The following is a 230686-nucleotide window of genomic DNA, read 5'->3' as shown; positions in this document are numbered from 1 at the left end:
ACCTCTACGTCGACGGAGCCCTCAAGGCCGAGGACACTTCCATCACGGAAGGCCAGAAATACGGCGGGCCGGGGTACTGGCGCATCGGCTACGACAACCTGGCCGGGTGGCCGGAACGGCCGTCGAGCGACCACTTCGCGGGGCTACTGGACGACGTCAACATCTACTACGCCACCAAACTCTCCCCCGGCGACCGTACCGGCCTCTACGGCGCCAGCGTGGACACGGTCGAAGTGGGCGAAACCCTCGAACTCCGGGCGACTTTCCTGGAAAACGTTACCTACGCCTGGACGGGCCCCGGCGGTTTCGTTTCCGCCCAGCAGAACCCCACCATTCCGGGGGCCACCACGGCCAACGCCGGCGACTACACCGTAACGGTATCGAACGCGACCTGCACCTCCTTCCCCCTGACGGTCAACGCCGTGGTGATCGCCAGCGCCATCCTACCCGTTGAGCTGGTCTCCTTCTCGGCGGAACCGGCGGGTGAGGCCGTGCAGCTGCACTGGGCCACCGCACTGGAGGTCGACAACCGGGGCTTCGAGGTGCAACGCTCCACCAACCGGAGTGACTTCGAAGGCATAGTCTTCGTCCAGGGAGCCGGCAATAGCTTTACGGGACGTCCGTACGCCTTCCTGGACCATCCGTCGGTAACCGGTACGGTCTACTACCGCCTGAAGCAGATCGACTTCGAAGGCGGAGCAACGTATTCGGAAGTCATCGCCGTCCGGCTGGCCCCCGCCGAGTCGTTCCTGCTTTTTCCCAATCCGGCCGAGCGGCAAACGACCCTGCGGTGGAATACCGGCGTCGCGGGGGGAACCGTTTTGCTTACCCTAATCGATTCCCGGGGGCGGACGGTACGGAGCGACCGACTGCAGGAAGCGCGGCAACAGGAGCACCAGCTCGACCTGGCGGGCTACGCTCCGGGGCTCTACACCCTGCTACTGCACCGCGACGGCCAATTGGTGTACGAAAGCAAATTGGTGAGACGGTAGCCCGGCCGGTGGTTCGCGCGGTCGTACGAACCGACAAGCCGCCCTACCACCCAATGGCGGGGTGCCCGCGCCAAGGATAGTATTTACCTTGCGCCCATGACCCCCGCTCACGTACTCATCGTCGACGACGAGGCCGACCTAAGGAAGCTGCTGGCGCGTATGCTCGAACTGGAAGACTACCGGGTTGCTACGGCCGCGAACGCCGAACAGGCGCTGCACTGCCTCCGAAGCGATCGGTTCGAGGTGGTCATTACGGACGTACGCATGTCCGGCCTGAAGGGCACCGAACTCGTCAGCGAGGTGAAGCGGGTCGCTCCGGCCACCGAGGTCATCTGCCTGACGGCCTACGGCAACATTCGCGACGGGGTGGAAGCCATGCGCAACGGCGCCTTCGATTACGTCGAAAAGAGTGATTACCGCAAGACCATCCTTCCCCTCCTGGCCCGGGCGGTTACCAAAGCCCGTCAGCAGTGGGCCGATCAGGGTGCCACGCCATCCAAGTCCGCGGGCACCCCCTTCGACGCGGTCATCGGCGGTTCGGCCGTCATCCGGCGCGCCGTCGAACTGGGCCGCCACGTCGCGCCCACCGGGGCGGCCGTGCTCCTCACTGGCCCCACCGGAAGCGGCAAGGAGGTTTTCGCCCGGGCCATCCATGCAGCGAGTAGCCGGAGCGGAGAGAAATTCGTGGCGGTGAACTGTGCCGCCCTGGGCCGCGAGCTCCTGGAAAGCGAGCTCTTCGGGCATAAAGCCGGGGCATTCACCGGGGCCAACCGCGATAAGCCTGGCCTCTTCGAGGAGGCCGACGGGGGCACCATCTTTCTGGACGAAATCGGCGAAATGGAGACCGACCTGCAGGCGAAGCTACTACGCGTGCTCGAAGACGGCAGCTTTCTCAAAGTCGGTGAAACCCAGGAGCGGCGGGTGAACGTGCGCATCATCTGCGCCACCAACAAGCAGTTGGAAGCAGCGGTGGAAGCCGGTGATTTTCGCGGCGACCTGTACTACCGTCTGGCCGTTTTCGTCATCACGCTACCCTCGCTCAACGAGCGCCGCGAGGACATACCCGCCCTGCTGACCCACTTCCTGGCTATTTATTCCGCGAAAGCAGGCAAACGCATAGCAGGGTATAGTCCGGAATTCTTGCGCGCCCTGCAAGCCCACCGGTGGAAGGGTAACATCCGGGAACTGCGCAACGTGGTGGAACGGGCCGTGATCCTCACCACCGGTACCCAGCTCGAGCCACCCGCCCTTCCCTACGGCTTCGGCGAGCAGCCGGAGGGCCCTCCCGACCAGGGCAGCCTGGAAGACCTGGAACGCCGCCATATCCAACGGATGCTTCTCACCCACGACGGCAACAAGGCTCAAACCGCCCGCGCCCTGGGTATCGGGCTCACCACCCTCTATGCCAAACTCAAGAAGTACGGCCTTTAGGGGAAGCCACCCTTCCATTTTGGAAAACGACCCTTCCGTTTTGGGGCGATCGGGAGCGCTTCGCAAAGCGATTGAATTTGCAATTGACTGATGATCAGTTGATTAAAAGCGTACGCTTTCTTTTGGCACGCGATTCGCTTGGAAGGTGGCACGGCATATGCCGCTACCGTAAAATTTGCTACGCATGTCCTTCCTCCTCTCCTTGGCGATGATCCTGCTGGGTCTGAGCTTTTTCGCCCTACTGACCAGGTCCATCGGCTGGTTCGACCAACTATAATCCCATGCTGCTGCTCCTGATCCTCTCCCTCCTGGTGGCCTTCTACCTGGTATACGCCATCACCGAACCCGAAAAATTCTGATCCATGACTACCGAAATCCTCGGCGTCGGCTTTATCATTCTGGCCAGCGCACTGCTCGCCTGGCCGCTGGGTACCTACATCGCGGGCGTTTTCCGGGGCGATAAGCAATGGCTGGACTTTATGGCCCCGCTGGAAAACGGGATCCTGCGCACCGCCGGCCTCGACGGCCAGCGGCAGATGGACTGGAAACAAAACCTGCGGGCCCTGCTCGGCACCAACGCCGTTTTCTTTACCCTGGCTATCCTGCTGCTGCTCCTGCAGGGCTACCACCCCTTCTGGAACCCCAACGGCTTCGCGAACTGGGAGCCTACGCTGGCCTTTAACACCGCCGTCAGCTTCACCACCAACACCAACCTGCAACACTACAGCGGGGAGACCGGCGCCAGCTACCTAACCCAACTGATGGTGTTCTGCTGGCTGCAGTTCGTCACCGCCGCCACCGGTATGGCGGCCTGCGCGCTGCTCTTCAGGGGGCTGGCCAACCGGGAGTCCGACAAGCTGGGCAACTTCTATAGCCTGATGCTCCGGTCGGCGACGCGCATTCTGCTACCGATCTCGATCGTCCTGTCCCTGGCCCTAACCGCCACCGGCACCATCACCGGCTTCGACGGCCTCACCGAGGTGACCACCCTGGAAGGCGGCACCCAACTGGTAGCCGGTGGCCCGGCCGCGCCCATGGTGGCGATCAAACAGCTCGGCACCAACGGCGGCGGCTTCTTCGGCCCCAACTCCGCTCACCCCTTCGAAAACCCCACCTATCTGAGTAATATTCTGGAGAACGTAGCTATCCTGCTCGTTCCCATGGCCATGGTCTTCGCCTTCGGCAGTTACCTGCGCCGGCGGCGGCTGGGGCTGCTCTTTTTCGGCGTGATGACGGTGCTGTTCGTCACCTTCGTCAGTGTCTCGGCCTACCAGGAAACCGTAGGCAACCCCGCCATGCACCAGATGGGGCTGGCCACCGCCGATCCTAACCTGGAGGGCAAGGAGGTGCGCTTCGGTCCGGCCGCCTCCTCGCTATGGGGCGTCTCGACCACGTCCACCTCCAACGGGTCGGTCAACTCGATGCACGACAGCCACACGGCCGTCTCGGGGGGGGTATTCCTGCTCGACATGTTCATCAACGCCATCTACGGGGGCGTCGGGGTGGGCTTCATCAACTTCTTCGTCTTCGTCGTTATCGCCGTCTTCATCGCCGGGCAGATGATCGGTCGGACCCCGGATTTCCTGGGCAAGAAGATCGAGGCCCGGGAGGTCAAGATCGCCGCCATCGTGGCCATCTTTCACCCCCTGCTCATCCTGGCCGGCACGGCGCTGACCAGCTACCTCCAGACCCGCAACCCCGATATCGGCTGGCTTAATAACCCCGGCTTCCACGGCTTCTCCGAGATGCTCTACGAGAACACCTCCGCGGCCGCCAACAACGGCTCCGGCTTCGAGGGACTGGGCGACAACACCCCGCTGTGGAACCTGCTGACCGGCTCGATCATGCTGCTGGCGCGCTTCGTGCCCATCATCGGCCCGCTGGCCATCGTCGGTGCCCTGGCGATCAAGAAGCCCGTGCCCCCCACGGCCGGCTCCCTCCAGCCCGACAGCCTGGCCTTCGGCACCGTGTTGCTGTCGGTGATCCTCATCATCGCCGCCCTGGCCTTCTTCCCCGTACTGGCCCTGGGCCCCCTGGCCGAGTACTTCACCCTGTAATCCGCTGACCCAAGATGTCAACTCCCCAATCATCCATTTTCACCGGGCCGCTGGTCGGTTCCGCCCTGAAGGAGTCCTTCGTCAAGCTCGACCCCCGGGCCATGATCAAGAACCCCGTCATGTTCACGGTCGAGATCGGCACGGCCGTCATGCTGGTCGTGACCGTGCTGTCTGCCTTCGTCGACGATCCCTCCCTGGGCACCTTCGGCTACAATTCGGCCATCGCCATCGTCCTGCTCCTCACCCTGCTGTTCGCCAACTTCGCCGAAGCGATCGCCGAGGCCCGCGGCAAGGCCCAGGCCAACACCCTCCGCGCTACCCGCCGGGATACGACCGCGCGCAAACTGACGGGCGACGGGGCGCAGGAGCAGAGCGTTTCCAGCGCGGAACTGGGTAAGGGCGACCTATTCCTCTGCGAGGCCGGCGACACCATCCCGGCCGACGGGCAGATCGTGGAAGGGCTGGCCTCCATCGACGAAGCCGCCATCACGGGGGAGTCCGCCCCCGTCATCCGGGAAGCGGACACCGACCGCGACAGCGTCATCGGCGGCACCCAGGTGCTCTCGGACCGCATCGTCGTGCGGGTTACCGCCGACCCGGGGGGCAGCTTTCTCGATAAGATGATCGGCCTGGTGGAAGGCGCCAACCGCCAGAAGACGCCCAACGAGATCGCCCTGACGATCCTGCTGTCCAGCTTCACCCTCATCTTCCTGATCGTCACCGTTACGCTGCAGCCCTTCGCGGCCTACGCCAACGCGCCCATTTCCATCGCGGCCCTGATCTCCCTCTTCGTCTGCCTCATCCCGACCACGATCGGGGGCTTGCTTTCCGCCATCGGTATTGCCGGTATGGACCGGGCGCTGCGGGCCAACATCATCGCCAAGTCCGGTAAGGCCGTAGAGACCGCCGGCGATATCGATACCCTGCTGCTCGACAAGACCGGCACCATCACCATCGGCAACCGGGAGGCCACCGCCTTCTACGCACTCGAGGAGGATAAACTGGCCGAGTTCAACCAACTGGCCCTGATCAGCTCGCTTTCCGATAATACGCCGGAAGGGAAGAGCATCGTCGCCCTGGCCCGTAAACAGGGGGCTGCCGAGTCACCCCGGCTGACCGAGGGAGCGGCCTTCATCAAATTCAGCGCGGATACCCGCATGAGCGGCATCGATTTGGCCGACGGCCGCCAGGTGCGCAAGGGTGCCTGGGACGCCATCAAGCGGTGGGGCGTACGCTCCGCCGAGGCCGACAAACGCTACCTGGAAGAGCGGGTCAGCGAAATCGCCGGAAACGGCGGAACGCCGCTGGCCCTGGCCGTCGACCACGAGATCCTCGGCATCATTCAGTTGGAGGACATCATCAAGCCCGGCATCAGCGAGCGCTTCGAGCGGCTGCGGAAAATGGGCGTAAAAACGGTCATGGTCACCGGCGATAACCCCCTAACCGCCAAATTCATCGCCGCCCAGGCCGGGGTGGACGATTTTATCGCCGAGGCCAAACCCGAAGACAAGATGCAGTATATCCGCGAAGAGCAGCAACTGGGCAAGCTGGTGGCCATGATGGGCGACGGTACCAACGACGCCCCGGGACTGGCGCAAGCCGACGTCGGAGTGGCCATGAACAGTGGCACCCAGGCCGCCAAGGAGGCCGCGAATATGGTGGACCTCGACAGCGACCCCACCAAACTCATCGAGGTGGTCGAGATCGGTAAGCAACTGCTCATCACCCGCGGGAACGTCACCACCTTCTCCATCGCCAACGACGTGGCCAAGTACTTCGCCATCGTGCCGGCGCTCTTCGTGGTGGCCATTCCCGGTCTCGACGCGCTGAATATCATGCGCCTGGGTTCGCCCGATAGCGCCATCCTCAGCGCGGTGATCTTCAACGCCCTCATCATCCCCTTTCTCATCCCGCTGGCGCTGCGGGGGGTGAAGTACCGCCCGGTGGGTGCCGCGTCCCTACTGATCCGCAACCTGCTGATCTACGGCCTGGGAGGGATTATCGTGCCCTTCATCGGGATCAAAGGGATCGACCTGATCGTGAACCTCTTCCTGTAAAATCTCAATATCCATCGCATGCCCTACGCATTAAGATACCTCCTGCTTTCCCTGCTCACGATGGCCCTGCTGGGCGTCCTCTATCCCCTGGCCATGGTCGGCGTGGGCAAGCTCATCGCTCCCCACGCCGCGGCCGGTAAACCCATCTACCGGGGCGAGGTGCTGGTCGGCTACGAAAACATCGGCCAGGCCTTCACTTCCGACCGCTACATCTGGGGGCGGCCCAGCGCGGTCGACTACGACGCCTCCGCCACCGGCGGCAGCAACTACGGCAACCAACATCCCGATTTGCTGGCGGCTATGGAATCCCGGGCGGAAACCCTGCTGGCCGCCCACCCCGGGCTGACCCGGGAGGAAATTCCGGTGGAGCTGCTGACCGCCTCGGGTTCCGGACTGGACCCCCACATCACCGAGCGGGCCGCGCTGCTGCAGGCCGGACGGGTAGCCGGGGCACGTGGCCTGGATCCCCAGGACGTGGCCCAATTGATCCACGAACAGCGGCAGACGGCCCTGCTGGGGCTATTCGGGCCGGACGGCGTGGTCAACGTGCTGCAACTCAATCTTGCCCTCGATGCCCTCGATCAGTCGGTCGGTGCCCAGTAACTCCCGTAACTTCTTCCCCGTGCATACCGCTTCCTGCCTCCCGGTACTTGCCTTCCTCCTGCTATGCTCCGTAGCCGGGCGGGCCCAGACCGCCGCTCCGGATAGTACCGCCCACCAACTGGCCGTAAGCCTGTACGTGGACGCCTACTACGCCACGTACAGCGGCGCGGCCGGCGATCCCTACGTCGCCTACACTACCGTTGGCACCCGCGATAACGCCCTGGGGCTGAACGTCGCCCAACTCGGCCTACACTACACCCACGACCGGCTGCGGGGAAACTTCACCTGCCACGTCGGCGATATTGCCGGAGCCACCTGGTCGCCGGCATTCCCCCAGGTGCAGGAAGCCAACGTGGGGGTACGCCTGGCGGGCGACTGGTGGTTCGACGCGGGTTTTTTCCGCACCCACGTCGGCACGGAAAGCTTCTTGCCGAAAAACAACCTGCTCAGTTCCACCGCCTATGCCACCTACAACGAGCCCTTTTACCAGGGGGGCGTCCGGCTGAGTTATGCCCCCGCCCCGGAGTGGACGCTGGAAGCCTGGCTGCTCAACGGATATAACCAGTTTGTCGACGGCAACCGCGCCAAGTCGGTCGGGCTGCTGGTCAGCTACGCGCCGACCGACAACGCCTCCCTCACCTACACCAACCTGCTGGGCAAGGAAGCGGCCGCGGGTACGGACCGGTTCCGGGTCTACCAAAACGTGTACTGGAACCAAGTCTGGGGTGACCGGTTTACCAGCATCCTGGGTTTCGACCTGGGCACCCAGGCGAACAGCGACCTGGTGGAATCCGATAAATCGGCCGTCCTCTACACCGCCCTGCTCACCCTGCGGTACAGCTTCGACGAACACTGGAGCGTGACCACCCGCGGGGAGCACTTCAACGACGAGAGCGGCTTCATCAGCGGCACCATCCCGACCCGCGGCGGCGGGGTTGCCGGCGCCAAACTGACGGCCGTCACCCTGGGTGCCGAATACCGGCCCTCGCCGCTGGCCTATCTGCGGGCCGAGGGCCGTTACACCCATGCGGCCGACCGGCTGCTGTTCGATACGGGCGAAGCCTCCGCGGATCGCCGTTGGGAACTGTTACTCACCTTCGGTATCGACCTCGACCGCCGATTCGCGTTCTAGGAGCAGCCCGTTCATACCATGCCGGACCACCCCACCACCGATTTCGACCGCCTGATCCGCCGCGCGCGCCGGGGCCGGCTCAAGGTGTATATCGGCATGATCGCCGGCGTAGGAAAAACGTACCGGATGTTGCAGGAGGCGCACGCGCTGCTGACCAAGGGGGTGGATGTACGGATCGGGGAAGTGGTTACCCACGGCCGGGCCGAAACCGAAGCCCTAGTGGCGGGCATCCCCGTAATCCCGCCCAGGGAAGTCTTCTACAAATCCAAAAAACTGCGCGAACTGGATTTGGAAGCCATCCTGGCGGCCAAACCCGAGGTAGTGCTCGTCGACGAACTGGCGCACACCAACGTACCGGGCAGTCGCCACGACAAGCGGTGGCGCGACGTGCTTGACCTCATCGACGCCGGCATCAACGTGATCACCGCCTTCAACGTGCAGCACCTCGAAAGCCTCCACGAGCGGGTCCACGAAATCACCGGTGTGGAGATCCAGGAGTCCATCCCCGACCACTTCCTGGAGAACGCCGACGAGGTAGTCAACATTGACCTGCCGGCGGAAGAATTGATCCAGCGGTTAAGGGACGGCAAGATCTACCGGCCGGAGCGGGTTGCCTACGCCCTGGACAATTTCTTCCGCGCGGATAAGATCCTTCACCTGCGCGACCTGGCCCTGCGCAAGGTGGCCCAGCGGGTGGAACACAAGATCACGGCCACGAGCGGACATCCGCTTCCGCCGGAGAAATTCATGGCCTGTATCAGTACGAATTACGCGGGCGGCAAGAAGATCCTGCGTAAGGCCGCCCGCCTCAGTACCCACTACCAGGCGGAGTGGGTGGCGCTCTACGTACAGACCGGCCGGGAAGACACCGTCCGCATCGACCTGGCGCTACAGCGTAAGCTTCTGGATAACCTCCGGTGGGCGGCCGAGCAGGGGGCCACGGTCATCAAACGTAGGGGGGAGGACGTGCCCGCGGTGATTCGCGCCGTTACGGAGTCGGAGCGCATCACCACCCTGGTGATCGGGAAGCCACGTTCCACGATCTTCAAGACCCTAATGGGGAAGAACCACTTCAAGAACCTGCTGGCGGCGCTGGAAGATACCGACGTCGACATCGTAATCGTCTCCTGAGCCATGACGCTGAAGAAAAAGATCGCCTTACTGCTGCTGGGCTTACTGCTGATCATCGTGGCGGCCATCGGCCTGAGCGGCTACTTCCTTAACCGGTTGGCCGAGAACAGCCACAGCGTCGTCCAGGACAACTACCGCACCCTCCTGTACGTGGAGCGGATGGGGCAGTCGCTGGATTCATTGCTGTTGCCGAATTCCACTGCACCTGCGGTCCCCGCCCCCCTCCTTTCGCTGGAACGCGTCGCCACCCGCCAGCTCGCCAACGCTACTGAAACCGGTGAAGTCACCCTTAACCGGGAGCTGGACCGCCAGCTGCGCGAGCTGCGGACCCTCGTCGAACTCGGGGCTGACGGTGAAGTGCTGCAGGGAGTCTTATTTTCCCTCAAACGTACCCTAAACCGGATTTACGCCATCAACGCGCGGGCGGTGGAGGCCCGCAACGATCAGGCGGTGCGGGCGGCCGACGATGCCTTGCTGTACTCCTCCCTCTTTGCCGGGGTTTCCGTTCTGGTGATCCTGCTCTACCTGCTCCAGCTACCTGCCTACCTGACCAAGCCCATTCGAGTGGTCAGCGAACGGATGCGCTCCATCGCCGCCGGAAATTACGCCGTCACGATCGAGGAAGAGCGGGAGGATGAATTCCGCGACATGGCCCGGGCCTTCAACTCCATGGCCCAGCGGCTGCACTACTTCGAGCGGAGCAACCTGGCCCAGCTCATCGTGGAGCGCAACCGGCTCGGCGCCGTGGCCGACCACTTCGATATCCCGATACTGGGGGTATCCGAAGCCGGCACCGTCCTGTTTGCGAATGCCCCCATGCTGGAGATTATCCGGCGGGAGAAAACGGAGGTGATCGGTCAGCCCCTGGCGGACATTACCCGCCACAACGACCTACTCGCCGAGCTGACGACGACCGACGTGGACCGGCAGGCCCCCGACCGGCGCATCCTGACCATCGTGGTCGATAACGAGGAGCGCCTGTACTCCCCCCGGGCCGTCACCGTGGTGACTGACGTGGAAGGGCTTACCCAACCCACCCGCGACCGCTTCTATATCCTCAACGACATTACCGACTTCACGCGCAAGGACCTGCTGAAGACCCAGTTTATGTCCACCCTCAGTCATGAGCTGAAAACCCCTATCGCGGCCATCGAAATGGGCACTGATTTGCTTAAAAGCAAGCGAGTGGGCAGCATGAACGAAGAACAGCGGGCCTACGTGGACACCATCGAAGACAGCGCGGGCCGCGTCCGCCGCATGATCGACGAACTGCTCGACTTATCGCGCATCGAGGCCGGTACCATCGAACTGAACCAGGAAGTGACCCGAGTCGCCGATCTGTTGCGCGACGCCCGGGAGACCGTTTTGCCCTTCGTGAAGGATAAGCAGATCGACCTGAAGGTGGAAGTCGCCCCGACGGTCCCCGCCATCCGGGTGGACGTTCACAAGCTGCTCTGGGCGGTCAACAACCTGCTGACCAACGCGATCCGCTACACGGAGCGCGGCGGCCGGATCCTGCTACGGGCCTTTCCGGTGGCCGGCGGTTCCCGGGTACGGATCGAGGTAACGGACTTCGGCCCCGGTATTGAAAAGAAGGATCAGCAGCGGGTCTTCGAAAAATTCGTCCGCCTCGACCGCAACGAACAGGAGGGGACGGGACTCGGCCTGGCGATTTCCAAGGAATTCGTCGAAACCATGGGCGGAAGCATCGGCGTGGAATCGGAGGCAGGGAGCGGGGCGACGTTTTTCCTGGAGGTGCTCGTAGCCAGGTAGAACGAACCGATAATCCGGGCGCCGGAGCGCGGGTGAACCGTCCGTAGCCAACCGGAACGCCGTTACCGACCGTCGCGCCCCTCGATGCCCGCCATCACTCGTTCGTGAACCGGCGCAGATCCCGCTTCGCGCCGAAGATGACGACGATGTCCCCTTCCTCGAGTAGCACGTTGGGACCGGCCACGCCCTGAACGGTGTCTTCCTGACGTTTTTTGCCCAGTAGCGCCTTCACCTCGGTGCGTTTAATGGTCGTCAGCACCAGCAAGTTGAACTTGTTGCGGAACTCGATCTCCCCGATCCGTTTGCCCACGAGCTCTTCCGGCACCTTCACTTCCACGATGCTGAAGTCCTCACTCAGCTCGAAGGAGTCCACCACGTTGGTCATGCAGAGCTTCTTGGCCCATCGCTCCGCGGTTTCTTCTTCGGGGTGCACGATCTCGTCCACGCCGATCGCTTCCAGCACGCGTTGGTGCAGGGGGTTGATGGCCCGGCTGATCAGGCGCTTGGCCTGGAGGTTCTTAAACAGGGCCGTGGCCATGATATTGGCACCCTGGTTTTCGCCGATGGCGATGACCACCACGTCCGTATCGCGCAGGGGGAGACCGGAAACGGTGATTTCGTCCATGGCATCGATACGGATGGTGTGCGAAAGCTTTTCCTTGTACAGGTCCACCTTCGTCATGCTGTTGTCAATGCCGATGACCTCGTGACCGAGGGCCGTTAATTTTTCGCCCAGGGAGGAGCCGAAATTCCCCAGGCCTACGATGATGTACTTCATTTCGTGCTAGTTGATCGTTAATTCCTCCGTGGGGTACCGATAGTTCTTGTGCCGGGTTTTGCGGAAGGTGGCGATGAGAATGGACAACATGCTCACCCGACCGATGAACATGACCGCGATGATGACCAGCTTGCTTTGGGCCGACAACTGCCCCGTGATACCCAGGCTCAGCCCCACCGTACTGTAGGCCGAAAAGCACTCGAAGCCGATGTTGATCAAGTTTTTCTCCGGGTCGAAGATCGCGATGAGCAGGATCGCCAGTCCGATGACCAGCAGGGAAAGCGAGATGGTGGCGAAGGCCCGTTTGACGGAGATACCGGCGATCTCCCGTCGGAACACCTCGATCCTTTCCTTGCCCTTCGCCAGGCTGAAAAAGTTGAGAACGGCGATCGCGATCGTGCTGGTCTTGATGCCGCCGCCGGTGGAGGCCGGCGAGGCACCGATCCACATCAGCAGGTAAGTCAGCATGACGGTCGGAAAGGTGAGGGCCGTCATGTCGACGGTATTGAAGCCGGCGGTTCGAGGAGTGGCACCTCCGAAAAGCGCCGTCACTACTTTACCGAAGGGAGTGCGATCGGCCAGGGTCGCGTCGTACTCCAAAATAAAGTATGCCAGAAACCCGATCGTAAATAAGCTGGCGGTGGTGACCAGGTTGATCCGGCTGTTGAGATTCAGCAGCCACGGCCGGTGGCGAACGGGATCGGTGCGGCGAAAGAGCAGTTGCGCCAGCTTATAGCGGAAATACTTCAGCAAATTCACCACGATGGGAAAGCCGAGTCCGCCGAGCACGAAGGTGGCGATGATGATCAGCTGCATGCCGTAATTGACCCGAAAGGGCTCCTCGTACAGGCCATTGCTCAGGGTGGAGAAACCCGCGTTGCAGAAGGCCGAAACTGCGTGAAAGACGGAAAAATAGGCCCGCTCGACGAAGGAGGGAAACGTTCCGCCCCCCAAACTCAGAAAGATAAAAAAGGCGGAGACCGCCTCCACGGTCAGGGTGATCAGGAGGATTTGCTTCAGGGTTTGGAAGACTTCGCCGATCTTGTCGGAATTCGTCATCTCGCTGATCGTAAGCTGGTTCTCGTAGGTCGAGGCCCCCTTGAAGAAGTAACTGAAGTAGCTGGCGAAGGTGAGGATACCGAGTCCGCCCACCTGAATCAGAACTAAAATGATCGACTGCCCGAAGCGGGTGAAAAAAGTGGCGGTATCCACTACGATCAGCCCGGTCACGCAGACCGCGCTGGTGGAGGTGAACAGGGCGTCCAGGAAGGAGATCGGCTGGTTGGCGGCGTTGGGCAACATTAGCAGCAGGCTACCGGTGAAAATGATCGCCAAAAAGCTGAAAATGAAGAGCTGGGCCGGGTTCAGATACGTCTGGTTCAGGCTAAGCCGCAGCGAAAAGAACTCCCGGAAAAAGGTGAGGATCACCGCGGCGACCACCCAAACGGGGTTCTCCAGGATCAGGTCGGTTTCGAAGGCCTGGCCAACGAAGAGGTACATGTAGAATATGTACAAAGTATAGCCCACGGACAGCGCATCGAAGGCAAACACCCGTCGCTGGAGCAGGCTGCTGTTGCCGAAGTAGCGGAAGAAGGTACTGGCCAGTCCGAGGGCAATCACCAGGAAGTAAAAGCCGTCGAAGATCTGCTGGGTGAGCCGGGTCTGGTCGAATCCGAAGTCGACTACGAAGGCGGCTACGCCGAGGAGGCTGGCCCAGAGGGCGGTGCGGTAAAGGAATTGCCGGTTGAAGTGCATACGATCGGCGCAAAACTACACAATGCCGGGCCGATCGTTTCTCCCGCGCTCCGTCGCCCCGATGGTTAACCGCAGTGCAATCCGCCGCACGAAACCATTCGTAGCCCGGCATACCCCGTAGCCGCCGCTCCCGGCTGTGGTCGAAGGCTAGGAAGCCCTGACAACCGAGGATGCGCTGTCAGAAGCGGTGGAGTGGCTGGAGGCTACACCTACGAACCGGGGTAACCGACCCCGCTCCCCTTTGCTGCCGCGGAGGTGGGCCTGACGGCGTCCGGAGCTGTCGTCCGATCGCCACCGATGGTGCATCGACACCGGGGTGGATAATCCGGCCATCTCTATGAACAGGTCGCGCGGGGCTCGATCGCCGCTCTCCTTTCCGACGGAAGCGGGTGACCGGCTACGGGCCCGTTTCCTATTTTGCTGTCCCCTATCGGCTTCGCTTGGGGTGTTTACGCTTTCTGTCAGTGCTTCCCGTCCTAAACATCAGATCATGAAATTTTCCGTTACCGTAAATCTACTGGTCCTGGGTTGGCTGCTGGTTGCTTCGGAATCCCGCGCCCAGCGTCTACTGCAGTACGTTAACCCCGACATCGGCACCGCCCACAGCCGCTGGTTCTTTTACACCCCGGCGGCGGTACCCTACGGCATGGCCAAGCTGGCGCCCGCCACCAACGCCCACTACGGCAACGCTTCCGGCTGGGAAGCCGTGGGCTACGACACCCGGCAAAACTCCATCGAGGGCTTCGTCCACTTCCACGAGTGGCAGGTGGGCGGGGTGAGTTTTATGCCCACGACCGGCGAATTGCAGGTAACGCCCGGCGACCTGGAGGATCCCGACGGCGGCTACCGCTCCCGCTTCGACCGTGCCAACCAGGTGGCCGAACCCGGCTACTACCGCGTGCGGCTCGACGATTACGCCATCACGGCCGAGCTAACGGCCACCAAGCGGGTGGGCTTTCACCGGTACACCTTTCCGGCGAGCGACCAGGCCCACGTCCTGCTCGACATCGGCAACGTCCAGGGGGAAAGCGGCGAGGTGGTCGACGCCAGCGTCCGCATGGTGGACGCCACCCACGTGGAAGGCTTTGTAAGCACCTACCCGAAATACGTGCATACGTACGACCCCGGGGGCCGGGTGAATATGTATTTCTTCGGTGAGATCAGCAAGGCGCCAGACAGCGTGGACGCCTTCACCGCCGCGGGTACCCAGTCCGGTACGGATACGGCCACCGGCAAGGGTGCCGGCCTGGCCCTGAACTACGCAACCGCGGCGGGGGAAACGATCGAGCTGAAGGTCGGCCTCTCCTACACCTCCGTGGCCAATGCCAAAGCCAATCTGCTGGCCGAGGCCCCTACCCTCACCTTCGACGGGGCGCGTACCGCCGCCCAGGCTACCTGGGAGCGGGAACTGGGCAAGATCCGGGTCGAAAGTCCCGACGAGGAGGACAAGACCAAGTTTTACACCGGCCTGTTTCACGCCCTGCTGGGGCGCGGCGTCGCCAGCGACGTCAACGGCGCCTATCCGCGGCACGGCGGCCAAACGGGTCAGTTGCCGGAAGGCGGTCCCGGCGCCGGTTTCGAGTTTATGAATACCGACGCCATCTGGGGCGGCTTCTGGAATATCACCCAGCTCTGGGCCCTGTCGTACCCCGAGTGGTACGGCAACTACGTGAATACCCAGCTCCAGGTCTACCGGGATAAGGGCTGGTTTGCCGACGGACTTGCCAACAGCGAATACGTGTCGGGGGTCGGCACCAATTTCGTGGGACTTGCCGTGGCGGCCGCCTACCAGGCCGGCATCCGCAACTACGACGTGGATTTGGCGTACGAGGCCGTGCGCGCCAACGAGCTCCACTGGCGCAACCGCGATTTCGGCTCGGGGAAGATGGACGTAAAGGCCTTTACCGACTACGGCTACGTCCCTTTCAAGCAGGAATACGAGCAATACGAAGGCGAATGGTTCCGGACGGATTCGACCGGCGCCTACTTCGCCAACTCCCACACCTTGGAGTACAGCTTCAGCGCATTCGCCGCCGCCCAGATGGCGAAGTCGCTGGGCAAGGAAGATGATTACGCACGGCTGATCCAGCTTTCCGACGGCTGGCAAAAGATCCTGAATCCGGAAAACCAGCTCATGCAGCCCCGGCTGGCCGACGGTAGCTTCGCGGAAAACTTCGACCCCTACCAGCCGTGGCGCGGTTTCCAGGAGGGCAATGCCATGCAGTACACCTTCTACGTGCCGCACAACCCGGCCGGCCTGGTTGCCGCCCTCGGGCGGGAGACCTTCAACGATCGCCTCGATAGCATCTTCACGGCCTCCGCGAAAACGGATTTCGGCGGTGGCAAGGAGATCGACGCCTTCGCCGGCATAAAGGCCATCTACAACCACGGCAACCAGCCCTGCCTGCACATCAGCTGGCTGTTCAATTTCTCGGGCAAGCCGTGGCTCACGCAAAAGTGGACCCGCCAGATCTGCGACACCTTTTACGGCACCGAGCCCATCCACGGCTATGGCTACGGCCAGGACGAGGACCAGGGGCAGCTCGGCGCGTGGTACGTGCTCTCCTCGCTGGGCCTGTTCGACGTGAAGGGCTTCACCGACGCCCGGCCCATCGTGCAGCTGGGTAGCCCGCTGTTCCCCAAGGCCACCATTCAACTAGGCAACCGAAAAACGCTGGTCATCGAGGCCCAAAACACCTCGCAGGAAAACGTCTACGTGCAGTCGGCCGAGCTGAACGGTGAGCCGCTGGAAAACTGCTGGCTGTACCGCGACGAACTGATGCAGGGGGGAAGGCTCGTATTCACAATGGGCAGCCAGCCTAATAAAAACTGGGGGATTGAGACGCCACCGCCTTCGGTGCAGTAGGAGCTAGGCCCGGTTATAGATCACTTTAGGTCGTACGGCCGCTCTACCCCGCCTCTGATACACCCGTGTTTCCACTCGCATTTTTTTGCCGGCGGTACGGGCAGTTTTTGCCGCGGAAGTCTACCCCGGGTACATTCCACCCGTTTCCTTCTCGCCAATACGCTCGGCAAATGCCGATAGCCTGCTCGTTTCAGGATCGTGTTCGGCGCGCGGGCTTCCTCACCCTTAGGTTCCAACTTTCTTAACTGCTTACGCGAATGAAAAACCATGTCCTTTTTCTGCTGATTTGCTGGAGTCTTTCTGGTGCTGCTTGGGTCAGGAAGGGACACCGCAATTTCTCTACGGCAACCAACTCCGGCTCATCTTTCCAGGGTTAGAGCAATACGTGGAGTTGCCCGTAGGCCGTAGTCTGGTAGTCCGGTCGGAAATAGCGCTGAATCTGGGTTATGTCAAAAGGACCTTCGGCCAGAAAGTGAGTGGATTTGGCCTGGTCCTGGCGGGAACGGTGAGCCCACGGTGGTACTACAACTACAACAAGCGATTCGTACGGGGGAAGTCGGTGTACCGCAACAGCGCGAATTTTCTTACCGTACGATCTACCTTCCTCCCGGGATTCCTCATCGGAAAGTCTAATGGCGCGCTCAGGCCGATGACGGGTTTTACCGTTATTCCGAGCTGGGGGTTGAGAAGGCCGCTGGGCAAATTAATCCTGGAGGCTTCCGCGGGTCTGGGCTTCAGACGAACCGCACCAAAAGGGGAAAGTAAAACGTCGGGTGGCGGGTTTGATTTGAGGGTACAGATTGGCTTTTGAGTCGGTCTGTCGGGGCATTTACCGAGGCACCCGTGATTCTTATACCCTGACGCCAGCTTACCCCCCCACCGGCCCCAAAATCGGGCCCGGGTCACCCCCTCGCTTACGCAGCCGGTCGGACAATGACTTCCCTACCCCCCGGAAGTGGCGCAGCGGAGCCGTAAACGACGGGTCCTTCAGGTTGGTCGTAAGGGTATCGACCACGCATTCCTGCATCGGGTAGATCAGGATGAAGCTGTTGGTCGTGAAGTACTTGTTGAGGTAGCCGGGGATCTTGCGCATACTCCGGTGGTAGGATGGACTATCCTCGCGGCTCATTACGAGGATGAGGTTGTCATCGACGGTGAAGTCGCGGGAGAGGATCAGGAAGTCGTCCCAGTCGGCAAAGTCCACGAAAACGGCGTCGATGGGGAGCTGGACGTTCCGTTCCCGGATCAGCTCCAGGGTATCCAGGGTGCCGTAGAAGACCATCCGGGCCCCGCTGTTTTTGGCGATGTTCCAGAGCCGGTCGAGGCAGACCTCGTAGCCCTGCTCTTCTTCGGCCCGCTCGGGGAAGATCACCAGGTGGCGCTTGATGGTCGCGAACGGCTGGACGGGCTTGTAGATCAACGTGGTGGTGTTACAGCGGGATAGAATACCTTCCGTCAGGTTACCCAGGAAGGAGCGGGAAATTCCCTTCCCGACGTGGAGACCGAGAATGAGATCGCTGATGCGGTTTTCGCGTACCACGCTGGTGATGGCGTTGGACACGTTGAGGTCGTAGCGCAGCAGTTCGACCATTTCGTGGTCGGCACCGGAAGCCGTGGTGATGGCTTTGTTCAGCACTTTCCTGGCGCGGGATTCGGACACCGTATCCTGCAGGTCCTGCTCGATCACGCTCAGGGCATAGAGTTGGCCGCGGGTTTTGGGCTTGAGGGTTACGCCGAGGTTGATCAGTTCCTCGGCGGTGTCGCGGTTGCTGACCGGAATCAGGATGCGTTCGGTGGCTTCCTCCTCGACTTCCGGGGTTTCCGCTTCCTCAAGCGCCAGCACCTTCGCCGCCCCCCGCTGGGCGACTAGGGAGGCCACCGTGCAGGTTACCAGGATCATGAGAATCGTCCCGTTCAGCACGTTTTCGTTCAGTAGTCGAATCGGCTCTCCGCCGGCGGCCGTGCCAATCACGGTATTGTAGCCCACCAGTACCGCCGCCAGCGTGGCTGCCGCCTGGGCGTTGCTCAGTCCGAAGATGAGGCTACGCTCGTCCGCGGTGTAGCCGTAGGTTTGCTGGGTAAGCCAGGCGGCAATGTATTTCGTACCGATCGCGACGACGGTCATGACCGCCGCGACCCGGATGGTGTTCAGGTCCTGGATGAAGGCCCGGTAATCGATCAGCATCCCCACCCCGATCAGGAAGAAGGGGATGAAGATGGCGTTACCGACGAATTCGATGCGGTTCATCAGCGGACTCGTCAGGGGAATCAGCCGGTTCAGGGCCAGGCCCGCGAGGAAGGCCCCGATGATCGGCTCGATCCCGGCCAGCTCCGCCAGTACCGCGCCGAGGAAGACCATCGCCAGTACGAAGACGTACTGGGTCACCCCGTCGTCGAAACGCTTGAGAAACCAGCGCCCGATAACCGGAAAGCCGAACAGCACCACGAGCCCGAACACTAGAATGCTTAGGGTGAGGCGCACCCAGAACTCCACGCCCACCTCCCCGGTGGTCATACCGACGATCACCGCCAGCACCAGCAGCGCCAGCGTATCGGTGATCACCGTCCCGCCAACCGTGATATTCACCGCCCGGTTCTTCGCCACGCCCATCCGGCTGATCATCGGGTACGCGATCAGGGTGTGCGAGGCGAACATGCTGGCGAGCAGCACGGCCGTCGGCCAGCTGAAGCCAAGTACGTAGACCCCGGCCGCGGTACCGACCGCCATGGGGATGAGGAAGGTGTAGAGCCCGAAAACCGCGCTTTTCGTACTGTTTTTCTTGAAGTCGGCCAAGTCGATCTCCAGTCCGGCCAGGAACATGATGTACAGGAGCCCGGCGGTGCCCGACAGGATGATGCCGCTGTCGCGTTCCATCAGGTTCAGCCCGTGGGGGCCGATGACGGCCCCGGCAACAATAAGTCCCAGCAATTGGGGAACCCGAATGCGGTTCAGCAGTAAAGGAGCCAGCAAAATCGTAAGCAGAATCAGCAGAAACTTGACGACCGGATCGGTCAGGGGGAGCGATAACTCCAGTGCATTCAGCAGCATTACGGGCAAACCATTAGGTGACAACAGGGCCAATCCCGTGGCGACGGTCGCGCGATAGGTTTCCTATGGCATTAGTAGTAAAACACTCCCGTTGAATGGCTTGCTCGAAGGAACCGAGGTTAAATTTTCCCGGATTGTTTCTCCTGCGCCCCGTCGCCCGCAAACCCCCGCCCCTGCGGGCGATCCCCTACCCGATCAGGGAAGGCTTCCGCAGCAGGGTCCCGAGGTAGATCATCGCCCCGATCGTGAGGGCCGGCAGGGGCACGTCGCCTAACATCAGCTCCGCTACGAAGATGCCGCCGATGTAGGAGCAGAAGAGGAAGAAACCGAAATTACTGGTCCGTGGCACCCAGTACAGCACGACGATGGCCATCTCGATGAGTCCGATCGGGATGGCGTAGTCGTCCATGCCCAGCGCCTGCAGGAGGAGGTGGATCTCGGTATTGGGAAAGAATTTGGTTACCCCCGAAGCCAGAACCCCCAGCGAAGGCAGCAGCGAGAGGATGTACCCTAGCAAGCGTCGGGTGCGGCCGATTCCCTTTTCGTGTATGGCAAACATTGCAGTAGATATTTTATTAGGTCGGGGGCTCCCGGGACGACCACGCTCCTAAACCTTCCCGTATGGCGTTTGCGACCCTGGCCACCTTTTTTTCGGCCATTTCTTTTTTAGGCTTCGGCATCAGTTGCCAGACGTCGGACTACATGAAGCGGGAGTTTATCCGCTATGGCTACGACCGCGAGCGACCGCTCACCGGCTACCTGCAGATTCTCGGCGGCATCGGTCTCATCGCGGGGTACTACGTTTCGCCCCCGCTGGCTATGGCCGCAGCGGCCGGCCTCAGTCTGATGATGGCCTACGGCTTCGGCGTACGGATGTACATTCGCGATACGCTGTTGCAGGCCACGCCGGCCTTTCTGTACGCCGCCCTGAATGGCTACCTGGCGCTGCATTACGCCGGCCTCCTATAACGGGTTGGCCGGCACGAAGGCAATGATGAGGCAAAGCACCAGGAACAGCGCGGCCGGGAACGATTTAAACAGCGGATCGCTGATCTTGACGTGCATCAGTACGGAACCGGTGAGCATGGCCGCCAGTCCGATCGCCGCGTAAAAGCGAAGTTCCGGCACCCAGATCGCCACGAGGAGCAGTACCGCCAGCACCACCTTGATGAAGCCCACCACGTAGACCGACCAGACCGGCAGCCCGTAGGCCTGAAATTCCTCCACGATCGTAGTGGCGTTACCGCCCCGCCACTTGGTGTTTTTTGTCGGCTGCACCAGCCAGACGTTGAGGATACTGAGGCCGACGATAAGTTGTAAGGCGATAATGAGGTAGTCCATTAGCTGTAGTTTTGTTATGGGTGAGGAGGGAAAGCCCGAGGGCGGAACACGAGACCGCCGATCCGGTTTTTGCGGGAACCACCCGTGCGATGCCTCAGCGAACATGGAAGGGTCTTTTTGCGCCGGAGCGCGGGTGAAAAGATTAGCCTTCAATGGCGATGTCCCCGTCGTCCCCGTCCCCGGAATCCGCATGCTCCGCCGAATTCGGGGAATGCCCCAGTACGGCCATGATGACGGAAAGCGTGCCCAGTCGGCCCAGTATCATAAGTGCAATCAACAAGACCTTGCCTCCCGCGTCCACTTCCCCGGTGGCCCCCAGCGACAACCCCACCGTACCCAGGGCCGATACCACCTCGAAGATCGGCGCGAAGGTCGCGTCCGGCGTGCCCACCAGCAGCGCGAACCCCGCCACCAGGACCAGGATCAGGTTGACCACGAGCAGGGCCATCGCCAGGTGTACGCGTTTTTGGGAAAGTCGGGCGCCGAGTAGCACAATGTCCTTTTTTCGGCGTACCACCGCGACCAAATAGGCGAAGGCCGTGGCGGCCGTAGTATTCTTAATGCCGCCGCCGGTACCGGAAGGTGAGGCCCCGATGAACATGAAGATGGTCAGCAGGAAGGTACTGGCCATACTGAGCCGATCGATCGGTACGGTGCTGAAGCCGGTGGTCGACACCGTGCTGATGGCCTGAAAGGCACCCGCCATCAGCCCCAGGTCCACTTCCCCGCCGGTGTTGAAGTAAGGGTCGTAGAACATCAGGGTAGCGGTGACCCCCACGAGGCTCACCGCCATAACCAGAAAAATGGCACGGGTGGAAACGCCCAGTCGCTTGGTGTGGCCAAGCAGGCGGTCGTAGACGTCGACGAAGAAAAGAAAGCCGAAGGAGCCGGCCAGACTGAGCGCCGAGACCGTCAGGTTGACGGAAACATTGTCCGTAAATCCGTGCAGGCTACTGTCGAAAAGGTGGAGCCCGGCGGTACAGAAGGCACTCACCGCGATGAAGATGCCCTTCCACACCGGCAGCTCCTCCCCGTGGGCGGAAAAGGCGACGGACAGGATCACCGCGCCGATCGCCTCACAGGCCAGGGTGAACCCAAGCAACTTGATGAGGAAGCTCCGGTGGTCGGAACCGCGGGGAACGGTGTAGTCGCTCTCGACCATCTCCTCCTTCTCTTCGTCTTCCCGGCTTTTCAGCCCGTAGTGACTCTCTAACAGCAGCCAGCCCGCCAGCGACATGTAGCCGATCCCCCCGATCTGTAAAAGCAGGAGGATCACGATCTCCCCGGCGAAGGAATAGCTGTCGGCCACGTTGATCGTAGTGAGCCCCGTCGTAGTAAGCGCCGAAGTGGCCGTGAACAGGTGGTCGATAACGGCCGAACCGCCGGAATGAAACACCGGAAGGTTCAACAATATCCACCCGAGAGCCAGCAGGGTCAAATAGCCGCAGAGTAGCTTTTGCAGGGGGGTCAGCCGGTGAAACAACCTGATCATCACGGCCCTAAGCGGCGAAGCTGGAATTTGGTTGCGAGAAGCGGCCATTTTCGCTTACCGGTTGGATAACAAGGTTTTACCGCAACAAAAATCGCGCTCCGCGATTTAAACCGCAAAACCACTACAACCATGGAGCAGCTAGGAAACGCGAATTTCGAAAACTACATCGCCCTACGGGACGGCATCTCAGAAATGGCCTACCAAATGGTGGCCCACTGTCTGACGCTGGGGTACGCCGTTATGTTGGCGGCCTTGCTCTACTTCGTACTCACGACGAAGTATGTAGCCCCGAAGTACCGCATCTCCTCCATCCTTTCCGGCGTGGTGATGGTGTCGGCCTTCCTTTTGTTGTACGTCCAGTCGGTAAACTGGAACAACACCTTCAATTTTGACCCCGAGAGCGGCATGTACATCCTGGGCGTCGGCGACGATCTGTTCAACAACGGCTATCGCTACCTGAATTGGCTGATCGACGTACCGATGCTGCTGTTTCAGATTCTCTTCGTGATCACGCTAACCAAGAGTAGTTTCTCGAGTATCCGCAACCAGTTCTGGTTTTCCGGGGTACTGATGATCGTGACGGGCTACATCGGACAGTTCTACGAAGTGAGCAACCTGACGGCGTTTTTCGTCTGGGGGGCCATTTCCACGGTGTTCTTCTTCCACGTACTTTGGGTGATGAATAAGGTGATCAAGGAGGGCAAGGAAGGCTTGTCGGAGCCGGCCCGAAAGGTGCTGAACCAGATTTGGATTCTCTTCCTGGTATCCTGGTTCCTCTACCCCGGCGCCTACCTGATGCCGCATCTGCTGGGTATCGAGGGCGGATTCTACAACGAGACCGGTATCGTGGCCCGGCAAATGACCTACACCGTAGCCGATATCAGTTCCAAGGTGATCTACGGTATTCTACTGACGCAGCTGGCGCAGATCCTCAGTCGCGAACAGGGTTACGACTTCGCTTCCATCCATAAGTGATGGAACCACACGGGGCTATGGGCACCACACTTTCCTGGATCGTCCGCGGGCTTTCCCTCGTAGCGATTGCGGTGGCTCCGGCTACCGACGGCCCAACCGTGGCCCTGATCCTGCTGGCAATGGGTATACCCCACGGTGCGGCCGACCACCTGATCTTCCGCAGTCGGCAACCGGCCGGGGCTCCCTTCGTGGCGGCGGGGTTCGTCCTGTATTACCTCGGTGTCGTGACGGCTTACACCCTCCTCTGGTGGTGGCTGCCCGGCCTGGCCCTGATCGGCTTTTTGGGTATGTCGGTATACCACTTCGGGCAACCCGACGGAGGTCCGCTCCCCAGCCGCCTGCTGTGGGGCTGTTTCGTACTGGGCTTCCCCGTTTTTTACCATTACCCCGAGGCCGAGCCCATTGTCAGCGGTATGATCGGTTGGCAGTTGCGCCTTCCGGCGTGGACGCAACTGGCCGTGCCGGCGGTACTCGTCGCCGGAAACCTGGCCGTAGCGACCTACCGATGGCAGCCGCGGCGGTTGATCGATCTGGCCGTGCTCACCGTGATTTACCTGACGGCCGACTTACTGCTTGGCTTCGCGATCTTCTTTCTCCTGTGGCATTCCCTACCCGCCCTGATCCAGCAGTGGCAGTATTTGCGCCGGCACCGGTTGACGGGCGGCTGGTCGAATTACATTTGGCAGTTGCTACCGTTGACCGTCGGTGCATTCGCGTCGATGGCCATCGCCTATGTTCTGATGGATCAGCGGGGTGGATATGCTCCCGATCTCAGTCTGCTGTTCATCATGGTGAGCCTGATCACGCTACCGCACGCCATTCTCGTGGACCGCATTTACCGGTCGTGAATCCCTGGCACCCGCGCTCCGGCGCCCCCATTTACCAGCTCACCGGATTGCCGTCCTGAAAGAATCCCCCCGTCGGGCCGTCGTCGGGAATGGTGACCGCCCAGACGATGCTAGCCGCGCCCTCCTCGGCGCTGCGGGGTGCCTCCGCTCCGCCCATGTCGGTACGCGCCCAGCCGGGGCAGACGGCGTTGACGAGGATCTTGTCGTCCGCCATATCCGCGGCCATCTTCAGGGTGAGCATGTTGAGGCCGACTTTCGTGATGGCGTAGGCGGGCGTTCCCGGCCAGGACTCGACAAAGGAGCCGCTCGAGCTAGAGACGTTGACGATGCGGCCGCCCCCACCCTTGCGGATCAGGGGATAGAGCGCCTTGCTGAGGCGCCAGGGGCCGAGGGTATTCACCGTGAAGGCCTCCTGGACTACGCCAAAGTCGGCGTTGAGGGTATTCTGGTAAGTATCGTAGTGAATGCCGGCGTTGTTGACCAGGATGTCGATGGTGCCGTGCTCCTCCCGTAGATATTCGGTGAATTCGGCGATACTCTGGCCGTCGGCTACGTCGAGTTGGTGGTACATCACGTCCAGACGCTGATCCCGGAAGGCGTCGGCTACTTCCTTTCCGTGCTCCGTCCGGCTGGTCAAAATGACGCGCATTTCCTTCCGGGCGAGTTGGCGAACCACTTCTTTGCCGAGCCCCCGGTTGGCTCCGCTTACTACTGCAATCTTCATGGGCCCAAGGTAACGGCTACGAACAAAAACGGGGCTGCGCAATTACAGCTACGTATCAAACAACTTAACATGAAACGTACCGCAACCGCCGTATGGCAAGGATCCGTCAAAGAAGGATCGGGCCACCTGACCACGAAAAGCACCGTGCTCGAGCACACTTCCTACTCCTACAAAAGCCGCTTTGAAAACGGCAAGGGAACCAATCCGGAAGAACTCATCGCCGCGGCCCACGCCGGCTGCTTCACTATGGCCCTAAGCGCCAAACTGGGCGAAGCCGGCTACACGGCCACGGAGCTCGACACTGACTGCGCCGTAGACTTCCAGGACCAGACCATCGTCGAAAGCCACCTAACCGTTACCGCCAAGGTGGACGGCATCGAAAAGGATGAATTCGACAAGATCATCAACGACGCCAAGGTAAACTGCCCGATATCCAAAGTATTGGACACCAACATTACCCTGGAGTATACCCTCAATTGACGCTACGATCCGGATGGGTCAACAAAAGGAAAGCCCCTCGTCAGCAATGGCGGGGGGCTTTTTTGGATCCGGTGAGTAGCCGGACCTGATATAACAGTAAATGTTAGGATCTGACGTAAAGCGGCCCGTAGGTGATTTACTTGTTCCTACTTATATATGTCGGTAGAAGGCCAGGTTGTTCGAATAGGGGCTCGCGCCACGGTCCTCCCTTCCTTAAGAGGGGGCTAAGGGGTACACCTTTTCGACATCTTCCGTTTCGCCGGCGAGCGGCCCTAAAAAAAATGCGGGCAGCGAGATTGACCCCTCGCTACCCGCTTCCAAAGCTAAAACGGTGTGCATACTAAGGCTGGGCTTGGTGCGGCAGCATCAGTAAAAAAACGGATATAATAGACTGTTTGAACAGAGACAAATACCGGTTAGTCGACATTGTCGTGGAGGAAGGAATTGTTACGACGCAGCGGCACCTTCTCGTCGTCGGTGATACTCCAGCGGCTCAGCTCGTCCTGTTCACCGGGCTTGTTGTTGTCCAGCTGCACGTTGCGCCGCAAGTAGGCGGGCTGGTTTTCCAGCTCGTTGACCACCTTCGGATTGCTCAGTTTGGGCAGTTCGGTGCGTTGCCGCAGTGCTTCCCGGCGCTCTTTGTCGCGTAGTTCCATTTCCCGGCGTTGCGCCTCGCGGCGGGCGTCTTCCTCCTCCTGGAGGTAGTTGCTGGCGAAGCTGCCACTGTCCCGCCGGCGGGCACGGAGGCGGGCTTTGGCCTCGTCCATGTCCTCGAATTCGAAAGTCTTGGCCTGATCCGGCTTACCGTAACCGACCGGGTCGTTTTCGCCGGTAATGTCTTCAAGGGAAGCACGGCGCTCCTTGGGGCGATCTTCCTCCAGGTGAACGAATTGCCGTTCCGGGGCGACGCCGCGGTTGACGGATTTCTTGTCGCCGAAACCGGTGGCGATGACCGTCACGCTGACCTTGTCGCCAAGGCTTTCGTCGAAGCAGTTACCCCAGATAAGGTCCGTACCGTAGCCGGCTTCTTCTTGGACGAATTCGGTGATCTCGAAGATTTCGTCCATCGTCACCTCCCGCGTTCCGCTGGTGATGTTGAGCAGGATGTGGTTGGCACCACGGATGTCGTTGTCCTCGAGCAGCGGGCTGTGCAGGGCTTGGTCGACGGCTACGCGGGCACGGTCGTCGCCGTCGGCGCTGGCGGTACCCATGATGGCTACGCCGCTGTCGCGCATAACGGTATTGACGTCCTCGAAGTCCACGTTGACGTAACCCGCCACCGTGATGATCTCGGCGATGCCCTTGGCGGCCGTGGTCAGGATGTTATCGGCTTTGGAGAAGGCTTCGCTGAGGTTGAGGTTGCCGTGGATCTGGCGCAGTTTGTCGTTGGAGATAACGATAAGGGTATCGACGTTCTCCTTCAGTTCCTGGAGGCCGTCCATGCCGTTGTTGGCGCGCCGGCGGCCTTCGAAGGTGAAGGGAAGGGTGACGATGCCCACGGTGAGTACGTTCATTTCCCGCGCGGTGCGGGCGATGATGGGTGCGGCCCCGGTTCCGGTACCACCCCCCATTCCGGCGGTGACGAAGAGCATCCGGCAGTTGTTGTCGAGGTACTTGCGCACCTCCTCGATGCTTTCTTCGCAGGCCAGTTTACCCACGTTGGGCTTGGAGCCGGCTCCGCGGCCCTCGGTGAGGGCCGGGCCGAGCTGGATCTTAGTGGGCACGTTGCTGAGCTCCATGGCCTGGTGGTCGGTATTGCAGATGGCGAAGTCGACGCCAACGATACCCTGGTTATACATGTGATTGACCGCGTTGCTGCCGCCGCCGCCGACGCCAATCACTTTGATGATGGGAGATTCTCCCTGGGGGAAGTCGATTGTCATAATGTCTATATTGATCTCGGGCCGTCGAGCCGTTTCTTGGTAAGGCAGGTACCGCCGAGTGACTTTTGAATTGGTGGTTAGAATAGAGGGGTGTACGGATTAGAAGTCGCGGTCGGGCTCGGCCTCGAACCACTCCTTCGTGCGCTTGAAGACGTTATCGAACCAGGTGGGGCCGCTGGCCTCCTCCTTGATCTGTTCCTCGAGTTCCAGTTCGGTGACCGGTTCTTCCTTCTTGGGTTTCGCCACGACCACCCGTCCGGCGTCGATGTCGGCAAACCCCTGCAGCAGCAGTCCTACCCCCGTAGCATAAATGGGGCTCGTCAGTTTTTCCGTGTAGCCATGGGCCAGGTGCTCCACCGGCGAACCGATGCGCGCACTCATACCCGTGTGCAGCTCCGTAAGCTTGTCGAAGTCGCGCAGCAGCGCCCCGCCCCCGGTGAGCACGATGCCCCCGATGAGTTGGCTACCGTCGAATCCGGCGCGGCGGATCTCCCAGAGCACGTGGTCGAGAATTTCCTCGGCACGAGCCTGGATGATGAGCGCCAGGTTCTTTTCGCTGATCTCCTTGGGTTCGCGACCGCGGAGCCCCGGGATCACGATTACCCGGTTCTCGTACACCTCGCTGGCCAGGGCCGAACCGTAGTTGACCTTCAGTTTCTCGGCGTGCTGCTCCATGACGGTGCAGCCCGATTTGATGTCTTTCGTGATCACATGACCGCCGAAGGGAATAACCGCCGTGTGGCGGATGATGCCCTCCTGGAAGATCGTGATGTCGGTGGTGCCACCACCGATGTCGACCAGCGCCACGCCGGCGTGCTTCTCATCCTCGTAAAGTACCGAAGCGGAACTGGCAATGGGTTCCAGAGTGACGTTAGCCATGTGCATGCCGGCCCGCTCCACGCAGCGGTTGATGTTGTTGCTGGCCGTAATCTGTCCCGTGATGATGTGAAAATTAGCTTCCAGCTTCGACCCGGACATCCCAATCGGATCCACGATGCCCTGCTCGTTGTCGACGGTATACTCCTGGGGAATGACGTGCAGGATCTTGTCGCCGGGGGGTAGTACCAGTTTATGCATATCGCCGATGAGGCGGTCGATGTCCCGCTGGCTGATCTCCGAGTGGGAGTTGTCCCGCATCAGCATGCCCCGGTGCTGCAGCGACTTGATGTGCTGGCCGGCGATACCCACGTGGACGGTATCGAAGGTCTGGCCGCTGGACTGCTCGGCAAGCCGCCGGGCCTCCGAGATCGCGCGGACGGTTTTTTCGATGTTGGAGACGACGCCGCGCATGACGCCCTCCGATTCCACCTTACCCGTACCGAGTATCTCTACCCGACCGTGTTCGTCGCGCCTGCCTACTAGGGCGCAGACTTTGGTGGTGCCGATATCGAGTGCGGCAATGGTTTGTTTTTGAGTGGTATCAGTCATTATATCCAATAGTTTAACAAAAGTGAAGGCAGCGGTCAGGGTCATTAGCCGCGGCCCAATGGTTTGTGATTTAGGCTTTTTTAGCTACTACCTGGTCGGCGTAGCGCAAGTCAAAGCTCCGGTACTTCCGCCAACCCTCGTACGGAATTCCTTCGCGATAAAAGATTTTCAGCCGCTCCAGCCGGGCGGGCGTCAGGGCATCGTCGTAGCGTCCGAGGTAAACGACCTGGTCGCCTACCTTGGGGGCCAGCACCAGCTCTCCCGTGTCGGTGATGTCGATCTGCTCTATTAGGGCCGCCAGGAAAGGGTCCCGGTACAACAGCCGGCCCAACGCCATCAGCTGGCCGAGTTGGTGGTCGGTTTGCTCTTCGTAGTCTTCCGACCAGGGCACGATATTCCCCGTCACCACCGGCACCCGTACCGTATAATTTTCGCTGAGGGGTAAGCGCACCCCGTCACGGTCGAGGTAGTAGTTCTGGCCGTTATCGGCGATGATCCGCAGGAGCGGCACCCGCTGCCGCACGCTGATGTTGAGCACCATACCGGCGTCCACGTACGCCTCCGCGTCACCAACGAATGCTTGGCTTTCGAGTACTTCTTCCACCCGTTCGATGTCCACGTCGGAAAGGGTCAGTTGATCGAGCGGCTTGGTGAAACTGCCGGCCAGCAACTCCATCAGTTCTTCCGCTTCGACCAGGTTGGCCCCGTCGGCCAGGGGGACCACCCGCGGACGGATGGCGGTGAGGTGGGCCGACTCCCGTTCCGAGATCGCGCTGATCGCCAGCACCGCGATGGCCAGGGCAATAAAGATCCAGCCGTAGGTACGAACAGCGATAAAGATACCGGCCAGGAAGCGGGCCAGTTTGCCGCCTTGCGTTTCAGTAGCCATGATTGTCCGATTTACTGTGCTGGGCCACCACCCGGGGCACCAGGGCGTCGATATCCCCGGCGCCGAGTAACAGCAGCACGCCGTCCTTAAGTTCCGCGGTCGCTTCGAGCATTTGGTTTTTGCTCAGCAACCGCCGTTTTTCGTTCTTCATCAGCCCGTAGACCAACTGGCTGGTCACGCCGGGGATGGGCTCCTCCCGGGCCGGATAGATCGGGATGATAATCGCTTCGTCGAGCAGATCCAGCGCTCGCGCGAAGCCGGCGGCGAAGTCCTGGGTCCGGCTGTACAGGTGGGGCTGAAAGACGCCGCGGATGGGGCGGTTAGGATACAATTCCCGGGCCGCCGAAATGGCCGCCTGCAGCTCCGTGGGATGATGGGCGTAGTCGTCGATCACCACCAGCTGGCCGTTCTTCAGTACGGTCTCGAAGCGTCGGGCAATGCCGTGGAAATTGGCCAGCCCCTCGCGGAGGTCGTCTTCGTGGCCGCCCGCCAGCCGGGTGACGGCGCAGGCGGCTACGGCATTTTCCACGTTGTGGCGGCCCGGCAGTGCCGTGCGGAGGTTGGTGATGAGGTGACCGTCGGGTTCGCGCAGGTCGAAGTGAAACGCCCCGCTCTCGACGCGAATATTCTGGGCGCAGAAGTCTCCCGCTCCGATTCCGAAGGTCGAGATCATGACTTCTTCCACGTCGGCGAAGTGTTCGGCCACGTCGTAGCGGACGATCAATTGGCCCCCCGGCTTTACCCGCTTGGCGTAGGCGCGGAAGCCCGTCTCTAGCATTTTGCCGTGATCCCCGTAGATGTCGAGGTGGTCCGGATCGGTGGAGAGCACCACCGCGATCTCCGGGTTCAGCCGCAGGAAGCTACGGTCGTACTCGTCGGCTTCCACCACCACCCAGTCGCTGTCGCCGTGGACGTAATTCCCGTCAAAGTCACGGGCGATGCCCCCGAGAAAGGCCGAGGGGTCCAGGCCCGCGGTGACCATCAGGTAAGTGGTGATGGTGGTCGTGGTGGTCTTGCCGTGGGTGCCGGCAATGCCGACGCAGCGCATACCGCGGCTGATGAGTCCGAGGACTTCGGAGCGTTTCAGTACCGTGTAACCGCCTCCCTGTACCCTGACCAGTTCGGGGAAGTCTTTCGGGATGGCGGGGGTATACACGACCAGCAGATCGTCTCCCGGTTCCGGCAAGGCCTCGACCCGAGCCTCGTAGTGGATCTCCATGCCCTCCGACTCGAGCTTCTGCGTGAGTGGGGTAACCGTCCGGTCGTAGCCACCTACCCACACTCCCCGGCTACGGAAATAGCGGGCGACGGCAGACATGCCGATGCCACCGATGCCGATGAAGTATACGCGCCCGATATCAGACAGTTGCATGAAAATTGTTTTTAGGGGTAGGTGATGCAATGAGCGTTAAAACTTCCTCCGCGATCCGATTTACGGCACCTGGTTTCGCCTGCTCCCGCGCATTGGCGCCCAACTGCTCCCTCCGGGCGGGATTATCAATCAGCCCGAGTGCTTCCGGAATCAGCTTTTCGACGACGTCGGCATCGGCCACCAGTACGGCCGCGTCCCGTTGGGTCAGCGCCTCGGCGTTGCGGGTCTGGTGATCTTCCGCCACCCATGGGGAAGGCACCAGGATGGCGGGCTTTCCGAGGTATTCGATCTCGGCGATGGTAGTCGAACCGGCCCGGCCGATCACGACCGTTGCTTGGGCGTAGGCTTCGTCCATCCGGTCCAGGAAGGCCGTGATGGTCACGTTCGGAAGTTGCGCGGTAGCGGTCCCCCGGAAGTCCTCCAGGTAATTTTTGCCGCACTGCCATACCCACCGCACTTCGGGGCGGGCGGCGATCCGCTCGGTAGCCGCGGCCATGGCCTGGTTGAGGGAGCGGGCTCCCCCCGATCCGCCCATCAGCAGTACGGTGGCCGGACCGTCGGAGGCCATCGTTCTGGCCCGCTCCAGCAATTGCTCCCGTACGGGGTTACCGGTGACCACCAATTTCTCGGAAGGAAAGAACTTGGACATACCGGCGAAGGCGACGCAGACTTTGTCCACCTTACCACCGAGCCACTTATTAGCCAGGCCGGCGAAGGCGTTCGGCTCCTGGATCAGGGTCGGGATGCCCCGCTGCGCCGCGGCGTACAGCACCGGCCCGCCGGCGTATCCGCCGGTACCAATCACGACGTCCGGCCGGAATTCCCGGAGGATCTGCCGGCTACGAAAGAGACTACTGAGCACCTTGACGGGAAAGCTCAGGTTGTCGACCGTGAGCCGCCGTTGCAGTCCGCTGATCCACAGCCCCTCGATCCGGTAGCCCGCGGCGGGCACCTTTTCCATCTCCATTTTTCCCCGGGCCCCCACGAACAGGAACTCGGCGTCCGGCCGTAAACGACGGAGCTCGTCGGCGATGGCGATCGCCGGGAAAATGTGGCCGCCGGTTCCGCCGCCACTCACGATAAAACGGGGGGCTCGGTCAGGTTGCATCGGCGTTCACGGCTTCTATGTATTTGGACACGGACATCAAAATGCCCAGTGCGATACAGGTGAATAATAGACTCGTCCCCCCCATACTCACGAGCGGAAGGGTCAGCCCGGTAACCGGTAACAGGTCCAGGTTGACCGCGATGTTCAGGAAGGCCTGCAATAAAAGACTCAGCCCAATACCGAAGGCGACCATGGCCCCGAAGGCCTTACTACTTCGCGTGACCAGGCGGATGACCCGGAAAAACAGGAGCAGGTAGATCGCCACCAGTAGCGTGCCGCCGACCGCCCCGTATTCTTCCACGATGATGCTGTAGATAAAGTCCGACTGGGCGCTGTACAGCGTATGCCGCTGGGTGGAGTTGCCCGGTCCGACGCCCACGATGCCCCCGTTGGCGATCGCCACCATGGCACCGGTGATCTGCCGGCGGTCGTCCACCTTCGCGGCGGCGGGATTGAAGTAGGTTTCGATTCGCTTTTCCCAAGTTGCCGCCCGCGGTACCAGGCCGGGATACTTCGAGCCCACCATCACCAACAGGCTAAAGACGCTGATGCCCAGCAGGATGAGCATCAGGATGTACTGCATCGCCACCCGCCCCACGATCATCATCAGGATGCAGACCACGAACAGCATAATGGCCGAGGACAAGTCGCTCAGTGCGATCAGCAGGCAGATGCCCAGTACCGGCAGGATGATCGGTACGAAGGCCTCCCGGAAATCCTTGATCACGTCCTGCTTCGATCCAATGGATCGGGCCACGAAGAGGATGAGGGCCAGCTTCGCGAAGTCCGAACTCTGGAAAGTCAGGTTGATGTACGGAATGGTCAGCCAGCGCTTGGCCCCGTTGATCTCGGAACCGAATATCTGGGTAAGCACTAACAGGACGATCGCCATGATCAGCATTGTCGGCGCCCACCGCGAATACTTCGTGTAGGCGAGCAGGTGACCGACGTAGACGATGATCAGGCCGAAACCGAGGATCACCGCGTGCTTAAAAATGTAACCGTTTACCGCGCCGCCCGAATTACGGTAGGCCAGGTTGGCCACGGCGCTGTACACTGCGACCATCGAGATCATCGACAGCAGGATAATGATGGCCCACAGTACGCGATCGCCGCGCAGCTCGGTAGCTATGCGTGTGGAGATGTTCATGCGACGATGCGTTTGACGTGGGCACGGAACTGGTCGCCCCGGTCCACGTAGTTCTTAAATAGGTCGAAACTGGCGCAGGCCGGGCTCAGCAGGATTCGGTCCCCGGCCGCGGCGTATTCACTGGCCAGTTCCACGGCCCGTTCGGCGCTACGGCATTCGACCACCCGGTCGATATCTCCGAAGGCCTTTTTTAGTTTTTCGTTGTCCGCACCCAGGCAGATCAGGGTATGCACCTTACCGTCAAGCACCTCCCGTAGTGGTGCGTAATCGTTGCCTTTGTCCGTCCCCCCTGCGATCCAGACAGTCGGTCCGTCCATAGCCTCCAGGGCAAAATAGGTGGAGTCCACGTTGGTCGCTTTGCTGTCGTTGATCCAGGTGCGCCCGTCATGGGTCGGGATAACCTCCATGCGGTGGGGGGCGGGCACGAAGCTTTCGAGGGCGATTTGAATTTCCTCTTGGCTGACGCCAAGCAGGCGGGCGATCCGCACCGCGAACAGGGCGTTCATGGCATTGTGACGGCCCCGTAGCGGACTTTCCTTCAGCTCATACTCATGGCCGTCCACCGCGATCCGGGTCCCGTCGATGGCCGTTTCCGGATCGATGAGACTGATCGTGGCATCCACTTTATTGCGCCGGAGCGCGGGTGCAATGGTCTGCGGATCGTCCAGCAACAACAGGTGATCCTCCTTCCGCTGCCGTCGGCCGATCCGGAACTTACTATCGGCGTACTTCTCCAGTTGGTAGTTGTAGCGATCGAGGTGATCCGGGGTGATGTTGAGAATCGTGGCGATATCGGGCCGGAAATCTACCGTCCCGTCCAGTTGAAAGCTGCTCAGTTCGAGCACGTAGATATCCTGGGGCTCGTGGTCCACCAGCAGTCGGGCGAAGCTGTCGCCGAGGTTCCCGCCGGCCAGGACCCGCTCGCCGGCCGCCTGCAGCAGGTGGTGGGTCAGCATGGTGGTGGTCGTCTTGCCGTTACTTCCCGTGATGCCGACGATGGTGGAGTCGGTAGGGACGAAGCGGTAAGCCAATTCGATCTCGGAGATGACGGGAATGCCGGCCTGCAGAATCGTCTTGACGATACCGGCCGTATCCGGAATCCCGGGGCTCTTGACCACGATATCGGCTTGGAGGATGCGGTGGTGACTGTGGCTACCCGTCTCGAATTCGATGCCCGCCTCCCGCAGTTCGGCCAGATACGTTTCGCTGCCGACTCCGGCGTCGCTGACGAACACCGCGTAGCCCTCCCGCTTCCCGAGGCGGGCGGCGCTTGCTCCGGATTCACCGGCACCGAGGATGACGAGTTGTTTGCTCACGGAGATCAGCGGAGTTTAAGGGTTAGGATGGTAGCGACGGCCAGCAGGATACCGATGATCCAGAAGCGGATTACGATCTTGACTTCCGACATACCCGCCTTTTGGTAGTGGTGGTGCAACGGTGACATACGCAGAATGCGGCGGCCCTCGCCGTATTTCTTACGGGTATACTTAAAGTACCCCACCTGAGCCATTACGGACAGGTTCTCGATCACGAAGATCCCGCAAAGGATGGGGATCAGCAGTTCTTTCCGCAGCAAAATCGCCAGCGCAGCGATGATCCCACCCAGTGCGAGCGAGCCGGTGTCCCCCATGAAAACCGCGGCGGGGTAACTATTATGCCAGAGGAAGCCCAGGCATGCCCCGAGGAGGCACCCACTGAAGACGATGAGTTCCTGGGTGCCGGGTAGGTGCAGGATACCGAGGTAGTTAGCGGCAATGGCATTACTGCCCACGTAGGCGAATACGGCCAGGGTACCGGCGATGATGGCCGAGGTGCCGGTGGCCAGCCCGTCGAGCCCGTCCGTTAGGTTGGCCGCGTTCGATACGGCCGTAACGATGAAGATGATCAGGGGAACGAAGACGATCCAGACCAACTGGCGGCCGATGTTGAATACGTCGGCGTACGTCATCACGCTGTTCTTGATGAAGGGGACGTTGGTGAGCGTGGTGCGGTAGTTGGCACGCTGTACGATGTTGCCGTCGTCGAGTTGGATGGTTTCGACCGGTCCGGTTTGCTGGGCGTCGCTGATGCCGATCTCCTGGGCGCTGTCGACGTCCAGGCGCACCACCACTCGCTCGTTGAAGAGCATGATCAGGGCAATCAGCAGCCCCAGGCCCACCTGACCGAGGATCTTGAATTTGCCGGCCAGCCCGTCCTTGTTCTTATGCTTGATCTTCAAGTAATCGTCGACGAAGCCGATGGCTCCCATCCACACCGTAGCGATCAGCATGGTGATGAGGTAAATGTTGTCCAACCGCGCGAATAAGAGGCAGGGCACCAGCACCGCGAGCAGGATGATCACCCCGCCCATCGTAGGGGTACCTTTCTTTTCGATCTGCCCTTCCAGGCCGAGGTCCCGCACCGATTCGCCGATCTGTTTTTTGCGCAGGTAGCGGATGATGCGCCCCCCGGTCACCATGCTGAGTAGCAGGGACACGATGATCGCCACCCCGGCCCGGAAGCTGAGGAAGTCCAGCAGGTTGGCGCCGGGAAAGTCGCCATAGTTGGCCCGTAACCAGTCGGTCAGCTCAATTAACACGGGCGTATTCTTTTAAAGCTTGCGCTAGTTCTTTCCGGTCGTCGAAGGGCAGCCGTTGCCCCTGGATCTCTTGGTAGGTTTCGTGTCCCTTGCCGGCGACGAGCAGTACCTCGTTACCCAGGCGGACGGCGGTGCGGATGGCCTGCCGGCGGTCGGTGATGCGCAGCACCCGACGCATGGCTTCGGCGGGGATGCCGGCTTCCATCTCGCTGAGGATGGCTTCGGGCGATTCGGAGCGCGGATTATCGCTGGTCAGGATCACCTGGTCGGCCAGTTCGGCGGCGATGCGGGCCATCTCCGGTCGTTTGGTGCGGTCCCGGTCACCGCCGGCACCCACCACGCAGGTCAGTCGGTGCCCTTCCGGCAACAACGCCCGCAGGGTGTCCAGCACATTCCGCAGGGCATCGGGGGTATGGGCGTAATCGACCAGGGCGGTGATGCGCCCCGCCGGGTCGACCACGGATTCCAGCCGGCCCTCGGCGCCCTTGAGGGCGCTGAGGCTGACCAGGATTTCCTGCTCGTACTGCCCGAGCAACACCGCCACCCCGTAGGCGGCCAGTAGATTATAGGCATTGAAACGCCCGAGCATGGAGAAGAAAACCTCCGTCCCGTTGATCTCGAGCTGAAGCCCCAGCGGCGTATTGGCGATGAGGCGGCCGTGGTAGTCGACGTTAGTGCGCAGGCTGTAGCGGTATACATCTGCGACCGTATTCTGTACCATTACCTCCCCCCGCCGATCGTCCGCATTCACGAGGGCAAAGCTACCCGGCGTGAGCTGATCGAAGAAGGCCTTTTTCGCGCTGAGGTATTCGGCGAAGGTACCATGGTAATCCAGGTGGTCGTGGGTAATATTCGTGAATACCGCCCCGTCGAAATCCAGTCCCAGCGTCCGTTTCTGGTGGACGGCGTGGCTGCTTACTTCCATAAAGACGTAATCCACCCGGGCGTCCCGCATTTCCGCCAGCGCGGCGTGGATTGCCAGGGCATCCGGCGTGGTGTGGGTGGCATCCCGCCGTTCGCGTCCGATGCGCACTTCTACGGTGGAGAGCAGTCCCGCCCGGAAGCCAAGCGAGGTGTAGAGGTCGTGCAGCAGCGTAGCCACGGTCGTCTTGCCGTTCGTGCCGGTGATGCCGACTAGCTTGACAGACTTACTCGGAGAATGGTACCAAAGGTCGGCGACAAGGGCCAGCGCGACGGCCGTGTCCGGCACCGTGATGACGGTCACTTCCGGATTGGCTATCCGGTTGGTCACCAGTCGGCCCTCCTGTACGATTACGGCCGTTGCACCTGCGTTCACCGCCCCTTCTATGTAATCGTGCCCGTCGACCTGGGTACCCGGAACCGCCACGAACAGGAAATTCGGTTTGACGCGGCGGCTGTCAAAGGCCACCCCCGCGATGGCAGGCCCGTCCGTGGCCCCGGTGACGGAGCTGACGGTAAGGGGGGCAATGAGGGTGGTTAGCTGCATAGGTTAACGGAGTATGAGTTCTACGTCCCGGCCGGGTTGACCGTTGCCGTCACTTTGCCAACGCATATTGACCACGCGCCCTACCCCACGGGGGTGTACCACGTAGCCGTCGTTTTCGAGTACGTACAGCGCATCGCGCAGCCGCATGCCCCGCACGTTGGGAAAGCGCTGACCGGCCGGGTTGATGGCCGCCAGTTCGACCGACTCGTCGGCCGCGCCGATGACGGCAAGCTCGGATTCGGGCAGGGTATCCACGGGAACGTTGACGTAATCCAGTACTTCCACGAGTTCCGAAAGGTAGCCCGCGTCGCGGCTCGGCAGCTCACCGGCGTAGAGAACGGGGCGTGGGCCGCGATTGATAGGCTCGTGCACTTCGATCATGCTGTTGTAGAGGTTGTCGGCGATCTCCCGGAAGATCGGTCCGGCCACGTCGCCACCGTAGTAAGCTCCGTTTGTCGGGTCCTTTACCACCACAATAATGCTGTAGGTCGGATTTTCCGCCGGGAAGTAACCCGCGAAACTGGCCTGATACTTCGTTTTCTGGTTGGGCAGGCCGTAGTTCTGCTGGCTGGTACCCGTTTTGGCGGCGAAGCGGTACTGGTCCGACTTCAGCCGCCGGGCGGTTCCGCGCTCCACTACCCCTTCGAGGAGGGATTGCAGTTGCTCGATGGTTTGCGGACTGGCCACTTCCTCATCGATCACCGTGGGTTTGTAGTCCTCCAGTACGCGGCCATTGCGTTGCACCTTCGTCACGAGGTACGGTTTCATCATCCGGCCGCCGTTGGCTACGGCGTTGTAGAAAGTGAGCATCTGCAGCGGGGTCAGCCGGCTTTCGTACCCAATGGCCATCCAGGCGCGGGAGATACCGGAGAAACCGGCCTGATCGGTGTCGTTGATGAAGGGGGCCCGTTCGCCTTCCAGTTCGATGCCGCTCTGGCTGTCGAGGTGAAAATCCCGGAGCCGCTCGGAGAATTCGTTGCCATGATAGAGGCTATCCACCAACTTGGCCATCCCGACGTTAGAGGACTGCTCGAAGGCGTCCCGCACGCTCACGACCCGCCACCCGCGGCTTGCCGGGCTGCTGTCTTCCATGGTAAGATCGTAGAACTTCTTGCGGCCGTTCTCGATGTCGACCTCGCTGTCGAGTTCCACGTGCCCGTCTTCGAGCAAGGCCATCATGGTGGCGAGCTTGAAGGTGGAGCCGGGTTCGTTGGCCCGGGAAATGGCGTAGTTGTACTGCTCGGCGTATTTGTCGCGATTGGCGTTGACCGCTCCGAGATTGGCCATGGCGCGAATGGCCCCGGTTTCCACCTCCATAACGATTGCCGCTCCCCATTCGGCCCGGTGGCGCCGAACCCCGAGTTCGAGGGCGTTTTCGGCAATATCCTGGATATTTACGTCCAGGGTGGTGTGTACGTCGGCGCCGGAGGTCGGCTCTACGATGGCCAGGTTATCGGTGGGCAACCAGATCCCGCCGCCCATATTGAACATTTCCTGTTGCCCACTCTCCCCGGCCAACTGGGTATCGAAGGCGCCTTCTAGGCCAACCTTGGCACCGGACTCCCGGCTGTAACCGATGGTACGCCGCGCCAGCCAGCCGAAGGGCCGTTTGCGGGCGGCGCGCTTTTCGACGATCAGACCACCGCCCATCCGGCCCTGGTTGAAAATGGGAAATTCGCGGATGCGGGAGAGCTCGCTGTAACTAACGCTTTCCTTAAGTTTGAAGTAGTGGTTCGCGACACCGGCCACACTGTCGCGCATGATGAGCAGGCTGTCGCGCCACGCCCCGGCGGTGTGACTGTTATCCACGTAGCGCGATAACAGGATGGCCAGGCTGTCGATGTTGTCGTAATAGTCGCCCGGACTGGCAACGTAGGGATCGAAGTGCAGGCTGAAGTACGGCACGGAGGTAGCCAGCAGGTTATCGTGGCGACCGTAAATATTCCCCCGTTCGGCCTGTACGGTGACCACCCGGAAGCGCTCCTTTCCGAGCTCCTGGAACTCGGCTTGCCTGACCACCGCGATATCGAAGGTCCGGTAGACGAGCAGTGCCGCCACCGGAACGATGATCACCGCCAGGATGGCGAAGATGCGGATCAGGACCTCGTCTTTGAAGTTTACGGCCAAAGCGTGTGGTGTGGTGCTAGAAAGCGATTAATGGGTGCGAAAAGAGTACGAAAAATTTACTTAGCCACGGGGGCGTAGATCTTGCGGGGCTTGCCGCGGTGCATGCGCAGGCCGGCGGGGCGCACCTGGTCGACCACTTCGGAGCGCAACCCATTGTACATGTTCTCACTTTGGAGGGACATATACAACCAGCGTTTTTCTTTGATATCGGCTTCCAGTTCCTGGATGCGACGGACGTTGTACTCGGCGTAGTGGGCATTGCCAATGTAGAGCAGCACCAGCACACCTAAAAAGGAGAGGTAACCGAGGTTGTCCAGGATGAGCGAAGGCACCGAAATGCCTGCGGCACGCTTGCGGTTCGTAGCCATTTTGTATCACACCATTTAAAAGTCTGCGGAGCACGGGGATTTCCAGGTGAAAACCGAAATCCCGTCCTACGGTCGACGTAAGCAATTTCTTTGGCTACGGCGCCGGCCGCGCGGGATAAGCGCGCGGCCGGATCCGGAGGCCTTTACATACGCTCCCCGGCCCTTAGCTTGGCACTTCTGGCCCGGGAGTTTTGCCGAATCTCTTCGGCGACCGGCAAGACGGGTTTTTTCGTCAGGACTTTATAGGGACGGTCAATTTTCCCGTAAAAATCCTTGTTGACTACTCCGTCGGCATTGCCGGTTTTGAGGAAGTTTTTCGTGATGCGATCTTCCAGCGAATGATAGCTGATAACGCTGAGTCGGCCGTGTGTTGGTATCAGTAAGTTGGTGGCTTGCGCCAATAAATCAGTAAGAGCGCCGATCTCGTCGTTAACCTCGATGCGAAGTGCCTGAAAAACCTGCGCCAAGTAGCGCGGTCGCTGGCCTCTGACCCACGGGTTGACCACCTGCAGGAGATCCTGAATGGTCACAATGGGTGCCTGCTCCCGGGCCTCCGCGATGGCGAGGGCCAGGGAGCGGGCGTTGCGTACTTCGCCGTATTCGCCAAATACCCGTTGCAAGTCCTCCGGCACGTAGTTGTTGACTACGTCGGTGGCCGTGCGGTCGGCTCCCTTCCCCATGCGCATATCCAGCTCCGCATCGAAGCGAAAACTGAACCCGCGCTCGGCCTGATCGAACTGGTGGCTGGAAACCCCCAGGTCGGCGAGCAGACCGTCAATTTTATCGACGCCGTAGAGACGCAGAAAATTGGACAGGTTACGGAAGTTGGCGGCTACGAAGGTGAATCTACTGTCGATCAGGGTGTTGGCCGCGGCTTCCTCATCCTGGTCAAAACCGAACAGGCGAATGTCTTGCGACCCCGCCCGCTCAAGGATGAAGCGGCTGTGGCCACCACCACCGAAAGTAGCATCTACGTAAACTCCTCCGGGGCGGAGGTTCAGAAAACCGACGCTTTCATCGGCTAGTACGGGAACGTGGTAGGCCATCTATTGCCCTAGTTCCTGGATACTCGAACCACCGAGCACTTCTTCCGCCAACTCGGAGTAGTCTTCCAACTCTCCGTTCAGCATCTCGTCGTATTCGGCTTCCGCCCAAATTTCAATTCTATCGTTCATGGCGTTCAACACCACGTTTTTTTCCACATTGGCCCAGGACAGCAGCTGCTTGGGAAGCAATAACCGGTCCGCCGAATCGGGAACCAGTTCGGTAGCGCCGCGGTAGAAAGCCCGGGTGAACGCGAGGTTCTTCCGGTTGAATTTGTTGAGATTATCAACCTGGATTTTGATCAAGTCCCACACTGCTTTTGGGTACAGTGTGAGACTTTGATCAAATCCACGGTTAACTACAAATTTCAATGTGTCTCTATCACCTAGCGCCTTGAGTAGATTGCTGGGTAGACGAAAACGGCCCTTGGAATCAAGCGCAACGTAATACTCGCCCAGTAAATCATACTGCTGTGCCATAAACCTATATACACCGGTGGGCACGGTTACCCACCGCATGCGCTAAGGTAACACCTTGCGCCACTTCCTCCCACTTTTACCCACATTTTTTCACGGGTTTTTCCGTGTTTTCTAACACGGTATAGCCATTTGCCCGTTTATGGTCGCATTATGTTGTTACGGGCCCGCATATTCACTTTTCGTGAACGCCCGCGTGGCAAATTTAGGCCTTAGCCTCCAAATTGTTTGCCTTTGTTGCCCGGTTCGTGCCCACTGTACGGTGGTAAAAAGTGGTAACCCCGTACCGGATTGATCGATGCCGGGTGGTTAAGGGTGGGAATCACCCGCCAGGGTAGCATAAACCATACCTCTTCCCCCCTGTTTTGTAGGCGTATGGAGATCCTATTGTATATCGCTATTGTATTGGCCACCGTAGCCGGAATGGAGTTCGTGGCCTGGGCCGCTCACAAGTACCTGATGCACGGCGCGCTCTGGGTTTGGCACGAGGACCACCATCGCCCCCATCCCGAAAAGGAGGGTTTTTTCGAAAAGAACGACCTTTTCTTTCTGGTCTTCGCCATCCCCAGCGCCGCGTCCTATATAATAGGACTCAACGTAGCCGGCTGGTTCTGGCTCACCTTCGTAGGCATAGGCATCAGCATTTACGGGGCCATCTACTTCCTCATCCACGACGTCTATATTCACCGGCGCTTCAGCTGGTTCCGGCAGTTGGACAACAAGTACAGCCGCGCCATTCTACGGGCCCACGGACACCACCACGCCGTGACCGAGAAGGACGGTGCCGAGAGTTTCGGCCTGTTGGTGGTAGCCAAAAAGTATTTCGGCAAGCGATCCGGATGGGCGCATCAAGACCGTAAGGCGTAATTTAGCCAGCTATGGAAGAACGGTTACTGGATAAAATCGCGGAGCCCTTCAACCTCCAGCTTCCGGAGTACGCTACCCTGGAAGAAATGATCGATGGCGTGCTGCCGGCGGTGGCGCAGTTCAGCGAACCGAACGTACTTCCCGAAGACAGTCCGCTCTACACGCTTAATTGGGTGAAGATGACCGACCGCCCTGGCGCCACCGAGGTTGAACTCTATAACTTTCAGGATTACGGCCGCGGCGAAATCCGCGTAGTCACCGACGGGGTTGTCTCCGCCCAGGCCTACGAAGTGGAGGAAAGTGGGCAGCGCATCATTATCGGGCAGAGTGTCATGCGCGACAGCTTCCTGTACGAACTGGCCTTTCTCGACGAGGACTTCCTGATCCTTCGCCGGCACGGGAACGCCGCCAACATGACCCACCGCTATCTTTTCTTCTGCCGGGAGGCCATCGGAACCCGGCTGACCTGGAACGAGGCGCTCGAGCGGCTGGTGGATAAGTACCGCAACAGCCAATTTCCGCTAATCGCGGTAGCACTGGTCGTGGCCGCCCTCATCGCCGTTATGCTTTATTTTCGCTAATCGCGTCAATCGTATAGGCTCGCCGCTACGCGAAACGTGTTCGCGTGGGCCTCGATGATCGTGGCCAACCGTTCGCTATAGCCTCCCCCCATGCTGATCGCCACCGGCAGCCCGCGTTCCCGGCAGCATTCCAGTACGTAGCGATCGCGTTCCCGGCAACCCCCCAGGGATACCGACAACCGACCTAGCTTATCGCTTTCCAGTACGTCTACCCCGCTCAGGTAAAAAACAAGATCCGGAGCGATACCGTCCAGCAAGCCCGGCAAGTGACCGCGCAGCGTATCCAGGTAGACGTCGTCCTGGCAGCCATCGGGCAGGCCGATATCCAGATCCGAACGCTCTTTCCGTACCGGGTAATTTCTCGCTCCGTGCATGCTGAAGGTAAATACCCGCGGCTCATGGGCAAACAGGCTGGCGGTGCCGTTGCCCTGGTGAACGTCCAGGTCGACGATCAGCACCTGCTTCACTTCACCGCTGTGCAGCAATTCGTTAGTCGCGATGGCAATATCGTTGAAGACGCAGAACCCTTCCCCGTGGTCCGCAAAGGCGTGGTGGGTACCTCCGGCTACGTTCAGTGCCACCCCATCGGAAAAGGCGTAACGGGCGCAGTCCAACGTACCCTGGGCGATGACCCGGCCCCGGGCGACCAGCTCCGGGCGCATCGGAAAACCGATGGTCCGCGCCTCCTTGCGACTCAGCTTCAGATACTTCAGCTTATGCCAGTAGTCGGCGGTGTGCGTCCGCAGGATAGCATCCTCGGGTAGCGGATCCGCGGTGAAGAACTGAGATTCGGTGACCGTCCCCTCGTACAACAGCTGCTCGGGGAGCAAGCTGTACTTTTCCATCGGGAAACGGTGGTTGGGAGGAAGCGCGTACCGATAAACCGGACTGAATGCGATGCGCACGGATTAATTCACCCGCTTGAAGGCATAATCGGTGTATTTGAGAATGTTGACGAAGCGATTCTCAAACCGATCAATCACGGTCTCTTCCAGGTTCGCGGCTCCCGCCGGAATCACCGCCACCGGCGCGAAGCGAAAACTAGTGTGGATCAGATCCTCCGGATTATTCTCGAGTTCGAACTGGAAACGGGTGCCGTAGCGGGCAGCCATCTTCAGGAAGTAGCGGGAAATGTCGTATCCGATGTACGCCTCGTCGCGGGGAAGGGTGGCGTAGCGCTCGTAAAAGCGGTTACGAAACTCCTGAACGTCCTCGTCCAGCGGATCGATGAACACGCTGCTGCTGATGTGTACGTTGGTGTTTTCCAGGAACTCGGGGTTGAGTCGCTCGAAGTCGGCCCACTGCGGCAGTCCGTAGACCGCCACGTTATCGCCCTGCTCCTCGATGGTCGCCTGATAAACCTGACGCAGGAAGTTGGCCACGAAGGTCTCATTATCGTACACCGGCACCAGGAATACGGTACGCCGTCCGTCGAGGAGGGAATCCAGGGCGGGCACTTCTTCCCCGATCAACAATTCTTCCAGTGGTTCTATCTGATCGTCACCTGTTAGTAATCGGTACTCGTCCTGGAAATAAGCCAGCCGCGCCCGCTGTCCTTGCGGGGCCACCAGCACGATCCGGTCCGCCCCCTGGGTACGAAAGGCATGGCCGAGCAACTCCCGGAGATGGGTTTCCAGGGTCGGATTGACCTGGATGTAGTTGACGTTCTGGTCGCTGATGCCCGTTGCCGCGCTGTACGGCGAGATCAATACCTTTTCCTGCCCGTCCACGGCCTCCGCCAGTAGCGTGACGTTTTCCTTCAGGTAAGGTCCGATTATCAGTTGGGAACGTTCGTATTCCGGAGACGCTAGGATCGTGCGAACCTGAGCGGGATTGGCGCGGGAGTCCTGGACGCGTACATCATAGGAGATCTCACCATCCTCCTCCCGCAGGTCGTCGAGGGCCAGTTCGGCACCGCTGTAAAAGTGCAGTGCCCACAGCGAGTTGGGATCTACGGTGCTGGCAGACTCCGGGTTCCGGTCCGACAGGAAGGGCAGCACGAAATCCACCCCGTAACCACTAAGCAGCCGCGAGCCGTTCCGGCCGGTTCCGAGCTGCCGCACGGGTGGCAAGCCCGGGGCGGCCGGGGAATCGGTGGTACCCGGGCTGAAGACGTACTGCGTGTCCATCCCGATGGGCGGATTCTCCTCGGCGCTGATTGCTTCCCACTCAATGGTGTCCATGGGTTGGGTCGGGGCGTTGACGTAGACGTACGTGCCGCTTTCCTCGTCAAACACCCGGCGGCTCTGAACGGCGTCCAGGTCGCCATCGGAACGGTCCGGGCGGGTACTCGGGTTCGACCCCGTGCTTCCTACGGGCCGAAACAGTTCGCAGGAGCTAGCGACCGTCGTGAGCAGCAGAGCGAGCAGCCAGTAACGCGGGATGCTATTCCCACTCAATAGTTGCCGGTGGCTTGGTACTGATGTCATAAACGACGCGATTAATTCCTTTTACATTATTGATGATCGAGCTCGACACGGCGGCCAGAAACTCGTAGGGCAGGTGGCTCCACTCGGCCGTCATGCCATCGGTGGAGGTTACGGCTCGTAACGCAACGGCCTGCTCGTAGGTGCGTTCGTCGCCCATTACGCCCACCGATTGTACGGGGAGCAAGATGGTGCCGGCTTGCCAGACCTGATCGTACAACCCGTATTCCCGCATCTTGTCGATGTAGATCGCGTCCGCCTCCTGTAGTAAACGGACCTTTTCCGGAGTGATGTCACCCAGAATACGAATCGCCAGACCGGGGCCGGGAAAGGGATGGCGGCCGATCAGGTGAGCGGGCATGCCAAGCTCGCCACCGACCCGGCGTACTTCGTCCTTGAAGAGGTTGCGGAGGGGCTCGACAATCTTCAATCCCATCTTTTCGGGAAGGCCGCCCACGTTATGGTGACTCTTGATGGTCACCGACGGACCGTGAACGCTGACGCTCTCGATCACGTCGGGGTAGATCGTTCCCTGCGCCAGGTACTTGATATTGGTCAGTTTTTTGGCCTCCCGCTCGAATACCTCGATGAAGACCCGGCCGATAGCTTTCCGCTTTTTCTCCGGGTCGCTTTCCCCGGCCAGGGCCGAGTAGAATTCTTGTTTGGCATCGATGGCGGTGACGTTCAGCCCCATGCCCTCGTAGCTCCGCTCCACCTCCTCGAATTCCCCCTTTCGAAGCAATCCGTTATCGATGAAGAAGCAGAAGAGCCGGTCGCCGATCGCCCGGTGCAGCAACATGGCCGCAACGGAGCTGTCCACGCCCCCGCTGAGCCCCAGCAGAACCCGGTCGTCCCCGATCTTTTGCTGCAGTTCCTCCACCGTTTGCTCGATGAAGTGGGCGGGCGTCCAGTCGCCGCGGCATCCCGCGATCTTCAGCACGAAGTTTTCCAGCAGTTGCTTGCCGTCGAGGCTGTGGTACACTTCCGGGTGAAACTGAATGCAGTATACCGGGGCCGCGAAGCGATCGCCCAGGCTACCGAATGCGGCGATTTCCACGTCGGCCGTGGACGCCAGCAGCTCGAAGCCTTCCGGGAGGTGCTCGATGGTGTCGCCGTGGGACATCCAGACCTGGGAACCGGTCTCGATATCCGCAAAGAGTCCGTCCGCTCGCTGGATACGGCCGAGGTTCGCTTTCCCGTATTCCCGCTTCAGGCTCCTGCTCACGGTGCCGCCGTAGAAGTCGGCAATGTACTGGGCACCATAGCAAATCCCCAACACGGGCCGCTTACCGACGATCTCGGCTAGGTCGGGGCGCAGCGCCCGCTCCTCCCGCACGCTGAAGGGGCTACCGCTCAGGATCACGGCTTTATAGCTGTCATCGAGTTGGGGAACCTTGTTGAAGGGCACGATCTCGCTAAAAACGTTCAGCTCCCGAATGCGCCGCGCGATGAGCTGGGTATATTGGCTACCGAAGTCGAGAATAAGGACCTTTTCCGTCATGGCCGCAAATATAGCGTACCGTCCTTTGGGCGCCGGGCGCAGGTGCCAATATTCAATCTAGGTGTAGCGCAAATGCCTTCGATTCCACCCCAATACGCTCCGTCAAGATCGTGGAACCGGCCCGGCGCGCTACCCTCCTTACGCCTACCCTGGCAAGCAGGTGGGCGATGGAACGGGCGATGGGCAGCACATTCGGATCGAGGTGTACACGTACCGTAGCTACCGATTGCCCGAAACGTGTCTTGGCTATCTCCGTCAATGCATCCGCCATGGTGGTACCCGGAAACGATCGATTTAAGGTTTGCAAAAGATAGTAGATCCCGCTACCGGGCCGACATACGCCACAGGTACCCGACCGGTACTATGTTCCGATACTACGGGCGTTCGGGTAGGCCAGGGGAATAGAAAAATGGCTAGCAGGGAAAACACGCCCACCACCATCCCATAACCACTAGAGGTTACTAAGGGACCGTTGACGCTGGCAGCGGGATGGTATTCCGTCGGACCTTCCATGGCGTGGACCTTCCCACCCCATCAGTATACCGAACTTGGACAACGATCCTTCTGTCCTGCACCCAAACTGCTTACATATTGCACTGGCAGTTCTCGAGGCATTCGATAATCAGGCTAACGTCCCGTTCTTTCAGGGAGTACATCACGGAGCGGCCGTCCCGTTTGGCACTCAGAATCCCCTTGAGCTTCATCGTCTGCAAGTGATGACTCACCAGTGACTGCTCCGATTCCAGGGCATCCGTAATGCTGGTGACACTGAGCCGGGGGTGCTGCTCCAGCAGATGGACGATCCCCAGCCGCAGGGGGTGGGCCACCGTCTTGAGGATGAAGGCGATGCGCTCCAGTTTCTCGGCTTCTTGTGGATTGATGACGGTAGGTTTGATCTGTTCCATGCTGGGGCGGGGTGAAAGAAGACTAGGCATACTATACAAGCATGGCACGGGTTGGGTTGACGCCGCCTGCCATAATGAACGAAGGACCGATGGGTGGCCCATCGATCCTTCGTTCATTCGAATGCAGGGATCCGACTAGCTGATGTCTAGTCCTTCGAACACCTCCATGACCTCCCGGACGTGGTCGGCGCTGGTATTCAGCAGGTCCATTTCCTGGTCATTCAGCTTCAGCTCGATGACCTGTACGATGCCCTCCCGGCCGAGTTTGACCGGTACGCCAAGGAAAAGGTCCTTCATGCCGTACTCGCCGTCGAGTTGAGCGCAGCAGGGGAAAATGCGGTTCTCATCCCGGATGATCGCACCGACCATCTGAGCGGCTGCAGCCCCCGGAGCGTACCAGGCCGAAGTGCCCATCAACTTAACGAGCTCTCCCCCACCCTTTTTGGTGCGGTCCACGATGGCGTCCAGATCCTCGTCGCTGATCATTTCCGTAACGGGGATACCGCTGACGGTCGTGTACCGCGGTAGCGGCACCATGGTGTCGCCGTGCCCGCCGAGCAGCATCGCCTGAATATCCTTCGGACTGACGTCGAGGGCGGTGGCCAGGAAAGCACGGTAGCGGGCCGTGTCCAGGATGCCCGCCATGCCGAAGACGCGGTTGCGGGGCAGGCCGCTCGCCTTATAGGCGGCGTGGGTCATGACATCCAGCGGGTTAGACACCACGATGATGATCGGATTCTTGCTGTGCTCCATGATGGAGCGCGTTACCATGGTAACGATCTTGGCGTTGGTCGAGATCAGGTCGTCGCGGCTCATACCGGGCTTACGGGGAATGCCGGCGGTGATGACGACAATGTCGCTATCGGCCGTATCGGCGTAGTTTTCCGTACCGGTCAGGCGGGTGCTATAGGAATCGATACTGGCTTGCTGCCAGGAATCCAGCGCTTTTCCGCGCGCCATATCCCCTTTGATATCGAGGACGACGATCTCCCGGACCAGATCCTGGTGCGCCAGGACGTTGGCAACGGTGGCACCTACGTTTCCGGCGCCGACTACGGTTACTTTACTCATATTTAGGGAAAGGTTTTTAGCGGTTTGCGGCGATCCAGCGCCATGGGTGTTACGGGATTGCCAAATTTTCGGATCGGCGAAAGTAGCCAAATTCTCTCGCTCCCGGACAAATGGCGGGGCTAAGACGGTTCACTGCCGTAAGGATAACTACTTTTACACTTATTCCTTAAAAGTTTCAGATGTCTGTACGTCTACCCTTACTCTTTGTTTTCTCTTTGGGTGCGTTTGTTTCGGTGTTCGCTCAGCGTACTCTACCGGAACAAGGTTGTGCCACCGTTGGTCGCTCGCCCTGGATCGATGCCTACCAATCGGGCAAAATCGCCCCGGCGCCAAAATCCCTGGAATTACAGTACGTACCGATCCGGCTAACCCTGCTGGGCGATGACGGTGGCCTCGGCTACGCAGACCCCGTTACCGTACTCAAGAGCTTCGAGCTACTGAACGAAGACTTCGCCAGGATCAACGTCCGCTTCTTCGTCGACGGCGATATCGACTACCTGAACAGCACGGCGTATTACGACCATGACTTTTCCACCGGAAATGAGCTAATGCGCACCTACAACCGTACCAATGCCGTCAATAATTACATCGTCGGCGGAGCAGCGGGAGCGTGTGGATATTACAACAGTGGGTCCGATGGAATCGTCCTTGACATCGACTGCATCAATGGCATTGACCGGACGTGGAGCCACGAGGTGGGCCACTACTTCGGTCTCCCGCATACCTTTTATGGCTGGGAGAGCATCGGCGACATCGCCAGCGTCGACGCTTTCGACCGGCCCGCTCCGGAAACCCTTACCATCAACAACAGAACCGTTAACGTTGAACGCGTCAATCAGAGCAACTGTGCCGAGGCGGCCGACGGGTTCTGCGATACCCCACCCGACTACCTCCCCGAACGCTGGCGGTGCGATGAATTCGGGTTTTACGCGGATAGCCTGCTGGACCCCGATTCCACCCGCTTCGCCGTTTCCGCCAAAAATATCATGAGCTATGCCTTCGACGGCTGCGTAGAGGAATTTTCTCCGGAGCAGATCACCGCTATGAACACCAACCTTGTCGGCCGCTCCGGGCTCACCAGCTCCGAGGTTCCGGCCCACGCCGCGGCCAGGAGTGAAGACCTGCAACTGCTCTCCCCCAGCCAGGGTGAGGTAGTGGACTACGCCAACGTCGTGGAATTAAAATGGAATAAGGTTCCTAACGCCGATTTCTATCTCGTACAGGTCAACATCACCTTCAATTTCGAAGGTTCGGTGACCTCTTCCTTCTTTACGTCAGATACCTCGGCCATCATCCGGGACATCCTGAATCCCGAAACGCGGTACTACTGGCGGGTACGCCCCATTAACCGCTACGACGTAAGCGGGGATTTCACCGCCCACAACAATTTCCGCAACGGCACGACCATCAGCACCGCGACCATCGATCCCGCATTGGACGCCGCGATTTCCGTCAGCCCCAACCCGGTTTCCAGTGGATCGCAGCTCCTCGTAGCCGGAAACCATCTTGGGCGGGGCAAGGTGGACCTGCAACTGTTCGACCCAACCGGACGGGTCGTGTACGAGCGCCAGGGATTGCAGATATCCGGAAGCCTATCCGCTGAAGTTCCGGTCGATGGCCTGTCTGCCGGCATCTACTTCCTCAAGCTATCGGTTAACGGCAAACTATTGACCAGGCGGATCGTCATCACCCCCTAGTTCTCGGCTCCCGCGCTCCGGCGCCCAACTTGTCTGGCTATTCGACTAGCGTCATTTCCTCCACCAGGTGGGGCGCCTGGCCGAATTTGTCGATGAGGAACAGGATGTACCGGATGTCTACCATGATGTTGCGACAGATACTCGGGTCGTAGTAGACGTCGGACATGGTGCTCTGCCAGGTACGGTCGAAGTTCAGCCCCACCAGTTGCCCTTTTCCATTGAGGGCGGGGCTGCCGCTGTTGCCGCCCGTGGTATGATTGGAGCCCAGCATGCAAACGGGCATCTTACCCTCTTCGGTCGCGTACCGACCGAAATCCTGTTGCTCGTATAATTCGATGAGTCGTTCGGGTACGTCGAATTCGTAGTCGCCCGGCACGTACTTTTCGATTACCCCGTCCAGGTAGGTCATGTAGTCATGAGCGTCGCCCTCCAATCCGGTAAAGCCTTCGAACTTACCGTAACTGACCCGGAGTGTCCCGTTGGCGTCCGGGTACAATTTGCGTTCGGGGAAGAAACGGAGTAGGCCGTCCATGTAAGTACGCTGTAATCCATTGATCCGGCCGGCGTATTCGTTATAAATGTCGATGACTTTTTGCTCGTTGAGCCCGTTGAGCTGGCGGACATATTGGAAAGCGCTGTCGCCCCGAATGGTATCGATGAAGCCCTGTGGGTCGTTTGCGAGCAGTTCCAGCATTCGGTCGCCACGCGTCAGGTAACTGAGATCGAACAGGCCGTCGATAAGGGTGTCGTAATCATCGGCAAATGCTAGCTGGTCCAGCACGTATCGGGCCTGGTGGTCGTCCGGAAGTTCCGTATAATATGCCTCCAGGAGGGCCCGGGCGACCTCCTTGTCCACCGACGGGCTGTAGCCGTCGTAAATTTCGCGGAGGTAGGTCAGTAAGCGGTCGCTACGCTGGCGGAAGGCTTCCGTACCGTTATTATCGGCCACGGCGAACTGGCCGTCCAGCATGTTGGCGATGCGGAACAGGTCAATGTTGTAGTTGAGTTCCCCGACGTAGGCCCGCGTTTTCTCCAGTTCGAGGCGATCGGTGTAGAGCGCACTTAACTTAGGAATCAGGTCGCCGTACTTTTCCAGCGCGGCGGGTTTCGCCGCCAGCCGATCCTGAAACTCCCGCTCCAGTTGCCGGCGCTGCCGCACCGCATTTACGGCCTCCACGCCCTGGCTTTCGCCGCGCCACTTCTTCCAGGCATTGGCGATGCGGGCCTGTTTGCTGGCGTAATCGATCCGAATCTGCTCGTTGCCCCGCATGGCGCTGTCAATGACAGCGAGGCTCCGGTCGCGCATCCCGATGCGGATGGGATTGATGATCTCGGTGCGCTGTTCCATGGCAACCGCCGGGAGATACTGCTCCGTCGTACCCGGGAATCCGAAGATCATGGAAAAATCTCCCGGATCGATGCCTGCGGTACTCACTTCGAGGTGGCGCTTCGGACGCATGGGCACGTTGGCGGCATCGTATTCTGCCGGGCTGCCGTCGGGGGCGGTGTAGATTCGGAATAGACTGAAGTCGCCGGTATGCCGGGGCCATTCCCAGTTGTCGGTGTCCGCTCCGAATTTGCCGATGGAGGAGGGCGGCGCCCCCACCAGGCGGACGTCGGGGTAGCTAATCGTACGGAAGGCGTAGTAGCGATTGCCCTCGTAAAAGGGTTTGACGAGCAGCTCCTCGTGAGCCGAGAGCGCTACGGATGCTTTCAGCGATGCCGTGTTGGCCTGAATGAGGCGCGCCCGTTCCTTCTCGGTAATCCCGTCGCCGATTCCCGCGAGAATTTGCGAAGTAACGTCCTCCATGGATTCGATGAAGGTGACGAACAGTCCCGGATTGGGCAGTTCCCGGGAGGTATCCATGGCCCAAAAGCCATCCTGTAGGTAATTTTGCTCTAAAGTGGAATGATCCTGAATGGCCCCGTAGCCGCAGTGGTGGTTGGTGAGTACCAGTCCGCGATCGCTGACGACCTCTCCCGTACAGAACCCGCCGAAGTGAACGATGGCGTCCTTGAGACTTCCTTCGTTAATGCTGTAAATGTCTTCGGCGCTGATTTCCATCCCCATGGCCTGCATTTCTTCCTCATTGAGGTTTTCGAGCAGTAGGGGCAACCACATCCCGCCGCCGGCACGGGCGGTTGACAGGGTTAGGAACAGGATCAGGGATGAAACGATTCGGACTAGCATGTAATCGGGCTTATAGGTCGGGAAAGGATTCGGTGATTTTGCGGTAGAGGGTCCGGGCGTGGCCTTCTTCGGCTTCCACGCTCCAACCGGCGATGTGGGGTGTCAGCACGGTGCGATCGCTGTTGCGGAGGTACTGAAAGGCTTCGGGAAGTTCGTCCGGTTGGAGCTGTACGAAGCTCTGCTCTTCGTATTCGTTGACGTCGAGGGCGGCACCCAGCACCCGGCCAGCCTGCATCGCTGCGACGAGATCCTCGGTCCGGACCACCAGCCCTCGGGCGGTGTTGATCAAATAAATAGGCTTACGGAAGGCGGCAAACCATTGGTGGTTAGCATAACCGTGATTGCCTTCCAGAAAGAGGTGCAAACTAACTACGTCGGCTTCCCGCTGCAATTCTTCCAGGCTAACCGATTGGGCGTAATCGTCGCCGTAGTCGGAACGGTACTTATCGTGGGTAATTACCCGGCAGCCGAAGCCACTGAGTCGGCGGGCGGTCATCTGTCCCATATTTCCGTAGCCGATCAGCCCGACGGTGAGGTACTGGAGCTCGGTTCCGACATTACCGCGCCGTACCCATTTTCCCGCCCGTACCTGGCGGTCGGCACGCCCCAAATGATTGAGCAACATGAGCAGCATGCCCACGGTGTGTTCCGCCACGGTGTGCTTGCTTCCTTCGGGGCTATTGAACACCTTGACGCCCCGCGCTTTGGCGTATTCCAGGTCGATGTGGTCGGTACCGACGCCCCAGCGGGCTACGAACCGCAGGCGCGGCAGGGCGGCATCGATCAGTTCCCGGTCGATATCGAAACGCGAGCGGATCATAATGCCATCGTAATCTCCGACCCGGGTCAGCGCTTCGGAACGATCGATAGTGTCGGCTACGGTTACCGTATGGCCTTCGGACTGCAGGCGTTCGCGGAGGTAGGGATGGGCGTCGCGGTCGAGAAAAAGCACGTTCATGGCAGCAAGGTAACAAGCCGCGAGCGGCACTAGGTTTTACTCGCCTACGTAAACGCGGTGTACGCGCTGACCGATGTTGGTAAGAATCTCATAAGGGATCGTGTGGGCGGCGGTAGCGAGCAATTCAATGGGATGGTCCGGCCCAAAAATGATTGCCTCGTCGCCGACTTTGACGTCGACGATCGCCGTGACGTCCACCGTACACATATCCATGCAGATCGCGCCTACGGTCGGAGCCAGTACGCCATTGATCCGGATGCCAAACCGGCCTTCCCCCGCTAGCCGGGGCAATCCGTCCGCATAGCCTATACTTAAAACGGCCAACCGGGCGGACGATTCCAGCTTGCCCCGGCGACCGTAACCGATCGTTTGCCCGGCATCGCGATCGCTGAGGGCCGTTACCGTAGTCGTCAGGGTAAGTGCGGGATGTAAATGCATTTGGAGGGTTTCGTCGCCAATCCCGTACAGGCCGATCCCGAGGCGCACCATGTCGTAAGCAGCCTGGGGAAAGCGGGAGATTCCGTTACTGTTGAGTGCATGTCTCCTAACTTCCGCGCCTCCGTTTTCCCGGTATTCCTCGTAAAGCTGGTCGAAGACTCGGAGCTGGTGATGGGTGTAGGCATCGTGGGCGGGATCTTCACTGGCTGCGAGGTGGGTAAAAAGGCTGCCGATGTTGGCAGCATCCAGCCCGTCATAATTGGAAAACAGGGCACGGAAATCGCTGGCCAAAAAGCCGAGCCGTCCCATTCCCGTATCCAGCTCGATGTGGGCCGGGAGGTTAAGGTTGGCGGCGTAACGCAATTGTTCCATGCGGTGAACGACCGGCTCCAGATCGTATTCCGCCAACATGGGATAGCTGTAGGCCTCCGCGTTGAGCACCATGATGGGAATCCTGATTCCACCGCGGCGTAGCTCTCTACCCTCTTCGGCGTAGGCCACGGCGAGGTAGTCCGCTCCGACGTCCTCCAGGACCCGGGCTACCGGCAGCGCCCCGCTTCCGTAGGCGGAAGCCTTCGCCATGACAATCACCTTGCACCCGTCCGGAACCCGCTTGGTGTAAGTGCGGTAGTTATGCTTCAGCGCCGCGAGGTCCACCTTCAGGATCGTCCGGTGCAATTGCTGACTCAGCATATCGGCAACCTGGTCTAACCCCTGGTAGCTGGCTCCCTTGACCAGCACCGTCTCCCGGTGAAAGCGTAAGCCGGGAATATCCTTCACCAGTTGGGCGACGGACGGATAGGACACGGCACCGGGAAAATCGTCCAACAAGTAAGCATGGCGATCGCCAACCAGCAGCAGGCGATCGATACGCCCCCTAAGCAGCTTGCGCAATTTTTGCTCCAGGTTTTCCAGGGGCTGGACGTGCCCCAGGATAAGGGTAATGGATTCGAAGGTATCCAGGGTTTCGGCAAAATCGATTGCCGCAGCGAGGGCGCTGAAATCATTGCTGTAGGAGTCGTTGATCACGTTTCCTCCATCGCGGCCCTGGCGATGCTCCAGGCGGTTTCCTAATGGAACGAGATGCCTCACCCTAGCCTGGATGTCTTTCCAATCAACGGCAAACAGCCGCGCCACCGTAGTGGCCGTACGGGCATTATCCAAGTAGACTGACGGCAAGTTTGGGTACTCAATACTCCATTCCTCTCCGTCTATACACAGGGCGGAGCGCCCTTCGCCCGACCAGGATACGATCTTCCCCTCCCCCACCCGCTCCTGGGCCAGGTAGCGAAAGTCCTCCGCTGCGTTGATAACCAATTGCCGTACTCCCTCGAAAAGCAGGAATTTTTCCCGGGCCAGGGCTTCCCGAGACGCAAAGTTCCCCTCGTGGGCGGAACCGATAGTCGTCAACACGCCATGCGTGGGCCGGACGATATCCCGTAGCCGTTCCATATCCCCCGGTTGGCTAATACCCACTTCAAAAATGGCTACTTCGTGCTTGCCCCGCAACTGCCAGACTGATAGGGGGACGCCGATGAGGGAGTTGAAGGACCGTGGACTCGCACATACCGAATACCTGGTTTCCATTAATTCGGTGAGCCAGTCCTTGACGATGGTCTTGCCATTACTCCCCGTGATGGCAATGACGGGAATGTCAAATTGTCGGCGATGATAACCGGCCAGTTGCCGTAAGACCTCCGAGGGATCATCTACCTGGGTGAACACGGGCCCCGGCAGCGATCCGGGAAGCCTCACGTCGGCTATCCCCGGCTCATATTCCTTGTAGGTTGCTTGGTTTACCACAAAGTGCCGAACGCCCATTCGTAAAAGTTGGGGGATAAACGCATGGCCGTCCCTACGTTCGCCACGGAGGGCGAAAAACAGCGCCTTATCCGGATTCCCTACCAGCCGACTGTCGATGACCAAGTCATAAGACTGATACTGACTATATAATCGGCCGATTGGATAGGGATAGGCTTCACTTTTCATCATCGCTACCTAAAGATTGTAAATTTGCGCGCATGCAAGTTCCCAAGATCAACGCTTTTGTCCGGCAGTTCACCGATTGGATGACTACCGAAGAAGCCCAAGAATACCTTCCCTACTGGGAAACGCAGGCAAATTGGCAGAACCACTTCAACGTAGAAGCGAAGGATCTGGCAGGAAGCTACGACCTGGCACTAGATAGCAAAACCAACCGCCGGCACTACCGGCGGGGCGGCTACGATCCTAAGCGAAGCATGCTGGCCATTATGGAATGGGAACCCGACTTTGTGCGGGATGCGTTCCGAGACTTGTTCAGCGAGGATCGAGACCTGGAAGGACGCATTCAACGCTTCGTTTTTTACATCAACGAGCTATTCAATCGCTACCGCGACGCCAAACCGAAAGCACGTATTCCCACCCATTACCACGACGATGATTACAACATGGTCTCCATCTACCTGATGGGCCAGTACCCGGAAAAGTATGCACCGTACTCTACCGATCTTCTGCAAACCATCTGCACGAATCTCGGGGCCAAAACCGTGCCGCCAGCGGCAGATTTTCCCCGTTATACCAAGCTGCTACAGACTTTGCAGCCATTCCTGAGCGACGATGAAATTACGACCAAGTATCAAGACGTGTTGCGGGACGTAGACTATCAGGGAGAAAGCGCACTCCTGATGTTCTGGTTCTTTAAATTCGTAGAACAGTCCGGAATGCCGGCCTCCGAAAATCAGGCCGCTACACGCTGGAGTTGACGGACAACCTCGCTATCCGCTGGCGCAGTAAACAGGCCCTCTCCCTTTCGGTCGTCCGTTACTTCCAGGTGCATAGCCATGGCGAATTCCCTTGCCAATTTCCCTAGCTCAAGCGAATACGGAATGCTGTACCCCTGGGCGGCGTAGTGATCGACGATGCCCGCCCGAACGCATTCGTAGGGGTCGTACCGTAGCAGGAGGTCGCGTACCCGATGACTGCGATTGAACGATTGGCCTCGACAGGTAAGGGCCTTACGGAGATCTTCCATGGTGGTGTTGACGACGTTATCCGCACGGAATTTATTCCAGAAATCCTGCGATCCGGTGCGCCGAATATAGGCCTGCAAATGCCGCTCCTCGGCGGCCACCTGACAGGAGATGCGGCTCATGGCGCGGGTTTGCTCCATGAGGTCCAGCGTCTCCGCGGTGGTGAGCTGTACCCGATCGGGATAGACGGCCTCCTCCTTGCTCAGCTTCGTGGCGATCGCCTGTTTAACTTTCGACTTCGTGCTGAGGGCGACCAGCCGGGCCATCTCCAAATTGAAATAGTACTCGTGAACGATGCCGACCTTGGTTTTGGGCGAGCGGGCGAAGTCTTTCAGCCCTTCGGGCTTCCGAATGCCATCGGCAAATTGGTAAACGTCGCGGATCCAATTGCGAACGTTAGCTTGGTAATGGTGATCCGCCAAACCGAGCGCTCGGTGCAACTCGGACGCCTTGACAACGCGGGTACCTTTTTTACTAATGCTAATCGATAAGTCCATTGTAGCAAGCTGCTGGTGGTTATACGAAAATAGGACTTGTTGGAACAACGTGCAAGTTTTAAACAATTTATTTGTAATTCTTTTGGTGATCTTGCCGCTATACCGCGCTAGAAGCGCCAATACAGCTTACTATGTCACCATATAATGAATACACATTTTCAACACAAGTACCGACGGCATCATCGCCCAAAATGAAATCAAACGATTCTCTTCACCGTACCTTTGTAAAAACATCGTTGTATGCGCACTCTGATAAAACTTATCCTGATCATGGTGGTGGGTTTGTTGGCCTACAATTTCTTCTACGGTACACTGGAGGAGCAGGAGCAAAGTCGGCTCATCGTTGACAAGGCAAAAGACCTCGGTTCGGATGCCTGGAATCTGCTCAAGACCGAGCGGGAAAAGATGCAGCAAGGGAAGTACGACGATGCGCTGGAGGAACTAGAGGACCTCTACGGCACTCTGCGCCAGGAGGCCCGGGAACTAAGTAACACCGACTTCACCCGGGAGCTGGAAAAACTAACCGATCGGAGAAGTGCTTTGGAAAAAACCCTCGATAAGGGGGGTGAACTGACCGACAGTGCCCAACGAGAACTGAAGAAGCTTGCGAAAGACACCGAGGACCTGATGCATGAAATGGAAGCGAAAAGTCAATCGGGAGCACCCCGGTAAGGCGCGAAAGATCATCCATATCGATATGGATGCGTTTTTCGCCAGCGTGGAGCAGCGGGACAATCCGGAATTACGCGGAAAGCCGATCGCCGTTGGGGGAAGTAAAATGCGCGGAGTGGTGGCCGCGGCTAGTTATGAAGCCCGGAAGTACGGCGTTCGATCTGCCATGCCTAGCGTGACCGCCAAGCGGCTGTGTCCGGACCTAATTTTTGTTAAGTCCAATTTCGATAAGTACCGCGAAGTCTCCGATCTAATTCGGGAGATATTCTATTCCTACACGGATCTGGTAGAGCCGTTGAGTCTGGACGAGGCCTACTTGGACGTAACGGAACCCAAAAGAGGTCCTGCCTCGGCTACCCTTATCGCACAGGCCATACGGGAGGAGATTGTAGCGGCTACCGAACTGACCGCTTCCGCCGGAATCAGTTTCAACAAATTCCTGGCTAAGGTGGCCAGCGACATCAATAAACCCAACGGCATGAAGGTGATCATGCCCGAGGATGCACCGGCTTTCCTGGCTGCTCTTCCGGTCGAGGATTTTCACGGGATCGGAAAAGTCACCGCTGCCCGCATGCACAAGATGGGCTACCGCACGGGTGGGGATTTGCGCAAGCTGTCGGAGATGGAAATGGCCCAGCGCTTCGGCAAGGTGGGACGACATTATTACCGCATCGTTCGCGCACTCGACGATCGCCCCGTCAATCCGAATCGCAACCGGAAAAGCGTCGGCGCGGAGCGCACCTATTCGGAAGACGTTAGCACGCTATCCGTCATGAAAGATAAGATCGACTGGCTAGCCGAAAAGGTCTTTCAGTACCTGGAGGGTCGCGACAATTTCGGCCGAACCGTTACCCTAAAAATGAAAAGCCCCGAATTCGTGATCCATACCCGGAGTCGCAGCTTCAGCGGCGAAATTCGAAAACTTCAGGATCTGAAGGAGATTGCCCACCAGCTCCTGACGGAGAACGTCGACGAGGTTCCGGTCGTCCGGTTGCTAGGACTAAGCGTCAGCAACTTGGAACGGGAAGGAGGAGAAGGGGTGCAGTTATTATTGCCTTTTGAGGAGGAGTAGCAGGTAGCGGGTTATTCTGACTATGTCCAAAAAACCGGCAAATCTTCCAATTCCTTGCTGACTTTCCGGTATCCACAGCGTGTTAACGCCCGGCTCTATCACCATACTAGAAGCGTAGCAACTCCCAATCCACCGCGACTAAAAGACTACCCCCTAAAAGACTACCTACTAAAAGACTACCCCCTAAAAGACTCCCCCCCTAACTATTCATTTTCTGAAACATCAAAATACCCCAATCCAGACAACCGTCCTCGGCGAGGCGAATGAAGTTTCTGTAGGTTTGAATACGGTCGTTGACAAAGCGTTCGCTGCTTTGCTCGACCAGTTTTTCTTTGTTGGCCTGGAGCGTATACAAGACTTTGGTGTAGTGATGTACCAGTTGGTCGGATAGCTCGACACTGTAGATTTGCTGCAGGAATCCTCGCTTGGCATCGCTGCCGTATTGCTCCTCGGTAATCAGTTCTTCCAACGGTAGCTTCTTGATCAGCTTCTCGGACTCCCCCTCACAGGTTTCGCTACGCATTAGTGCGCTGATGATCAGGCGCCCTTCGGGTTTGAGCACCCGGTGGATAGCGCGAAACGTTTCCCGCTTTTTGCCCGTAAGGCTGAACGCATCTTGCGCGATAACAAAGTCGAAAAAATCGGGATCGTAGGGCATATACTCCACGAAACCCTTCGCTACTTTAACTTTTTTGCTTAGTTCGAGCTCTTCTATCTTCCGCTCGTTGTATTCATTTTGCTTCTCATCATCGTTGAGGCACCAGACTTTGCACTTGTACTTTTCGGCGATGTAGCGGGCGGCACCGCCGAAACCGGACTGCACGACCAAGATCTTGGAGGCCCGCTTGATGCGTGGCAGCAGCTTGATCATGCGCTCGGTCGTTTTCCGATTTGCTTCGTGCAGACTCAAACTTTTGGGCCGATAAATACCGATGTGTAAATCATCTCCGCCCCAAACGTTATGATAAATGTGCTGACCTTTTTTCTCTTCGACAAACAGGGGATTGGGGTTGGTAGACATACGTACGGTTTACCAATTCCAACGTTGGTACACCTAATTTGTTCACAATTTGCTTAGCATACCGGGCAGCGTTGCCGCCGCGCCGCCTCAATCTCGCTTCGTTAGCTCCTGTTGCCATCCCCGCACTTCACCCAGCCGAAACCGGACGGGAAATTTGGTCGCTTCTTCAATGTCCAGTTCGAGGCGGCAAAAAAAGGCAAGATGAGGCTTGGTCGCGCTAAAATCAAAGGGGGCCGGCTGGGCGGTTTCGGCGAGAAACAAATAGGGCGATGGAACGCGGGAAACGGCCTGCTTCGGCAACAAAAACGGCTCCAGGGTATTCGTTCCCAACCAATCGCCTACCAGATTCACCCGTTCGATAGGAAGCAACGCTGCACCTGCGTCCGCGCCCCAATTTACCTGGGCCGTGACCACTCCGGTCCAGGATAACCACAATATCGCCAGGTAATTACGCATTACTTTTTCTTGTTACGCTTGTAATCGCGGAAAACGAAATCGCCCAGGCCTTGCAGCCCGCTATAGTATGCCTTACCGCCGTTGGTCTCCGTAAAGCTTTGCACGAACTGGACGAGGTAGGGGTCACGGGCGATCATGAAGGTGGTGACGGGAATGCTGATTTTTCGCAGCCGGGCCGCGAGGTTCAGGGTGCGATTGACGATGGTGCGGTCGAGTCCCATGCTGTTTTTGATGTACCGCTTGCCGCGTTTGATACAGGTGGGCTTACCGTCGGTGATCATGAAGATCTGTTTGTTAGGATTGCGGCGACGGCGCAGGATATCCATGGCGAGTTCGAGACCGGCTACCGTATTGGTGTGATAAGGCCCCACTTGCAGGTACGGAAGGTCCTTGATCTCCACCGGCCAGGCATCGTTTCCGAAGACGATGATGTCGAGGGTATCCTTGGGGAAGCGGGTGGTGATGTACTCGCTCAGCGCCATGGCGACCTTTTTGGCGGGGGTGATGCGGTCTTCCCCGTACAGAATCATGGAGTGGCTGATGTCGATCATCAGCACGGTCGACATCTGCGCCTGGTAGTGGGTTTCGTAAACTTCCAGGTCATTGGTGGTGAGCTTGAAGTCGTCGATACCGTTGTTGATCTGGGCGTTGCGAAGGCTTTCGCTGACGGCCATTTTATCGAGGGCGTCTCCGAATTCGAAGGGGCGGCGTTCGCTCGTCGTCTCGTCGCCGCGACCGCTGTAGCGGGTGCTGTGATTACCCCGCTTGGTTTTCTTTATTTCGCCAAAGATGTCTTTAAGGGCTTTCTGCCGCAGTTCGCCTTCCATCTTCGCCGTGGGCACGTAGCCGGGCGAGCCGGGGCCATCGCCGGGCTCGATATAATTTTTATCGATGAGCTCCTGGATAAAGTCGCCGATACTGTAGTCCTCGTTCGTGAGCTCGTACTGGCGGTCCAGGTTGGTCAGCCACTGTAGGGCTTCGCCGACGTTGCCGGAGGTATGGGTGAGGAGCTCCTGGAAAAGCTTGAGCAGCTTTTCGAAGGGGGTCTCGTCGTCTTGTCCGGGGATGTAGTTTGAAAATTTCCAGCCTATCATATTCTTGGAACAGGTGGCTTGGGGGATGGTTTTGGCGGCTGTCTCCGGACTGGGGGATTGGCTAGTGGTCGCGCGAGTTATGGTCGGACAAGTAGTCGTCGCGCGAATGGCCGTGGGGCGAAAAGTCGTCGCGCCACTACTCGTCGCGCCACTATTCGTCCGACGAGTAGTCGTCCGACCACTTCAGCTACCGACGACCTCCCAATTATTAACCTAGAGTTAACACTACTCTCACACCATGCGAGTGCGGGCCCTGTCTTTTGCGCCATGTACCACGAATCAGTTATCTACCACGTCTACAATCAGAGCATTAATTATGAATTGCTGTTCCGGGAGCACGGGAACTACCATTTTTTTCTGAATAAACTGAGGCGACACATTATGCCCCTGGCAGATATTCTGTGCTACTGCCTCATGCCCGATCATTTCCACCTGATGCTAAAGCCGAAAGCAGCAGGCTGCGCGCCCAGCCGTTGCGGCCGCTTCCTACGCGCGGACGAAGATGACACCGAGGTAAAATTCCAGCAGGAACTCAGTCACGCCTTCAAAATTGCGCTGAGCAGTTACGCGAAGGCCATCAACCGGCAGTACCGCCGCCGCGGCTCCCTCTTCCGTGCCAAGACGAAGGCCAAACCCGCCTACCACGCTTTTTATCCGGAGGCGGCGTCAATATCCGAACTGGAGTCCTTTACGCGCTTTATCCCCTACCTCCAAACCTGTTTCCACTACATCCACGACAACCCCACCAAGGCCAAGCTGGCAACGGACCCACTGGATTGGGAATTCTCCTCCGACCTCGATTATGCCGGATGGCGCGACTCGAACCTCTGCAACTTCGACGTAACCGAACGACTGCTCGGGATCGAACGCACGCCCGACAAAACGGGGCCCGGCGGTTCACCTTCCGGCAAGTACGCCTCCGGGCGGCTACCGCAGTAAGTCCACTAGCGCAGTCTCGGAAGCCACCGCAGGCCATTCGCAGGAGTAGCCCCGTTCGCGCAAGGCGGCCCCCGTACTCGGCCCAATCGCCAACACGCGGGCGCCGGAGCGCAGGTGAAAGTGATCCAGGTAAGCAGCCACGTTCAACGGGCTGGTAAATATGTAGGCGTCCGCGTCGATGGGCCCCGGGGGTGGAACCGGAACGTTGTCGTAACACACCGCATCCAATACCGTCGCCCGATCGGCCAGCTTCTTCTGAACGCTTAGCCGCGACTGTCGGGCACGGGGAAAAAACACCCTTCGGCCCGCGCTTACGGCAAGGAAATCGTCCGCCACCACGGCCGGGCTGCCCGCTCCGCAAAAGTCAACGGTTAGTGCGCGGTCCAGAAGGGCCTGGGCGGTACCGCTCCCGATCGCGGCGGTTTTCGTGTTTTTTGGGACCGAGGCTGCGGCAAACTGAACGGCCCTACTGCTGTAAAAGAACCACCAATCCGCAACCTCTGGCGGGTCGAACGCAACGGCCTCGAAGCGCAGAAAGGAATGGCCGTGAACGGATATGCCGCGGGCCCTTCCCCACGCCAGCAACGGACTGTCCGCCTTAAGGTTACGGCTGATGAAGACGGCCATTATTCCTGTTCGTAATCCTCGCCTTCCAGTTCACCGAGAAAGTACACTTCCTGGGCTACCAGTTTTCCCTTGCTGCTGTGGGTAAGGGTAAACTCTACGGGGTCACCCTCCAGCAGGTCCTCGAACCGGACATTCTTGACGTTACTATGGTGGAAGAACAGGTTATTGGGTGGGTAGGTAATAAAGCCATATCCTCCCTTCAGGCTGAAGATCTGACTCTCCATTACTTCTCCGATATCGCCCGTCACGGGTTCCTCGAAGGCAACCGGCTCGCTTTTCCGCTCTTCCTTTACCGTCTCCTTCTTCTTCTCCGAAACGAAAAGCTTATCTACCAGCTTCGCTTCGGCATCGCTGGAAGGGTGGTCGATGATGGATGACATAGCGAGGGGGTAGCTTGCTTCTGCCAGCAGATCCTGGCTTGTGCGGGTGATCATGCCACTGCCACTATCGGTGGTGAACTCGAAATCCCAACCCACGATCATGACCCGACAGCCCAGTCCGTTAAGCTTCCGAACCAACGGTACATAGTCTCCGTCACTGGCGATAAGCACCACCACGTCGAAGCGCCGCAACATCGTCTGCTCGAAGGCCTCCAGGGCGAACCAGACGTCGATCCCTTTCTCATGCCGCCGGCCATGGCTGGAACGCAGGGGCGAATAATGTGTGGTAACCCCACTGGACATGAGGATGTCGTCGAAAACCCGATCATAGTATAGCGCGCTTCCCCGCTGCTGCGCTTCGGTGGCGTTCAACCGCCCGCGGAAATAGTGGCTGTCTACGATTTTCGATCGAGAGCGGGCTATGCCTTCCTCCATCGCTACCCGGGCCTCGATGAACTCGTGCAGGCCGGTAATGCTGAGGCGACGACGCTGGGGATGATCGTAATTGTAGTAGTTGCTAACGTGAAGGAAGTAATTACCGTCGTAAAAGACGCCTATCTTGGTAAGTTGTGGCATTCTTATTAATCTATTCTATGAGCTAACGTCCACGACTGGGTGGAATATATGACAAAGCCCCATCCACGGCAAGCGTGAACGGGGCTTTAGAAAGTGAGCCCCCAGGGGCTCGAACCCTGGACCCCCTCATTAAAAGTGAGGTGCTCTAGCCAACTGAGCTAGGGGCTCTGGGGATGCCTTATTGCTAAGGCGACGCAAAGGTAAGCACGACTTCTCAACTTTTGCAAGCGTCGTGCAATATTCTTTGCCAAATGCTACTTGCGGATACCTAATTTGGTAATCAGCGAACGGTAGCCTTCAAGGTCTTTGCGCTTGAGGTAATTCAGCATCTTGCCCCGGCTACCTACCATCGAGAGTAGGGCTTTGCGGCTGCTGTGATCTTTCGGGTGCTCCCGCAAGTGGTCCGACAGGGCCTTGATGCGAAAGGTAAAGAGGGCGATCTGGCCCTCGGTGGATCCGGTATTCTGGGCGGATCCGCCGTATTCGGTGAAGATTTCGTCTTTCTTCTCCTGCGGAAGGTAAATGGGCATACTGTAGAGCCTTTAGTAAATAGCCGCCGAAGTAGGTCGGCTAATCAGTTAAAGCGAATAATTTCGGGCCGCAAAGGTAAGGGAAATATTTGAAATCCCTACATTCATGTTCACAATTTAATCCGGGTTACGGTTTTCCTGCTTATGAGACACCTCCTACTTGCTTCCCTCCTGTCACTGGCTTGCTCCTGCGCCCACGCCCAAACCTTAATTAGTACGGAACGCCAAAACGGTATTCCAGGGGCCATACTCGGGTTGTTTTTACCGATTACTCCTCAGTACGATGTCATCAATTACAAGGTACTGTACAAGACGACCGATGCGCTCGGTCGGCCGGACACCGCAAGTGGTCTGTTGTCCCTACCCGCGGAAACCAGCCTGGCGTTTCCCATGACGGCCTACATGCACGGTACCGCCGTTGACGAAACCATGGTGCCGAGTAACCCACAGACGCAGGAACGCTTCCTCGTCTACGCCCTGGCCACCAGCGGCTACATCACCGTGGCGCCCGACTACATCGGCCTCGGTGAAAGCGATGGCTTTCATCCTTACGTCCACGCAGAAAGTGAATCCAATTCCGGAAGAGACCTACTCCTAGCCGCCCGCCAGTTTCTTGACGAGGAGGAAATCCCCTACAACGACCAGCTCTTCGTCACCGGCTACAGTCAGGGAGGGCACGCCGCTCAGGCCCTCCAACGCGATCTGCAGGAGGACGAAGGCAACGACAGCCTGAACGTTACCGCCGGCGCCCACCTGTCCGGCCCCTACAGCATCAGCGAGGTGATGCGGCTGGCCACCCTCTCGAACGACCGCCCTACCCTGCCCGGCTACATCGTTTACACCTACGTCAGCTACAGCAACGTCTACGGCATTTACGACAGCCTCGGTCAGGCATTCGTATCCCCCTACCTGGAGGTGATCGATAGCTTCGACCAACAACTGATCGATGGCGAGCACTTTAACGCCCAACTCGACACCCTGCTGGTGGAGCGCGAGGAGCGGCTGATCGACATGTTTCAGGATTCCGTAGTGCAACAAATCATCGATAACGACTCCGAAAGCGCGATTATCCAGGCACTTCGGGCCAATGATACGTACGAGTGGGCCCCGGAAGTACCCACCTTGCTCTTCTACTGCACCGAAGACGAGCAGGTACCTGCGCAAAACGCTATCCTGGCCGATAGCGTGATGCGTGAACGGGGATCTACGACCGTAGTGCTGGAATCCGGCGGAGCGCTGGACCACGGCGGCTGTGTGGAACCGGCCGTAACCCGTGCCCTCGCCTTTTTCGAAACCTACGCCGAGCGGAATCCGGTTAGCACCCGCGGCGTCTACCTCGACCTGCCCGCCCTGCGCCTGAGCCCGAACCCACTTTCCCCCGGCGAGCAACTGCTGCTCACGGGCTTACCCCGGGAGCGGTACCGCTACACTTTGCTGGACCTGCAGGGGCGCAGCGTTCAAACCGGGGAGATCAACGAAGAGCAGTCGCTGACGATCGGCCACCGCCTCAGTTCGAGCATGTATCTGCTCCGGCTCGAAAGTTCGGAAGGCAACTACACGGCCCGCAAGGTGGTGGTTCGCTAGCTATACCCGTTCTTCGCGGCTATGAACGTACAGATTCGACAGGGAACGGCCGCCGACCTGCCCGCCGTCCATAAGCTGGTCGGTGAGCTGGCCGCTTACGTCCATGCCACCCCCCAGTTCACCGCTACGCAGGAAAATTACCGCGCCGACTTTGCTGACGGCTTCTTCCACATTATCGTAGCCGAAGACATGGCTACCCGGCAGGTCATCGGCATGTGCCTTTACAATTTCGTCTACAGCACCTGGAAAGGACGGATGATCTACCTGGAGGATTTTGTCCTGCAACCCGCTTACCGCCGCCAAGGGATCGGCCAGCGGCTGTGGGACGTACTAAAGGAGCGGGGGCGCGAACGCGGGTGCAAACTCCTCAAATGGCAGATCGTGGATTCCAATACCGAAGCGATGAAATTCTACGCCGCCCAGGATGCCGTCATCGAGGACAACTGGTACAATGGTAAGTTGACCCTTTAGCTGGCGCGCTGCAATAAGCCTTCGGCCACGGCGCGCAAAACCGCTTTCCAGCCGGAATCGCCGGTTACCGCCTCAAGGTGGTCGTAGGCATCCCGCTGAAAATCATCGCGTAGCTCGGCTACCAATTCGGGGATTCCCCGCAGCCGCATCATTTCGGTCACCCGGGCCACTTTCGGGGCCGGATCTTCGGGGGTATGGCTGAACCAGTGAACCAGTTCCTCCCGCTCCCCGGCGTCCAGGGCCTCGAGTGTTTTGATGTAGAGAAAGGTTTTCTTATTCCGAATGATGTCGTTTCCAGTCAGCTTACCGGTTTCCGCCCCCTCCCCAAAGGTATCCAGCAGGTCGTCGTGCAATTGAAAGGCAAGCCCGGTGAGCCGCCCGAAAGCGTATAAGTGGTCGGCATCCTCCTGCCCGGCCCCCGCGGCCAATGCGCCCATCTCCAGCGCGCCTCCGAGCAGGACGGCCGTTTTCAGCTCGATCATTCTCAGGTATTCCTCGATCGTGACGTGGTGCTTCCGTTCGAAATCCACGTCGAATTGCTGGCCCTCGCAAACCCCGGTGGCTACCCGGTTGAAGGTATTCAGAAGGACCGGAATTCGGGATGGATCGGCGCTTTCGGCCAAATGACCGTAAGCCTGGATCAGCATCAAGTCTCCGCTGAGGATCGCCGTATTCGTATCCCATTTGCGGTGCACGGTCGGCTGGCCACGCCGCAGCGGGCTCTCGTCCATAATGTCGTCGTGCAAAAGGGTGAAATTGTGAAACACCTCCACCGCCATCGCTACGGGCATACCGGCACGGAGCCCTTCGCCGTCGCCGAACATCCGGGCGGCGATGAGCGCCAGCAGCGGACGAACCCGTTTGCCCCCAATGGACAGGATGTATTCGATGGGTTCGTACAAGCCCCGCGGCTCCTTATCATCCTGGGCGTGCTGTAGCCGGTCCAGAAATCGTCGATGAAGGTCCTGTATCTGGGGTAGTTGGCGGTAGGGCATCCGGGGTTCAATGGCTTGGTTGGGCAAACATACAAAGCAGTCGGCAAGGCCAGGCCCGTTCCCGGCTGTAGCTTTCGGACCGGCCCTTCTCCCGGCTTCCGGCTCTCCTTTAGCGACACGAGAGATCGGCCGGAAACGGAATACGTGTGCGGTGGCTTGCGGCTGAACTATGTTAAGGCTTTTGCGTCCTAATACAGAACGGAGCGTCCGTCGGGATGGGCGACCATGGAAGATCCGAAATTCCGAACAAACACTTAGCTTATGGAAAATCCCCGCATGCTTGACCTGGTGATCATCGGCGGTGGCCCTTCCGGCATCAACGTAGGCATCAGTGCCGAGCGGGCCGGACTGGATTACGTCATCCTGGAAAAGGGCGTGATCGCCAACAGCCTGTTTCACTTTCCGGTAAACATGACCTTCTTCAGTACGTCCCTGAAGCTGGAAATCCAGAACACGCCCTTCATCAGCCATCGCGATAAGCCGACGCGCGCCGAAGCGCTGGAATATTACCGCCGGCTGGTGGGAAGCTTCAAACTCAACATTCGGCTTTACGAGGAGGTCCAGAAAATGGACACCCTGGACTCCGGATACCGGATCGCCACCAAAAAAACCACCTACGCGGCACGGAACGTCGTGGTTGCCACCGGTTTTTACGATACCCCCCGACTGATGAATATCCCCGGCGAAGACCTACCCAAAGTGCGGCATTACTACGATGATCCGCACGTGTACATCGGCCAGCGCGTGCTGGTGGTCGGCGCGGCCAACTCCGCCTGTGACGCGGCCCTGGAATGCTACCGCAAGGGGGCGGAGGTGACGATGGCCATCCGCGGCGGCGAAATCTACGACCGGGTCAAATACTGGATCAAGCCCGACATTGAAAACCGCATCAAGGAAGGATCGATCAAGGCCTACTTTCATACCACCACGGATGAGATCCGCCCCGACGAGGTGGTTCTTGGCACGCCGGATGGCCAAATTACCCTTCCGAACGACTTCGTACTGGCCATGACCGGCTACGAACCGAATTACCAACTCTTCGAACGACTCGGCCTGGCGATCGCAGAAGACGAAAGCTGCAAGCCCCTTTTCAACCCCGAAACCCTGGAAACTACCCTGCCCGGAGTCTACATGGCGGGAGTGGCGTGTGCCGGCCGGCAGACCAGCAAGCTGTTCATCGAAAATACCCGGGACCACGGCGATATTATCGTCGAAGGCATCACCCAACAACGGCAACTCGCGTAAACGACCCCAAACCCAAATTAACCCCAATACATGTCAGATAAGCAGTACGAAGTAATTGTTGTCGGCGCAGGATCTTCCGGCCAGTCGGTAGCCCTGGCGGCCGTCAAGGCGGGAAAATCCGCCGCCCTTATTGAAGGTCGTGCCTTTGGTGGCACTTGTCCCCTACGGGGCTGCGACCCGAAGCTCGTACTGCACGCCGCGGCCGAAGCCATGTACCGGGTCGAACGGCTTTTAGGCAAAGGGTTTACCGGCAAACCGGACTTCTCCTGGTCGGACCTGATGGAATGGAAGCGGGGGTTCACGGAGCCGGTCCCGGAAAGCAGCCGGGCCAAGATGCGGGATAACGGGATTGAAACCTACCAGGATTACGCCACCTTCATCGACTCCCACACCCTCGACGTGGGAGGAACGAGACTACGTGGAGAGATCATCGTACTTGCCACCGGCATGCGACCCGCTCCGCTGGATATTCCCGGTAACGAATACCTGCTGACCAGCGACGAATTCCTGGAAATGGACGACCTGCCCGCCGAAATGGTCGTTGTGGGCGGTGGCTATATCGGCACGGAAACGGCGCATATCGCTCACGCCCTGGGTTGTCAGGTTACCATGATCATCACCGAGGATGAGCCGCTGGACAAATTCGACCACGACCTGGCCGCCCTGCTCCGCCAAGCCGACGAAGACCGTGGCATCCAGTACCAGATCAACAGCAAGGCTACTGCGGTACGGAAAGCGGGCGACCGGTTTGAGGTGGACGTCGAGGATACGGCAGGCCAAACCACCACGCTCCGCACCGACAGGGTGATTCATTGCGCCGGGCGGGTGCCCAATACAAAGCGACTACAGCTAGATAAAGTCGGCATCGAAACCGATGAAAAGCAACGCATCAAGGTGGACGACGGCCTCCGTACCAACCTAGACCATGTCTATGCGCTCGGCGACTGCGCGGCTTCCGGCCTGCCCCTTACGCCGGTAGGAACGTACGCCGCCTCGGTACTCAACGATAACTTGTTTAAGGGGGCCACCCGTAAAGTGGATTACTACCCCATCCCTACGGTTGCCTTCGCCCTGCCGGGCATGGCCTCCGTTGGCATGACCGCCCGGGAGGCCGAGGCGTCGGACCGCAACCTGTCGGTGCACTATAAGGTAGCGAACGACTGGTTCCACGCCCGCCACCGCAACGCGGCCGTTTTCGCCTTCAAACTGATTGTCGACGATGACCGGGACGTACTGGTCGGAGCCCACCTCCTCGGCCCCGGAGCTACCGAGCTGATCAACCTACTTTACCTCGTTATTCGCCAGGAAATACCCACGTCGGAAATTAAACGGATGATCTTTGCCTATCCCACCGCCGCGTCGACCATCACCTCGATGCTGCGGGCTTAATGGGCTTGATCGCAACCGCAAAACTCGCCGACCCTGCCAATCTGTCACCTGACACATCCGATGTGTCACTACCTGACACATCGGATGTGTCAACCCTATCTTCGCGGCCATGACCAATCCCGAAATTGCCCGGCACTTCCACGAGCTCGGAAAATTGATGGAGCTGCACGGCGACAATCCGTTCAAGATCCGCTCGTACACCAATGCCTATAATAAGCTGCGCAAGGACGACCGCGACCTCGCCGCTATGTCGGAGGCCGAGTTGCAAAAACTCGAGGGCGTAGGCAAGGCCATTGCCGGCAAAATCCACGAGCTGGCCACCACCGGCAAAATGGAAACCCTGGAAAAGTGGCGGGCGAAAACCCCCGAAGGCGTCCGGGAAATGCTCGGGATCAGTGGTTTCGGGCCGAAGAAGGTGAAGGCGGTCTGGGACGGTCTGGGCGTGACCACCGTCGGGCAACTGCTCTACGCCATCAACGAAAACCGGCTCGTGGAGCTCAAGGGCTTCGGCCTCAAAACCCAGGAAAGCCTCAAGCACAAACTGGAGTTCCTGCAACGGAGCCGCGGCCGCTTCCTGTACCGCACCGCCGCCCTGGCCGCCGAGGCCCTGCTCGAGCAATTCACCACGCTCTTCCCGGAAGAGCGCTTCGAAGCCACGGGGGCACTGCGCCGGGCTTGTCCTACGGTGAAAGGACTAGACTTTTTGACGACCCTGGCACCCGCGCGCGCCGCCCAAATCCCCGGCTTCAACGTCAGCGCCAGCGACGAAAAAGCCACCGTAGGCGAAGTGGACGACCTGCCGCTGACGCTCTACCACTGCCAGCCCGAAAATTTCGGTAGCAAGCTCTTCCGGTACACCGGCAGCCCGGAGTTCCTGCAGGCCTTCATTGCGGCTTTTCCGGACACCGACTTCAGCGGGATAGCGGAGGAGGATGAGATTTTTCCGCGGACGCAGGTGCAACGCATTCCCCCGGAACTGCGGGAACAGGACTGGCCGCTCGCCCCCGCCCGGGAACACGCCCTGCCCGAGTTGGTGAAGGTCGAGGACCTGAAAGGCGTCATCCACAATCACACCACTTACAGCGACGGCATCCACTCGTTGCGACAAATGGTCGACGGAGCGCGGGAACGGGGCTACTCCTACATCCTGATCACCGACCACTCCCAGGCGGCCTTCTACGCGAACGGACTGCAACCCGAGCGGGTCCGGGAACAGTGGGCGGAGATCGATGCGATGAATGCGGAACTCCCGCAATTCCGGGTGCTGAAGGGCATCGAGTGCGACATCCTTTCGGACGGGAGCCTGGACTACGAGGCGGAATTGCTGGCCGGCTTCGACCTGGTGATCGCCTCGGTGCACACTAACCTGAACATGGACGAGGAGAAGGCCACCGACCGGCTGCTGCGGGCCATCGAAAACCCCTTCACCCACATCCTGGGCCACCCGACCGGTCGGCTGCTGCTGAGTCGGGAAGGCTACCCCATCGACCACCGGCGGGTCATCGACGCCTGTGCCGAACACGGGGTGGCCATCGAGCTGAACGCCAATCCCTACCGGCTCGACCTAGACTGGTCGTGGATCCCCTACGCCCGGGAACGGGGGGTGATGGTGAGCATTAACCCCGACGCGCACAGCATCGGCGGGCTCGACGACGTGCGCTGGGGAGTAGCGGCGGCCCGCAAGGGAGGACTTACGAAACGAGACTGTTTGAATGCCCTGACGCTGGATGAATTAATGTCGTGGGCGCGCAAGAACTTAACGAAACCTTAATCAGTTCATCGATTCCTTTTGGGATTTGCATATATTTGCCGCCGCAGCAATTGCCGCGACAATTATTGCTTGTTACGAATTTACCGGGCAGCGTTCGCGCTGCCGATCCAGTTAGACTCCTAGCATAAATTTCGAGTGACCACCACCACTACATTGGCATCGCTTTCCCCGCCTCGGGTAATGGCGAAATACCACAACCACTATTCTATCAACTAATCAACGTATGAATTCAACTAGACTCCTTTTATGGGTGCTGCTCTTCGTGAGCGTGGGCGCCCTGCAGGCCCAGCAGTCCATCACCGGCACGGTGGAGGACGAAGAGGGCACGCCACTCATTGGTGCTTCCATTCTCGTAGAGGGTACCAGTACGGGAACCGTCACCGATATTGACGGCCAATTCACCTTGTCGCTTCCGGCGGAGGCTCAGGCTCTGGTGGTATCGTATACCGGTTTTAGCACTGGGACCGTCCCGCTGACGGGTGCTCCTAACTATGTCATTACGCTTACCGAAAATGCCGCTACTTTGAATGAAGTGGTAGTTACCGGGTACGGAACGCAAACACGTCGTCGCCTGACTACATCGATTGCTTCGGTAAATTCGGAAGACCTTGCCGGTGTGCCCGTTACGGACTTCCAAAATGCCCTTCAGGGACGCCTTCCCGGTGTGACGATTTCGGCTAACTCAGGTTCATTAGGAGCCCAAACTAGCATTCGGGTACGGGGTATTGGCTCCATCAACAGTGATGTTCAGCCCCTTTACGTGGTGGACGGTGTGATCATTGAAACCGATGCAGAAGGTCTTGCCCTGGGTGGTCCGGGAACCAGCCCGCTCTCGAACATCAACCCCAACGACATCGAATCCATTGATGTGCTCAAGGACGCCGCGAGTGCTGCTATCTACGGATCGCGGGGTTCCAACGGCGTAGTGCTTATTACAACCAAATCTGGCAACTATAACGCGCCAGCAAAGGTTGCTGTCAACCAATATTTTGGCGTAAGTGAGCCAACCGCTCAGTATGACCTTCTAAGCGGCCCGGAATATGCCCGTTACTGGAATCAGGCACGCCTGGCCGGCGGCGATACACTCGGAAGTCCCCAGCTTTACGCCGACCCGGATTCCGAGCCAGACGCCAATTGGATAGATCTGGTCACCCGTACCGGTTCCGTAGCCGAAACCAACGTTAGCGTTCAAGGTGGCACCAGTGACCTCACCTACTTCCTCGGTGGCGGATACCGTGACGAAAAAGGGTGGACGCAGGGTACCAGCCTCCAGCGGTACAGTTTCCGGCTTAACCTCGAGCAGCGTTTTGGTGACAAATGGACCGTAGGTCTTAACCTGAACCCCACTCGCACGGTGAACAACCGGCAGAACGAGGACAACAACGTCGCCTCTCCCCAGACCTTCGCTTCGTTGTTCTACCCCAACCTTGATCCCTACGACGAGAATGGCGATCCACGTGGGGGCATCCTCGCTACGAGCATCGGACGCACTCAGTTTGCCGGTAGTCCACTGATCAACTACCTGGATCAGGAGATCTCGCTGACAACAAATCAAGTCATCGCTAACGTAAACGCCTCCTACAAACCACTGGAAAATTTGACCCTGGCTACTCGCTTCGGTACTCAGTTTCTTTCCCTCGAAGATTTTCAGCGTTCCGGCGTATTGACGACGGATGGTTTCGGTTCGGGAGGTACAGGCTTTGCTCAGCAACAAGAAGTGCTGAATTACACCTGGAACTCTACCGCTCTGTACAACTTCAGCGTCAACGCTTCCGAGTTTGAGGTGCTGGGAGGTATCGAATTGTTCCGCCAATCGGAGAACGGGTTCTTCGTCGGTGGCAACACCTTTGCCGACGATCGCTTGGCTACGCTGAATTCCGCTGCTGAAATTACCGACGGCGGCGGCGAGCGCACCGAGGCTAATTTCGTTGGCTACTTCACCCGGATCGGTTACGCATACGACAACCGTCTTTTTGTAAATGCAGTCGCCCGTCTTGACGGTTCCTCCCGTTTTGGATCCGATAACTATTACGGCTTCTTTCCTGCACTGTCCGCTGCCTACGACTTCTCGACTGCACTGAACACTCCGAGCGTCAGCCAACTTAAACTGCGTTCCAGCTACGGCAAAACCGGTAATGCAGGCATCGGAAACTTCGCGAGTCGGGGCTTAGTTTCTTTCGGTAACGATTACAATGCCGTTCCAGGATTCTTGCTTAGCCAGCTGGCCAACACCGAGTTGACGTGGGAGACTGCGACCACCTTTGACGTTGCCGTCGATTTTGGATTATTCAATGACAAGATTACAGGTACGCTCGGTTACTATAACAAAGTGAGTTCGGACCTTCTCTTCGACGTTCCCCAGCCGCTGACGGCGGGTATCAGTAGCGGAGTGCTTACGGTAAACGCAGGCGAGCTTAAGAATACGGGTATTGAATTCAGCCTGAGATACAGCGTTGTTAACACGCCAGATTTCGCGTTGTCCTTTAATGTAAACGGCGCGACCGTCAACAATACGGTAACGGATCTCATCGACAATAACAATGATGGCGACGCCGATGATATCATTGTCAACACTAACCAATTGATCCGTGAAGGTGAGGCCATCGGTTCCTGGTACCTTACGGAGTACGCAGGCGTAGACCGCGAAAACGGTGACGCCCTCTTCGTGAATGCGAGCGGTGAAATATCATCCTCCTATCAGCAGGGAGATGCTCGCCAGATCGTGGGCAATCCTCTACCTGACTTCAGCGGAGGATTTGGCAGTAACCTGTACTACAAAGGAATTGACTTCAGCTTCTTCTTCCAGGCAGCCTTGGGTCACCAATTGTATTTGAGCGAAGGACGTTTCTATGCCACCAATTTGTCTGGTGTTTACAATCAGCGCCGCGACCAATTGAATAGCTGGCGGCCCGATAATCAGGACACTAACATTCCGGAAGCCCGCTTGAGAATCAACGGCAGTCAGCATTCTACCCGGTACCTATCTGACGCCGACTTCCTGCGTCTGCGTAACGTGCAGCTGGGGTACACCATCGACGGCCTGAACGCCAACGGTGCTTCGCTACGTCTCTACGTTAGTGGACAAAACCTGTTGACCTTCACCGATTTCGAAGGTCTCGACCCCGAAGCCAGTGGCCAGGACGTGAACGACGTCTCCAGCGGATCCCTGTTCTTCAGCCGCCCCCAGAGCCGTCTGTTCACCTTCGGCCTCAATCTCAACCTCTAGCATAAAATTTCTTTGCGTTATGCAAACTTCTAATATAATCGTACTTGCCGGCCTCATGGTAGGTTTTGCTACCGGCTGTACGGATTTCATTGAGCAACCTACCCCCGCCCAGTCGCTTCCATCGGATGCTGCGTTTTCCGACGTTCCTGGATTGCGCACGGCCCTCGTTGGTGCCTACGACGCCGTGCAGGATGCCGATTTCGGTGCCGCCGGTCTGGCAATGAATTCCAGTATTCTCTCCGACAATGCCGAGTGGCGGGGTTCCTTTCCCAGTTACGTGGAGATGTACGAACGGCAGCTCACCGCATCGAACACCGAAGTGACCGGATTCTGGGAACATGCCTACGAAGCGATCAATCAAGCGAACCTCGTGATTCGGGGAGTTGAAACAATCGATGACCCCAACTTGACCGATGACGTGGCCGCACAGCTACGTGGGGAAGCCTTATTCGTCCGGGCCATGGCGCACTTTGAATTGGTACGGACCTATGGCTTGCCGTATAGCGAGTCTTCCTCGACCAATCTGGGCGTACCCATTATGCTATCGCCAACATCGACGAGTGGTGAAATCACTTTCCCCGCCCGGAATACCGTGCAGGAAGTGTACGATGCGGTCATATCCGACCTAAGCGCTGCTCAGGATTTACTCGATTCAGAGTACGAATACGGATTCGCCAGCTCGACCGCGGCAACCGCTCTATTGGCTGACGTCTACTTCCAGCAGCGGAACTACGAAATGGCCGCCAGCTTAGCGGGTGATGTCATCAACGCGGCAGGATTTGATCTGACCGATGTACCGCAACAACCCTTCTTCAGCGAGGGCAGCAGTGAGGAAATCTTCGCTGTAGTTAGTACCGTCCAGGATAATCCCGGCGTAAACGGATCGCTGGCTACCTTCCACCACGTCAATGGTCGCGGTGGGGACATCGTCGTTAACGAAGACCTCCTGGAGAATGGATATGAGATGATCATCACCGAGGAGATGTATGACGAGGCGGCCGGTGATTCAGTTGTTGATCTGCGGGCAGCTGTCCTGACCTCCAACGGCATCTTCAACGTGGAGAAGTACGAGGATTTTGCCAACAACGCGGATGACCTGATATACATCCGGCTGGCTACCTACTACCTGATGCGTGCAGAGGCGCTGGTCCGCCTGAACGGCATCAATGAGGAAAGCCTCGAACTGCTCAACACCATTCGCAACCGCTCACTTCGGGTCGTTGACGAGGAGGGTGCCGCCACCATGAATGAAGACCTCTTTAGCTACGAGGAGGACGACTTTGACAGTGCAGAGGAGCTCATCGACGCAATTGTCCTAGAACGTCGGGTAGAGTTAGCCTTCGAACCGAATCGGTTGAACGACCTTAAGCGCCTCATGCGCGACGTTCGGGGACTACCCTACAATTCGCCCAAATTGGTTTTCCCGATTCCCCAACGTGATCTGGACGCCAATGATCAGTTGGTACAGAATCCGGAATACTAGTAGGCCTTCTTCTATTCGTAACGCGTCAACGCCCCGCCTTCGAACGAAGGCGGGGCGTGGCCGTTTATGCCACTACTCCCCCATGACAAAAATTAACCTTGCCCTCACCTTCCTTGTCGTTCTGGCCATAGCCCTGCTGATCGGCGGGCTCTTGCGCAGCGATCTTTCGACCGAAGCCATCGCGGGGGAAAACGGCGAGGGCCTGTCGACGGGGATGATCGTCTCCCCCCTCATCTTCGTAGGGCTGCTCCTGATCGGGCTCGCCTTCGGCTGGCATAAGTACGGAAGAAGCTGACCGGCCGGCCCCGCGCGGCTTTCCTTTTTCCCGTCCCGATAGCTATCGGGAGCGCAAAAAAACCGAACCTCGGCCCCGGACTCGCATTTTAGCGTAGGTTTGTCCGCCAGCCATACCCTATGATCACCGTCATCTCCGGAACCAACCGCCCCGAAAGCCGCACGCGGCTCTTTGCCGATTTCTTCGCGCATGAACTCCGTGACCTGGGAGAAGCGGCGGAAGTACTGGATATGGCCGACCTACACCACGGGTATTTCCGGGAGGAGATGTACAAGGGCAAGCCCGGGGACCCCGATCTACGCGAACTCCACCGGCTGTACGTCCAGCCGACCCGGAAATTCGCCGTCTTCGTGCCGGAGTACAACGGCAGCTACCCCGGAGTGCTGAAACTGTTCCTGGACGGCATCTCCGTCATCGACTACGCCGGCAACTTTGCCGGCAAACACGTGGCGCTCATCGGACTGGCCTCGGGCCGGGCCGGCAACCTGCGCGGCATCGATCACCTCGCCGACGTATTCGCCCACATGGGTGCCTGGGTGCTGCCGAACCGGTTGCCGATCTCCAGTATCGAAGAGCTGATCGAGCACGACGTACTAACCGATGTCGAGACAAAAAACGTACTAAGGAAACAAGCCGAACAACTAATTGCCGCCTAGAACCGTAATCCTAGAGGAACCCAAGAACCTATGCCGAAGAATCTACTTATCGTCGAGTCCCCCGCCAAAGCGAAAACCATCGAAAAAATCCTGGGGAAGGACTACACCGTTAAATCCTCGTTCGGCCACGTTCGTGACCTGGATAAGGGCGACGGAGCGGTTGACGTAGAGCGGAATTTTGCCACCAAGTACGTCGTCTCCCCCGAGAAACGAAAGGTGGTCAAGGAACTGAAGGCGGCCGTCAGCAAGGTCGACACCGTGTGGCTCGCGACGGACGAAGACCGCGAAGGAGAAGCCATCAGCTGGCACCTTTGCGAAGTCCTCAAACTACCCGTCGACACCACGAAGCGGATCGTTTTCCGGGAGATCACCCCTCCCGCCATCCAGGCCGCGATCAACAACCCGCGGACGGTTGACGTCAACCTCGTTAACGCCCAGCAGGCGCGCCGCGTGCTGGACCGACTGGTCGGCTACGAACTCTCCGGCGTGCTATGGAAAAAGGTGAAATTCGGGCTGAGCGCCGGCCGCGTGCAGTCGGTCACCGTCAAGCTGGTCGTCGAACGGGAGCGGGAGATCATGACTTTCGAGTCGAGCCCGTTCTTCCGGATCAACGCCATCTTCACCGTCCGCAACGAGCAGGGCAAGGAAGTGGAACTGAAGGCCGACAGCCCCGACCGCTTCAACGACCGGGAGTCGGCGGAAGCCTTTCTGAAGAAATGCATGGGCGCCGAGTTCAGCATCAGCGACATCGACGTAAAGCCCACGAAGCGCAAGCCCGCCCCACCCTTCACGACTTCTACCCTACAGCAGGAAGCCAGTCGGAAACTGTACATGAACGTGGAGCGGACGATGCGGACCGCCCAGCGACTCTACGAGGCCGGCCTGATCACCTACATGCGTACGGACAGCATCAGCCTGTCGGAAACCGCGCTGACGGCCATCGAGAAGGAGGTGACCAAGGAATTCGGAACCCAGTACAGTAAGGTACGCCGCTATAAAAGCAAGAAGAAAGACGCCCAGGAGGCACACGAGGCGATCCGCCCCAGCTACGTCGACCGCCACACCATCAACCAGGGCGACCGCGACGAGCAACGCCTGTACGAGCTGATCTGGAAGCGGACGGTAGCCAGCCAGATGGCGGATGCCGAATTGGAAAAAACAACGGTCAACATCGCCGTCGATAAGGCCCCTGACGCCCGACTGCGCGCCCAGGGCGAAGTGCTGAAGTTCGACGGCTTCCTCAAACTCTACATCGAAAGCAACGACGACGAGGAGGACGACGACGAAACCACGAAGGGCATTCTACCTCCCCTCGAAAAGGGACAGATGCTTCCGCTCAGCGAAATGACCGCTACCCAGCGCTTTACCCGGCCGCCCACCCGCTACACGGAAGCCAGCCTGGTGAAACAGCTGGAGGAACTTGGCATCGGGCGCCCGTCCACCTATGCCCCGACCGTCTCCAAGATCATGGACCCGAAGCGGGGCTACGTCACCCGGGAAAGCCGCGACGGAGAAGAGCGCAGCTACGAGGTACTGACGCTGAAGGACGACAAGCTCAGTAACGACACCAAAACGGAAATTACCGGAACGGTGAAAAACCGCCTCTTCGCCAGCGATATCGGCATGGCGGTCAGCGACTTCCTCGACGAGCACTTCGAGGACGTGATGACGTACCAGTTCACGGCCGACATCGAGGACCGCTTCGACGAAGTAGCCGAGGGACAAATCACCTGGACGCAGATGCTGGAGGATTTCTACCTGCCCTTCCACGAAACCGTGGAGGAAACTACGGAAAGCGCCGACCGGGTGACCGGCGAGCGCATCCTCGGCAACGACCCGGTATCGGGTAAGACGATTCTGGTCCGCCTGAGCCGCAACGGTCCGGTCATCCAGCTCGGTGCCCCGGACGAACTGGTGCCCGACGAAAAACCCCGCTACGCCAACCTCCCCGCCGGCCTAAGCATGGAGGAGATCGACCTGGAGACGGCCCTACCCCTCTTCGACCTGCCGAAGGTGCTCGGGGAGATCGACGGCCGGGAAACCGTCGTCGGCATCGGCCGCTTCGGGCCCTACATCCGCTGGGGAGACGACTTCATCAGTCTGCCGAAGGGCGACGACCCCCACTCCACGACGCTGAAGGACGCCAAGGAACTGGTGGCGGCCAAGAAAAAGGCGGACGAACCCGTGCTGACCTATAAGGGCCAGCCCGTAACCCAGGGAGCGGGCAGGTTCGGCCCCTTCCTGAAGTGGAACGGTATGTTCGTCAATATCCCGAAGCGCTATGATCCCGACAACCTCAGCAAGGACGAGATGACCGAGCTCATTCAGGCGAAGGAGGAAAAGGAGGCGCAACGCTACATCCAGCGTTTCGAGGAGGAGAAGATCGACGTCGAGCAGGGCCGCTGGGGTCCCTTCATCCGGTTCAAGAAGAAGTCCATCAAACTACCTACCGTAGACGGCAAGAAAATGAGCCGCGAGCAGGCCGCCGAACTTTCTCTGGAGGAGGTCATGGCCATCATCGAGGATCAGCAGCCCGGTGCCTTCAAGGCCAAGAAGAAAGCGGCGCCAAAGAAAAAGAAAGCAACGGCGAAGAAAAAAGCCCCCGCTAAAAAGAAGTAATCCTAACCCCCGCGTCCGAGCGGGCCAAAGTCAACCCATGGCAGAGGACAAGAAGACCCCACCCCAACAAAACCAACTTAGCATCGACTTGCCCGAGGACATTGCCGAAGGCGTGTACTCGAACCTGGCGATCATAACGCACTCGAGTTCCGAATTCGTCGTGGATTTCGTGCGCATCGTACCCAACGCCCCGAAGGCAAAAGTGAAGAGCCGCGTAATCCTGACTCCGGAACACGCCAAGCGCTTACTGGCCGCTCTGGCCGATAACGTGCAGAAATACGAACGGCAATTCGGCGTCATCAACAACAGCAACGGTAACAACGGGCCACAATTCCCCCCCACTTCCTTCACCCCAACGGCACAAGCTTAAGCGCTTGTTTGGACTTCAACAGTCGACCTGCAAATAGCCCTTTTCCCCCTGCTCCGCGTTACCGAAATCGGCTTTGTAGCGCTGCTACAATCCCCTTTCGGTGCCTTGATCAGCGGAAAAATGCCTTATTTTCGGTCAGAAGGCCGAAACCCAAACAAGCGCTAATTTTTTGGTGTCAGAAGTTTGGTCACCGCGACTTCAACGTCGTATATTTGCAGCCGCTTACATGCACCGGGTCGATTAGCTCAGTTGGTTTAGAGCGTTGCATTGACATTGCAGAGGTCACTGGTTCGAATCCAGTATCGACCACCCGGAAGAATCCGAAGAAGAGTTCGGGATGTGGCGCAGCCCGGTAGCGCACACGCCTGGGGGGCGTGGGGCCGCTGGTTCGAATCCAGTCATCCCGACACCATTGAGAAGGTCAATCTGCTTTGCAGGTTGGCCTTTTCTGTTTTACATAAGCTCCCGATTATGAGGAGCTTACGCAAGTCGACACCCGCCTTTTGCCCTATTTTCCCGGAACGGGGGCCCGGAATGTGTCCTGGGGTAAATGCATCCCGCTGTCCAAATTTGGTGTACTCTTTTAAAGCACCCATACACTATCGCCGGGGAAAGCACACCTTTCCCCGGCGCCACCTAAATTCCTATACCCGTGATTGAAGACGAATTGTTATAATAAGTTGCCACAAAATGTTTCGTAACTTGCGGGGGCAATGAATCAGCACTTAGATCCCTCCGCCGCCAACCTCTCCTCCGAAGACGGAGCCATGGAGCGGGCATTACGTCCCGACAGCCTCAGCGAATTCAGCGGTCAACCCAAGATCGTCGAAAATCTGAAGGTATTCATCCAGGCTGCCGTCCAGCGGGGAGATTCCCTCGACCACGTGCTGCTGCACGGACCTCCGGGGCTGGGCAAGACAACCCTGAGCCACATCATCGCCAACGAGCTGGGGGCCGAGCTTAAACTGACCAGCGGTCCCGTACTCGAAAAGCCCGGTGACCTGGCCGGCCTGCTGACCAATCTGAACGAAGGGGACGTGCTCTTCATCGACGAGATTCACCGCCTGAACAACGTCGTGGAGGAGTACCTCTACTCCGCAATGGAAGACTACCGCATCGATATCATGATCGATAGCGGCCCAAATGCACGGTCGGTACAGATTTCCCTGGAGCCCTTTACGCTCGTTGGCGCTACCACCCGAATGGGCCTACTCACCGCCCCCATGCGTGCCCGCTTCGGCATCAACTGCCTGCTCGACTACTACGATACGGAAACGCTGGTTCGCATCATCCGCCGGAGCTGCGAGATTATGCAGGTGCCCATTACCGAGGAAGGTGCCGAAGAAATTGCCCGTCGCAGCCGGGGCACCCCCCGCATTGCCAACGCCTTGCTCCGCCGTATCCGGGATTTCGCCCAGGTGAAGGGGAACGGTACCATCGATAAGGCCATTGCCGATTTCGGCCTGGCCGCCCTCAACGTAGACGAGGGGGGGCTCGACGAGATGGATAATAAGATCCTCGACGCCATCATCCACAAATTCAAAGGGGGGCCAGTTGGGGTATCGACCATCGCTACCGCCGTGGGCGAGGAAGTCGGCACCATTGAAGAAGTACACGAGCCTTTTCTCATTATGGAGGGCTACCTCATGCGCACACCCCGGGGGCGGCAGGCTACGGAAAAGGCGTATTATCACGTGGGGGCTACGCCACCGGGTGCTGCTAATACGCTTTTTGAGTTTTAGATTTGATGGATCGTGGTTTGCTGGTGGGAAGGTTCAACCCGAGTAGTCATAGAGCGCGGTCAAAGGAGTAGTCGCTGCGCGACGGGAGGGTTACCGCAAAGTCGCTGAAAAACGCTAAGTTTCGCCGAGGCCTAGGCGGGGAAGGGTCAACACAGAGGTGTCACAGCGTACTGGCACGGAGGGACCACGGAGAGCGGGTAATGGATTAGTCGCTGCGCGATCGGAGGCTAACCGCGGAGGGAAGAAGAAACGCAAAGGTTCGCTAAGGCAGGCGCGCCTATCGTTCGTAAGAACGTATAAGCATCCGTTAAACGGCGCCCTGCGGGAGAAACCACGAAGTAGCGGCGCAGCCAATCCGTGTACATCCGTGCCCTAGCGAAGCGATCCGTGTGATCAGTGTTGAGAAAAGCAGGAGCCGCAGGCTAGTAGCCAGGCGTGGAAGGGTAACCGCAGAGGCAAAACATTACGGAGTAAGGACCGCTCGGGCTTATCGAGGTTTCAAGAGCGAAAGCGAGCAGACCCGTGCGGCAGCCCTTTGTACGTTGTCGATTCTACCTTGTACTTCGTACCTCTCTACTCCTCCTCCGAAAGCACTTGTCCTGCGGCTTTGGCCGTATCGACGGCCTGCTGAACCTTGTGCGTGGCAACGTCGATGGCGTCGTCGATCCGTTCGGTGGTCTTTTCGAGCAGGGAAGGCGCGGGGGTACGCTGCTTTCTTGGTACATGCACCTCGCCGGCGAGCACCTGGGAGAGCGCGGCAAAATTCGCTACCGTATCGCTGGGAGCTGCCGACCGAAGGGATTTTCGATCCACCTTGGCCTGCTTCTTGCCGGCCCTGATTTCAGCGGCGGCGGCGGCGAGTTTGGCGGCTTCTTCCGGACTCACCTGCCGATTTCCCATTTCCGCGGCGATTTTGGCTTTCGCGGCTTCCTTGGCCTGACGTTCGGCGGCTTTCCGGGATTGCTTCTCGGCGCGTTGCTTATCCTTTTCGATCCGCGCTTCCAGCATGGTCTTGGTTTTGACCATGTCTTCCAGCTTTTCGTTCTTGCTGTTGATGCGGCTTTCGATCATGACGATCTTGGCCTGGCGGATCTGGGCTTCGAGCTGGCCGTCGGTACGTTCGATCCGGCGATTCTCGAATTTGAGGTCCTCCTTGTCGCGGCCGATGCTCTTCTCCATGCGTTCCATGGCCTTGAGCAGTCCCTGGTAACGGGCCTCGTTTCGACTTAGAGCACCGCCGGTATCTTCTTTGCCCTGTCCGCGTTCCTGCTTCACGGCCTTGAAGGCGGCATCGATGCGGTTGTAGACTTCGTCCCGGTCTTGCTTTGTAAACTTGATGCCGTGAAACTTGCGCTGAAGTTCGCGGAGTTCCTGGAAAACCTTATTCAGGTGGGTACCTTCGGAGATCCGTTTCTCGACGTCCCGCAGCAACTGACCGAATTTTTCTTTATGCTTGGCAGACTCCGCCTCGTACTGGGCGTTGACCTCCTCGCGTAGCTCCTTGAGCCGCGCGAATACGGCGTCCGATCGCTTCCGCAGTTCGTTGCCCTGCTCACGGAGGAGCGTTTTGTCCTGCAGTTGGCTCTGTACTTTTTGCCAGAAGGCTTTGGCCTGGTTCCAGAGATCGCTGCTGTAACTGCCCGCCCGCTCGATGCGGTCTTCGATCTCGGCCAGCTCGCTGCGGTAGGATTGGGCGAGTTTTTCACTCAGCACGTGGAAGTGCCATTCCGTCTGAGCTCGCACGATCATATCGGTTTGCTCGGCCTTCAGATCGTCGGGAAGCAGGGAATCGGTGACGCTCAGCTCCCGGGCGATCACGCGGTCGGGTTCCGGGAGTTCCGCTGCTTCTTCTTTCCGCCACTTATTCATGAAGGCGGCGTATACATCGTCTGAAACGACCTTTTCGGGGAAAGTCTCGATGCGCACGATGTTGTCGGTGACCTGTAGTTCAATCGTGATCAGTACGCGTTTTTCCTGGGCGTCACGCCCCCAGACGGCAATTCGGTTTCGCATGGTATGCTCTGTGTGTATGGCGGCGGGGCGCAGGTGCGACACACCGGCCAAACTTCGGTGTAGGTTGGTAATGCAACAAGTCTAAGTCGGAAAATGTGTGGCGCTAGGCCGGCACCTCGGTACCCACCAGTCGATGCTTCCGGAGGTATTCGGCAATTTGAACGGCATTCGTGGCCGCCCCTTTGCGGAGATTGTCCGCTACGATCCACATATTAAGCCCGTTCTCGATGCTCTCGTCGCGCCGCAGGCGGCCTACGAATACTTCGTCCCGGTGCTTAGCCAGCAGGGGCATGGGATACGTATTGGTCTTGGGATCGTCCTGCAGGACCAGTCCGGGCACCTCGGAGAGCAGTTTCCGCACTTCGTCGAGGGTGAAGGGCTTATGAAACTCGACATTGACGCTCTCGCTGTGTCCGCCATGTACGGGTACGCGGACGGCCGTAGCGGTAATGGCGATGGAATCGTCACCGAGAATCTTGCGCGTTTCGTGCACGAGTTTCATTTCCTCCTTCGTGTAATCGTTATCGAGGAAAACGTCACAGTGGGGGATGCAATTCTCAAAGATCGGGTAATGATAAGCGGGATCTTCACTCTTTTGACCGTCCCGCTCTTGCTCGTACTGTTTTACGGCCTTCACTCCGGTGCCGGTAAAGGATTGGTAGGTGGAGATCACCAAGCGCTTGATGCCGTACGCCCGATGGAGGGGCGCCAGGGCCACGACCATTTGAATGGTGGAGCAGTTGGGGTTGGCGATAATGCGATCCGCGGCGGTGAGCTGGTCGGCATTCACTTCAGGCACGACCAATTTCTTGTCGGGATCCATTCGCCAGGCGCTGCTGTTGTCGATGACCGTCGTACCGACCTCGGCGAATTTCGGTGCCCATTCGAGGCTGGTCGATCCGCCGGCACTGAAAATAGCCACGTCGCAGCGGGCGTCTACCGCATCCTGGAGCGACACCACGGTATAGCTTTTGCCGCGGTAGTCGATCTGTTTACCAACCGAACGTTCGGAGGCGACAGGCACCAATTCCGTGATCGGGAAATCGTGCTCTTTGAGTACTTCAAACATGACACCTCCGACGAGCCCGGTGGCGCCTACGACAGCGACTTTCATGGGGTATTTCTTTTGGGGTTGGCGAAGATACGGCTTTCGTTGACTAGGTGCCGGCAAAACAATGGCTCCGAACCCGGGGGTTCGGAGCCATATGGTATAAAGTCATCGATTGAACGAATCAGTCCGGAGACCTAGTTCTCTCCGATCAGGGCTTCTACATCGAAGTCGGCGGGTAGCAGGACCTGGTCGATCAGGTAGACCGAACCGTTATCGGCTTCCAGCTGGCCGGCTACGGTGACCTCTCCGTTTTCCAGCACCTCGGTAAGCATGGCGGTCGACTGCTCGTCGGCGCTATCCACCAAATGGTACTGCAGCAGGGAAGCCAGCACTTCGGCGTTTTCCGGAAGCAGCAGGGCTTCCAGAACGCCTTCCGGTAGGGCCGCGAAGGCCGCGTCGGTGGGAGCCATTAGGATCATACCCTCACCACCATCGAGGGCTGCCGTCAGGCCGGCCGCGTCCAAGGCTTTAGCGAGAGTAGTGGTTTCCGCGTTCTGGTGCACGAGCGCACCGATGGAGTTGGAGGCTACGGTCATCTCTTCGTCCTGAGCGTGCAAGCCCGTGGAGAAAGAAATCGTAGCAAAAAGCAAAAGGAATGAAAATAAGGATTTCATGTCGGTTGGTTTAAAAGCGTGAAAACTCAACCGGGGTTTATTCGTGTTCAGAAGGTGTAAACGGCGCGGTGCCACGAGGTGTTGCGATCTGGCCTAGCAGCTCCGTGTTAAAGTTTTTAAGGTATACACTGCCTGTCCGGGAAACCGTGTAGCACCCGCGCGCCGGCGCCCTACAGTTTATTCTCTTCGTTCGGAAAGGCCACTTTAGGCTCGAATACGCGGGCCTCGTCCTCGGTCATGTAGGCGTAGGCGATGATGATGACGATGTCGCCGACCTGGCACCTGCGCGCCGCCGCCCCGTTCAGGCAGATGATGCCGGAGCCTTCCTCCCCGCGGATGGTGTAGGTTTCGATGCGCTCCCCGTTATTGTTGTTCACGATCTGCACCTTTTCTCCCTCCAGGATGCCGGCGGCGTCGAGAAGGGTGCCGTCGATGGTGATGCTCCCTACATAACTGAGGTTCGCCTCGGTAACGGTGGCGCGGTGAATTTTTCCTTTAAAACGTTGAATCAGCATAATCGAATAAAAATAAAGTGGTTGGGCTAGTTGAAGTCCGGCAATCAAACGCCCCGGCTCGCCTCAGGGTTGGCGCGATAGGCAATGCGGTTGTCGATGAGGCGCACCTCCCCCACCCTCACGGCGGCGGCTACGACGAGTTCCTCGACCGGATCGCCGTCCTGGTATGGAAGTAAGGTGGTCCCGTCGATAACCTCTACGTATTCGGGTTGCAATACCGGAATGGCCGCCATCCCATCCCGCGCCAGGCGCTCCAGGTCCCGGGCGGGCCACCCGGAACGCAATCCGGCCGCCACGGCCGCGAGGTGTTGGTTAATCTTGCCGGCCGCCAGTCGTTCGTCTGGGCTCAGCCGCCGGTTTCGGCTGCTCAGGGCCAGGCCGTCCTGTTCGCGTACCGTAGGGATAACCGTAATGGCGACGGGGAGCTCCAGCAGCTTCACCATACGACGGAGAACGGCCACCTGCTGGTAATCTTTCTGGCCCAGGTACAGTACGTCCGGGCACACGATTCCCAGCAATCGACTGACCACCTGTACTACCCCGGCGAAGTGCCCGGGTCGCTGGGCGCCTTCCAAGCGCTCGGTCAACTGTCCGTAATCGAGGTGCATGGCCAGGCTGCGCGAGTCCGCTCCTTCGGGGTAGACATCCGTTGTATCGGGGAGATAGAGCAAATCGCAGCCGTTTTCTTCCAGCAGCCGGCGATCGCTATCCGGGGTACGGGGGTAGGTTTCCAGGTCGGCGCTGTCGTTAAACTGGGTGGGATTAACGAAAATACTGGCTACGACGAGGTCGCAATCTCGCCGGCAGGCACGGATCAGTGCCGCGTGGCCGTGGTGGAGGGCTCCCATGGTAGGGACGAAGCCGACCTTGCACCCCGGTACACGGGCGGTGGCGATGGCCTCGGAAAGTGCTGATGCTGTGGTAAATGTCTGCAAAAACCAGAGAAATATGTCGGGCGGACGGTCCGCGAAAGGGCGGCGAAGATAGGGGGTCTGCGCAATATTTTGTAACTTTGCGACTCTTGGAGCCAGGTGTGGGCTCCCGTGCCCGGCGGCAATGGCGGTCGGTCCCGTTAACAAAAATCTGAAACGCGATCCGAAGATATGAGTAAAACCAAGGTCCTGATTGTAACCCAGGAAATGGATCCCTACACGGAGCTGACCGAAATAGCCACCACCGTGAGGGCCCTCGCCCCCTACTTACAGAAGAAGCAAATGGAAATCCGCGTGCTCATGCCACGCTACGGAACCATCAACGAACGCCGCCATCGCCTCCACGAAGTCGTCCGCCTTTCCGGCATGAATATCATCGTTGACGACGACGACTACCCGCTCATCATCAAGGTTGCCTCCCTGCCCGACAAGGGGGTGCGGATGCAGGTTTACTTCCTGGATAACGAAGACTTCTTCAAGCGTAAGTTCGTCCACGTCGACAAGGCCGGCAATCCTTTCGACGACAACGCCGACCGGGCGGTGTTCTTCAGTAAGGGCGTGATCGAAACGGTCCGCAAGTTTGGCTGGCCGCCCGACATCATTCACGTTCACGGATGGATGACGAGCCTCATCCCCTTCTACCTCCGCACGGCCTACAAGAACGAGCCGCTGTTCAAAAACAGCAAGATCGTTTACAGCCTCTACCAGAGCGGCCCCGAGGAGCACATCACCGACGACTTCGCGATCAAGGCGAGCATCAACGCCCTCAGTGAGGACGACCTGGCCCCTTACCTCGAAGACGGGAAGCCCGCCCTGCACCGCGGCGCGATCAAATACAGCGATGCCGTGATCCGTGGTAGCGCGGACCTTCATGACAACCTGAACGAGGCACTAGCGAAGGCCGATATCCCCGTGCTGAACGTACAGGGAGAGGAGGCCCCCAAGGCCAGCGTTGCCTTTTACAAGGAACTTTTAGCCGCGGAAGTAGAAAAGTAGCCAACCCCGATCGGATCAGAGCCCTCTATGGATAACCCACGAGTCCTTCCCGTACGTCATGGGGAGGGCTCGTTTACTTTCTCCTGCGCTTAGCCCGCCTTGCCCGTAGTTGTTTTTATCGCATACATAAAGAACCATATGAAACTATTTATCGCCCTGCTAGCCCTATTCCTGCTGGGTGCCTGTACCGATCCGATAACGGTTGGATCCGACCTGTTGGAAGAGGACCGCACCGGGGTCGGGGAAACAACCGCTATTCCCTTCACTACCCGCGTGGTCGGAGAAGACAGCCTGTTGATCATCAACGGTACTTCCGGAGGCTCCTCCCGGTACGTGCAGGGCCCCGGATTTTCCTTCGGGCGCATCGACGAACCTACCTTCGGATACACCAATCATAGCGTTTACCTTACCCCGCGTCTCCCGCGCACCTCTACCGAGCTGACCGTGATTCCGGAGTTCGTCACCCGGCAGAACACGACGATCGACTCGGTGGTCCTCCTCCTTCCCATCGATACCTTCGCCGGGATCTACGGACCGGGCCGCACCTTCCCCTACCGGGCGCTGGAGCTGGCCGAACCGCTGCGCATCGCCGGATCGAATTACTATTCCTCCTTCGAGCCGGAGACCCTACCGCAAGATCTTGGCTACGCTTCGACCTTCAACGTGAGCCTCACGCCAACCTTCGTGCGGGATACCGCGAACTTCAGTAATGCGGGGAGCCAACCCCACGCCCGTATCCGGCTCACCGATGCGCTGGGCACCCGGCTGCAGAACCTGAGTGCGGACGTCTATCGTTCGGACTCCACCTTTCAAATGGCCTTTCCCGGCATTTACCTGGCACCTACGGATCCTTCCGAAGGGCTGGTCAACTTCCAGCCGCAGGAACCCTCCAACGTCACACCGTATTCCGGGCTGAACGTATACTACACTGATTCCGTGGGCCAGCCTAAATTCTACCGTATTTCGGTGCCGCTAGCTATTCCCAACTACCGCTACGATTATGCCAACGCCTTGGTAGCCCCCCTGCTGGATTCAGCGGCGGACAACGAATTGATCAGCCTGGCCGGGGAGGGGAGCCTAATGACGGAGATCAACTTCGGGGACCTCAGCGAATGGGAAGGAACGATTATCAACCGGGCCGTACTGGAGATTCCGGTAGCTGACGTGGAAGGCGTTAATTATGGTAAATACCCGCTCCCCGAACGTCTAGAGTTGTTTTATCGCCCTAGCAACACCGCCCCCCTGATCGCGATTCAGGATAAGATCGAATTGATCCGTACCGGTGCCGCACCGAATGCCTTGACGGCCAATGCCAACTTCTTCCTCGACGGGAATTTACAGTCGGAAGGTGACGCTTACCGTTACGAGGTGTCCTTCAGTTTGCAAATGCAACGCATTATCGACGGACAGGCTCCCCCCCGCTTGTACTTGCGGGTATATCCCCTGGACGCCGCCGATTATGGATCCACTGCCACCGGCCTATTCGAACCCGTAGCGGCTAAAGATGCCGCGCGGGTGCTGCTTAACGGACCCCAGGCGGGCACCGATCCGGCGCGCATCCGCGTCACGTTCACCGAGTTGAACTAGTTAATGGCAACTTTGACTTAAAACGTACGTTCTATCCAATGAACACGCGGTGACTTACCGGCGGTAGGCTATTGCTTCCTACCTTCGCCGGTAGCTCCAAAGTGCCATGGCTGCGGTCGTTATCGACGAAATACCAGCTACGATCCCTAATACTGTCCTCACCTAATCCCCTACTTTTTAATTTCTCCATGCTATGTGCGGAATTGTTGGATATATCGGCCACCGCCAAGCCGATGCTTTAATCATTAAAGGGCTTGAACGGCTCGAATACCGGGGCTACGACAGCGCCGGTATTGCCATTCTGAGCGATTCGCTTTCTATCTGGAAAAAGAAGGGCAAAGTCGCCGCGCTCCGGGAGGAAATTGCGAACAACAATACTACCGGCATGGTCGGGATAGGTCATACCCGTTGGGCCACCCACGGGGAACCGAATGACGTCAATGCCCACCCCCATACCGGAGGCAACGGACGCCTGGCGCTGGTGCACAACGGGATCATTGAAAATTATGCGGTGTTAAAGAATGCCCTCATCGCCGAGGGGCACCGCTTCGAAAGCGAAACGGATACCGAGGTACTGGTACACCTCATCGAGGAGATCCAGGATGAAGGCGACCTCGCCCTGGAAGAAGCCGTTCGCCTCGCATTGATGCGGGTAGAGGGAGCTTACGCGATCGCGGTGGTCGACAGCCGCAACCCTTCCGTACTGGTGGGAGCCCGCAAGGCAAGTCCGCTCGTCGTAGGCATCGGCGAAGGGGAATACTTTATCGGCTCGGATGCCTCCCCTTTTCTCGACAGCACCCGCCGCGTAGTCTATCTCGACGACAACCAGATCGCTACCATTACCCTGGAGAAAGGGCTTGAAATCAAGAATACCGAAAACGAATCGCAGCCGCCTTTCATCCAGGAACTGGATATGCAGATCGAGGCGCTGGAAAAGAACGGGTACGAGCACTTCATGCTCAAGGAGATTTACGAGCAGCCGACCACTATTTTCGACGCGATGCGCGGCCGCATCAGCAGCAAGGAAAACCGGGTCACCCTGCGGGGACTGGAAGAGTACGCCAACCGCTTCGTCCGGGCGAACCGGATCATCATCGTTGCCTGTGGCACGAGCTATCATTCCGGCCTGATCGGCGAGTATCTTATTGAGGACCTCGCCCGGATTCCGGTCGAAGTTGAATACGCGAGCGAATTCCGTTACCGCAATCCCATCCTCAACGAACGGGATATCGTCATCGCACTTAGCCAGAGCGGAGAAACGGCCGACACCCTGGCGGCTCTGGAGTTAGCCAAACAGAAAGGTGCCATGATCTATGGCATCGTCAATTCCGTAGGCAGCAGCATCGCGCGACTGACGGACGCGGGAAGCTACATCCACGCCGGCCCGGAAATCGGCGTTGCCAGTACCAAAGCATTTACCGGACAAGTTACCGTACTGACACTGTTGGCCCTCAGCATGGCCCAGAAGTTGAGCACGGTCAGCAATACGACCTTCCAGACCCTGGTCACCGAGCTGGAAAGCATTCCGGAGAAAGTGAAAGAGTGCCTGAAGGCCGACGAGCATATCCGCTACATCGCCAAGGAGATCAAGCACCACCACAACGCGCTGTACCTGGGCCGTGGCTACAACTTCCCCGTGGCCCTGGAAGGTGCGCTGAAGCTTAAGGAAATCAGCTACATTCACGCGGAAGGCTATCCTGCCGCGGAAATGAAGCACGGCCCGATCGCGCTAATCGACGAGACCATGCCGGTCATCGTCACGGCAACCAACCAGTCGGCCTACGAAAAGATTATCAGCAACGTGCAAGAGGTATTGGCCCGTAAAGGGGTCGTGATCGCCGTCGTTCCGAAAGGAGAAACGGCCATCAGTTCCATGGCTCATCACGTTATAGAAATTCCTGCTACGGAAGAACAACTCTCGCCGCTGCTTTCCGTCATTCCGCTGCAGCTACTTAGCTACCACATTGCGGTGGAGCTGGGACGTAACGTCGACCAGCCCCGTAACCTCGCCAAATCGGTAACCGTAGAGTAAGCCAGGGCGAGCGGCCGCAACCAAACAAACACGTTAATAAAAGTATTACCCGATGGAGTGGGACATAGCCTACAACACCAGCAAAGACGAGTTGATCTACAGTGAATACGGACGAAACGTCCAGGAATTGCTGCAGAAAGCCAACGAAATCGAGAACGCCGACGATCGGCAATCCTACGTAGAGCGTGTGCTCAAACTCATGCTGCAGATGCAACCCAGTGTCAAGCAGCAGGAAAACTACGAGGAACGCCTGTGGAAGCATGCTTTCCGAATTGCCGGCGGCGAGCTGAACGTAATCATTCCGGACGGAATTAACGCCACACCGGATGCGGAAGGGAAAACTCCCGAGCCACTGCCCTACCCCGATACGAACAAGCGCATGCTGCATTACGGCAAGAACGTGCTCCGTATTATCGAGGAAGGTAAGAAAATGGAGGACGGCCCAGAGCGGGACCTGGTTACCTATACTGCCGCCTATTACATGAAAGTAGCGCTCACCGACTGGCGGGATGGTAAGTTTTATAACGAGGACATGATCCGCAAGGACCTCTACGAACTAAGCGATAAAGTGCTTGTGCTGCCTAAGGATGCCAAAATCGGTGAACCTACCGGCAACCAACCTTCGCAGGACAACGGATCCGGTCGTCGCAAGAAGAAAAAGAAAAAGAGCAGCGGCAATAGTAGCAGCAACAGCAACCGGAGCAGTAGCAGCCGGAACCGGGGTAGCCGCAACCGACGCAGGCGATAACCCGCTTACCCCCTTCTCCAACACGAAAAAGCCCCGTTACGACCAGCGTAACGGGGCTTTTTTTGCGGCGGAATCGTGAGAATCATCGCGGAAGAACTATCCGAGACCGTTGACGTGCTGGGCCAGACCCGATTTCAGGTTAGCCGCTTTATTCTGGTGCCAAAGGTTCCGCTTCGCTAGCCGGTCGATCATACTAAACAAACGGGGGAGCTGCTTTTCCGCTTCGCTCCGATCTTCCAGGTCACGCAGTTTGCGGATTGCCGTACGGGCGGACTTTTTGTAATAGCGGTTGTGCAGGCGCTTCCGCTCGTCCTGACGAATGCGCTTTTTGGCTGACTTATGGTGTGCCATGGATACTTAAATTTTATTTTCCGTTACTCCGCCGCGAGGATGGAGTTGAATCAGTCCGCAAAAGTACGACTTTTTATAAATTCTACCAACTATACGTAAGACGAATATTCAGGCTCCTGCCCGGACTATCGGCGTAGTAGCGTTGGCGGTCGAGGTAATCGCGGTAAGCTTCGTTGAGCAGGTTCTCTGCTTCTATCTCGGTGGTAAGGTTTTTACCTTTCCACTCCCATCGTTTCGATAGCCGTAGGCTAAACAGGGTATAGGCAGGAGGTGGGGGCAAAAAATCCTGGCTTGGCAACAGGTGATCCTGGCGGGCTACCCACTGCACGGTTCCCGACAGGTCGAAGCGCTCCCCCACCGGATAGCCGAGGGTAGTACGCCAGTTGAGCGGAGGAATGTAGACCAGGGGCAGCTCGTCGTCGCGGTCCGTCCCCCGTACGTAAGCGATCCGGCTATCCACGACCAGCTTTCCGATTTCCGCCAGTAGGCTGAATTTACCGCCCCAGAGCAAGGCATCGACGCTACTATAGCGGAACACGGGAAACGCGCCGCGGATCGTCAGGCGGAATTCTTCCTGGGGAACCAGATTGATGAAATTATCGACCGGCTGGTAGAAGGCGCTGCCGTTGAGGGTAAGTTGACCGTTTCGGCTTCCGTAGCGTACCCCCAGGCTGCTCTTTACCGATCGTTCGGGCCCCAGAGCGGGGTCGCCCTCCTCGATGCCGCTTACCCCCTGGTGCAACCCCTGGCTGTAGAGCTCATTGATCTGCGGGGGACGCTGGCGGTAGGTAAGTTCGGAATCGATACTCAATACCCGACTGATGCGCCAACTCGCTCCGCCGCTGGCACCTATACTGTTATAGCGGTGCTCGAAGCGCGCTATTCGGAGCGGACGTTCCCGCGTGATGGTGATGGCCTCGTAGAATTGGTGGTCGAACCGCAATCCGGCGTGGTAGCGAAACCGTTCCGGCTTGTGGTGGTAGGTAAGAAAGGCTCCCCCGCGGGTGGCGTTGTAGTCCGGGATCAGGGGAAGGATACCGGTGCCCGGCTGATTGGCATTGTCGGTTCGTTCGAATTGCACGCCCGCCTCCAGGTGGCTGACGGCACCCAATTCCCGGGAGTAGATTCCTTCCACGAGGTGATTGAACTGCAGCAATTCCAGTGCCGCCTGGTCGTCCGATCCGCGTCGAACATCGAACTCCTGGCGATTGTCAAGCTGTCCTCCGTAGCGCAGCGTGAACGACTCCCGGTCGGAGGGCGCGTAATTTGCTTCTGCCTTCAGCAGGTGATGGCTGACGCGTTGCCGTGGCGCTGCGATCACGTAGTCGAAATCCGGTTCGGTGAAGAAGGGGACGTCCCGACCGATCGCCTCGGTCAGATCGCTCAGGTTTCCGACGTGGGAACCGCGGAGCACACCGATCTCCGCATTGAACAGGCTGTAGTAGCCCCGAATGGTCCAGGCGGGAGAAAGAAACTTCGCGACCTGAACCGCCAGATTGCCCTCGCGGCGTCCGGTATTAGTCAGGTAATAATCCGGCGCGCGCAAATCTCCGGCAAACTTTACGGTGCCGCTTACGCGGTAGGCCACGGCGGCTGAATCGGTGATCCGGGCGTTGAGGGTATGCCCCCAACCGTTGCTCCGAAGTCCGTAAGCAACTTTACCGCCACCCTCCGTCCGGGAGGTCAATGGGGAGGGTTCGATCAGGACGGTAGGCCCCAAGGTGCTCCCCCCGTAACGCAGGGCGTCCACCCCTTCCACCACCCGCACGTAAGCGGCCACCCAGGGATCGATCTCCGGAGCGTGATCGTTCCCCCACTGCTGGCCGGATTGGGCGATGCCGTTATTCTGGATGCTGAGGCGATTGCCGTACAACCCATCGAAAACCGGCTTCGAGGCGGTAGCGCCCGTCCGCAGGCTGCTAACCCCGGCGATACCTTCGAGAACCGTGCTCAACTGTCGGTCCGCCTGGCGATCCAGGCGCTCTTCGTACGGTAGCCTGGCGGTACTGCTGTTGACCGTTACGGTTTCGGTATAATTATCGTGGTGGTGCAGATAGACCTGCAGGGAGGTGTCCCCCGTAAACGTGAAAGCGATTTGTCGGGGATCGCAACCGATGTGACTGAACCGAAGCGTTAAGGGCCCGGGGCAGACATCGCTAATGGAAAATCGCCCGTTTTCGTCCGCCTGTACGCCCCGCTCCGCCTCCACCAGGTAGATGGAAGCGAAAGCGAGTCGTTCGGTTTCGTGCTCGTCCGTTATCACGCCGGTCACGGTGCCGGAACAGGCTTGCGACCGTACGATGCCGGGGAGCAGCAGCAGACAGGATAGCAGCGTAATAAAGCGCAATACGGGATCAGTTAGTAATCGTTACCGGAAAGGTAACCTCAATGTCGGTTTCTCCGCCCGCACCGGTAGGGTCGGAAATAGTGGCTCCGGAGCTTTTATCGGGCTCGTGGCGAAGAATAATCCGCAGCGTACCGTCGGAAGCACTTCCCGTTTGCACCTCCGTAATGATTCCAACTGGATTGCCATCGCTATCCTGATCCCCGTAGGCAAGGGTGGCATTGAGCCCTCCACCGGGAACGAAGAAGAACTGATGCTCTTCATCTTCATCCAGGATTTCGGCGGTGATGTTTTCCGGGTTAGCGGGATCGGAAGCGTTGGTCAGTGCCAGGACGCCGGAATAGGTAGTGTTGGCCATCAGCGAGTCGCTCACGGTGATTTGCGCCTCCTGCGCTCCGTCGCCATCCGGATCCGAGAACGTCATGGTCACCATCGATCCGGAATCGGCCGGCGTAAGCACATACACCAGGTCGGTAATGATCTCTTCCTCGTTCGGAATGATGGGATCGTCGTCATTACCGCAGGCAAAAACGGTGAGGACACATAGAAATAAGAGAATACGTAGCATAGCTTATGGCTTTAGTTGGGGTGTTTGTTGCCCCAAAGATAATGGCTATCTTTACAAATGCAACTAAGTCGCAATAATTAGATCATGTCCCGTCGCAATACCGCCGCCCGTACCGCCATATTATCCGAATTCGAATCCGCCTCGACGGCATTCAGCCACGAGATGTTGGAACGCCGGCTCGGCGAATCCGTCAATCGGGCCACGATTTACCGCACCCTGAAGCGGTTGTGGGAAGACGGGGTAGTCCATCGCGTGGTAGCTACCGACGGCGTGCAATATTTTGCCCTGTGCGCCGAGTGTCGAGGAGATGATCACCACCACGAGCACCTCCATTTCCGCTGCCTTTCCTGTGAACGGGTGGAGTGCATGGAGCAGGAGGTAGTGGTTCGGCTGCCGACGGGTTACCGCTCCGTGAATTTCAATGCGACGGTATCCGGTTTCTGCCGTGAGTGTGCCAAACAGGAAGGCGGCTTGCCGGAATAGAAAAAGCCCCTTACCGGTCCGATAAGGGGCTTTTAGTGGTATCGTGGGAGGTGATCTATCCTTTAGCGAGCTTGTCCATGACTTCACCGAGCTCCCGGATGATCTGTTCGCCGGCGGGATCTTCCACCAGTGCGGTCATGATGTAGTTGCGCTCGGAGTCCTGAACGAGTGCGCAGTCGGCGTGGTATACGCTCCAGGAACCTGACTTGCGATACACCTTGGCTCGGGGGGCAACCCGATCGAGCGTATTCACGAATTTGTGGTGGAGTTCGGGATCGACGAGGTAGCTCATCATTTTCTCGCTGCTTTGTTGGCTGACCAGCCGGCCGTTGGCAAGCAGGAAGAAATACCGGCAAATTTGGTCGGTAGTAGCGGCGTGGCTGATTCCCTTCATGGGATCGGGGTAGCGTCGACCGCCAGCTGCGTAGCGCTTACCGACCCAGAGGCCGCCGCCGAAATTGGGATCGTAGAGGGCGTGACGGGGATCCCGCATGGTACGCTCGATGTGCTCGAAGCCGATCCGGTCGATCATGCGGGTGGTGGCGGCGTTGTTGGATTTGGCGATCATCAGACGCATATCGGCCTTGATCTCACTGGTCTCTTTCAGTTCCCCACGTTCGATGGCATCGTGGGCGGCGGCCAGCACCGCTATCTTGGGTAAGCTGGCGGCGTACATCATGTGCTTGCCGTTAAGCGTGGCGAAGCGGGGGTTATTTTCGTCGCGAAGATCGACCAGCCCGACGGATAGCTTTTTGTTGCGGTACAGTTTTGCCCAGGTAGGGTTGGCGAGGATGGCGGCTTTGAGCTCGGCCTCGAAGCTTTTGTTTTCAAAATCCCGCAAGCTGACGGCGGCCGGAGCGGCTTCGGTCTCGGGGATTTCAGGAATAACTTCAGCGGGAATGGTGACTTTTTCGGTTTTTCTCGTCTCCAGGTTAACCGGGACGAAGAAGGCGGATGCCGTGGAATACTCACCGTTGACGTAGCGGGAAATGTCGAATTCGGTAGTGCTCATAAAGAGAGCGGCGCCTACGGAAAGGAGGAAGAGAAATGATTTCTTTAGCATAAAAGAGACTTGCTCGTGAGACGATTGCAGATCCCGGGAAGGGGATCGTGTGAAGCTAAAGTCTTGTGTTGCTTACTGGAAAGCCGCGTTGGTATGGCTCGGCGGCGGAGCCCAAACAGCGTAACCCGCTCGGGTTACGGACAGAATACAATACGAAGGTAGATAGGGTTGGCGAGCTATCCAACTGAAATACCGCTTAAAGCCCGTTTAACAAAATCTTAACGGCCTACCATCGCCGGATAGTATCTACCAACGAAACTTTTTTTCCGGATGGGATCCAACCGGCGATTGCCTCGTCCCTAAAACTCGGAAGTTTGGTGGAAGACGATTTCCGGATGGCTCTCCCGCACCATCTGGAGGGTCCAGGCACTCTCGGCGAGGTACACCAGCTTCCCGTCCTTGTCGGTGGCAATCTGTTGCCGGCGCCGCTCCGTAAAGGCGTCCAGGGCAACGTCATCCGGGCAGGAGACCCATAGGGCTTTGTGTAGGTTGATCGGTTCGTAGAGTGCCGTTGCTCCGTACTCGTGTTCCAATCGATACTGGATGACGTCGAACTGAAGCGCGCCTACGGTGCCGATGATCTGGGCGTTGTCCACACCCCGGGTAAATAACTGGGCCACTCCCTCGTCCATCAGCTGATCGAGGCCTTTGGAAAGCTGCTTGGATTTCATCGGATCGCCGTTAAGGACGCGTCGGAATTGTTCCGGGCTAAAGCTGGGTATGCCCTTAAAGTGCAGCTCTTCCCCTTCCGTTAGCGTATCGCCAATCTTGAAATTACCGGAGTCGTACAGACCGACCACGTCGCCGGCGTAAGCGGCATCGATGATTTCCTTGCGGTCGGCCATGAAGCTCGTCGGGTTCGCAAACTTGAGTTTCCTGCCCTGACGAACGTGGAGGTAGTTGGTGTTCCGTTCGAAGGTGCCGGAGCAGATGCGGAGAAAGGCGATGCGATCCCGGTGGCGCGGATCCATATTCGCGTGGATCTTGAATACGAAACCGGCAAATTGCTCCTCATTCGGATCTACCTGCCGCTCCTCCGTAGGGCGTGGCAGCGGGGAAGGCGCGATTCGTACGAAGCAATCGAGCAGTTCCTTCACGCCGAAATTATTGACCGCCGACCCGAAGAATACCGGGCTTACCCCACCCTGTAGGTAGGTTTGCCGGTCGAATTTAGGGTAGACCCCGCGGATCATTTCGACCTCTTCCCGGAGCTCGAGGGCGGCCGGCGTTCCGATCAGTTTCTCCAGTTCGGGATCCTCCAGATCGTCGAATTCGATCGTTTCCTCCGGGCGCCCCTGTTTGTTGTCCGGCCGGAAAATGACGATGCGCTCCTCGAACAGGTTATACACCCCCTGAAATCGGTCGCCCATACCAATGGGCCAGCTCAGGGGGACGACTTTGAGCATCAGCTGCTGCTCCACCTCATCCAGCAGATCGAAGGCTTCCTTACCGGGGCGGTCCATTTTATTGATGAAGACGATGACCGGGGTTTTGCGCATACGGCATACCTCCACCAGTTTTTCCGTCTGCTCCTCAACTCCCTTGGCTACGTCGATGACGACGATCACGCTGTCTACCGCCGTGAGCGTACGGTAGGTATCTTCGGCAAAATCCTTGTGGCCGGGGGTGTCCAGGATGTTAATTTTCTTATCCGCGTAGTCGAAAGCCATCACGGAGGTAGCTACCGAAATGCCGCGTTGCCGCTCGATCTCCATAAAATCGGAGGTCGTGCTTTTCTTGATCTTATTGCTCTTGACCGCCCCGGCCTCCTGGATGGCACCACCGAATAGCAGCAGCTTTTCGGTCAGGGTGGTTTTACCGGCATCGGGGTGGGCTACGATGCCAAAGGTGCGTCGCCGGGCAATTTCTGAATTTTGCTTTGTCATAATCGCCGGCAAAGATATATCTTTGCCGCCCATTCGCCATCCTAGCTCAGTTGGTAGAGCAATTCATTCGTAATGAATAGGTCGTCGGTTCGAGTCCGATGGATGGCTCCACGAAAAAGGCCCGTCGTCCATTCGGACGGCGGGCCTTTCCGTTTCAGCAACATTCGGGCGCTACTGCTTCTTCTGATTGTTGCCCGGCGTGATGCCACCCTCCGTCTGATTGCGGGGGTTGGTAGTGGAGGTCGAGAAAGCCGCCTCGTATTCGTTGTCCGTGTATTTTGGATCGATGACTACGGAATCGCGGGTTAGACGGAGCGAGTCCGCGCGTTCGGCGTAGTTGGTCGTCAGGGTCGTGATCTCACTGTAGGGCGATTGCTCCTCGAAGCTGACCTTGCCGTCACCGTCTTGGTCACCGTCTTCGTAATCGGGTGACGTTTCCACTACCTCGGCCGGATCGATCTCCCCTTCCCGGGGTTCCCCGCCGCAAGCAGTAAGGAAGGTGCCGCCGACAAGGGCCAGGGTATAAATGATCGTTTTCATAATTATTGGGTTGAATAGGGCTGATTTATTGATTAGTACCGTTCTGCTGGTCCACCGCGTAGCGATAGATCGCACAGATACCGGTGGCCGGGTCGGGCATATCCGCCTTGTCCACGTTGTAGACCCGCGCTCCCGCGAGAAAGGCATTGACGGCTGACAGATTGAGGAGTTCGGTAGCGTTTTTGTCCTCGTCCGTCATCACCTCGATACCGTTGGTTTCCTGATGGTATGCGCCGTAGGCGTAGGTGTTCCGGTCCATCCAAAGAGCGGCTACCCGTCCGTTGATGGCGGCGGGAACCACGGTTTCCAGATCGTGGCCGGCTGCTCCTTCCACTTTGTTGTCACCGTAGAGTTTTCGGTCGCGGTTGGCCTGGCGATCGAAGTGTTTTCCGATGACGCCCCATGCCTTTTCGTGAAGCAGGCCGGGAGCGACCTCCTCGAGGTTACCGGAGACGTGCCCGTCGGTATACAGGTGCGCGTAGCTGTTAGCCTCCTTATAAATGGGGATGAGTTTTTCCGCACCGCCCAGGAGCAAGGGCGCTTTGTCGTCGCAGAGGTAGTCACTGACGCCCTCGTTTACGCGATCGAGGTACACTTTGTAATCTTCTACGTCGAAACTGGGGTCTCCGCCCCGGCCGAAATAGATCGGCTGGCTACTACCCCGACCACCTTCGGGGCCACCGGCACGCGACAGGTCGTTGTCCGGCGTCTCCTGCATCAAAGCGGCATCCATATTAACGGGCACGAGCCCCTTCGTATCCACCTCACTAATGGCGTAACGGGTGGCCGTATACAACTTCACCGCTCCCTGACTCAGCGCCAGCAGGTGAAAGCGATCCGCGTCGCCGAGCATGGGAACGATCGGCCGGAGATAGTATTCCGGTGCTACGTAGATCATCGGCTCGAAATCGATCGGGCAACTATAGTATTCCAGGCGGTTGGCGCCGATGAACACGGCCAAGCCGTCACTTTGGTTTTGCCAGAATTCGAGGTCGTCTTCCAGTTTTCTGGCTTCCGCGAGAAACCGCTCGGCTTCCCGTTCGGATAGTTCATACCGCTTCTGCAGTTTGCCAGCGGCGGTTTTCAGGGCGTTTTTGTAGCGAATTTGGTCTTCTTGCGCCCGGCCTACCCGGTAGGTAGGAATGTAAATGCTGACCGAGTAATCGTTGCGGGCGGCGGCTAATGTATTGAATTGGGTTTGGTTAATCATGGTATATAAACTTCAGAATTATGGTAGGTCGATCAGGTAGTATCAGGAGCGGGTTCTTCCGCGCAGGAATACAAAAAGTAGGAGGCCGATAAAAATGACCCCGCATACGATGACCACCCCGTATGTATTAAAAAAGCTTCCCCCCGGAGGCGCGTCAACCGTGGAAGAACTGTAGGGGCTCTCGCCTTCCGCCTGGGCAAGCAACTGCTTACCGCTCAGTAGCAGCGTGAAGGCGAAGAGGAAAATGCGGTTTAGGATGCTCATATAAAGGGTAATCTCGGGATGTGAAAGGCCGCGAACGGGTAACCCCGGACGCGGCCTGTTGTATCAATTTAATGGTGTGCTTACGCCCGCTTGAACAGGCCGGAAATCAGGCTGATAACCAACAGTACAAGGAAGATGTAGAAGAGGATTTTGGCAATGCCCGCAGCAGCGCCGGCAAATCCACCGAATCCCAGAAGCGCCGCGACAATCGCGATCACAAAGAAGATAAGGGCATAACGTAGCATGATAAAGTATTTTGGTTAAGTATGGTGCAAGCAAGCTGGCATTCAAGGGATTGCGTAGGTTTGCTTTGCTGATATAACCGCTGCGGAATATTCGATGTTCGGTTAGGCGGAATTTTCCGCCGCCCAACTTCGCTCGCGGTTTATCGTTGATCGCGTATGCCCCGACAAAATCACCGCATCGTCTACCAAAACGTACAGAGCCAGCACCTGCGCGAGTGGTTTGCCGAAACCCTGGCGGCGTACCCCGAATTGCTACCGCACCCGATCTATTTGCGCCGGTTGCCCACCAAGTATAGCACCATGCGCGCCCAACCGGTCCTGAACTTTGCCGTCCTGCGGCGCGCTACCCGCCACTATCGGGTCGATTTCAGCAGCCACCTGGAGGTGACCGCACACGTAAGGGTTCGGGAGTTACCCAAACAGGTAGTGGTGGGCTGGTTCGCCCACGAGTTGGGCCACATCGTGGACTACCTCCACCGGCCCTGGCGGGGCATGATTGCCTTCGGCTTGGGGTACGCCCTGTGGTCGCGCTACATGCGCCGGGCCGAGCGCCGGGCCGACTCCATCGCGGTAGACCACGGTTTCGGGGAGCAGGTGCTGGCCACCAAGCGCTACCTCATCAACCACGCTACCCTGCCGGCACACTACAAAAAGCGACTGCGTAAGTATTACCTCTCCGCCGACGAGCTGGAGGCACTCATCAACGCTTACGAAGCCCGCGGTGAAATGCCGGATATCGTAGAAATTTAGTCGGGCGCCGGAGCGCGGGTGCGGAGAAACCAACCTTCCGGGCCATTCCCACGGTTATAGCGACAAACTACTCCGCGTATGTCCGCCAACGATAAAGAAATGCAATACAAAAGCTGGCTGCTGAAGGCCCCGCTCGGCCTCGTGCTCACCGGCTTCGGAGCGAGCCTGATCGGCGCGGCTACGGTCCGCAAGCAATCCGGCGCCCCTACCCTCCACTGGGTAAGCTTCGGTACGCTGGCCCTTACGGTGTTTAACAGCGGACTCAGCGTACTCGCCGATGCGGCCAAGCACCGGGCCCACTACGAGCGGTTGCGGGACGCGGAATAAGGGGTGATGGGGGTTGCTCCTTGCAGGCTTACGGCAAAATTGCCGATCGCAGGTTATCTTACGGAAATCTTAACCCGATAACCAAATTGCTCCGGCATGAAAACCAGTACGCTTTGCCTTTTCCTGGCCCTCTATTGCTCCTGCGTCCACGCCCAATTGAACCTCGACTACCAACAACCGCCCGAAGAGATCCTCGAGCTCGTTGACGTCCCGCTCGCCCCCACGGTACTCATGGATCACGAGCGCGAGCACATGGTGCTGCTCTACCGCGACGCCTACAAGACCATCGCCGACCTGTCCGAAACCGAATTGCGGCTGGGCGGATTACGCATCGACCCCAAACGCAATATCGGCAGCCGCACCAACTACTACAACGATGTAAAAGTGAGATCCGTAGCGGCGGCTCCGGGAACGGAACAAGCCCTCTCCGGCCTTCCCGAAAACCCGCGGCTTTCCAATATCACCTGGTCCCCCGACCAACGGCTGATCGCCATGACCCATACCGCCGACGATGGGGTCGAACTCTGGTTGGCCGACGTAGCAACGGCGACGGCGCGCAAGCTTACCGGCCCTACGGTGAACGCCAACATGCGCGACGTAATCAACTGGGACGAGGACGGCCGGTCGCTATTGGTGAAGATGCTCCCCGATGACCGGGAACCGCTCATCGACGTAGCCAGCGCCGTACCCACCGGCCCGACCATCTCGGTGGCCGACGGGGAAAAAGCCCAGAACCGCACGTACCAGGATCTGCTCAGTAACCCAAACGACGAATTCAACTTCGAGCAGCTCGCCCGCGCGGTCGTCCATCGCGTGGATCTTGACGGAAACGCGACCGAATTCCTCCCGGCGGCGATGTACGACGGGGTCAGCTTCAGCCCCGACGGCGAATACGTCATGGTCGAAACCATCGAACGGCCTTTTTCCTACATTGTCCCCTACAGCCGCTTTCCTACCACCACGACGGTGTATACCCGCGGGGGAGATCCCGTTCAGACCGTCGCCGAACTCCCCCTGATCGAGGTACTGCCCCAGGGATTCATGTCGACCACCACCGAGCGGCGCAGCATCCAGTGGCGGGCCGACCGGCCGGCAACCCTCGTGTACGTCCGCGCCCTGGACGGCGGCGACCCGGAACGGGAAGCAGCCTACCGCGACGAGGTCTTCCAGCTCGAAGCGCCCTTTTCCGGTGAGGGAGAAAGTCTACTGAAAACGACCAACCGGTATGCGGGCATTCTGTGGGGCGACGACGACGTGGCAGTAGCCTACGACCGGTGGTTCGATACCCGCAATATGAAGGTCTACGCTTTCGACCCTTCCGAAGGCGACGCCGCGCCCCGAGTATTATTCGACCTCAACTACCAGGACAATTACAGCGATCCCGGCAACTTCGTAACCACCCGCAACGAATACGGCAGCGAGGTACTTGCCCTCGACGACGCCGTGGCCTACCTGATCGGCGACGGATATACCCCCGAAGGCCAGTTTCCCTTCCTCAACGAGATCGACCTGGAAAGCGGTGAAACCGAAAACCTGTACACTTCCGCCTACAATGACAAACTCGAGGAGCTGAGCGACTACGATCCGGAATCCGAGCGCCTGCTGGTCCGGATCGAATCCCCGATCGAGTACCCTAACTACTATTTCCGTAACCTCGACGCGGACGAGCTCCAGCAACTGACGGCCTTCAATAATCCCTTCCAAAGCCTGCAGGACGTCCATAAGGAAGTCATCACCTACCAGCGGGATGACGGGCTCGAACTTAACGGCACCCTCTACTTGCCCGTCGGGTACGATCGTCAGACTAAGGAAAAGGTCCCCCTCATCCTGTGGGCCTATCCCCGCGAATTCAAGGACAAAGCCAGCGCGGCTCAGTCCACCTCCAACCCCAACGCCTTTACGTATCCCTACTACGGTTCGCCGATCTACTGGGTCACCCGCGGTTACGCCGTGCTGGATGACGCGGCCTTCCCGATCGTCGGGGAGGGTGATGAGGAGCCGAACGATTCCTTTCGGGAACAGCTGGTTGCCAACGCCAAAGCCGCCATCGACGCCGTGGACGAAATGGGCTACATCGACCGGGATCGCGTAGCGGTCGGCGGGCACAGCTACGGCGCCTTCATGGTAGCCAACCTGCTCAGTCACAGCGATCTTTTCGCGGCCGGTATCGCCCGCAGCGGGGCCTACAACCGTACCCTGACCCCCTTTGGTTTTCAGAGCGAGCAGCGGAATTACTGGGAGGCACCCGACGTCTACAATACGATGTCGCCGTTCATGCACGCGGAAAAAATGAAGACGCCCTTGCTGCTCATCCACGGGGAGGCGGACAACAACAGCGGCACCTATCCCCTACAGAGCGAACGCTACTTCAACGCGCTTAAGGGACTGGGTGCTACCGTGCGCCTGGTTATGCTTCCCAAGGAAAGCCACGGCTACCGGGCTAAGGAAAGCATCCTGCACCTACTCTGGGAACAAGATCGGTGGCTGGAGGAGCACGTGAAGAACAAGGAGCCGATGCGCTAGCGACCGAGCCATTCCGCCCGCCTGGCTACGGCTTCCGCTTCGGCTCCCTCCCGGAGTCCGGAGCGGAAGGCCGGGCTGGCCGCCGCCTCGAACCAGCCGGTGGTTTGCCGCCCAAGTTGCTCGAAAGTAATGGTGTAGGTCTCGCCGATCTGCAATTCGCCAACCGCGGCGTCCCATTCCGCTTGGGTGGCGATTTCTTTTCCGTCCAAAGCCAGGATGGTCGTACCCGGGTTGATGCCGGCGGCAAAGAGCGGACTATGCTCGTAGACTGGCCCGCTGACAATCAGCCGGCCAGCATCTTCCCGCAGCCGCAGCCCGTAAAATCCTGCGCTATCCGGCCTGGCCTGGCGCACGTCGATGCCGTAGGGGGCCAACAATTCCCCGTAGTCGGGAAGGTCGCTGCCGTAGATATGCCGATCGAACCAGCTAGCGGCCCAGGCGGAGTCGGCGGCTACTTTCCCGACCGCTAATTGAATGTCGCGGATGTGGTAAGGGATTTCCGGTTTGCCGTAGCGTTGCCACATGAGCCGCATGACCTCGTCGAGTTGGGTTCCCCGTTGCCGCAGCTCCAGGTCCAGTGCCAGGCCTATGGTGGCCCCGTAGGTGTAGTAGCTCACGAACGTATTGGCGTAATTATCGGGATCGTTGGCGGTTGCCGCGTCGACGAAAGGAGCCAACTGGCTCATCTCGGCCGGGCCACGGAACTCCCGCCCCGGTGACTGCACGACGTAGTTCAGTTGTCCCGCCAGCCCGCTGGCGTATTCGGCGGGATCGAGGATACCGGCCCGGACGAGTGCCAGGTCGTCGTAGTAACTCGTGAACCCCTCGGCGAACCAAAGTTCGCCACTCATATTCACGTGGTCAAACTGGAAGGGCTCGAGGCTGGCCGGACGGATGCGCTCCACGTTCCAACAGTGAAAGAATTCGTGACTGACGGTACCGATGAGTCGTTGCTGGTTGCCTTCCAACCCGATGGGCGCCGAGCAGACGGTCGAATTCCGGTGCTCCATCCCATCGCCCCCGATCCAGGGATTGTAGGAGCAGAGAAACACGTAGCGCCCGTAGTCGTAGGCGGGCAGCTCGCCGAAGACTTCCTGCTGGGCGCGGACGACCCGTTCCACCCAGGCCACGTAATCGGAGAATACCTCGCGGCTATCTTCGCTCATCACCACTACCTCGATCGTGTCGACCCGCTCTCCGCTGGCCACGGTAAATTCATCCCGCATCATCGTACCGACGAGGGTGGGCGAATCGTAGAAATAGTAATAGTTCGGGGCGGCGAAGCGGCGGGAGCCCAGGTCGACCAACTGGGTCGCCACCTCCCACTCCGAACGCTGGTCAACGGGAAGGCGCAGCATCACGGGGCGGTCGTTCAGCTTCTCTCCGTAGAGAAAGGTGGCCGGCATATTGAGGTGAAGTTTCCGCTCGTCGATTCCGGAATAGGTACCGTCACCCCCGTTCGCAAACAGGGTATAGGAGAGCGTGACCTTGCCGCCGTGTCCGGTAATTGCCCAGGCATTGGGTTCGGTGCGCTCCACTGAAACGGGTTGTCCGTTGGCTCCGAGCGCCCGCAAATCGTAGACGTTCCGCGCGAAGTTGTGTTGGGCGTACCGTCCGGGACTAAACTGCGGCATGCGGACGTAGAAAACGCCCATCGGCACCGCGGGGAAGGTGACGGTTATCTCCAGCTCGTGCTGCTGCACCTTGCTAAGGTCCAGATCGTACACGATGGTGCCGGGATGTTCGGCTACCCAGCCGAGTTGGGAGTGGACGGGAAGGGCAAGGCAAAGCACTAACAGCGCGGTGAGCAAACGCATTGGTTTCATTTAGCTTAGGGTGGATAAATCTTTCACGAAGGGGCGATAGCCGGCATCCCGCAGTTCTTCGATGCGCGAGCGGGCTGCGGCGGCCGTTGCAAAAGTACCGACCACGATTTTATGCAGCCCGCCGACCTCTTCCACGACTACGGGCAATCCGAAGCGAGCCTTGAGGGCAGCGACCGTCGCCACTACGTTATTGTAATTGCCGTACGCCCCTACTTGCAGCCCAAACCCCTTTGTTTGCACCGGCTCCACATCCAGGCGGTAGGTTCCGGCAACCGGGGGCGGCGGGGGCGCAGGGGCCGGGGCCACGTTCCGAAGGCGGAGCGCTTCGGTAACGGCGCGACCGGCATTTACGCGGCCGAAACCGAACTGGGGGCTCCAGCCCCGGCTGTCGTAGCCGGCCCGGTTTCCGATCTTGTCGGCGGTTTGCTCCAGGATCCGCTTTACCTGCACGGCGGTGAGTTCGGGATTGGCGGATAGCAGCAGCGCACAGATGCCGGCCACTAGCGGGGTTGCCGCCGAAGTGCCGCCGAAATGCTTGTGGTAGGGCCCTCGGTCACGGCCGTCGACATAGTATTGCTTCTCGGCGGGAAGTTCCCGCTGCCCCGGATCCCAGCTGCAACGGGCGGCGAGTACGGGCCAGCCACCGTCGCTGGGCGCCACGACGCTCAGTCCTTCCCCGCGGTTGGAATAGGCGGGGTGGGTATCGCCGCTGGTGGACGCGCCCACGGTAATGACGCCCTCCAGCTTGCCGTAATAGTTCACCCGGGCGGCCCCTTCGTTACCCGCCGCGAAGAGGACGATGCAGCCCTTGCCGCCCCGACCCTCGGTCAGGGCTTTACGGATAGCAAGCTCGTGCCGTTTTCCCGGCCGGTAGCGATCGTCGATGGTTCCCCAACTACAGGAGATGATGTCCGCTCCCGAATTTCGGCAATGATCGAACATCCGTTCAGTCAAAAAGACGGAATACGTCAGCCCGTGAAGGGGCATGAGCCGGGCATTGGGGGCGGCTCCCACGATACCGGTACCGTTGGCCGGGGCCAGGGCCAAACTAGCACAGGGCGTACCGTGAGTGCCGTAGGCCAACCCCTCCGGTACGCCCGCCGCACCGGAAGAGACCGTAAGCGGAGCTACGCTCTTTCCCGATAGGTCTGGGTGGTCGAGTTCGAAGCCGTTGTCAATCACGGCGATAATGATGTCGGAGCCCCCCAGATTGTCCAGTTTCCGCCAGGCGGCCCGCACTCCGGCATCGGCCCCGGGTTTGGTCGGGTAGTCGGGCACCCCGGGAATGCGTCCCTGGTTGTCCATGGCCCATTGCTCCGGGAAAAGACCGTCCCGGGGTTCCGAGAAATACTGCTCGAGCGGCACGTCCAGGTCCGGCACCGCTTCCCTTACCATGGCGAGCCCTTCGAGTTCCTGGCTCATGGCGAGGGGGTTACGGCTACGGTCGGTAACCCGCAGTACGACGGTGGCTCCTTCCCGCCGCTCGACGACCTCGAGCCCCAACCGATCGAAGAGCCGGCTACTTTCTTCCTCCCCTACCCCGTCGGCCAACTCGCAGTAAATCACGCCGGTGGGCACCAGGGGCCGGTTGTCGCCCTCGGCGAAGTAAACGTGCGACCCTACCACCACCGAGGACGCGCGACGAAGCGCATTGAGTCCGCTTTCTACGTCGCCCGCCAGCCGCACCACCGAAAAACCGCCCAGATCGGACAGGATTTCCCGTTCCGCTCCCGGAGGCCGTTCACTTCCGGCGGTCTTCAGCCCTACTAGGTCCGAACTCTTACGCAATTTCAGGTTCGCGGCGCCTTGCCTTCTATCCATCGTGCCCATCGCCGTAATATAGGGTGGCGAGCAGACAAAAAAACCACCTCCCGGCAGCGATCGGCCCGAGAAAACCGTTTACCTTACGGTATTTCCGCACGGCACCTTTCACTTCCGGATACTGAAGGGTGGAATGCGGGCCTACCTGGTAATTCTTTATGGACTACTCAATCTGTCTCGAGAACGATGAAGAACGTTTCGTAGCGGCGCTTCGCCGCGGCGAACGGGAGGCACAGCGCGTCCTGTACGAAACCCATTACGGCCCGTTGATGGCGATCTGCCAGCGCTACAGCGGCACGGACGACGAGGCGATGGACCTGTTGCACGAAAGTTTTATCAAGATTTTCGGCAAGATCGGCCGCTACGAAAGCGGGACGGCCCTTCTTGCCTGGATGCGTCGGATTACGGTGAATACCGCCATCGATCACTACCGGCGGTCGGTACGCCGCCGGACGGAAGATATCGAACGGGCCTATCAGGTCAGTAGCGACAATCCGGACGTGATCAGCCAGTGCTCGGCCCGGGAAATTCTGGCCGCAGTACAGCAATTACCCCCGACCTATCGAACCATCTTTAACCTTTACGCAATTGAAGGCTACAGCCACAAAGAAATTGCCGAGCATTTAAGTATTACTGATTCCACTTCAAGATCAAACCTGGTAAAGGCGAGAAACAAGCTCCAAAAGGCGCTTACCGCCCCGGGTCGCTAGTAATGAAACAAGAAAATCACCCATTTGACGAACTGATCCGGCAACGGATCGCCAGCCTGCCACCGCCCCCAGCGGGTGGCTGGGAGACGTTGAGCGCCCGCCTCGACGAACGGGCCCACGACGAAGCCGTGGCCGAGAAGCTGGGAGGGCTCGCCCCGGCAACACCTCCACCTGGTAGTTGGAACGCCTTCGCTGAAAAACTGAATACGGTGGAAGCCGACGGCGAGCGAGCCATGGACGCCGTCGTAGCTTCCGGGCTACAGCGGGCCGAGCCGGTCACCGTCTCCGGATGGACCTTGCTCGCCGCCCGCCTGGAGTTGATCGGCAGGCGCCGGGAGATGATCACCTGCCTGAAGATCACCGAGGCCACCCTACTGCTAAGCTTGCTCCTACTCTACGCCCGATTCGGTCACCGTTTCGGCCCGGGTGAATCGGCTTCCCCCTACGCGGAAGTCAATGCTTCCGCCTTTCCGCTTCAGCCCGGTTTCGATACTCCACCACCCGTACTGAATACTCTCGACGGCACCACTGGCAGTGACCTGTTCCCAGGACAGCTAACTGCCGAAAGGCTACCGGCACCCATCCCACAGCTCCCGGGTTCGACTACGATTCCCGCGCTTGTCCAGGCCAATTCGATGCCATCCGTTCGGTTGCGCCCATCGGTCGTTGAACCCCTTGCTAATGGGATCGAGCCGTTGCAGAAAAGGTCTCCCCGATTCATCCCCCTGCCGGATCTTTCTGGCGTGCTCGGCAACGACCCCGTTCGGTACTACCTCAACGGTTTCGTTTCCCCTCTCGACCTGAATGATGTAGTTACCCAGGAAAACGCCGCCCTCGGCATCGAGGCCCACCACAAGATCACTACCGGCTTTAGCGCCGGAGCGCTTATCGAGGCCGTTCAGGGCAATAACGCGCTCCAGTTCGGGCTCATCTACGGCCAACGTTCGTACGTGCCGGCCAAAATCCTGCTAATCGAGGAGGATACCAGCGGCATCCAGCAGGAGCACCAGATCCGGTACAGCCGCCTGACCTACCAAACCGTATCGATTCCCTTAGGTTACCAGCGGGAAATCTCCCGTTCGGAAAAATGGCGGGTATCGGCAGGGGTGGGCATGGCCATGAACGTGGTACTTGGCTCGCAAGTGAAGCTGCCCCCGGACATCACCCTGGCAGACCTTAATGAGATCATCAACCGGAATGCAAAAGGTGTTGGTGGGCGGGAAAGCGCTGGAACCAGCGAAATCCTCGACCCCACCCAGGGTTTCTTCCAGGGGGGCGGCCTGCTGGAGAACAGCAGCCTGTACCTGAGCGGCAACGTGCGCGTGGAGCGCCTGCTCACCGACCGCTGGAGCATCTACTTCTCTCCCACGGTCGGCCGTCTGCTGACCATTCGGGAAAGCGACGGTGGCCGTGGCCCGCTGGAGGATCGGATTCACAATACCATGCTGCGCTTCGGCACCCGTGTCCGGCTGTCGGGCGAATAAGTCCGACCGTTAAATTTATCTTAGCGCGGCAACCCGTGGGGCCTGCGCTACATTTGACCTTCATGATCCGAATTTTGATCGCCGGAGCGCTGCTCCTCTCCCTAACCGGCAACGCCCAGGAGCGTGCGACCCTACCCACCACCGACGAACAAGCCCGGCAGCTCGCCGCTACCATCACAACGGATGACCTCCGGGAACACCTCACCATCCTCTCCGCCGACGAGATGGAGGGCAGGGAAACCGGCGAACCCGGCCAGAAAAGGGCGGCGGCCTACCTGGCTTCCCAGCTGCAAGATCTCGGGATACCACCGGTAGTAAATGACACCGGGTACTTCCAGACCATCAAGTTCAGCCGGCAAAACTGGGATACGGTTGACATGCGGCTCAACGGCGAACCGCTGCGCCACCTGTGGGAATTCTATAGCTCACCCAGCAAAAATGCGAATCGGGAAACCGTCACGGTGAACGAAGTGCTGTTTCTCGGTTATGGAATCGATGACCCGGCCTATAGCGACTATCGCGGTCACGACGTCGCGGGCAAGACCATCATCATCTTTGCCGGAGAACCCCGCGGTCGCGACAGCAATTTTTTGCTCTCCGGCTCCAAGGACCCGAGCGAATACAGCCTCGACGATGGCCGCAAATTACAATCGGCCTACCAGCACGGGGTGGAAACCGTCATCGTCATCGATCCCGCATTTAAGCAAAACGTGCAGGACGTCAGGCGGGAAACGCTGGACGGCCAGATGCGCATGACGGATCGTACGGAAGCCGAGCGGCAGGAGGCTAATAACGTCTACGTGACGCCCGCCGTAGCCAAGGAAATGCTCGGCAAGGAATACCGCAAGGTGATTAAAGCCCGAAAGCGCATCGAACGCAATGGGAGACTCCGGCCGGTGGCCGTTCCCACGGCAATTCAGCTGACCCAACGGAAAAACGTACGGGAACTAATCGGGGAAAACGTCCTCGGCTACGTCCGGGGTACCGATCCCCGGCTCGCCGACGAGGTGCTGGTCGTCAGCGCCCACTACGATCACATCGGACGCCGGGGAGATGCCATCTTCAACGGGGCCGACGATAACGGTTCCGGCAGCAGTACCGTCCTGGAGGTAGCCGAAGCCTTCGTGGAAGCCCAAAAGGCAGGCATGGGGCCACGCCGGAGTGTGCTCTTCCTTTGGGTGAGCGGGGAAGAAAAGGGCCTGCTTGGTTCCGAGTATTACGCGTCCCACCCGGTATTTCCGCTGGAGTACACGGTAGCCGACATCAACGTCGATATGGTTGGCCGGGTCGATCCCGAACACGAGGGCAATCCCAATTACATCTACGTAATCGGCAGCAACCGCCTGAGCACCGAACTCCATAACATCAACGAAGCGGTCAATCGGGACTTTACCCAAATTGAGCTCGACTACAAGTACAACGCCAAGGACGATCCGAACAACTTCTACGAACGGAGCGACCACTACAACTTCGCCGAGCGCGGCATCCCCAGCGTCTTCTTCTTTAACGGTACCCACGCCGACTACCACCGGGATACCGACACCATCGAGAAAATCAATTTCGATAAGATGGCGCGTATCGGACAGCTTATCTTTTACAACGCCTGGCAGCTTGCCAACCAGGACAAGCGGATCGAGGTGGACGTCAAATAGCGGCTGCGGAGCGAGGCTACAGCCCGAACCAACCGCTCCCGAAGAGTACCCCGCCCTGGCGGTTGTCGAGCACGGCCGCGAGGATGAAGGCGAGTACAGCGAGGATAATGCCGTACAGGAACACATTGTAGCAGATCCGTAAGAAGGCATACTTCTGGGCCAGAACCACCCCGAGGTAATAGAGATCGCGGGTCATGCTGGAATAGAGAAAGTCCTCATCGCGGATCATCTCCATCATGCCGAAGTGGAAATCCTCCAATTGCATATTGTAGAAGTTGCCGAAAAACAGCAGGTTGCTGCGGCGCGCCTTTATGTCTTCCAGGCTGCTTTTCCCTTCGGTCACCTTCGGGCGGGTTGCCTGGATAGCGTAGAACAGACTGCCCAGACACGCTGCCACCAGGATGATCGTCGGGAAGGTGAGGTGGGGGTTGTTATCCAGTTTGGGGAACAGGTTGGCCGCCGAGATGCTAAGGATGATCGCGTTAACCGATAGCATGATGTTCGCCTTATTATCGGCAATGCTGCTCAGGTTTACGTGGGTCCGGTAGGTAGCGCGGTACATGGTTTCCACCCCACGACCCGGCTTGAACTCGTCTTCGTCATTCCGCGCTTTTTTCTTTTTTAGCTTCTTTGGTTGCTTTTTCTTCTTGGCCTGCTTTAGTTCCAGCAGGCTGCCGGGCGTCTGATCGGGATATAAGGCTTCCTTCCGCTTATAGAGTTGTTTGACGTGCTTGCTTTTTCGCTCCCCGTAGATTTCCCTTGCTGCTTCGGTGTGGTATTCGTGGCTGAGCATGAACCCGAGTTCAAAATCGATCCACTCCTGGTCCGACATCACGATGGCCCGCGTCAGGGCAAACTCCTGACGTACACGACCGCAGCGATCCCAATAACTCCCCCCGCCGAGGTGGCTCAGATCGGCATCGCCAATAATCTGCTCGAGAAAGGTTTGCGGATCCTGGGGCATGCGCGTCGCCAGGATAGCCCCGCGTACGTCGTTGATAAGGTCCGCATCCTGGTCTTGCTCGGTGAGGAATCGCTCGGCGTTTTCGGCCCCGCGCAGCTCGTGATCTTCCCAACCCTCGGCGTAACCGGTATCGTGAAACCAGGCGGCCAGCTGAATGACCAGGCGGTCCCGCTCGTTCAGATCGTAGTAGCGCGCCAATTCGTTGGCGGATTCCACTACCGCGTAAGTGTGTTGGAAGTTGTGGAAGACGTAGCGCTCGTCGATACGATCGCGCATGTACCGCTCCACGTACGTCTCGACTTCCCGCAGTAATAATTCGGAATGGGTCTGGATCTCCATGTTGTAGTAATAACCGCTTAAGGGGTTTGTGCGTTTTAGCTTTAACTTTAGACCGTACCATGAAACTCGAAGCTTACCGCCGCTTTTACCGTCCCGGGGTATTCTGGAAAAAACTAACCCGCCTGGCCCGTACGTCAGGCACCGGTTTCGTGTACACCGCCCTGCTGCTATTCTACGCCTACGAAAGGGAGGACACCCCCAATTGGGCAAAACGGGTCGTACTCGGAGCGCTGGGGTACCTGCTGATGCCGCTCGATGCCGTACCCGATCTTACCCCCGTGCTGGGTTATACCGACGACTTTGCCGTACTTGCCGCCGGTCTGGCTACCGTGGCTGCTTACGTCGATAGCGAGGTTAAGCAAAAGGCCCGATCCAAATTGGCGGCCTGGTTTCCGGATGCCAACGAGGAAGAATTGCGGGAAATAGACGAAAAGCACTGATCGCCGCGTTCCCCTGAGCACCCGCGCCCGCCGCAACCCTCGGCACCTTACATTTGTCCCTTGAGTAAAGATCGCTACATGTCCGGAAGTAACAACCGATTCGCTAACGCGCTGATGAAAGCCCTGGAAAAGAAGAACCTGGAGGGCTTCGACTACCTTGAGTTCAAACAGTCGGTTGGTCGCCTCACGGAGATCGGAATGGACCTGGACACCGCGATCAATTCCGCCTTTATTACGGGTTCCTCGGTTGGGCTTACCAAGGATAAGCTGATCAAAACCGCTAATTATTACGCCGACGTACTGCAGGACGAAAAATCCCAGTTCATGCGGAGCCTGGAAAAGCACCTCGTCGACAACGTGGAGGGGAAAGCGAAGCAGACCAGCGAGCTGAAGAAAAAAATAGCCACCTGGGAGGCCAAAATCCAGCAATTACAGGAGCAGATCGACGCGGCGAAAACGCAGATCGAATCCGCCGATAGCCAGATCAGCGCCGCCCGCGCGAAGGCCGAAGAAAACCAGCAGGGTTTCGACGAGGCCCTGGAGGTGATCACCAATACCATTCGCAAAGACGTAGAAGACATCCGCCGCGTTCTCTCCTAAAGGCCTTCCCCGATGACACCTCCGGATACCTCGACCCGAAAATCATTCTGGCAACGCCCCGAGGGCGTTACGGGCTTGGTTTTTCTGGTGGCCATCCTAGCGGGGCTGGGCTTCCTGTTCACCACCTTTGCCGGCGTAATCCTCCCCTTTCTCTCCACCACCCTCGGGCTGGTCGTGGCCGGCGTTGCCCTGCTGGCCGTCGTTTTCGCCATCGCCGACCCGCGGACCCGCACCCTGTTCGGTTACCTCTATAAAAGCGCCATGCGGAAAGTGACGGGGCTATTCGTCAATATCGACCCGATCGGAATCCTCAAGACCTACGTGGAGGAGCTCGAAAGGAATCTCCAGGAAATGCGCAAGCAGATCGGTAAGATCCGCGGGCAGATGCGCCACCTGACCACCCTGATGGAAACGAACGAGGCGGAGGTTAAAAAGCAGCTCAAACTGGCCGCCCTGGCAAAGGAAAAGGGCAAAAACCAGCAAATGATCCTGAGCAGCCGCCGGGCCGCCCGCCTCCGGGAGAGCAACGAGAAGTATCAGGTGTTGCTCCGGAAAATGGAGGTGCTCAACCGCGTCCTGAACCGGATGCACCAGAACAGTGAGGTACTCCTCGAAGATACCCGCGACCAGGTGGACCTTCGCATCCAGGAAAGAAAAGCCATCCGCGCCAGCCACGGCGCCATGCAGTCCGCCATGAGCGTCATCAACGGCGACCCCGATCAGCGCGCCATGTTCGACCAGGCCATGGAGGCCATTGCCGAGGACGTAGCGAATAAGGTGGGCGAAATGGAGCGGATGATGGAGCTCAGCAACGACTTCATGGCCAGCGTCGACCTGCAAAACGGGGTGTTTGCCGACGAAGGCCTCCGGATGCTAGAGGAGTGGGAAAAGAAAAGTGACCTGTTGCTCAGCGAAGGCCACATCGAATTCGACCTCGACAAACAAAGCGCAACCAGCGCCCCCCAGGAGAACCTGAACCTGGAAGAACTGACCCGCCGCCCCGATCCTCAGGCCCGCGAGCGCGGTAAGGATAGTTCCGAATCCGGTTACGACCAGTTCTTTAGCTGATTTCCTACATCGCCGGGCACTGTAGCGGACCCGGCTTCCCCCCCCTACCAGCCCGCTCCGTACCGCTCCACCAGAATGTTATCGTAGGCGTCCGCCTGTTCGAAGAGGTATTCGAAGCGGGGCAGGGCCGTATCCACCGTCAGGTAGCGATCATAGATGAGTAGCGAAAGGATGATATCGCGGCCGTAAGTCGAAAAACTCAACTGCCGCGTAAGGGCGTTCTCCCGCAACAGGTAGGCGAAGAGGTCCGGCGAGGGCGCTTCGGGCAACTGACACAGGTGCGCATCCCCCGTCACCAGCCCGCTTTCCTCGTGGTAGGCGATCTGAATGGTGGCGCTACCCTGCCGAATGTTCCACAGGTTGGGCCCCCGCCGCGCCAGTCGCGGGTCGTGACCGCCGGCACGGATAATGGCTTCAATCGTTGCATTGACGCCGGTCGGCTCCGCGTCCTCGAGTTGCCCGGGGAGGATCAGCTCCGAGCCGCAGTGGGCGCAGCGTCCCCTTGTATGGCCATTTCCCTCGAAGGTCAGTTGACGACATTCGAAACAGCGGGTGGCCGGGCGTCCATTCCCGCCGGTGAAATCTTCCAGTACCTTACCCAGAACGGTGGCCGGCAACGCCAGCGTCCGCCCCTCGTCGTCGGGGGCATCCAGCATGTTGATCCCCAACAGCTCCCCGCCGACACCGTATGCCCCGCTACCACTTTGGGTGCTTCCCTGACGGGCGTCGTGCACGAAAAAAGCGATTCCGTGCCGCAGGAAGCTATCCTCCACTACCCTTCCGGTCGCTTCCCGCCGGTGCTCCCCGAAGTGCTGCCCCATGGCGGTCACGGTTTGCCCCACGCCGGGAAGGTGAGCGGCCAGCGGTAAAGGTGGCAGCTCGTTCGATTCTTGTAGACGCAGAAAAGCCAGGTCGTAATACGGGTCGAGGTAAATTACCGGTGCCAGCTGTTCGGCGGCTCCCTCGCCCCCGATAACGACGGAAGCACTATCCCGAACGACGTGCTCATTGGTCACGATCAACTTGTACTGCGGCAGGTAAATGCCCGTACCGGTGCTAAAGGGGGTGGCAACCTGGAAAACGTACATGTCGGGGCGGCTGATTATTCGACTGCCAAGGTAACGCTCCCCGCTCTACCGGCCGGCGGCCCGAAATTATATTGGCATCTTTGCGCCGTGAACGATCCGCGTATATACTACACCAGTCTGGCCGAGGAACGACGGGCGCGCGCTACTTTCCTCCAGCGGAAGTACGACCGCCTGGCGATCGTGCGGTTGGTCGTATTCTTCGGCCTGGTGGCCGGCCTGATTCTGGCCTGGTCGCACTCCTCCCTCGTCGGGCTCATAAGTTCCCTCATCCTCGTCCCGCTGGCGGCCTACGGGGTACGTTTGCACCTGGCCGTCGGGGGGCGGGCGACGGAAGCGCGGGTGCAGGCACTGCTCGCCGAAGGAGAGTTGCGGGCGTTGGCACACGACTTCGGGCATTACCCGGACGGGGCTGCGTTTTCACAGGCCGGCCATCCCTACGCGGTGGACCTGGACATCTTCGGCCCCTTCTCGCTCTATCAGTTCTTGAACCGGACCGTAACGGCCGTCGGCGCCCAACGGCTCGCCGATCACCTTTCCGAGCCGGCGGAGCATGGGGAGTCCGCCCGCCGGCGAATAGCGGGGAAGGCGTTGGCCGAGCACCCCGATTGGTGCCTCGAGTTCCGTACCCTGGGTGATGACCTGCAGGACGACCCGGCCTATGCCCGGCGATTACTCCAGTGGGTAGACCGCGCTCCCCGCGCCAGCGGCACCGATGTACGGATCATGCGGTGGTTGGCTCCCCTACTGACCCTGACGGGGCTCTGGTTCTGTTTTACCCAGTCGCCCTGGCAGCTGGGCCTCCTCTTCTTCGTTCCGGCTTTCGTGATGCTGCGCCGCTATTCGGAAATAGCCAGTGAGGAGCACGCCTACACCGCCGCTGCCGGAAAAATGCTCGGTGGCTACGCCCGCTTACTCGACCGGGTAGAGCATCGGTATCCCGGGCCGGTAAGCGGTGCCTCCCGCGCAACCGGGCGCTTAGCCTACCTCGTCAGTCAGCTAGACGTCCGCTACAATCCCTTCGTTTTCCTGCTGGAAATCAGCGGACTGTGGAGCCTACAGTGGTTGTACCAACTGGACCGGTGGCGGGACCGCCACCGGGGCGACCTGGAACGGTGGATCGACGAACTGGCCGACGTGGACGCCCGGGTTTCCTGGGCTACCCTACGGTTTAACCGGCCGACATGGACCGAACCGGAGCTGACCGATGCCCCCGTCTTGGAAGGACGGGGAATGGGTCACCCGCTATTGGCTCCGGACGGGCGCGTTACCAACGACATCAGCATCCATACCGACGGCCACATCCATTTGGTCACGGGAAGTAATATGGCGGGGAAGTCGACCTGGCTACGGACGGTGGGGATCAACGTGGTGTTGGCCCGGGCCGGCGGTCCCGTGTGTGCCTTGCACCTGCGCACCGCCGCCCTGCAAATCTGGACCTCCATGCGGACGCAAGACGACCTCAGCGAGAGTACCTCCAGTTTCTACGCCGAACTGAAGCGCCTCAAGGCGATCATCGAGGCGGTGAGCACGCCGGGGGACGCGGTGTTCTTCCTACTGGACGAAATTTTGAAGGGAACCAATAGTCGCGACCGGCATACCGGCTCCCGGGCCCTGATCCGCCAGCTGATCCGGGAAAAGGGAGCGGGCATCATTGCCACCCACGATCTCGAACTGGCCGACCTGGAACGGGAGGCCGGCAGCCGGGTGGAGAATTACGCCATGGAAGTTCAGACGCAGGCCGGCGAACTGGTCTTCGATTATAAATTACATCGCGGAGTAAGCCGTAGCTTTAATGCCACCGCCCTGATGGCGCGCATGGGCATCAAGATCGACCCGCAGGATATAAAATTAACCCACGACTAAGCATGAGCAAAGGAAAAATCTTGGTGACCGGCGGAACCGGCTACATTGGCAGCCATACGGTGGTCGATCTGCTGGAAAACGGATTCGACGTAGTGAGTGCCGACAACTACCACAATAGCACGGCCAGCGTACTGGACGGGATCGAAGCGATCACGGGGGTACGGATCGTCAACCACAACATTGACTTGGCCGACCAGGCCGCTACGGCCAAGCTGTTTGAGGAGCATCGGTTCGACGGGGCGATCCATTTCGCGGCCTTTAAGTCAGTGGGAGAAAGCGTCGAGCAACCGCTGGAGTACTACCGCAACAACCTGAACAGCATGATGAACGTCATGGACGGACTACAGCGGCAAGGCAGCAGCAACCTGGTCTTTTCGTCCAGCTGTTCCGTGTACGGCAACGCCGACGAGCTGCCGGTGCGGGAAACGACGCCTCGAAAAACGGCCGAAAGCCCGTACGCCCGGACGAAGCAAATGGGCGAGGATATCCTCTATGACTTTTGCGCCCACCACCGGGATTTCAAAGCCATTCTGCTGCGTTACTTTAATCCGGCCGGAGCACACCCCAGCGGAAAAATCGGTGAAAGCGCCGCGAACCCGGCGAGTAACCTGGTACCGGTCATCACGGAAGTCGGAGCGGGCAAACGCGATAAGCTGACGGTCTTCGGCAACGATTACGACACGCGTGATGGCAGCTGCGTGCGGGATTACATCCACGTATCCGACCTGGCCCACGCCCATACCCTGGCGGTGGAAGCCCTACTGGGCGAAACCGGCACCGAAAATCCCGCCCTGTACAACCTGGGCATCGGAGAGGGATTAACGGTACTGGAGGTGATCAACGCCTTCGAAAAAGTGAGCGGAAAAACCCTGAACTACGAGATCGGCCCCCGGAGGGCGGGAGACGTGATCGCCGTGTACGCCGACCGCAGCAAGGCGACCCGGGAACTCAAGTGGGAGCCCCAATACGACGTGGAAGACATTATGCGTACGGCCTGGGCATGGGAGGAAAAACGATAAGTCTGCAACTCCGGCTCTTGGGTACGGCCACCTCCCAGGGCGTACCGGTGATCGGATGTCACTGCGCCACCTGCCGCTCCCGCGACCCGCGGGACAAGCGGCTGCGGAGCAGTGCCGTACTCTCCACCGGCGCAACCAACCTCAACATCGACGCGGGGCCCGATTTCCGCACCCAAATGTTGCGGGCGCGCGTGGAGCAACTGGAGGGGATCCTGCTTACCCACGAGCACAACGATCATACGGCAGGGCTGGACGATGTCCGCCCCTTTTGTTTTATGCAGGAAATGGACATGCCGATCTATTGCCTACCCCGGGTGGCGGCGGAACTCAAGGAGCGCTTTGCCTATACCTTCGGTAATTATCCGGGGGTACCGCGGTTAGATCTACGGGAAGTTTCGTTCGGCGACGGCCTGCAGTTCGGGGAAGAGCGGTTACGGTTGCTGCGGGTACAACACGGAAACCTGCCGATTCTGGGATTTCGCATTCGTTCGCTGGCCTACCTGACCGATGTCAAAACGCTGCCGGATGAGACGCTCGACCAACTGTCGGGCCTCGATACCCTGATCATCAGCTGCCTCAATTACCACGGTACGCACAGCCACCTTTCCGTTGACGAGATGCTGGGCTACGCGCGGCGGATCGGGGCGGTCCGCACCGTCCTGATCCATATGAGCCACCGGGTGGGTCCGCACGCCGAATTCCAGGAAGGCTTACCGCCCGGTATTGAAGTGGGTTACGACGGCATGCTGATCGATATCGCCTGATCGCCGGATCGGTACCAAGGGGCGTTAATGCGCCGTTAAAGGGGGCAACCAGCTCCGCATTGGTCTTCCCCCACCCGTTTCCCCGGTAGCAACCGGTTACCTTTGCGCCGTTCATGATCCTACGACTCCTAATACTGGCTTTGGCCCTGGTCGGCCCCATAATTGCCTCCGGGCAGGGCCAGCCCGCGCCCGCGGGAAAGGAAGTAGTGAATATCGATCACGCGAACGTGCTCCGACTTTTGCAGAAAGGCACCGCCCAGCGCTTGATCGGAGAGGTCGAACTGAGTCAGGACAGCGTATTTATGTACTGCGACAGCGCCGAGCTCGTCAATGAAGTACAGCTGTACGCCTACGATAACGTCACCATTCAGCAGGGCGACAGCATTGCCGCTTTCTCGGAGTACCTGGATTACAACGCCGAGACCCTGCTGGCCAAACTGCGGCGGAGCGTGGTACTTCAGCGGGGGGAAACCGAATTGTTTACCGAAGAGCTCGATTACAACCTGGGGACGAAGCTGGCCACCTATCACACCGGTGGACGCATGACCAACGGCAGCACGGAACTCAGCTCCACCCACGGCTATTACTACGCCGATAACCGCAACGTTTACTTCCGCGATAGCGTGGTAGTGGTCGACGATCGTTTCGAGATGCGTGCCGATACCCTGCGCTACGACCTGGCGAACGAACGGGTGTATTTTCTCGGTCCGACCGTCATTCGCAGCGACACCCATAACATTTACTGTGAGTCCGGCTACTACGACGTGGCCCTTGACGAGGCGGTATTTCGGAAAAATGCCCAGTACCGGAGTGGCGAGCGACTGGCCGCGGCGGACTCCATCCGCTACTACGGCGATCGCGAACTCTACATTTTACAGGGAAACGCCTACGTAGCGGAAGGAGCATTCCAGCGAGCCACCGCCGACCGCATCGATTACTACCGCGCCCAGGATCGCTACCAACTGCAGGGCAACGCCACCGTAGTGGACTCCGTACAGACGGTGAGCGGCGATACCATCGACTATAACGCATTGACGGAAAGCTACGCGGTGAGTGGCGGGCGACCGCAGGTGTCCAACCCCCCGATGTTGCTCATCGCCGACCGTATGTATTCCGACGAAGTCACGGGCTTGGGAAGGGCTTCCGGTAATCTTATTTGGCGGGACACTTCCGCCGACCTGCAGATCGAAGCCGACGAGGCCGATTTCAACCAGTCTACCGGCTACCTCAAAGCCTACGGCGGCCGGCGGGGGCGGGCCTTGCTCACCACCCTCCTGGAACGGGATACGATGTACATGGCGGCCGATACCCTACTCTCCGTGCGTTCCGACGACGTGGATGCCAACGGCGATACGATTCGCTACCTGTCGGCCTACCACGACGTTCGTATCCTGAAAAGCGATATGCAGGCCCTCGCCGATAGCCTACAGTTCAACACCATGGATTCGATGCTGACGCTGTACAGCGATCCGATCCTATGGCAGGATACGAGCCAACTCACGGCGGACACCATCGATCTCTACCTCAAAAACAGTGCACCCGACCGCGTGCATTTGCGCCGCAACGCCCTGGTCATTACCTCGCCGGACCTGGTTTTTTTCAACCAGGTAAAGGGAAAGGACATCATCGCCTACTTCGACAGTAGCCAGCTCGAGCGTACGGAGGTGAAGGGAAACGCGGAAGCGATCTATTACGCCCAGGACGAGACGGGCGGCTACATTGGGGTCAACAAGACGGCCTGTAGCGCAATGGTACTCTACTTCCAGGAAGGTGGGGTAAACCGCATCAAGTTCCTCAGTTCTCCCTCCGGCCGGTTGGATCCGATGGACGCGGTCGATCATTCCGGTATGCGTTTAGATGGTTTTCGCTGGGAGGCCGATCGCAAACCCTTGTCGCTGGAGGATCTCTTCGATCCCCGATTACCCGTCGCCCCGGACGTGATGCTACTGGAAGCCCGAGAACGGTAATTACTTTTGTCCCATGCCGCGAGCCAGCCTGGACCTTAGCCGATACCTAATTCATTGCCATCCATCCCCCCCGGGGGCGGTCGACCATGCCCGATCCCGGTCGGGAACCAGGTTTGTTGGTTGGTGGGCGTGGATGCCCTATCTCCTACTGCTACTATTTCCCTTTGGCACGCGGGCACAAGTCGCCTACAGTGGCGCCGGGGCGCAGGAAGCCATTGCCGTCGGTGACTTCCGGCTTGCCGCTGCCATTCTAGATAGTCTGGAGACCGTCGGGGAAGTTAGTCCCAACTTTTACCTGACCCAGGGAAACGCCCACTTTGAAGCCGGCGAGCCCGGTCGGGCTATCCTGGCGTACGAGCGAGGACTACGGCTGCGTCCGGGACACCAGGACTTACAAAACAACCTTCGCTATGTGCGCCGGGAGGCAGGCATTACCGATTTGGACATTCCGGATTTCTTCTTGATTCGGGCGTGGCGCTCGGTCGGGGCGTTCCTTGGGACAACTACCCTCTTTACGGTGAGCATCTTGTGCTGGTGGCTGGCGGTTACCGGAGTGGTATGGTGGTACCTCCGGAAGGAAAACATGGAAGAAAAGCGCCGCTTTGCATTACTCCCCACCGCTCTCGGATTTGGCTTGCTATCGCTGCTACTTTTCGCGCTCGGGCATAGCCGGAGCGATTATCTGGCGCGTTCCGACGAAGCCATTCTGCTGGAGGAAGCCACCTTGCGCGTTTCCCCGACGGCTGAAGGCTCGGTAGAGGCCCAACTCACCGAGGGTGTCAGGCTGTACATTACCGATCGGGTCAACCAGTACGTCAAGGTTCAGCTTGCGGACGGAAAGACGGGTTACCTCCCCGCGGATCGCATCGGAACGATCTGATTTTATACCCCGGACCGGTCGTAGCGATCCAGCCCCAGATTCTCGATGATGGTCACGAGCTTATGCCCGTACTTCGGATCGGTAGCATAGCCACAGGCTTTCAAGCCATGGGCCCACTTGACGTAGTCATTGCCGTACTGCTTCAGCTTGGCATAGCGGGACGTATTCAACAGGATACTGTGCTCCCGGAAAGAATCGGCAACGGAATCGAAAACCCGGAACATGTCGTAGCGGGTGTCGTCGCCATAATTCCGGCACGTACATCCCAGGCACTTGGTCCGGCACTTGATACCGAAGTGATTGTTACTGTTTACGGCCAGCTTGCTGTCTCCGGCATTGCTTTCCAGCAGGGCTTGCGCCAGGGTGATGCTGGCGGGAATACCGTAGGCGCGCATTTCCCGGCGGGCGGCGGCCGCGTGGCGTTCAATGTAGTTCGTAACCCGTTGCTTTTTCCCACGTACGATTTCCGGGGCCAGCCCTTTTCGTTCCCCGTAATCGGGACTTAGCACGAGGGTCAGGTTAGGGATGTGTGGGGCGGGATCGTCGGTCCGCGCGACGCTGCTAAACTCATCGGGAGCATCGGTGGTACCGGGAGCGTCGGCAACGGCGTAGATACGGTCGGTGACCCGCGAGCCGGTGATACCGCGGGAAAGGCGGTTGACGGCTACGGTGAACCATCCGCCGATCCCGGCTTCGGCGATCCCGGCGGCATGCGGTGCGGGGAACCGTGGATCGTGGACATCGACTTCGACGGATAATCCCCTACTAATGCACACGTACAGGATGAGGGCGACCAGCGCCGCTTCCACGGCGTAATGAACGAGGTAATCGACGAAGCGGGCCATACGGCGGCCGAGGTCGGACGTAAAGGTAGAGGTGGGGGGAGCAGGCATGTCTTGCGTTGTTTGAAGGTGTGGGTATCGAATAAATTGGAACCTGCTGCCGGCCCGGAGGCCGCCCCAAAGATAGGACGGAACTTGAAATAAACAAACTATTTGTGTTTATAATTTATCTATTAAAACGAATTATATTGTCCTAGAATGCGCCCGCATTCCGGCAGTGCGCCTTGGCCTTAGTGTTAATTTTACACTACCTTCGTACGCTTAATAGTCGATATCATGATACTTGTAGCGGATTCCGGTTCTACTAAAGCGGACTGGGTATTGTTGCCTGAGAAGGGGGAAAAGCTTTACGTCAGTACGCGGGGATTCAATCCCGTGGTGCACCCCGTGGATCTCCTGCAGAACGAAGTACAAAAGCTGTCGCAGGATCTGCTACCTAAAGTGCACATCGACGAAGTCCACTACTACGGTGCCGGCTGCTGGGATTTCCGCCGCAAGAAGGTGATCGCTGACTGCATCAATAACTCCTGGCCGGATGCCAAGGTGGAGGTCATGCACGACTTACTTGGAGCAGCCCGGGCAACGTGTGGCAACGAGCCGGGGATTTCCTGCATCCTGGGTACGGGGAGCAACACGTGTCTGTACGACGGCAAGGAGGTGACGGATAACGTGACCAACCTCGGTTTCATGCTCGGTGACGAAGGCAGCGGCTCCCACCTCGGCAAGGCTTTTTTGCGGGCCTATTTTTATCGGGAGCTCGACGACGAGTTGAACGAGGCCTTCGAAAATTACACTACCGCCGACCGTATGACGGTGATCAACAACGTCTACGAATCGGACATGCCTAACACCTACCTGGCCGGCTTCACCCGCTTTATGGGCGAGCATCCCCATCATCCGCTGATCCAGAAAATCGTCTTTACCAGTTTCGCCGAATTTTTGGACCGCCACGTGCGCAAATACCGGGGCCACCTCGAGCTTCCCGTGCATTTTATCGGTAGTATTGCCTTCCATTTTAAAAGCATTCTCCTGGCCGCGCTGCACGAACGCGATCTGACCGCCGGCCGTTTCATTCACAAACCCATTGAGGCACTCGCCGACTACCACTCTCCCCGTTAGCCCATGAACAGACAGGATATCCGACGTATCGCCGTATTTACCTCCGGAGGTGACGCCCCCGGCATGAATGCCGCCCTCCGGGCCGTGGTGCGGACTGCCGCCTGGAATAAATTACACGTCTACGGTATCGAGCGTGGCTTTGAGGGCATGATCGATGGTCACTTTCAGCGGTTGGAGCGCCGCGACGTGGCTAACATCATTCAGCGGGGCGGAACGATGCTGCGCACTGCCCGTTCGATGCGCTTTATGTCCACCGAGGGCCGTCAGGCAGCCTATGAACATCTAAAGGCTTACGACATCGACGCTTGCATCGCTATCGGTGGCAACGGAACTTTTACCGGGGCCAAGATATTCAGCGAGGAATTCAACATCCCTTTCATCGGCATTCCCGGCACCATTGATAATGACCTTTACGGCACTGACTATACGATTGGCTTCGATACCGCGGTGAATACCGCTATTGATGCCGTAGACAAAATTCGCGATACGGCCGACAGCCACAACCGCCTGTTTTTCGTGGAGGTGATGGGACGTAACTCGGGATACATCGCCCTGTACACCGCGATCGGATCCGGAGCCAGCAGCGTGCTGATCCCGGAGGCGGAAACGAACCTGGAAGATCTTAAGTCGGTACTCCGCAAAAACAAGGCCCGCGGCAAGCTCTTCAGCGTGGTGATCGTTGCCGAAGGCCACCCTATGGGTGGGGCAACCGGTATCGCGGAAAAGATCCAGCACGAACTAGCCAGCATGGAACCCAAGGTGACGGTCATCGGCCACCTGCAGCGGGGCGGTTCGCCAACGGCCGCCGACCGCCTCCTGGCCAGTCGGCTCGGACATGCGGCCGTGGAGGTCCTGTTAGCCGGCCAGGAAAACGTAGCGGTCGGTATCGTAAACGGGCAGGTTACCACCTACCCCTTCGACGACGCCATTACCAAGGAGAAAGTTCCGCAGGAGGAGCTAATCCGGATGGCCAGCATTCTGGCTATTTAGGCACACGAAGCCGGGTGCTTGGAATCAAGCGGTGCAGCCAGCAAATTCGATTGTATACCCTGCTGGAAAGGGTAACCCCTACGGTGGCCCATCCCGCCCCGCCCGGAAGGTCGGCGTGGTATCGGTGCCCACACTTAACATGCAGTTTACAACCGGTTGCGAACTTGCACCGCTTTATCACCTTCCACCACCGTCTTTCAGCTCCCTAACGAATGGATGTATCCTTGATCATTATGTGGACCGGCTTCATATTGGCCGGCTACGCCGTTGTAGGAAACGACTCCATTCAGACGCTGGGCACCTTTCTTTCCTCCAACGAAGACAAGAAGTGGTACGTCCTCTGGGCCTTCGCCGGGTCAATCCTGGCCGTGACCCTTCTGTACGGGTGGAGTGAGTACGACGGAGACGTCAGTTACGGTCGCCTCGAATCCTACGCTTACGTCGAGGACATGGGTTGGCCCTACCTGCTGCCCCCGCTGGTACTGATGCTGCTCACCCGCACCGGTATTCCGGTGTCGACCTCCTTTCTTATTCTCACCTTCTTCAAACCGGCGGGGCTTTTCGACATGACGATGAAGTCCATCCTCGGCTACGCCCTGGCGTTCTGCGCGGCTATTATCGTCTGGCAGTTGGTGACCCGGTGGCTCGATAAGCGGTTCATCAATACGGAGATGAGTCAGAGCAGCCTGCGCACCTGGACAATCCTCCAGTGGGCTTCGACCGGCTTCCTATGGGGGCAGTGGCTCATCCAGGATTTCGCGAATATTTTCGTCTACCTCCCGCGCTCCCTGCACCTGTCAGAGATCATCATCTCCCTGGTGATTTTGCTGACCATGCTGGCCATCATATTCTACAGCAAAGGCGGCAACATCCAGAAGATCGTTAAGGCAAAAACGAACACCACCGATATCCGGTCGGCCACCTTTATCGACTTCTTCTACGGGATCATCCTGTTGTTCTTCAAAGAATTCAGCAACGTCCCGATGTCGACCACCTGGGTTTTTCTCGGCTTGCTCGCGGGACGGGAAATCGCCATCCGCTACCGGCTCGAACTCGACGAAGAGCCCACGGATCGCGGGCGAGCTCCGGTCGCCTACTATCTGGGCATGACGCTGAACGTGGTCCTCCTGATCCTTATCGGCTATGTCGTGTACCTGCGGGATGCGGTAGACAATCTGGTCATCATCATCATGGCGGTGGCCATGGTCGCCCGGGCCGCGGTAGCCTACTACGAAACCGCCCCCGGCAAGAAAACCCTTGGCGCGGCCTTCCGGAATATTTTCAGCGACCTCGGCAAGGTCACTTTCGGCCTGCTGGTGAGCATCGCCCTGGTATACGTGATGCGGTACCTCACCACCGGAACCTTCATGGAGATCACGGGCGGCTAGCGGATCAGGCCGATCAAGCTTTTGTAATCGTCGAACGGAGAGGTGTCGTCTTTCATGACGAGCAGGCTATCGTGCGGTAAGTCGACGTAGTGATCCTCAAGGAACGGTACGGTTTCCGTACACCGAATCTCCAACTGTCCACCGGCAAACTGTTCCCAGCGCCAGTCGTAAGTCCGGCGGATCTTCGCCAGCGTACTTTCCTGGATCACCGTGAAATCATCCTCCGTAGGCACCGTATCCGCCCCTTCGAAAGCTAGTTCGTTGCGACAGAGCATGCGCGCGTCCCGCAAGATATAGTAGGCCGTATGCACCCGTTCGCTGCCCGTCTGCCGGAGAAACTCCGCGTAGAGGGCCAGTTGAATGTCGCCGCCGTTGCGCAGTAGGTTCCGGAAGACGGTCTTGCCCCGCCACTTCAGGTCTACCACCACCGCTTCGGTTTGGCCGTTTCGCGTACGCTCGAGCACGAGATCGGCCCGCCCCTGTACCGTTTGCCCGCCCATGGGGGTTAGCTCCCCACCGATCTTTTCTTCGGATCCGCGGATGTGCCAGCCGTTCCGCTGAATGTAGTTCACCAGTGTCCACGCCGATTTTTTCATCGTGATCAGGAATTGGACCCTTTCGGGCTCCTGTCCGTATTCCAGGAGTACGGCCCCCTGCTGGCGAAGGAGGCGGGTAGCGTTTTCGTCGATCCACCGTTCCACGTCCTCCCGGTCCCACGAGCGTTGGTCGCCGCTGATCTCCTGCAGCAATTCATCGATGAAAAGGTGGCTGAGGTTTCCGCGCAACCGGTTCTCGTTGGCAATCGAGAGAATGGGCGTAGACTTCAGTTTCAGTTGGTGCTTAAAGATCCACTTGTGCGGATAGTAGAGCAGATCGTCCATCGACGACGGCGTTTCCGCTTCGCGGGCCTGCAACGCCCTTGGCCGCGACAGGTGAAGCAGGGGCACCGGGCGGGCAAGTTCACGAATGGCTACCGGGGCGAAGCGGGGCAGCTGCAGTTGGGAGAACAGATCTTCCCGTCGGCCTCCCTCGTCGATGCTTACCGTAATATGCTGCAGGCTCTCCGCGGTAACGGCAGCCTCCAGGTCACCCATTAGCGGGTGGCTCTCCGTTCCCGTGCCGTCTACCCGCTGCGGAATGCACAGGATCAGCTGCTCCGTGGTGTGCATCACCGGACGAAGATTTTCCCAGTGCCGTAGCCGGTTGCGCTGTTCCGGACTAAAGAGGGAACAACTCTTTCCGTTCAAATAGTCCAGCTCGGGCGGGTAGTAACGGCTAAAAAAGTAGGTCGGATCGGTTTCCACGAAGTCCCACCAAACCAACCGCCTTAAGACATCCTGACTGTTGGGAGCGATTCGGCTGACCGCGGCCGGGGCGAAAGTGACGGCCAGCGCGCCCTGCTCCGGAGGCTGAAACTGGGTCGGGGCGGGTTGGTAGATGGTCCGGACGAGGCGCTCTACCTCCAGATAGGTGAGCTCACTCTCCGGTTGGGCGTCCAGCAGCTCGGTGGCCCGTTCGGCCTGGGCGGAAAGGACGAGCAGTCCCGTCTGCTCCTTATCCTCGTCAAAGGCCTCCAGCGCCCAGTTGCGAAGAAAGACGAATAAACTACGGACGTCACTCTTCGGCACGCGCCCGTCCCGTGGGTACCGGCGTCTACGGAACCAGAATTCGTATTGCTCCCGCGCGCGGCGCAATCTGGCAGCCGGAAACCGGCGCGCTTCCATGTCGCGGAAAGCTTCTTCCACGGTGAAGTTCCAGCGGTTACCGAACAGACCGGGGGTGTCGGCGAGATACACGGCAATGCGCTGGCCCAGCCGCCGTTCGAGTGGCTTGTTGACCAGGCTCACGAATTCCATGATGCGCTCCACCTCCACGGGCTCCCACAGGAAGGCGGTAACCAACTTAAGTACTTGCAGGCTCGGCCGGGCCAGACTGGTGGAGGGGACGCCCATACTCGGCAGTCCTTCCATGATCATGGCATTGTCGAGGGTCTGATTGCGGACGGTCATCAGTACTCCCGGGCGCCACTCGGGGTTGTCGCGTACGGTGCGCGCCAGGTAGGCGGCGAGGTGCGTTTCGCGTTCGGCCCGCAGCAGGATCAGGCTGCCGTCGCCCCGGAGCTCCATGGGCTCGGCGTCGGCCTCCCCGGTCTGGGAGCGGACAAGGCGGCGCTGCCAACGCTGGAGATCCGTGGATTCGGCGGTCTGGGGCGCTTCGGGGCCGTATTCGATCGGGTCTCCCGCCGCTTCCAGTGCGGACAGTAAGCGACTTACACCGCCCGGCAAGAGTTGGCGGGGCTCGTGCACGATTACCCGCAGGGGCGGATGGTTACGGCTCCGTAGTGCGGTAAGAAGTCGGTTAAGGCGGTCGGCCAGACCGGGTAGCAGGGGCAGCTCCCGGTCGGGATCGAGGACCAGGACCTCTAATTCGTGCAATACCGCGATCCGCTCCGGCGTATCCGGTTCGGGTGGACGGCGGAGATCGTAGCCGTGTTCGAGCAGCTCGTCGCGGCGCGACAGCAGTTCCTCGGCCGTGGCGATGCTATCGGCCTGAAACGCGGCGGCGTAAAAGGGAAGCGGTCGGTCGGCGTCTTCGAGGCGCTGTTGCAGTACCTGCCGGTATTGCTCGCTACGGAGGGCATCCCGGTTGGCGGGACTGCGGCTGAGCGCGTAGTACTTTTCGAGGTACTGCAGGAGGCCCGGATAGTCCAGGAAGTGTTCGTCCGTGGACGCGGCGGCCGGCAGGGGCAGTAGCGGACCGTTGAAGCTCAGGCCCAGGTATACGGTTACCATCATCCGCCCATTTCCGCCCGCATACGCGTCAGCTGGGTTTCCCAGAGTGCCTTCTGATCTTCCACTTCGTCGTCGTCGGCGAAATCCGTAACGTAAACGATGGTTTCACCGGTTACCGGGCTTTTCGTGATGTTGAATTCTAGGTACTCGTCTTCGTCGTCGGCATCTTCCCAGGCAAAGCGGACCATATCGCCTTCGCTGTCCTCGATGAGCTCGGCCGCCTCGGGCGAACCGCTCCAAACAAATGTATAGGTACTGTCGTTTATGTCAACTTCATCGCAAAACCAGCGGGTCAGGCAGGCCGGATCGGTCAGAAACTGGTAGACAATACCCGGCGAGGCACGAAAAATGAACTCGGAGGTAAACTTAACACGTTCCATATCAGGGGCTTGGGAGAATGGGTAGCGGGCAAATAAGGTAATTAAACCGAGACTACCAAAAGTTTATGCCCCCCCAACCTATTGTTTCTTTGTATTGTTAACTACACGTTATGCCCTAGTGAGCCCATAGGGTATTGATTTACTAGCATTTATCCCGTAATTTTGCGGCCAATTTCAGAAAACGTCCCCCTCTAGATGAGACAGCTTAAGATAACGAAGTCGATAACGAACCGCGAGAGTCAGTCGCTTGAAAAGTACCTGCAAGAGATAGGTAAAGTAGACCTGCTGACGCCGGAGGAAGAAGTCGACCTCGCCAAGCGCATTAAGCAGGGAGACCAGATCGCCCTTGAGAAGCTCACCAAAGCCAACCTTCGTTTCGTCGTCTCCGTCGCCAAGCAGTACCAAAACCAGGGCCTGAGTCTCTCCGACCTCATCAACGAAGGCAACCTGGGCTTGATCAAGGCCGCCCAGCGCTTCGACGAAACCCGTGGTTTCAAATTCATCTCCTATGCGGTCTGGTGGATCCGCCAGTCTATCCTGCAGGCCCTCGCCGAGCAGAGCCGGATCGTCCGCCTGCCCCTCAACAAGGTAGGTAGCCTCAACAAGATCAACAAAGCCTTCAGCCAGCTGGAGCAAACCTTCGAGCGCGAGCCGAGTAGCGAAGAACTCGCCGAGCAGTTGGAAATCAACGCCGACGAGGTCGAAACCACCCTTGGGGTCGCCGCCCGCCACGTCAGCATGGACGCCCCCTTCGTCGAAGGTGAAGACAACAGCCTGCTCGACGTACTGGCCAATACCGCTACGCCCGGTACCGACTCCGCCCTGGAATACAAAGAATCCCTTCGCCGCGAGATCGACCGCAGCCTCGGTACCCTCACCGAGCGGCAGTGTGACGTCATCAAGCTCTATTACGGCATCGGCGTCGAGCACCCGATGAGCCTGGAAGACATCGGCGAGAAGTTTGGCCTTACGCGCGAACGGGTTCGCCAGATCAAGGATAAGGCCATCAATAAGCTGCGGGGAGCTAACCGTAGCAAGCTGCTGAAGAACTACTTAGGTAACTAGTCTTTCAGTTTTTTCATTCGTTAGTAGGGCCTCTCCGATGAATCGGGGAGGCCCTATTACCTTTGCGGTCATGATGGACAGCCGTCGCAAACGGAGCATGGAAGAACTGGGGCGCCTATCGCCGCGAGAATTCGCCGACGCGAAGAAAACGCCCCTCTGTTTGATTCTCGATGACATCCGTTCCGCCAACAACGTAGGGAGCCTCTTTCGCACGGCCGACGGCTTCGCGCTACAGCACCTTCACCTCTGCGGCATCACCGCTACCCCACCCCACCGCGATATTCTCAAGACGGCACTGGGGGCGACCGCTTCGGTTTCCTGGTCGTATCACGCGGACTGCGTACAGTTGGTAAAGGAATTGATGGGCGCCGGCGCGCAGGTGCAATGCCTCGAACAAACGCACGCCAGCACATCGCTCCATGCTTTCCGGGTCACGGATCCTCTCCCCCTTTACCTGGTGGTGGGCAATGAGGTGAAGGGCGTAAGCCAGAATATCATCGATGCGGCTACCGGAACCATCGAGATCCAGCAGTACGGTACCAAGCACAGCCTCAACGTCGCCGTGAGTGCGGGTATGGCGGTATGGGAGTTGAGTCGGCAGCTGCGGTCGGGGTCACCGGAAAAAACGCCTCTATAGGGCTATTCCGAAAAGGATGCCCAGCTGCCGGGCGCGCAGGTCGGGGAAATGCCGGCTACGGGAATCCTGTTGGTCGGGAGGTACAGCGCGGACGGTATCGGACGTACTCCAGTCGTAGTTCAGCTCCAGATACCAACGGTAATCCGGCCGATCCTTGGCGATAAACCCGATACCGGTACTCAGGATATTCGTGATCGGCGAATTTAGCCTGGCCTCCGGCATCAGGGCGGGTTCCGGTCGGTTGTCGTAGACGCGGTAGTTTTCGTTTCGGGTATGCAGGGGTATCAGCCAGGCGGTGCCCGTCCGCAGATAAAGCGCGCCCGGCCCCACACCAAGTACCTCGGCGCGGATGTCCAGGGGAACCTCCAAATGCAGATCGGAATATTCGAGCCGGTTGAACCAGTCGATCTCATCTGGGAACGTATTGGGCGGAAAATTCTGGCGGAGGTAGCGATCGTAGGTACTGGCCAGGCGGAAACTTCGGTTTCCCAGTCCCAGACCTCCGCCCGCACTGAGCCAAGGACTGAGGTGCTTCCTGGCCATCAGCCGAACCGCCAGACTTCTCGTGTTTTCCGCGGTGGTGTATTCGCTTCCCGTCCGGATATCTGCGAAGGCTAGGGACACGCGGCTGTCAAGGAATAGCCAGGGCGGCGCTTCGGCCCGGGGGCTGGGGTTCGACTGGGCCGGAAGGGAAAGGGAGGCCGTAATCAGGGCCAGCGTTAGTATACGGAACAGCATGGGTGGGGGTTTAGGCGATCTTAAGTTCAGGGAATGAATCGTACCGCGCAACTTTTTATCACTTCCTTAAAGGTGCATCCCCTCCCGACCGTAGGCCGTATTCGCTTCCAAATTTTCAGTAGCTTTCGGCCGTCATATTTCGACCGACTCGCTAAATTCCCCGCATATGCAACCCTTTCACCTGGCCGCCCCCGTTGACGACCTCGAAGCTGCCCGCAACTTTTACGGTACCGTTTTGGGTTGCCCAGAGGGGCGTACCGATACCGAATGGATCGACTTTGATCTCTTTGGCCACCAACTGGTCGCCCACTTAGCCCCGAAAAAGCAAGAACCCGACCACCGCAACGAGGTAGACGGGAAGCACGTCCCGGTCCCCCACTTCGGCGTGGTCCTCGAGTGGGAGCAGTTCGAGGCCTTCGCCGAACGCCTGCGGGGTCACGGCGTCAAATTCGAAATCGAGCCCTACGTACGCTTCGTGGGCCTGCCCGGCGAGCAGTACACCATGTTCTTCTATGACCCGGCGGGGAATGCGCTGGAGTTTAAGGCCTTTAAGGATATCTCACGGCTGTTCGCGAAGCAGTTGAACGGGTAGCGGAATTGGCGGCTAGAAGGGCATCGCCTAACTTGGATGGCAACACCGACCCCAACAGAGGATGCCCTGGATCCGAAATACCACTTATGCCTTCTTTACCCTCTTATTACTTCCTCTACCCTTCGTGGTGGGCGACCTCCTCAGCGGCGTTCGGTCGTACTATAACCGGCTGTACGAGCCCCTGGTCAATTTGGTTTCCCGACACCTCCTCGGTACGGGCGAGATAATTCGCTACGCGGACAGCGGTAGCGGCGACGGACTGTACAACTGGCTCTACTTTCTCACGCTCATCCTGATGGCCGCCGTGGCGGGTGGCTTGATCACGGCCATCTGGAAGGACCGGCCCCGCCGTTCGGGCTGGCCGCGGTGGATCCTATGCTTCCTGGCGTTCGCGCTATCGTATTACCTGCTGATCTATGGCTTCGCCAAGCTGTTTCGCTTACAGTTCGTCCGTCCTCCGCTGATGGCGCTTTACGAAACGTACGGGCGGTCGTCGCCGATGCATCTGCTTTGGACTTTCATGGGCTATTCTCGCCCTTACGTGATCTTCACCGGCCTGGTGGAAGTTCTGGCCGGTGTCCTGCTGCTTCCCCGCCGCACCCGGACCGCCGGAGCTCTTTTGACGCTGGGCATCATGGTGCACGTGCTGATGCTTAACCTCAGCTACGATGTACCGGTAAAGCTATTCAGTGCACAGCTTATCCTGTATGCCCTGGTGATTATTTGGCAAGATCGCGCGCGACTGTGGCAGTTCATGGCCAATCGCCCGATTGCCGCCGGCTCCTTGCGGGGTCCGCTGCGCTCAAATAGGGGCAATGCGGTCCTTTCGGCGGCGAAATACGTGAGCGTGGCCGTCCTTACGCTGCTTACGGTCGGGGCCAGCGTGGCAGTCATGAAAGGTTTCCGGGGGCAATCGCCGCTGTACGGAGTATACGAGGTGACCGAAATGTACGCGAACGACCGGCTCATCCCGCCCTTGGTCACCGATACCCGGCACTGGCGACGCATCATTTTCGACCGACCCCGATACGCCGCGGTCACCCATCTGGATAATACCATCCAGCATTATACCTGTGACATTGACACCATGCGCCAGCATCTGCAATTACTCCATCCCGGTACCGGTGAGCTGTATATGGCCTTACACTACGAAGCGACCGAACAGGGACTGAAACTCACGGGTCGAACGACTTACGAAACCGTTACCATTCAAACGAAAACCGTGGACCTCGCAGGTTTCGGCATAAACCGAGGGCTGCACTGGGTCAACGAGGTCCCCTACAATCGCTACCAGTACTAATTAGTCCGTGTAGGTTTCCACGCGCTCCGGGGTAGTGACCCGCACTTCGGCCCGCTCGCCCCGCTCGACGTGCCCGATGACCTTGGCGTCAATACCGAAGGAGCCGGCAATATCGATGACCGTCTGTGCGTCGCGTTCCCCGACGTAGGCCTCCAGGCGGTGGCCCATGTTGAAGACCTGGTACATTTCCCGCCAGTCGGTGCCGCTTTCGTTCCGGATCAGGTCGAAGAGCGGCGGTACGGGGAAGAGCTTATCCTTGATGATGCGTACGTCTTTGTCGATGAACTTGATCACCTTGGTCTGGGCACCACCGGTGCAGTGAATCAGGCCGCTCAGCCCGGGGCCGATCTCGGCTAACAGCCGTTTCAGGACGGGCAGGTAAGTCCGGGTCGGGCTCAGCACGAGCTTGCCGACGGTGGTTTCCTGTCCCTCCACGGTAATCGTTTCGGTGAGGGAGCGACTGCCGGTGTAGACCACTTCCCGCGGCACCTCCGGATCGAAGCTTTCGGGGTATTTATCTGCGTAGTCCTTATGGAATACGTCGTGGCGCGCACTGGTGAGGCCGTTGCTGCCCATGCCACCGTTGTAGGCATCCTCGTAGGTGGCCTGTCCGTAGCTGGCCAGCCCCACGATCACGTTGCCGGGCCGGATGTCGTTGACGATCACTTCGTCGCGGCGCAGGCGGGCGAAGGTGGTGTAGCCTACGTCGATGGTCCGGACGATGTCGCCTACGTCGGCGGTTTCTCCGCCGGTAAGGTGAAGGCCGACACCGTGCGCGGCCATCCGGTCCTTGAACTTCTCCGCTCCCTGGATGATGGTTTTCAGCACCTCTCCTGGAATCCGGTTCTTATTCCGGCCGATGGTGGAGGAGATCAGGATATTATCGACGGCGCCGACGCAGCCCATATCGTCCAGGTTCATCACCAGGCTATCCTGCACGATACCTTCCCACACGCTGAGATCACCCGTTTCTCGCCAGTACAGATAGGCCAGGCTGGTCTTCGTTCCCGCCGTGTCGGCGTGCATCACGTTGCACCAGGCATCGTCACCCCCAACCACGTCGGGCAGGACCTTACAGAAGGCCCGCGGGTAGAGGCCCTTATCGAGGCCTTCGATCGCCTCGTGTACTTCGGATTTGGTGGCGCTCACGCCCCGCTGCTCGTATTTACTGGACATGCGGCAAAGGTAGTCAATGGGGGCGGGCTTACGGACCGACTGCTACCCATCTTCTCTTCGACCCGGACACCACGAGGCCCTGACGGACACTCGCGCGTCCTACTGATTTTCCCGGGTCGTAGCGTTCTCAGTACCTCGGTGTGTGGCCGTTGAACGTAGATGACCTGCGAGCGACCGGTTTCCCCGGCAGTCTTTTCTCCCGCGCTCCGGCGCCATAAAAGTCCTTTGGTATCCAACGGATCCGCATCGCTCCAGACGCCCGCAGGTCCTGACGGTCTCCGCCGTAAGTGGTGAGCAGCGGACCCCGGAGCGTGACCGTAGAAAGTAAGCGACCTGCGAGCGTCCGGTATGCCCGGCAGACTAATTTCCTGCGCCCCGTCGCAAAAAACGGCGTGCTTAAGGTGGATCGCTTATGCCGGTTCGATATGGATCAACACCTGCCCGAGCTGGGGAAGCGCGCGGCGCAGTTCGTCCTGGAGCCGGTGGGCAATATCGTGGCCCTGGCGTACGGTGAGCTCCCCCCGCACGTGGGCGTGCAGGTCGATGTGGTACCGCATGCCGGACTTGCGGACGTAGCACTTTTCGGTGTCTTCGATCCCGTCTACCCCGCTGGCAATCAAGCGAATTTCCTCGATCAGATCATCGTGAACGTGCTCGTCCATGATTTCCCCGAGGGCCGGCCGGAAGATGAGGTAGGCATTGTACAAGATGAAGGCCGAAGCGAGAAGCGCGGCCCAATCGTCGGCGTTCTCATAACCGGGGCCGCCGATCAGCGCGGTGGTAATGCCGACGAAGGCCGTAACGGAAGTGATCGCGTCGCTCCGGTGGTGCCAGGCATCCGCCTGCAGGGAAGAGCTCCCGCTTTCCTTCCCTCTCCTCATTACGTACCGAAACGACATTTCTTTCCAGAGAATGATGGCCCCGAGTACGTACAGGGTCCAGTACTTGGGCACCCGGTGGGGCGTCTGGATGTTTTCGATGCTCTCAAAGGCGATAACGGTGGCGGAGAATACCAAAAAAGCCACCACCATAAACGTAATCAGGGGCTCGATCTTACCGTGGCCATAGGGATGGTTCTCGTCGGCCGGTCTGCTAGCGTAGCGAAGGCCGAGCAATACCAGGATGGAGCTAAAAATGTCGGTGGTGGACTCAATGGCATCCGCAATCAGGGCGTAGGAATTGCCGAAGACGCCGGCCAGCCCCTTGATCAGCGCCAGGGCAGTATTGCCGGCAATGCTGAAATACGTGGTCCGAATGGCCATCTGCTCGTTGTCCATACCACGAAAGTACGCCACGTCAGGGGCTAGCGGGATTGGCGTATGCTATTACACGCCAGCACCGTCATCGTGAGGAGGAGGCCGGGAAAAACGGCGAGCCACCAGGCGTCCGGCCGTAGGCGTGACTGTTGCAGCAGGCTGCCCCAGGTGACCTGATCGGACGGTACCCCAATGCCGAGAAAGCTCAGCATCGCTTCCGCCAAAATGCTCGTTCCCACCATGAAGGAGGCCACTACCGCGACGGGCCCGAGGGCGTTCGGCAGCGCATGCCGGATGAGCAGCCGTAGCTCCCCCACCCCGCCCATCCGGGCCGCCGCGATGTACGGTAGCTCCCGGATACGGAGAAGTTCCGCCCGCAGGAACCGGGCAATCGGGGTCCAGCCGAGTAGCCCGATGACCAATACCAGGAGATAAAGTGGCGGACGATCCACGAAGGAGAGCACCGCGATCAGCAGCACCAAGCCGGGAATACTTACGGCGAGCTCCAGAAGGAGTAACACGAACCAGTCAATGGGTAGTCCGATCGGTTGTTGCCACCACCCAAAATGCTTCCGTAGCGGCCACAATACCAGGTAACACAGGCTGACCCCGATGCCAACGCTAAGCACGACCATTAGACAAAACAATGGCCCGAACCCCACCAGCGGTAACAAGCTTGCCAAGGCGTACAGCAAACCCAGGGTCGCCCCCAATCCACAGGCAAGCAGATTGGCTAACCTGAGTTGGAGTCCGCCATTCCCGAAAAAACCCGCCACGGCCCCGAGCGGCAACCCCACGATGAGGGAAATCAACAGACTACCCACTCCTACGCATACCGCTACCCGGGTCCCGTTGATCAGACCGGCCAACGTATCGCGCCCCAGTCGATCGGTCCCCAGCAGATGCGCCGGCTCTCCTCCCGGTGGGCTGGCGAAGGGGGGGCGGTAACCAGGTTGGGAGAGGTCCGTGGTCGATGCGCGGAAAGGAATCGGCGGCCAAATTGCCCAGTCCGGTGTCCCGGCCGCTTCCACCTGCACCCGATCGTTGGAGGAGATGGCGGGAAAGTATACCCCGTCGGCGTAGCCCGCGACAATCGGCCGGTCGTTGGCCAGGAGGTCCGCCAGGAGCGCGATCGCGGCCAGCCATCCTAAAAAATAATATGCCCACCGCCCCCGCCTCATCGGGGCGGCAGTTTCCCGAGGCGAACGCGGGGGTCCAGCAGGGCGTACCCGATGTCGGCAAGTAGCAGACCGACTACGGTGAGCAGACCGTTGATCAGGACAAGGGAAATAACTACGGGCCAGTCCCGCGCCGTAGCACTCCGGTAGAGGAGGTCGCCCATCCCCGGCAAATTGAAAATCTGCTCGATCAGTACGCTGCCCGCCAGGAGTGCAGGCAGCAGACCGCCCAGCATGGTAATCAGGGGAAAGGAAGCGTTGCGGAATACGTGGCGCCAAAGCACCTGACCGCCGGTGAGCCCTTTCATGTAGGCGGTCCGGACGTAGGGCTTATCCAATTCCTGGAGGGCGGCGGAGCGCAGGTGCCGGGAGACGTAGGCGAAGCTGGGGTACGCCAGGCAAACGACCGGCAAAAACAAGTGGGCCGCGCGAATACGCATCGCCGTCCACCAGCTGGCTCCCTCGGGCACCCGCCCGTAGCCCATACTGGGAAACCAGTCCATGCCGAAGGCGGGGGTGGTAAAAAAATTCGCGAGCAGCGTCGCCACCCAGAAGGCTGGCAGGCCGAAGGCCAGAAAGGTGAGCAAGGTGGACCAGCGGTCGAAGGTCGTATCCCGGTAATAAGCCATATAGAGGCCAAGGGGTACGGCCAGGAGGTATACCAGCAAGAGCGTGATGCCGTTGAGCATGGCCGTACCCGGCAGGGCGGCGGCGATCTTACCGGCCACCGGCCGACCGTCGGCGTAGGACACCCCGAGGTCGCCCCGGAGGAGGCCGGTCAGATACCGGTGGTACTGGTTGTCGGTTCCGTGCCAGGTGAGTCGGGGAAATAGAAGTGACGACCGGTTCGCTTCTCCGACCATTTGGCGGTGCGCGGTAAGCAGGGCGGCGGCGGCCGGCAGTTCCCTGATTCGGTTGAGTTCCCGATTGATCCGGACGGGATCGCTACGCAGCATGAGTCGGCGGGCGGAAGCCACGAGGGCTTCGTCTTGGTAGGCGGTGGAGGCCCGCAATACCTCCCGGTAATAAGCCTGTACCCTGGGCCAGTTGCCGTACCGGAAGGCCAAATTCCTGACCAGTTCGCGACGTGACCGGGGCACGATCCGGTGCAGGGTATCCGGAAGGGCGGCGTTCCCCAGGGCAACGTAGAAGGGCGGCAAATCGTAGCCAAGCCGGGCGGCGAGCCGGCGGTACGTTCTTTCGTACGACACGTGGTCGTTCACCCCCGGCCGGATCCCTTCGATGCTCATCCGATCGCTAACCGGATCGCTGGGCATCGCTCGGAAGAGTACAAAACAAACTAGGCTCAGCAGCAACAGGCTGAATGGCAGATAAAGGAGTTTACGCAGCGCGTAGGTAAGTAAAGGTTTGTTTTGGAGCGGCAGGGGTAAGGTGATCGGGTTAATTACGAGCAAAGTAAGCAACTTAACGAGGATATGCGTTGTGCCGGTATATGCAATCTCTGCCACTTTTCCCCCTGCAACTCGTCGTCTTCCCCGGCGAGTCGCTCAACCTGCACATCTTCGAACCCCGCTACCGGGAACTGGTAGCGGATGCCGAACGGGATGGAATTTCATTCGGTATCCCTACGGTGATCGACGGTCAACTCCAGGCGGTCGCCACCGAGGTATCCCTGGAGCAAGTAGCCAAAAGGTATCCGTCCGGGGAGAGCGACATCCGAACCACCGGAGCCCGGGTGTTCCGCATCGAAGACTTCAAACGGGAAGCGGACGATCGATCCTACCCCATGGGCCGGGTCACCTACTTTCCCCCCGAAGAGGAAGAGGATCCGGAACGGAACCGCGAAATCGTCAGCCTGACCCGGCAAATCTACCGCCAGCTAAAGATAGACCGCCAGGTCACCCCCGTGAGCCGGGGCTTTCGGACCTACGAGATCGGTCACTACATCGGCCTTACCCTCGAGCAGGAGTATACCCTGCTGACCCTACGGCAAGCAAGCGAGCGGCAGGAATTTCTCCTGACCCACCTGCGGCACATCAAGCCTCAACTGGGAGACCCGCTCGGGATTCGCGCACGCGCCGCCCTGAACGGCCACTTCAAGGAGCTCCGCCCGCCCGATTTTTAGGGCTATCCGGGGGTGGCGATGGCTTTCGAAATCCGACCCTGCAGTTCCGCCATTCGCTCCTCGCTAACGGATACGGTTTTGCCGAAGCGAAAGTCTCCCTCCTGCTGAATGGGAACCAAATGCAGGTGGGCGTGGGGTACTTCCAGCCCCAGGACGCCGTTAGCGATGCGCTTACACGGAACGGCCTGTTTTAATCCACGGGCGACCTTTTTGGAGAAAAGGGTCAATCCGGTAAGCTCCTCGTCGGTGAGGTCGTAGTAGTAATCTACTTCCCGCTTGGGAACGCAAAGCGTGTGCCCTTCAACCATCGGCCGCACGTCGAGGAATGCGATGAACCGATCGTCTTCGGCAACGATGTAGCCGGGAATGTCGCGGTTGATGATGCGGGTGAAAATGGAGGCCATCAGATAGTAATGTCTTTGATCTTGAACTGGATCACTCCGTTAGGGGTCTTGACTTCGGCGACATCACCGACGGCTTTTCCCAGTAAACCCTGCCCCATGGGGCTGTTGACCGAGATCTTTTTTGCCTTGAGGTTCGCCTCGCTTTCGGCAACCAGCTGGTAAACCATCGAAGCTTTGTTTTTTACGTTCTCGATGGTCACTTTGCTCATCACCGTTACCTTGCTGGTATCGAGCTGGCTCGAATCGAGCACCCGGGCATTGGCCATTACTTTTTCCAGCTCGTTGATCTTCATCTCCAGCAGCCCCTGGGCGTCCTTGGCGGCATCGTATTCGGCGTTCTCGGACAGGTCTCCCTTTTCCCGGGCTTCGGCTATGGCTTGAGCTACTTCGGACCGGCCGGTGGTCTTCAGCTCTTCGAGCTCCTTACGGAGTCGGTCGTATCCTTCTTGTGACAGATAGTGTGTTCCTGCCATGGTGTTTGGTTTTCTGATTCAAGCAGTCGATTCTAACCCTCCCGCTGGGGGACCGGTTGTAACCCGCTTGACGTTGGTGATGCCGCCCGCCCGGTTTGCGGAACGGAACGGCTGTAAATAATGCGACGCTCCTACGGGAAGTAGGAACGCCAGCTAAAGGTTTTATAGGCTCAAAGATAAGGAAAAATCCGGAAGCAAATTGACCCGTCCAGGGAAGGTAACCCCACTGGTTGCCCCTCGTTCCCTCCAGCGCGCGGCGACAGAATCGAAGCCCTCGCGGTCGGCATCAAAAGCCCAGGCTAATGCCGATATTATGGGTACCGTTATAGATGCGGGTATTGCGAAAGGCGTAGTCGATGCTGAAGGAGCGGCTGAGGTCACCGCGTCGGAGGGGCACCTTTACCCCGACCCCGGCGCTGAGGCCGTTGTAGAGCGGCGACTCGTCCGCGAAGGTGCCCTCGCTCCCGGCGGCGGCGTCCAGGTCGGTACGGTAACCCAGGCGTGCGGTAAATTGCTCGCGAAAGGCATATTCCAGCCCCGCCCCGAGCTCATCGCGGCTGAAGGAATTGGCGGTAAAGTTTGCCATAAGCGTGACCCGTTGGTTTTCGATCGCCCCCAAAAAATCGTAGCTGGCGCCGATGTTCAGTACCGAGGGCATCTCGAAGCTCGCGGCCCGTTGTTGCAGGGTGAGGTTGTAGTCCGCCGACTGGTCCGGGTTCGGTGCCGTCGTCGCCAGGGCCTGTCCTCCGTACGACATCCGGCTCCCGAGGTTACGTAGGCTCAGTCCGAATTTAAACTCTTCATATTCCCCCGTAACGTACTGCACCCCCGCGTCGATGGCGAAGCCGAACGAGCTCACGTCGCTGCTGGCCTCACTTACCCCACGCAGGGTGATGCCCACCGAGACCTTGTTCTCGAACCGGTGGCTATAGGTGAGCCCGACGTTGATGAAGCTTAGATTGAGCTGGGCCCCGGTTCCTTCGGGTTGTTCCGTAGTGGTGACGGCGATGTCGCCGAAATCCAGGCTCATGACACTAAATCCGAGGGCCCCGTTCTTCCCCAGCTTGCTGGTTACGCCGGCTGCCTGCATGGAAATATCGGCCCCCTGCAGGTAGTTCGCGTAGCCCAGCATGACCTGGGTACCGGCGAAACGGCTTACTCCGGCCGGATTGAGGCGCATCGCTTCCACCCCACTCACGTAGGAGGTATTGAGGGTATGCAGACCGGCCGACGGGGCCCAGGGATTCATCAGCAACTGGGTAGCGCCGGCTTCCCCCTGGCGGTCGGGATTGCCCGCGTAGGCACCCGCCCATAATAGGCTAGCCAATGCAAAAAAATAGATCTTCTTCATAGCAAACGCTTTATCCCGCGGTAGGGGGGAAAGAGAAAATTAGAGGCCGGAAGGATCGAATTGTCGTTGTACGCCGAAGAACTTGATGGTTCGCTCGCCGAGCCCAGGTGCCGCCACGTGGATCAGGTAGACGCCGCTGGCAACGGGAATCCCCTTTTGGTTACGGAGGTCCCACTCCAGGGCCGGTGCAATTTGCCGTTCTCCGACCGGACGCTGATCCCCACTGAGCATCGTCACCGTCTCGTCGCGATCGTACTGTCGGATAAACTTTCCATCGAGCGAATAGATCGTTACCGTGGCCTCGGCGGGCAGGTTCGTGATCTTGACGTTGGTTTCGAACTGGCTGTCTTCGTAGATACTGAAGCCGTAATAGGGGTTCGGGACGACGTTGACCATATCCAGCGCCCGGTTCACCAGGCTGTCGTTGAGTTCGGTGCGTGGCTGCTTTCCATCGATGCGGAAGCGGTAGGTCGGGTACCCGTTGGCTTCGGAGGAGCCTTCGGTAAAGGCAAAGGAGTTGTTGACGCGCAGTTTCAGCGTTACGTCGTTCGGAATGAGGCCGTCGGCGTAGGATAGATACTCCACGTTCGGCGCGCTGATCGGGAAGCCCGCCCAGGTGATCTCCTGCAAGGCACGGACTTTACTCGTCGACAGCGGGCTGGAGCGGGGGAATAGCCGATCGTACAGCCGGATGCCGCCGTCGTAGGGCTGATCGGTGACGTAGAAGAAGTGCTGTGCGCCGGCAACGAAATCGTAGATACTCACTCCGTTGATCGCCGATTTGATGAAGATCTGGTTGGAGGGGTTGAAGATCATATCGTTGCCATTGCTAGGGGCTACGTACTCGTCGCCCAGCCGTCGACCGTCGTATGTACTGTTCTCTCCCCAGAAGATTTCCAGGCGTTGTCCGGTTTCCACGTCGATCGCGTAGCCGGGGAACCAGCCCATGCCGGTAGCGTAGCGCGGATCGATGTCGGTATCGACCGCCGGCAACCCGTCCGGACCGGCTTCCCGGGTTACGCTCGGTGCATCCCGGGTGTCGAACATGTTCCGGTCGGAGTCGCCCTTGATGGCTTGCCCCCGGTAGGCGGCGTCCTTGTAGAAGTAATTGCTCGTTTCCACTACCGGACAGCGGCTCCACAACGATTTATCGCTGGTGAAAACGATGTTGACGTTATTGAGCTCGGATAGCTCCTGTGCCCGAGCCACCCCGTCGTTGAGGCGGAATTCGGATAGGTAAACGGGAGAGATGAAGGGGATGCGGCCGTCGTTTTCCTGCCAGTCGAGCAGTTTGTAAGGAACGACGCCGGGGAACATATCGGTGAGGCCGCGATTAGGGTCCAGGGAGTAGAACCGGTCCTCCAGCCCGTCGGTAGCGACGTAGTCGAAGACCGTGCGATCGAATTCAAGGTTATCCAGCCCGACCGACAGATCGTCCGGAACGAATAGCAACCACGGATCTCGTTCGCTATCCGCGTACGTAAGGGTTGCCCCTATGGCGCCGTTGGTTCCCGAACCGCTCGTACCGGGTTCCGCCACGTCGCCAATCCGGACCGAAAAGCCGTACGCTCCGATGATTTGCTCGTTGTTGACGTTGATCGGTTCTTCGCTGACGATCGTGGGTACGTTGCAATCCCCCAGGCAGCGCAAGGTCCAGGTAACGGGGGCTTGCAGTTGTTGATCGGCCATGTTGTCGTCGACGAAGGTCAGTTCGTACTCGCCGTCACGTACATCGAGGGGATTAACCACGAAGACATCGATGGGAGCCGCTCCTCGGGCGTACGTCAGCTCGGGTACGCGGTTCGTACCACTGACCAGTTCCGCTTCGATTTCCGCTACGGCAGTATCCGCCAGGTCGAGAAAGTTCCCGTTGTTTCCCTGGCCGCTGAGCCGGGTTACCACCGCACCGTCTCCATAGTTTGCCCGGAGTTCCCGGTCGAGAATAGGCCGGGGAATGGCTACGTAGAAACTGTTGCCCGTCAGCGGGTCTCCGATATTTCGAGTGGACGAAACGTACTGCACGGGTTGCCCCGGGGAATTGACATCGAAGGGATCGAAATCCTCGTAATTATTGTAGGCGTAGGCGATTACGGAGAAATAGTAGCGCCGGTGGTTGATGAGGCGGGTTTCGTTGCCACTGGCGAAGGCGTCTTCCGTAATACTGACGCTATGCCGGATTCCCGTGTTTTGGCCGTCGATAATCAGCTCCGGGACGAAATAGGTCTGGTCGAGGGGGTTGTTGGGATCCTGTTCGGAGTTGAGCCCCGTCCAGTTGAACAGCCGGGTGACTCCGTTGACGATGTCGTAGTTGGCTACCTCCCGGACCCGATTGGGGTCTCCGATGTCATCCAGGCTGGCGTCCGGGCCGGCCAACTGGAAGATCCGGTAACCCTCAAAGCGGTAGAGGCTATCCTCCCCGGGCGGGATGGTCAGGCCCGCTTCCTCGTAAGCCTCCTGAAAGTTGTTGCTGCTGCGGCCGTTGGAGAGCAGCATGACGATCTCCCGGTCCAATTCCAGTAAATCTACGTCGGGAGCATCCGGCCCGTCCAGCCGGTCGAAGCACTCATCGAAGAGTGCCTGCGCCAGATCGTCGGCCTGCTGCAAACGCTGGATGGAGGGTGCCGGGTAGGTTTGATTGGGTACCCATACCACGCCAATGATCAGCTCGTTGACGGCCCCCGGCTGCAGGGTGAACGGACCGGAAGCCTGAATGGTCCGGCGATCGCCGAAGGGCAATGCCTCGGTAGTCATGTTCCAGCCGCTGACGTTTGGGGCGTCCGGGAAAGCGTAGCGGGTTGCCGCGGCGCCCCCCTCGTCGTATCCGTCGCCGGCATTCTGGAGGACGGAACCATCGCGCCATCTTCCTTGCAGATAGTTATAGTATTCCTCGGCCGTACTCGGGTCGGTGGTAGCGGGCGGAGGGGCCCCCACTCCGGCGTTATTGTAGTAGACGAAGGAGCTCATGCCGAGTTCCCGTTCGCCAATCTGGTTTCCGTTCACGTCGTAGAGCGGTGCCCGGGGACCGCGGAAGTAGTCTACCCCTAGGATAGGAATTTCGTCGCAGTACGTCTCTACTCCGCCATCACAGGTACAACCCTGAGCCCCATCCAGCTCGTCTTCGTTGTAGACATAGGCCAGCGACCGGGAAGTATCGCTACCGATGTAGTCATCGGTAGCGCAGCCCAGGTCCGGATCGACCCACATGGCGAAATAGGTATCGAGAATGTCTTCCTGGGCCCGGTTGATCAATTTGTAGCGCTGAAAGGTCATGTTATTGACGTCATCGGCGCTGGAGAAAGCAAAGGCCTGCACCTGTACTTCCATCTGGATTTGCAGGGGCGTGTTGGACTGGCGGTGGACGTTACCGGCGTCGTTGTAGATCCAGAAGGTCATTTCTTCCGCGTACTGGGGTAGTTCGTTACAGCCCCGTATCTCAATGATGGGGTAATCCCCCCGTGTCGGATCGTAAAGCCCGTCAAGGTCTTCGTCCCAGAACCCGGCCAGGCCGCCGCCTTCGTTCGGGTTCGGCAGCTCAAACCCGTTTTCCTGCAGAAAGTACGGATTACCGACCGAGGGCCACCCGAGAATGTCCTCGGGAACCAGGTCCGGATCGAGGGGTAAGGTATTGTTATCCACGGCTTCTTGATAAACCTCCTTGAAGCGATCGATACTTTCGCCGCGAACCGTAAAAAACCGGTCCCACCGTTCGCAGGTATCCCGCTGAATGGTACCCTCGGGAGTGAGCGGCCCCGGATAAAAGTCGAACTCACCACTTCCCCGGCCGTAATCCTGGGCGGCTACCTTCAATCCGCCCCCCGGGTCCCGACCGCCGAGCCACACCGCCCCGGCGTAAATCGAGCTTACCTCGGGCACGCCGGGGGGCGGTTTGGGTACGATGTAGCGGCCGTTGCTGCCGTCCCACCAGACGTCACCGCCCGTGGTCAGGCGGGCGCGGACGTTGTTTATCTCCATCTCCGTCTGACGGGTAGCATTATCGCAGGCCTCCCGGAAATTGATACGTTGCTGCTCCGACGGCGTCGCCGGACGGGAAGCCCCGGGGCCCGGGCCCTTCTTAGCCGTCGCAACGCCGGGCAGCAGTAGCGCAAGTACGGTGAAGCAGGAAATGATAGCTCTTGACAGTCGCATAGCGATCGGTTTATTTAGGGGGTCGGGGCGGCATTAAATCCCAAAGCGGACGCCGACGTACATTCGGCGGGGCAGGCTGAAGAAATCAGGGTTGAGGATACGCCATTGGTAGCTATCGAGATAGGCTTCCACGGGGCGGGTACCACCCAGCAAGCTCTCGATCTGATCCTGACCGAAGCTGCTCTGGAGGAACCCGGGGTCGTCTGCCGTGCCGGTAGCGGTGTAAACGCCGATCGTATTGCGACGATCCAGGATGTTGCTGACCCGGAAGTAGACGTTTAGCCGGGACTGGCCGGCGATCACGAAGTTCCTTTCGATCTGCCCGTTGAGCGTAAAGTTCCAGGGGTTTCGGCTACCGTTAATGGCCCCGCGGGTACCGCTACCGCCTAATTCACTAGGGATGAAGGTGGCGGTATATGGCCGACCCGATACGGATATGCCCTGAATATTGATGCCGGTCTGGTCGAGCCACCGGGGAATGTTTCCCCTGCGGCCGTCAAAACGGTAATCGAAGACCAGGTTAAAGCGGTGACGCTCGTCGAACGAAAGCGGAAATAGCGTCCGCAAGTTTCCCCGGTTGGTTAGTCCGCGCTGGCTGGTCGCGTTCGAGCCCGTTCCGTCGGCAAACTGCAGGGTGTAGTTGGCGTTGACGGTGACGTTACTCGTGCGCCGCAGGTCGTAGGTAAAGCTAAAGCCCTTTACGGTACCGAAATCCTGGTTATCGTAGGTGGTGTACTGGTTGACCAGGGGAACGGGGAAGTAGGTCCGTAATTGGATCATATCCCGCAATTCCTTGTAGTACGCCGATAGCGTTAGGGCGGAGGTGGCACTTACCCGGGTTTTAAATCCTACTTCGTAGTCGATGGTTTTCTCCGGGCGGAGAGCCGGGTTGTTAAAGGGGGCGTTTGTCGAGCCGGGCCGCTCTACGAAGTAGTAATAGTCCAGGGCCGTAGCCAGCACGTTATCCGGAGGCCGTTGTACCAGCACGTCGTAGTGGGCAAAGAAATTCGCTTCACCGGATATGGGGAAGGAAAATGCGAGCCGGGGCATGATGTTGTACTGGACTTCGTAATCCTTGAAGGACGTTTCTACGGTAAAGTCCGTCGACTTGATGAAGTTATTCGATTCGGCGACCGCGGGGTTGGCATAACTCGGATACACCAGTCCCGTGCGGATGCCTTCGATTTCCTGGGGGCCGTTGGTGGGTGTTCCGTCGGCCTGAAACCAACTCTCGCCGGAACGATACGCCTGTACCAGGTTGCCTCCTTCCTCGGTCGTGTACACGGCGTATCCGGCTCCGATATTTCCGGGGCGTTCGCCACCGAAACGGTCGTGGAAGGTCTCCGCCCCGGCGATCTCGTAGAGTGAATAGGGATCCTTCAGCACCCGGGTATTGGCATCGTAGCGATCGGCGCGTACGCCCACCCGGAAGATGATGTTGTTGATGGTGAATTTGTCCTGCAGGTAGGCCGAGGCGTACACCGGCTTATTCGGGGCCACGGTGAATTTCCGGTCGCCGGTAGCGGGGTCGATGGCAAAAAAGTCGTCGAAGGTGCCGTTCACTTCGTTACCGAGGTAATCGTAACCGTAGTAGTCCACCAGGTCGGCGAAGGTGAGTTCCTGGGCACTGAACTGGTCGAGGGAGAGTTGGTCGGGCGAGAGCGCATCGATATTGACGTACTGGTCCAGGGGGATGCCCAGTTCCTCCCGGATGCGCCGGTAGAAAGTACCGGCGTCTTCCTCGATTGTAGGTGCTACCACGGTTGCCGGTCCCTGATAGTTGAGGAAACCGTCCCCCAGATCCACCTCGATGGTCTCGATGACGCGATTGAAGGTATCTACCGTGTTCAGGTGGCGGTTGATCAGCTGGCGACCGGTGGTCCACAGTCCACTGGGAAAGGCCTCGTACCGTCGGTTGACCCGCTGTTCAAATAAGAACCCGAGCTGAATGCTGTGCCGGCTTTTGTCGGAGTCGCCGGGCACCAATTCGAAATTAGCGTTCCCCTGAAGGGTGTAGATATCATCGTCGTTGCGCTGGTAGCGGTTGTATACGGTACCGACGTTGGCGTGGAATCCCCAGCTGTCGCGGTAGAGTGTCTGGGTGCGTCCGTTCACCGCGGCGAACTGGTCGAGGGTGGGCACCGGTTGGCCGTCGGGGGTGAGCTGAGGATCGCCGAGCAGACCATAGGTGTCGGGCGTAAAGAGATTGTCCGGACCGTAGCCGAGGTAATTATTGTAATTGGTCAGTATCGGGTTGGTGGAAGAACTGCCATCGAAGTTCCGTAATACCTCCCGGTAGTCCACCTGAAACGCGCTGACGGGTACGCCGGTGTCGTCAAGTTCCAGATCGAATACCGGAATGTAATCGACGTCAAAGCTTCCTACGTAGCCATAATCGAAAAAGCGGTCTTCGTGTACGGGATCACTTAGCCCCTGCCGGTTGTTTTCCAATCCCGCCTGCAGGGTATAACTAGCATTCTGGATGAGCCCGCTCCGCCCGCCGGCCGCATTGGCGTCGCCGACCCCTCCGAGGCGGTGGCGGAAGCGAAAGTTCAACCGGTAATCATCATCCACCAGGGTAGGGTTCCGGGAGGCATTGTAGGTGCGCCAACTGATTCCGCCCCCGTTCTCGCTCGGGGTGAACTGGTCGTTAAATTTACCGAGGTAGCCGGAAAGGGAGAGGTCGATGGCATCACTTACCCGGGCGTCGAGCTTCGCGTTGATATTGAGAATATCCTGGGCCTCGAAGGGGCGGGCGTCGAGGGCCAGTACGTCCTGGTTGGTAAGAAAATCCGCGGCAACGAACGGCCGACCGCCCCGTACCACTACGGGGTTTGCTTCCAGGTTGGCAAGCACGTCTTCCCGTGCCCGGTAAATCGGAACGGCGCTGGGGTCATCGTCCTCCCGGTACGTGTAGCGGCCGCTGAGGCGAAATCCGAGCAGGGCCTTTTCGTTGCCCCGCTTAATGATGGGACCGGAGACCGCCAGCCCCACCAGGCTGTTGCCGTAGCCGTCCAGGCCCTCGCTGGTCTCCGCTTCGGCGTTTACGCCGAATTCGCTGCTGGGGCCCTTGGTGGTGATGGAAATAATGCCACCGGTGACGTCGCCGTAACGGGCCTCCAGGCCTCCGGTTATGACCTGCAACTGCTCGATCTCGGATTCGGGCAGCAGACTGCCCTGGACCCGGACCCCGTCGATGTAGTAGTCGGTGGCGTTGGGCCGGGACCCACGGATGGTAATATCCTCGCCCTCGTCGGCGGAAGCGGCCCCCGCCGTGATGGAGGCCAGTTGGTTGATGTTGCGGGTGGGGAGCCGCTGGATTTCGTCGGAGGTCAGCGTTTGCCCGGAGGTGGTATTGTCCACCTCGATGAGGGGCACCTCGTAGTCGGTGACCACCACCACGTCGAGATTGACGCCTCCCTCGTTGGTGACCTCCACGTCGGCCACGTTCGTGCGTCCCGGCAGGATGGGAATTTCACTGATGCGCGTCGGTGGATAGCCGGTGAAATTCACCTCGATGTCGTAGGTGCCCGGGTCGATGTTGGAGAAGAAGTAGTTGCCGCTCAGGTCGGTCGTCGTACCCTGTACGAAGGCACCGTTCTCAAAGAGCGAGACGGCGGCGAAGGGGAGCGGTTCGTTGCCACCGCCCACATCCGTCACCTTACCGGTAAGTGCCGTTTGGGCCGCAGCGTAAAAACAGGTCAGCAAAAGAAAGACCGGGAGTAAAGTTCTTTTCATGCGGCAGCGGTTGGCGAGACGGCGGGGCGAGCGAGTGACGAACAAAAATGCAAAACTGTCGGGTAACCAGAAGCCGCATTGGACGACGGGTAGCACGACCGACATTTTTTTGCTGCGGAAAGGTAGTAAAGTATTTGCCCAAGCCGGAAATGCTATCTTGGACAGGATATTTTCGGTCCGGCACGAGCTGTCGCACCCGCGCTCCGGCGCTCCCTTTGCCTAATCGATCATCCTGAAACCAACGCTATGAACCGTCGACTACTCGTCTTCTGCCTGTTCCTTTTCCTCACCCATTCCCAGTACGCGCAACTCAGCCCGGCCACCGCGGTCGCCGAAATGGGCCGAGGGATTAATCTGGGCAATACGCTCGAGCCGCCGTCCGAAGGAGCATGGAACAACGGCCCCGCCCAGGAAGCCCTGTTCGATGCCTACGTGGCGGCCGGCTTCACCAATGTCCGGATTCCCGTACGCTGGGACGAACACACCGCCGACACCGCCCCCTACGCGATCGATGCCGAGTGGCTGGACCGGGTGGAGGAGGTCGTCGACTGGGGGCTAGAACGCGATCTGTACGTGACCCTCAACGGCCACCACGAAGACTGGCTGAAGGCCAACTACGGGGACCCGGCCGAGCGGGCCCGCTACGACGCCATATGGGTACAGATCAGCGAGCGCTTTCAGGATAAGTCCGACAAGCTGCTCTTCGAGATCATCAACGAGCCCTTCGGCATGACCGTGGCGGAAGTAGACGAATTGAACGAGCGGATTCTCGGCATCATCCGGGAAGACGATCCCACCCGCTTGGTCATCTTCGGCGGCAACCAGTACGCCAATGCAGAAGAATTGCTGCTCGCCACCGTACCGGACGACGACTATGTCATCGGGTATTTTCACTCCTACGATCCCTGGTCCTTCGCCGGGGAAGGCATCGGGACGTGGGGCACGGAAGCCGACTACGCCGCGCTCGACGAAAAATTTAGCCGGGTAGCCATGTGGTCCCAAACGAACGAGGTGCCCGTTCACCTAAGTGAATTCGGGGCCGTCCGCCAGGCCGACTACAACAGCCGGATGCGCTACTACGCGGCCTACGTGGAAGCGGCCCTGCGCTACGGCTTCGCCTTCTCGGTCTGGGACGATGGCGGAATGTTCGGAGTTTTAGACCGGGAAAGCCGCACCTGGCCGGAGGTCAAGGATATCCTAATCTACACCTACGCAGACTCCCCCACCGACCTGTTGCTTTCCCAGCCTGAACCGATCGACACCCTGGATCCGGAAGTCAACCTCAGTTGGCGGAATCGCGCTACCGCCGACAGTGTCCGGGTTGAGCGCCGCATCGATGAGGACGCCTTCGTCGAAATCGCGAGCCTCGCACCGTCGGCGGAAAGCTACCGCGATACTACCGTTCAAACGGGGAATACGTACACCTATCGTATTGTGACCCATCGGGCGGACGGGACCCTGCTCCACTCCTACCCCGCCCAAACGTTCGTCGGCATCCTTCCCGAGGAACCCGCCGGGGACGGTATCGTCAACTACGCGGACGGTCTGGACACCGCCGCCACCCGCTTCAGCGGTGAACCCGCGGGAATCACCTATGCGCTGGCCAATGGCGTACTGACGGTAGCCGGCGACGGTACTTCCCCCACCTACCAGACCTTCCGGTACACGCTTCCGGACAGTCTGGCGGCTGACGCGGTGGCGTCCAACGACCTGCTCTACATATCGGCGCGTTCGCTTAGCGGCGAAGCCGTCAACCTACGCATCGACCTGATCGACGAAAACGACCGGCACACTACCAACGCGGGTCGAAGCGTGTCCATTTCCGGCACCGAATTCGCCGAGTACCGGCTTGACTACAATAACGGCTACCAGGACGGCGGATACGGCGGAACGGGCTGCCCGGCCGCCGATGCTCCCTGCGCCGTCAACGGCGCCCGCATCGTGGCCCTGGCCTTCTACCCGGAAGCTAACGACGGCGGATTTAACGATACCATCCAGATCGATTACCTGAGTTTCGGACAGCCCCTGGATGAAAACGCGGAACCGACCGGCCTGGTGGGCTACCAGGACGACCTGGAGGGAGCCGGTGCGCAATTTCAGGGCGAGCCGGCCGGCTTATCCTATTCCGTCGTGGAGGGTGTACTAGCTATCGTGGGCGACGGTTCCGCTCCCGCCTACCAGACCGTCACCTACGAGTTGCACGACGAAAACGACGATCCGGTACTCGCCGACGCGGTCAATTCGGATAACCTCCTATACCTGCGCGCCCGCACGGCAAGTGGGGAGCCCACCGAGCTCCGCATCGACCTTATTGACAACAATAATTTCCATACTACCCTGGCGGGGCGCACCGCGCGCATCGAGGGTAGCAGCTACCAAGTTTACGCCCTGGATTTCGCGGGCGGTTATCAGGACGGCGGCTACGGGGGCACCGCCTGCGATGCGGACACCCAGCCCTGTGCCGTGGATGGACGGCGCATTGCCCGCCTGGCCTTCTACCCCGACCCGGCCTCCGGAGGCTTCGCGGATACGCTTTTTCTCGATTGGTTGAGTTTCGGTAGCGAGCTTACCACCTCGCTCCGTGTCCCCGAATCGTTTAGTGAACTAGCGGTGTACCCTAATCCCACCCACGACCGAATTACGGTAACCTACCGGCAGCGGCGGGCCGGGGAAATCCGCACCGAGGTGATGGACGGGCTGGGCCGCAGGGTATTTAGCCAACGGCGGGGAATGCAGGCCGCGGGCAACAATTCCCTTCCCATCGACCTGAGCGGAATCGTTGCGGGCACCTACTACGTGCGCGTATCCTTTATAGACGGTAGCGGCTCCTCTACTATTCCGGTATTGATCAGATAAAACCGGAACGTTGCTGGACAGGAAGGCTAAGTGATATGTAACTAATTGAAAAATAATTGCTTACATATTAAACTTTTTTGCTTGTTATCTTGTTATATTAGTGTATTTTGATTTGATAACAAGCGGGAAATAATATTTAGCACTTACCAGTAGTACCGCACCAAGACATAACTATAATGAATAACCTGATTTTAAGCTCAACCTCGATCACCGGAACCAACGTAACTAACCAGAAAGGTGAAAGCCTCGGTGAAATAAAAGACCTCATGATTGATACCGATACCGGTACCGTGAACTACGCGGTTCTGTCCTTCGGTGGATTCCTCGGACTCGGCGACAAGTATTTTGCCATCCCGTTCGAAGCATTCAGTGTTAACACCACGACCGAAAAGTTCATTCTGAACGTCAACAAGGACCGGCTCGAAAACGCGCCCGGTTTTGATAAAAACAACTGGCCGAAAACCAGTGATCACCAGTATTGGAACAGCCTGTACAAGCACTATGGCGTAGAACGCCGCTCCTACGTGGCCCAACGCCAGACCGCCTAATAACCGGCTGAATAGGCTACTACCAAATGCCTGTAACCCAAGCAAAAGCCCCCGTTAACGATCGTTGACGGGGGCTTTTTTATTTCGGCACCCCGTTTAGGTCCGAGTGAAAAAAAGGAGTCGGCAGGGAATGAATAGGGGTGCCGGCGGGATACTTATTGCGCCGGAGCGCGGGTGGGGGGTGAATCGCATGGAAAGCACCGCGTGTTTCAGGGCCCAAGCAAGTCGGGCCGCGGCAGGAATTCCGCAACCTAATGGCGGGCAGTCCGTTAAGTGAGAAAACAAGGCCATGTTCGGACTATTCAAAAAGGATCCAGTGAAGAAACTGGAAAAGGAATACAGCCGCCTACTCCAGGAGGCGATGGCACTGCAACGGGGTGGTGACATCAAAGGATATGCCGCTAAGTCTGCGGAGGCCGAGACCGTGATGGACCGTATCGTCGAGATGCGCAACGCTGACAAATCCTGATGGCGCACCAAAAAGCGAACCTGCCCACGAAGATCTGCGTCGTTTGCGGACGCCCTTTTACCTGGCGCAAGAAATGGGCCGCGGTTTGGTCGGAGGTCCGTTATTGCTCCGAGCGATGCCGCCGAAACAAAGCCCGTAGCTGAGCGGGTTCATTTCTATCCCTGCATGTACGAACGCCCCCACGAGATCGAGCGACCGGTGGATGAAAGCCAGGATAACTTTGCCTTTCACCCCAAGAATATCTACTTATCGCTGCTGTTGTTTTCGCTCAGTATGCTTTTCCTGGCCATGACCGCGGCCTTCGTGTACACCCGCATCCAGAGTGATTTGCCGCCGATTCGGTTGCCGATCCTGTTCCTGGCCAATACCGTCATACTACTGGCCAGCAGTTATACGATGGTCAGGGCCAGAAAGGCATACCTCGCCGACGATACCGGTGGTTACCAGCGGATGCTGTGGTTCACCTTTTACCTTTCCCTCCTCTTCATGGTGATGCAGGGTATCGCGTGGTACCAGCTGTTCAATCAGCAGATTTACATCACCAGTGATAATTCGGCGGGTTACCTGTACGTCATTTCCGCTCTCCATTTCGCGCACGTGATCGGCGGACTACCTTTTCTCGGCTTGTTCCTCTATCGCGCGCGCAAGTATATGCGCGAACCGGTGAGCGTATTGGTCTATTTCAGCGATCCGGATAAACGGCTCAATCTGCGGTTACTAACCATATACTGGCACTTTCTGGACGCCCTATGGATCTACCTGGTAGTCTTCTTTCTGATCAACCAGTTAGTGTGGGATTATCTATAAGCTATTAAATCAGATAATTTTATTTGATTTAACAAGCTAGTTAGTCGATTTCGTCACCCATATTTCATCCCCGCATCTTGATGCCTGATAATCAGTCTTTTAACAACCTGGTACGATGTTTGATAACCAGTAGGTGAGTACTTCACTCAGATATAGTAATCCACGACCTTACTACTCCTTTTCGTTTTGGCTACATTCTGACACTTTGGACAACACGTACTTTCCTAAGCACTTGAGCCCTTAAGTACCCGGAGAAGTAACTCCGGGTACTTTTTTTTACTTAGCCTCCCCACTCCAACGAAGGTAAGCCTTTAGAAAGGCTTCGATATCTCCGTTTAGCACCGCCTCGGTTTGGCTGGTTTGCCAGTTGGTGCGGTGGTCTTTGACCCGACGGTCGTCCAGCACGTAGCTACGGATCTGGCTACCCCATTCGTTCGACGTCTTTCCCGCCTCGATTTCATCCTTGGCGACCCGCTGGGCTTCCAGCTCCCGCTCGTAGAGGCGGCTTTTGAGCATGTTCAGTGCCCGTTCCCGGTTTTGGTGTTGGCTGCGCTCTTCCTGGCATTCGACCACGATGCCGGTGGGTTCGTGGGTAACGCGGACGGCCGATTCGGTCTTGTTGACGTGCTGACCACCGGCTCCCGAAGCGCGGAAGGTATCCCAACGAATATCCGCGGGGTTGATCTCTACTTCGATGGTATCGTCTACGCGGGGGTGTACAAAGACCGAGGCGAAACTGGTCTGCCGTTTCCCCTGAGCGTTAAACGGACTGATCCGTACCAGCCGGTGCACGCCATTCTCCCCCTTCATCATCCCGTAGGCGAAATCACCGATGATTTCCAGGGTCGCCGATTTGATACCCGCCACGTCACCGGGGGTTTCGCTTGCCAGGCTCACGCGATAATTAGCGTATTTCTCGGCGTACATGGTATACATACGCTGGAGCATCTCGGCCCAGTCGTTGCTTTCGGTTCCACCGGCGCCGGCATTGATCTCCAGAATACAGCCGAGTTCGTCTTCGGGGCGGTTGAGGGTAGCGCGGAACTCGGCATCGTCCAGCACGGCGATGGTCTCTTCGTAACGGCGGGCTACTTCTTCCTCCGTCCCCTCCCCTTCCCTGAGGAACTCCTGTAAAATCTCCAGCTCATCCACCCGATCGGCCACCTTCTGGTACTGGGCGACCCAGTTCCTATGACTTTGCAACTCCTTCATCACGGCTTCCGCCGCCGTGGAGTCGTTCCAGAACTGGGGATCCAGGCTACGCTGGGTGAGGTCTTCGATTTTAAAATTACGGGACTCCACGTCCAGGTAACCCCGTAGGAGGGCGAGCCGGGATTGCAGGTCTTTGAACTGATCGTTGGTCATAGGTCTTGGGAAAGTGGCGGGCGCAAGGAAGCCCGGCCCGCGCTTGGCAGACCGGGCTTCCGGTTCGAATGAGGAAGGGCTTATTTGTCCTTCATGAAATCATCCAGCTTGTCTTTGTGGATCATTACTTCCTTGTAGGAATAGCTGCCTGTTTCGGGATTCTTGACAGACTGTACGACCTTTACGTAGTCGCGACCGGAGCCGGCGTTAGCCGCACGTTGTCCGGTACGGGAGTTCTTTGATACCTTAGCCATAGTTGCTTTCTTTTAATCGGAAAACGGCCGGGGGCCGCCAACGGTTGAGGTGATTACTTGATTTCCCGGTGGAGCGTCATGCGACGCAGGTTCGGGTTGTACTTTTTCAGTTCGAGGCGACCGGGGGTGTTCTTCCGGTTCTTCTCGGTGACGTAGCGGCTGGTGCCGGCCACGTTGGTTTCTTTCTGTTCGGTGCACTCCAGAATGATCTGGTTGCGGTTTCCTTTGCTCTTCTTAGCCATGGTGACGGAGGATTACAGCTTAACGCCGGTTTCGATGCCTTTGCTTTCCAGCTTCTTCACGAAAGCGTATACGCCCAGCTTGTTGATGGTACGCATGGCGCTGGTGGATACTCGCAGCGTTACGAACTTGTCGAGCTCGGGTACGAAGAAGCGCTTCTTCTGGATATTGGGAACGAAGCGGCGCTTGGTCTTCCGGTTGGAGTGGCTGACGTGGTTACCGCTGATCGGCTTTTTTCCCGTGAGTTTACAGACTTTAGACATAGCGAAATGGCGTTGCTATCGATAATATCCACCTGGTGAGGGCGGAAAAAAAAAGCAGACCGCAGCCTGCTCTGAAATGTTGGTGACCGCGTCAGGATTCGAACCTGAAACCTCTTGATTCGTAGTCAAGTGCTCTATCCAGTTGAGCTACGCAGCCAAACGCCCCTTTCGGAAGCGGTCGCAAAGGTAAGTATATCTTTTTTATTGACCAAATACCCGGACCAGAAAAAGATTTTAGGATTGTCTTTCCAGGGCCCAGTTCAGCAAGCCGCCGACGGCATCGATGGCCGTATGGAGCAGGATCAGGGGCCACAGGGTACCCGTCTGATAGAAAAAGAAACCGAATAGCAGGGCCATGGCAACAATCTTCACTACGGCACGGGCACCCTGGTAATAATGCGCCACGCCGAAGGATACGGCCGGGATGAACAGCGTAGCCACCACCGCCCACGGTTCGGTACTGCCGAGGCTTTCGCGCAAGTAGGTGATCATGAATCCCCGGTAGACGATCTCCTCGCCTACCCCGGCCGCGACGCACAGGAAAAGGAAGTGGAGGTACTGGCCGCCATTGACGGGTAAGAAGCCCAGTTCCCTGAACTTTTTCCGGGTATCGGCCTGTCGTTCCGGGTTACCGATCTCACCGTATAGATCGATGGCATATAGCGCCAGGAAACCGAATATTACCCCCACCGCCACCGGATCGTAGGGCAGCGCGCCCCACCCTAAGCCCAGTTCGGCGAAGGGGCGACCGGCAACGTACCATACGATAAGCACCAGGGCCGCCAGACTAAGCAAAAGCGCCCCGTTGGCGTAGTACATACGGACCTTCAGTCCGGCGGACCAGTACAGTGGTCCCGCCGAAGATCGCTTGCTCGCCGTGGCGAACAAGACCAGCGGCAATACTACGCCTAGTAAGGCAAACACGATATGTAGGGCTAGGGACACGGCGCAAAATACGGCGTCGCCCTACCTTTGAAAGCTTTTGTAGTCCGAAGAAGAATACACCCCCCTTGCAAGCAGCCGTCCTCTTCAATCTTTTCGAATTCCGAACCGGCGTGTGGCTCGCCAAAGCCTACATCGTCGGCCTCGATGCGGCAAGCCGGCCCCACGTAATACACACGGCGGCTCACCCCGGCAGCGCTGCGGGATACGGGATTGAAGCCGACGGACCGCTGGAAGAAGCATTGCGGCTGGCGGAACAACTGCGGGAAAAAGCGATCACCGAACACTTCCGGAAGGGAGCCAAAAAAATGCCGACGCTAGCGGGATTGATCAAGCCCGACAGCAAAGAGCGCGAAGCGGTACTGCGGCATATCCACGCCCGCTCCGCCCGGCTCCTCGAAATGTGCCGGCAGCACGGCTACTACCTGACAGCCAATCTCGATACGCGTTCCGCTCCATTTCCCCACCTGCTCGCACCCGAGGAATCGGCCTGGATACCGCTGCTCGGCTTTCGGTTGCTGGAGGATAAACTGGAGTACCGGCTGCGGTTAAAAAGTCCGGACGGGGAAGAGCGGACGATCCGGCATCTCGATCCGCGGGTGATCACCAACCGACCGGCACCGGGGTGGATACTAACCGGTAAGCGGCTGGTGCGCCTATGGGGATTGAAGGGGGATGCCGTTCGGCCGTTCCTAACGCGGGACGTGGTGGAAATCGCTCCGGCCAAAATCGGTAAGTATTTACGGGATTTCGTTGCACCTGCGGCCCGGCGCCATGAATTATCGATCGAGGGCTTTGCGTACGAAACCCTGCACGCCCCGGACGGTCTGCGCGTGGAAGCCCGCCCCCACCCCTTCTCGGAACGCTACCTCATTTACGCCTGGCTACGCTACGGGACGCAAGCGTTCGCCTTCGGCGACCCCGAACCGGTAGCCGTGACCCACACCATGTCTCCACCCTTTAGCATGACCCGGATCGTTCGGTCGTTTCCCGCCGAGGCCGACCGCCTGGGCGGGCTTATCGAGGCCGGCCTCTCACCCCTGGAAGGAAACGAGGCACTGTCCGTATCGCCCCGGCCCGGACCGTACGATAACCTGCGGTGGCTGCTCGAACGGGCCGAGGCGATGCGGGCGGAGGGCATCGAGGTCGTCATCCCGGGGGAGGATGGGCATCGGTACACCGAGACGACCGGCCACCTGACGATTTCCGCCGAGGAAAGGGGGGACTGGCTCGACCTCCGCGGCACGGTCACCGTTGGCGCTTTCGAGATCCCCTTCGTGTCGCTGGTACGCTACTTACGCGAGGGCGAGCGTCGGTATCAGCTTCCGGACGGCTCGCTTTTCCTTATACCGGAAGAATGGTTCACTACGTACGGTCCGGGTTTCGAGCTCGCCCGCGTGGAGGGTGGTCGGGTAAGCATGGCCCGTAGTCAGGCGCCCTTGCTGGAACGTGCCGCCATTCCCCTTGCGGGTGCAGTCACCGTCGCTCCCGCCGTAGCGGAAGTGTCCCCACCCGGAAGCCTGCGCGCCCGCCTGCGGCCCTACCAGCTGGAGGGCGTGCGCTGGTTGGTCCAGCACTATCACGAGCGGCTGGGTGCCTGCCTGGCCGACGACATGGGCCTGGGGAAGACCCTGCAAACCATCGCGGTACTGCTCTATGCGAAAGAAAGATTAGCCGAAACCGAAGCGCCACCCGCCCTGCAGATGGACCTGTTCGCCGTTGGCGGGGCGGACGAGCGGTTTCTTCGACCGCTACGGGCGCTGATCGTGCTGCCCGCCTCACTGGTTTACAACTGGGCCGCCGAAATACGCCGGTTCGCACCTAGTCTGACGGTACAGATCAACATCGGGACCCGCCGGTTGCGTGACGAACGGGTACTAGGTCGCTTCGACGTCGTCCTCACTACGTACCAGACCGCCCTGCGCGATAAAGACGTCCTCGGCCGGATCGACCTGGAATACATCGTGCTGGACGAAAGCCAACAGATCAAGAACCGCCAGAGTAAGGTATTCCGTGCCCTAAGCGAGCTGGAAGCCCGCCACCGGATCAGCCTTTCCGGCACGCCCATCGAGAATTCCCTTTCCGACCTCTGGTCGCAGATGCAATTCATCAATCCGGGGCTGCTGCGGGGGTACGCTTTTTTCAAAAAGACGTTTATCGTTCCGATCGAGGTACACGACGATGCCCTGAGAAAACAGCAGTTGCGGGAGTTGGTGGGCCCCTATCTCCTCCGGCGTACGAAGGCGGAGGTAGCCCCCGACCTGCCGGACCTGGACATTCAGCTTTGCTACTGCCCGATGAGCAAGGAGCAGCAGCGTATCTACGAACAGGAGCGGTCGGCCGCCCGCAACGCCTTACTCGGGACGGCACCGGAAGCGGAGCGGGGCAGCTACAAATTGCTGGTCATTCAGGCACTGACCCGCTTACGGCAGATCGCGAACCACCCGATCATTGCCGAACCCGATTACGATAAAGACAGCGGGAAGCTCACCGAGGTGCTGGAGCAGTGGGAAACCATCCGTCGTTCGGGCCATAAGGTGTTGATCTTCAGCAGCATGGTACGCTATCTGGAGCTTTTTCGCGCGCATCTGGAAGCGAAGGGGCACCGCTACGCCTGGCTTACCGGCTCGGTAGAGAGCCAGCAACGGGCCAGGGAAGTGGAACGATTCCAGACCGAAGCGGAAGTGGGCACCTTCTTCATCAGCATTAAAGCCGGGGGGACGGGCTTGAATCTGACCGCGGCCGATTATGTGTTCATCCTTGACCCGTGGTGGAACCCCACCACGGAGGAGCAGGCGATCGCCCGGGCCCACCGGATCGGCAGGAGCGGCAAAGTCATCGCGCGCAAGTTCCTTACGCGGGGGACGTTAGAAGAAAAGATCTACCAGCTGCAACAACGGAAGCGTCAGCTGGCGGAAGACATCATCGGCAGCGGTGAGACGCTGGACCTGGACCGCAGTGAAATCGCTTTTCTGCTCGGGGACGCGGATCAGTAGGGGAACGTGATCTCCCACGGGAGTCGCCTGCCGATCGGTGGTTGAATAGCAAATCGGGCCCGCAGCCGGGTGGCCCGCCCGTCTCCCCGGGAAAATTTTAAACATGGGCTAACTTGTGCGATATGAACGAAGAGGATCTGATCGAGGATGACGCCGTGGACACGGAGGATCCGCCCATACTCGGCGACTGGAAAACTATCTACGCGATCGTGTTGGTTTTACATTTGATCCTCCTAATTGCTTTCTACCTGTTTTCCCGTGCCTATACGGTTTGACCGGCACTCACCCCTAGCTTTTAACGACGATCTATGACTCTTCTCGACTGGCTGGTAATGACCGGCACCCTGACCGCGATCGTGGTGTACGGTGTGTATAAAACCCGGCAGGTCGACAACGTCAAAAGCTATTTGCTCGGGGATCGCGACTTAAAATGGTGGACGATCGGGCTATCCGTAATGGCTACCCAGGCGAGCGCGGTCACCTTCCTGAGCACCCCCGGCCAGGCTTACAATGACGGACTGGGGTTCGCACAGTTTTACTTCGGCTTGCCGATCGCGATGGTCATCCTTTGCATCTTCGTGCTCCCCATCTATTACCGACTAAAGGTCTATACGGCCTACGAATACCTCGAGGGGCGCTTCGATTTGCGGGTACGGACGCTCACGGCGCTGCTCTTCCTCCTCCAACGCGGCCTGGCGGCGGGCATTACGATCTACGCGCCGGCCATCGTGCTGTCGACCATCCTGAACTGGCCACTCAGCGTAACGATTCTCGTTATCGGGGCGGTGGTGATTTTTTACACGGTCGTGGGCGGCACGAAAGCCGTGTCGGTAACCCAGAAACAGCAGATGATCGTCATCCTGTTGGGGATGTTCGTGGCCGGGGTGGTTGTAGTGCTGAAGCTTCCGGAGGGGATCGGTTTCGGCGATGCCATCGGGGTGGCCGGTCACCTGGGCAAGCTGCAGGTGGTTGATCTGGAGTTCGATCTGAACGACCGCTACAACATATGGTCGGCCCTGCTGGGGGGAACCTTCCTCTTTTTATCCTACTTCGGGACGGATCAGTCGCAAGTACAACGCTACTTGTCTGGCAAGAGCCTGGCGGAAAGTAGACTGGGCTTGTTGTTTAACGGGATCTTTAAGGTGCCCATGCAGTTTTTGGTCCTGATGGTGGGTATCCTCGTTTTCGTCTTCTTCTTGTTCCAACCCCCGCCGGTGCACTTTAACTCGGCGAACCTCGACAAACTCCGGGAATCGGAATACCGCCCCCAGCTGGAGGAGTTGGAAGCGGAGTACGCGACCATCGGAGAGGAAAACCGCTTGGCGAGCGTAGCGATGGCCGACGCGCTGCGCCGGGACGACGAACCGGAGATCGCCGGCGCGCGGGCGGAAATGGAACGGACGCTGGAGAACCGGCGGGCGATCGCCGCGGAGGTGGATTCGTTGATCACCCGCTTCGATCCGGAGTTGATTACCGAAGACCGGGATTACGTATTCATCACCTTTATTACGAGTTACCTGCCGGTGGGACTGGTGGGGCTACTGTTGGCCGTGATCTTCTCCGCGGCCATGTCTAGCACCAGTTCGGAACTCAACGCCCTGGCGACCACCAGCGTCATTGATATTTACCGGCGATCGCTGGTCACCGACCGGGACGACGCCCACTATCTCCGGGCAAGCAAGCTGTTTACCGTCGGCTGGGGCATCGTGGCGCTTAGCTTCGCGGCAGTGGCCAACCTGTTCGACAACCTGATCCAGGCGGTGAACATCATTGGCTCCCTATTCTACGGAGCTATCCTGGGCATCTTTGTCGTGGCCTTCTTCTACAAGCGAGTGGGCGGCAGGGCGGTCTTTAAGGCGGCGTTACTGGGCCAGTTGTTCGTCAGCGTCACTTTCGTTCTCAGCTGGCTAGAAATCATCGACCTGGCCTTTCTGTGGCTCAACCTTATCGGATGCGTATTGACGGTGATCTTTGCCCTGGCCCTGGAGAATTCGGATAAGTCGGCTACCTTGACCGGCGCGGAGGAAATCTGAGACCACTTCGTGCTTCCTTCATGAAACCACACTGGCTCGTAGGCTTGGCTTTATTACCCGTCGGATACGTTGCGCGAAAGCTGCGGAACGATCCGCAGTTCGGTGCCTCCCTCGCTGAGATGAAGCAAAACGATTACCAGGGAACAACCGCCTGGAAAATGGGCCGCTTCCGCAACATCGACAAGACAAAGCTGCAGGAAGACTTGCGCAGTCTTATGGGTGATTTACTCGGCTACCTCAAGGCAAAAAACACCCAGCCCACCGAGCCCCTCCCGGTGGCGGAGGCGGGGGAACGCACCCACCCGGACCCGGACACGGACTACCTCACCTGGTACGGTCATTCGGCCATTCGCCTGGAAACGGGCGGGAAAACCCTGCTGATCGATCCGATGCTCGGGGAATGGGTGGCCCCGGTTCCCTTCCTGGGGCACCGCTTTCCGTACGAGGACTATCACCCGCTGAAGCATATCGGGACCATCGACCTGATCATGTTTTCCCACGATCACTATGACCACCTGGACTACGATACGTTGATGGCCGTCAAGGATCGCACCCAGGCTTACCTGGTGCCCCTGGGCATCGGTGCTCACCTGCGCAGTTGGGGAATCGCGGCGGATAAGATCACCGAGATCGACTGGTGGGAAACGGTGAAAATACAGGGACTCACCATTACGGCTACGCCCGCTCGCCACTTTAGCGGGCGCAGTCCTGCCACCCGTAATAAGACCCTGTGGTGCGGCTTTGTCATCCAGACCGCGAAACAAAAGATTTACTTCGGTGGTGACAGTGGCTACGGACGCCATTTCCAGGAGATCGGCCAGCGGTTCGGCCCCTTTGACCTGACTATGCTCGATTCCGGCCAGTACCACGATCGCTGGAAGAACGTGCACATGCAGCCGGAGGAAGCCCTGCGGGCCAATCGGGAACTGGGTGGAAAGCAATTGCTTCCCATTCACTGGGGAGGCTTTAGTCTGTCGGACCACCCCTGGTACGACCCCGTGGAACGCATCGTGGCCGCCGATACGGAGCAATGCGTATTGACGCCCATGATCGGACAGCGGTTTACCGTCGGAGATGGTACCGACTGCCGCAATAAGTGGTGGAACACCAGCGGACTGATCCGCCAGGAGTGAACCCCGGGCCGCCCGGATGTTTACTACCTTTGCGGAGTAAACGCCAAGAATATGTTTGACAACCTGAGTGATCGCCTGGAAGGGGCCTTCAAATCGCTGACCGGTGACAACAAGATCACCGAGATCAACGTGGCTACCAGTCTGAAAGAGATTCGTCGCGCCCTCGTGGCAGCCGACGTCAACTATAAAATTGCCAAAGAATTCACCGACAAGGTGAAGGAAAAGGCCCTCGGTACGGAGAACGTACTGAAGGCGGTGAAGCCCGGCCAGCTGATGGTCAAAATTGTCCAGGACGAGCTCACCGAGCTGATGGGCGGGCAGTCCGTGGGCATCAACGCCAAGGGAGATCCCGCCGTCATCCTGATCGCCGGCCTCCAGGGTTCGGGAAAGACGACGTTCAGCGGCAAACTGGCCAAGTTTCTACAGGAAAAGCGGAAGCAGAAAGTGCTGCTTACGGCCTGTGACGTGTACCGTCCGGCCGCCATCGATCAGCTGACCGTTCTCGCCGGGCAGGTGGGCGCCGATATCTATAAGGAACCGGAAAATAAAAATCCGGTGGAGATCGCGCTTAAGGCGATCGAGCACGCCCGGCAGAAGAAATACGATGTCGTTATCGTCGACACGGCCGGCCGGCTATCCGTCGACGAGAAGATGATGCAGGAGATCAGCGACGTGCGGCAGGCAATCAGCCCCCACGAGACCCTCTTCGTCGTCGATTCGATGACCGGGCAGGATGCCGTGAATACCGCCAAGGTGTTCAACGATCGTATCGACTACGACGGCGTCGTGCTCACGAAACTCGACGGTGACACCCGTGGTGGAGCGGCCCTTTCCGTCAAGTACACCGTTGGCAAACCCATCAAGTTCGTCAGCACCGGCGAGAAGATGGATGCCCTCGACGTCTTCCATCCCGACCGGATGGCACAGCGTATCCTCGGCATGGGCGACATCATCTCCTTCGTGGAGCGGGCCCAGGACCAGTTCGACGAGGAGGAGGCCAAGCGCCTAGAGAAGAAGATGAAGAAGAACAAGTTCGACTTCAACGACTTCCTCAGCCAGCTAGCTCAACTGAAGAAGATGGGCGATATGAAGAGCCTGCTGAACATGATACCGGGTATGTCGAAGGCGATGAAAAATATCGACATCGACGACAGCGCCTTTACTCGCGTGGAGGCCATCATTCATAGCATGACGCCCGAAGAGCGCCGCAGTCCGGAATTGCTGAACCTGAGCCGCAAAAAGCGAATTGCCCGCGGTTGTGGCCAGGGTATGGACGACGTCAACCGCTTCATCAAGCAGTTCGACCAAATGCGCAAGATGATGCACAAACTGTCGAACAACCCGATGATGGCGCAGATGGCCGGTAATTTCAAAGGCCGCCGGTAGGTCACCACTGAAGGTTAGGGCAATACCAGCAGTTCTTACGTATAGAACCAGACAATGCGTGCCCTTTTGCTCCAGCGTACCCTGAACGTCCAGGCTTAAAGCAATCTATGGAGATACCCGTTTTCAGGTAGTTCCATTGACTGAGATAGTTTGCCCGTCCATTTGGTAACCGCATTGACGGAAATACGGCAATCCGATGTTCCCCCCGTGCTAAATAGCCAAGGAGCCCTTCGTAGATACCGCGGAGTGGAAGGCACATCCCATGTGCCGCCAACCAGAACGTTTCGATCGTCGAATGATGGATGCTCTTTAAAGAGCACTGTTGGGTTTGAGCAGCCTGGCCCGAACGCTTGTCCCACGCCCCTATTTTATCCACGAATCTCGTTGCCTGACATGGGGTGGCTAAAAAACAATAACACGATTTTCGGTGATCATCCGCCCATTTTAAAGGATTAACGGGGTTTTGCCGCCAATTTTCACCACATGGCCTAAAGCTTTTTAACGGAAGGGTAATAATCTTTCCGGTAGGTCCGTTTTTAAGGCGAGTTCAATGATAAATTGGAATCGCGCTACATAGCTTTCATGTATGTAGTAATCGTGTTTTGTTCATAGTGTCTCTCTAGCGTCGGTGCTCGGTCCAGTTTTTGGAAATGATTTAGGCTTATTTCGGATCCGAGCACCGACTCCACTACTTTCAAAAGCAGCGCGCACCCGGGTGCCAAACGCTGCTCACCGGGGTACACCCGGGCGAAAGCAAGCGGTAAGCTTACCGCGTGGTAGACAGATAATCATGCAACAAACCAAGAGCTTTACCTACGGACCCCTTAGCCAAGGGATTACGTAGGAGTGTTGTGTTCAAATTCATAGTGTCTCTCTAGCGTCGGTGCTCGTTTCGGTTCAGGAAATGACTTCAAGAATTATTCCGAATCGAGTGCCGACCCACTATTCCCGGTAACCCCCACCCCGTACATCCCTGCTCACCACCCATGCTGCGCTGACGGTGATTTTCGCGTCCTTACCTAAGGGACGAAAAATTATCCCGCCGGCAAATAAGAAGTTAGTAACGTAGGTCGTTGAGTTTCCGCATACCGTCCCCAAGTTTTAACCATCGGGTTAAAGCGGGCTATGCCAGAGCTAACCCTTCTTTGATATTCCGCGTTCAGGTTTTTTCGGCGACGATTTATCGCCAACACATCGGCAGTCTTACCCTCCCGGTCAACACCGAGGAGCGGTAAGATCGCTGACTGTTTGTTACTCCAGCCATATCGCGCCGATATTCGCTTCCCATAGCTGGCGATTGAAAGCTGGTACCCGCTCGTTCAACAGCTGATCCCCCTTTACCTTCAGTTGCTGCCACTCCTGATTCAGTAATTCCAAGCGCTCCCGGGTCGCGTCGTTAACGCGGGGCAGGCCACTTTCGGCGTGGTTCAGCACGAAAAGGTAATTCGCCGTAAATCGGTTGGGAAAGTTCTCTACGTCGTCGTAGGCTTTCGACTTTCGCTGGATCATGAGGTCGTCCCAGTTCGTCACCTCCGATTGTAAATCCCGCGCTTTGGCGAGCAGTTCGGTATGCCCCTCCTCTTCCAGTTTGGTCGTGAGGCGCCCGAGTTGTTGATTGATCGCGTGGAGCTCGTTCACCATCCCGTGCATTTCGTTGAAATTCCCTTCCGCTTCCGACATGAAGGCATCGTAATCGACGTACGCTTCCGGCGTCAGATCGTAAGTGGGGTTGGGTTGCACCAATACCTGCGCTGTTTCGGAAGTAGTTCCTACGGTTAACTTGGCCGAGTAGGTACCGGGCCCGACGCGACGTCCGCGGAAACTGCCCTCAATGTAAGCAGCAGGGGCACCGGTCAACGATCCATGCCGCAGGTCCCACACGAAACGGTTCAGTCCCGCCGCGGCCGGCAGCTCGGTGGGAGCGGGCGGGCCACCGGCGTACGTTTCCGCCGCCGGTTGATCGCTGGTGAATTCCCGAACGACCTTTCCCGCCTGGTCGGTGATGGTCAATGTGACGGTGGCGGAATCCTGGTTCGGCGGTAGCGTATAGTAGATCACCGCACCGCTAGCGGGGTTGACGCCTTCCAAGAGGTCGGTACCGTCGAAGGTCGCCTGACTCCGGTCCATTTGGCTCCGGTGATTGCCTAAAATGACCGGGGCGGGCGTATACAGTTGCACGCTCCGGGGCGTACCGTCGTATTGCCGGACCAGCTCCAGGTCGTCGAGGATCCAGAATGCCCGCCCGGAGGTCGCAACAATCAGGTCGTCATGCGCCACCAGCAGATCGGTAATGGGCGTCACCGGCAGATTCAGGTTGAACCGCTGCCAGTGCTCCCCACCGTCAAAACTGGCAAAGAGCCCCGCTTCCGTTCCGGCGAACAGCAGGTCCTCGCGCTCGGTATCCTGACGCACCACGCGCGTGTACGCACCGGCGGGTAAGTCGCCGGTGATCTCCGTCCAGGCCTTGCCGGAGTTCGTTGTTTTCAGCAGCCGGGGGCGGTGATCGTTAAATTTGTAACGGGTGGTGGCGATAAAGGCCGTACCGGGGTCGTGGGGCGATACATCGATGGCGTTGACCAATGTTTCGCCCTGCCCCTCCGGCGTAACGTCCTCCCAACTGTCTCCGCCATTGCGCGTCAACTGGACTTTACCGTCGTCGGTGCCAACCCAGATCACCCCGGCTTCGTGGGGGGAGTCGGTGACGTAGCTGATGGTGCCGTAGTTCTCCGCGCCGACCGCCTCGTTCGTGTAGGGCCCGCCGCCGGGTCCCAGCTTATCGTCCTGGTTCCGGGTTAGATCCGGGCTAACTTCCTCCCAGCTTTTGCCCATATCCCGGGTTCGAAGCAGGATTTGGGAGGCATGGTAAAAGGTGTTGGGCTCGTGGCGGGAACGGATGATCGGCGCATTCCAGTTGAAGCGATATTTCATGTCCCGGGCTTCCCGACCCAGGTACTGGATCGGCGCGGCCATGATGTTCGTGCTTGCTTTCGCTTCGTTATCCAGCACTTCGATGGTTCCCAGATAGCTCCCCCCCAGTACGTAACGGGGGTTGTCTGGATCGAAAGCGAGAAAGGCACTTTCCCCCCCGGCGGAGGGCGACCAGTCCTGGCGCGCGATCCCCGAGCTCCCGGGTGACATGCTGGCGATCGCTACCGAAGTATTATCCTGCTGCCCGCCGTAAATACGATAAGGATATTGGTTGTCGACATTGATCCGGTAGAACTGCCCGGTGGGCATATTATCCTGGGTCGACCAGCTTTCCCCGTAGTCGAAGCTTATGGCTGCTCCCCCGTCATTAGCGATGCAGAGGTTGCGGGGATTGTTGGGGTTGATCCACAGATCGTGGTAATCGCCGTGGGTTCCGCTGATCTCCTCCCAGGTTTTGCCGCCGTCAATGGAGCGCAGGGCATCCGCGCTGAGGACGTAGACGACGTTCTCATTCGTTGGGTCGACGAATACTTCGGTGTAGTACCAGGCCCGCTGGGTGAGTCGGTTGTCATCGCTTACCCGGGTCCAGCTTGCTCCCGCGTCCTCGCTCACGAATAAGCCGCCCTTGTCGGCGTTCGAATCGCTTTCAATGAGCGCGTAAACTTTGTCGGTATTCGACTGAGCTACCGCGACGGCCATTTTACCCATTTCTTCCGGCAGGCCGTCGGTCATTTCCTCCCACGTATCGCCACCATCGATGGATTTATAGAGTCCGCTGCCCGGGCCACCGCTGACCACCTGCCACGGCAGCCGCTGGTGGTGCCACATGGCCGCGTATAGCTCCCGGGGGTTCGAGCGGTTCAGGCTCAGCTCGACCGCCCCGGTCAGGTCGTTGACGAAGAGTAGCTTTTCCCAACTCTCCCCGCCGTCGGTAGATCGGTACACCCCGCGTTCTTCGTTGCCCCCGTAAAGCTGCCCCTGGGCCGCGACGTAAACCAGATCGGGGTTGTCGGGATGAACGAGGACGCGGGATATGTGCTGGGTATTTTCCAGGCCCAGGTGCCGCCAGCTTTTTCCGCCGTCGGTAGATTTATACACTCCGTCGCCGTGGGAAGTCATCACCCCTCGGGGGGCGTGTTCGCCCATGCCCACGTACACCACCCGGGGGTTGCTACGGGAGACGGCTACGGCCCCCACCGAACCGGTTCCGAAGTAGCCGTCGGAAATGTTTTTCCAGTGCTGCCCGGCATCGGTGGTCTTCCATACCCCACCCCCGGTGGTACCCATGTAATAGGTCAGGGGATCGCCCGCCACGCCGGTGGCGGTGACGGAGCGGCCTCCACGAAAGGGCCCGATGTTCCGGTACTTCAGGGGTTGAAAAAATTCAGCTAGTTCGGAACTGTCCGCGTTGGGCTGGGCCCAGGCCCAGGAACAGAGAAGGAGCAGGCCGATCGTTACGTAGGATTTCATCTGTGGGGATTAAGCCTCTAAGGTAGTGACTGACCAAAATTCGATGCTAACCCGGTTCATTGTTCTACGCTACACCCATGCTGCGGCCCGGAATGATACGGAGCATTCCACCTTGCGGTAGGCATGACCAGCAGTTCTCGCTTTAAAGCTATTGGAAGGTTACCCGAATCGGCCCGTGAGGCTTTGAACGTACGGGGGTTTGATCGGTGGATCGTCAGGCGCGTTGTCAGCTAGATCGTGCAGTACCTAAGCAGCTTGGCCCAAGCTTGTCAACCGGATTCCCCCCGCGCTAAGTAAGTAGAGCGCCCTTCCCCAGCTACCGCCGAGGGGAGGAATCCGGCCCGGGTTAGCGGATGCACCACCGGAAAGTATGCCCTTCGAATGGAGCATGACCACGGGGAGGAATGGCTACGGTACGACCGAAGGGCAAGAATCCTGCATACCGCCGCTGCTGCAATACCCAAAAGTGAGAACGGCGGGATTAGCATTAAATACACAAAACAATCCCGATTAATCACAACGTTAAAGTCTGGAGATGGTATACCGGGATAAGCCGATTTAGCAACTTTCGGCATACCTTGTGAAGGCTCGGATAATACGGTGATACCTAATGCCTTTTTGACTTTAGGTATCCGCCAATAAGCGTATCTATCCATAGCGTAGGCTTACCTATACATGTATCCCCCCCATTTAGCCGCAATATGCGCCCGCTTGGTCATACCGTTATAAGTGCATTCCTCGCTGTCCTGGTAGTATCCTGTGACCCGAATACCAACGAACCGCTACCCCCCGACGGGCTCCCCGGGGAATGGAAAATGGTATCTTCTACGGGATTGATCACCTACCTCTCCCAGGATCCGGCCGAAGCTTCGCGATTTATCGATACGCGCATGATCGAGCCATCGAATTACCGGATAAGCTTTCACGAAAATCCCCAGGAAATCACTTCCCTGGGAGCTACTACCCTGGAACGGACCCGCAGGAACAGCGGCGAGCGCGATACCCTAATCAGCGCCGGAGCCATTTCCGGCAAAGTAAGCTGGGAACTCGCGGGGTCGACGCTCACGCTTACCGACGAGCAAGGGTATCGCCAAGAGTCAACGGTCATTACCCTGAACGAAGGTGAATTGGCGATTGCTTACGATGTCGTCGATTCCTTCTACATGCCCTATTTCCTGACCCGCAGTCAGGCCACCCAGATCTATGAGCGTAGGTGACCCTTCCCTATGGATCGGCCGCCTATTTGCATTTATTCTTTACACATACTCACCCCTTTACACTATGCGCACCCTCGTATGCCTCCTGTTTTGTCTTCCCTTCCTCTTCACTTCCTGCGAAAAGGACGAGGTCAGTCCCTATACTGGCGAAATCGTCGGAACCTGGCGGATGGAATCCGGATCGGGAGGTGGACAAATCACCACCTCCTTCGGCGGAACTGAATTCAAATCCGATTTGACCCTTCTGATGGTTCAGCCAACCACGTACGAAATTCAGTTTACCACCGCCAAACAGTTTAACGTCAGCGGTTCACTGAATATGGAAATGACCTTCGATATGCTAGGTCAGACGACCACCCAGGTCGTGGGCATGTCCGATCTTTTCTCCGATGGAACCTTTGAGGTTACCGGCGACAAAATGGTACTAACGGCTAATCAAGGAGATAACCGCCAGGAAGTCACCATCGTCACCCTCACGGATACCGAGCTGCAAATCGAAGCGAAGGGGGCCGTTACCCGGACCGTCGCGGGAGCATCAACGGTAACCGATCAGGTAATCGATTATCGCTTCGTACGGGTAAATTAGTTTCAAGGATCGAAGTAGGGAGGAGCTAGGACGCTGTCAGCGTGGTGCCCAACAGCTGGATGGAAGTTCAGCCCACTGGACCTGGCGGGTCTTTACCCCTGAGGTGTCCGGGGCAGGTAAGGTTTTCATTACGGCCGCCCGGCGCCGCCATGGCAAGTCATAGCCCGCCCTTAGGGATCGCGCAACAATAAGTTATGCCCCTGGATACTTGTTCTTTTACGTGCTAGCTTCGTTAAAAAGCCTCGACGAAGCGGGGCTTCGCCTACGTTTTTTGCCTCGCTAGCACGCAAAATAACTTCGTCCCAGATGGCACACTTATAATTGCGCGATCCCTTACTTCGGTCCTTGACCACATTAGCACCCGCGAAATACGGGGTCATTCACTCCTATCGCGCGGCGATGAATATATTGGTGTCCGGTTTGAAGCATGCCCTATGACCCTCGACGCCCACCAACATTTCTGGAACTACGACCCCGTTCGCGACGCCTGGATCGACGAATCCATGCAAGCCATCCGGCGTGATTTTCTGCCCCCGGACCTGCAGCCACTCCTCGCCGATAATGGCATTGACGGATGCATCGCCATACAGGCGGACCAGTCGCTTGCGGAAACCGACTTCCTACTGCAGCTGGCGCGGCAACATTCATTTATCCGGGGTGTCGTGGGCTGGGTAGACCTTTGCGATCCGGGGGTGAAGGAGCAACTGGAACGCTACGATGACGCCGACCTGCTAGTGGGCATGCGGCACGTCGTACAGGCCGAGCCGCCGGGCTTTATGGACCGCCCGGACTTCCGGCGGGGTATTTCGGCACTCCGGGAATTCGGGTTGACGTACGATATCCTGATTTACCACCACCAGCTGGCGGAAAGTATTCGGCTGGTCGCCGCCTATCCCGATCAGCCCTTCGTACTCGACCACCTCGCCAAGCCGGTCATCGCCGGCCAACCCGACCGGGAATGGCGGAACCAGATCGAGTCACTGGCCGGCCACGAGCAGGTATACTGTAAGCTATCCGGCATGGTGACGGAAGTCCACGACCGGAACTGGACGCCGCAACTGCTACAGCCCTACATCGAAGTGGTGTTGGAGGCCTTCGGGCCGGAGCGGGTGATGTACGGTTCCGACTGGCCGGTCTGCCTCGTGGCCGCCGAATACAGTGCGCAGCTGCGGGCACTTGAATTTGCCTGTGCAGCGCTGTCCGAATCCGAAAAACACGCGATTTTCGGAAAAAATGCCGCCGGATTTTACGGTATTGGCAACCCCTCACTAGATTGAGCTTCCCAGAGCAAGCTATGACCCGACTGTACGCACTCCTGACGGCCGGCCTGTTGGTCGCCCTGATTGGCCCCCAATCCTGCGCTCCGCCGCCCCCTGCCCCACCCGAGCCCTACGGCGCGCTGCCCACCCAAGCGCAGCTGGAGTGGCTAGGCATGGAAACGAACGCCTTTATCCACTTCACCACCAACACGTTCACCAACCTGGAATGGGGTTTCGGCGACGAGCAGCCGGAAATTTTCAATCCCACCGACCTGAATACCGATCAGTGGATGGACGTACTGAGCGGGGCCGGCTTCAAAGGGGTTGTCCTGACCGGCAAGCACCACGACGGCTTCGTGTTGTGGCCAAGCGAGTATACCGACCATTCGGTAGAGGAGTCGCCGTGGATGAACGGGGAAGGGGACCTCGTTAAAATGGTGGAGGAAAGCGCCCGCAGCCACGGTATGAAGTTCGGTATTTACCTCTCCCCGTGGGACCGCAACCGCGCCGACTACGGCGACAGCTCCTACGTAGCCTACTACCGCAACCAGCTGACCGAAGTCTTCGAAAATTACGGTCCGATCTTCGAAATGTGGTTCGACGGGGCCAACGGCGGCGACGGCTACTACGGCGGTGCCAACGAGACCCGCGCCATCAACGGCCGCTACTACTACGACTGGCCAACCACCCTGGGCATGGTGCGCGAACTGCAACCCGACCCGTCGACCATCATTTTCAGCGACGCCGGCCCCGACATCCGCTGGGTGGGCAACGAGCGCGGCTACGTCGGCGACCCGAACTGGAATACCATCGATACCGATACGATTTATGCCGGAAAGGCCGGAATCGAAGAGCTGCTAAATCACGGCACTCCCGGGGCGAAGTCCTTCATCCCCGCCGAGGTCGACGTTTCCATCCGGCCCGGTTGGTTCTACCATCCGGAGGAGGACGACCGGGTAAAGACGGCGGAAGAACTCTTCGAAATCTACCTGACTTCGGTGGGTCGCGGCTCCGTCTTATTGCTTAACGTACCGCCGGACCGCCGCGGACTGATCCACGAAAACGACGTGGCCAGTCTTCGGCGCTGGCGGCAGCTGATCGATTCCACCTTCGCCACCGACCTGGCAGCCGACGCGGTAGCCAACGCCGATCACTACCGGGGCAACCACGAGGACTTTTCGGCCGCCATGCTGCTCGACAATGACCCCGAGACCTATTGGGCGACCGACGACTCGGCGACCATCGGACGGATCACCGTGAACCTGCTGGAACCTAAGTCCATCGCCTACGTCCACCTGCAGGAGTATCTACCCCTCGGACAGCGCATCGCCGGTTTCCGGGTGCTGGCAAACGTGGGCGGACGGATGAAGGAGATTGGATCCGGACAGACGGTAGGATACCAGCGCATCTTACCCGTCGAGCGAACCACCACCAGTGAGGTAATCGTCGAAATCACCGAGGCGCTGGCTCCCCCTACCCTTTCCCGCCTTTCCATCTACTGAGTTTTCGGATTGCGCCGGGGCGCGGGAAAAAAGGCTTACCACGAAATGCTTTAGCTTTACCTCCGTTTACAACCTATTCCGGCCGTTTCCACCGTTACCGCCGCAGTACCGCTCACTAACCGAAAATACCCAAATGGCCAATGATTTAGGACTTCCCCTGGAAGACAGCCCCTATCGACTCGACGATAATCCGCCCATCTTCATACTGGGCTGTCCCCGCAGCGGTACCACCTTTCTCTCCGATTGCGTAGGAGGAATCAAGGGCGTGGAAGAATACGTCGGCATCCTCGCTCCACCGCGAATGATGCATCTGATAGGAAGCATGACGGAAGACGGGGAACGGTTCGGCAACCCGAATGCCTCGGCGGTCAAAACGCTCATGCAATCCATCCGGGACATTTTTTGGCAGTCTTTCTGGCGCCGGCGATACTACCGGGGCGAACGGCTTAAAAACCTATACTACCGGAATAATTCCCTCCAGGAATTTCTCCGACCGCCAAGCATGGACGATGCCGTCTTCTGCTACAAAGAGCCCTTCCTCTGTTTCGCCGCCGAGGCCTTCGCCGAGGAGTTTACGAATGCCCGCTTCGTGCACATTATTCGGGACGGGCGAGACAACGCCGATTCCATGGTGCGCCGCTACCCCGATGCCCTGAGCGATCGCGTGCTGCAATCGCCGGAACTGACCCAGAACAAGATTTCCGAGGTTGGTCCCTACGATATGGTAGACGGCACCATCGTTCCCTGGTGGGTACCCGCCGCCGACCGGGACTCATTCATCCATGCCGACCCCTTCGTCCGCTACGCCATCATGTGGCGGGAGATGGTCCTGCGGGCGCGCCGCCTGGCACCCCTGGGGCCCGACCGCTACCTGGAGGTCAAGTACGAGGATTTCGTATCCTCCCCGATCGAAGAGGCCGAAAAGATTCTTGCCTTTCTCGGTAATCGTATGTCTCCTGCCCTGCGCAAGCGACTGGAAAAGGCCCGTACCGGGTCCATCAGTATTGCCAAGCAAAACCAGGGCGAAGAAAAGTATCGGGCCGCAACGAGTGCCGCGGAGGATCTGCTCCGGGAGTTGGGTTACGCCGTTTAGCGCTTGTCACCCACTTGCGGAATCCTGACCAAATCGGTCAGACCCGGGACGGGTAACTCAGCGAGGGCCGTAGCCACCGTTCGGGCGTTCAGTTCGGCTCCGTAGCAAGTCGTGTGGGTGTGGTCGTCCTTAAAGTAGGTGTTCCAAAGTTCCTGCTCCCCCACTCGATCGTATACCGCCGCTACCCGTTCGTTGAGATCGATGAAGAAAGCCCCTTCCTCCGTGGCTACGGTTTTCGCCCAGCCGGCGTAGGAGTCGGCAGTCCGCTCGGTTCGGCCGTTCTCCCACCGGTTGCGGGGGACCATCGAGCACACGACGGGCGTGACACCGACGGCCTTCGCCTGGCGTACGTACTGGCGAAGGTACCATCCGTACGTGCGGACCGTATCCGGCCGGCCGGTTGTGGCATCCGTTCCACTTTGCCATTCGGGGCCGGTACCGGGGAGACTTCCCCGCGCCTTGCCTGCGAAAATGGGACCGCCGTCGTTGTGACCGAATTGGATGAGCAAAAAATCACCTTCCTCCAGGCCGGCTAGCGCCTCAGCCCACAGACCTTCTTTGTAGTAGGTTTTACTGCTCCGCCCACCCCGGGCGGCGTTGACTACCTCCACGGCGCTGGAATCGAAGTACGGGCTCAGTACCTCTCCCCAACCGCATAAATCACCATCGTCACTGCCATTGTTAACCGTGGAGTCACCGATCAACAACACTTTAGAGCGGCGGCCCTTGCTGCGAACGGGGAAAAAAGCGGAGGGCCGGTGGGCCGCTTCCGCTAAGTTGGCTAGTTCCCGGACGACCGTGGGCTCCCGGACCGCCAGATCGTTGGCTTCCCCCGGATCGTCCTCCAGATTATAGAGTTCCCAATCCAGGTCGGGGGCGGTGCGAATGGCCTTGTACGGCCCCCGGCGAATCGCCTGCTGGTAACCACCTTCGTGGAACTCCCAGTAGAAAGTGCGATCCGTCACCGGCTGCCCAGGGTCCTCGCCCGCAATCTGCGGCCATACGTTGGTGCCGTCGGTCCCCGCAGGAAGGTTTATCCCGGCGAGGGCACTCAGCGTAGGCAGCACGTCGACGAAACTCCACGGCACTTCGCTCACCGTACCGGCGGGTACGCGGCCCGGATAGCGGACGATCATCGGGGTGCGCAGTCCGCCCTCGTACATGTCCCGCTTGCGACCACGGAGCGGACCGGAACTGTCGAAACGGCCCTCCCACCGTTGGGCGGCCCCGTTGTCGGAGCAGAAGAACACGACGGTCCGATCCGCCAGGTCATTTTCCTCTAGTCGGTCGAGGAGCAGGCCCACGTCCCGGTCCAAGCGTTCGACCATCGCGGCGTAGGCCCGCTCGTCAGGTGACCAGGAAAGCGAATCCACGAAGCGGCCGAGGGTGTCGATTTCGTAGTCGTCGTGGGGAAGGGTGAAGGGCAGGTACAGAAAAAACGGTTCCTTCCGGTGTGCATCGACGAACTGCAGGGATTCGGCCAGGAAGTGGTCCTGAATATAATCTTGTTTCCGGTGCCCAACGTTATCGGGAAAATCGACGCGTTCGTTATTCCGCCAGACGTATTCGGGAAAGTAGGTGTGCGCCCGCCGCTGATTCAGAAAGCCGAAGAAATAGTCGAATCCCTGCGCCGCGGGTAAGCCTTCCGTCGCGGGTTCGCCCAGCCCCCACTTACCGATCATCCCGGTAGCGTAGCCGGACTGTTGTAGCAGTTCCGCCACCGTCGTATCGCTGGCTTGGAGCGGTATCCGCCCCTCCGCACCGCCCAGGCCCACTACCCCACCGATGCCGTTGTTGCCACGGACGGTAGTGTGGCCCGTATGCTGGCCGGTCATCAACACCGAACGGGAGGGCGCGCAAACGGTCGACCCGGCGTACACCTGGGTGAAGCGGGTACCCTGTTCGGCCAGTCGGTCGAGGTTCGGCGTCCGGATCACGGTCTGGCCGTAGGAGCCGAGATCGGCGTAACCCAGGTCGTCCGCCAGGATGAAGACGATGTTGGGGCGGTCGGTGGTCTGGGCCAACACGGTGGTAGCCCAAGCGAGACACGCCAGGACAGTGATATGCCGCAGGACTATTCCCATTCTTCAGCGGCTTCCAGGGCGGCGAGATCGGGTCGCTTGGCGGCGATCTCCAGCGATTCCTGGTAGAGGGCATTCAGATCTCTCAGCTCCCGGCCGGAACCTTCCCAGATGAAGACCGGCGTCTTATACGGAGGGGCATCGACCGTGACGTACTGACCGCCCTCGAGAATGCTGTCGGGGTTCCAGGCATCGATCCACCGTTCGCCGGCGGGCAGGTAGAGGCGGTGCTCGTTCACGCCGCTTTCCCATACCACCGATACTAGGAAGTCGGGGCCGAATAGGTAGGTCTGCCAGTCTTCCCAGGCTTCTTCCTGGTCGGGATAGTCGAGAAACAGCGGGCGGGCGATGGGCGTACCGGTTTCCCGGGCGAGCTCGGCCTGTTCGCTGACGTAGTCGACCAGGTCCATCCGGAGCTTGGAGTATAGCCGCCAGGTAGCGATCAGGTCTTCGTCGTAGACGGGATCCTCGGGGTTGTTCCAGAGTCCCTCGTTATTGGTCGGTCCGGTTTCCATGATGGGGGAGAAACACCCGAGACCCAACCAACGCTTGGTGGTCTCCTGGGTGTAGTCGCCCCAGTAACCGCCGATGTCGGATCCCCATACCGGGTAGCCCATTACGGCGCAGCGCTGCAGGGCGATGACGGCCGAGCGCAGACCCTCCGGTTTACCGTTGGTATCACCGGCCCACATGCTACCCCACCGGGCGCTACCGGTGTACTGGGCCCGGGGAAACAGGACGAAATCATCACCCAGTACCGGCTGGACGGCATGGTAGGTAGCTTCGACGTACTGGCGCGGGTAGTCATTGAAATTCTCGCGGTAAGTGGTCCCGGCGTGGGTAGTCAGGTGCAGGGAATCCTGCAGTTTTTCTCCGTCGGCGCGGTCGAGCTTAAAGCCTTTGACGCCCATGCGGGCCAGTTTACCGGGTCCGTTTTCGGCCCACCACTCCACGGCTTCGGGGTTGGTGAAGTCCATCAGCACCTGGCGGGAGTCTTTCCAGCGGTTACTCTGGAGATCGAAGTTGTTGTCTTCGGCGTAGTCGGCCATATCGCCCATCACGAAGGGTCCGATCCAGAGCATGAGCTCCGCTCCGTGGTCGTTAAGCCAGTCGATCATCTTTTCCGGCTGCGGCAGGCGCTCGGTGTCGAATTCGTAGTCGTCGAACCCCCGTACGCCCGGTCCCCACGGCCGGTCGATCCACACCGCGGTGAAAGGGATGTCGAAGGCTTCCATCATCAGCACGTCCTCGACGATGTCGGTATTGTAGGGAGCGTTCTTGGGTGTTCCGTCGAAGTAGGCCGTCTCGTTGAAATGCTCGTCGCGCCACCGCCAGGGACCGAGTGCCCAGTCCGGGGGCACAACTGACGGGCCGGTCTCCAGGGCATGCTGCTGCACGATCTCCTTTACCCCCTTGCCGAGGTAGAGTTTGTATTCCAGTTCCGGCCCTTCGAAGGAAACCTGCACGGTATTCGGGTATTCTTTTGCGAAGTCGAAGACGCCCGGCCAGGTGCCCTGGGCAAAGAAACCGTAGCTCGAGGAGGAAATGTAGAATGGCGCGTAGGCAGAAACCGTGGGTTTGAGGTGCATTTCTACCCGCTCGCCACGAAGATTGAGGCCGGTGGAGACGCCGTCCTTCCAGGACTCACCCTGGTCGCCGTCGACCACCCGCTCGAAGATACCGGTAAAGTACTCCTCGCTATCGGCCGCGAAATTGACGTGCCAGTGGTTGTGCCCCTCCAGCTCACTGTCGGTGGTGAGCCGCAGCGTGAGGTCTTCCCCGTTGCCGGAGTTGATCTCCATGGTTACGTTCCCATTGTCCGTCGCCCAGGTGTAGGTGGCCACGCCGTCGGTCTGCTCCTGGCTGGTCGGGGATCCGCTGACCCAGGTCGCCCGGCCGTCACGTTCGAAGCCGATACTACCGACGGAGGGGGCGGGTGACTGCAGGATAACCGAGTCACCGGCCGGATTGGCGACCGCCAAGCGGGGGTAGCCGTTCGCGTCGACCGTCAGGGAAACGGGATCCCCCTCCCCTTCCGGTTGGTTCGTGGCGCATCCCGAAAGCAAGCCCAGGAATAGGCAAAGGGGGGTATAGAAAAATAGGTTCATGTGGTTATATTTTGGGAATACCGGGAGTGACGGTGATCGTTAATTGCGTTGTTCCAGTTTATAAATTTCCGTGCCGGCGAGCAGGAAGGCCCCCAGCCCGTAATCCTCGAAGTCCGGGACCTTATCGTAGCTCAGGGGCTGGCCGTCTTTGGGCTCCTTGCCCGTACTCTGGACGTAGCCTAAAAAGCCGTTCTCGTGCAGGGCTTCGTCGACCATGGCGTTCCAGGCCTTGGCCAGGGGGGCCAGGTATTTCCCCCGCTCCAGGATCTTGTGGTTAATGCCCCAAGCCATGCCGTAGGTGAACATGGCGGTACCCGAGGTTTCCTTGCCGCCGTAGTTGCCGGGGTCGTGGAGACTGACGTTCCAGAAACCGTCTTCGCGTTGCACCTCCAGAACCGCGTCCATCATGTTCCGGAAGTCGGCGATGTATTCCTCGCGGTGGGGGTCGTCCTCGGGCAGAATCTCCAGCACCCGGGCCAGGGCCATGATGACCCAGCCGTTGCCCCGCGACCAGTAACTGTCTTCTCCGTTGGGTTCCGTGTAGGGCGGGTCGAAATCGGCATCCCGCCACCAAAGGTGATCCTCGGGGTTGTAAAGCCCGTTTTCGCCGTGCTCGTTCTTGGTGAAGCTATACATCTCGTACATCCGGTCGAAGTAGCGCGGGTCGTCGTGCAGAACTCCCAGTTGGGCGAACACCGGCATGCCCATCTGGATGGCGTCGATCCAGTTCCAGTCGTCGACCTTGTCGGTCACCATCATGCTATCGATGGACGCCTGGATGTATTCGATGCGTTCGGGCTGGGGGTCGATCTGGTAGAGCTGGATGTAGGTCTGCCCGGCCGCCTGGTTATCCGCATTGCGGGTGTAGGTCTCCCCGTCGCGGAGATTCCATTCGTGAAAATCGGCCCAGTCGGTGGCGTACTGATAGTATTGCGGTTGCGGATCGATGTCGTACAGCGCCATCAGCCCCTCGTAATACACCGCCCGCGTCCAGATATTACTGGCCCGTGATCGGTTCGTCACGATGCGCTTGCCCGTGTCCGGCCATTTCTCCATAAAGTAGGCATTGGCCTTGCGCATACTTTCCAGGGTAGATTCCGGTTCCGGGAGTTCCGTCGGTCGGTGACACGCCAGGAATAGGACGGGCACTAAGAAAAGAAGGTATTTCATAAGTTTTGCTGTGCTATGTAGATCCTTAAGGGGGGTATTCGAATAAGTAGGGTAAGTATTTTCCTCAGGGCCGCACCAGGGTTGCTGCGAGCAGCCCGATGACCACGTCGTTCGCCAGGGTTCGCACCGTGAGCGAGGCCAATTCCTTTCCGGGGTCGAGGGGCAGGTCGAGTACGGTGGCCGCTCCGCCGTCAATGCCGGTGGTCGAAAATCCTTTGATGTCGATGTATTGGGGATCCTCGGGAACGGTTCCGTCCTTCAGGTGCACCCGCGGCGGTCGGGCTTCGTCGGTGTAAAAAGCGTAGCCATCCAGGTAGTAATCCTGCTCGATGGGTACCCAGTTATCCGGGTTACGGAGCAGGAGTTGGCTGCTGGTACCGTCGGCGTACCCTACCTCCACCATACCGTTATCGAGCCGGCTCTGCATTGGATTCGTGGAGCCCGCCAGGAGAAAGTAAATATGCCTGGCCTTGCCCGTCAGGGGTATGGCCACCGAGTCGGGGAACCGGTCCCACCGCGAAGTGAAGGCGATGTTGTCCACTTCCGGACCCGCTGCCAATTGAAAGGGAAGCCCGGATGGCAGTTCAACTACCCGGTCGGCACCCGCCGCCGCCCACAGCCCGGAAGGGTCGATGCTGACCTCCACGTTTGGATAGCACCAGTTGCCGATACCGGTTACCGGTAGCTGCACGGTTGGAGATTCCGGCCGTGGTGTGTAATACTGTGCCTTGAAGATGTCCCCGACGGGGGAATTGACGTGGGAGCTCACATCCACGTAATCGGTAGCCGCGTTCGGCGGAAAACTACCGGACCAGTCGGTGTGCCTGGCGGTTACGCTTACCCCCTCCTGGCCGGTCAGTTGTACCCGCGTCGTACCGTAGCCGACACGATCGCTATCCGGTACGCCGACCCGAATCACCTCCCCCGGCTTAAGTTGACGGGTATCGAAAACCCGGGCGTTCCCTCCACCGGCGTACAGGCTAATTTCCTGCGGCTGACCCGTGTTGTTTCGGACGCGCCAGTTGTTTTCTTTTGCGTCGAAGCGCAGGTCCATCGGGCGGACAAGGGTGACGGAAACCGGCGTCCACCATTCCACCTCCCCCTGCCGCAGTCGTACGAAAAAGGTATGTACTCCGGTGATCTGGGAGGCCGTCCCCTGGAGTCGGTCATCCGAAAGCTGAACCGACGCCCACACCCCTTGCGGATCGTGAATTTCCAGCAGCGCAATTCCCGGCTGATTCCAATCGTAGCGTTTTCCGGTCACCATTTCCGAGGGGTATGCAGGGCGCATCCACTCCGCTGTCCCGTATTGGATATGGAACGTATCGGCGGTGCCCGCCGGCGCCGTGACGCGGATTACAGGTTGCCCGACGGCATCCGCTTGGAAGGTGTAATCCACGAGCTGACCGTTCACCCGGACCGCTTCAATAGTTCGTTTAGGTGCGATGCGCAGATCCCATTCCTCTAATTCCGGAAGCCTCGCTGTCAGAATATACTGCGCTCCCGCCCCCTCCTCGCGGAACGCCAGATCGATATCCGGCAGGGAGATCGAGGCATGTTCCCAGTCGTTCGGGAAGCCCGGTTCGATGACCATCTTTCCGTCGAGCATATCGGGTCGGACGCCGAAGAGTCCTTCTACCAGTGAGCGGGTAACCATGGCGATCGGGTCGGCGAAGTCGCGGTACAGTTCCCCCCGAATCGCGTCGTAAAAGGAAAGCTGCTGGATGGATCCGGGGGAGGCCCCCAGGTACATGCTTTCCAGGAGGCCACCTTTCCAGAGGTGGAAGGCAGCTTCCGGGCGGTTGGCCTGCCAGTAGGCCAGGGAAGTATGCATCACTTCGGCGAGGGCCACGTTATTCACCGACCAGGTATAGGGCAGCCAGTTGGTGGTGGAGATGGTATACAAACTGGTATCGGTCAGGCCCTCGGCCCGAATGGGGATGCGCGGAATTTTCCTCTGTACGTAATCGGTCAGTTGGTAGGCCTGGAATGGGTCTGGCACCTCGCTGTCGAGCGCGTGGTAGACCGTCCAAATGGCGGGGGAAGTGTGTAGTAGCTGGAGGCCGAGCAGGTCCTGGTATTCGGCGAAGGTCCCCTGCTCCGAAAGCCAGAGTTTTTCGTTCAGGGCGGCCTGGATCCTAGAGGCTTCCCGATGGTAGGGTTCGGGGTCTTTACCCAGTCGTTCGGCCAATTCGGCCGCGCGCGCGTTGGCGTAGTAGTGGTAGGAGGAGGCGTGCGTGACCCCACCACCGCTGTACTGTACCGCATCGCTGGCCCAGATGCTGCAGTAGGCATCGTACAGGGCGTCGCCGTCGACGTCGAAGTTGCGTTTTTCCCAGGCCAGGTGCCGCTCGATCACGGGCCACAGCTGCCCGGCGAAATGCAGGTCGCCCGTCCAATCCAGGTGCCGCAGCAGGGCATCGATGTAGACCTGGTTCATATCGTAGTGGTGCGCGCGCAGCCGCTCTCCTCCCGGGTAGCGGGAAATGTACCCTGCGGTGAAAACGGCGGTACCGATCTCCTCCACCTGGCGAGCGAAGTTGCGGGAGGTGTCCGGAACCACCGGTCCGCTGGCGGGCTCGGTGAGTTGTGACTTGGCGTAGGCGGTGAAGTGCGTCCGTCCCCGGTCGTGCCATCCCAGCGGATCGGCTGCGTAGGCGCCGCGCCAGCCGACCAGTTGCTGCCGCCAAGCGATCGCTCCGTGGTGGTAAGCCGGGTCCTCCCAGATGCCGTCTGCCGCCACCGCAAGGGCACCACCCAGCGTATTGATATAGGGATCGGGGGTGGTTACCCGAACCCGGTTGACGAGTTCCAGCCGTTGCTCATCCGCTCGGTGAAACATGGCGGGGAGCCTGTCGTGATCCGTGGTTGCCCCGTCTGTCCCCATGATCACTACCCCGTATTGCCATTCGGTATCGAGGGTCGTCAGGGCGGTGAGGACCGGGTGGTCGTCCGCGGAGGAAGCTTGTAAATGCCGGGGACTTTCCTGCCGACTAGCATCAGCCAGATGCAGGGTACTTCGCTCCGAAAAGGCGCCCCGTAGTTGTTTGCCTGCTTCCTGCGCTCCGCCGCCCGATTTGCCGTACGTCAGCCCGAATGCGGAGCCGTTTAGCGTGAATTCGTTACCGATCGCATGATCCGGCATCAGGTAAAATACCGACTCGGGGTCCGCGCCGATGTCCCCTTCGCGGCTGAAGCGCTTGTCCGAGGCGCCGCCGAAGGCCAGGATAAATTCGGCATCCGGTACGGCCGCCGAAGTACGAAAACGGTATACCATACCGTCCGTATCGCGCAGGGCCAGCACTTCCAGTTCGAGGGTGTCCGTACCCAGCAGGCGATCGGTGATGGTGTAGCGCATTTTACCCGGGTCGTAGACGGCGCGTATGCGATCCGCATCGATCAGCCACCGGCTCTCCTGACCGTTTGCGATCCCGAAGCGCAGCGTGCCGGCCAACCGGGGCCGGTAAAGCGCAAACTCCGGTACGTCGCCCGCTTCCACCCGAAAGCCGCTCGGGCCGCCGTACAATGCCCGGTTAAAGCGGCGCTCCCCGTTTTCGATGGCAAACGTCCGGCCTTCGGGGACGTAGCGCACGCTGCGAGGAATACCGTGCCAGTACGCCGACGAATCCACCTGCGCGGTCAGGAGGGTTATCCCCCCCACGGTAAGCAGGAAGGCAAGTAAGCGTCGGCATGGCGGTACTAAGGGCAAAATGGAATCTTGAATGCGCTAATAATTATCGAAAGAGCGGCCGGGGGTCAGGGTCACCGGACCGACCAGCCCGGAGGGAACCGGCTCCCATGCCCCAGCATCGAAGAGGCCCATGGCGCCCCGGTTCTCGCCCCGGCGGGCGGGGAAATTCGTGTTGTAAAAGCGTTTCCAGAATACGTTGCGGCGGTCGAGGTCGATGATGCGGTTGATCATGCGGTTCGACACGTCAATGGTCAGTACGTTCTCATTTCGCAGTTGCCGTGCCGGGATTTCCAGTTCATAGGTCGGCCCGACCAGGGTGGCAAGCGAATCACCGTTCAATCGGACGCTGGCGGTTTCGTATACCTTACCCAGGTCCAATAAATAGGTATCTCCCCCCCCTTGGGGGCGGGGAAAGCGGACGGTATAGCGTCCCGTACCCGCGAAGGTCCGGTGCTTATCATCACCTAGTTCGGTCCACGACTGCGGACGGTCCAGTTCCGTCGCGGCGGGAAGATCCGGACCGCCGGTTAAGAAGTCCAAATTCCACTCACCGGATAGCTCCTGTGTTCTTCCACTTGGTTGAAAGTAGGCCCACTTGTCTCCGGCTATTGCCTCGGGACTAACCCACACGAAGGTAGCGGCGCCGGCTGCCAGGTGGAGCCACACGTTGATGGAGGCTTCCTCGTCGGTTTGGATCCGGGCGGAAGCGCGCTGCCCGGTCATGGGATCCAGGATGGCCGCCGCTTTCCCCTTCGCCCGGAGCGATACCCAGCCATCCGTTGCGGAAGTCGTCGCATTCACCAGAAAGTACAGGGTACCGCCGGCGTAATCGCGTCGTTGGTACTCCAACCCCTTTTCCACCAGTTGCTCGGGTTGAACCCCGCCCGCGTGCAGCGCGGCCAGGACATCCGGGCCGGCGATCAATCGACCGGCTCCGACCGGGGCTTCCATGCCGTTAGCTGTCCGGTTCCAGGAAAGTTGCGCGGCAATCGCCCGCAGCTCCTCCTGGCGACTTTCGTAATCGTGCAGTCCTGGAACCGACTCGGGCAGTCGGCCGTGGAAGATCACCGTCGCCCCGGCTTCGGCCAGACTCACCATTTTCCTGAAACTGCCGAGCGGCATGTAGGTGGTGCGGGGGACAACGATAGTCCGGTAAGTAGCGTCGCCGGTGACCAGGGCGTCAGCATACGTGACTGATTCCAGCTGGCGATCGGAGATGAAATCGAAAGCATGGCCCGCTTCGAGCAAGTCTTCGCCCAGTTGGCCTACTTCCGAATTATCCAGCGTAGGGCCGTGTCCGTCAAAGTGCTGAAGCATCTCCGGCCCGGGCGTGGCGTAGCGGTCATGGATCGGGAAGTAAAGCAGGATGTCGTTGTCCGCTTCCCCCGATTGCAATACGGACTGGGTGCGGGACACGTAATCATTAAGGGCCTTAAGATCCCGCCACATCGGGTTCCGGCTGTTAGCGTGGAAGGCGGCGTAAAAGAGTCTACCCGGGTAAATCGCTTCCGCCGGCGAATAGGCATTTCCGTGGTAGACGACGTGATTCACGCCATTGACGAAGTAGCGGTCCAGATTTTCCTTTAGATCGGCCCAGTTGGATTCAAAGTGCTCGCCGAGCCAGGTCCCCGCTTCGGCACTCACCAGCGGCTTACCGGTGACGTGGGCGGCGGAGGTGGCGAATTTGATCCGCAGCGGCTGAGTACCTTCGGTTTCCGGAATATCGGAAGCGGCGTACAAATCCAGGATGGCGGCGGGAGAGCCGTGCGCCTGGTTTCGGATAGCCGCTCCGTGGGAATCGGCCCACTCGTCCCAGCTGTGGGTAAACGTTTCCAGCAGCAGATCGGAGAAGGTTTCCCGTACGTCGGTCAGTACGCGCGGGTGGTGGTCATCTTCCTCACTGAAGAGAACGGGTAGTTGCTCGCGCAGGTCGTACCCGCGTTTATCCCGGAAAGCGGACAGAAACTCAGGCGTCCAGTTAGCCTGACCCCGGGCGTCATCTACTTCGTAGCTATCGTTGAAAAAGGCCCGCAGTGCGCTGATATCCTTCCCGGCAAACGCTTCGTCAAACCGTTCGAGGTAATGCTCGATCGCCGGCGTCGAAAAGTGATCGATCACCAAGCCTTCGCCTCCCGGCGCGGCCCGTTCTACCATTTTGCCGTGTTGGCCGGCGAAAAGCGCGATGACTGTCCATTCTCCGGCCGGAGCCGTCCAGGCCAGCGTGCCGTCGGCGCCTACCTGATCGGTCAGGTTTTCCGTTTCCCCGTCCGGTCCGTAGGCCATTACCGCTACCGGCGGGAGGGAGCGCGCAAAACGGACCTGGTCAATGGCCAGGGCCTGTAGATCTCCCGTTTCCATAAAGTCCGGGGCGAGTTCGGTGTCTTCGGCTTGCATGGCCGCCCGCACGGCCTCACCGCTGATGTCAGCGTAGGCCTGCCCCCTTTCCTCCGCCAGCCGGTAGGCCGTCAGTACCGGACTACTGGCCCGACGCTCGATGGCTTCCTGCTCGTAAAAAATCTTATCGGGTAGGGACGCTCCCTCCGATAACGCATACGTCCGGTGAGCCAAATACTTCGCCCCGTCTGCTTCGGTCACCCATGGACCACCGAACGGCCAACCGGTGCCGGTCGCCATGTCCACCAACATACCCAACCGGTCGGCCTCGGTGAGGGTATGGACCAGCAAATCGACCCAATCCTTCGATAGGTAGTCCACGAACTGATTTTCCTCGCCAATTACCCCGAAGATGGGCGTGAGTTCTACCCCGCCGAATCCGGCTGCGGCCAGGGTTTCCAGCTCGGAGGTAATACCGGCCTCCGTGACCGCGCTACCGTGCCACCACCAGCGGGTCCAGGGCCTTGTTTCGGCGGTAACTTCGGGCCAGTCGGGAAGGTCCGACTGTGCCGTCAGACAACTCCCCCAGCCGGCGCAGGTGAGGAGGAGCACCGTTGCGGCTTTCCGAACGAATGAATACCAAGTATCGGCGGTTGAATCGGTCATGGATAGGGTTTAATCGCTACGGCGTAGATGTGGCTACTGCCCTCGAAATTCGCTCGGAATACGATCCACTGCTGGTCAGGGGTAAAGTGAACGTTAGGCTCCAGTTGGTAATCGTGGTGTTGCATATTCACGAGTTTGGTCGATGCCAGCGAATCCTGCCGCGGTTCGAAGAGATAGATGTACCGGCCGTCCTCGGCCCCGGCAACTTGGGAGGGGTCTCCCCCGTCGCCGGCAAACACCTGCTGGTCGGGCGAAATAGTAAAGTGAATGGACCACTCGTTCCGATCCATAGCATATTTCCTCAATTCCTTCGAGCGGGTATCGTAGCCGGCCAGATAAAAGGTTTCTCCGCGGGGTATCTGCAGATCGTACCAGATGGTATTCCCGTCCCGGCTCCAGAATTCGTGGCCGGCGATCTCGCGGTGTACGGTGCGCTCGTGAATCTTGGTGATGTCCTTGGTAGCCAGGTCTATGTTCCAGATACGGTCCACCTTGTGCCAGGGGCCTTCGTGGCAAAACATGAGCGTATTCGGATCGGTAGTAGAAAATTGGACGTGGCCCAGCCAAGTCTGTTCGGAGTGGATGGGTTCCAGGAACCCGTTGTCCACGTCGACCACGAATAGTTTGTGCAGTATCTCCGCGTCGAATATGCGTTCGAAAAATTCGCTTTTTTTTGGGTACGCCTCCAGAATGCTGTCTTTTTCCGGTGACGACCAGGTGCCCGCCAGCTTGGTCTCGTCCGCATTCAGCGTGGTGATCCAGGCTTTGAAATCATCGGGAAATACGAAGACCTCGCGCGTTACTTTCGTATCCACGTGGGTCGCAAAGACGGTATCGCGAATTTGGTAAAAGACTTCCCGTCGATTCTTGGCCACGATCTCCCCGTGTTTGCGGCCGGGCTGGGTCGTCAGCTGCGCGGTTTCTTTGGTCTGCAGGTTGAGCGTGAACAGCTGTAAATCCCCGTCAACCTCCCCGTAATAAACCATCAGGTTATCCTGCCCATCAGCCGTCGGAAGGAAAGGATCGTTGTGGAAATAGAAGCTCCGCGTATCGTCCGCGTCCGTCAGGCGCACCAGCCGGTGGCCGGTTGTTTCGTCTATCCATTCGCCGGGCATGGTGCCCCCTTCCCCCGTCATCAGCACCGGTGGATCGCCCTGAGCGGATACGCCCAAAGAGAAGAGGACCAATAAGCCGAGGAAGTGTTTCATAGTCTTTTCTTGATCGAATTTGCATTACCGAAGGCCGTGGGTCGGACCGGTAAAATCGTCCGTCCGGAAGGGAGATGCGGGCACGCCGGAGTCGTTGGTCAGATTCGGCCGGGCCGGATTCCGGTTAAAGGCATAGCGTACCGCAACGGGTCGGTCGATCGCTGCCGAGCGCACGATAATTTTGTCCTTCGCGACGATTTCGGCTTCTGCCCAGTCCCACGTGCCGTCACTACCCGCCACGGCGAATTCCGCGGGCGCTGCTCCGTCACTCGTGGTCAGGCCCTCCCCTACCCGATCGAAGTAGAGCACGGCTTCCCCATCGGTAAACTCGGCCCGTTGGAACCGGGGGCCACCGGCCACTATCTCCTGACCGTATACGTCCGCCAGCGCCCAACGCGACAGCCGCAGACCGACGTCCGCTTTGTTGGGGGGATGAATGTCGTCCGCTTCTCCAAGGTCGATCGTTACAATCAGGCCGGTATTCGGTACGGTTTCCGCTACGCGTCGCTGCCGGTCGCGTAAATGGCTCCACGCTTCATCTTCCGGTGCCTCGGCTACCGCCCGAAAATTGGGTAGCTGTACGATGGCGAAGGGATAATCGCCTTGCTCCCACTTTTCCCGCCAGGAGCGGATCATCGTTGTCAGCAACCCTTCGTACTGCTCGGCACGCTCCTCGTTCGACTCACCCTGGTACCAGAGGGCACCCCGGATGGCGAAGGGAATGAGCGGTTCGATCATGTTCCGATAGATAGAGCCGGCAATGCGGTAATCGCGCAACGCATCCGGAACACGCGGGCGCCGGGGCGCGGGAACACCGCTCTCCGCCGCCGCCGTTCGGGCTGATTCCCATTCCACCATAGCCCGGTCGAATTCCGCCTGCACCCGTGGTCGTTCCGCCGCCCAGACCGCTTCCCGTTCAATGGTCGGTAACAGGGCCGTATCGGCCGCAAGGTAGGAGCGAGGCGTCCAGGCTTCGGCCTGGGAACCACCGTAGGAAGCATTGATCAGCCCGATGGGAATACCAAGCCGACGGTACAGGTCCGTTCCGAAGAAGTAACCGATACCGGAAAACTCGGGTACCGTCTCGGGTGAGATTAGCTCCCAACTGGCGAGCTGGCCTTCCTCCCGGCCGAAGGCCACCGACCGGCTCACGTTGAACAGACGAATCTCAGGAAAATCGGCCGCGGCAATGGCTTCCGCGCCCCCGGCGGATTCCAGTAATCGCCACTGCATGTTCGACTGGCCGGTACACAGCCAAACCTCACCGACCAGTACATCCTCCAACTCCAGGCTACCATCTCCACTGACGGATAAGGTCGCGGGTTCGGCGGAAGCCTCCATAGGATTCAGCATCAGTTTCCAGTGCCCTTCCTGATTAGCTACGGCCTGCACCGTCTGTTTCGCGAAGCGTACCGTAATGGTCGCTCCAGCGGAAGCCTTCCCCCAAACCGGAACGGGCTGATCTCGCTGCAGCACCATGTGATCGGTGAAGACATCGGGAAGCCGTAGCTCCGCACTCAGGGAGGCAGCCGACAACAACAGCCAGCAGCTGAAAGCAATACGATAAAAGGTACTCATGATCGAATACGTAAACTGGGCTTCGTCCGACTCCAACGCCCGAAATGATTAGTAGCCAGGATTTTGCTCGTACAACCCCTGCTTGACGTCGAGTTGCTGCTGGGGAATCGGGTAGATGATATCTTCCACCGTCACCGTTTGCATCTTGTTGTTCGCGTCTTCGGTGGCAATGAAAGCATTCATGACCTCTAGTACGGTACCCGTCCGTACCAGATCGTCCCAGCGAAGGTTTTCTCCGGCAAACTCGCGGCGGCGCTCTTCCAGCAGCTTACCCAGATCGACATCGGAAACCTCCTCCAGTCCTGCGCGCCGGCGCACCGCGTTGACCGCCGCGTCCACGTCGGCCTGGGACCCCGAAGTACCCTGCAGGGTACATTCCGCCCGCAGCAACAGTACGTCGGTGTAGCGCATGATCGGGTAATTGAGCGACCAGTCGAAACGGTCGCCGCCGGCCATATCCTCATCGGTGTACTTATCGAAGAATTGGGCATCCACCTCCTCACCGTTATCGTTGATGTAATTCAGCTTAAAGGTGTGCTCGACCCGCAGGTCACCCTCCGGGAAGCTATTCAGGAGATCGTCGGAAACCCGCTTGGCACCGTCACCGGGATTCCCCCCCGGAAAGGGAAGATAGACGCGCGCCCACCCTTCGTCGTAGTACTCCGTCGGGTAGTATCCGCCCGCACCGACGCCACCGCTGATGAACTGCACGTCCCATACGATCTCGGAATTGCCTTCATTGGTGTAGCTGAAAATGGCCCCGTAATCGTCCAGCATCGCAAATTGGTTGCTGTTGATGATATCGTCCAGCATCGCGGCCGCCAGGTCGTATTCTCCCGAAGCCAGACACGGGCCATCGGGGTGAAGTTCCGGGCCGGACCGGGTCAGGTATACCCGGGCCAGAATAGCTTTGGCCGCCAGCGACGTAGCGCGTCCCCGCTCGCTACCGGAGTAGCTTTCCGGCAGGTTATTCATCGCGAATTCCAGATCGGAAAGGATTAGTGCGTAGACATCCTCCACCGGGGCGCGGGGAATTTCCAGGGCTTCATCGGGGGAAACGAAGGTTTCGATCAGGGGAACCCGCCCGTACCACTTCACCAGATCGAAGTAGAAAAAGGCCCGTAGAAATTTGGCTTCCGCCTCGAAGTGGGTGGCCAGATCGGCATCCCCGATCACGCCGGCGTTTTCGGCCAGTTGGTCAAGAACGGTGTTGGCGCGCATGATCGCATTGAAGTTGAGGTTCCAGGCACGGTCAATTGATCCCAGGGTAGCAATGGTGGGTTCGAAATTGTTAATGGCGTTCCAGTCCCGGACCCCGGCATCCCCCGGAGAATAGATGTTGTCGGACCTGCTTTCATCCAGGATCACATACATGGCCGGATAATCCCCACCTCCGGATACGCCGAGGCTGGCATAAACGCCGTTCACCGCCTGTTGGAAGTCACCGGCACTGCTAAAGAAGCCGTTGCTGCCTACTTCGGAAATGGGCGTGAGGTTAAGATCGTCCTCACAGGAGGAGAACCAGCAAAAGGTTAGGAGAAGTATGGTTATTTTTTGCATGTCGTTCGATCTTGAATTTAGAAGCTAAGGTTGAGGCCGAAAACGATGGACTTCGATAGCGGGAAGGCTCCGTAGTCGTCACCGTCACTATTCACGGCCTCCGGATTGTAGCCGCCGTCGTACTGGTCACCGCCGAAGTAGTTTTCGATGTTGGTGTACAGCCGGGCATTGCTGATTCCCCGCACGTTGATGAGGCTTCCGAGGTCGTACCCCAGGGTGATGTTGCGCACGCGCCAGTAGTCACTGGGATAAAGCCAGTCCGTATTCTTGATACGGCCGAAGGAGGAGTAAGCTTTTCCCCGCTCCCCGGCACCCGGATCCTCGGCACTGCGCCACCGGTCCCGGTGTAGCCCCAGTGTATTTTCCACGAATCCCATTCCGGTACGGTCGAGCCCCCGGCCAAAGGTGGAGTAGATCTGACCACCCCATTGGCCCTGGACGAGTACGCTCAGGTCGAATCCTTTCCAGCGGAAGGTGTTGGTGACCCCCCAGACGTAGTCCGGGTTAGGGTGGCCGGACAGTACCCGGTCATCGGGCGTAATCACCCCGTCGCCGTCGGCATCGACGTAGCGTGGGTCCCCCTCTACCTGGTTACCGTACAGCGCCACACCCGCCTCGATGTCCTCACGGCTTAGGATGCCGTCCTGCTGAACGACATACAGGGAGTACATCGGCTCCCCTACCATCAGGATGTTGTGGTTAATATCCCATGCACCACCCAGGATCGGAGCGTTTTCCGGACCGAGCTGAACCACTTCGTTGTTGTTGTGGCTGAAGTTCAGGTTGGTGGACCAGCGGAATTCGCCGGTCAGGTTCTGTGTCTGGAGTTCGAACTCCCAACCGCGGTTGAGTACTTCGCCGATGTTCGTCAGCGCAGAGCCAAAGCCTACGGCGGTAGGAATGGGGATACTCAGCAGCAAATCCGAATTGCGCTTGGTGTACACGTCGAATGAGGTGTAAATGCGGTTTTCGAAAAAACCCAGGTCAAGGCCGACATTCACCGTCTCGGAGGTTTCCCAGCTGAGGGAAGAGTTGGCGAAGTTGGTCGGAACCTGCCCGGCCGCTAGTGAACCACCGAAGCTGTAGTTGTCAAATCCGAGAATGGAGACGTGGGAGTAGTTACCAATACCGTTGTTGCCGGAGATACCCCAGCTACCCCGTAGTTTCAGGGTGTTGATCGTGGAAATATTTTGCATGAATGGTTCCTCCGAAATGCGCCAGCCTAATGACATCGAGGGGAAGGTTCCCCACTTGGTTTCGGGCCCAAAGCGGGAGGAGCCGTCCCGACGAAGGGATCCGGTGATGAGGTAGCGATCGTTCAGGTTGTACTGTACGCGACCGAAGAAGCTGATCAGGGTATTTTCCGTTTCGGCCGTAAAGGTGCTGTTCGGGTTAATGTTAGCCGCGTTCAGGGTGGTGATCACTTCTGAATTGAAGCCACCCGCCGTCCGAATAGCGAAATTGTCAAATTTGGAGGTGTTGTAGGAGGTACCCAGCACCGCCGAAACATTGTGAATGGAACCGAAAGTGCGGTCCAGGGACACCGTATTTTCGTTCACGAAGGTCTGCCGACGGTATCCGGAGAAGTCTCCACCGGCCGTACGGTTACGGGTCACGAAAGACGGGGTATACCGCTTCTGCGTCTGATCGGCATTGTCGAGGTTGAAGGACGAGCGTAACCGAACGCCGTCCAGTAACCGATACTCGGCAAACAGCGTACTGATCGTGCGGAAGATTTTGCTTTCTCCGATGGAGTTCTCGACAACCCGGACCGGGCTAGAGCGAGAGGTTCCCCAGTTGTACAGACCGAATTCTCCGGTATTGTAATTCAGTCCAACGGAGTCGTCTACCACCGGTGCCATGCCCGCGGCAATGTGCATCTGTTGGTCCTTACCCTCTACCCCCGGATCGTTCGCGATGGAGTAGGATGGGGAGACGTTCAATCCCAACGTCAGGCGATCGCTGGCCGACACCTCAAGATTGGCGCGGGCGGAATATTGCTTGTAACCGACGCCAATGGCGATACCTTCCGAGTCGAGGTAATCTCCCGATACGTAGTAGCGAACGATATCGTTCCCTCCCCGGGCGGAGAGCGTATGGTTCTGCACCGCCCCGGTACGGAACAGTTCGTCTTGCCAGTCCACGAATTGAAGGCCGGGGTAACCGGGCTGGTCCCACCGGGGATCTTTGATCAGGTTATTGTTGAAACCGCCGATGATGGCTTCCCGTTCCGCGGCCGTCTGATCGGCGGTGCGCCCCTCGCCGGAGTTGACCCAGTTGTAGTCGATCACTTCCGAAGCCCGGTCAATCCATTCCTCGGCACTGAGCACGTCTAGTTTCTTGGCCGTCTTGTTCCAACCGTAGCTGGTGTTCAGGGAAATTTGAGCGCCGCCCTGACCGCCTTTTTTAGTGGTGATCAGCACCACGCCATTCGAAGCACGGGACCCGTAAATAGCGGCGGCGGCGGCATCCTTGAGCACCTCGATCGAGGCGATGTCGTTCGGGCTGATGTTGTCCAGCGGGTTACCCTGGCCAAAGCCTCCGCCACTATTCTGCCCGGCGGTTTCCAGGGGAAAGCCATCGACAACGTAGAGGGGCTCATTATTGGCACCGATCGATCCCGTTCCACGGATCTGGATACTGAATCCGGCGCCCGGCAGTCCGCTAGTCTGCTGAACCCGCACGCCGGCCATTTGCCCTACCAGAGCCTGGTCGACCCGGGCGATCGGTCTTTCATCCAGATTCTCCGCATCAAAGCTGGCGATCGCCCCGGTAACGTCCGCTTTCTTTTGGGTGCCGTAGCCGATCACCACCACTTCGTTGAGCAACGCGCCATTGGTCAGGTTCACCGTTACCTCGGAGCGGCCGGTGATGGGCACCGATTCGGTCGTGTAGCCGGTATAGGAAACATCGATGGATTCCGTTTCTTCCGGCACCTCCAGTGAGAAACTGCCATCCAAATCGGTCACGGTACCCAAACCGGACTGGCCTTCAATCGTCACGCTAGCCCCGATGAGCGGCTCGTTGGTTTCGGCGTCCTGTACCGTACCGGTGATGGTGCGCTGCGACCAACCGGTCGTCGTCGCCAACAGAAAAAGCAGGAATAGCACGACCTTTTGGCAGGCGGCCGGTTGATATCTTTCCAGTTTCATAATCCGTGAGTTGGTGGCAAAAAACCGCGGCGGCGGATTTGCCTATTGCATGATCAGAATAAAATTCGCCTTGAAGGTAACCGACCAAATCTTCACAACTGTTCTGCACTGTTCTGAGAATAATAAAACAACGTATACCCCGCATGGCGGTACGGAGATCGAGAGGCTTCGTGCTCAACGGCGTGAGCTTTAGATGCTCAGCCCCGAAAGCAGGTATGGGAACAGCCGAAATGCGGAGTGAAAATCGTAGGGACGGGAGTGGGGCGACGAGCGCAGGAGGTGGCGTCATCCGGAATCCCTTACCTTCGGAAACACGGAAATTTTAAAGGGAATTTCTCACCTTGATGTGAAAGGGATTAGCCCGATGAATCCCCCTACCCCCCCGGATACATTCTGCCGCGGTCTTACCGAGCAGGGTAAAATCGGTCGACACCGTCGTGATGCCATCCAACAAGATTTCCTTTAGCGGCGTCTCGTTGTAGGATATAATTCCCACGTCCTGACCGATTCGGAGGCCGAGTTTCCGGGACCGCTTGATGAGGGTTACCAAGTCGTCTTCCATGAGGTTAATAAAGGCATCGCCCTTCTCGATGGTATCCGCCCCGATGTCGCTCACCAGTTGGTTGCTGAAAGCATATTCCGCGCAGAATTTGAGGAAACCATCCTTAATCGACCGCGGGTGATAGGTATAGTCGGGGAAAATCAGTTTCAGCCGCTGGTACCGGGAGAGATTTTCCCTCAACTCCGAAAGCGAGTGATAGATATCGTGCTCGAAATCCTGATAAATGGCGGCAAATTCCCCTGTGATTCCTTCGACTTTCTTATCCAAAATCACCAGCTTTTCCGGTGGTATGGTCCGTATGACATCCAGGGCGTGCTCTCCCCCCTCAAGAAAATGGGAGATCAGTACGAAGTGGGTGTAGTCCTTATTCAGGCCATTCTGAATGATGCGCTTGAACAGGTTAAAATCGTTATTGTAAATGTAGAAATTAATGCTGGCCCCGTCTCCGAGCGTCTCCGTGAAAGCATCGTAGATCAGCTTTTTGTGCCCGCTGAGTTTGTTGAACAACAGCAGAATGCGTGGACGTTTACCCTCCTGCTTGGATTTGACGTAGTACCCCTTTCCGGGAACGCTCTCAATGGCCTGCTCCTTTTTCAGTAGGTCGTAGGCTCGGACCACGGTATCCCGCGAAATATCGTGCTCGATCAATAAGCGGTTGACCGAAGGCAACTTATCCCCCACCGCGAGCAACCCATCTTCGATGGCATGCACGATGGTATTCGCCAGTTGCAGATACTTCGGCGTTTTGGAATAGTCATCCAGCGCGATGACCAACTCGTTCTTGGTATGTACTCCCATCTGAAAGGTGCTCGGGCGGCGACACCGAAAGAGTAGCGATCGGTGCGGGATTTACGGGTCGAAATTTCTAATTCCAAGGTAAGTAGGAAGACACCCGCGCTACGTCGCCCCTTTTTGCTTGATCTATTCCGAATATAACATTCGGGCCGGCTTAATACCCCCGGTGCAGATCTACCGAGTAATCGAGCTGCCGCCCCCTGTCGTACCGGGCTAAATTATGGAGAAAGCGATCGATGATCCTGCGACGTTCATCCTGTGCTCCGCCGGCACTGTGCTGGGTAAGCACGGTGCGGGGGGCTTTCCAGAGTGGATCGTTTTGGCCCAGGGGCTCGTTGCGCGTGACGTCCAATACCGCCCCACCTAAAGTCCCGTCCACTAAGCGGGCCAGTAGTGCCTGTTCATCTACCAGGTTACCTCTCCCCACGTTAGCGAATATACAAGTACTCGATAGCAAGCTCAGCCGAGGGGCATCGAACATATCGCGTGTCGCTTCCGTGTCCGGCAGGGCCGCCATCACGACGTCCGCCTCCGGAAGCCTGGCGTCGAGTTCGCGCAGCGTGTGAAAGTCGGCAACATTATGGTTGCCCATGGTCGCTACCCGGCAATCGAATCCGTCCAGTAACTGTCTGAACCTACCGCCAATGGAGCCACTCCCAAGCACGATGACACGTTTACCGGAGAGGGTCCCGAGTTCGGGACGGATAGCCGCGCCCCGCCAGTGCCGTTGCTCCTGGTCGCGTACGAATGTCGGAATCCGCCGTAGTAGCGCCAGGATACCCGCTAGGGCCGTCTCCGCCACCGGCGTCCCGAACAGCCCCGCGCAATTGGTGATTTGAAAGCTTACTTTTTCGTCAGCCAGTGCGGTATAAGGTCTGAAACCGGCAGATGACAGCTGCATCCATCGAAGATCGCCAACATCGCGCAACCATGCGACGGGTGGATTGCCTAGGATGATTTCCGCATCCCGGCACATCCGCTGTTGTTCGTCCTCGGATTCTCCGGCGGCAAACGCCACGCTGCGCTGTCCTATCCGGTCGGAGAGGTAATTGGCTTCTTCTCGACTGAGGTGGAAATGAACGTAGATCATGGTCCAAAATAAAACGCCCCGCCGGGAAGACCGGCGGGGCGTTGCATGTACATTTCGAAATCGATCTATTCGGCCGGTTCCTCGGAAGCCAATTCGGCTTCTTCGGCGGCCCGGGTAGCGGCTTCTTCCTCGGCAAAGGCGGCCTGACGGGCCTCCCATGCCTCCTGCTGTTCCTTCGTGGTCACGAACAGGCGGTCGTAGCGGCGCATACCGGTACCGGCGGGAATCCGCTTACCGACAATGACGTTCTCCTTGAGTCCTTCGAGGTAGTCGCGCTTGGCGGCAATCGCGGCGGTAGAGAGCACCTTGGTCGTCTCCTGGAAGGAGGCGGCACTGATCCAGCTCGGCGTACCGAGGCTCGACTTGGTGATACCCTGCAACAGCGGGAAGCTGGTAGCAGCCTGAGCATCGCGGTAAGCCACGCTCTTCAGGTCGTTCCGCTTCAGGTAGCTGTTTTCCTCACGGACCTGACGCATGGTGACAATCTGTCCTTCCTTGAGCTTCTCGCTTTCTCCGGCATCGGTGATGACCTTCTTGTCGAAGATCCAGTCGTTCTGCTCGAAGAATTCGTAGCGCTCGACGGCTTCTCCTTCGAGGAAGCTGGTGTCGCCACTATCTACGATCTGCACCCGACGCATCATCTGACGGACGATCGCTTCAATGTGCTTGTTGTTGATCGTGATACCCTGCGAGCGGTAAACTTCCTGCACGCCGTTGACCAGGTGGGTCTGTACGGCGAAGGGACCTTTAATATCGAGGATATCGCGGGGAGCGATGGCGCCGTCGGAGAGGGGCATACCGGCCCGAACGAAATCCTGATCCTGGACCAGGATGTGCTTGCTCAGGTTGATCAGGTATTTGCGCTTCTGTCCGTCTTTAGCTTCGACGATCAGTTCGCGGTTGCCGCGCTTGATCTTCTTGCTGAAGGTAACGACACCGTCGATCTCGGATACAACGGCCGGGTTGCTGGGGTTCCGGGCCTCGAAGAGTTCCGTAACCCGTGGCAGACCACCGGTGATATCCGCGATCTTACCCAACTTCCGGGGAATCTTAACGATTTTCTCCCCTACAACAACCTTCGCGCCGTCTTCGATGCTGATGTAAGCACCTACGGGGAGGTTATAGCTCCGTAGTTCCTCGCCGTCGTTGCTGAGGATAGCGATGGTGGGAATCTTCTTACGGTCGCGGGTCTCGATAACCACCTTCTCCTCGAAGCCGGTCTGGTCGTCCCGTTCGGTACGGAAGGTAACACCTTCGTCGATGTCGGAGAAGCGGGCCGTACCCTTGAATTCGGAGATGATTACCGCGTTGTACGGATCCCATTCCACGATGACCTGACCTTTCTTGATGGTTTGTCCGTCCTTGATGTGGATGGTACCACCGTAGGGCAAGTGGTGGGTAGCGTAAACCTTGCTGGTTTCGGGGTCGACGATTTTGACTTCGCCGGACCGGGAAAGAACAACGTCCTGCTTGTCGCCCATGTCATTTTCCGCCGTAACGATACGGACGCCGTCGAAGACGACCTTACCGTTAAACTTGGAAACGAGTTCGCTTTCCTGCCGGGTTACCGATGCGATACCACCGACGTGGAAGGTCCGCAGCGTCAGCTGGGTACCGGGCTCGCCGATCGACTGGGCGGCAATGATACCGACTGCATCGCCGATTTCGGCCTGCCGTCCGGTAGCTAGGTTCTTGCCGTAGCACTTGGCGCAGACGCCCCGCTTGACCTCACAGGTAAGTACCGAACGGATGGTCACCTCCTCGATGCCCTCGTCGTCGATGTACTTGGCGGTACGGTCGTCAATGTACTCGTCTGCCTTCACGATCACCTCATCGGTAACGGGATGAACGATATCGTGCAGCGCGAAGCGGCCGGCGATCCGGCTGGTCAGGCTTTCTACGACCTTGTCATTCTCCTTGAGCGCCGACGTATCGATGCCCCGGAGGGTTTCACAGTCGTTTTCCATGACTACTACGTCCTGCGCGACGTCGACGAGTCGACGGGTCAGGTAACCGGCGTCGGCCGTCTTAAGGGCCGTATCCGCCAGACCCTTACGGGCACCGTGGGTAGAGATAAAGTATTCGAGCACCGAGAGTCCGTCCACGAAGTTCGAGAGGATCGGGTTTTCGATAACGGCCGGGCCGCTGTCGTTCGATTTCTTCGGTTTGGCCATCAGACCGCGCAGTCCGCAGAGCTGCTTGATCTGCTGGGTAGAACCCCGTGCACCACTGTCCAGCATCATGTAGACCGAGTTAAAGCCCTGCTTGTGCGTGGCTAACTCCTGCATGAGGGTATTGGTGATCTGGTTGTCGGCGTAGGTCCACTTGTCGATGATCTGGTTGTACCGCTCGTTGTTGGTAATCAGACCCATGTTGAAGTTGTCCATCACGTCGTCCACCTCGGCACGTGCCTGATCGAGCACGTCCTGCTTGACGGAAGGCGAGATGAGGTCACCGAGGTTAAAGGACAGACCGCCCTTGAACGCCCAGGTGAAACCCATATCCTTGATCTTATCGAGGAAGGTGGCCGTAACGGCGAAGTTGGACCGCTCGAGGATATCGGCAATAACCAGCTTCAGGTTCTTCTTGGTCAGCAGCACGTTTTGGAAGGGCATGCCTTCGGGAACCGCGGAGTTGAACATCACCCGTCCGGTGGTGGTCTCGATCAGTTTCAGCTTGAGGCTTCCGTCTTCCTGTTCCATGGGAACGCGGCAGTGAATGACGGCGTGCAGGTCTACCTTGCCCTCGTTATAGCCGATCATCACCTCTTCGGAGCTGTAGAACTTGCGCCCCTCTCCCTTTACTTTGATCTCCCCTTCGCTGCGACGCTGCTTGGTAATGTAGTAGAGACCGAGTACCATGTCCTGGCTGGGCAGGGTCACGGGCGTTCCGTTCTGCGGGTTCAACATGTTGTGGGCCGACAGCATCAGTACCTGGGCCTCCAGGATAGCTGCCTGACTCAGCGGTACGTGCACGGCCATCTGGTCACCGTCGAAGTCGGCGTTGAAGGCCGAACAGACGAGCGGGTGCAACTGGATCGCCTTACCCTCGATCAGCTTGGGCTGGAAAGCCTGGATCGAAAGCCGGTGAAGCGTCGGAGCCCGGTTGAGCAGTACGGGGTGACCGCGCAGGATGTTCTCCAGGATTTCCCAGATTACGGGCTCTTTGCGGTCGACAAGTTTCTTGGCCGATTTCACCGTCTTCACGATACCGCGCTCGATGAGCTTACGGATGATGAAGGGCTTGAAGAGCTCGGCGGCCATACCCTTCGGCAGACCACATTCGTGCAATTTCAGCGTAGGTCCTACCACGATAACCGAACGACCGGAGTAGTCGACACGCTTACCAAGCAGGTTCTGGCGGAAACGACCCTGCTTACCCTTGAGGATGTCGGACAGCGACTTCAGCGCGCGACCTCCTTCGGCCTTTACGGCGTTGGATTTACGGCTGTTGTCGAAGAGACTGTCAACGGCTTCCTGCAACATCCGCTTCTCGTTGCGGAGAATGACCTCGGGCGCCTTGATTTCCAGCAAGCGCTTGAGGCGGTTGTTCCGGATGATCACCCGACGGTACAGGTCGTTGAGGTCGGAAGAGGCGAAGCGACCACCGTCCAGGGGTACCAACGGACGCAGTTCCGGGGGAACTACGGGCAGGTATTGGATGATGGTCCACTCTGGCTTATTCGTAACGTTTTCCTGCGCATCGCGGAAAGCTTCTACCACCCGTAGCCGCTTCAGTGCTTCACTCTTACGTTGCTGGCTCGTTTCGGTGTTAGCCTGGTGACGCAGCTGGAAGCTCAGTTCGTCCAGTTTAAGCCCTTCGAGCAAATCGCGGATCGCTTCGGCACCCATTTTGGCGACGAACTTATCCGGATGACCGTCTTCGAGCTGCTGGTTCTCGGCCGGCAGGGTTTCCAGAATGTCGAGGTACTGTTCCTCGGTAAGGAGCGTCTTGTGCATGATCTCCTCACTCTCCCGGATGCCGGGATTGATGACCACGTAGCGCTCGTAATAGATAATGCTCTCCAGGAACTTCGAGCTGAAGCCGAGGAGGTAGGCGATCTTGTTGGGCAGCGACTTGAAGAACCAAATATGTACTACCGGTACGACGAGCCGGATATGGCCCATACGCTCGCGACGTACTTTCTTCTCGGTCACTTCGACCCCACAACGATCACAGACGATGCCCTTGTACCGGATCCGTTTGTACTTACCACAGTAGCACTCGTAATCCTTTACCGGGCCGAAGATCCGCTCGCAGAAAAGACCGTCACGCTCGGGCTTATAGCTCCGGTAGTTGATGGTCTCGGGCTTCAAGACCTCACCGTAGCTGCGCTCCAGGATATCATCCGGGCTAGACAGGCTAATGGTGATCGCGTCGAAGTCCTGCTTCTGGAGGTTAGTAGTCTTCTTAAAAGCCATAGTTTATTTTATAGGGTAGTTCGGGCGGCGGGACGCGGGAATTGCACCTGCGCTCCGCCGCCAAAACTTGATTTTATAGATGACCAATCCCGCGTTCGGGATTGATGGTTGCCTGGCGGAGGGGCATCCTAACCTAATCGAACTTCACGTCCAGCGCCAGACCACGGAGCTCGTGCACCAGTACGTTGAACGATTCGGGGATATTCGGCTCGGGAAGGTTATCGCCCTTGACGATCGCCTCGTAGGCCTTGGCACGTCCCTGAATGTCATCCGACTTGATGGTAAGCAACTCCTGCAGGATGTTGGAGGCACCGAAAGCTTCGAGTGCCCAAACCTCCATCTCGCCGAAGCGCTGTCCACCGAACTGGGCCTTACCACCGAGCGGCTGCTGGGTGATGAGCGAGTACGGTCCGATCGAACGGGCGTGCATCTTGTCGTCCACCATGTGGCTCAGCTTCAGCATGTAGATCACGCCTACCGTGGCCTGCTGGTGGAAGCGGTCTCCCGTCTCGCCGTCGTAGAGGAATGCCTGCCCCAAGCTGGGCAGCTTGGCCTTCTGAATGTACTCCTCGATCTCGTCCTGGCTGGCGCCGTCGAAGATGGGTGTAGCGAACTTCATACCGAGTTTCTCACCGGCCCATCCGAGTACGGTTTCGAAGATCTGTCCGAGGTTCATCCGGGAAGGCACACCCAGCGGGTTGAGGATGATGTCGACCGGGGTACCGTCCTCGAGGAACGGCATGTCCTCGTCGCGGACGATCCGGCTTACGATACCCTTGTTGCCGTGACGACCGGCAAGTTTGTCCCCCACTTTAAGCTTACGCTTCTTGGCGAGGTACACCTTTGCCAGCTTCAGTACGCCGGCGGGCAGCTCGTCACCCACGCTGATGTTGAAGGTTTCGCGCTTGTAGCGACCGACCTCCTCGTTGACCTTAATGCTGTAATTGTGCAGCAGGCGGGCGATGAGCAGGTTGAGTTCGTCGCTGGTAGTCCAACCGCTGTAGTCGATGGTGGTATAGTCTACCTCGCGCAGCAGGCTCTGGGTGAATTTCTCGCCCTTCGGCACCACTCCTTCTCCGTAGATGGTGTTGACCCCCTGGCTAGCGCGACCGCGTACCAGTTTGTCTAGTTTGTCTACGAGGACGGTCTTCAGGTTATTCAGGTTGACCTTGTGCTCGTCTTCCAGTTTCTGTAGCTCGAGCTTTTCGGCATCCTTCTGTGACTGCTCCTTCTTGGTGCGGCTAAAGAGATCCTTACCGATGACAACTCCCTTGAGTGAGGGGCTGGCCTTCAGCGAAGCATCCTTCACGTCTCCGGCTTTGTCACCGAAGATGGCCCGAAGCAGTTTCTCTTCCGGCGTCGGGTCGCTTTCCCCCTTCGGAGTGATCTTGCCGATGAGAATGTCACCTTCCTTGACCCAGGCGCCGACGCGGATGATTCCGTTCTCGTCGAGATCCTTGGTGGCCTCCTCGCTGACGTTGGGGATATCGTTGGTCAGTTCTTCCTCACCGAGTTTGGTGTCGCGCACGTCGAGTTCGAAGTGTTCGATGTGCAGGCTCGTGAAGATGTCTTCGCGGACGACGCGCTGACTTAGTACGATGGCATCCTCGAAGTTGTACCCCTTCCACGGCATGAAGGCCACTTTGAGGTTCTGTCCGAGTGCCAGTTCGCCCTTTTCCGTTGCGTAGCCGTCACAGAGAATATCGCCCTTTTTGACCTGCTGTCCGCGACGGACGATCGGTTTCAGGTTGATACAAGTACCCTGGTTGGTACGGAGGAACTTGGTTAACCGGTAAGTCTTGGTATCATCGTCAAAGGATACCTGACGGTCTTCGTCGGTCCGCTCGTAGCGCACGATGATTTCATTCGCGTCGACGTACTCTACGATGCCGGCACCTTCTGCATTGATGAGCATGCGGCTGTCACGGGCTACTTTACCCTCAAGGCCGGTACCCACGATGGGGCTGGTGGGCTTCAGGAGGGGAACGGCCTGGCGCTGCATGTTCGATCCCATCAGGGCGCGGTTGGCGTCATCGTTCTCGAGGAAGGGAATCATGGAAGCGGAAACACCAACGATCTGGTTAGGCGCAACGTCCATGAACTCAATATCGGCGGGTTCCAGCACGGGGAAGTCGCCGTGATCCCGGGCCTTGATGCGATCGCCGGTAAAGGCTCCTTTTTCGTCGATCGTGGCGTTCGCCTGAGCGATCTTCTTGAAGTCTTCGCCTTCGGCGCTGAGGTAGATCGGGTCACCGTCCATGACCACCTGGCTGTTCGCTACCGCACGGTAGGGCGTCTCCAGGAAGCCCATCTTATTCACTTTGGCGTGAACGCAGAGGGTCGAGATGAGTCCGATGTTCGGTCCTTCGGGCGTTTCGATCGTACACAGACGGCCGTAGTGACTGTAGTGAACGTCACGAACTTCAAATCCGGCGCGCTCGCGGCTCAAACCACCGGGTCCGAGGGCGGAAATCCGTCGCTTGTGGGTAATTTCGGAGAGGGGGTTAGTCTGGTCGAGGAACTGGCTAAGCTGGCTGGTTCCGAAGAAGGAGTTGATGACGCTGGAAAGCGTACGGGCGTTGATCAGGTCAATCGGGGTGAAGACCTCGTTATCGCGCACGTTCATCCGCTCCCGAATAGTACGGGCCATACGGGCCAGACCTACGCCGAACTGGGCATAAAGCTGCTCGCCTACGGTACGTACCCGCCGGTTGCTGAGGTGGTCGATATCGTCGATCTCGGCGCGCTGGTTCATCAGACCTACCAGGTACTTGACGATGGCAATGATGTCTTCCTTGGTAAGTACCAGGATCTCGTCATCGGTGCCCGCGTTAAGCTTACGGTTGATCTTATAGCGTCCTACTTCGCCTAGGTTATACCGCTTGTCACTGAAGAACAGCTTGTCGATAATACCGCGTGCGGTTTCTTCGTCCGGTGGATCACTGCCGCGCAGCTGCCGATAGATATACTGCACCGCTTCGATCTCACTGCTGGAAGGGTCCTTCTGCAGGGTGTTGTAGATGATGCTGTAGTCCATGGAAACATCCTCCTTTTGCAGGATGATGTTCTCGATGCCGTCGGCGGCCAGGATGTCTTCGATGTTGTCCTCCGTCAGGACGGTATCGCGCTCCAGAATAATTTCGTTCCGCTCGAGGATGACCAGCTCGCCGGTGTCTTCGTCGACGAAGTCTTCCGTCCAGGCACGCAGTACGCGGGCTGCCAGTTTGCGACCGATTGCCGCGGTGAGGGCTTCCCGGGTGTTCGCCACCTCGTCGGCAAGGTCGAACAAGTCAAGGATCGACTTATCGGAGTCGTAACCAATGGCCCGCAGCAGGGTCGTTACGGGGAACTTCTTCTTCCGGTCGATGTAGGTATACATCACCGTATTGATGTCGGTGGCGAATTCCATCCACGCTCCCTTGAAGGGAATAACCCGGGCGGAGTAGATCGCCGTACCGTTGGGGTGGAAGTTCTGACCGAAAAATACGCCGGGGCTACGGTGTAGCTGGGATACGATGACCCGCTCGGCGCCGTTGATAACGAACGTTCCCTTGCCGGTCATGTAAGGGATATTTCCCAAAAACACGTCCTGGACGATGGTCTTGAAGTCCACGTGCTCTTCATCGTTACAGGAGAGCCGCAGTTTTGCCTTAAGAGGTACGCTGTAGGTTAACCCGCGCTGCATACACTCCTCGATGGTGTACCGAGGGGGGTCAACGAAATAATCCAGGAACTCCAGATTGAAGATGTTCCTGGTATCGGAAATGGGGAAGTTCTCCTGGAACACCCGGTACAATCCTTCGTGGGACCGATTCTCGGGGGTGGTTTCCAGCTGGAAAAATTCCTGGAAAGATTTTAGTTGTATTTCTAAGAGATCGGGAGAATGATCGGTTAGCTTAATCTTGCCGAAGCTTACCCGTTGCTCCTCGGCATTAAGAATTTGGCCGTTTGACGTCATTAGCATTCCTTGGTTTAACCGGTCGATAGCCTTCCGCGGTGGCCGAAGACCGGATGATATGGTATATAAACCGGGAAAATGTTCCCGGCGGTATGGGGCATCGCGAAGTATGTCAACACGAAGGAACCCGGTTTGGTTGCACCCGCAGGTGATTTCTTATACGCGAATGGCCCAGTCGGACCGTTGTCCGCTAAGCCTAACGAAAGAAGGAAGAAGCACGGGGTGACGGCCATGGGCTATCGCCCCGCGCTTATATCCTTTGATGGAGGGCACTGAATTACTTCACCGCAACCGTGGCACCGGCCTCCTCGAGGGCGGCCTTGATGCTTTCGGCTTCAGCCTTATCCACGCCAGACTTGATCGTGGCTGGAGCACCATCGACCATTTCCTTAGCTTCTTTCAGACCGAGACCGAGTAGGGTCTTGACCTCCTTCACGACTTTGAGCTTGCTGCCACCGGCAGATTCCAGTACGACGTCGAACTCGGTCTGCTCAGCCTCGGCACTGCCGGCGGCTTCGCCACCTCCACCAGCTGCTACCGCTACTGCGGCGGCTGCGGGCTCGATGCCGTGTTCGTCTTTAAGGATCTGCAGGAGCTCGGTAACGTCCTTGATAGTCAGTTCTACGAGCGAGTCGGCAATTGCTTTTACGTCTGCCATAATAATAAAGTATTTAAAAGTGATTACGATAAGAGTATCGCGTATCAGCTTGGAAGCCAGTTAATTAGTGATTTAGTTTATAGCCATTTCGTCTGTAAGATTCCGCCCTGCTTAAATGGGCGTAAGCGCTGACGAACGAAAAGGCTAATGAACTAGGAGAACGGGCGACGCCCGCGCGAGCTACGCTTCGCGTTCCTCGAGTGTTTTGAGCGCGCCGGCCAGTTTCGATCCCTGTCCTTTCAGGCCGCTGAGCAGATTCTGCATCGGGCTCTGGAGAAGGGTAAGGATGTCGGCGAGTACTTCGTCGCGCGACTTGAGCTTGGCGAGGACATCGAGTTGATTGTCGCCACTGTAAATCGAAGTGGCGATGTAAGCAGCCTTAAGGATGGGGCGTTCACCCTTTTCCTCCCGGAACTCCTTGATGACCTTTGCCGGTGCGTTGCCCACCTCAGCAAACAGAATGGCCGTCGGGCCCTTCAGTGCATCGAATAAGGGGGCGTAGTTGTTCTCTTCCGGCAGTTGCTCGAGCGCTTTGCGCGCCAGGGTGTTCTTCACCACCTGCATGCTGACGCCTCTTTTAAAGCAAATCCCGCGCAGCTTGTTCACCTGCTCTACGGATAGCGTCGAAGCGTCGGCGATGTAGAAGTATTCATTGTTAGCGAACCGCTCCTTTAAGGATTCAATGGCCGCCGCTTTATCTGTCTTATTCATGATTTTTCGTTTGGGACGGTTAGGCGATGGTCTTCGGGTCGACCTTGATACCGGGGCTCATCGTGGACGCAATGGTGACGGACTTCATGTAGTTGCCCTTGGCACTGCTCGGCTTCATACGCACGAGCGTTCCGAGTAATTCGTTAGCATTCTCCTTAAGCTGCTCGGGGCTGAATTCAACGCGGCCGATGCTGCTGTGGACGATACCGAATTTGTCAACCCGGAAAGCAATCTTTCCTCCCTTTACGTCAGAAATAGCCTTGCCTACATCCATCGTTACGGTACCCGTTTTCGGGTTGGGCATAAGGCCACGTGGACCCAGTACCCGGCCGAGGCGACCTACTTTAGCCATCGTTTGTGGCATGGCCACGACAACGTCGAAGTCCGTCCAACCATCGGTAACTCTTGCTACCAGGTCATCCAGACCGGCGTAGTCCGCACCGGCATCCAGTGCTTCCTTTTCCTTGTCGGGAGTTACGAAGGCCAGTACCCGTTTGGTCTTACCGGTACCGTGAGGAAGCGTAACGGTACCCCGAAGGGCCTGGTCAGCTTTGCGGGGGTCGATCCCCAGACGGACGTGAACGTCCACCGATGCATTGAACTTCGCCGTATTGACCTCCTTTACGAGCGTCATTGCCTCATCGAGACTGTACTGCTTAGTCGCATCGACTTTCTCAGTGGCGGCTTTGCGCGCCTTACTAAGTTTAGCCATTATGAAAGATTTTGAGGTTTATAGCGCACGCCAACGGGCGTGCTCCCTACTTGATTGAAATAATGTGATGAAGGGTACGCGGCAATTAGGCTTCCCAGGGGGGAGTTCCCTCTACGGTAATACCCATGGACCGCGCGGTGCCGGCCACCATTTTCATTCCGCTCTCCACCGTAAAGGCGTTGAGGTCGGGCATTTTGTTCTCGGCGATGGTGCGTACCTGATCCCAGGTTACCTTGCCCACTTTGTTCCGGTTGGATTCCTTGGAACCACCTTTGAGTTTGGCAGCCTCCAGTAGCTGGACGGCGGCGGGGGGCGTTTTGATGACAAAGTCGAAGGACTTGTCGCGGTATACCGTAATTACGACCGGGAGGATCTTACCCTGGTTGTCCTGGGTAGCGGCGTTGAACCGCTTACAGAACTCCATGATATTAACACCTTTGGCACCCAGTGCCGGACCCACCGGCGGGGCGGGATTGGCCGCTCCTCCGCGGACCTGAAGTTTAATAAAGGTTTCTACTTCCTTAGCCATGCTGACTTATTTGTGTCGTACGAACGGGGACCGCGTTTTGCTTAACGGACACCTCCGACGGTTGGAATGATAATTATTTACGATTGTTTCTCGACCTGCATGAAGTTCAACTCGACTTCCGTACCGCGGCCGAAGATCTTGACGATGACCTTAAGTTTCTTCTTCTCTTCGTTGACTTCCTGAATATCGCCGACAAACTCGTTGAAGGGGCCGTCGATGATCTTCACCGTTTCCCCCTCGATGAAGGGCTCGATCATGGTATCGCCGGCTTCGAGGCTCTCGTCCACCTTACCGAGCAATCGGTTAGCTTCCGATTCCCGCATGGGTACGGGCTCGCTCTTGCCGAGAAAGTGAATGACATTCGGCAGGCTGGTGATGGCATCGACTACTTCCGCATTCAGGGCGTAAGGGTCGGCTTCTACCAAAATGTAGCCCGGTAGAATGTTCCGGTCGGAAATCACCTTTTTACCGCTACGAATCTTATACACCTTCTCCGTTGGCACGACGATCTTGGTGACGTGGCTACCCCAGTCATTCCGCTCGATTTCCTTCTCGATGCGTTCCTTGATCTTTTTTTCCTTGCCGCTGATGACCCGCAGCGAGTACCATTTGTTGTCTGCCATGCTGTTTTCGAAGTATGCTTAAACCGCGCTGTTGTAGATAAAATCCACGACATTCTTCCACACGAAATCCATCATTAGAATCAGCAGCGCGAAAATGGCGGAACCGATCAGCACCAATACGGTATTGGTCTGGAGCGTAGAATACGGAGGCCAGGTCACGTTGTGGACCAGCTCGTTATAACTTTCCCGTAAGTATAGTCCTAGCTTATCCATGAGAAAGGGAAGGGTTGAAGAGTGAAGGGACTGCGCATCCCTTGTAAAGTAAGCACGGGTGGAGAGACTCGAACTCCCAGCCCCTGGTTTTGGAGACCAGTGCTCTGCCAATTGAGCTACACCCGTAAGTTGAAGTACGAAATCTAACGGAGAGACACGGGATAAAAAGGTGCTTGACAGCTTACTCGGACCTTTCAACTCCCTACTCCGCACATTAAAATTCGTACTTCCTAAATGCGAAAGTTAAGTACCCTCATTCGGGCACTTAACTTCCACTTTTTATAGTAAAACCGGGGGCGGAAGCCCCGATGGTTCTTAGGCCAGAATTTCGGTTACCTGACCGGCGCCTACGGTACGACCGCCTTCGCGGATAGCGAAGCGAAGACCTTTCTCCATAGCGATGGTATTCAGCAGCTTAACTTCCAGGGTAACGTTATCGCCTGGCATAACCATTTCCACGTTCTCGGGAAGGGTGATGTCGCCGGTTACGTCCGTGGTACGGAAGTAGAACTGAGGACGGTAGCCATTGAAGAACGGCTTGTGACGACCACCTTCTTCTTTCGACAGTACGTATACCTCACACTTGAAGTGACTGTGGGGCTTAACGCTGCCTGGCTTACAGATTACCATACCGCGCTTGATGGCTTCCTTGTCAATACCGCGAAGCAGCAGACCGGCGTTATCACCGGCTTCACCGCGATCGAGCAGTTTGCGGAACATCTCAACACCCGTAATGGTAGAAGTCAACGGCTTGGCTTCAGCAGCCTGCATGCCGAGAATTTCAACACCGTCACCTACGTTGATCACGCCCCGCTCGATACGACCGGTTGCAACGGTTCCACGACCGGTGATAGAGAATACGTCCTCAACGGGCATCAGGAAAGGCTGGTCAACCAGACGCTCAGGCTCGGGGATATCGTTGTCGACAGCGGCCATGAGTTCGATGATCTTGGCTTTACCGTCGGCGTCTCCTTCGAGTGCCTTGAGGGCGGAACCGATAATGATGCTGGCGTTGTCACCGTCGTACTCGTACTGGCTGAGCAGTTCGCGTACTTCCATTTCAACGAGCTCGAGCATCTCTTCGTCGTCAACTAGGTCGGCCTTATTCATAAAGACGACGATGTTGGGAACGCCTACCTGGCGAGCCAGCAGGATGTGCTCGCGGGTCTGGGGCATCGGGCCGTCAGTGGCGGCCACTACCAGGATAGCACCGTCCATCTGGGCGGCACCCGTTACCATGTTCTTTACGTAGTCAGCGTGACCCGGGCAGTCAACGTGAGCATAGTGACGGTTAGCCGTCTCATACTCGACGTGAGCCGTGTTGATGGTGATACCACGCTCTCTTTCCTCGGGGGCAGAGTCGATCGTATCGTAATCCATCTTCTTAGCACCACCTGACTCCGAGAGAACGGTGGTGATAGCTGCGGTGAGGGTGGTCTTACCGTGGTCTACGTGACCGATGGTACCCACGTTAACGTGGGGTTTAGTTCTTTCAAATTTTTCCTTAGCCATCTTAGGATGTCCTATTTTGAAATTAAAAAATGGTGCTTAATCAGGGTGCCGACCGCAACCTCGGCCGCCCCTACCTCCGGATCAACCGAACCGGAAGAGTATTACCCTTGAGCCAACGGTGAGAATTGAACTCACGACCCCTTCCTTACCATGGAAGTGCTCTACCCCTGAGCTACGTCGGCAACATGGTTGATGTTGTAAAAAATTGCGAGGCACCGCCGTTGCGGTGCTTCGTTTGGAGCGGAAGACGAGTTTAGCTGCGCTGCTCTCCCCTCGGTCGGGTCAAACCCGCGACCCTCAGCTTGGTGCGTTATGTGGGGTTATGCGGTCTTAGGGGCGGGAGCCCCAAAAACTAGCCCACAAATAAGCCGCTCTACCATCTGAGCTACTCTCATTAATCTCCAGACCCACCATCGTGGATCCTTTGGAGCGGAAGACGAGATTCGAACCCGCGACCCTCAGCTTGGAAGGCTGATGCTCTACCAACTGAGCTACTTCCGCATGTTGGTAAAATGAAAAAAAATGTGGGGGTGGTAGGATTCGAACCTACTCAGCCGAAACACTGGATTTACAGTCCAGCCCACCTCTCCAACTGTGGCGCACCCCCATTTTCTACTGTACGAGATTCAAAGGTAAAGTCCGGTAACGGAGCCGATGGACGGACTCGAACCGCCGACCAGCTGATTACAAATCAGCTGCTCTACCAACTGAGCTACACCGGCTGATGAACGAGTAGCTGATCAAAAACCAGCGGTTCTACTCCCAATAGCTACCGGGAAGTTATACCGGCTGATTAGTGAATAGCCGTTTGCGAATCGTTGTGGCATTCCCGATACCCGTTGGGAAGCTACACCGGTCTGAAACCTTAAATCTCTGCCTGTTTTCAAGTCTGCTCGGGGACGTTTTCCCAAAGCGATTGCAAAGGTAATATCTTTCGTACAATTGACAAAGCAACTGCGGACGAAATTTTAACCCTTTGTTTCTCCTCCCCCTTCCGGATGTGATTTGCGGTACACTTCCCGCAGCCGTTCCAGGTTGTTGTGCGTGTACAACTGGGTTGCTGCCAGGCTGGCGTGGCCCAACAGATCCTTGACGGCATTGAGGTCGGCACCGGCTTCGGTCAGGTGGGTGGCAAAACTGTGGCGCAGAACGTGCGGGCTTTTCTTTGCCTCCCGCGTCACCCCCCCCAAATACCGGGTTACTTTATTGTATACATATTTGGGGTACAAGGGTTTACCCTTTTCCGTAACGAGTAGTTGCGGAATTTCGATTTTCGCGCCGGAGCGCAGGAACAGGGCCCGATCCAGCAATTCCGCCAGTCCCGGTCCGTAGGGTACGATCCGCTCCTTGTTTCCCTTTCCCCGAACCAATAAGGCTCCCTTTTCCCTGTTCAGGTCACTCACCCGTATTCCGATCAATTCTGCCCGCCGTAATCCGGCCTGGTAAAGCAAAGACAGCATCAGGTGATCCTGTAACAGAAAATAATCTTCATTTTTCGTCGGATCAGGAAAAGTCTGGAACAGCCGTTGCAGATCAGCGCGAGGGATAGTGGCCGCCAGCCGCTTGCCGATCCGTGGCGTAGGGATACGCTTGGTCGGATTATGCTCCTGTTGGCCCTGCATCTGCCGAAAAAGGTAGTAGGCCTTCAGCGCGGAGAGTTTCCTACGGATGCTCGTGGCCGCCATGCCCTCCCCGTGCAATTCCGCCAGCCAGCTTTTGACCATCCCCCGATTGACCTCGGCGGCGGAGCTGACGTCGTAAGCCGTTTCGCAGTATCGGGCAAACCCTTGCAGGTCGCCTTCATACGCACTGACGGTGTGCTCGCTCAGGCGACGCTGATGAGCCAAATGGGCGATGAATTGACGGATCTCCAAGGGCGGTGGGTCGGTACGGGTCACAAAGCTACGGGCTGGCACCCGATTGCCCCGTCTGGTAGGTCGCTCGCTACCCTACTCTACTCCCGAATTGTCAGATATAGGGTTGCGATCACCCATTCAGAAAGGACTTGAGGAAACGCTTTATCCTTCCGGCCAATGACACATCCCGTCTACGGGTCAATTCGATAATCTGGGGGTAAGGGGAATTCGGGGAGGAGCCGATTCGTCCGTTCCCGAATTGGCTGGGATCGCGAAACGCTCGTTGGTTATGCAGTTTGCTGAGCACGCTAAAGATGGATTGATCGTGCCGGTGAGCTAGAAAGCCGTTACCGATGGTGTCCGGCTCCGAAGGATCCAGCAAAAGTTCGGGCCTGGATGCATACTCCAGCCAGCTGGCGGCAAAGTTTTTGGCCTCCGGACCATTGCGCCACAAATGGCAGGTGGCTATACGCTGCTCGGTTAGTTGCAAATCGTATCGACCGGGTGCCAGCTCCCAAAACACCTCGGGCCTGGTCCAGTGCAATTCCGGGTGGTTGTGTAGCGAAAACGGAAAAACATCCTGATCGAACGGATGCAGGGCCCGGATGAGTAAGTCAACGGGCTTCACGAAATGGGCACCGGCGTCGCAGTAGAAAAGCCAGGTCCCATCCGGTAGGTCATTGAGCGTCCGCACGATAAAATAGGGTTTCCACAGCCAGTATCCCGCGCCTTTCTCCTGGTTCAGAATACCCTCGTGCGCCCGGCGGAAGGTAGGGTCGATGTCTTGCGGGCAGTAGCTTCTCACTTCGTCAAAACCGCCAACCCTCCTGGCTGACTTAGTATTGCGTTGCTGAGCGCGGCGAAAATGGTGATCGGCGTAGTTCAGCAGGACGGTCATGGGCGTGGCAAATGGCACGTGGTAGGTTCTGAATCGGATCGGCTTTGCTCCCGCGCTCCGTCGCCCTACCCTAGCAAATCGAAAAGTTTTTCCTCCAGTCGAAGGTAGAAGTTGTAAATGTGCTCCGCTGCATCGGGCCGGAACGGGGGGATGCCCCGAAGGTCACGCAGTTGATGCGGATCGTCCCGGAGCGAACGGAGTCGTTGCCGGAAGACCGTTTCCTCGCCAGGTGAATAGGCAATGATCGCGTCCTGGTTAAATATGTCGGGTTCCACCGCACCTTCCGCGCCACGGTAAATAGGGATACACCCGGCGGCTACGGCCTCAAACAATTTTTCGGTGGTGTATCCGGGACGTTGGCTGTTCTCGGGACAGATGTGAAAGGGATACTGCCGGATGAACCGATGTTTGTATGCTTGACCGGGAGGTACGCGCTCACCAACATTGCGAAAAGCGCCCCCGTAGCGAACCGTTCCAACCTGGTCGAACAGATCAGCTATACGACGGCGCGACCCGGATGGATCGTGGCTGGCAACCAGGGAAGCGACCATGGCGGGTCGTTGCAGCAAATCTAACCGATTCCGATCCCACTGCCGAAGTCGCTCGGTAATGTCCGCCAGTTGCATGCCGGGGTCGAAGCAAAGCAGCAACCAGATAGGAAAGCGGAGGTAGTCCGATCGCTGCAGCTGATCAAAGCCAAGCGACAAATCGACGGATCCAAATAGATGGTCTCGGTAGGAGGGATGAAAATCCAGATTTTCACCCGTAAAAAACACGCGAAGGTCGGCGTTAATCCTGCTGATGAGTCGGGGATCGCCAAATACCGAGATAAAAGCAATTCGCCGGTCTTTGGACAGCTTTGCCAGACGGGGCCGGTCCAGGAACCTCCAGAACCAGGTGTTCCGGAAGGAGGGGACCCGCCAAAAGTTGTAGAACCCACGGCCGTAGCACCGCAACAAAAAGTGCTGATAATAGGCTCCGGCAGTTTGCCTGGCGTACCGGTTGTATGCGGTCAACCGCTCTTCTCCAATTAGCCCGGAAACAACGTTCTTTACGGGTTGCTTCAGGGGCCGAAACATTTAATCTGAATTTGTCCCGTTCGGATCGTGTTGGAGCGGTTGCCCGCCTGGTCGACCATGAAAATACTCAGCCGGAAGGTGTCGACGGGGTAAGCCGGATTCTGGGCCGGGAAGCGGCCATCGTATAAACAGTTGACCTGACCGGTGTTGATTAGGGTAAAGAACACGTCGCCGCTAATGCCGTTGCCGGTACCCTCGCGGGGGATGGAAGGAAGTGCCAGCGGCGTTGGCGTATTCGGGAACCGGCTATCAACGTAAAAAATATCGGTGCTGTCTTCTGAGCTGAGATCGCCGTCGCCGTCGGTGAAGCTGAACTGAAAGACGATACTATCGGCAATACCGGTAACCTGGGCGTAGATACTGTCTTTACTGACGCCCTCGTAGGCGATGACGGGCTCATCGGGGTAGTCGGGCGGATTAACGCAACCCAGCGTCAGCAGTCCGGCGGCAAGCAACCATAGATAATAACGGGTGTATAGCATCACAGATAATCGATTGAACATGTCGCGCGACGAACTGGCCCGGCGCATTGAGGGGTTGTCCCGGGATGAATTCTGGGAGATAGCGCTGGAGGTATTCCACCATCAAGCCGCTAACAACCTAATCTACGCCGAATACCTCGATTTGTTGCATGTCAATGAGCGGGAGGTACGGCAACGGACCGATATTCCTTATTTACCGATCTCCCTGTTTAAAACCCACGATCTCCGGACCGGGGCCTGGGAGCCAAGCCGCACCTTCCGTAGTAGCGGTACGACGGGAACGGCTACCAGTCGTCATCCGCTTAGGCGAGAAGCCTGGTACGTCGACCAGGCCGCCAGAACCTTCGAGCGCTTTTACGGTCCGCTTACAGGTCGGGCGGTTCTCGCCCTCCTGCCGGCGTACCTGGAGCGGTCGGGATCGAGCTTAGTATTTATGGCCGACGATTTCATTCGGCGTAGCGGGCAACCGGATTCGGGGTTTTACCTGGATAACCTGCCTGAGCTGGCGGGGCGACTGCGCGCGTTGCGCGAGCGCAACGTCCCTACCCTACTGCTCGGCGTAAGCTTCGCGTTGCTGGAGCTGGCGGAACGATTCCCGCAGCCACTCGGAGATACCATCGTGATGGAAACGGGGGGCATGAAGGGACGGCGGCGGGAGATGACCCGGGATGAGTTGCACGGGGTCCTAAGCGATGCATTCGAAGTAGAGCATATTCACAGCGAATACGGAATGACCGAACTGCTGAGTCAGGCTTATGCCCCCGAGCGCGGCCGCTTCCTACCGGCCACCACCCTGGCGGTCACCCCTCGTGACGTCACGGATCCGTTTGCCCCGGCCCCTTTGGGAAAGACCGCCGCACTCAACCTGACCGATCTCGCGAACCTCGACACGGTGAGCTTTATCGCCAGTGACGACTTAGGTCGCATATTCGAAGACGGAAGCTTCGAGGTGCTCGGGCGCATGGATAATTCGGACGTGCGCGGTTGCAACCTGCTGGTGGGTGACCTGTGACCTCTCTTGGCAAAGCGCGCCACAGCCAATCAAAGCCAACTATATTTACGCAATCGATTGATCGACTCTACCGGTGCCTGGAAATCATTTGCCCCGACAGCACCGCGGCAAGCCAAGTTGCCGTATTATGCCGATCCCAACGTTAACCATTAACCTTTTACCGATTATGCACTCCTTCCATCGTACCATTTTTCGAGCTAGTATTTTCCTCTTCTGCTGCGCCCCCTTCCTGTTGACCGGGCAGTCCAGGACGACCCTCGTAGTCGATGCGGGGGCCGCGGAGCACCAGATTAGCCGCCACATTTACGGCCACTTCGCCGAACACCTCGGACGTAATATTTATGACGGCTTCTTCGTGGGCGAAGAAAACCGCACGATACCCAATACGGCCGGGGTGCGGAATGACATCATCGAAGCGCTAAAAGCACTCAGCATTCCCAACCTGCGCTGGCCGGGCGGATGCTTTGCGGATACCTATCACTGGATGGATGGCATCGGACCAAAAGAAGACCGCCCGACCATCGTCAATCAATGGTGGGGTGGGGTCACGGAAGACAACAGCTTCGGCACCCACGATTTCCTCAATTTGTGCGAGGTTCTCGGCACGGAGCCGTACCTGTCGGCCAACGTAGGTAGCGGGACCGTACAGGAAGTTGCCGACTGGATTCAGTACACCAATCATGGCGGGGAAAGTCCGATGGCCAAACTTCGCCGGGAAAACGGACGGGAAGAACCCTGGAACGTCAAGTACTGGGGGGTTGGCAATGAGGCCTGGGGATGTGGGGGAAATATGACGGCGGAATTCTACGCTGACGTGTATCGCCGCTACGCCACCTTCATGCAAGACTGGAACCAGGAGGACAGCGTCGGTATCGTTAAAATTGCTTCCGGCGCATCGAGCAACGACTACAACTGGACGCGGGTGCTGATGCAGGATCTGAAGCTGAACATGGTCGACGCCTTGGCGCTGCACCATTATTCCGTTACGGATTGGGAAGACAAGGGCCCGTCGGTCGAATTCGACGAAAATCAGTACTTCGAAACCATGGAAGTAGCCCTGGCGATGGACACGCTGATCGAGAATCATACGGCAATCATGGACGAATACGACCCGGAGAAGCGGATTGCCCTGTACGTCGACGAATGGGGAGGATGGTACAACGTTGAGCCGGGCACCAATCCGGGCTTTCTGTACCAGCAAAATACCATTCGGGACGCCATGATCGCCGGAGCGACCCTGAACATCTTCAACAACCACGCCGAACGAGTCAAAATGGCCAATCTCGCCCAGGCGGTTAACGTACTACAGGCAGTGATCCTGACGGAGGGGGAGCAGATGATTCTTACGCCTACGTATCACGTCATGAAAATGTACGTCCCCCACCACGACGCCACGCTGTTGCCTTCCTCCTTCGAAACCGAGCTTACCTACTCCTACGAGGGCAAATCGCTTCCCGCGCTTTCGGCCTCCGCCTCCCGGAGTGATGACGGCACCGTCACCATCTCCCTGGTTAACATCGATGCTTCGGAAACCCATACCGTGGACATTCAACTCAATGGCACGACAACCGGCGCAGTGAACGCCCAACTGCTGACCTCCGATCAGCTGCAGGATTATAACGATTTTGATGCACCGGACCGGATCGTACCGGTAGCGTTCACCGATTTTACGGTCGCCAACGGTACGGTATCCGTGAAGCTGCCTCCTTACTCCGTCGTTGTTCTGGAAGTGCAACCTTAGTTTCGAGCGGAAATATCTTTATATTTAGCTGGATCCTAGCGTTGCCTCATCCGGCGATGTGGATCTCCCAATCTGCGAAGCCGGATGGTTTTTGCCATCGGTACGAAGCAGCGAACACGCGATACATGCAAAATGAATAAAAATCGGAAAAAGCGCGTCACCATTTACGATCTGGCCATGGAACTGAACGTGGCGCCCTCGACGGTTTCCCGCGCCCTCCAAGATCACTTCAGCATCGGTCGGGAGACGCGGGATGCTGTAAAGGAATTAGCGCGCAAGCGCGGATACCGAACCAACGTAGTGGCGGCAAACCTCCGCATGCAGACCTCCAATACCATTGGCGTACTGGTACCCTGGATCAACCGTCCCTTTATTTCCTCGCTCATTTCCGGGGTGGAAGAGGCGGCTCAGGAATTTGGATACAACGTGATTATCTCGCAGTCTCAGGACTGCTACGACCGGGAGGTAGCCAACGTGAAGACGCTGGTGGACAGCCGGATCCATGCCCTTCTGGTATCGCTGGCCATGGAAACGACGCATTACGACCACATCGAAGAGATTATCCGGGGAGGTACGCCGGTAGTGTTCGTCGACCGGGTCCCTTCCTCCCTACCCGGCCATCGGGTTATTATCGACAATTACCAGGCAGCGTTCGAGGCTACCCAGCACCTGATTGACCAGGGGTGTAAACGGATAGCGATTTTTAGCGGGGCCCAGCACCAGCAAATATACCGGGAGCGGCAACTTGGTTACCTGGCCGCGCTTGATCAGAACGGATTGGACATCGACCAGGACCTCATCTGTAGTCTCGACCGGCTTACGCTGGACGAAGGCTACCGGTTGACTGAAAAATTGTTCCTTCTCGACAGCAGGCCGGACGGGATTTTCTCCACAAATGACGGCGCAGCGGTTGGGGCCATAAAGTTCGCCCGGCAAAACAACATTCCTATTCCAGAGGAATTGGCGTTAATCGGATTCAACAATGACCCGATCTGTGAAATCGTAGAGCCTCAACTTAGCTCCATGACCCACCCCGCAGCTCAGATGGGGCGCCAGGCCTTACTGCAGGCACTCAAGGTAGCCACCCCGGAAGCGACAACGGAAAACCTCCTGGTACAGCTTACTACGGAAGTCATTATTCGTGCTTCTAGCCGCAAAACTCAGGCAACCACTTCACCGGAGTAGACCTATGGATCACACACAATCGATTTCGTAAGCCTCGAAATTGTTGTACTTTGTCCACCAGCGGCCGACGTGGGGCGAACCTAATGGTCTTCGTTCGAACCGCCCACCTACTGGTTGGCTTTCGCTATTCGATCTTGCATGACTTTAACAGCTCCATTTTCCTCCCGCTTATTGATTTGGCTAAGCAACGCGTGTGTTAGTCCTCTGCGAGTAAATCGCGGAATTGCTGTCGCGCTAACCGAGTTTAGCCGGGTCCACGACGAACGCTGCGATAGATGGGTACTGCGGGTCGGTCCATGAAGCCACCATTCAACTGTCGAGCCGCGCTCATCGAGCGCTCCTACTGAACTTTCAACACTTCCAATATGATCCTGACTATTCGTGTTTCAACTGTCTTCTGGCTAGCATGCCTGGGTCTATTCCAGTGCGGCAGCCCTACTTCTGCCGGCGAACAGCAACCAACGGATGCGGAAGAGGCGCCTTCGCTTGGGGCCCTGTACGCGGATAACTTTTACATCGGCGCCGCGATCAATCGCGGGCAGATCATGGGTCAGGATACTGCGGCCCTGCGGCTGCTGGAATCGGAATTTACCTCTATTACGCCGGAGAATATCATGAAATGGGAAAACATCCAGCCCGGCCCCGATTCCTTCACCTGGGAGGCGGCGGATGCCTATGTTGCGCTTGGGGAGGAGCAGGACAAGTGGATCATCGGGCACACGCTCGTGTGGCACTCCCAGGCACCGGCATACGTAAACGAGACCACCGACCCCGAGCAATTGCGGCAATATATGGAGGAGCACATTCGGGCCGTAGCCGGGCGCTACGCCGGACGGATAGATGGCTGGGACGTACTCAATGAAGCGCTCAATGAGGACGGCAGTTACCGGGAATCGATCTTCTACCGCTTGCTGGGCGAACAGTACATCTTGGATGCCTACCGCATAGCGGCCGAGGCAGCCCCGGACGCGGAGTTGTACTACAATGACTATAACCTCAATAACCCCCAAAAGCGCACCGGTGCCGTCCGGATCGTCAATCTGCTCAAGGAAAACGGACTGCGTATCGACGGAGTAGGCATGCAGGGACACTACAACCTGAACGGCCCGCCCATCGAGGAAGTGGAAGCCAGCATCGAGGCCTACGCCGCCACCGGTGCCAAGGTGATGATTACCGAGCTCGACCTAACTACCCTGCCCAACCCCTGGGATCTGGAGGGCGCCGACGTAAATCAAAATTTTGAAGGCAGCGAGGCAATGAACCCCTATGCCGCCGGGCTGCCGGATTCCGTGTCCACGAAAATCGCCGAACGCTACGCTGACTTATTCCGTCTCTTCCTAAAGCACGACGATGCCATCACCCGGGTAACCCTGTGGGGGATCAACGACGCACAAAGCTGGCTTAACAACTGGCCCATTCGCGGCCGCACCAATTATCCCTTACTATTCGACCGGGCCTCGATGCCCAAGGAAGCCTACGGGGCAGTCGTAGCACTGAAGCAATAATCTTAAGGTCCCATTCATGTCATTAGAAAACTTCCGCTTATCCGTAACCGAAAAGATCGGTTACGCGCTCGGTGACCTCGCAGCTAACCTGATTTTTCAGACGCTGGTCACCTTCATCGCATTTTTCTACACCGACGTTTACGGCATTCCGGCTGGATGGGCTGCATTCATCATCTTCTGGGCAGGCATCCTCGGAGGCGCGGTGTTTACGCCGATTATGGGTGCCATCGCCGATCGTACCCGGACCCGGTGGGGTAAATTCCGCCCGTGGATTCTCTGGACGGCGATTCCCTTCGGAGCGATCGTCATGCTCACTTTCGCGACGCCGGATTTCGCGCCCACCGGCAAACTGATTTATGCCGGCGTCACCTACCTCTTGCTGGTGATGATCTACTCGGCCAACAACCTACCCTACAGTGCCCTTAGCGGGGTGCTGACCGGGAGTATGTCGGAACGGAACAGCCTGTCCAGCTACCGTTTCGTGGCGGTCATGATCGCCCAGTTCATCATTCAGGTACTGGTGTTGCCTATCGTGCTGATCCTGGGTGACGGGGACAAGGCCATTGGCTTCGAACGCACCATGACAATCCTGGCCGCCGCCGGAGTAGTGATGCTGCTGATTACCTTCCTCACCACGAAGGAACGGGTCGTTCCCCGCCCCGAACAGGAGTCGAGCGTAAAGGACGACCTCAGGGATCTGGCCCGCAATCGCCCCTGGGTCATTATGCTGGTGCTGACTACCCTCGTATTCGTGGCGCTGGCCCTCAAGGGGGGATCCTACGTCTACTACTTTTCCGAATACATGAACGAACCGGCCCTGGCGGCTTTCCTGGAGAACGTCGGCTTCAACGGCTTCATTGATGGCCTCAACAATACGCTAACCGGGATGGGGCTTACGGAATTCCGCTGGCCGGAGGATCCGGCTACGTCGGCCTTCAGCTTGTACAACGCGACCAGTATCATCTGCCAGATCATCGGTATCTTTTTCAGTAAAGCGCTGGCCGACCGCTTTGGTAAGCGGAACGTCTTCGGCATCTTTCTTTTTATATCTACCCTCTTTCTGCTGGTTTACCTGGTGTTCCCCCCTGATGCCGTGGAACTGGTTTTCCTGGCACAGGTAGGCCACGGCCTGGCGTATGGGGTCACGGTACCGTTGCTGTGGGCCATGATCGCCGATGTAGCGGACTACTCGGAATGGAAAAATAACCGTCGCGCAACGGGTATCATCTTCTCCGCAATGATCTTCGGCCTGAAAGTAGGCCTGGCCATCGGCGGAGCCTTGGTAGCGATGCTCCTGTCCTTCTACGGATATGAAGCGGGGTTGCCATCACAATCTTCGGACACCGTCCTGGGCATCCGCCTACTGATCAGCCTTTACGCTTCGATTCCCTTCCTCATCGGGTGCGGGCTCTTGTTTTTTTACGAGATTAATAAGGAGATGGAGACCAACATCGAGCAGGACCTGTTGGTTAGCCGTGCGAAAAACCTGGGGTGATCCCCTCTTTAGCTTTTCTTCCGAACTACACACTTTCTATTATGGACCAAGAACCCGATTACGAGCAGCTCAAAGCAGCCGCCCTTTCCCAGCCATTAGTATCTCATATTTACACCGCGGACCCTTCGGCTCACGTCTTTAACGGCAAGATTTACATCTACCCTTCCCACGACATAGACGCCGGCATTCCCTTTAACGATAACGGCGATCACTTCGGGATGGAGGATTACCACGTGCTGTCGATGGACGAGCCCTTCGGAAAAACCACGGATCACGGGGTTGCGCTGCACGTCAACGACGTCCCCTGGGCCTCCCGTCAAATGTGGGCTCCCGATGCAGCCGAAAAGAACGGTACCTATTACTTCTACTTCCCCGCCCGCGATCAGGAAGGGCGCTTTCGTATCGGTGTCGCTACTGGCGATCGGCCCGAAGGTCCCTTTACCCCGCGCCCGGAAGCTATAAAGGGTAGTTACTCCATCGATCCGGCGGTCTATGCCGATGAAGATGGTGCATATTATATGTACTTCGGCGGCTTATGGGGAGGCCAGCTGCAGGAATATCGCCAGAACAACTACGACCCCAGCCATGCCGAACCTACGGGGAACACACCCGCTCTCGGACCGCTCGTCGCCCGCTTGCGAGATGACTTGCTCGAGTTTGCCGAGAAACCCAGGGAGATCGAGATCCTCGACGAGGAGGGCAACGTGCTCGTGGCTTCCGATAATGACCGTCGCTTCTTCGAGGCGGCGTGGATGCACCGCCACGCCGGGAAATATTATTTTTCCTACTCCACGGGCGATACGCATTACATCTGTTACGCTACCGGTGATTCTCCCTATGGTCCTTTTACCTACCGCGGGAGAATCATGGAACCCGTCATAGGATGGACCACCCACCATTCCATTTGCGCGGTGGCGGGTAAATATTACTTGTTCTACCACGATTCCGTACTTTCCGGAGGCGTCACGCATCTACGATCCGTCAAAATGGCGGAGATTCACCATCAGGAGGACGGAACCATCCGTACGCTCCATCCATACCCCGGCGGGGAATGATACCACTTTCTAAGTCCATTATAACCTTAGCATGTCCGAGCTTTTTAATCTAACCGGTAAAAACGCACTACTCACCGGAGGAACCGGCGCCCTTGGAACGGCTATGGCCCGGGGACTACTCGCCTCCGGAGCCCGCGTTGCCTTACTCAGCCGCAATCCCGAAAATCTTACCAGCGCCAAGGAGGAATTGGGGGGAGATCCGGAAAACATCCTGCTGTTGCGGGGTGATGTCACGGATGCGGCCTCACTTCGGGACGCCGCCGATGAGCTACGCAAGGAATGGGGAAAGCTGGATATCCTGGTCAATGCCGCGGGCGGCAACCGCCCCGGAGCAACGATCGGTCCGGACCAGACCTTTTTCGACCTACAGATGGAAGATTTTGCCGGAGTGAGTAAACTAAATCTGGACGGTACGGTCATCCCCAGCCTGATTTTCGGTAAAATGCTCACCGAAAACGGAGGCTCGGGCAGCATCGTCAACATCAGTAGCATGGCCGCCGACCGCGCCATTACCCGAGTGGTGGGCTACAGTGCCGCCAAAGCCGGTATCGACAATTTTACGCGTTGGCTGGCCGTGGAAATGGCCCGGAAGTACAATGGTAAGATTCGCGTGAACGCTATTGCTCCGGGATTTTTCATCGGCGAGCAAAACCGGCGGCTACTGCTGAACGAAGACGACACGCTCACGGCAAGGGGGCAGACCATCCTCACCAACACCCCCATGAACCGCTTCGGCGAGGCGGAAGAACTCATGTCGACCCTGGTCTACCTCTGCGCCGATGCCAGCAGTTTCGTCACCGGCATCGTAGTGCCGGTGGATGGCGGATTCAGCGCTTTCTCAGGGGTCTGAGCGGCAAGCTGTAACTTACCGCCCCTAACCAAAGCTTTGCGTTCATGCAACACCACAATCTGCGCGAGAACCTGAAGGTAGCCGCCCTGGTAGAAGATACCATCACCAAAGGACAAGGCCACCTCAGCGACACCGGTGCACTGATTATCAATACCGGTAAGTATACCGGTCGCTCCCCCCAGGATCGCTACATCGTTGAAGACGATATTACCCGCGATACCGTCGACTGGGGCAAGATTAACAAGCCCATTGCGCCGGAAGCTTTTGCCGGCCTGCTTGAAAAGACCCTTGCATACGCCGGAGGACTGGAAGAAGTCTACGTACGCGATGCCTACGCCTGCGCCAGCCGCAAGTACCGGATCAACATCCGGGTATTCACCGAATATCCGTGGCAGAATATGTTTGCCTATAACATGTTTCTTCGGCCGGACGACGAGCGGATCACAAATCTGATATCGGACGAGTGGACCATTTACGCTTTCCCCGGCGTCACCGCCGACCCCGCCGTACACGGCACCCGCCAGGACAACTTCAGCATCATCAACTTTACCGAGAAAACCATCCTCATCGGCGGAACCGCCTATACCGGGGAAATAAAGAAGGGAATCTTCTCGGTACTGAACTACGTGCTGCCCACTCGCCGCAACGTCCTGAGCATGCACTGTTCCGCCAACGTTGGTACGAAGGGGGATACCGCGCTATTCTTCGGTCTTTCCGGTACGGGCAAAACCACGCTGAGTAACGACCCCGATCGCCGGCTGATTGGCGACGACGAGCACGGCTGGAGCCAGGCCAACGTCTTCAACCTCGAGGGCGGTTGCTACGCCAAGGTTATCGACCTCAGCGAATCAAAAGAGCCGCAGATCTACCGGGCCATTAAATTCGGTGCCCTATTGGAAAATATCGGCCTGAAGGAGGATGGCCACACGCCGGACTACGAAGACGACAGCATCACCCAGAATACCCGCGTGAGTTATCCGATCTATCACATCGATAACATCATGTACAACAGCCGTGGCGATCTGCCACGCAACATCTTCTTTCTCACCTGTGATGCCTTCGGCGTCCTTCCCCCTATCAGCAAGCTGACCGCCGAACAGGCCATGTACCAGTTCATCAGTGGCTATACGGCCAAGATTGCGGGTACGGAGGCGGGCATTACCGAGCCCCAGGTAACTTTCTCGGCCTGCTTCGGTGCCCCCTTCATTCCCCTTCACCCGACGCATTACGCGGACATGCTCGGCAGCAAGCTGAAAGAATCGGAGCAGGAAGGCGAACCCATCAATGTCTGGCTTATCAACACCGGATGGACCGGCGGAGCCTACGGAGAAGGTTCCCGGATCGAGTTGGCCTTTACCCGTGCCATGATCAAAGCTGCCCTGACCGGCGCATTGGACGACGTACCGTACGTCGCCGATCCGGTCTTCGGCCTGCAACGTCCCGTGAGCTGTCCGGACGTTCCTAATGCCATGTTGAACCCGCGGGATACCTGGCGCAACGAAGCGGAATACGACAAAGCCGCCCAACGACTGGCTCAGCTTTTCCACAATAACTTCGCGAACTTCGCCGACCAAGCTGACGAGGGCATCCTCTCGGCCGGACCGAAGACCGCCGTAACTCAGTAGCCGGCCTTACGGCAGTTACCCTTCCGGATCGTATTCGGGAGGTAGGTGATCCTTCGTCCGTAGCAACTCCGCCACCCGGTCGGGTACTCCGCGCTTCCAGCGGCGGTGGCTCCACAACCAGGTGGCGGGGTCGCGACGGATTTCGTGCTCCAACCGGCGGGCAAAGCATTCCGTAATGAATCCCGGCTCGGTTTCCCGGGGCTCATCCGTGATGGGAATCAGCTTTGCCGTGTAATACCCCCTACCCTGCCGGCGCAGATTCATGTAGTAGACCGGGCGATCATGGCGCACCGCATACCGCTCCGGCCCGGCGAGAAAGGCCGTGGTACGGCCTAAAAACTCGGTCCAGTGGAGCTTTTGCCAACGCGCATTGCTCGGCGACTGATCGGCGACGAAAAACTCGACGGTGGGCGTTCCATCGTGGGTATCGAAGTACTCCTGCACCACCCGCCGGGAAACGAGCTGGGTTCCCGTACGTCCCCGATTGACGCGAAATAGCCGATCGAGCACCGCGTTGTTCAGCGGGCTGTAGATGCCCATGACTTGGAATCCGGCAAACTGAGGTTGGAAAGAAAGCGCTGCTATCTCCCAATTGCTGAAGTGGGCGCCGTAAGCAATGAAGCTTCGGCCCGCAACACGGAGGTGATCCACCACTTCGGGATTGACGACCCTGCACCTGCGCACCGCCGCCCCCTCGCTCATGCTAAAGAGCTTAACGCTCTCGGCGACGCTGTCGAAGAAGAAACCGTAATAATCACGCGCCAACCGCGTCACTTCCCGCTCCGTATAAGCCGGAAACGAACGCCGGATATTATCCACCACCACGGCTTTGCGGTACCCAACGAGGTGCCAGTTCAGCCATTCGAGGGCGGCGGACACCCCGTACATGACGGACCACGGCAGGTAACTGAGCGGGATAAAAACGAGATAATACAGCAGGTAGGCCAACGGCAATACGATAAATTAAGCCGGGTCGCGAAGCAGTTCGAGCCGGCGACGTATTTCGGTGAGGCGGGTGATGATCTGTTGCTTTTCCGCGCCGGGCGCGTCGGCGTTCGCGATTTCCTTGCGGGCCCCTTCGAGGGTGAAACCGCGATCGCGAACCAGGTGATAGACCTGCTGCAGCTGGGCGATGTTTTCCTTCGTGAAACGGCGGTCGCCGCGGCTGTTTTTATTCGGCTTGATGTGGCCGAATTCGTTTTCCCAAAAGCGGATCAGTGACGTATTGACGCCTAATTTCTTCGCCACTTCCCCGATGGAATAGTAGCGTTTGAGGTCATCATCGGTTTTTTCTTTTGCCATCGGAGCGTGCCGGTTTAATCCGGCTGGAAAGTACGACGTTTTGGGCAATTAGGCTACCTTGCCGAGGTGCGCACCCCCCGCTCCATAAAGGATTTCGGCCCGGAAGCCCTGCTGCTGGAATGGGAACAGCGCATCGACCCCGCCATCCACCGGGGTGTGATGTCCTACGCCGCTACCCTCGGCCGGCTCGATGGTGTGGCGGAGTGCATTCCGTCCTACGCTTCCCTGCTGGTCCGCTTTGATGGCCCCGCGGACCGCTGGCGGGAGCGGCTGTACGCGCTGCGAGTAAGCGAGCAGCCGGATACGGTTGGTTCCGCTCACCGCATACCGGTCTGCTACGGGGGGGAGTACGGACCCGACCTGGCGGATGTAGGCGCTGCTTCCGACCTATCCGAAGCGGAAGTCGTGCGGCTGCATACCCGAATACCATACCGGGTGTACCTGATCGGTTACCGGCCCGGCTTTGCCTTTATGGGGGAGCTCGACCCCCGGATCGCCGTGGCCAGGCGGGACGACCCGCGGCGTAGCGTACCGGCCGGGTCGGTCGGTCTGGCCGGAACGCAGACGGGTATTTACCCGGTGGACTCCCCCGGTGGCTGGCAACTTATCGGTTACTGCCCGCTGCCCCTCCTTGACAAGGCCGGCCGCACCCGCTTTCAAACCGGTGACCTGGTTACCTTCCACGCGGTCGACGCCGACCAGCTGGAACAGCTGATCATTTCGGACGCATGGCCCAACGACTGACCATCACCTGCCTCGGAAGCGGCACCGGCGCGCTTTTCGTAGATCGCGGACGGCCCGGCCACCGTGCCCGGGGAATCGCCGGAGGGGGGGCGGCAGATCGAGATTCCGCTGCGTTCGCCAACCGCCTACTCGACCAGCAACCGGATCACTGCTGCCTGGAGGTCACCCTCGCCGGCGGAAAATGGAAATGGGAAGGGGAAGGCCAGATCGCCCTGACGGGTGCCGAGGTGGACTGGCGAATGGACGATCGGCCGGTACGGCGTGAATCGGTCCTTTCGATCCGTGGCCAAGGAATACTGGCGGGTGGATTCTCCCGGGCGGGATGTCGGGCCTACGTCGGCATCCGGGGTAATTGGGAACTGCCGACGGTTTTGGGAAGTGTGGAAAGGGGGCTACCGGGCGCGGCGGCTATCGTTAGCGGCTATTCCTGGAGCGTAGGGTCCGCTTCCCCCGTGCCGCCGAGGCAATCGGAGGGGCAGCCGGAAGGCACGAAGGCAAAGCTCGTGCACCTACGCACCGTTCCCGGCCCGGAGTGGGAACTCCTGAGCCGGGAACGACAGCATTGGCTGATGCACCAGTCTTTTAAAGTGGGCCGGGACAGCAACCGGCAGGGAATTCGCCTGGAAGGCGACGACTCGCCCTCCGGCGATGTACCCACCCTACTCAGTGGTCCGGTCTTACCCGGCACCGTTCAGTTCACCCCTTCCGGTCCCATTCTCCTCGGACCGGACGCACAAACGATTGGCGGCTATCCGAGGGTACTCTTGGTGGTAGGTAACCTATCTCCGGCCTTTCAATTGCGGCCGGGGGAAGCCCTGCGCTTCAGAGCAGATCTTTAATACTGACCCAGAGCCCGCCGACCACGCCGAGGAGGCTCATGGCCACGGTGATCCAGGGATTGGTCCCGAATTGACCGTCGAGGTACAGACCGATGGCTACGCTGATCCCGATCGTGGCGATCAGTTGCGCGCCCAGGCCCATGTACTTGGTCCAGGCTCGTCCGTCATCGCCCTTAGGCTTTGACGGCGGCACCGTTGGACTTGTGCTTTTCGTGTTCCGCCGTACCGTTCATGCTGCCGTTGGAAGACTTGGCGAATCCGGCTGCCGGGTCTTTGTCGCCCGTGATGGTACACTGGCCGTCGATGAGGCAGCCCGAACCGACAGCCATCTTGCTGGCGCGGACGTTGCCCTTTACGCGGGCGGTGTCTT

184 protein-coding genes, 10 tRNA genes and 1 pseudogene (2 of these 195 cut by a window edge) are annotated in these 230686 nt (G+C 58.5%); 87 read left to right on the top strand and 108 right to left on the bottom strand.

Annotation, left to right across the window (positions count from 1 at the left end):
- The 8 genes from CLV84_RS14610 to CLV84_RS14575 all read left to right on the top strand — a co-directional run.
- Window positions 1–992 carry the 3' portion of a galactose-binding domain-containing protein gene (locus CLV84_RS14610; protein WP_170067717.1) on the top strand. 2047 nt of this gene lie to the left of the window's left edge, so 992 of the gene's 3039 nt are visible here — the last part of the coding sequence; the start codon falls outside the window, past its left edge; the stop codon is at window positions 990–992.
- Between the two features lie 96 nt (window positions 993–1088).
- Window positions 1089–2423 carry a sigma-54-dependent transcriptional regulator gene (locus tag CLV84_RS14605; RefSeq protein WP_104420515.1) on the top strand — a complete coding sequence of 445 codons (1335 nt, stop codon included), beginning with the start codon at window positions 1089–1091 and terminating at the stop codon, window positions 2421–2423.
- Window positions 2424–2785: 362 nt separating this feature from the next.
- A complete protein-coding gene (gene kdpA / locus CLV84_RS14600; protein ID WP_104420514.1) occupies window positions 2786–4480 on the top strand; it encodes a potassium-transporting ATPase subunit KdpA in 1695 nt (564 codons plus the stop codon).
- Window positions 4481–4494: 14 nt separating this feature from the next.
- Complete coding sequence (kdpB, locus tag CLV84_RS14595; RefSeq protein WP_104420513.1) at window positions 4495–6537, top strand: potassium-transporting ATPase subunit KdpB; 2043 nt, start codon at window positions 4495–4497, stop codon at window positions 6535–6537.
- An 18-nt stretch (window positions 6538–6555) separates the two neighbouring features.
- On the top strand, window positions 6556–7140 hold the full coding sequence (gene kdpC / locus CLV84_RS14590; protein WP_104420512.1) for a potassium-transporting ATPase subunit KdpC: 585 nt from the start codon (window positions 6556–6558) through the stop codon (window positions 7138–7140).
- Complete coding sequence (locus tag CLV84_RS14585; RefSeq protein ID WP_104420511.1) at window positions 7109–8272, top strand: outer membrane beta-barrel protein; 1164 nt, start codon at window positions 7109–7111, stop codon at window positions 8270–8272. The genes kdpC and CLV84_RS14585 overlap by 32 nt, the downstream gene beginning before the upstream one ends.
- Window positions 8273–8290: 18 nt before the next feature.
- Complete coding sequence (locus CLV84_RS14580; protein WP_104420510.1) at window positions 8291–9403, top strand: histidine kinase; 1113 nt, start codon at window positions 8291–8293, stop codon at window positions 9401–9403.
- A 3-nt stretch (window positions 9404–9406) separates the two neighbouring features.
- Window positions 9407–11176 carry a sensor histidine kinase gene (locus tag CLV84_RS14575; protein ID WP_104420509.1) on the top strand — a complete coding sequence of 590 codons (1770 nt, stop codon included), beginning with the start codon at window positions 9407–9409 and terminating at the stop codon, window positions 11174–11176.
- 94 nt (window positions 11177–11270) lie between these two features.
- On the opposite strand, the gene CLV84_RS14570 is transcribed toward CLV84_RS14575, so the two are convergent.
- Together CLV84_RS14570 and CLV84_RS14565 are read right to left on the bottom strand one after the other, a co-directional pair.
- On the bottom strand, window positions 11271–11954 hold the full coding sequence (locus CLV84_RS14570) for a potassium channel family protein (RefSeq protein WP_104420508.1): 684 nt from the start codon (window positions 11952–11954) through the stop codon (window positions 11271–11273).
- Between the two features lie 6 nt (window positions 11955–11960).
- Entirely contained in the window at window positions 11961–13709 is a 1749-nt protein-coding gene (locus CLV84_RS14565) for a TrkH family potassium uptake protein (RefSeq protein WP_104420507.1), read from the bottom strand.
- A gap of 490 nt (window positions 13710–14199) precedes the next feature.
- Here CLV84_RS14565 and CLV84_RS14560 point away from each other — a divergent pair, with 490 nt between their 5' ends.
- The gene (locus CLV84_RS14560; RefSeq protein WP_104420506.1) at window positions 14200–16575 is read left to right on the top strand and encodes a GH92 family glycosyl hydrolase; all 2376 of its coding nucleotides are present in this window, start codon (window positions 14200–14202) and stop codon (window positions 16573–16575) included.
- A gap of 868 nt (window positions 16576–17443) precedes the next feature.
- On the opposite strand, the gene CLV84_RS14550 is transcribed toward CLV84_RS14560, so the two are convergent.
- Both CLV84_RS14550 and CLV84_RS14545 read right to left on the bottom strand, forming a co-directional pair.
- Window positions 17444–19624 (bottom strand): cation:proton antiporter, encoded by a 2181-nt coding sequence (locus CLV84_RS14550; protein WP_104420504.1) that lies wholly within the window; start codon window positions 19622–19624, stop codon window positions 17444–17446.
- Window positions 19625–19811: 187 nt separating this feature from the next.
- Entirely contained in the window at window positions 19812–20183 is a 372-nt protein-coding gene (locus CLV84_RS14545) for a hypothetical protein (RefSeq protein WP_104420503.1), read from the bottom strand.
- Window positions 20184–20245: 62 nt separating this feature from the next.
- Between CLV84_RS14545 and CLV84_RS14540 the strand changes: the two genes are divergently transcribed.
- The gene (locus tag CLV84_RS14540; RefSeq protein WP_104420502.1) at window positions 20246–20593 is read left to right on the top strand and encodes a DoxX family protein; all 348 of its coding nucleotides are present in this window, start codon (window positions 20246–20248) and stop codon (window positions 20591–20593) included.
- Here CLV84_RS14540 and CLV84_RS14535 read toward each other — a convergent pair.
- Both CLV84_RS14535 and CLV84_RS14530 read right to left on the bottom strand, forming a co-directional pair.
- Window positions 20588–20965 carry a DoxX family protein gene (locus CLV84_RS14535; RefSeq protein ID WP_104420501.1) on the bottom strand — a complete coding sequence of 126 codons (378 nt, stop codon included), beginning with the start codon at window positions 20963–20965 and terminating at the stop codon, window positions 20588–20590. The two genes, CLV84_RS14540 and CLV84_RS14535, sit on opposite strands and share 6 nt — an antisense overlap.
- 142 nt (window positions 20966–21107) lie before the next feature.
- The gene (locus tag CLV84_RS14530; RefSeq protein WP_170067716.1) at window positions 21108–22403 is read right to left on the bottom strand and encodes a TrkH family potassium uptake protein; all 1296 of its coding nucleotides are present in this window, start codon (window positions 22401–22403) and stop codon (window positions 21108–21110) included.
- A gap of 183 nt (window positions 22404–22586) precedes the next feature.
- Between CLV84_RS14530 and CLV84_RS14525 the strand changes: the two genes are divergently transcribed.
- The gene (locus CLV84_RS14525) at window positions 22587–23432 is read left to right on the top strand and encodes a bacteriorhodopsin (protein WP_104420499.1); all 846 of its coding nucleotides are present in this window, start codon (window positions 22587–22589) and stop codon (window positions 23430–23432) included.
- 17 nt (window positions 23433–23449) lie between these two features.
- Window positions 23450–24280, top strand: a complete 831-nt coding sequence (locus CLV84_RS14520; protein ID WP_170067715.1) for a Brp/Blh family beta-carotene 15,15'-dioxygenase — start codon at window positions 23450–23452, stop codon at window positions 24278–24280.
- 31 nt (window positions 24281–24311) lie between these two features.
- On the opposite strand, the gene CLV84_RS14515 is transcribed toward CLV84_RS14520, so the two are convergent.
- The gene (locus CLV84_RS14515) at window positions 24312–25004 is read right to left on the bottom strand and encodes an SDR family NAD(P)-dependent oxidoreductase (RefSeq protein ID WP_104420497.1); all 693 of its coding nucleotides are present in this window, start codon (window positions 25002–25004) and stop codon (window positions 24312–24314) included.
- Window positions 25005–25073: 69 nt separating this feature from the next.
- Between CLV84_RS14515 and CLV84_RS14510 the strand changes: the two genes are divergently transcribed.
- Entirely contained in the window at window positions 25074–25484 is a 411-nt protein-coding gene (locus CLV84_RS14510; protein ID WP_104420496.1) for an OsmC family protein, read from the top strand.
- A gap of 416 nt (window positions 25485–25900) precedes the next feature.
- On the opposite strand, the gene ftsZ is transcribed toward CLV84_RS14510, so the two are convergent.
- From ftsZ to CLV84_RS22175, 13 genes are all read right to left on the bottom strand, one after another.
- Window positions 25901–27367, bottom strand: a complete 1467-nt coding sequence (ftsZ, locus tag CLV84_RS14505) for a cell division protein FtsZ (RefSeq protein ID WP_104420495.1) — start codon at window positions 27365–27367, stop codon at window positions 25901–25903.
- Between the two features lie 99 nt (window positions 27368–27466).
- Window positions 27467–28795 (bottom strand): cell division protein FtsA, encoded by a 1329-nt coding sequence (ftsA, locus tag CLV84_RS14500; protein ID WP_104421196.1) that lies wholly within the window; start codon window positions 28793–28795, stop codon window positions 27467–27469.
- A 70-nt stretch (window positions 28796–28865) separates the two neighbouring features.
- A complete protein-coding gene (locus CLV84_RS14495; protein ID WP_104420494.1) occupies window positions 28866–29684 on the bottom strand; it encodes a cell division protein FtsQ/DivIB in 819 nt (272 codons plus the stop codon).
- The gene (gene murC, locus CLV84_RS14490; RefSeq protein WP_104420493.1) at window positions 29674–31056 is read right to left on the bottom strand and encodes a UDP-N-acetylmuramate--L-alanine ligase; all 1383 of its coding nucleotides are present in this window, start codon (window positions 31054–31056) and stop codon (window positions 29674–29676) included. Before murC ends, CLV84_RS14495 begins: the two co-directional genes overlap by 11 nt.
- Window positions 31043–32164, bottom strand: a complete 1122-nt coding sequence (murG, locus tag CLV84_RS14485; protein ID WP_104420492.1) for an undecaprenyldiphospho-muramoylpentapeptide beta-N-acetylglucosaminyltransferase — start codon at window positions 32162–32164, stop codon at window positions 31043–31045. Before murG ends, murC begins: the two co-directional genes overlap by 14 nt.
- On the bottom strand, window positions 32154–33314 hold the full coding sequence (locus CLV84_RS14480) for an FtsW/RodA/SpoVE family cell cycle protein (protein ID WP_104420491.1): 1161 nt from the start codon (window positions 33312–33314) through the stop codon (window positions 32154–32156). The genes murG and CLV84_RS14480 overlap by 11 nt, the downstream gene beginning before the upstream one ends.
- Window positions 33311–34630 carry a UDP-N-acetylmuramoyl-L-alanine--D-glutamate ligase gene (murD, locus tag CLV84_RS14475; protein ID WP_245911520.1) on the bottom strand — a complete coding sequence of 440 codons (1320 nt, stop codon included), beginning with the start codon at window positions 34628–34630 and terminating at the stop codon, window positions 33311–33313. The genes CLV84_RS14480 and murD overlap by 4 nt, the downstream gene beginning before the upstream one ends.
- Before the next feature lie 5 nt (window positions 34631–34635).
- Window positions 34636–35892: a phospho-N-acetylmuramoyl-pentapeptide-transferase gene (gene mraY / locus CLV84_RS14470; RefSeq protein ID WP_104420489.1), complete on the bottom strand. Its 1257-nt coding sequence runs from the start codon at window positions 35890–35892 to the stop codon at window positions 34636–34638.
- Window positions 35882–37360, bottom strand: coding sequence for a UDP-N-acetylmuramoyl-L-alanyl-D-glutamate--2,6-diaminopimelate ligase (locus CLV84_RS14465; RefSeq protein ID WP_104420488.1), 1479 nt, complete (start codon window positions 37358–37360; stop codon window positions 35882–35884). Before CLV84_RS14465 ends, mraY begins: the two co-directional genes overlap by 11 nt.
- Before the next feature lie 3 nt (window positions 37361–37363).
- Window positions 37364–39487, bottom strand: coding sequence for a penicillin-binding transpeptidase domain-containing protein (locus CLV84_RS14460; protein WP_104420487.1), 2124 nt, complete (start codon window positions 39485–39487; stop codon window positions 37364–37366).
- A 56-nt stretch (window positions 39488–39543) separates the two neighbouring features.
- Window positions 39544–39855, bottom strand: a complete 312-nt coding sequence (locus tag CLV84_RS14455; RefSeq protein ID WP_104420486.1) for an FtsL-like putative cell division protein — start codon at window positions 39853–39855, stop codon at window positions 39544–39546.
- A gap of 143 nt (window positions 39856–39998) precedes the next feature.
- On the bottom strand, window positions 39999–40901 hold the full coding sequence (gene rsmH, locus CLV84_RS14450; protein WP_104420485.1) for a 16S rRNA (cytosine(1402)-N(4))-methyltransferase RsmH: 903 nt from the start codon (window positions 40899–40901) through the stop codon (window positions 39999–40001).
- Entirely contained in the window at window positions 40902–41378 is a 477-nt protein-coding gene (locus CLV84_RS22175; protein ID WP_104421195.1) for a division/cell wall cluster transcriptional repressor MraZ, read from the bottom strand.
- Window positions 41379–41750: 372 nt separating this feature from the next.
- Between CLV84_RS22175 and CLV84_RS14440 the strand changes: the two genes are divergently transcribed.
- Window positions 41751–42242 carry a sterol desaturase family protein gene (locus CLV84_RS14440; RefSeq protein WP_104420484.1) on the top strand — a complete coding sequence of 164 codons (492 nt, stop codon included), beginning with the start codon at window positions 41751–41753 and terminating at the stop codon, window positions 42240–42242.
- Between the two features lie 11 nt (window positions 42243–42253).
- On the top strand, window positions 42254–42823 hold the full coding sequence (locus CLV84_RS14435; RefSeq protein ID WP_104420483.1) for a hypothetical protein: 570 nt from the start codon (window positions 42254–42256) through the stop codon (window positions 42821–42823).
- A gap of 5 nt (window positions 42824–42828) precedes the next feature.
- On the opposite strand, the gene CLV84_RS14430 is transcribed toward CLV84_RS14435, so the two are convergent.
- The 5 genes from CLV84_RS14430 to mdh all read right to left on the bottom strand — a co-directional run bounded on the left by CLV84_RS14430 (window position 42829) and on the right by mdh (window position 48726).
- Window positions 42829–43668: a histone deacetylase family protein gene (locus CLV84_RS14430; RefSeq protein WP_104420482.1), complete on the bottom strand. Its 840-nt coding sequence runs from the start codon at window positions 43666–43668 to the stop codon at window positions 42829–42831.
- Window positions 43669–43731: 63 nt separating this feature from the next.
- Entirely contained in the window at window positions 43732–45252 is a 1521-nt protein-coding gene (locus CLV84_RS14425) for an ABC transporter substrate-binding protein (protein WP_146088819.1), read from the bottom strand.
- Window positions 45209–46750, bottom strand: a complete 1542-nt coding sequence (gene guaA / locus CLV84_RS14420) for a glutamine-hydrolyzing GMP synthase (RefSeq protein WP_104420480.1) — start codon at window positions 46748–46750, stop codon at window positions 45209–45211. Before guaA ends, CLV84_RS14425 begins: the two co-directional genes overlap by 44 nt.
- Before the next feature lie 584 nt (window positions 46751–47334).
- The gene (locus tag CLV84_RS14410; RefSeq protein WP_104420478.1) at window positions 47335–47655 is read right to left on the bottom strand and encodes an ArsR/SmtB family transcription factor; all 321 of its coding nucleotides are present in this window, start codon (window positions 47653–47655) and stop codon (window positions 47335–47337) included.
- Window positions 47656–47790: 135 nt separating this feature from the next.
- Window positions 47791–48726 (bottom strand): malate dehydrogenase, encoded by a 936-nt coding sequence (gene mdh, locus CLV84_RS14405; protein WP_104420477.1) that lies wholly within the window; start codon window positions 48724–48726, stop codon window positions 47791–47793.
- A gap of 179 nt (window positions 48727–48905) precedes the next feature.
- Here mdh and CLV84_RS14400 point away from each other — a divergent pair, with 179 nt between their 5' ends.
- Window positions 48906–50423 (top strand): zinc-dependent metalloprotease, encoded by a 1518-nt coding sequence (locus tag CLV84_RS14400; RefSeq protein ID WP_104420476.1) that lies wholly within the window; start codon window positions 48906–48908, stop codon window positions 50421–50423.
- A gap of 37 nt (window positions 50424–50460) precedes the next feature.
- On the opposite strand, the gene CLV84_RS14395 is transcribed toward CLV84_RS14400, so the two are convergent.
- From CLV84_RS14395 to alr, 3 genes are read right to left on the bottom strand one after another with little or no spacing between them, the layout of a single operon-like run.
- Window positions 50461–52614 (bottom strand): S46 family peptidase, encoded by a 2154-nt coding sequence (locus CLV84_RS14395; RefSeq protein ID WP_104420475.1) that lies wholly within the window; start codon window positions 52612–52614, stop codon window positions 50461–50463.
- A 10-nt stretch (window positions 52615–52624) separates the two neighbouring features.
- Window positions 52625–53572, bottom strand: a complete 948-nt coding sequence (locus tag CLV84_RS14390; RefSeq protein ID WP_104420474.1) for an NAD(P)-dependent oxidoreductase — start codon at window positions 53570–53572, stop codon at window positions 52625–52627.
- Between the two features lie 36 nt (window positions 53573–53608).
- Complete coding sequence (gene alr / locus CLV84_RS14385) at window positions 53609–56002, bottom strand: alanine racemase (RefSeq protein WP_104420473.1); 2394 nt, start codon at window positions 56000–56002, stop codon at window positions 53609–53611.
- A 29-nt stretch (window positions 56003–56031) separates the two neighbouring features.
- Here alr and CLV84_RS14380 point away from each other — a divergent pair, with 29 nt between their 5' ends.
- Window positions 56032–56754: a hypothetical protein gene (locus CLV84_RS14380; RefSeq protein ID WP_104420472.1), complete on the top strand. Its 723-nt coding sequence runs from the start codon at window positions 56032–56034 to the stop codon at window positions 56752–56754.
- Here CLV84_RS14380 and CLV84_RS14375 read toward each other — a convergent pair.
- Window positions 56730–57518 (bottom strand): hypothetical protein, encoded by a 789-nt coding sequence (locus CLV84_RS14375; protein WP_104420471.1) that lies wholly within the window; start codon window positions 57516–57518, stop codon window positions 56730–56732. The two genes, CLV84_RS14380 and CLV84_RS14375, sit on opposite strands and share 25 nt — an antisense overlap.
- Window positions 57519–57758: 240 nt before the next feature.
- On the opposite strand from CLV84_RS14375, the gene CLV84_RS14370 reads away from it, so the two are divergent.
- Together CLV84_RS14370 and dinB are read left to right on the top strand one after the other, a co-directional pair.
- Window positions 57759–58190, top strand: a complete 432-nt coding sequence (locus CLV84_RS14370; protein ID WP_104420470.1) for a hypothetical protein — start codon at window positions 57759–57761, stop codon at window positions 58188–58190.
- The gene (gene dinB, locus CLV84_RS14365; protein ID WP_104420469.1) at window positions 58150–59262 is read left to right on the top strand and encodes a DNA polymerase IV; all 1113 of its coding nucleotides are present in this window, start codon (window positions 58150–58152) and stop codon (window positions 59260–59262) included. Before CLV84_RS14370 ends, dinB begins: the two co-directional genes overlap by 41 nt.
- Window positions 59263–59461: 199 nt before the next feature.
- On the opposite strand, the gene CLV84_RS14360 is transcribed toward dinB, so the two are convergent.
- From CLV84_RS14360 to CLV84_RS14350, 3 genes are all read right to left on the bottom strand, one after another.
- Window positions 59462–60283 (bottom strand): methyltransferase domain-containing protein, encoded by an 822-nt coding sequence (locus CLV84_RS14360; protein WP_104420468.1) that lies wholly within the window; start codon window positions 60281–60283, stop codon window positions 59462–59464.
- 87 nt (window positions 60284–60370) lie between these two features.
- On the bottom strand, window positions 60371–60739 hold the full coding sequence (locus tag CLV84_RS14355) for a hypothetical protein (RefSeq protein WP_146088817.1): 369 nt from the start codon (window positions 60737–60739) through the stop codon (window positions 60371–60373).
- On the bottom strand, window positions 60739–61833 hold the full coding sequence (locus CLV84_RS14350; protein ID WP_104420466.1) for a vWA domain-containing protein: 1095 nt from the start codon (window positions 61831–61833) through the stop codon (window positions 60739–60741). Before CLV84_RS14350 ends, CLV84_RS14355 begins: the two co-directional genes overlap by 1 nt.
- A gap of 267 nt (window positions 61834–62100) precedes the next feature.
- Here CLV84_RS14350 and CLV84_RS14345 point away from each other — a divergent pair, with 267 nt between their 5' ends.
- The gene (locus tag CLV84_RS14345) at window positions 62101–62772 is read left to right on the top strand and encodes a hypothetical protein (RefSeq protein WP_104420465.1); all 672 of its coding nucleotides are present in this window, start codon (window positions 62101–62103) and stop codon (window positions 62770–62772) included.
- Here the strand turns inward: CLV84_RS14345 and CLV84_RS14340 are convergent.
- From CLV84_RS14340 to rpsO, 4 genes are all read right to left on the bottom strand, one after another.
- Window positions 62761–63399, bottom strand: coding sequence for a uroporphyrinogen-III synthase (locus CLV84_RS14340; RefSeq protein WP_104420464.1), 639 nt, complete (start codon window positions 63397–63399; stop codon window positions 62761–62763). The genes CLV84_RS14345 and CLV84_RS14340 overlap by 12 nt on opposite strands.
- A complete protein-coding gene (locus tag CLV84_RS14335) occupies window positions 63399–64355 on the bottom strand; it encodes an NYN domain-containing protein (RefSeq protein ID WP_104420463.1) in 957 nt (318 codons plus the stop codon). The genes CLV84_RS14340 and CLV84_RS14335 overlap by 1 nt, the downstream gene beginning before the upstream one ends.
- A gap of 94 nt (window positions 64356–64449) precedes the next feature.
- A tRNA-Lys gene (locus tag CLV84_RS14330) sits at window positions 64450–64523 on the bottom strand.
- 86 nt (window positions 64524–64609) lie between these two features.
- Window positions 64610–64885, bottom strand: a complete 276-nt coding sequence (gene rpsO, locus CLV84_RS14325; RefSeq protein WP_406603341.1) for a 30S ribosomal protein S15 — start codon at window positions 64883–64885, stop codon at window positions 64610–64612.
- A gap of 144 nt (window positions 64886–65029) precedes the next feature.
- On the opposite strand from rpsO, the gene CLV84_RS14320 reads away from it, so the two are divergent.
- Together CLV84_RS14320 and CLV84_RS14315 are read left to right on the top strand one after the other, a co-directional pair.
- On the top strand, window positions 65030–66469 hold the full coding sequence (locus CLV84_RS14320; RefSeq protein WP_104420462.1) for an alpha/beta hydrolase: 1440 nt from the start codon (window positions 65030–65032) through the stop codon (window positions 66467–66469).
- Window positions 66470–66490: 21 nt separating this feature from the next.
- A complete protein-coding gene (locus tag CLV84_RS14315) occupies window positions 66491–66940 on the top strand; it encodes a GNAT family N-acetyltransferase (protein ID WP_104420461.1) in 450 nt (149 codons plus the stop codon).
- Here the strand turns inward: CLV84_RS14315 and CLV84_RS14310 are convergent.
- A complete protein-coding gene (locus CLV84_RS14310; RefSeq protein ID WP_104420460.1) occupies window positions 66937–67935 on the bottom strand; it encodes a polyprenyl synthetase family protein in 999 nt (332 codons plus the stop codon). The two genes, CLV84_RS14315 and CLV84_RS14310, sit on opposite strands and share 4 nt — an antisense overlap.
- 261 nt (window positions 67936–68196) lie before the next feature.
- On the opposite strand from CLV84_RS14310, the gene CLV84_RS14305 reads away from it, so the two are divergent.
- The 12 genes from CLV84_RS14305 (at window position 68197) to ruvB (ending at window position 82731) form a co-directional block, all read left to right on the top strand.
- Entirely contained in the window at window positions 68197–69180 is a 984-nt protein-coding gene (locus tag CLV84_RS14305; RefSeq protein WP_104420459.1) for a YpdA family putative bacillithiol disulfide reductase, read from the top strand.
- A 30-nt stretch (window positions 69181–69210) separates the two neighbouring features.
- A complete protein-coding gene (locus CLV84_RS14300; RefSeq protein WP_104420458.1) occupies window positions 69211–70569 on the top strand; it encodes a dihydrolipoyl dehydrogenase family protein in 1359 nt (452 codons plus the stop codon).
- Window positions 70570–70678: 109 nt separating this feature from the next.
- Complete coding sequence (locus CLV84_RS14295) at window positions 70679–72340, top strand: DNA polymerase/3'-5' exonuclease PolX (RefSeq protein WP_104420457.1); 1662 nt, start codon at window positions 70679–70681, stop codon at window positions 72338–72340.
- Between the two features lie 250 nt (window positions 72341–72590).
- Window positions 72591–75566, top strand: coding sequence for a SusC/RagA family TonB-linked outer membrane protein (locus CLV84_RS14290; RefSeq protein ID WP_170067714.1), 2976 nt, complete (start codon window positions 72591–72593; stop codon window positions 75564–75566).
- Window positions 75567–75585: 19 nt separating this feature from the next.
- Window positions 75586–77049 (top strand): RagB/SusD family nutrient uptake outer membrane protein, encoded by a 1464-nt coding sequence (locus CLV84_RS14285; RefSeq protein WP_104420455.1) that lies wholly within the window; start codon window positions 75586–75588, stop codon window positions 77047–77049.
- An 82-nt stretch (window positions 77050–77131) separates the two neighbouring features.
- Window positions 77132–77344 carry a hypothetical protein gene (locus CLV84_RS14280; RefSeq protein ID WP_104420454.1) on the top strand — a complete coding sequence of 71 codons (213 nt, stop codon included), beginning with the start codon at window positions 77132–77134 and terminating at the stop codon, window positions 77342–77344.
- A 119-nt stretch (window positions 77345–77463) separates the two neighbouring features.
- Window positions 77464–78000 carry an NADPH-dependent FMN reductase gene (locus tag CLV84_RS14275; protein ID WP_104420453.1) on the top strand — a complete coding sequence of 179 codons (537 nt, stop codon included), beginning with the start codon at window positions 77464–77466 and terminating at the stop codon, window positions 77998–78000.
- Between the two features lie 30 nt (window positions 78001–78030).
- Window positions 78031–80619, top strand: coding sequence for a type I DNA topoisomerase (gene topA / locus CLV84_RS14270; protein WP_104420452.1), 2589 nt, complete (start codon window positions 78031–78033; stop codon window positions 80617–80619).
- A gap of 37 nt (window positions 80620–80656) precedes the next feature.
- Window positions 80657–80989, top strand: a complete 333-nt coding sequence (locus tag CLV84_RS14265) for a DUF3467 domain-containing protein (protein WP_104420451.1) — start codon at window positions 80657–80659, stop codon at window positions 80987–80989.
- 234 nt (window positions 80990–81223) lie between these two features.
- Window positions 81224–81298: transfer RNA gene (locus tag CLV84_RS14260), tRNA-Val, on the top strand.
- A 24-nt stretch (window positions 81299–81322) separates the two neighbouring features.
- Window positions 81323–81396 (top strand) — tRNA-Pro (locus CLV84_RS14255).
- A 306-nt stretch (window positions 81397–81702) separates the two neighbouring features.
- Entirely contained in the window at window positions 81703–82731 is a 1029-nt protein-coding gene (ruvB, locus tag CLV84_RS14250; protein ID WP_104420450.1) for a Holliday junction branch migration DNA helicase RuvB, read from the top strand.
- Window positions 82732–83304: 573 nt separating this feature from the next.
- Here ruvB and CLV84_RS14245 read toward each other — a convergent pair.
- From CLV84_RS14245 to panC, 5 genes are all read right to left on the bottom strand, one after another.
- The gene (locus tag CLV84_RS14245; protein ID WP_104420449.1) at window positions 83305–84744 is read right to left on the bottom strand and encodes a hypothetical protein; all 1440 of its coding nucleotides are present in this window, start codon (window positions 84742–84744) and stop codon (window positions 83305–83307) included.
- Window positions 84745–84847: 103 nt separating this feature from the next.
- Window positions 84848–85858: an aspartate-semialdehyde dehydrogenase gene (locus tag CLV84_RS14240; RefSeq protein ID WP_104420448.1), complete on the bottom strand. Its 1011-nt coding sequence runs from the start codon at window positions 85856–85858 to the stop codon at window positions 84848–84850.
- 131 nt (window positions 85859–85989) lie between these two features.
- Entirely contained in the window at window positions 85990–86469 is a 480-nt protein-coding gene (locus CLV84_RS14235) for a fasciclin domain-containing protein (protein WP_104420447.1), read from the bottom strand.
- Window positions 86470–86639: 170 nt separating this feature from the next.
- Window positions 86640–86984, bottom strand: a complete 345-nt coding sequence (gene panD / locus CLV84_RS14230) for an aspartate 1-decarboxylase (protein ID WP_104420446.1) — start codon at window positions 86982–86984, stop codon at window positions 86640–86642.
- 44 nt (window positions 86985–87028) lie between these two features.
- Complete coding sequence (panC, locus tag CLV84_RS14225; RefSeq protein WP_170067713.1) at window positions 87029–87919, bottom strand: pantoate--beta-alanine ligase; 891 nt, start codon at window positions 87917–87919, stop codon at window positions 87029–87031.
- 168 nt (window positions 87920–88087) lie between these two features.
- On the opposite strand from panC, the gene CLV84_RS14220 reads away from it, so the two are divergent.
- From CLV84_RS14220 to CLV84_RS14205, 4 genes are all read left to right on the top strand, one after another.
- Entirely contained in the window at window positions 88088–88912 is an 825-nt protein-coding gene (locus CLV84_RS14220; RefSeq protein ID WP_104420444.1) for a glycogen/starch synthase, read from the top strand.
- A 138-nt stretch (window positions 88913–89050) separates the two neighbouring features.
- A complete protein-coding gene (locus CLV84_RS14215) occupies window positions 89051–90499 on the top strand; it encodes a DUF4270 family protein (protein ID WP_104420443.1) in 1449 nt (482 codons plus the stop codon).
- A 193-nt stretch (window positions 90500–90692) separates the two neighbouring features.
- Entirely contained in the window at window positions 90693–92531 is a 1839-nt protein-coding gene (gene glmS, locus CLV84_RS14210; protein WP_104420442.1) for a glutamine--fructose-6-phosphate transaminase (isomerizing), read from the top strand.
- Between the two features lie 52 nt (window positions 92532–92583).
- On the top strand, window positions 92584–93279 hold the full coding sequence (locus tag CLV84_RS14205) for a DUF4290 domain-containing protein (RefSeq protein WP_104420441.1): 696 nt from the start codon (window positions 92584–92586) through the stop codon (window positions 93277–93279).
- Window positions 93280–93375: 96 nt separating this feature from the next.
- On the opposite strand, the gene rpsT is transcribed toward CLV84_RS14205, so the two are convergent.
- From rpsT to CLV84_RS14190, 3 genes are all read right to left on the bottom strand, one after another.
- Complete coding sequence (gene rpsT, locus CLV84_RS14200) at window positions 93376–93630, bottom strand: 30S ribosomal protein S20 (protein WP_104420440.1); 255 nt, start codon at window positions 93628–93630, stop codon at window positions 93376–93378.
- A gap of 82 nt (window positions 93631–93712) precedes the next feature.
- A complete protein-coding gene (locus CLV84_RS14195) occupies window positions 93713–95977 on the bottom strand; it encodes a TonB-dependent receptor (RefSeq protein WP_104420439.1) in 2265 nt (754 codons plus the stop codon).
- 7 nt (window positions 95978–95984) lie between these two features.
- On the bottom strand, window positions 95985–96542 hold the full coding sequence (locus CLV84_RS14190) for a type 1 periplasmic binding fold superfamily protein (protein WP_104420438.1): 558 nt from the start codon (window positions 96540–96542) through the stop codon (window positions 95985–95987).
- An 84-nt stretch (window positions 96543–96626) separates the two neighbouring features.
- Between CLV84_RS14190 and CLV84_RS14185 the strand changes: the two genes are divergently transcribed.
- Window positions 96627–97025 (top strand): Fur family transcriptional regulator, encoded by a 399-nt coding sequence (locus CLV84_RS14185; protein WP_104420437.1) that lies wholly within the window; start codon window positions 96627–96629, stop codon window positions 97023–97025.
- A gap of 55 nt (window positions 97026–97080) precedes the next feature.
- On the opposite strand, the gene CLV84_RS14180 is transcribed toward CLV84_RS14185, so the two are convergent.
- The gene (locus CLV84_RS14180) at window positions 97081–98088 is read right to left on the bottom strand and encodes a serine hydrolase (RefSeq protein WP_245911519.1); all 1008 of its coding nucleotides are present in this window, start codon (window positions 98086–98088) and stop codon (window positions 97081–97083) included.
- Window positions 98089–98387: 299 nt separating this feature from the next.
- Entirely contained in the window at window positions 98388–99974 is a 1587-nt protein-coding gene (locus CLV84_RS14175) for a peptide chain release factor 3 (protein ID WP_211295257.1), read from the bottom strand.
- A 35-nt stretch (window positions 99975–100009) separates the two neighbouring features.
- Between CLV84_RS14175 and CLV84_RS14170 the strand changes: the two genes are divergently transcribed.
- Window positions 100010–100085 (top strand) — tRNA-Thr (locus CLV84_RS14170).
- Between the two features lie 60 nt (window positions 100086–100145).
- Here the strand turns inward: CLV84_RS14170 and CLV84_RS14165 are convergent.
- The 4 genes from CLV84_RS14165 to CLV84_RS14150 all read right to left on the bottom strand — a co-directional run bounded on the left by CLV84_RS14165 (window position 100146) and on the right by CLV84_RS14150 (window position 102233).
- Complete coding sequence (locus CLV84_RS14165) at window positions 100146–100514, bottom strand: hypothetical protein (RefSeq protein ID WP_104420436.1); 369 nt, start codon at window positions 100512–100514, stop codon at window positions 100146–100148.
- Between the two features lie 25 nt (window positions 100515–100539).
- Window positions 100540–101724: a baeRF3 domain-containing protein gene (locus tag CLV84_RS14160; protein ID WP_104420435.1), complete on the bottom strand. Its 1185-nt coding sequence runs from the start codon at window positions 101722–101724 to the stop codon at window positions 100540–100542.
- A 42-nt stretch (window positions 101725–101766) separates the two neighbouring features.
- A complete protein-coding gene (locus tag CLV84_RS14155; protein ID WP_104420434.1) occupies window positions 101767–101988 on the bottom strand; it encodes a hypothetical protein in 222 nt (73 codons plus the stop codon).
- A gap of 80 nt (window positions 101989–102068) precedes the next feature.
- Complete coding sequence (locus tag CLV84_RS14150; RefSeq protein ID WP_104420433.1) at window positions 102069–102233, bottom strand: DUF1328 domain-containing protein; 165 nt, start codon at window positions 102231–102233, stop codon at window positions 102069–102071.
- Between the two features lie 156 nt (window positions 102234–102389).
- Here CLV84_RS14150 and CLV84_RS14145 point away from each other — a divergent pair, with 156 nt between their 5' ends.
- The 3 genes from CLV84_RS14145 (at window position 102390) to CLV84_RS14135 (ending at window position 105833) form a co-directional block, all read left to right on the top strand.
- A complete protein-coding gene (locus tag CLV84_RS14145) occupies window positions 102390–102983 on the top strand; it encodes a M48 family metalloprotease (protein WP_104420432.1) in 594 nt (197 codons plus the stop codon).
- A 78-nt stretch (window positions 102984–103061) separates the two neighbouring features.
- Window positions 103062–103310, top strand: coding sequence for a hypothetical protein (locus tag CLV84_RS14140; protein ID WP_104420431.1), 249 nt, complete (start codon window positions 103062–103064; stop codon window positions 103308–103310).
- Window positions 103311–103406: 96 nt separating this feature from the next.
- Window positions 103407–105833 (top strand): S9 family peptidase, encoded by a 2427-nt coding sequence (locus CLV84_RS14135; RefSeq protein WP_104420430.1) that lies wholly within the window; start codon window positions 103407–103409, stop codon window positions 105831–105833.
- On the opposite strand, the gene CLV84_RS14130 is transcribed toward CLV84_RS14135, so the two are convergent.
- Both CLV84_RS14130 and CLV84_RS14125 read right to left on the bottom strand, forming a co-directional pair.
- Window positions 105830–107659: a M61 family metallopeptidase gene (locus CLV84_RS14130; protein ID WP_245911518.1), complete on the bottom strand. Its 1830-nt coding sequence runs from the start codon at window positions 107657–107659 to the stop codon at window positions 105830–105832. The two genes, CLV84_RS14135 and CLV84_RS14130, sit on opposite strands and share 4 nt — an antisense overlap.
- On the bottom strand, window positions 107660–109447 hold the full coding sequence (locus CLV84_RS14125; RefSeq protein WP_170067712.1) for a S8 family serine peptidase: 1788 nt from the start codon (window positions 109445–109447) through the stop codon (window positions 107660–107662).
- A 191-nt stretch (window positions 109448–109638) separates the two neighbouring features.
- Between CLV84_RS14125 and CLV84_RS14120 the strand changes: the two genes are divergently transcribed.
- The 3 genes from CLV84_RS14120 (at window position 109639) to CLV84_RS14110 (ending at window position 113326) form a co-directional block, all read left to right on the top strand.
- On the top strand, window positions 109639–110190 hold the full coding sequence (locus CLV84_RS14120) for an RNA polymerase sigma factor (protein WP_104420427.1): 552 nt from the start codon (window positions 109639–109641) through the stop codon (window positions 110188–110190).
- A 2-nt stretch (window positions 110191–110192) separates the two neighbouring features.
- A complete protein-coding gene (locus CLV84_RS14115; RefSeq protein WP_104420426.1) occupies window positions 110193–111674 on the top strand; it encodes a hypothetical protein in 1482 nt (493 codons plus the stop codon).
- Between the two features lie 62 nt (window positions 111675–111736).
- The gene (locus CLV84_RS14110) at window positions 111737–113326 is read left to right on the top strand and encodes a M28 family peptidase (protein ID WP_104421191.1); all 1590 of its coding nucleotides are present in this window, start codon (window positions 111737–111739) and stop codon (window positions 113324–113326) included.
- Between the two features lie 16 nt (window positions 113327–113342).
- On the opposite strand, the gene CLV84_RS14105 is transcribed toward CLV84_RS14110, so the two are convergent.
- A complete protein-coding gene (locus CLV84_RS14105; protein WP_104420425.1) occupies window positions 113343–114629 on the bottom strand; it encodes a Pycsar system effector family protein in 1287 nt (428 codons plus the stop codon).
- A gap of 59 nt (window positions 114630–114688) precedes the next feature.
- Here CLV84_RS14105 and CLV84_RS14100 point away from each other — a divergent pair, with 59 nt between their 5' ends.
- The 3 genes from CLV84_RS14100 to CLV84_RS14090 are packed head-to-tail and all read left to right on the top strand — an operon-like array spanning window position 114689 to window position 116737.
- Window positions 114689–115069 (top strand): YkvA family protein, encoded by a 381-nt coding sequence (locus CLV84_RS14100; protein WP_104420424.1) that lies wholly within the window; start codon window positions 114689–114691, stop codon window positions 115067–115069.
- Between the two features lie 60 nt (window positions 115070–115129).
- On the top strand, window positions 115130–115669 hold the full coding sequence (locus tag CLV84_RS14095) for a hypothetical protein (protein WP_146088816.1): 540 nt from the start codon (window positions 115130–115132) through the stop codon (window positions 115667–115669).
- Between the two features lie 12 nt (window positions 115670–115681).
- On the top strand, window positions 115682–116737 hold the full coding sequence (locus CLV84_RS14090) for a PspA/IM30 family protein (protein ID WP_104420422.1): 1056 nt from the start codon (window positions 115682–115684) through the stop codon (window positions 116735–116737).
- Window positions 116738–116781: 44 nt separating this feature from the next.
- Here CLV84_RS14090 and CLV84_RS14085 read toward each other — a convergent pair whose 3' ends face one another.
- Entirely contained in the window at window positions 116782–117825 is a 1044-nt protein-coding gene (locus CLV84_RS14085) for a trypsin-like peptidase domain-containing protein (RefSeq protein ID WP_104420421.1), read from the bottom strand.
- An 87-nt stretch (window positions 117826–117912) separates the two neighbouring features.
- Here CLV84_RS14085 and CLV84_RS14080 point away from each other — a divergent pair, with 87 nt between their 5' ends.
- The 5 genes from CLV84_RS14080 to CLV84_RS14060 all read left to right on the top strand — a co-directional run bounded on the left by CLV84_RS14080 (window position 117913) and on the right by CLV84_RS14060 (window position 124318).
- Window positions 117913–119688, top strand: a complete 1776-nt coding sequence (locus CLV84_RS14080; protein ID WP_104420420.1) for a MutS-related protein — start codon at window positions 117913–117915, stop codon at window positions 119686–119688.
- A gap of 2 nt (window positions 119689–119690) precedes the next feature.
- Entirely contained in the window at window positions 119691–120707 is a 1017-nt protein-coding gene (gene galE / locus CLV84_RS14075) for a UDP-glucose 4-epimerase GalE (protein ID WP_104420419.1), read from the top strand.
- Window positions 120689–121471 (top strand): MBL fold metallo-hydrolase, encoded by a 783-nt coding sequence (locus CLV84_RS14070; protein WP_211295256.1) that lies wholly within the window; start codon window positions 120689–120691, stop codon window positions 121469–121471. Before galE ends, CLV84_RS14070 begins: the two co-directional genes overlap by 19 nt.
- 113 nt (window positions 121472–121584) lie before the next feature.
- Complete coding sequence (locus tag CLV84_RS14065; RefSeq protein WP_104420418.1) at window positions 121585–123438, top strand: OstA-like protein; 1854 nt, start codon at window positions 121585–121587, stop codon at window positions 123436–123438.
- 133 nt (window positions 123439–123571) lie between these two features.
- A complete protein-coding gene (locus CLV84_RS14060; RefSeq protein ID WP_104420417.1) occupies window positions 123572–124318 on the top strand; it encodes a hypothetical protein in 747 nt (248 codons plus the stop codon).
- Window positions 124319–124320: 2 nt separating this feature from the next.
- Here CLV84_RS14060 and CLV84_RS14055 read toward each other — a convergent pair whose 3' ends face one another.
- Window positions 124321–125211 carry a glycoside hydrolase family 73 protein gene (locus CLV84_RS14055; RefSeq protein WP_104420416.1) on the bottom strand — a complete coding sequence of 297 codons (891 nt, stop codon included), beginning with the start codon at window positions 125209–125211 and terminating at the stop codon, window positions 124321–124323.
- Window positions 125212–125436: 225 nt separating this feature from the next.
- On the opposite strand from CLV84_RS14055, the gene CLV84_RS14050 reads away from it, so the two are divergent.
- The 3 genes and pseudogenes from CLV84_RS14050 to CLV84_RS14040 all read left to right on the top strand — a co-directional run.
- The gene (locus CLV84_RS14050; RefSeq protein ID WP_104420415.1) at window positions 125437–126279 is read left to right on the top strand and encodes a BadF/BadG/BcrA/BcrD ATPase family protein; all 843 of its coding nucleotides are present in this window, start codon (window positions 125437–125439) and stop codon (window positions 126277–126279) included.
- A gap of 3 nt (window positions 126280–126282) precedes the next feature.
- Window positions 126283–127269 (top strand): 6-phosphofructokinase, encoded by a 987-nt coding sequence (gene pfkA / locus CLV84_RS14045; RefSeq protein ID WP_104420414.1) that lies wholly within the window; start codon window positions 126283–126285, stop codon window positions 127267–127269.
- A 212-nt stretch (window positions 127270–127481) separates the two neighbouring features.
- Window positions 127482–128396: pseudogene (locus CLV84_RS14040) on the top strand (hypothetical protein); the annotation flags it as partial.
- 257 nt (window positions 128397–128653) lie between these two features.
- Here CLV84_RS14040 and CLV84_RS14035 read toward each other — a convergent pair.
- Both CLV84_RS14035 and CLV84_RS14030 read right to left on the bottom strand, forming a co-directional pair.
- A complete protein-coding gene (locus tag CLV84_RS14035; RefSeq protein ID WP_104420412.1) occupies window positions 128654–131452 on the bottom strand; it encodes a PD-(D/E)XK nuclease family protein in 2799 nt (932 codons plus the stop codon).
- Window positions 131449–131829 (bottom strand): START-like domain-containing protein, encoded by a 381-nt coding sequence (locus tag CLV84_RS14030; RefSeq protein ID WP_104420411.1) that lies wholly within the window; start codon window positions 131827–131829, stop codon window positions 131449–131451. The genes CLV84_RS14035 and CLV84_RS14030 overlap by 4 nt, the downstream gene beginning before the upstream one ends.
- A gap of 195 nt (window positions 131830–132024) precedes the next feature.
- Here CLV84_RS14030 and CLV84_RS14025 point away from each other — a divergent pair, with 195 nt between their 5' ends.
- Window positions 132025–132894 carry a sigma-70 family RNA polymerase sigma factor gene (locus CLV84_RS14025; RefSeq protein WP_099104997.1) on the top strand — a complete coding sequence of 290 codons (870 nt, stop codon included), beginning with the start codon at window positions 132025–132027 and terminating at the stop codon, window positions 132892–132894.
- A gap of 70 nt (window positions 132895–132964) precedes the next feature.
- Complete coding sequence (locus CLV84_RS14020) at window positions 132965–133531, top strand: TrmH family RNA methyltransferase (RefSeq protein ID WP_245911517.1); 567 nt, start codon at window positions 132965–132967, stop codon at window positions 133529–133531.
- On the opposite strand, the gene CLV84_RS14015 is transcribed toward CLV84_RS14020, so the two are convergent.
- Window positions 133526–134269: a hypothetical protein gene (locus CLV84_RS14015; protein ID WP_104420410.1), complete on the bottom strand. Its 744-nt coding sequence runs from the start codon at window positions 134267–134269 to the stop codon at window positions 133526–133528. The genes CLV84_RS14020 and CLV84_RS14015 overlap by 6 nt on opposite strands.
- Window positions 134270–134435: 166 nt before the next feature.
- Between CLV84_RS14015 and CLV84_RS14010 the strand changes: the two genes are divergently transcribed.
- Complete coding sequence (locus tag CLV84_RS14010) at window positions 134436–134861, top strand: VOC family protein (protein ID WP_104420409.1); 426 nt, start codon at window positions 134436–134438, stop codon at window positions 134859–134861.
- Between the two features lie 61 nt (window positions 134862–134922).
- Window positions 134923–136161, top strand: coding sequence for a hypothetical protein (locus CLV84_RS14005; RefSeq protein ID WP_104420408.1), 1239 nt, complete (start codon window positions 134923–134925; stop codon window positions 136159–136161).
- On the opposite strand, the gene CLV84_RS14000 is transcribed toward CLV84_RS14005, so the two are convergent.
- The 4 genes from CLV84_RS14000 to CLV84_RS13985 form a co-directional block, all read right to left on the bottom strand.
- Window positions 136162–137337, bottom strand: a complete 1176-nt coding sequence (locus CLV84_RS14000; RefSeq protein WP_104420407.1) for an AIR synthase related protein — start codon at window positions 137335–137337, stop codon at window positions 136162–136164. It lies immediately after the preceding gene.
- Between the two features lie 410 nt (window positions 137338–137747).
- On the bottom strand, window positions 137748–138614 hold the full coding sequence (locus CLV84_RS13995) for a cation diffusion facilitator family transporter (protein ID WP_104420406.1): 867 nt from the start codon (window positions 138612–138614) through the stop codon (window positions 137748–137750).
- A gap of 26 nt (window positions 138615–138640) precedes the next feature.
- Complete coding sequence (locus CLV84_RS13990) at window positions 138641–139774, bottom strand: ABC transporter permease (protein WP_104420405.1); 1134 nt, start codon at window positions 139772–139774, stop codon at window positions 138641–138643.
- Window positions 139771–141186 carry an ABC transporter permease gene (locus CLV84_RS13985; protein ID WP_104420404.1) on the bottom strand — a complete coding sequence of 472 codons (1416 nt, stop codon included), beginning with the start codon at window positions 141184–141186 and terminating at the stop codon, window positions 139771–139773. Before CLV84_RS13985 ends, CLV84_RS13990 begins: the two co-directional genes overlap by 4 nt.
- Window positions 141187–141224: 38 nt before the next feature.
- Here CLV84_RS13985 and CLV84_RS13980 point away from each other — a divergent pair, with 38 nt between their 5' ends.
- Entirely contained in the window at window positions 141225–141857 is a 633-nt protein-coding gene (locus tag CLV84_RS13980) for an LON peptidase substrate-binding domain-containing protein (RefSeq protein WP_104420403.1), read from the top strand.
- Between the two features lie 2 nt (window positions 141858–141859).
- On the opposite strand, the gene CLV84_RS13975 is transcribed toward CLV84_RS13980, so the two are convergent.
- The 5 genes from CLV84_RS13975 to CLV84_RS13955 form a co-directional block, all read right to left on the bottom strand.
- The gene (locus tag CLV84_RS13975; RefSeq protein ID WP_104420402.1) at window positions 141860–142261 is read right to left on the bottom strand and encodes an HIT family protein; all 402 of its coding nucleotides are present in this window, start codon (window positions 142259–142261) and stop codon (window positions 141860–141862) included.
- The gene (gene greA / locus CLV84_RS13970) at window positions 142261–142734 is read right to left on the bottom strand and encodes a transcription elongation factor GreA (RefSeq protein ID WP_104420401.1); all 474 of its coding nucleotides are present in this window, start codon (window positions 142732–142734) and stop codon (window positions 142261–142263) included. The genes CLV84_RS13975 and greA overlap by 1 nt, the downstream gene beginning before the upstream one ends.
- 286 nt (window positions 142735–143020) lie before the next feature.
- Window positions 143021–144085 carry a PorV/PorQ family protein gene (locus CLV84_RS13965; RefSeq protein WP_104420400.1) on the bottom strand — a complete coding sequence of 355 codons (1065 nt, stop codon included), beginning with the start codon at window positions 144083–144085 and terminating at the stop codon, window positions 143021–143023.
- Window positions 144086–144124: 39 nt separating this feature from the next.
- Window positions 144125–148231: a hypothetical protein gene (locus tag CLV84_RS13960; RefSeq protein WP_104420399.1), complete on the bottom strand. Its 4107-nt coding sequence runs from the start codon at window positions 148229–148231 to the stop codon at window positions 144125–144127.
- Window positions 148232–148264: 33 nt separating this feature from the next.
- Window positions 148265–151969, bottom strand: a complete 3705-nt coding sequence (locus CLV84_RS13955; RefSeq protein WP_104421188.1) for a TonB-dependent receptor — start codon at window positions 151967–151969, stop codon at window positions 148265–148267.
- 246 nt (window positions 151970–152215) lie between these two features.
- On the opposite strand from CLV84_RS13955, the gene CLV84_RS13950 reads away from it, so the two are divergent.
- From CLV84_RS13950 to CLV84_RS13930, 5 genes are all read left to right on the top strand, one after another.
- Entirely contained in the window at window positions 152216–154825 is a 2610-nt protein-coding gene (locus CLV84_RS13950; protein WP_104420398.1) for a cellulase family glycosylhydrolase, read from the top strand.
- A gap of 176 nt (window positions 154826–155001) precedes the next feature.
- Window positions 155002–155373 (top strand): PRC-barrel domain-containing protein, encoded by a 372-nt coding sequence (locus CLV84_RS13945; protein WP_104420397.1) that lies wholly within the window; start codon window positions 155002–155004, stop codon window positions 155371–155373.
- Between the two features lie 289 nt (window positions 155374–155662).
- Window positions 155663–155842: a DUF6435 family protein gene (locus tag CLV84_RS13940; RefSeq protein WP_104420396.1), complete on the top strand. Its 180-nt coding sequence runs from the start codon at window positions 155663–155665 to the stop codon at window positions 155840–155842.
- Window positions 155842–155985: a DUF2256 domain-containing protein gene (locus CLV84_RS13935; RefSeq protein WP_104420395.1), complete on the top strand. Its 144-nt coding sequence runs from the start codon at window positions 155842–155844 to the stop codon at window positions 155983–155985. The genes CLV84_RS13940 and CLV84_RS13935 overlap by 1 nt, the downstream gene beginning before the upstream one ends.
- Before the next feature lie 22 nt (window positions 155986–156007).
- Window positions 156008–156649, top strand: a complete 642-nt coding sequence (locus tag CLV84_RS13930; protein WP_104420394.1) for a cytochrome c oxidase subunit 3 — start codon at window positions 156008–156010, stop codon at window positions 156647–156649.
- A gap of 276 nt (window positions 156650–156925) precedes the next feature.
- On the opposite strand, the gene prfB is transcribed toward CLV84_RS13930, so the two are convergent.
- The 6 genes from prfB to CLV84_RS13900 form a co-directional block, all read right to left on the bottom strand.
- Entirely contained in the window at window positions 156926–158014 is a 1089-nt protein-coding gene (gene prfB, locus CLV84_RS13925) for a peptide chain release factor 2 (protein WP_104420393.1), read from the bottom strand.
- 80 nt (window positions 158015–158094) lie between these two features.
- Window positions 158095–158268 carry a DUF4295 family protein gene (locus CLV84_RS13920; RefSeq protein WP_104420392.1) on the bottom strand — a complete coding sequence of 58 codons (174 nt, stop codon included), beginning with the start codon at window positions 158266–158268 and terminating at the stop codon, window positions 158095–158097.
- Between the two features lie 53 nt (window positions 158269–158321).
- Complete coding sequence (gene rpmG, locus CLV84_RS13915) at window positions 158322–158510, bottom strand: 50S ribosomal protein L33 (protein ID WP_104420391.1); 189 nt, start codon at window positions 158508–158510, stop codon at window positions 158322–158324.
- Between the two features lie 12 nt (window positions 158511–158522).
- Window positions 158523–158771 carry a 50S ribosomal protein L28 gene (gene rpmB / locus CLV84_RS13910; RefSeq protein ID WP_104420390.1) on the bottom strand — a complete coding sequence of 83 codons (249 nt, stop codon included), beginning with the start codon at window positions 158769–158771 and terminating at the stop codon, window positions 158523–158525.
- 80 nt (window positions 158772–158851) lie between these two features.
- A tRNA-Arg gene (locus CLV84_RS13905) sits at window positions 158852–158928 on the bottom strand.
- A 77-nt stretch (window positions 158929–159005) separates the two neighbouring features.
- Window positions 159006–159716 (bottom strand): CPBP family intramembrane glutamic endopeptidase, encoded by a 711-nt coding sequence (locus CLV84_RS13900; protein ID WP_104420389.1) that lies wholly within the window; start codon window positions 159714–159716, stop codon window positions 159006–159008.
- 65 nt (window positions 159717–159781) lie between these two features.
- On the opposite strand from CLV84_RS13900, the gene CLV84_RS13895 reads away from it, so the two are divergent.
- The 5 genes from CLV84_RS13895 (at window position 159782) to ffh (ending at window position 167261) form a co-directional block, all read left to right on the top strand.
- Window positions 159782–162709 carry a DEAD/DEAH box helicase gene (locus CLV84_RS13895; RefSeq protein ID WP_104420388.1) on the top strand — a complete coding sequence of 976 codons (2928 nt, stop codon included), beginning with the start codon at window positions 159782–159784 and terminating at the stop codon, window positions 162707–162709.
- A 122-nt stretch (window positions 162710–162831) separates the two neighbouring features.
- Window positions 162832–162984 carry a hypothetical protein gene (locus CLV84_RS21870; protein WP_170067711.1) on the top strand — a complete coding sequence of 51 codons (153 nt, stop codon included), beginning with the start codon at window positions 162832–162834 and terminating at the stop codon, window positions 162982–162984.
- Window positions 162985–163017: 33 nt separating this feature from the next.
- Window positions 163018–164742, top strand: a complete 1725-nt coding sequence (locus tag CLV84_RS13890) for a sodium:solute symporter (protein WP_104420387.1) — start codon at window positions 163018–163020, stop codon at window positions 164740–164742.
- Window positions 164743–164762: 20 nt separating this feature from the next.
- Window positions 164763–165875: an MBL fold metallo-hydrolase gene (locus tag CLV84_RS13885; protein ID WP_104420386.1), complete on the top strand. Its 1113-nt coding sequence runs from the start codon at window positions 164763–164765 to the stop codon at window positions 165873–165875.
- Window positions 165876–165926: 51 nt separating this feature from the next.
- Complete coding sequence (gene ffh, locus CLV84_RS13880; protein ID WP_104420385.1) at window positions 165927–167261, top strand: signal recognition particle protein; 1335 nt, start codon at window positions 165927–165929, stop codon at window positions 167259–167261.
- Between the two features lie 1251 nt (window positions 167262–168512).
- Here ffh and CLV84_RS13875 read toward each other — a convergent pair.
- Complete coding sequence (locus CLV84_RS13875; protein WP_104420384.1) at window positions 168513–171659, bottom strand: VPS10 domain-containing protein; 3147 nt, start codon at window positions 171657–171659, stop codon at window positions 168513–168515.
- Window positions 171660–172360: 701 nt separating this feature from the next.
- Between CLV84_RS13875 and CLV84_RS13870 the strand changes: the two genes are divergently transcribed.
- The 5 genes from CLV84_RS13870 to CLV84_RS13850 all read left to right on the top strand — a co-directional run bounded on the left by CLV84_RS13870 (window position 172361) and on the right by CLV84_RS13850 (window position 177316).
- On the top strand, window positions 172361–172876 hold the full coding sequence (locus tag CLV84_RS13870; protein ID WP_146088814.1) for a hypothetical protein: 516 nt from the start codon (window positions 172361–172363) through the stop codon (window positions 172874–172876).
- A gap of 64 nt (window positions 172877–172940) precedes the next feature.
- On the top strand, window positions 172941–173462 hold the full coding sequence (locus CLV84_RS13865) for a lipocalin family protein (RefSeq protein WP_104420382.1): 522 nt from the start codon (window positions 172941–172943) through the stop codon (window positions 173460–173462).
- 434 nt (window positions 173463–173896) lie between these two features.
- The gene (locus CLV84_RS13860) at window positions 173897–174739 is read left to right on the top strand and encodes an amidohydrolase family protein (protein ID WP_104420381.1); all 843 of its coding nucleotides are present in this window, start codon (window positions 173897–173899) and stop codon (window positions 174737–174739) included.
- Between the two features lie 17 nt (window positions 174740–174756).
- Window positions 174757–176223 carry an alpha-L-fucosidase gene (locus CLV84_RS13855; RefSeq protein WP_104420380.1) on the top strand — a complete coding sequence of 489 codons (1467 nt, stop codon included), beginning with the start codon at window positions 174757–174759 and terminating at the stop codon, window positions 176221–176223.
- A 133-nt stretch (window positions 176224–176356) separates the two neighbouring features.
- Window positions 176357–177316 (top strand): sulfotransferase family protein, encoded by a 960-nt coding sequence (locus CLV84_RS13850; RefSeq protein WP_104420379.1) that lies wholly within the window; start codon window positions 176357–176359, stop codon window positions 177314–177316.
- Here the strand turns inward: CLV84_RS13850 and CLV84_RS21865 are convergent.
- The 29 genes from CLV84_RS21865 to CLV84_RS13700 form a co-directional block, all read right to left on the bottom strand.
- Window positions 177313–179400, bottom strand: a complete 2088-nt coding sequence (locus tag CLV84_RS21865) for a sulfatase-like hydrolase/transferase (RefSeq protein ID WP_170067710.1) — start codon at window positions 179398–179400, stop codon at window positions 177313–177315. The two genes, CLV84_RS13850 and CLV84_RS21865, sit on opposite strands and share 4 nt — an antisense overlap.
- Window positions 179391–181505: a TIM-barrel domain-containing protein gene (locus CLV84_RS13840; protein WP_104420378.1), complete on the bottom strand. Its 2115-nt coding sequence runs from the start codon at window positions 181503–181505 to the stop codon at window positions 179391–179393. The genes CLV84_RS21865 and CLV84_RS13840 overlap by 10 nt, the downstream gene beginning before the upstream one ends.
- 39 nt (window positions 181506–181544) lie before the next feature.
- Window positions 181545–182675 (bottom strand): glycoside hydrolase family 88/105 protein, encoded by a 1131-nt coding sequence (locus tag CLV84_RS13835; RefSeq protein ID WP_104420377.1) that lies wholly within the window; start codon window positions 182673–182675, stop codon window positions 181545–181547.
- 64 nt (window positions 182676–182739) lie between these two features.
- Entirely contained in the window at window positions 182740–186267 is a 3528-nt protein-coding gene (locus tag CLV84_RS13830) for a DUF4450 domain-containing protein (protein ID WP_170067709.1), read from the bottom strand.
- A gap of 135 nt (window positions 186268–186402) precedes the next feature.
- Window positions 186403–189366, bottom strand: a complete 2964-nt coding sequence (locus CLV84_RS13825; RefSeq protein WP_104420375.1) for a glycosyl hydrolase — start codon at window positions 189364–189366, stop codon at window positions 186403–186405.
- Window positions 189363–190574: an oligogalacturonate lyase family protein gene (locus CLV84_RS13820; RefSeq protein ID WP_104420374.1), complete on the bottom strand. Its 1212-nt coding sequence runs from the start codon at window positions 190572–190574 to the stop codon at window positions 189363–189365. The genes CLV84_RS13825 and CLV84_RS13820 overlap by 4 nt, the downstream gene beginning before the upstream one ends.
- Window positions 190575–190598: 24 nt before the next feature.
- The gene (locus CLV84_RS13815) at window positions 190599–192152 is read right to left on the bottom strand and encodes a sialate O-acetylesterase (protein ID WP_146088812.1); all 1554 of its coding nucleotides are present in this window, start codon (window positions 192150–192152) and stop codon (window positions 190599–190601) included.
- A gap of 48 nt (window positions 192153–192200) precedes the next feature.
- On the bottom strand, window positions 192201–193712 hold the full coding sequence (locus tag CLV84_RS13810) for a RagB/SusD family nutrient uptake outer membrane protein (protein ID WP_104420372.1): 1512 nt from the start codon (window positions 193710–193712) through the stop codon (window positions 192201–192203).
- 17 nt (window positions 193713–193729) lie between these two features.
- Window positions 193730–196864: a SusC/RagA family TonB-linked outer membrane protein gene (locus CLV84_RS13805; RefSeq protein WP_104420371.1), complete on the bottom strand. Its 3135-nt coding sequence runs from the start codon at window positions 196862–196864 to the stop codon at window positions 193730–193732.
- A 322-nt stretch (window positions 196865–197186) separates the two neighbouring features.
- Entirely contained in the window at window positions 197187–198224 is a 1038-nt protein-coding gene (locus CLV84_RS13800; protein WP_104420370.1) for a GntR family transcriptional regulator, read from the bottom strand.
- Window positions 198225–198375: 151 nt separating this feature from the next.
- On the bottom strand, window positions 198376–199311 hold the full coding sequence (locus CLV84_RS13795) for a D-2-hydroxyacid dehydrogenase (protein ID WP_170067708.1): 936 nt from the start codon (window positions 199309–199311) through the stop codon (window positions 198376–198378).
- A gap of 65 nt (window positions 199312–199376) precedes the next feature.
- Window positions 199377–203732 carry a DNA-directed RNA polymerase subunit beta' gene (rpoC, locus tag CLV84_RS13790; RefSeq protein WP_104420368.1) on the bottom strand — a complete coding sequence of 1452 codons (4356 nt, stop codon included), beginning with the start codon at window positions 203730–203732 and terminating at the stop codon, window positions 199377–199379.
- A gap of 133 nt (window positions 203733–203865) precedes the next feature.
- Window positions 203866–207690: a DNA-directed RNA polymerase subunit beta gene (gene rpoB, locus CLV84_RS13785; protein ID WP_104420367.1), complete on the bottom strand. Its 3825-nt coding sequence runs from the start codon at window positions 207688–207690 to the stop codon at window positions 203866–203868.
- A gap of 277 nt (window positions 207691–207967) precedes the next feature.
- Entirely contained in the window at window positions 207968–208348 is a 381-nt protein-coding gene (gene rplL, locus CLV84_RS13775) for a 50S ribosomal protein L7/L12 (RefSeq protein ID WP_104420365.1), read from the bottom strand.
- A 180-nt stretch (window positions 208349–208528) separates the two neighbouring features.
- Window positions 208529–209059, bottom strand: a complete 531-nt coding sequence (rplJ, locus tag CLV84_RS13770; protein ID WP_104420364.1) for a 50S ribosomal protein L10 — start codon at window positions 209057–209059, stop codon at window positions 208529–208531.
- A 19-nt stretch (window positions 209060–209078) separates the two neighbouring features.
- Window positions 209079–209771, bottom strand: a complete 693-nt coding sequence (gene rplA / locus CLV84_RS13765) for a 50S ribosomal protein L1 (protein ID WP_104420363.1) — start codon at window positions 209769–209771, stop codon at window positions 209079–209081.
- An 85-nt stretch (window positions 209772–209856) separates the two neighbouring features.
- Entirely contained in the window at window positions 209857–210300 is a 444-nt protein-coding gene (gene rplK, locus CLV84_RS13760; RefSeq protein WP_104420362.1) for a 50S ribosomal protein L11, read from the bottom strand.
- A 77-nt stretch (window positions 210301–210377) separates the two neighbouring features.
- Window positions 210378–210923: a transcription termination/antitermination protein NusG gene (nusG, locus tag CLV84_RS13755; protein WP_104420361.1), complete on the bottom strand. Its 546-nt coding sequence runs from the start codon at window positions 210921–210923 to the stop codon at window positions 210378–210380.
- A gap of 18 nt (window positions 210924–210941) precedes the next feature.
- The gene (gene secE / locus CLV84_RS13750; RefSeq protein WP_104420360.1) at window positions 210942–211136 is read right to left on the bottom strand and encodes a preprotein translocase subunit SecE; all 195 of its coding nucleotides are present in this window, start codon (window positions 211134–211136) and stop codon (window positions 210942–210944) included.
- A 53-nt stretch (window positions 211137–211189) separates the two neighbouring features.
- Window positions 211190–211262: transfer RNA gene (locus tag CLV84_RS13745), tRNA-Trp, on the bottom strand.
- Between the two features lie 189 nt (window positions 211263–211451).
- Window positions 211452–212648, bottom strand: a complete 1197-nt coding sequence (gene tuf / locus CLV84_RS13740; protein WP_104420359.1) for an elongation factor Tu — start codon at window positions 212646–212648, stop codon at window positions 211452–211454.
- Between the two features lie 110 nt (window positions 212649–212758).
- A tRNA-Thr gene (locus CLV84_RS13735) sits at window positions 212759–212830 on the bottom strand.
- A 243-nt stretch (window positions 212831–213073) separates the two neighbouring features.
- Window positions 213074–213149: transfer RNA gene (locus CLV84_RS13730), tRNA-Gly, on the bottom strand.
- Window positions 213150–213173: 24 nt separating this feature from the next.
- Window positions 213174–213255, bottom strand: a tRNA-Tyr gene (locus CLV84_RS13725).
- Between the two features lie 42 nt (window positions 213256–213297).
- Window positions 213298–213370, bottom strand: a tRNA-Thr gene (locus tag CLV84_RS13720).
- A gap of 246 nt (window positions 213371–213616) precedes the next feature.
- Complete coding sequence (locus tag CLV84_RS13715) at window positions 213617–214522, bottom strand: tyrosine-type recombinase/integrase (RefSeq protein WP_170067707.1); 906 nt, start codon at window positions 214520–214522, stop codon at window positions 213617–213619.
- A 112-nt stretch (window positions 214523–214634) separates the two neighbouring features.
- On the bottom strand, window positions 214635–215420 hold the full coding sequence (locus CLV84_RS13710; protein WP_170067706.1) for a hypothetical protein: 786 nt from the start codon (window positions 215418–215420) through the stop codon (window positions 214635–214637).
- A gap of 47 nt (window positions 215421–215467) precedes the next feature.
- A complete protein-coding gene (locus CLV84_RS13705) occupies window positions 215468–216481 on the bottom strand; it encodes a glycosyltransferase family 10 domain-containing protein (RefSeq protein ID WP_104420356.1) in 1014 nt (337 codons plus the stop codon).
- Complete coding sequence (locus tag CLV84_RS13700) at window positions 216466–216963, bottom strand: hypothetical protein (protein WP_146088811.1); 498 nt, start codon at window positions 216961–216963, stop codon at window positions 216466–216468. The genes CLV84_RS13705 and CLV84_RS13700 overlap by 16 nt, the downstream gene beginning before the upstream one ends.
- Window positions 216964–216982: 19 nt before the next feature.
- Here CLV84_RS13700 and CLV84_RS13695 point away from each other — a divergent pair, with 19 nt between their 5' ends.
- The 8 genes from CLV84_RS13695 (at window position 216983) to pckA (ending at window position 227431) form a co-directional block, all read left to right on the top strand.
- On the top strand, window positions 216983–217975 hold the full coding sequence (locus tag CLV84_RS13695) for an acyl-CoA synthetase family protein (RefSeq protein ID WP_104420354.1): 993 nt from the start codon (window positions 216983–216985) through the stop codon (window positions 217973–217975).
- A gap of 166 nt (window positions 217976–218141) precedes the next feature.
- A complete protein-coding gene (locus tag CLV84_RS13690) occupies window positions 218142–219716 on the top strand; it encodes an alpha-N-arabinofuranosidase (protein WP_104420353.1) in 1575 nt (524 codons plus the stop codon).
- A 132-nt stretch (window positions 219717–219848) separates the two neighbouring features.
- Window positions 219849–220901, top strand: coding sequence for a LacI family DNA-binding transcriptional regulator (locus CLV84_RS13685; RefSeq protein WP_104420352.1), 1053 nt, complete (start codon window positions 219849–219851; stop codon window positions 220899–220901).
- Window positions 220902–221266: 365 nt separating this feature from the next.
- Window positions 221267–222406 carry an endo-1,4-beta-xylanase gene (locus CLV84_RS13680; protein WP_104420351.1) on the top strand — a complete coding sequence of 380 codons (1140 nt, stop codon included), beginning with the start codon at window positions 221267–221269 and terminating at the stop codon, window positions 222404–222406.
- A 16-nt stretch (window positions 222407–222422) separates the two neighbouring features.
- Window positions 222423–223901 carry an MFS transporter gene (locus CLV84_RS13675; RefSeq protein WP_104420350.1) on the top strand — a complete coding sequence of 493 codons (1479 nt, stop codon included), beginning with the start codon at window positions 222423–222425 and terminating at the stop codon, window positions 223899–223901.
- A 41-nt stretch (window positions 223902–223942) separates the two neighbouring features.
- Window positions 223943–224956 (top strand): glycoside hydrolase family 43 protein, encoded by a 1014-nt coding sequence (locus tag CLV84_RS13670; protein ID WP_104420349.1) that lies wholly within the window; start codon window positions 223943–223945, stop codon window positions 224954–224956.
- Between the two features lie 31 nt (window positions 224957–224987).
- Window positions 224988–225806, top strand: coding sequence for an SDR family oxidoreductase (locus CLV84_RS13665; RefSeq protein WP_104420348.1), 819 nt, complete (start codon window positions 224988–224990; stop codon window positions 225804–225806).
- Window positions 225807–225850: 44 nt separating this feature from the next.
- Entirely contained in the window at window positions 225851–227431 is a 1581-nt protein-coding gene (gene pckA / locus CLV84_RS13660; protein ID WP_104420347.1) for a phosphoenolpyruvate carboxykinase (ATP), read from the top strand.
- A gap of 15 nt (window positions 227432–227446) precedes the next feature.
- On the opposite strand, the gene CLV84_RS13655 is transcribed toward pckA, so the two are convergent.
- Both CLV84_RS13655 and CLV84_RS13650 read right to left on the bottom strand, forming a co-directional pair.
- On the bottom strand, window positions 227447–228385 hold the full coding sequence (locus CLV84_RS13655; RefSeq protein WP_170067705.1) for a lysophospholipid acyltransferase family protein: 939 nt from the start codon (window positions 228383–228385) through the stop codon (window positions 227447–227449).
- Between the two features lie 9 nt (window positions 228386–228394).
- Window positions 228395–228733: a MerR family transcriptional regulator gene (locus CLV84_RS13650; RefSeq protein ID WP_104420345.1), complete on the bottom strand. Its 339-nt coding sequence runs from the start codon at window positions 228731–228733 to the stop codon at window positions 228395–228397.
- A 66-nt stretch (window positions 228734–228799) separates the two neighbouring features.
- On the opposite strand from CLV84_RS13650, the gene pxpB reads away from it, so the two are divergent.
- Both pxpB and CLV84_RS13640 read left to right on the top strand, forming a co-directional pair.
- Window positions 228800–229477, top strand: a complete 678-nt coding sequence (gene pxpB / locus CLV84_RS13645) for a 5-oxoprolinase subunit PxpB (RefSeq protein WP_104420344.1) — start codon at window positions 228800–228802, stop codon at window positions 229475–229477.
- A complete protein-coding gene (locus CLV84_RS13640) occupies window positions 229462–230316 on the top strand; it encodes a 5-oxoprolinase subunit C family protein (RefSeq protein ID WP_104420343.1) in 855 nt (284 codons plus the stop codon). Before pxpB ends, CLV84_RS13640 begins: the two co-directional genes overlap by 16 nt.
- On the opposite strand, the gene CLV84_RS13635 is transcribed toward CLV84_RS13640, so the two are convergent.
- Window positions 230300–230509, bottom strand: a complete 210-nt coding sequence (locus CLV84_RS13635; protein WP_146088810.1) for an AtpZ/AtpI family protein — start codon at window positions 230507–230509, stop codon at window positions 230300–230302. The genes CLV84_RS13640 and CLV84_RS13635 overlap by 17 nt on opposite strands.
- Window positions 230490–230686 carry the 3' portion of a bactofilin family protein gene (locus tag CLV84_RS13630; protein ID WP_170067704.1) on the bottom strand. It continues 238 nt past the right edge of the window, so 197 of the gene's 435 nt are visible here — the last part of the coding sequence; its start codon lies beyond the right edge, outside the window — the gene reads right to left on this strand; its stop codon occupies window positions 230490–230492. Before CLV84_RS13630 ends, CLV84_RS13635 begins: the two co-directional genes overlap by 20 nt.

Source organism: Neolewinella xylanilytica, assembly GCF_002934605.1.
Classification (GTDB): domain Bacteria; phylum Bacteroidota; class Bacteroidia; order Chitinophagales; family Saprospiraceae; genus Neolewinella; species Neolewinella xylanilytica.
The sequence above is the reverse complement of the archived record's forward strand: the minus strand, read 5'-3'. Positions and strand labels throughout refer to the sequence as shown.

Bases quoted from the DNA above. Each gene is read 5' to 3' on its own strand.
- CLV84_RS13640 (WP_104420343.1), top strand. From the start codon at position 229,462: ATGGCCCAACGACTGACCATCACCTGCCTCGGAAGCGGCACCGGCGCG.
- rpsO (WP_406603341.1), bottom strand. From the start codon at position 64,885: ATGCCCATTTACCTTCCGCAGGAGAAGAAAGACGAAATCTTCACCGAA.
- CLV84_RS22175 (WP_104421195.1), bottom strand. From the start codon at position 41,378: ATGGCACAGCAGTATGATTTACTGGGCGAGTATTACGTTGCGCTTGAT.
- CLV84_RS14570 (WP_104420508.1), bottom strand. From the start codon at position 11,954: ATGAAGTACATCATCGTAGGCCTGGGGAATTTCGGCTCCTCCCTGGGC.
- rplK (WP_104420362.1), bottom strand. From the start codon at position 210,300: ATGGCTAAGGAAGTAGAAACCTTTATTAAACTTCAGGTCCGCGGAGGA.
- ftsZ (WP_104420495.1), bottom strand. From the start codon at position 27,367: ATGACAATCGACTTCCCCCAGGGAGAATCTCCCATCATCAAAGTGATT.
- CLV84_RS14090 (WP_104420422.1), top strand. From the start codon at position 115,682: ATGACACCTCCGGATACCTCGACCCGAAAATCATTCTGGCAACGCCCC.
- CLV84_RS14510 (WP_104420496.1), top strand. From the start codon at position 25,074: ATGAAACGTACCGCAACCGCCGTATGGCAAGGATCCGTCAAAGAAGGA.
- CLV84_RS13835 (WP_104420377.1), bottom strand. From the start codon at position 182,675: ATGAAATACCTTCTTTTCTTAGTGCCCGTCCTATTCCTGGCGTGTCAC.
- CLV84_RS14130 (WP_245911518.1), bottom strand. From the start codon at position 107,659: ATGAAACCAATGCGTTTGCTCACCGCGCTGTTAGTGCTTTGCCTTGCC.
- CLV84_RS14280 (WP_104420454.1), top strand. From the start codon at position 77,132: ATGACAAAAATTAACCTTGCCCTCACCTTCCTTGTCGTTCTGGCCATA.
- CLV84_RS14240 (WP_104420448.1), bottom strand. From the start codon at position 85,858: ATGAAAGTCGCTGTCGTAGGCGCCACCGGGCTCGTCGGAGGTGTCATG.
- CLV84_RS13940 (WP_104420396.1), top strand. From the start codon at position 155,663: ATGTTCGGACTATTCAAAAAGGATCCAGTGAAGAAACTGGAAAAGGAA.
- CLV84_RS13885 (WP_104420386.1), top strand. From the start codon at position 164,763: ATGAAACCACACTGGCTCGTAGGCTTGGCTTTATTACCCGTCGGATAC.
- pfkA (WP_104420414.1), top strand. From the start codon at position 126,283: ATGAACAGACAGGATATCCGACGTATCGCCGTATTTACCTCCGGAGGT.
- CLV84_RS14320 (WP_104420462.1), top strand. From the start codon at position 65,030: ATGAGACACCTCCTACTTGCTTCCCTCCTGTCACTGGCTTGCTCCTGC.
- CLV84_RS14575 (WP_104420509.1), top strand. From the start codon at position 9,407: ATGACGCTGAAGAAAAAGATCGCCTTACTGCTGCTGGGCTTACTGCTG.
- CLV84_RS14480 (WP_104420491.1), bottom strand. From the start codon at position 33,314: ATGAACATCTCCACACGCATAGCTACCGAGCTGCGCGGCGATCGCGTA.
- CLV84_RS13810 (WP_104420372.1), bottom strand. From the start codon at position 193,712: ATGCAAAAAATAACCATACTTCTCCTAACCTTTTGCTGGTTCTCCTCC.
- dinB (WP_104420469.1), top strand. From the start codon at position 58,150: ATGAAATGGAAGCGAAAAGTCAATCGGGAGCACCCCGGTAAGGCGCGA.
- CLV84_RS13805 (WP_104420371.1), bottom strand. From the start codon at position 196,864: ATGAAACTGGAAAGATATCAACCGGCCGCCTGCCAAAAGGTCGTGCTA.
- CLV84_RS14535 (WP_104420501.1), bottom strand. From the start codon at position 20,965: ATGGACTACCTCATTATCGCCTTACAACTTATCGTCGGCCTCAGTATC.
- rsmH (WP_104420485.1), bottom strand. From the start codon at position 40,901: ATGGCCTACCACGTTCCCGTACTAGCCGATGAAAGCGTCGGTTTTCTG.
- mdh (WP_104420477.1), bottom strand. From the start codon at position 48,726: ATGAGTAAAGTAACCGTAGTCGGCGCCGGAAACGTAGGTGCCACCGTT.
- CLV84_RS13935 (WP_104420395.1), top strand. From the start codon at position 155,842: ATGGCGCACCAAAAAGCGAACCTGCCCACGAAGATCTGCGTCGTTTGC.
- CLV84_RS13690 (WP_104420353.1), top strand. From the start codon at position 218,142: ATGCACTCCTTCCATCGTACCATTTTTCGAGCTAGTATTTTCCTCTTC.
- CLV84_RS14425 (WP_146088819.1), bottom strand. From the start codon at position 45,252: ATGACATCAGTACCAAGCCACCGGCAACTATTGAGTGGGAATAGCATC.
- CLV84_RS13875 (WP_104420384.1), bottom strand. From the start codon at position 171,659: ATGAAATCCTACGTAACGATCGGCCTGCTCCTTCTCTGTTCCTGGGCC.
- CLV84_RS13955 (WP_104421188.1), bottom strand. From the start codon at position 151,969: ATGAAAAGAACTTTACTCCCGGTCTTTCTTTTGCTGACCTGTTTTTAC.
- CLV84_RS14560 (WP_104420506.1), top strand. From the start codon at position 14,200: ATGAAATTTTCCGTTACCGTAAATCTACTGGTCCTGGGTTGGCTGCTG.
- CLV84_RS13665 (WP_104420348.1), top strand. From the start codon at position 224,988: ATGTCCGAGCTTTTTAATCTAACCGGTAAAAACGCACTACTCACCGGA.
- CLV84_RS14140 (WP_104420431.1), top strand. From the start codon at position 103,062: ATGTCCGCCAACGATAAAGAAATGCAATACAAAAGCTGGCTGCTGAAG.
- CLV84_RS14455 (WP_104420486.1), bottom strand. From the start codon at position 39,855: ATGGCTACGAACCGCAAGCGTGCCGCAGGCATTTCGGTGCCTTCGCTC.
- CLV84_RS14215 (WP_104420443.1), top strand. From the start codon at position 89,051: ATGAAACTATTTATCGCCCTGCTAGCCCTATTCCTGCTGGGTGCCTGT.
- CLV84_RS14120 (WP_104420427.1), top strand. From the start codon at position 109,639: ATGGACTACTCAATCTGTCTCGAGAACGATGAAGAACGTTTCGTAGCG.
- CLV84_RS14145 (WP_104420432.1), top strand. From the start codon at position 102,390: ATGCCCCGACAAAATCACCGCATCGTCTACCAAAACGTACAGAGCCAG.
- CLV84_RS14580 (WP_104420510.1), top strand. From the start codon at position 8,291: ATGCCGGACCACCCCACCACCGATTTCGACCGCCTGATCCGCCGCGCG.
- CLV84_RS14375 (WP_104420471.1), bottom strand. From the start codon at position 57,518: ATGGACTTATCGATTAGCATTAGTAAAAAAGGTACCCGCGTTGTCAAG.
- CLV84_RS14355 (WP_146088817.1), bottom strand. From the start codon at position 60,739: ATGCGTAATTACCTGGCGATATTGTGGTTATCCTGGACCGGAGTGGTC.
- CLV84_RS14390 (WP_104420474.1), bottom strand. From the start codon at position 53,572: ATGAACGTGCTTTTTCTCGACCGCGACGCCCATCCCTACCTCCGCGAA.
- CLV84_RS14180 (WP_245911519.1), bottom strand. From the start codon at position 98,088: ATGCTAAAGAAATCATTTCTCTTCCTCCTTTCCGTAGGCGCCGCTCTC.
- CLV84_RS14110 (WP_104421191.1), top strand. From the start codon at position 111,737: ATGATCCGAATTTTGATCGCCGGAGCGCTGCTCCTCTCCCTAACCGGC.
- tuf (WP_104420359.1), bottom strand. From the start codon at position 212,648: ATGGCTAAGGAAAAATTTGAAAGAACTAAACCCCACGTTAACGTGGGT.
- CLV84_RS14315 (WP_104420461.1), top strand. From the start codon at position 66,491: ATGAACGTACAGATTCGACAGGGAACGGCCGCCGACCTGCCCGCCGTC.
- CLV84_RS14395 (WP_104420475.1), bottom strand. From the start codon at position 52,614: ATGCTAGTCCGAATCGTTTCATCCCTGATCCTGTTCCTAACCCTGTCA.
- prfB (WP_104420393.1), bottom strand. From the start codon at position 158,014: ATGACCAACGATCAGTTCAAAGACCTGCAATCCCGGCTCGCCCTCCTA.
- murG (WP_104420492.1), bottom strand. From the start codon at position 32,164: ATGCAACCTGACCGAGCCCCCCGTTTTATCGTGAGTGGCGGCGGAACC.
- CLV84_RS13975 (WP_104420402.1), bottom strand. From the start codon at position 142,261: ATGGCCTCCATTTTCACCCGCATCATCAACCGCGACATTCCCGGCTAC.
- CLV84_RS13685 (WP_104420352.1), top strand. From the start codon at position 219,849: ATGAATAAAAATCGGAAAAAGCGCGTCACCATTTACGATCTGGCCATG.
- CLV84_RS14185 (WP_104420437.1), top strand. From the start codon at position 96,627: ATGTCCCGTCGCAATACCGCCGCCCGTACCGCCATATTATCCGAATTC.
- CLV84_RS13700 (WP_146088811.1), bottom strand. From the start codon at position 216,963: ATGCTATACACCCGTTATTATCTATGGTTGCTTGCCGCCGGACTGCTG.
- murC (WP_104420493.1), bottom strand. From the start codon at position 31,056: ATGCAACTGTCTGATATCGGGCGCGTATACTTCATCGGCATCGGTGGC.
- CLV84_RS14335 (WP_104420463.1), bottom strand. From the start codon at position 64,355: ATGCCACAACTTACCAAGATAGGCGTCTTTTACGACGGTAATTACTTC.
- nusG (WP_104420361.1), bottom strand. From the start codon at position 210,923: ATGGCAGACAACAAATGGTACTCGCTGCGGGTCATCAGCGGCAAGGAA.
- CLV84_RS14025 (WP_099104997.1), top strand. From the start codon at position 132,025: ATGAGACAGCTTAAGATAACGAAGTCGATAACGAACCGCGAGAGTCAG.
- CLV84_RS21865 (WP_170067710.1), bottom strand. From the start codon at position 179,400: ATGGGAATAGTCCTGCGGCATATCACTGTCCTGGCGTGTCTCGCTTGG.
- CLV84_RS13950 (WP_104420398.1), top strand. From the start codon at position 152,216: ATGAACCGTCGACTACTCGTCTTCTGCCTGTTCCTTTTCCTCACCCAT.
- CLV84_RS14285 (WP_104420455.1), top strand. From the start codon at position 75,586: ATGCAAACTTCTAATATAATCGTACTTGCCGGCCTCATGGTAGGTTTT.
- CLV84_RS14220 (WP_104420444.1), top strand. From the start codon at position 88,088: ATGAGTAAAACCAAGGTCCTGATTGTAACCCAGGAAATGGATCCCTAC.
- kdpA (WP_104420514.1), top strand. From the start codon at position 2,786: ATGACTACCGAAATCCTCGGCGTCGGCTTTATCATTCTGGCCAGCGCA.
- CLV84_RS14305 (WP_104420459.1), top strand. From the start codon at position 68,197: ATGGAAAATCCCCGCATGCTTGACCTGGTGATCATCGGCGGTGGCCCT.
- CLV84_RS14495 (WP_104420494.1), bottom strand. From the start codon at position 29,684: ATGGCTACTGAAACGCAAGGCGGCAAACTGGCCCGCTTCCTGGCCGGT.
- topA (WP_104420452.1), top strand. From the start codon at position 78,031: ATGCCGAAGAATCTACTTATCGTCGAGTCCCCCGCCAAAGCGAAAACC.
- CLV84_RS14605 (WP_104420515.1), top strand. From the start codon at position 1,089: ATGACCCCCGCTCACGTACTCATCGTCGACGACGAGGCCGACCTAAGG.
- CLV84_RS14400 (WP_104420476.1), top strand. From the start codon at position 48,906: ATGTCTGTACGTCTACCCTTACTCTTTGTTTTCTCTTTGGGTGCGTTT.
- CLV84_RS14035 (WP_104420412.1), bottom strand. From the start codon at position 131,452: ATGATGGTAACCGTATACCTGGGCCTGAGCTTCAACGGTCCGCTACTG.
- glmS (WP_104420442.1), top strand. From the start codon at position 90,693: ATGTGCGGAATTGTTGGATATATCGGCCACCGCCAAGCCGATGCTTTA.
- CLV84_RS14060 (WP_104420417.1), top strand. From the start codon at position 123,572: ATGCCCTATCTCCTACTGCTACTATTTCCCTTTGGCACGCGGGCACAA.
- CLV84_RS14545 (WP_104420503.1), bottom strand. From the start codon at position 20,183: ATGTTTGCCATACACGAAAAGGGAATCGGCCGCACCCGACGCTTGCTA.
- rplL (WP_104420365.1), bottom strand. From the start codon at position 208,348: ATGGCAGACGTAAAAGCAATTGCCGACTCGCTCGTAGAACTGACTATC.
- CLV84_RS14000 (WP_104420407.1), bottom strand. From the start codon at position 137,337: ATGTCCAGTAAATACGAGCAGCGGGGCGTGAGCGCCACCAAATCCGAA.
- CLV84_RS13860 (WP_104420381.1), top strand. From the start codon at position 173,897: ATGACCCTCGACGCCCACCAACATTTCTGGAACTACGACCCCGTTCGC.
- ftsA (WP_104421196.1), bottom strand. From the start codon at position 28,795: ATGACTGATACCACTCAAAAACAAACCATTGCCGCACTCGATATCGGC.
- CLV84_RS14275 (WP_104420453.1), top strand. From the start codon at position 77,464: ATGATCACCGTCATCTCCGGAACCAACCGCCCCGAAAGCCGCACGCGG.
- CLV84_RS14345 (WP_104420465.1), top strand. From the start codon at position 62,101: ATGTACCACGAATCAGTTATCTACCACGTCTACAATCAGAGCATTAAT.
- CLV84_RS14005 (WP_104420408.1), top strand. From the start codon at position 134,923: ATGCCCTGGATCCGAAATACCACTTATGCCTTCTTTACCCTCTTATTA.
- CLV84_RS14565 (WP_104420507.1), bottom strand. From the start codon at position 13,709: ATGCACTTCAACCGGCAATTCCTTTACCGCACCGCCCTCTGGGCCAGC.
- CLV84_RS14055 (WP_104420416.1), bottom strand. From the start codon at position 125,211: ATGCCTGCTCCCCCCACCTCTACCTTTACGTCCGACCTCGGCCGCCGT.
- CLV84_RS14265 (WP_104420451.1), top strand. From the start codon at position 80,657: ATGGCAGAGGACAAGAAGACCCCACCCCAACAAAACCAACTTAGCATC.
- CLV84_RS14585 (WP_104420511.1), top strand. From the start codon at position 7,109: ATGCCCTCGATCAGTCGGTCGGTGCCCAGTAACTCCCGTAACTTCTTC.
- CLV84_RS14440 (WP_104420484.1), top strand. From the start codon at position 41,751: ATGGAGATCCTATTGTATATCGCTATTGTATTGGCCACCGTAGCCGGA.
- CLV84_RS14020 (WP_245911517.1), top strand. From the start codon at position 132,965: ATGATGGACAGCCGTCGCAAACGGAGCATGGAAGAACTGGGGCGCCTA.
- rpsT (WP_104420440.1), bottom strand. From the start codon at position 93,630: ATGGCACACCATAAGTCAGCCAAAAAGCGCATTCGTCAGGACGAGCGG.
- CLV84_RS13695 (WP_104420354.1), top strand. From the start codon at position 216,983: ATGTCGCGCGACGAACTGGCCCGGCGCATTGAGGGGTTGTCCCGGGAT.
- CLV84_RS14350 (WP_104420466.1), bottom strand. From the start codon at position 61,833: ATGATAGGCTGGAAATTTTCAAACTACATCCCCGGACAAGACGACGAG.
- CLV84_RS13840 (WP_104420378.1), bottom strand. From the start codon at position 181,505: ATGAACCTATTTTTCTATACCCCCCTTTGCCTATTCCTGGGCTTGCTT.
- CLV84_RS13865 (WP_104420382.1), top strand. From the start codon at position 172,941: ATGCGCACCCTCGTATGCCTCCTGTTTTGTCTTCCCTTCCTCTTCACT.
- CLV84_RS14085 (WP_104420421.1), bottom strand. From the start codon at position 117,825: ATGTACGTTTTCCAGGTTGCCACCCCCTTTAGCACCGGTACGGGCATT.
- pckA (WP_104420347.1), top strand. From the start codon at position 225,851: ATGCAACACCACAATCTGCGCGAGAACCTGAAGGTAGCCGCCCTGGTA.
- CLV84_RS14235 (WP_104420447.1), bottom strand. From the start codon at position 86,469: ATGAAATCCTTATTTTCATTCCTTTTGCTTTTTGCTACGATTTCTTTC.
- rplJ (WP_104420364.1), bottom strand. From the start codon at position 209,059: ATGAATAAGACAGATAAAGCGGCGGCCATTGAATCCTTAAAGGAGCGG.
- CLV84_RS14105 (WP_104420425.1), bottom strand. From the start codon at position 114,629: ATGGAGATCCAGACCCATTCCGAATTATTACTGCGGGAAGTCGAGACG.
- CLV84_RS14100 (WP_104420424.1), top strand. From the start codon at position 114,689: ATGAAACTCGAAGCTTACCGCCGCTTTTACCGTCCCGGGGTATTCTGG.
- CLV84_RS14010 (WP_104420409.1), top strand. From the start codon at position 134,436: ATGCAACCCTTTCACCTGGCCGCCCCCGTTGACGACCTCGAAGCTGCC.
- CLV84_RS14540 (WP_104420502.1), top strand. From the start codon at position 20,246: ATGGCGTTTGCGACCCTGGCCACCTTTTTTTCGGCCATTTCTTTTTTA.
- CLV84_RS13650 (WP_104420345.1), bottom strand. From the start codon at position 228,733: ATGGCAAAAGAAAAAACCGATGATGACCTCAAACGCTACTATTCCATC.
- CLV84_RS14515 (WP_104420497.1), bottom strand. From the start codon at position 25,004: ATGAAGATTGCAGTAGTAAGCGGAGCCAACCGGGGGCTCGGCAAAGAA.
- CLV84_RS13825 (WP_104420375.1), bottom strand. From the start codon at position 189,366: ATGACCGATTCAACCGCCGATACTTGGTATTCATTCGTTCGGAAAGCC.
- CLV84_RS13850 (WP_104420379.1), top strand. From the start codon at position 176,357: ATGGCCAATGATTTAGGACTTCCCCTGGAAGACAGCCCCTATCGACTC.
- secE (WP_104420360.1), bottom strand. From the start codon at position 211,136: ATGGATAAGCTAGGACTATACTTACGGGAAAGTTATAACGAGCTGGTC.
- CLV84_RS14380 (WP_104420472.1), top strand. From the start codon at position 56,032: ATGCAAGTTCCCAAGATCAACGCTTTTGTCCGGCAGTTCACCGATTGG.
- galE (WP_104420419.1), top strand. From the start codon at position 119,691: ATGAGCAAAGGAAAAATCTTGGTGACCGGCGGAACCGGCTACATTGGC.
- rpoC (WP_104420368.1), bottom strand. From the start codon at position 203,732: ATGGCTTTTAAGAAGACTACTAACCTCCAGAAGCAGGACTTCGACGCG.
- CLV84_RS13800 (WP_104420370.1), bottom strand. From the start codon at position 198,224: ATGGGAGTACATACCAAGAACGAGTTGGTCATCGCGCTGGATGACTAT.
- CLV84_RS14065 (WP_104420418.1), top strand. From the start codon at position 121,585: ATGATCCTACGACTCCTAATACTGGCTTTGGCCCTGGTCGGCCCCATA.
- CLV84_RS13930 (WP_104420394.1), top strand. From the start codon at position 156,008: ATGTACGAACGCCCCCACGAGATCGAGCGACCGGTGGATGAAAGCCAG.
- greA (WP_104420401.1), bottom strand. From the start codon at position 142,734: ATGGCAGGAACACACTATCTGTCACAAGAAGGATACGACCGACTCCGT.
- CLV84_RS14030 (WP_104420411.1), bottom strand. From the start codon at position 131,829: ATGGAACGTGTTAAGTTTACCTCCGAGTTCATTTTTCGTGCCTCGCCG.
- rpmG (WP_104420391.1), bottom strand. From the start codon at position 158,510: ATGGCTAAGAAGAGCAAAGGAAACCGCAACCAGATCATTCTGGAGTGC.
- CLV84_RS13870 (WP_146088814.1), top strand. From the start codon at position 172,361: ATGCGCCCGCTTGGTCATACCGTTATAAGTGCATTCCTCGCTGTCCTG.
- CLV84_RS13920 (WP_104420392.1), bottom strand. From the start codon at position 158,268: ATGGCTAAGGTATCAAAGAACTCCCGTACCGGACAACGTGCGGCTAAC.
- CLV84_RS14465 (WP_104420488.1), bottom strand. From the start codon at position 37,360: ATGCAGCTAACCACCCTCATTGCCCCCCTTACCGTCAGCTCCGTCACC.
- CLV84_RS13820 (WP_104420374.1), bottom strand. From the start codon at position 190,574: ATGAAACACTTCCTCGGCTTATTGGTCCTCTTCTCTTTGGGCGTATCC.
- CLV84_RS14015 (WP_104420410.1), bottom strand. From the start codon at position 134,269: ATGCTGTTCCGTATACTAACGCTGGCCCTGATTACGGCCTCCCTTTCC.
- CLV84_RS14070 (WP_211295256.1), top strand. From the start codon at position 120,689: ATGGGAGGAAAAACGATAAGTCTGCAACTCCGGCTCTTGGGTACGGCC.
- rplA (WP_104420363.1), bottom strand. From the start codon at position 209,771: ATGGCTAAACTTAGTAAGGCGCGCAAAGCCGCCACTGAGAAAGTCGAT.
- CLV84_RS13980 (WP_104420403.1), top strand. From the start codon at position 141,225: ATGCAATCTCTGCCACTTTTCCCCCTGCAACTCGTCGTCTTCCCCGGC.
- CLV84_RS13675 (WP_104420350.1), top strand. From the start codon at position 222,423: ATGTCATTAGAAAACTTCCGCTTATCCGTAACCGAAAAGATCGGTTAC.
- CLV84_RS14160 (WP_104420435.1), bottom strand. From the start codon at position 101,724: ATGATTAACCAAACCCAATTCAATACATTAGCCGCCGCCCGCAACGAT.
- CLV84_RS14165 (WP_104420436.1), bottom strand. From the start codon at position 100,514: ATGAAAACGATCATTTATACCCTGGCCCTTGTCGGCGGCACCTTCCTT.
- kdpB (WP_104420513.1), top strand. From the start codon at position 4,495: ATGTCAACTCCCCAATCATCCATTTTCACCGGGCCGCTGGTCGGTTCC.
- ruvB (WP_104420450.1), top strand. From the start codon at position 81,703: ATGAATCAGCACTTAGATCCCTCCGCCGCCAACCTCTCCTCCGAAGAC.
- CLV84_RS14050 (WP_104420415.1), top strand. From the start codon at position 125,437: ATGATACTTGTAGCGGATTCCGGTTCTACTAAAGCGGACTGGGTATTG.
- panD (WP_104420446.1), bottom strand. From the start codon at position 86,984: ATGCTGATTCAACGTTTTAAAGGAAAAATTCACCGCGCCACCGTTACC.
- CLV84_RS14295 (WP_104420457.1), top strand. From the start codon at position 70,679: ATGACCAATCCCGAAATTGCCCGGCACTTCCACGAGCTCGGAAAATTG.
- CLV84_RS14525 (WP_104420499.1), top strand. From the start codon at position 22,587: ATGGAGCAGCTAGGAAACGCGAATTTCGAAAACTACATCGCCCTACGG.
- CLV84_RS14205 (WP_104420441.1), top strand. From the start codon at position 92,584: ATGGAGTGGGACATAGCCTACAACACCAGCAAAGACGAGTTGATCTAC.
- CLV84_RS14155 (WP_104420434.1), bottom strand. From the start codon at position 101,988: ATGAGCATCCTAAACCGCATTTTCCTCTTCGCCTTCACGCTGCTACTG.
- CLV84_RS13705 (WP_104420356.1), bottom strand. From the start codon at position 216,481: ATGTTTCGGCCCCTGAAGCAACCCGTAAAGAACGTTGTTTCCGGGCTA.
- CLV84_RS14150 (WP_104420433.1), bottom strand. From the start codon at position 102,233: ATGCTACGTTATGCCCTTATCTTCTTTGTGATCGCGATTGTCGCGGCG.
- alr (WP_104420473.1), bottom strand. From the start codon at position 56,002: ATGATGAAAAGTGAAGCCTATCCCTATCCAATCGGCCGATTATATAGT.
- CLV84_RS13945 (WP_104420397.1), top strand. From the start codon at position 155,002: ATGAATAACCTGATTTTAAGCTCAACCTCGATCACCGGAACCAACGTA.
- CLV84_RS14410 (WP_104420478.1), bottom strand. From the start codon at position 47,655: ATGGAACAGATCAAACCTACCGTCATCAATCCACAAGAAGCCGAGAAA.
- CLV84_RS13795 (WP_170067708.1), bottom strand. From the start codon at position 199,311: ATGATCTACGTTCATTTCCACCTCAGTCGAGAAGAAGCCAATTACCTC.
- CLV84_RS13990 (WP_104420405.1), bottom strand. From the start codon at position 139,774: ATGAGGCGGGGGCGGTGGGCATATTATTTTTTAGGATGGCTGGCCGCG.
- CLV84_RS14175 (WP_211295257.1), bottom strand. From the start codon at position 99,974: ATGACAAAGCAAAATTCAGAAATTGCCCGGCGACGCACCTTTGGCATC.
- CLV84_RS14360 (WP_104420468.1), bottom strand. From the start codon at position 60,283: ATGTCTACCAACCCCAATCCCCTGTTTGTCGAAGAGAAAAAAGGTCAG.
- CLV84_RS14245 (WP_104420449.1), bottom strand. From the start codon at position 84,744: ATGCGAAACCGAATTGCCGTCTGGGGGCGTGACGCCCAGGAAAAACGC.
- CLV84_RS13995 (WP_104420406.1), bottom strand. From the start codon at position 138,614: ATGGACAACGAGCAGATGGCCATTCGGACCACGTATTTCAGCATTGCC.
- CLV84_RS14430 (WP_104420482.1), bottom strand. From the start codon at position 43,668: ATGGAAAAGTACAGCTTGCTCCCCGAGCAGCTGTTGTACGAGGGGACG.
- rpoB (WP_104420367.1), bottom strand. From the start codon at position 207,690: ATGACGTCAAACGGCCAAATTCTTAATGCCGAGGAGCAACGGGTAAGC.
- CLV84_RS13965 (WP_104420400.1), bottom strand. From the start codon at position 144,085: ATGAAGAAGATCTATTTTTTTGCATTGGCTAGCCTATTATGGGCGGGT.
- kdpC (WP_104420512.1), top strand. From the start codon at position 6,556: ATGCCCTACGCATTAAGATACCTCCTGCTTTCCCTGCTCACGATGGCC.
- CLV84_RS21870 (WP_170067711.1), top strand. From the start codon at position 162,832: ATGAACGAAGAGGATCTGATCGAGGATGACGCCGTGGACACGGAGGAT.
- CLV84_RS14550 (WP_104420504.1), bottom strand. From the start codon at position 19,624: ATGCTGCTGAATGCACTGGAGTTATCGCTCCCCCTGACCGATCCGGTC.
- CLV84_RS14135 (WP_104420430.1), top strand. From the start codon at position 103,407: ATGAAAACCAGTACGCTTTGCCTTTTCCTGGCCCTCTATTGCTCCTGC.
- CLV84_RS14115 (WP_104420426.1), top strand. From the start codon at position 110,193: ATGAAACAAGAAAATCACCCATTTGACGAACTGATCCGGCAACGGATC.
- CLV84_RS13680 (WP_104420351.1), top strand. From the start codon at position 221,267: ATGATCCTGACTATTCGTGTTTCAACTGTCTTCTGGCTAGCATGCCTG.
- CLV84_RS14300 (WP_104420458.1), top strand. From the start codon at position 69,211: ATGTCAGATAAGCAGTACGAAGTAATTGTTGTCGGCGCAGGATCTTCC.
- CLV84_RS13670 (WP_104420349.1), top strand. From the start codon at position 223,943: ATGGACCAAGAACCCGATTACGAGCAGCTCAAAGCAGCCGCCCTTTCC.
- CLV84_RS13960 (WP_104420399.1), bottom strand. From the start codon at position 148,231: ATGCGACTGTCAAGAGCTATCATTTCCTGCTTCACCGTACTTGCGCTA.
- rpmB (WP_104420390.1), bottom strand. From the start codon at position 158,771: ATGTCTAAAGTCTGTAAACTCACGGGAAAAAAGCCGATCAGCGGTAAC.
- CLV84_RS13815 (WP_146088812.1), bottom strand. From the start codon at position 192,152: ATGAGTACCTTTTATCGTATTGCTTTCAGCTGCTGGCTGTTGTTGTCG.
- ffh (WP_104420385.1), top strand. From the start codon at position 165,927: ATGTTTGACAACCTGAGTGATCGCCTGGAAGGGGCCTTCAAATCGCTG.
- CLV84_RS13890 (WP_104420387.1), top strand. From the start codon at position 163,018: ATGACTCTTCTCGACTGGCTGGTAATGACCGGCACCCTGACCGCGATC.
- CLV84_RS14370 (WP_104420470.1), top strand. From the start codon at position 57,759: ATGCGCACTCTGATAAAACTTATCCTGATCATGGTGGTGGGTTTGTTG.
- CLV84_RS14190 (WP_104420438.1), bottom strand. From the start codon at position 96,542: ATGCTACGTATTCTCTTATTTCTATGTGTCCTCACCGTTTTTGCCTGC.
- CLV84_RS14340 (WP_104420464.1), bottom strand. From the start codon at position 63,399: ATGGCCGTCTTCATCAGCCGTAACCTTAAGGCGGACAGTCCGTTGCTG.
- CLV84_RS13855 (WP_104420380.1), top strand. From the start codon at position 174,757: ATGACCCGACTGTACGCACTCCTGACGGCCGGCCTGTTGGTCGCCCTG.
- CLV84_RS14435 (WP_104420483.1), top strand. From the start codon at position 42,254: ATGGAAGAACGGTTACTGGATAAAATCGCGGAGCCCTTCAACCTCCAG.
- guaA (WP_104420480.1), bottom strand. From the start codon at position 46,750: ATGACGGAAAAGGTCCTTATTCTCGACTTCGGTAGCCAATATACCCAG.
- CLV84_RS14310 (WP_104420460.1), bottom strand. From the start codon at position 67,935: ATGCCCTACCGCCAACTACCCCAGATACAGGACCTTCATCGACGATTT.
- CLV84_RS14520 (WP_170067715.1), top strand. From the start codon at position 23,450: ATGGGCACCACACTTTCCTGGATCGTCCGCGGGCTTTCCCTCGTAGCG.